187 protein-coding genes and 1 tRNA gene (1 of these 188 running past the window's edge) are annotated in these 225,208 nt (G+C 53.3%); 99 read left to right on the top strand and 89 right to left on the bottom strand.

The window, feature by feature from the left end; translation table 11 throughout:
• The 12 genes from F7231_RS23825 to F7231_RS23770 form a co-directional block, all read right to left on the bottom strand.
• Positions 1-2,769, bottom strand: a 2,769-nt coding sequence (locus F7231_RS23825) for an SdrD B-like domain-containing protein (RefSeq protein ID WP_208295671.1), incomplete at its 3' end; no start/stop codon positions are given.
• A gap of 890 nt (positions 2,770-3,659) precedes the next feature.
• Positions 3,660-6,914 (bottom strand): hypothetical protein, encoded by a 3,255-nt coding sequence (locus tag F7231_RS23820; protein ID WP_085412717.1) that lies wholly within the window; start codon positions 6,912-6,914, stop codon positions 3,660-3,662.
• A gap of 39 nt (positions 6,915-6,953) precedes the next feature.
• On the bottom strand, positions 6,954-8,021 hold the full coding sequence (locus F7231_RS23815; RefSeq protein ID WP_166693803.1) for an NAD(P)/FAD-dependent oxidoreductase: 1,068 nt from the start codon (positions 8,019-8,021) through the stop codon (positions 6,954-6,956).
• Complete coding sequence (cmk, locus tag F7231_RS23810; protein WP_085412715.1) at positions 8,018-8,734, bottom strand: (d)CMP kinase; 717 nt, start codon at positions 8,732-8,734, stop codon at positions 8,018-8,020. Before cmk ends, F7231_RS23815 begins: the two co-directional genes overlap by 4 nt.
• A gap of 45 nt (positions 8,735-8,779) precedes the next feature.
• On the bottom strand, positions 8,780-9,328 hold the full coding sequence (locus tag F7231_RS23805) for a GNAT family N-acetyltransferase (RefSeq protein WP_166693802.1): 549 nt from the start codon (positions 9,326-9,328) through the stop codon (positions 8,780-8,782).
• A gap of 184 nt (positions 9,329-9,512) precedes the next feature.
• On the bottom strand, positions 9,513-9,713 hold the full coding sequence (locus tag F7231_RS23800; protein ID WP_166693801.1) for a helix-turn-helix transcriptional regulator: 201 nt from the start codon (positions 9,711-9,713) through the stop codon (positions 9,513-9,515).
• Complete coding sequence (locus tag F7231_RS23795) at positions 9,710-10,171, bottom strand: hypothetical protein (protein ID WP_085412712.1); 462 nt, start codon at positions 10,169-10,171, stop codon at positions 9,710-9,712. The genes F7231_RS23800 and F7231_RS23795 overlap by 4 nt, the downstream gene beginning before the upstream one ends.
• Positions 10,172-10,291: 120 nt before the next feature.
• A complete protein-coding gene (locus F7231_RS23790) occupies positions 10,292-10,621 on the bottom strand; it encodes an L-rhamnose mutarotase (RefSeq protein ID WP_166693800.1) in 330 nt (109 codons plus the stop codon).
• Positions 10,622-10,683: 62 nt separating this feature from the next.
• Positions 10,684-11,970, bottom strand: coding sequence for an L-fucose:H+ symporter permease (gene fucP, locus F7231_RS23785; protein ID WP_085412710.1), 1,287 nt, complete (start codon positions 11,968-11,970; stop codon positions 10,684-10,686).
• A 112-nt stretch (positions 11,971-12,082) separates the two neighbouring features.
• On the bottom strand, positions 12,083-12,865 hold the full coding sequence (locus F7231_RS23780; RefSeq protein WP_166693799.1) for an L-fucose dehydrogenase: 783 nt from the start codon (positions 12,863-12,865) through the stop codon (positions 12,083-12,085).
• 64 nt (positions 12,866-12,929) lie between these two features.
• Positions 12,930-13,754, bottom strand: a complete 825-nt coding sequence (locus F7231_RS23775; RefSeq protein ID WP_166693798.1) for an amidohydrolase family protein — start codon at positions 13,752-13,754, stop codon at positions 12,930-12,932.
• Positions 13,755-13,848: 94 nt separating this feature from the next.
• Positions 13,849-14,703, bottom strand: coding sequence for a fumarylacetoacetate hydrolase family protein (locus F7231_RS23770; protein WP_166693797.1), 855 nt, complete (start codon positions 14,701-14,703; stop codon positions 13,849-13,851).
• Between the two features lie 114 nt (positions 14,704-14,817).
• Between F7231_RS23770 and F7231_RS23765 the strand changes: the two genes are divergently transcribed.
• Positions 14,818-15,501, top strand: a complete 684-nt coding sequence (locus tag F7231_RS23765; protein WP_229370292.1) for a hypothetical protein — start codon at positions 14,818-14,820, stop codon at positions 15,499-15,501.
• A 52-nt stretch (positions 15,502-15,553) separates the two neighbouring features.
• On the opposite strand, the gene F7231_RS23760 is transcribed toward F7231_RS23765, so the two are convergent.
• Positions 15,554-16,459: a hydrogen peroxide-inducible genes activator gene (locus F7231_RS23760; RefSeq protein ID WP_166693796.1), complete on the bottom strand. Its 906-nt coding sequence runs from the start codon at positions 16,457-16,459 to the stop codon at positions 15,554-15,556.
• A 113-nt stretch (positions 16,460-16,572) separates the two neighbouring features.
• On the opposite strand from F7231_RS23760, the gene F7231_RS23755 reads away from it, so the two are divergent.
• The 3 genes from F7231_RS23755 to hemH are packed head-to-tail and all read left to right on the top strand — an operon-like array spanning position 16,573 to position 19,454.
• Positions 16,573-17,337 (top strand): hypothetical protein, encoded by a 765-nt coding sequence (locus F7231_RS23755; RefSeq protein ID WP_166693795.1) that lies wholly within the window; start codon positions 16,573-16,575, stop codon positions 17,335-17,337.
• 14 nt (positions 17,338-17,351) lie between these two features.
• Positions 17,352-18,329 carry a hypothetical protein gene (locus F7231_RS23750; protein WP_166693794.1) on the top strand — a complete coding sequence of 326 codons (978 nt, stop codon included), beginning with the start codon at positions 17,352-17,354 and terminating at the stop codon, positions 18,327-18,329.
• A 48-nt stretch (positions 18,330-18,377) separates the two neighbouring features.
• A complete protein-coding gene (gene hemH, locus F7231_RS23745) occupies positions 18,378-19,454 on the top strand; it encodes a ferrochelatase (protein ID WP_085412703.1) in 1,077 nt (358 codons plus the stop codon).
• Positions 19,455-19,537: 83 nt separating this feature from the next.
• Here the strand turns inward: hemH and F7231_RS23740 are convergent, their stop codons facing one another.
• A complete protein-coding gene (locus F7231_RS23740; protein ID WP_085412702.1) occupies positions 19,538-19,936 on the bottom strand; it encodes a Dabb family protein in 399 nt (132 codons plus the stop codon).
• 198 nt (positions 19,937-20,134) lie between these two features.
• Here F7231_RS23740 and F7231_RS23735 point away from each other — a divergent pair, with 198 nt between their 5' ends.
• Entirely contained in the window at positions 20,135-21,094 is a 960-nt protein-coding gene (locus F7231_RS23735; protein ID WP_374757386.1) for a zinc dependent phospholipase C family protein, read from the top strand.
• A gap of 15 nt (positions 21,095-21,109) precedes the next feature.
• Here F7231_RS23735 and F7231_RS23730 read toward each other — a convergent pair whose 3' ends face one another.
• Entirely contained in the window at positions 21,110-21,982 is an 873-nt protein-coding gene (locus F7231_RS23730; RefSeq protein WP_166693792.1) for a sugar phosphate isomerase/epimerase family protein, read from the bottom strand.
• Between the two features lie 80 nt (positions 21,983-22,062).
• Here F7231_RS23730 and F7231_RS23725 point away from each other — a divergent pair, with 80 nt between their 5' ends.
• The 5 genes from F7231_RS23725 (at position 22,063) to F7231_RS23705 (ending at position 27,133) form a co-directional block, all read left to right on the top strand.
• On the top strand, positions 22,063-23,277 hold the full coding sequence (locus tag F7231_RS23725) for a class I SAM-dependent rRNA methyltransferase (protein WP_166693791.1): 1,215 nt from the start codon (positions 22,063-22,065) through the stop codon (positions 23,275-23,277).
• A gap of 174 nt (positions 23,278-23,451) precedes the next feature.
• Positions 23,452-24,543 carry an AI-2E family transporter gene (locus tag F7231_RS23720; protein ID WP_085412698.1) on the top strand — a complete coding sequence of 364 codons (1,092 nt, stop codon included), beginning with the start codon at positions 23,452-23,454 and terminating at the stop codon, positions 24,541-24,543.
• Between the two features lie 157 nt (positions 24,544-24,700).
• Complete coding sequence (locus F7231_RS23715) at positions 24,701-25,567, top strand: sterol desaturase family protein (protein ID WP_166693790.1); 867 nt, start codon at positions 24,701-24,703, stop codon at positions 25,565-25,567.
• 91 nt (positions 25,568-25,658) lie between these two features.
• Positions 25,659-26,753: a Gfo/Idh/MocA family protein gene (locus F7231_RS23710; protein WP_166693789.1), complete on the top strand. Its 1,095-nt coding sequence runs from the start codon at positions 25,659-25,661 to the stop codon at positions 26,751-26,753.
• 137 nt (positions 26,754-26,890) lie between these two features.
• Positions 26,891-27,133 carry a hypothetical protein gene (locus F7231_RS23705; RefSeq protein ID WP_085415127.1) on the top strand — a complete coding sequence of 81 codons (243 nt, stop codon included), beginning with the start codon at positions 26,891-26,893 and terminating at the stop codon, positions 27,131-27,133.
• A gap of 49 nt (positions 27,134-27,182) precedes the next feature.
• On the opposite strand, the gene F7231_RS23700 is transcribed toward F7231_RS23705, so the two are convergent.
• From F7231_RS23700 to recG, 6 genes are all read right to left on the bottom strand, one after another.
• Positions 27,183-27,752 carry a hypothetical protein gene (locus tag F7231_RS23700; protein WP_085412695.1) on the bottom strand — a complete coding sequence of 190 codons (570 nt, stop codon included), beginning with the start codon at positions 27,750-27,752 and terminating at the stop codon, positions 27,183-27,185.
• Positions 27,753-27,843: 91 nt separating this feature from the next.
• A complete protein-coding gene (gene gpmI / locus F7231_RS23695) occupies positions 27,844-29,430 on the bottom strand; it encodes a 2,3-bisphosphoglycerate-independent phosphoglycerate mutase (protein ID WP_085412694.1) in 1,587 nt (528 codons plus the stop codon).
• Between the two features lie 114 nt (positions 29,431-29,544).
• Positions 29,545-30,033, bottom strand: a complete 489-nt coding sequence (locus F7231_RS23690; protein ID WP_085412693.1) for a low molecular weight protein-tyrosine-phosphatase — start codon at positions 30,031-30,033, stop codon at positions 29,545-29,547.
• Between the two features lie 97 nt (positions 30,034-30,130).
• On the bottom strand, positions 30,131-30,439 hold the full coding sequence (locus tag F7231_RS23685) for a septum formation initiator (RefSeq protein WP_085412692.1): 309 nt from the start codon (positions 30,437-30,439) through the stop codon (positions 30,131-30,133).
• Positions 30,440-30,532: 93 nt separating this feature from the next.
• A complete protein-coding gene (gene eno, locus F7231_RS23680; RefSeq protein WP_085412691.1) occupies positions 30,533-31,810 on the bottom strand; it encodes a phosphopyruvate hydratase in 1,278 nt (425 codons plus the stop codon).
• 299 nt (positions 31,811-32,109) lie between these two features.
• Complete coding sequence (recG, locus tag F7231_RS23675) at positions 32,110-34,218, bottom strand: ATP-dependent DNA helicase RecG (RefSeq protein WP_166693788.1); 2,109 nt, start codon at positions 34,216-34,218, stop codon at positions 32,110-32,112.
• Between the two features lie 209 nt (positions 34,219-34,427).
• On the opposite strand from recG, the gene F7231_RS23670 reads away from it, so the two are divergent.
• The 4 genes from F7231_RS23670 (at position 34,428) to F7231_RS23655 (ending at position 39,195) form a co-directional block, all read left to right on the top strand.
• Complete coding sequence (locus tag F7231_RS23670; protein WP_166693787.1) at positions 34,428-35,330, top strand: DUF1338 domain-containing protein; 903 nt, start codon at positions 34,428-34,430, stop codon at positions 35,328-35,330.
• Between the two features lie 309 nt (positions 35,331-35,639).
• Positions 35,640-36,080, top strand: a complete 441-nt coding sequence (locus tag F7231_RS23665) for a c-type cytochrome (RefSeq protein WP_166693786.1) — start codon at positions 35,640-35,642, stop codon at positions 36,078-36,080.
• Positions 36,081-36,172: 92 nt separating this feature from the next.
• Entirely contained in the window at positions 36,173-37,003 is an 831-nt protein-coding gene (locus F7231_RS23660) for a sugar phosphate isomerase/epimerase family protein (RefSeq protein WP_166693785.1), read from the top strand.
• Positions 37,004-37,071: 68 nt separating this feature from the next.
• The gene (locus F7231_RS23655; RefSeq protein WP_166693784.1) at positions 37,072-39,195 is read left to right on the top strand and encodes a S46 family peptidase; all 2,124 of its coding nucleotides are present in this window, start codon (positions 37,072-37,074) and stop codon (positions 39,193-39,195) included.
• 98 nt (positions 39,196-39,293) lie between these two features.
• On the opposite strand, the gene F7231_RS23650 is transcribed toward F7231_RS23655, so the two are convergent.
• The 4 genes from F7231_RS23650 to F7231_RS23635 form a co-directional block, all read right to left on the bottom strand.
• A complete protein-coding gene (locus tag F7231_RS23650) occupies positions 39,294-40,988 on the bottom strand; it encodes a S41 family peptidase (RefSeq protein ID WP_085415126.1) in 1,695 nt (564 codons plus the stop codon).
• 111 nt (positions 40,989-41,099) lie between these two features.
• Entirely contained in the window at positions 41,100-43,067 is a 1,968-nt protein-coding gene (locus tag F7231_RS23645) for an acetoacetate--CoA ligase (protein WP_166693783.1), read from the bottom strand.
• 74 nt (positions 43,068-43,141) lie between these two features.
• Positions 43,142-43,744 carry a YcxB family protein gene (locus tag F7231_RS23640; protein ID WP_085412685.1) on the bottom strand — a complete coding sequence of 201 codons (603 nt, stop codon included), beginning with the start codon at positions 43,742-43,744 and terminating at the stop codon, positions 43,142-43,144.
• Between the two features lie 168 nt (positions 43,745-43,912).
• Entirely contained in the window at positions 43,913-44,335 is a 423-nt protein-coding gene (locus F7231_RS23635) for a DUF4783 domain-containing protein (RefSeq protein WP_085412684.1), read from the bottom strand.
• Between the two features lie 130 nt (positions 44,336-44,465).
• Here F7231_RS23635 and F7231_RS23630 point away from each other — a divergent pair, with 130 nt between their 5' ends.
• A complete protein-coding gene (locus F7231_RS23630) occupies positions 44,466-44,969 on the top strand; it encodes a phosphoribosyltransferase family protein (protein WP_085412683.1) in 504 nt (167 codons plus the stop codon).
• Between the two features lie 7 nt (positions 44,970-44,976).
• A complete protein-coding gene (locus F7231_RS23625; protein ID WP_166693782.1) occupies positions 44,977-45,936 on the top strand; it encodes an esterase-like activity of phytase family protein in 960 nt (319 codons plus the stop codon).
• 67 nt (positions 45,937-46,003) lie between these two features.
• Here the strand turns inward: F7231_RS23625 and F7231_RS23620 are convergent, their stop codons facing one another.
• Entirely contained in the window at positions 46,004-46,306 is a 303-nt protein-coding gene (locus tag F7231_RS23620; protein ID WP_085412681.1) for a DUF4286 family protein, read from the bottom strand.
• Between the two features lie 78 nt (positions 46,307-46,384).
• On the opposite strand from F7231_RS23620, the gene F7231_RS23615 reads away from it, so the two are divergent.
• A complete protein-coding gene (locus tag F7231_RS23615) occupies positions 46,385-46,819 on the top strand; it encodes a cytochrome B (protein WP_166693781.1) in 435 nt (144 codons plus the stop codon).
• A 187-nt stretch (positions 46,820-47,006) separates the two neighbouring features.
• On the top strand, positions 47,007-49,079 hold the full coding sequence (locus F7231_RS23610) for an IPT/TIG domain-containing protein (protein WP_166693780.1): 2,073 nt from the start codon (positions 47,007-47,009) through the stop codon (positions 49,077-49,079).
• A gap of 67 nt (positions 49,080-49,146) precedes the next feature.
• On the opposite strand, the gene F7231_RS23605 is transcribed toward F7231_RS23610, so the two are convergent.
• A complete protein-coding gene (locus F7231_RS23605) occupies positions 49,147-50,550 on the bottom strand; it encodes a vanadium-dependent haloperoxidase (RefSeq protein WP_166693779.1) in 1,404 nt (467 codons plus the stop codon).
• A gap of 207 nt (positions 50,551-50,757) precedes the next feature.
• On the opposite strand from F7231_RS23605, the gene F7231_RS23600 reads away from it, so the two are divergent.
• From F7231_RS23600 to F7231_RS23590, 3 genes are all read left to right on the top strand, one after another.
• Positions 50,758-51,717: an alpha/beta hydrolase gene (locus tag F7231_RS23600; RefSeq protein WP_166693778.1), complete on the top strand. Its 960-nt coding sequence runs from the start codon at positions 50,758-50,760 to the stop codon at positions 51,715-51,717.
• 125 nt (positions 51,718-51,842) lie between these two features.
• Entirely contained in the window at positions 51,843-52,610 is a 768-nt protein-coding gene (locus F7231_RS23595; RefSeq protein ID WP_085412676.1) for a type III pantothenate kinase, read from the top strand.
• Positions 52,611-52,965: 355 nt separating this feature from the next.
• Complete coding sequence (locus F7231_RS23590) at positions 52,966-53,616, top strand: hypothetical protein (RefSeq protein WP_085412675.1); 651 nt, start codon at positions 52,966-52,968, stop codon at positions 53,614-53,616.
• Between the two features lie 9 nt (positions 53,617-53,625).
• On the opposite strand, the gene F7231_RS23585 is transcribed toward F7231_RS23590, so the two are convergent.
• The 3 genes from F7231_RS23585 to mazG all read right to left on the bottom strand — a co-directional run bounded on the left by F7231_RS23585 (position 53,626) and on the right by mazG (position 55,738).
• A complete protein-coding gene (locus tag F7231_RS23585) occupies positions 53,626-53,829 on the bottom strand; it encodes a type II toxin-antitoxin system antitoxin (protein WP_085412674.1) in 204 nt (67 codons plus the stop codon).
• Positions 53,830-53,907: 78 nt separating this feature from the next.
• Entirely contained in the window at positions 53,908-54,768 is an 861-nt protein-coding gene (locus tag F7231_RS23580) for an SPFH domain-containing protein (RefSeq protein ID WP_085412673.1), read from the bottom strand.
• A gap of 145 nt (positions 54,769-54,913) precedes the next feature.
• Complete coding sequence (gene mazG / locus F7231_RS23575; protein ID WP_085412672.1) at positions 54,914-55,738, bottom strand: nucleoside triphosphate pyrophosphohydrolase; 825 nt, start codon at positions 55,736-55,738, stop codon at positions 54,914-54,916.
• A gap of 125 nt (positions 55,739-55,863) precedes the next feature.
• Between mazG and F7231_RS23570 the strand changes: the two genes are divergently transcribed.
• The 18 genes from F7231_RS23570 (at position 55,864) to F7231_RS23485 (ending at position 77,714) form a co-directional block, all read left to right on the top strand.
• Positions 55,864-57,105 (top strand): MFS transporter, encoded by a 1,242-nt coding sequence (locus tag F7231_RS23570; protein WP_166693777.1) that lies wholly within the window; start codon positions 55,864-55,866, stop codon positions 57,103-57,105.
• Between the two features lie 374 nt (positions 57,106-57,479).
• Positions 57,480-57,734: an ACT domain-containing protein gene (locus F7231_RS23565; RefSeq protein WP_166693776.1), complete on the top strand. Its 255-nt coding sequence runs from the start codon at positions 57,480-57,482 to the stop codon at positions 57,732-57,734.
• Between the two features lie 4 nt (positions 57,735-57,738).
• Positions 57,739-58,668: a DUF1684 domain-containing protein gene (locus F7231_RS23560; RefSeq protein ID WP_166693775.1), complete on the top strand. Its 930-nt coding sequence runs from the start codon at positions 57,739-57,741 to the stop codon at positions 58,666-58,668.
• A 49-nt stretch (positions 58,669-58,717) separates the two neighbouring features.
• Entirely contained in the window at positions 58,718-59,536 is an 819-nt protein-coding gene (locus F7231_RS23555; RefSeq protein WP_166693774.1) for a phytanoyl-CoA dioxygenase family protein, read from the top strand.
• A 211-nt stretch (positions 59,537-59,747) separates the two neighbouring features.
• Positions 59,748-62,765: a SusC/RagA family TonB-linked outer membrane protein gene (locus F7231_RS23550; protein WP_166693773.1), complete on the top strand. Its 3,018-nt coding sequence runs from the start codon at positions 59,748-59,750 to the stop codon at positions 62,763-62,765.
• Positions 62,766-62,894: 129 nt separating this feature from the next.
• Positions 62,895-64,247: a RagB/SusD family nutrient uptake outer membrane protein gene (locus F7231_RS23545; RefSeq protein ID WP_166693772.1), complete on the top strand. Its 1,353-nt coding sequence runs from the start codon at positions 62,895-62,897 to the stop codon at positions 64,245-64,247.
• A gap of 182 nt (positions 64,248-64,429) precedes the next feature.
• On the top strand, positions 64,430-65,311 hold the full coding sequence (locus F7231_RS23540; RefSeq protein ID WP_166693771.1) for a cyanophycinase: 882 nt from the start codon (positions 64,430-64,432) through the stop codon (positions 65,309-65,311).
• A gap of 13 nt (positions 65,312-65,324) precedes the next feature.
• On the top strand, positions 65,325-66,746 hold the full coding sequence (locus F7231_RS23535) for a DoxX family protein (RefSeq protein ID WP_229370288.1): 1,422 nt from the start codon (positions 65,325-65,327) through the stop codon (positions 66,744-66,746).
• A 94-nt stretch (positions 66,747-66,840) separates the two neighbouring features.
• The gene (locus tag F7231_RS23530) at positions 66,841-68,472 is read left to right on the top strand and encodes a hypothetical protein (protein WP_208295670.1); all 1,632 of its coding nucleotides are present in this window, start codon (positions 66,841-66,843) and stop codon (positions 68,470-68,472) included.
• The gene (locus tag F7231_RS23525; RefSeq protein WP_166693770.1) at positions 68,465-69,079 is read left to right on the top strand and encodes a c-type cytochrome; all 615 of its coding nucleotides are present in this window, start codon (positions 68,465-68,467) and stop codon (positions 69,077-69,079) included. Before F7231_RS23530 ends, F7231_RS23525 begins: the two co-directional genes overlap by 8 nt.
• A gap of 203 nt (positions 69,080-69,282) precedes the next feature.
• A complete protein-coding gene (soxC, locus tag F7231_RS23520; protein ID WP_166693769.1) occupies positions 69,283-70,497 on the top strand; it encodes a sulfite dehydrogenase in 1,215 nt (404 codons plus the stop codon).
• A gap of 2 nt (positions 70,498-70,499) precedes the next feature.
• The gene (locus F7231_RS23515; RefSeq protein ID WP_166693768.1) at positions 70,500-71,960 is read left to right on the top strand and encodes a phytoene desaturase family protein; all 1,461 of its coding nucleotides are present in this window, start codon (positions 70,500-70,502) and stop codon (positions 71,958-71,960) included.
• 80 nt (positions 71,961-72,040) lie between these two features.
• Positions 72,041-73,204, top strand: coding sequence for a methionine aminotransferase (locus F7231_RS23510; protein WP_166693767.1), 1,164 nt, complete (start codon positions 72,041-72,043; stop codon positions 73,202-73,204).
• 118 nt (positions 73,205-73,322) lie between these two features.
• On the top strand, positions 73,323-73,871 hold the full coding sequence (locus tag F7231_RS23505) for a carboxymuconolactone decarboxylase family protein (RefSeq protein ID WP_166693766.1): 549 nt from the start codon (positions 73,323-73,325) through the stop codon (positions 73,869-73,871).
• 28 nt (positions 73,872-73,899) lie between these two features.
• Positions 73,900-74,718, top strand: coding sequence for a mycofactocin-coupled SDR family oxidoreductase (locus F7231_RS23500; RefSeq protein WP_166693765.1), 819 nt, complete (start codon positions 73,900-73,902; stop codon positions 74,716-74,718).
• 21 nt (positions 74,719-74,739) lie between these two features.
• Positions 74,740-76,218, top strand: coding sequence for an amino acid permease (locus tag F7231_RS23495; RefSeq protein WP_166693764.1), 1,479 nt, complete (start codon positions 74,740-74,742; stop codon positions 76,216-76,218).
• A complete protein-coding gene (locus tag F7231_RS23490) occupies positions 76,184-77,047 on the top strand; it encodes a chromate resistance protein ChrB domain-containing protein (RefSeq protein ID WP_166693763.1) in 864 nt (287 codons plus the stop codon). The genes F7231_RS23495 and F7231_RS23490 overlap by 35 nt, the downstream gene beginning before the upstream one ends.
• Before the next feature lie 94 nt (positions 77,048-77,141).
• Positions 77,142-77,714, top strand: a complete 573-nt coding sequence (locus F7231_RS23485; RefSeq protein ID WP_166693762.1) for a hypothetical protein — start codon at positions 77,142-77,144, stop codon at positions 77,712-77,714.
• Between the two features lie 89 nt (positions 77,715-77,803).
• Here the strand turns inward: F7231_RS23485 and F7231_RS23480 are convergent, their stop codons facing one another.
• Entirely contained in the window at positions 77,804-79,339 is a 1,536-nt protein-coding gene (locus F7231_RS23480) for an RtcB family protein (RefSeq protein WP_166693761.1), read from the bottom strand.
• A 51-nt stretch (positions 79,340-79,390) separates the two neighbouring features.
• A complete protein-coding gene (locus F7231_RS23475) occupies positions 79,391-80,500 on the bottom strand; it encodes a slipin family protein (RefSeq protein WP_166693760.1) in 1,110 nt (369 codons plus the stop codon).
• Positions 80,501-81,122: 622 nt separating this feature from the next.
• Here F7231_RS23475 and F7231_RS23470 point away from each other — a divergent pair.
• From F7231_RS23470 to F7231_RS23455, 4 genes are all read left to right on the top strand, one after another.
• Positions 81,123-82,154, top strand: coding sequence for a helix-turn-helix transcriptional regulator (locus F7231_RS23470; RefSeq protein WP_166693759.1), 1,032 nt, complete (start codon positions 81,123-81,125; stop codon positions 82,152-82,154).
• A gap of 141 nt (positions 82,155-82,295) precedes the next feature.
• Positions 82,296-83,951, top strand: a complete 1,656-nt coding sequence (locus F7231_RS23465; protein ID WP_166693758.1) for a M28 family metallopeptidase — start codon at positions 82,296-82,298, stop codon at positions 83,949-83,951.
• Positions 83,948-85,231 carry an APC family permease gene (locus F7231_RS23460; RefSeq protein WP_166693757.1) on the top strand — a complete coding sequence of 428 codons (1,284 nt, stop codon included), beginning with the start codon at positions 83,948-83,950 and terminating at the stop codon, positions 85,229-85,231. The genes F7231_RS23465 and F7231_RS23460 overlap by 4 nt, the downstream gene beginning before the upstream one ends.
• Before the next feature lie 73 nt (positions 85,232-85,304).
• A complete protein-coding gene (locus F7231_RS23455; protein WP_166693756.1) occupies positions 85,305-86,450 on the top strand; it encodes an LLM class flavin-dependent oxidoreductase in 1,146 nt (381 codons plus the stop codon).
• 27 nt (positions 86,451-86,477) lie between these two features.
• On the opposite strand, the gene F7231_RS23450 is transcribed toward F7231_RS23455, so the two are convergent.
• Positions 86,478-89,360 (bottom strand): PAS domain-containing protein, encoded by a 2,883-nt coding sequence (locus tag F7231_RS23450; RefSeq protein WP_166693755.1) that lies wholly within the window; start codon positions 89,358-89,360, stop codon positions 86,478-86,480.
• Positions 89,361-89,776: 416 nt separating this feature from the next.
• Between F7231_RS23450 and F7231_RS23445 the strand changes: the two genes are divergently transcribed.
• The 3 genes from F7231_RS23445 to F7231_RS27495 all read left to right on the top strand — a co-directional run bounded on the left by F7231_RS23445 (position 89,777) and on the right by F7231_RS27495 (position 92,032).
• On the top strand, positions 89,777-90,115 hold the full coding sequence (locus F7231_RS23445) for a potassium transporter KefB (protein WP_166693754.1): 339 nt from the start codon (positions 89,777-89,779) through the stop codon (positions 90,113-90,115).
• Between the two features lie 52 nt (positions 90,116-90,167).
• Positions 90,168-91,415 carry a hypothetical protein gene (locus tag F7231_RS23440; RefSeq protein ID WP_166693753.1) on the top strand — a complete coding sequence of 416 codons (1,248 nt, stop codon included), beginning with the start codon at positions 90,168-90,170 and terminating at the stop codon, positions 91,413-91,415.
• Positions 91,416-91,570: 155 nt separating this feature from the next.
• Positions 91,571-92,032, top strand: a complete 462-nt coding sequence (locus F7231_RS27495; RefSeq protein ID WP_229370284.1) for a hypothetical protein — start codon at positions 91,571-91,573, stop codon at positions 92,030-92,032.
• A 933-nt stretch (positions 92,033-92,965) separates the two neighbouring features.
• Here the strand turns inward: F7231_RS27495 and F7231_RS23430 are convergent.
• Positions 92,966-93,042: transfer RNA gene (locus F7231_RS23430), tRNA-Asp, on the bottom strand.
• A 272-nt stretch (positions 93,043-93,314) separates the two neighbouring features.
• On the opposite strand from F7231_RS23430, the gene F7231_RS23425 reads away from it, so the two are divergent.
• The gene (locus F7231_RS23425; protein ID WP_085412645.1) at positions 93,315-93,851 is read left to right on the top strand and encodes a PAS domain-containing protein; all 537 of its coding nucleotides are present in this window, start codon (positions 93,315-93,317) and stop codon (positions 93,849-93,851) included.
• 71 nt (positions 93,852-93,922) lie between these two features.
• Here F7231_RS23425 and F7231_RS23420 read toward each other — a convergent pair whose 3' ends face one another.
• A complete protein-coding gene (locus tag F7231_RS23420; protein WP_166693752.1) occupies positions 93,923-94,090 on the bottom strand; it encodes a hypothetical protein in 168 nt (55 codons plus the stop codon).
• Positions 94,091-94,272: 182 nt separating this feature from the next.
• Here F7231_RS23420 and F7231_RS23415 point away from each other — a divergent pair, with 182 nt between their 5' ends.
• Complete coding sequence (locus F7231_RS23415; RefSeq protein ID WP_166693751.1) at positions 94,273-95,184, top strand: alpha/beta fold hydrolase; 912 nt, start codon at positions 94,273-94,275, stop codon at positions 95,182-95,184.
• Between the two features lie 29 nt (positions 95,185-95,213).
• On the opposite strand, the gene F7231_RS23410 is transcribed toward F7231_RS23415, so the two are convergent.
• The 4 genes from F7231_RS23410 to F7231_RS23395 form a co-directional block, all read right to left on the bottom strand.
• The gene (locus tag F7231_RS23410) at positions 95,214-95,612 is read right to left on the bottom strand and encodes a hypothetical protein (protein WP_166693750.1); all 399 of its coding nucleotides are present in this window, start codon (positions 95,610-95,612) and stop codon (positions 95,214-95,216) included.
• A gap of 82 nt (positions 95,613-95,694) precedes the next feature.
• On the bottom strand, positions 95,695-96,972 hold the full coding sequence (locus tag F7231_RS23405; protein WP_166693749.1) for an MFS transporter: 1,278 nt from the start codon (positions 96,970-96,972) through the stop codon (positions 95,695-95,697).
• Between the two features lie 84 nt (positions 96,973-97,056).
• Complete coding sequence (locus tag F7231_RS23400) at positions 97,057-98,325, bottom strand: MFS transporter (protein ID WP_085412640.1); 1,269 nt, start codon at positions 98,323-98,325, stop codon at positions 97,057-97,059.
• 45 nt (positions 98,326-98,370) lie between these two features.
• Entirely contained in the window at positions 98,371-99,318 is a 948-nt protein-coding gene (locus tag F7231_RS23395; protein WP_166693748.1) for a hypothetical protein, read from the bottom strand.
• An 87-nt stretch (positions 99,319-99,405) separates the two neighbouring features.
• Here F7231_RS23395 and F7231_RS23390 point away from each other — a divergent pair, with 87 nt between their 5' ends.
• From F7231_RS23390 to frr, 11 genes are all read left to right on the top strand, one after another.
• Complete coding sequence (locus F7231_RS23390) at positions 99,406-100,503, top strand: BamA/TamA family outer membrane protein (protein WP_166693747.1); 1,098 nt, start codon at positions 99,406-99,408, stop codon at positions 100,501-100,503.
• Between the two features lie 204 nt (positions 100,504-100,707).
• On the top strand, positions 100,708-101,301 hold the full coding sequence (locus F7231_RS23385) for a LemA family protein (protein ID WP_085412637.1): 594 nt from the start codon (positions 100,708-100,710) through the stop codon (positions 101,299-101,301).
• Between the two features lie 100 nt (positions 101,302-101,401).
• Complete coding sequence (locus F7231_RS23380; RefSeq protein WP_166693746.1) at positions 101,402-101,827, top strand: TPM domain-containing protein; 426 nt, start codon at positions 101,402-101,404, stop codon at positions 101,825-101,827.
• Between the two features lie 37 nt (positions 101,828-101,864).
• Positions 101,865-102,686 carry a TPM domain-containing protein gene (locus tag F7231_RS23375; protein WP_374757385.1) on the top strand — a complete coding sequence of 274 codons (822 nt, stop codon included), beginning with the start codon at positions 101,865-101,867 and terminating at the stop codon, positions 102,684-102,686.
• Positions 102,687-102,883: 197 nt separating this feature from the next.
• On the top strand, positions 102,884-103,876 hold the full coding sequence (gene dusB, locus F7231_RS23370) for a tRNA dihydrouridine synthase DusB (RefSeq protein ID WP_166693812.1): 993 nt from the start codon (positions 102,884-102,886) through the stop codon (positions 103,874-103,876).
• 185 nt (positions 103,877-104,061) lie between these two features.
• Positions 104,062-104,982: a DMT family transporter gene (locus F7231_RS23365; RefSeq protein WP_166693745.1), complete on the top strand. Its 921-nt coding sequence runs from the start codon at positions 104,062-104,064 to the stop codon at positions 104,980-104,982.
• 98 nt (positions 104,983-105,080) lie between these two features.
• Positions 105,081-105,830: a hypothetical protein gene (locus F7231_RS23360; RefSeq protein WP_166693744.1), complete on the top strand. Its 750-nt coding sequence runs from the start codon at positions 105,081-105,083 to the stop codon at positions 105,828-105,830.
• A 24-nt stretch (positions 105,831-105,854) separates the two neighbouring features.
• On the top strand, positions 105,855-106,208 hold the full coding sequence (locus F7231_RS23355; RefSeq protein ID WP_166693743.1) for a hypothetical protein: 354 nt from the start codon (positions 105,855-105,857) through the stop codon (positions 106,206-106,208).
• 107 nt (positions 106,209-106,315) lie between these two features.
• Positions 106,316-106,813, top strand: a complete 498-nt coding sequence (locus tag F7231_RS23350) for a biotin/lipoyl-containing protein (RefSeq protein WP_166693742.1) — start codon at positions 106,316-106,318, stop codon at positions 106,811-106,813.
• 91 nt (positions 106,814-106,904) lie between these two features.
• Positions 106,905-107,639 (top strand): UMP kinase, encoded by a 735-nt coding sequence (gene pyrH, locus F7231_RS23345; protein WP_085412631.1) that lies wholly within the window; start codon positions 106,905-106,907, stop codon positions 107,637-107,639.
• 105 nt (positions 107,640-107,744) lie between these two features.
• Positions 107,745-108,305, top strand: coding sequence for a ribosome recycling factor (gene frr / locus F7231_RS23340; protein ID WP_085412630.1), 561 nt, complete (start codon positions 107,745-107,747; stop codon positions 108,303-108,305).
• Positions 108,306-108,518: 213 nt separating this feature from the next.
• Here frr and F7231_RS23335 read toward each other — a convergent pair whose 3' ends face one another.
• Both F7231_RS23335 and F7231_RS23330 read right to left on the bottom strand, forming a co-directional pair.
• Positions 108,519-109,499 (bottom strand): UDP-glucuronic acid decarboxylase family protein, encoded by a 981-nt coding sequence (locus F7231_RS23335; protein WP_085412629.1) that lies wholly within the window; start codon positions 109,497-109,499, stop codon positions 108,519-108,521.
• A 45-nt stretch (positions 109,500-109,544) separates the two neighbouring features.
• The gene (locus F7231_RS23330) at positions 109,545-110,858 is read right to left on the bottom strand and encodes a UDP-glucose dehydrogenase family protein (RefSeq protein WP_085412628.1); all 1,314 of its coding nucleotides are present in this window, start codon (positions 110,856-110,858) and stop codon (positions 109,545-109,547) included.
• Between the two features lie 376 nt (positions 110,859-111,234).
• Between F7231_RS23330 and F7231_RS23325 the strand changes: the two genes are divergently transcribed.
• From F7231_RS23325 to F7231_RS23315, 3 genes are all read left to right on the top strand, one after another.
• Positions 111,235-112,386 (top strand): acyl-CoA dehydrogenase family protein, encoded by a 1,152-nt coding sequence (locus tag F7231_RS23325; RefSeq protein ID WP_166693741.1) that lies wholly within the window; start codon positions 111,235-111,237, stop codon positions 112,384-112,386.
• 128 nt (positions 112,387-112,514) lie between these two features.
• Complete coding sequence (locus F7231_RS23320) at positions 112,515-113,297, top strand: hypothetical protein (protein WP_166693740.1); 783 nt, start codon at positions 112,515-112,517, stop codon at positions 113,295-113,297.
• A gap of 68 nt (positions 113,298-113,365) precedes the next feature.
• Complete coding sequence (locus tag F7231_RS23315) at positions 113,366-114,343, top strand: hypothetical protein (protein ID WP_166693739.1); 978 nt, start codon at positions 113,366-113,368, stop codon at positions 114,341-114,343.
• A gap of 10 nt (positions 114,344-114,353) precedes the next feature.
• Here the strand turns inward: F7231_RS23315 and F7231_RS23310 are convergent, their stop codons facing one another.
• Positions 114,354-116,603, bottom strand: coding sequence for a TonB-dependent receptor (locus tag F7231_RS23310; RefSeq protein ID WP_166693738.1), 2,250 nt, complete (start codon positions 116,601-116,603; stop codon positions 114,354-114,356).
• Between the two features lie 199 nt (positions 116,604-116,802).
• Between F7231_RS23310 and F7231_RS23305 the strand changes: the two genes are divergently transcribed.
• A complete protein-coding gene (locus tag F7231_RS23305; protein ID WP_166693737.1) occupies positions 116,803-117,510 on the top strand; it encodes an outer membrane lipoprotein-sorting protein in 708 nt (235 codons plus the stop codon).
• A 128-nt stretch (positions 117,511-117,638) separates the two neighbouring features.
• Here the strand turns inward: F7231_RS23305 and F7231_RS23300 are convergent, their stop codons facing one another.
• The 5 genes from F7231_RS23300 to uppS all read right to left on the bottom strand — a co-directional run bounded on the left by F7231_RS23300 (position 117,639) and on the right by uppS (position 123,989).
• Positions 117,639-119,012: an NAD(P)/FAD-dependent oxidoreductase gene (locus F7231_RS23300; RefSeq protein WP_166693736.1), complete on the bottom strand. Its 1,374-nt coding sequence runs from the start codon at positions 119,010-119,012 to the stop codon at positions 117,639-117,641.
• A 165-nt stretch (positions 119,013-119,177) separates the two neighbouring features.
• Complete coding sequence (locus F7231_RS23295) at positions 119,178-119,828, bottom strand: OmpH/Skp family outer membrane protein (RefSeq protein WP_166693735.1); 651 nt, start codon at positions 119,826-119,828, stop codon at positions 119,178-119,180.
• A gap of 19 nt (positions 119,829-119,847) precedes the next feature.
• Positions 119,848-120,429, bottom strand: coding sequence for an OmpH/Skp family outer membrane protein (locus F7231_RS23290; RefSeq protein WP_085412620.1), 582 nt, complete (start codon positions 120,427-120,429; stop codon positions 119,848-119,850).
• Positions 120,430-120,567: 138 nt separating this feature from the next.
• Entirely contained in the window at positions 120,568-123,114 is a 2,547-nt protein-coding gene (gene bamA, locus F7231_RS23285; RefSeq protein ID WP_085415123.1) for an outer membrane protein assembly factor BamA, read from the bottom strand.
• A 137-nt stretch (positions 123,115-123,251) separates the two neighbouring features.
• A complete protein-coding gene (gene uppS / locus F7231_RS23280) occupies positions 123,252-123,989 on the bottom strand; it encodes an undecaprenyl pyrophosphate synthase (protein WP_085412619.1) in 738 nt (245 codons plus the stop codon).
• Between the two features lie 275 nt (positions 123,990-124,264).
• Here uppS and F7231_RS23275 point away from each other — a divergent pair, with 275 nt between their 5' ends.
• Together F7231_RS23275 and F7231_RS23270 are read left to right on the top strand one after the other, a co-directional pair.
• Positions 124,265-125,224 (top strand): fasciclin domain-containing protein, encoded by a 960-nt coding sequence (locus F7231_RS23275; RefSeq protein WP_166693734.1) that lies wholly within the window; start codon positions 124,265-124,267, stop codon positions 125,222-125,224.
• 113 nt (positions 125,225-125,337) lie between these two features.
• A complete protein-coding gene (locus tag F7231_RS23270) occupies positions 125,338-125,778 on the top strand; it encodes a DUF1569 domain-containing protein (RefSeq protein WP_166693733.1) in 441 nt (146 codons plus the stop codon).
• 10 nt (positions 125,779-125,788) lie between these two features.
• Here F7231_RS23270 and F7231_RS23265 read toward each other — a convergent pair whose 3' ends face one another.
• From F7231_RS23265 to F7231_RS23240, 6 genes are all read right to left on the bottom strand, one after another.
• On the bottom strand, positions 125,789-126,916 hold the full coding sequence (locus F7231_RS23265) for a Gfo/Idh/MocA family protein (RefSeq protein ID WP_166693732.1): 1,128 nt from the start codon (positions 126,914-126,916) through the stop codon (positions 125,789-125,791).
• Between the two features lie 147 nt (positions 126,917-127,063).
• A complete protein-coding gene (gene malQ / locus F7231_RS23260; protein WP_310589384.1) occupies positions 127,064-128,605 on the bottom strand; it encodes a 4-alpha-glucanotransferase in 1,542 nt (513 codons plus the stop codon).
• A 60-nt stretch (positions 128,606-128,665) separates the two neighbouring features.
• Entirely contained in the window at positions 128,666-128,989 is a 324-nt protein-coding gene (locus F7231_RS23255; protein WP_085412614.1) for a DUF3467 domain-containing protein, read from the bottom strand.
• Between the two features lie 277 nt (positions 128,990-129,266).
• Positions 129,267-130,868, bottom strand: coding sequence for an Rne/Rng family ribonuclease (locus F7231_RS23250; protein WP_085412613.1), 1,602 nt, complete (start codon positions 130,866-130,868; stop codon positions 129,267-129,269).
• A gap of 404 nt (positions 130,869-131,272) precedes the next feature.
• Positions 131,273-132,139, bottom strand: coding sequence for a tetratricopeptide repeat protein (locus F7231_RS23245; protein WP_085412612.1), 867 nt, complete (start codon positions 132,137-132,139; stop codon positions 131,273-131,275).
• An 80-nt stretch (positions 132,140-132,219) separates the two neighbouring features.
• Complete coding sequence (locus F7231_RS23240) at positions 132,220-132,522, bottom strand: HU family DNA-binding protein (protein WP_085412611.1); 303 nt, start codon at positions 132,520-132,522, stop codon at positions 132,220-132,222.
• A gap of 140 nt (positions 132,523-132,662) precedes the next feature.
• On the opposite strand from F7231_RS23240, the gene mutY reads away from it, so the two are divergent.
• From mutY to gldE, 3 genes are all read left to right on the top strand, one after another.
• Positions 132,663-133,778, top strand: coding sequence for an A/G-specific adenine glycosylase (mutY, locus tag F7231_RS23235; protein ID WP_229370280.1), 1,116 nt, complete (start codon positions 132,663-132,665; stop codon positions 133,776-133,778).
• 69 nt (positions 133,779-133,847) lie between these two features.
• On the top strand, positions 133,848-134,369 hold the full coding sequence (locus F7231_RS23230) for a single-stranded DNA-binding protein (protein ID WP_085412609.1): 522 nt from the start codon (positions 133,848-133,850) through the stop codon (positions 134,367-134,369).
• A 102-nt stretch (positions 134,370-134,471) separates the two neighbouring features.
• Positions 134,472-135,809, top strand: coding sequence for a gliding motility-associated protein GldE (gene gldE, locus F7231_RS23225; RefSeq protein WP_085412608.1), 1,338 nt, complete (start codon positions 134,472-134,474; stop codon positions 135,807-135,809).
• A 35-nt stretch (positions 135,810-135,844) separates the two neighbouring features.
• On the opposite strand, the gene F7231_RS23220 is transcribed toward gldE, so the two are convergent.
• A complete protein-coding gene (locus F7231_RS23220) occupies positions 135,845-137,146 on the bottom strand; it encodes a DUF2851 family protein (RefSeq protein ID WP_166693729.1) in 1,302 nt (433 codons plus the stop codon).
• A 173-nt stretch (positions 137,147-137,319) separates the two neighbouring features.
• Positions 137,320-139,164 carry a glycosyltransferase gene (locus tag F7231_RS23215; protein WP_208295669.1) on the bottom strand — a complete coding sequence of 615 codons (1,845 nt, stop codon included), beginning with the start codon at positions 139,162-139,164 and terminating at the stop codon, positions 137,320-137,322.
• A 151-nt stretch (positions 139,165-139,315) separates the two neighbouring features.
• Here F7231_RS23215 and purU point away from each other — a divergent pair, with 151 nt between their 5' ends.
• Entirely contained in the window at positions 139,316-140,146 is an 831-nt protein-coding gene (gene purU, locus F7231_RS23210; protein ID WP_166693728.1) for a formyltetrahydrofolate deformylase, read from the top strand.
• Positions 140,147-140,232: 86 nt separating this feature from the next.
• Positions 140,233-140,589 carry a YraN family protein gene (locus F7231_RS23205; RefSeq protein ID WP_166693727.1) on the top strand — a complete coding sequence of 119 codons (357 nt, stop codon included), beginning with the start codon at positions 140,233-140,235 and terminating at the stop codon, positions 140,587-140,589.
• Between the two features lie 123 nt (positions 140,590-140,712).
• Here the strand turns inward: F7231_RS23205 and rdgB are convergent, their stop codons facing one another.
• From rdgB to F7231_RS23185, 4 genes are all read right to left on the bottom strand, one after another.
• On the bottom strand, positions 140,713-141,300 hold the full coding sequence (rdgB, locus tag F7231_RS23200; protein WP_166693726.1) for an RdgB/HAM1 family non-canonical purine NTP pyrophosphatase: 588 nt from the start codon (positions 141,298-141,300) through the stop codon (positions 140,713-140,715).
• Positions 141,301-141,362: 62 nt separating this feature from the next.
• Positions 141,363-142,337, bottom strand: coding sequence for an FKBP-type peptidyl-prolyl cis-trans isomerase (locus F7231_RS23195; protein ID WP_166693725.1), 975 nt, complete (start codon positions 142,335-142,337; stop codon positions 141,363-141,365).
• 141 nt (positions 142,338-142,478) lie between these two features.
• A complete protein-coding gene (locus tag F7231_RS23190; protein WP_085412602.1) occupies positions 142,479-143,420 on the bottom strand; it encodes an FKBP-type peptidyl-prolyl cis-trans isomerase in 942 nt (313 codons plus the stop codon).
• A 48-nt stretch (positions 143,421-143,468) separates the two neighbouring features.
• Positions 143,469-144,482, bottom strand: coding sequence for a DHH family phosphoesterase (locus F7231_RS23185; RefSeq protein ID WP_085412601.1), 1,014 nt, complete (start codon positions 144,480-144,482; stop codon positions 143,469-143,471).
• 253 nt (positions 144,483-144,735) lie between these two features.
• On the opposite strand from F7231_RS23185, the gene F7231_RS23180 reads away from it, so the two are divergent.
• Complete coding sequence (locus F7231_RS23180; RefSeq protein ID WP_085412600.1) at positions 144,736-145,839, top strand: vWA domain-containing protein; 1,104 nt, start codon at positions 144,736-144,738, stop codon at positions 145,837-145,839.
• Positions 145,840-145,948: 109 nt separating this feature from the next.
• On the opposite strand, the gene F7231_RS23175 is transcribed toward F7231_RS23180, so the two are convergent.
• Both F7231_RS23175 and F7231_RS23170 read right to left on the bottom strand, forming a co-directional pair.
• Positions 145,949-146,437, bottom strand: a complete 489-nt coding sequence (locus F7231_RS23175) for a GNAT family N-acetyltransferase (protein WP_229370277.1) — start codon at positions 146,435-146,437, stop codon at positions 145,949-145,951.
• 34 nt (positions 146,438-146,471) lie between these two features.
• Entirely contained in the window at positions 146,472-147,515 is a 1,044-nt protein-coding gene (locus F7231_RS23170) for a quinone-dependent dihydroorotate dehydrogenase (RefSeq protein ID WP_166693811.1), read from the bottom strand.
• A gap of 110 nt (positions 147,516-147,625) precedes the next feature.
• Here F7231_RS23170 and gcvH point away from each other — a divergent pair, with 110 nt between their 5' ends.
• From gcvH to F7231_RS23135, 7 genes are all read left to right on the top strand, one after another.
• Positions 147,626-148,009: a glycine cleavage system protein GcvH gene (gcvH, locus tag F7231_RS23165; protein ID WP_085412598.1), complete on the top strand. Its 384-nt coding sequence runs from the start codon at positions 147,626-147,628 to the stop codon at positions 148,007-148,009.
• 155 nt (positions 148,010-148,164) lie between these two features.
• Entirely contained in the window at positions 148,165-149,472 is a 1,308-nt protein-coding gene (locus tag F7231_RS23160) for a dihydroorotase (RefSeq protein ID WP_166693723.1), read from the top strand.
• A 29-nt stretch (positions 149,473-149,501) separates the two neighbouring features.
• Positions 149,502-150,050, top strand: coding sequence for a DUF4199 domain-containing protein (locus F7231_RS23155; RefSeq protein ID WP_085412596.1), 549 nt, complete (start codon positions 149,502-149,504; stop codon positions 150,048-150,050).
• 13 nt (positions 150,051-150,063) lie between these two features.
• Positions 150,064-150,585 carry a DUF4199 domain-containing protein gene (locus F7231_RS23150; protein WP_085412595.1) on the top strand — a complete coding sequence of 174 codons (522 nt, stop codon included), beginning with the start codon at positions 150,064-150,066 and terminating at the stop codon, positions 150,583-150,585.
• 102 nt (positions 150,586-150,687) lie between these two features.
• Complete coding sequence (gene gldF, locus F7231_RS23145; RefSeq protein WP_166693722.1) at positions 150,688-151,410, top strand: gliding motility-associated ABC transporter permease subunit GldF; 723 nt, start codon at positions 150,688-150,690, stop codon at positions 151,408-151,410.
• A 20-nt stretch (positions 151,411-151,430) separates the two neighbouring features.
• Complete coding sequence (locus F7231_RS23140) at positions 151,431-151,799, top strand: VanZ family protein (RefSeq protein ID WP_166693721.1); 369 nt, start codon at positions 151,431-151,433, stop codon at positions 151,797-151,799.
• A 5-nt stretch (positions 151,800-151,804) separates the two neighbouring features.
• Positions 151,805-152,473, top strand: a complete 669-nt coding sequence (locus F7231_RS23135) for a hypothetical protein (protein WP_085412592.1) — start codon at positions 151,805-151,807, stop codon at positions 152,471-152,473.
• A gap of 117 nt (positions 152,474-152,590) precedes the next feature.
• Here the strand turns inward: F7231_RS23135 and F7231_RS23130 are convergent, their stop codons facing one another.
• Positions 152,591-153,946 carry a tetratricopeptide repeat protein gene (locus F7231_RS23130; protein ID WP_166693720.1) on the bottom strand — a complete coding sequence of 452 codons (1,356 nt, stop codon included), beginning with the start codon at positions 153,944-153,946 and terminating at the stop codon, positions 152,591-152,593.
• Positions 153,947-154,216: 270 nt separating this feature from the next.
• Between F7231_RS23130 and miaB the strand changes: the two genes are divergently transcribed.
• The 5 genes from miaB (at position 154,217) to secG (ending at position 159,057) form a co-directional block, all read left to right on the top strand.
• The gene (gene miaB, locus F7231_RS23125; protein WP_166693719.1) at positions 154,217-155,635 is read left to right on the top strand and encodes a tRNA (N6-isopentenyl adenosine(37)-C2)-methylthiotransferase MiaB; all 1,419 of its coding nucleotides are present in this window, start codon (positions 154,217-154,219) and stop codon (positions 155,633-155,635) included.
• 87 nt (positions 155,636-155,722) lie between these two features.
• Positions 155,723-157,117: a sigma-54 interaction domain-containing protein gene (locus F7231_RS23120; RefSeq protein ID WP_166693718.1), complete on the top strand. Its 1,395-nt coding sequence runs from the start codon at positions 155,723-155,725 to the stop codon at positions 157,115-157,117.
• On the top strand, positions 157,098-157,679 hold the full coding sequence (gene lptE / locus F7231_RS23115; protein ID WP_085412588.1) for an LPS assembly lipoprotein LptE: 582 nt from the start codon (positions 157,098-157,100) through the stop codon (positions 157,677-157,679). Before F7231_RS23120 ends, lptE begins: the two co-directional genes overlap by 20 nt.
• An 85-nt stretch (positions 157,680-157,764) precedes the next feature.
• Positions 157,765-158,625, top strand: a complete 861-nt coding sequence (locus F7231_RS23110) for a DUF8458 domain-containing protein (RefSeq protein ID WP_085412587.1) — start codon at positions 157,765-157,767, stop codon at positions 158,623-158,625.
• 42 nt (positions 158,626-158,667) lie between these two features.
• Complete coding sequence (gene secG / locus F7231_RS23105) at positions 158,668-159,057, top strand: preprotein translocase subunit SecG (RefSeq protein ID WP_166693717.1); 390 nt, start codon at positions 158,668-158,670, stop codon at positions 159,055-159,057.
• A 77-nt stretch (positions 159,058-159,134) separates the two neighbouring features.
• Here secG and F7231_RS23100 read toward each other — a convergent pair whose 3' ends face one another.
• The 9 genes from F7231_RS23100 to F7231_RS23060 form a co-directional block, all read right to left on the bottom strand.
• A complete protein-coding gene (locus tag F7231_RS23100; RefSeq protein WP_085412585.1) occupies positions 159,135-160,055 on the bottom strand; it encodes an AEC family transporter in 921 nt (306 codons plus the stop codon).
• A gap of 193 nt (positions 160,056-160,248) precedes the next feature.
• Positions 160,249-160,965, bottom strand: coding sequence for an ABC transporter ATP-binding protein (locus tag F7231_RS23095; protein ID WP_085412584.1), 717 nt, complete (start codon positions 160,963-160,965; stop codon positions 160,249-160,251).
• Positions 160,966-161,019: 54 nt separating this feature from the next.
• Positions 161,020-161,526, bottom strand: coding sequence for a hypothetical protein (locus F7231_RS23090; protein WP_085412583.1), 507 nt, complete (start codon positions 161,524-161,526; stop codon positions 161,020-161,022).
• A gap of 33 nt (positions 161,527-161,559) precedes the next feature.
• Positions 161,560-164,568, bottom strand: a complete 3,009-nt coding sequence (locus F7231_RS23085; protein WP_166693716.1) for a tetratricopeptide repeat protein — start codon at positions 164,566-164,568, stop codon at positions 161,560-161,562.
• Between the two features lie 81 nt (positions 164,569-164,649).
• Positions 164,650-166,923, bottom strand: a complete 2,274-nt coding sequence (locus F7231_RS23080) for a sensor histidine kinase (RefSeq protein WP_229370274.1) — start codon at positions 166,921-166,923, stop codon at positions 164,650-164,652.
• Between the two features lie 17 nt (positions 166,924-166,940).
• Positions 166,941-168,116: a serine hydrolase domain-containing protein gene (locus tag F7231_RS23075; RefSeq protein WP_085415120.1), complete on the bottom strand. Its 1,176-nt coding sequence runs from the start codon at positions 168,114-168,116 to the stop codon at positions 166,941-166,943.
• 162 nt (positions 168,117-168,278) lie between these two features.
• The gene (locus F7231_RS23070) at positions 168,279-168,872 is read right to left on the bottom strand and encodes a TetR/AcrR family transcriptional regulator (protein WP_085412580.1); all 594 of its coding nucleotides are present in this window, start codon (positions 168,870-168,872) and stop codon (positions 168,279-168,281) included.
• A 161-nt stretch (positions 168,873-169,033) separates the two neighbouring features.
• Positions 169,034-169,807, bottom strand: coding sequence for an SAM-dependent methyltransferase (locus tag F7231_RS23065; RefSeq protein WP_166693715.1), 774 nt, complete (start codon positions 169,805-169,807; stop codon positions 169,034-169,036).
• Positions 169,808-169,881: 74 nt separating this feature from the next.
• Positions 169,882-170,343, bottom strand: coding sequence for a redoxin domain-containing protein (locus F7231_RS23060; protein ID WP_166693714.1), 462 nt, complete (start codon positions 170,341-170,343; stop codon positions 169,882-169,884).
• Between the two features lie 222 nt (positions 170,344-170,565).
• Here F7231_RS23060 and F7231_RS23055 point away from each other — a divergent pair, with 222 nt between their 5' ends.
• On the top strand, positions 170,566-171,486 hold the full coding sequence (locus F7231_RS23055; RefSeq protein WP_085412578.1) for an ROK family protein: 921 nt from the start codon (positions 170,566-170,568) through the stop codon (positions 171,484-171,486).
• Positions 171,487-171,594: 108 nt separating this feature from the next.
• Positions 171,595-172,047 carry a DUF8479 domain-containing protein gene (locus F7231_RS23050; protein ID WP_166693713.1) on the top strand — a complete coding sequence of 151 codons (453 nt, stop codon included), beginning with the start codon at positions 171,595-171,597 and terminating at the stop codon, positions 172,045-172,047.
• Between the two features lie 31 nt (positions 172,048-172,078).
• Here F7231_RS23050 and F7231_RS23045 read toward each other — a convergent pair whose 3' ends face one another.
• From F7231_RS23045 to F7231_RS23035, 3 genes are all read right to left on the bottom strand, one after another.
• On the bottom strand, positions 172,079-172,261 hold the full coding sequence (locus F7231_RS23045) for a hypothetical protein (protein ID WP_157510607.1): 183 nt from the start codon (positions 172,259-172,261) through the stop codon (positions 172,079-172,081).
• 300 nt (positions 172,262-172,561) lie between these two features.
• Positions 172,562-175,630 (bottom strand): TonB-dependent receptor, encoded by a 3,069-nt coding sequence (locus tag F7231_RS23040; protein ID WP_166693712.1) that lies wholly within the window; start codon positions 175,628-175,630, stop codon positions 172,562-172,564.
• A 91-nt stretch (positions 175,631-175,721) separates the two neighbouring features.
• Complete coding sequence (locus tag F7231_RS23035) at positions 175,722-176,420, bottom strand: DUF2064 domain-containing protein (protein ID WP_166693711.1); 699 nt, start codon at positions 176,418-176,420, stop codon at positions 175,722-175,724.
• Positions 176,421-176,828: 408 nt separating this feature from the next.
• On the opposite strand from F7231_RS23035, the gene F7231_RS23030 reads away from it, so the two are divergent.
• Positions 176,829-179,885 (top strand): DEAD/DEAH box helicase, encoded by a 3,057-nt coding sequence (locus F7231_RS23030; protein ID WP_166693710.1) that lies wholly within the window; start codon positions 176,829-176,831, stop codon positions 179,883-179,885.
• 28 nt (positions 179,886-179,913) lie between these two features.
• On the opposite strand, the gene F7231_RS23025 is transcribed toward F7231_RS23030, so the two are convergent.
• On the bottom strand, positions 179,914-180,996 hold the full coding sequence (locus F7231_RS23025) for a chemotaxis protein CheB (protein ID WP_166693709.1): 1,083 nt from the start codon (positions 180,994-180,996) through the stop codon (positions 179,914-179,916).
• Positions 180,997-181,175: 179 nt separating this feature from the next.
• On the opposite strand from F7231_RS23025, the gene F7231_RS23020 reads away from it, so the two are divergent.
• Complete coding sequence (locus F7231_RS23020) at positions 181,176-185,804, top strand: CheR family methyltransferase (protein WP_166693708.1); 4,629 nt, start codon at positions 181,176-181,178, stop codon at positions 185,802-185,804.
• A gap of 146 nt (positions 185,805-185,950) precedes the next feature.
• Here F7231_RS23020 and F7231_RS23015 read toward each other — a convergent pair whose 3' ends face one another.
• Positions 185,951-186,661 (bottom strand): hypothetical protein, encoded by a 711-nt coding sequence (locus F7231_RS23015; protein ID WP_166693707.1) that lies wholly within the window; start codon positions 186,659-186,661, stop codon positions 185,951-185,953.
• A gap of 228 nt (positions 186,662-186,889) precedes the next feature.
• Positions 186,890-189,253: an efflux RND transporter permease subunit gene (locus tag F7231_RS23010; RefSeq protein ID WP_166693706.1), complete on the bottom strand. Its 2,364-nt coding sequence runs from the start codon at positions 189,251-189,253 to the stop codon at positions 186,890-186,892.
• A 152-nt stretch (positions 189,254-189,405) separates the two neighbouring features.
• Here F7231_RS23010 and F7231_RS23005 point away from each other — a divergent pair, with 152 nt between their 5' ends.
• Positions 189,406-189,843, top strand: a complete 438-nt coding sequence (locus F7231_RS23005; protein WP_085415118.1) for a Rieske 2Fe-2S domain-containing protein — start codon at positions 189,406-189,408, stop codon at positions 189,841-189,843.
• Positions 189,844-189,912: 69 nt separating this feature from the next.
• Here F7231_RS23005 and F7231_RS23000 read toward each other — a convergent pair whose 3' ends face one another.
• From F7231_RS23000 to F7231_RS22990, 3 genes are all read right to left on the bottom strand, one after another.
• Positions 189,913-190,911 (bottom strand): Hint domain-containing protein, encoded by a 999-nt coding sequence (locus tag F7231_RS23000; RefSeq protein ID WP_085412570.1) that lies wholly within the window; start codon positions 190,909-190,911, stop codon positions 189,913-189,915.
• A gap of 99 nt (positions 190,912-191,010) precedes the next feature.
• Entirely contained in the window at positions 191,011-192,582 is a 1,572-nt protein-coding gene (locus F7231_RS22995; protein WP_166693705.1) for a flavin monoamine oxidase family protein, read from the bottom strand.
• 94 nt (positions 192,583-192,676) lie between these two features.
• Positions 192,677-193,861: a pyridoxal phosphate-dependent aminotransferase gene (locus F7231_RS22990; RefSeq protein WP_166693704.1), complete on the bottom strand. Its 1,185-nt coding sequence runs from the start codon at positions 193,859-193,861 to the stop codon at positions 192,677-192,679.
• A 199-nt stretch (positions 193,862-194,060) separates the two neighbouring features.
• Here F7231_RS22990 and F7231_RS22985 point away from each other — a divergent pair, with 199 nt between their 5' ends.
• The 7 genes from F7231_RS22985 (at position 194,061) to F7231_RS22955 (ending at position 204,760) form a co-directional block, all read left to right on the top strand.
• Positions 194,061-195,179, top strand: coding sequence for an MBL fold metallo-hydrolase (locus tag F7231_RS22985; RefSeq protein ID WP_166693703.1), 1,119 nt, complete (start codon positions 194,061-194,063; stop codon positions 195,177-195,179).
• Between the two features lie 96 nt (positions 195,180-195,275).
• The gene (gene cysM, locus F7231_RS22980) at positions 195,276-196,166 is read left to right on the top strand and encodes a cysteine synthase CysM (RefSeq protein ID WP_085412566.1); all 891 of its coding nucleotides are present in this window, start codon (positions 195,276-195,278) and stop codon (positions 196,164-196,166) included.
• Between the two features lie 34 nt (positions 196,167-196,200).
• The gene (locus F7231_RS22975) at positions 196,201-197,175 is read left to right on the top strand and encodes a phosphatase domain-containing protein (protein WP_229370271.1); all 975 of its coding nucleotides are present in this window, start codon (positions 196,201-196,203) and stop codon (positions 197,173-197,175) included.
• Between the two features lie 115 nt (positions 197,176-197,290).
• On the top strand, positions 197,291-199,609 hold the full coding sequence (locus F7231_RS22970) for a PAS domain-containing sensor histidine kinase (RefSeq protein WP_166693702.1): 2,319 nt from the start codon (positions 197,291-197,293) through the stop codon (positions 199,607-199,609).
• A gap of 111 nt (positions 199,610-199,720) precedes the next feature.
• The gene (locus tag F7231_RS22965) at positions 199,721-201,487 is read left to right on the top strand and encodes an ABC transporter ATP-binding protein (protein WP_166693808.1); all 1,767 of its coding nucleotides are present in this window, start codon (positions 199,721-199,723) and stop codon (positions 201,485-201,487) included.
• An 89-nt stretch (positions 201,488-201,576) separates the two neighbouring features.
• Positions 201,577-202,677 carry an acyltransferase family protein gene (locus F7231_RS22960; RefSeq protein WP_166693701.1) on the top strand — a complete coding sequence of 367 codons (1,101 nt, stop codon included), beginning with the start codon at positions 201,577-201,579 and terminating at the stop codon, positions 202,675-202,677.
• A gap of 142 nt (positions 202,678-202,819) precedes the next feature.
• Complete coding sequence (locus F7231_RS22955; RefSeq protein WP_166693700.1) at positions 202,820-204,760, top strand: KUP/HAK/KT family potassium transporter; 1,941 nt, start codon at positions 202,820-202,822, stop codon at positions 204,758-204,760.
• 86 nt (positions 204,761-204,846) lie between these two features.
• On the opposite strand, the gene F7231_RS22950 is transcribed toward F7231_RS22955, so the two are convergent.
• The 8 genes from F7231_RS22950 to F7231_RS22915 form a co-directional block, all read right to left on the bottom strand.
• Positions 204,847-205,299 (bottom strand): hypothetical protein, encoded by a 453-nt coding sequence (locus F7231_RS22950; protein ID WP_166693699.1) that lies wholly within the window; start codon positions 205,297-205,299, stop codon positions 204,847-204,849.
• A gap of 82 nt (positions 205,300-205,381) precedes the next feature.
• Positions 205,382-205,945: a hypothetical protein gene (locus tag F7231_RS22945; protein WP_166693698.1), complete on the bottom strand. Its 564-nt coding sequence runs from the start codon at positions 205,943-205,945 to the stop codon at positions 205,382-205,384.
• A 139-nt stretch (positions 205,946-206,084) separates the two neighbouring features.
• On the bottom strand, positions 206,085-213,575 hold the full coding sequence (gene sov, locus F7231_RS22940; protein WP_166693697.1) for a T9SS outer membrane translocon Sov/SprA: 7,491 nt from the start codon (positions 213,573-213,575) through the stop codon (positions 206,085-206,087).
• A gap of 225 nt (positions 213,576-213,800) precedes the next feature.
• Positions 213,801-214,388, bottom strand: coding sequence for a Holliday junction branch migration protein RuvA (ruvA, locus tag F7231_RS22935; protein ID WP_085412557.1), 588 nt, complete (start codon positions 214,386-214,388; stop codon positions 213,801-213,803).
• A gap of 34 nt (positions 214,389-214,422) precedes the next feature.
• Complete coding sequence (locus F7231_RS22930) at positions 214,423-216,042, bottom strand: lytic transglycosylase domain-containing protein (RefSeq protein WP_229370266.1); 1,620 nt, start codon at positions 216,040-216,042, stop codon at positions 214,423-214,425.
• A gap of 116 nt (positions 216,043-216,158) precedes the next feature.
• On the bottom strand, positions 216,159-217,628 hold the full coding sequence (gene gatA, locus F7231_RS22925) for an Asp-tRNA(Asn)/Glu-tRNA(Gln) amidotransferase subunit GatA (protein ID WP_166693696.1): 1,470 nt from the start codon (positions 217,626-217,628) through the stop codon (positions 216,159-216,161).
• 87 nt (positions 217,629-217,715) lie between these two features.
• Positions 217,716-217,916, bottom strand: a complete 201-nt coding sequence (gene tatA / locus F7231_RS22920; RefSeq protein WP_085412555.1) for a twin-arginine translocase TatA/TatE family subunit — start codon at positions 217,914-217,916, stop codon at positions 217,716-217,718.
• Between the two features lie 99 nt (positions 217,917-218,015).
• Positions 218,016-218,459, bottom strand: a complete 444-nt coding sequence (locus tag F7231_RS22915; protein ID WP_198172076.1) for a YkvA family protein — start codon at positions 218,457-218,459, stop codon at positions 218,016-218,018.
• A 388-nt stretch (positions 218,460-218,847) separates the two neighbouring features.
• Here F7231_RS22915 and lepA point away from each other — a divergent pair, with 388 nt between their 5' ends.
• The 4 genes from lepA to F7231_RS22895 all read left to right on the top strand — a co-directional run bounded on the left by lepA (position 218,848) and on the right by F7231_RS22895 (position 224,055).
• A complete protein-coding gene (gene lepA, locus F7231_RS22910; RefSeq protein ID WP_085415114.1) occupies positions 218,848-220,635 on the top strand; it encodes a translation elongation factor 4 in 1,788 nt (595 codons plus the stop codon).
• Between the two features lie 128 nt (positions 220,636-220,763).
• Complete coding sequence (locus F7231_RS22905) at positions 220,764-221,771, top strand: glycosyltransferase family 2 protein (protein WP_085412554.1); 1,008 nt, start codon at positions 220,764-220,766, stop codon at positions 221,769-221,771.
• A 53-nt stretch (positions 221,772-221,824) separates the two neighbouring features.
• Positions 221,825-222,928, top strand: a complete 1,104-nt coding sequence (locus F7231_RS22900; protein WP_166693695.1) for a glycosyltransferase family 4 protein — start codon at positions 221,825-221,827, stop codon at positions 222,926-222,928.
• A 41-nt stretch (positions 222,929-222,969) separates the two neighbouring features.
• The gene (locus tag F7231_RS22895) at positions 222,970-224,055 is read left to right on the top strand and encodes a M20/M25/M40 family metallo-hydrolase (protein ID WP_166693694.1); all 1,086 of its coding nucleotides are present in this window, start codon (positions 222,970-222,972) and stop codon (positions 224,053-224,055) included.
• Positions 224,056-224,167: 112 nt separating this feature from the next.
• On the opposite strand, the gene F7231_RS22890 is transcribed toward F7231_RS22895, so the two are convergent.
• Positions 224,168-225,208, bottom strand: partial view of a hypothetical protein gene (locus F7231_RS22890; RefSeq protein WP_166693693.1) — the 3' portion only. Its footprint extends 654 nt past the window's final position; the window shows 1,041 of its 1,695 coding nt (coding positions 655-1,695); its start codon lies beyond the right edge, outside the window; it ends in the stop codon at positions 224,168-224,170.

The raw sequence follows: 225,208 nt of genomic DNA, 5'->3' as shown, positions 1-225,208 counted from the left end.
CGTTGGCCGGAAGAAGCCAGCGTCCAGGGTGGTGTTGCTCTCACCCGACGACAGGGTCACCGCCAGAGTCCGCCCTGTGATCGGATCCGCGTCAGAGTCCAGACTAGCGTCCGTTCCAGACAGAGGAGCCGTCGCTGACAGACCCGCCGGGGCCGTGAAGCCCACCGCGTAGCTGTTGCTCGAACCAGGGGTCAGCCCTGTGAACGAGTACAGACCGTTGACATCCGTGGTGGTCGTAGCGATAGCCGAACCGTTTTGGTAGAGGGTCACTACCACACCTGGGATGGCCGTGTCACCCGTATTCTGGATACCATCGCGGTTCGTGTCGTTAAACACGTAATCGCCGAGGGAGGCTGGCTTGAAGAAACCAGCGTCCACCGTGGGGTTGAACTCGTCAGCTGTCAGTGAGTACACACCCGTCAGACCCGTTAGCTTATCCGCGTCCGAATCCAGGGCATCATCGCTGCCCACATTTGCCAGTGTCGGCATGTACCCAGCCGGCTGCCCGAAGCCTACCACGTATGGTGTAGCAGGGGTCAGCCCTGTGAACGAGTACAGACCTGAGCTGTTGGTCGTGGTCGTCGCGATAGCCGAGCCGTTGGTGTAGAGGGTCACCACTACACCTGGGATGGCTACGTCACCCAGATCCTGAATGCCGTTGGCATTCTTATCCTCGAAGACATAGTCACCCAAGCCCGCCGTTGGCTGGAAGAAGCCAGCATCCAGGGTGGTGTTGCTCTCCCCGCTGCTCAAGGTCACCGCCAGAGTCAGGCCTGTGATCGGATCCGCGTCTGAGTCAAGGCTACCGTTCGTTCCAGATAGTGGTGCAGTTGCAGATAATCCTGCGGGAGCCGTGAAGCCCACGCTATACGAATTCGATGAACCCGGCGTCAAACCCGTGAATGAGTAGAGCCCCGATGCATCAGTCGTAGTCGTAGCGATAGCCGACCCGTTCTGGTAAAGGGTTACAACTACACCCGGTATAGCCAAGTCACCTACGTTCTGTATACCATCGCGATTCACGTCGTTAAACACGTAATCGCCGAGGGAGGCAGGCTTAAAGAAACCAGCGTCCACGGTAGGATTGAACTCGTTAGCTGTCAGCGAGTACACACCCGTCAGACCCGTTAGCTTGTCAGCATCTGAGTCCAGGGCATCATCGCCACCCACGTTCGCCAGCGTTGGCACGTACCCAGCCGGCTGACCGAAGCCCACCACATATGGCGTAGTCGGCGTCAGCCCTGTAAATGAGTATAGACCTGAGCTGTTGGTCGTAGTGGTAGCGACAGCTGAGCCATTGGTGTAGAGGGTCACCACTACACCTGGAATGGCCACGTCACCCAGATCCTGAATGCCGTTGGCATTCTTGTCTTCGAAGACATAGTCACCCAAGCCCGCGGTCGACTGGTAGAAACCAGCATCCACCGATGTGTTACTCTCGCCGCTACTCAGCGTTAGCCCCGCCGTCAGTCCCGTAATTGGGTCAGCGTCAGAGTCCAACCCATCGAAGCCTATGTTGGCCGAGGTCGACTCGAAGCCTGCTGGGGCAGAGAAGCCTACCGAGTAGGTATTCGATGTACCTGGCGTCAGCCCCGTAAACGAGTAGAGACCGGTCGCGTCGGTCGTGGTCGTGGCGATAGCCGACCCGTTCTGGTAGAGGGTCACCACTACATTTGGAATCGGCGTATCACCTGCGTCCTGGATCCCGTCGCGGTTAGCGTCGTTAAATACATAATCACCCAGTGAGGCAGGCTTGTAGAAACCAGCATCAAGGGTGGGGTTGAATTCGCCGGCTGCCAGTGTCACTGACAACGTATTACCAGTGAGCGGGGCGGCATCTGAATCTTTAGATGCGTCGGTTCCCGATAATGGTGTAGTTGCTATAAAACCAGCCGGCGTAGTGAAACCAACACTGTAGCTATTCGACGTACCTGGCGTTAGACCAGTAAATGAGTACGCACCCGCTACATCGGTAGTAGTAGTGGCGATGGCGGTACCATTGAGGAACAGCGTTACCGTTACACCAGGAATAGCGACGTCGCCCGCATCCTGAATACCGTTGCGATTTTTGTCTTCAAATACGAAGTCGCCCAGTGACGACGTCAATCCTGGGTTGACCAGAATATTACAGCAGTTGCTTACATCGCAACCGTTCAGTTTGCCGCTAAACGAAAAAATGCCGGGCGCCTTTATAAGGAGGTTCCCATCTGCATCAACGCTTGCCTCAGTAGTTGAGGCCGAAATCGGATTCCCGTTAACAAACCACGTAACGGCAGTAAAACCGGTTGGCTTGTCAACAATGTATTCGTCACCAGCATACCAAGTAAGCGGTACCGAAAAGCAGGCGTTGTCATAATCATCTTCGACCAGTGACCCATTGCCCGGAATCGAGTTGGTATCCGTTCCGTCCATGGACGCAATTTCGGCCGAGTTAAACGCCACACCCTCTCCATCAACCCGAACGCTGATCTGTAAGGTTACCGTTTGTCCGGGGTTTACTGAGCCCACTGTCCAGCTACCGGTGGAGCTGGCAGTAGAAAACGTAAACCCGCCAACCGAAGCGGTAGATGAGAGGTACGTAGATAAGCCCGGCGTCATTGACTCGCTCACCACTACACTGGTTGCCGTTGCCGACCCCATGTTGGTAACCGCGACCGTGTAGGTAACGACTTCGCCTAAAGCTGGCGCGGCATTACTGATCGTTTTCTCGAGTTTCAGATTGACCCCTGCTGTCTGCGCGTAAGCCCCTACAGCGAGACCCAGCAGCATACAGGTAGCTACCGTGACCCGCCCTAGTACCGACACCCTGCCAGAGACAGCAGGAGTAGTTCGCTTATGCAGAAAAGCGATCAAATACGCCCAAAAGGGGCTTATCCGACGCAAAAACTGGTTTTGTAAAATTAGATCATTCATTGCAAGCGGGAGAATAGGTATGCTGGATAGGTGGCCAAACTGTATCTGTCTGGATCGAAAGTCAGGTGGTTCTGTCCACCGAGGAGGCCTATCAGGCCGATTACCCGTTGCTGGATGAGCTGAAAGCCCGCCAGGTTGATGAGTTGCATTTAGCTGTCTGAACTGTAATGAAAAGCTCTTCGCAGAAAGCAGGCAGCTCAACTGGAGGATCAGTCGTTCAAAAAAGTGAAGCAATTGGCCTTTGAACGCCGATTGAATCCGTGTATTTCGAAGTGTATTCAGAGCTGAAGCGGCCTTGATAAGGACAGTATTCAGTGTAGACGTCACAATCATCTGCGATGGAATTAGAAGCGATTTTGGGGGTTCCAGCAGCCTATAAGTATACAGTCAATTCAGACCTGACGCCCGCGACTTTGACGCGAACACAGTGCTGAACAGAAAGTAGGCTATGGTACGCTCATAATTCATCTAAAACTATGCCAAAGCATATGCCACATCTGGCAAATACCCGTATACCGAACCTAAGAGCCAAGTGACTCTGGATTATGAGGGGGGAATCAACATTTGGCTAAGTGTATCTACTATTTACTTAAGTCCAAATGAGAGAAAGGGACTGACGGCACGGTTAGCTAAAACTATGCCAAAGAGGGGCTCACTTAGGCAATAGCACTCAGGCGCTACTACGCGACGACATAAAAAAAACCCTGCCTTGGCAGGGTTAAAAATTAACAGTAAGTGAATGAATTTTAGAAATCGTACCCTAACGTGACATACGCTATTGGCTTGTTCGTGAGCTTGTTTTCAATGCCCCAGGCGTAATCAAACTTTACGTAATAACCTAGCAGCATAGTCCGAGCACCAACACCATAGCCTATCAGGAATGGATTTTTAAAGTTGGTGAGCGTAACGCGGAATGGAGTTGGCGCACCGCCAAAGCGCTCTGTATTCAAACTGTTTTCCCGACTGAAAGGCCCACTCGTACCGTTCCAGGCAGTACCAACATCCGTGAAACCAACAAACTGCAGGTTACGCAGGAAGTTAGATGTGATGTTGCCCCGGTACAGATAGCGGATCAGTGGGAAGCGCAATTCAGCATTGAATAACAGGTGGCTGGTGCCTACCAATTTGCCCTGGCGGAAGCCCCGTAGCGGCGCAGCAAAGTCGAGGAAGAAAAGGTCACGAATGTTATTTCGTATTTCGTTGATCACCAGCGGGTTTGTGGCAGCGTTCTCTTTCTGGTTATTGATCCAGTTTTCCATCCCGCCCACAGCACTCTGCTTAGCCGCAGCACCGCCCGATTGCCCGTATGAGAGGCGAAGAGCCAGCACCAGATCGCGGTGAATATGCTGGTAGTGGCGCACATCAGCCGTCAGTCGGTTAAACGACTCACCAACGCCCCGCAGACCGGTATAATTCTCGTAACGCACTTTTAAACGAGTGCCCTCGATCATGTTCATCCCGTTTACTTTCGTGTTATCGAATACGACCTCGGCCCGGGCTCCAGCGTAATCCGACACAGCATCTGGCTGGCCCTGCCCCTGAAACGAGAGATCGATCTGGCGGGTCAATACGTAGAAAGGCGCTACTGAGAACCTGGTATTTACCGAAATTGGATAAGATGCTGTCAAAGCCACCTTATTGAACCGGAACCGCTGGCTGAACTCACCGGCATCTAAGAAGAGCGTTTGCCGGTCGACCCGCACACCGTAATCAACCCGATACTTCAGGTTTTGGTATTCAGCCCACATGTCGCTGTTCTTCAAGTTTGTTGTAATAAACAAACCCGCTTTCACAATGTGGTTTTCCAGTAAATCATTCAGGGCTATGTTTTGAACGTACCCAAAGCCCCGGATCGGGTCGATGCGCCAGGCTGAGCTTGCGTCGTTCATCACAAACAGCCCCCTGTATGGAAATGGCCCCCGCACGGTTACATTTTCACGACGACGATTGCGGAGCAAGGGCGTATTCAGACCCGGAATGGTCGCCTGTGCAGCCGTTGCCGCTGCCCGACGCTGCCGATACTCCGCCGCTTTCAACACATCGGGATCGAACTCATACTGGTCGGTGTCTACCTCGCCCGGAAGCAGTGCCATGCGGGGCGCAGGAGGTGCTACTGTTACTGAAGCAGGTGCAGACTTCGTGGTTGTGTCGCGCCCGGCCAAGGCACTATCAGTGGTTACGGTTGGCTTGGGTGCAGGTTTAGCGGCCGCTCTCAGTCCGATACTAACCGCCCGCTGGGTAATGGGCAATGGGGTTTCTGACTCCGGCAGTTTCGACCGGAATCCGATATATAACGTGCCATCCTGTATGCTGCTGTACGCAAACCCACCGTTCGCAGGCAGGTAATCGTATTGCATGATGCCGGTTGGTAGCGCCGTTACAGCCGTTTCGGTCTGCTCTTCAATCTGCCGCTTATACAGATTTCGAATGCCCGTTTGTTCACCGACATAGTAAAAAACATTATCGCTGGCGCTAACTGGCGCCAGGGCCCGGTACGTTGAATCAGTAAGGCGGCGAACAGAAGCGACCCGGGCGCTGCCCTCAATAGTGTAGATGCTGAACTGATCACGGACCGACTTGTACGACCCCTTGTCAACGTTCAGCGTGTCTTGTAATCGGTTCGAGGAAAACACAATCTGCCGCCCCGAGCGCCCAACAAACCGAGGTTGCAGGTCGTCATACAAATCATTGGTCAGTTGCTGGTAGTTGTTCCGGTTCAGGCTATAGAGGAACAGGTCGTTTTGTCCTTTCCGTACAGCACTAAGCACCAGACTCCCTCCATCGGCCGACGCATCCATGCTTGTCACCTGTGCCAGCCCGCTGATAGCCTGACGCAATACACGTTTAGGACGCTTTTCCAGATCACTGTATATATATAGGAACGGGCGCCCCTTTTCTTCAAGCAAAACAACGAGCCTGTTATCACGTTGCCAGGTCACCAACGGCATGTTGGGTTTGTACGCCAACCCGTCGAGCCGATACCCGCCCGACATCAGGCTATACTTCTTCCGGGTAGCCGTATTCACCACTTCTACATTGTACTTACCATCACGTACGGTAGTATAAGCAAGGAGTGCTTTATCGGGACTGAGCTTTAAGCTATTTAACTGAACGGGCGTTTTAGAACTTGACAGACTGATTCGAAAATCGTCGGTCTTGTTTTTAAACGCGCTTGCAAATGGGGCGGCCTGTCCCGCGTAGTAGTCGCGCCAATCGCGCAGGAATTTGTTATAGGAAATACCGAGCGTACTTTGAATGCTGTTCTGCTCGTTTCGGATAATCCTGGTCAGATTCAGGATATTGGAAATATTATCGCGCCCATATTTCTGCCCGATATAATTCCAAATCGACTGCCCTACCCGCTCAGCGTCAATACCACTCAGGGTAGACGGCTTACGGATAGGATCATTGATAGAGGCGTCGCGCATGTAATCGTCTAACTCGGGGCTCCATCCCTCGGCCACGTAGGCTGCCATGCCAGGCATGAACCAGTCGGGCAGGGTCAGTAGCAACGAACTTTGCAGGGCATCTTTCAGGCTACCGCCATAGAGCATGTCGTATACAAAGAGCATGGTTACGTTGCGCAGCAGTTCTTTACGGAAGCTGACCTGATCGCCGGAAAAAGCCAGTTCTACCCGCGACTTCGACAAGTCCAGCTCACGGCGGGTTAATTCACCGAGCGTAGTGACTCCAATATTGCTTTGGGCTAGTTCCTGCGGCGAGTTGTACAGGAAAATCTTGATTCGGTTGTAAGGCGTATAGCCCAACAACTCCGTAATGCGGTCGAAGTCTGATTCGGCGTATTGCGCGGCCAGATTAGCTAGTTGCTCCCCGTCTTCGTAGAAGTAGATCTCGAAGTTAGACGTGCGCACGGTTTTCCACTCGAAGGTCCGGTATTGAATCCGGTTCTTGCCAAACTGTTCGAGCGACGGGTAGTTCTGAGCCATAGCCGACGTACCCAGCCCTAGACACAGTAATGAAAGGATATACAACTGACGCATAAGCATCTTGAGTAGAGAACAAGTCAAACAAACTGCACTTTATAACGAATGAAAACGGCTAATATTCACGGCCGGATTGATTTCTTTACCCAACAGTAACTGATCGGCAAAATCATGGGCAAGATAGGGTGCCAGCGAGACGCCTTTCGTGCCCATACCACCAAATATACCGATAGCTGGGTACGTTTGATGCCATCCTACCAGCGGCCGACGATCCGTCACTGACGGTCGGATTCCTGCCTGCTGATCAATAACGGTAAAGGGGATCTTGAGTAACGCACGTGCCTTTGTTTCTAAGAACGACCGGCCCGCGTCGGTTGTTTTCCAGTCCAGTTCATGCCACGAATAGGTAGCACCAATCCGGATGCGCGTGGACGATAAGGGCATAACGAAAATACCTTGGTTGACAATGTTCGTGAGGGGGTAGTCGGCTACGCTGGCAGTCAGAATCTCGCCTTTTACCATGTTGTAGGGTAGCGCCCCAAACAGGCTATTTTCCTGACCGTGCGGCCCCTCGCAGAAGATTACATGGCGATATATATTGCCCAGGTACGTAACCGAGTCGGGCTGTATGGTCAGATCTTCGACACGGACGTGACCGGTACTAAAACATGCTTTATCAATATAGTAAGCACGAACAGCAGCTACGAAAGCGGGCAGATCTACCCAACCCGCCTGCGTTACCTGGATACCACCGAAGGGATTATTGATTACCGTCGAATAGGCCGACTCATCAACCTCTGACTTGAAATAAGGCAGCAACTCAGGGTCAGCGGCGATAGTTTGGTAAAGCCTCCGCTCCTTCTCGTCACGGTAGGGTCGGTACACATCAAGCGGCGTAAAAAAAGGCGTGTTGAGTTGCCGGGACAGGTCGCTATAAAACCGATGCAGGTACGGAAACAGCCGATCAGCTTCCCAGGTTTTCACCAGTTTGCGCCCCGTAAGCGGATTAACAATTCCTGCCGCCACCAGCGAGGCAGACGGCCGGTCAGGTGCCGAAACAACATGCACCGACAGTCCTCGTTGCTGTAAGGTCAGGGCCAGCACCGAACCGGCTACGCCCTGCCCAACAATCAGTACGTCAGCTCCTTTCCCAGCCAGGCTCATGGGTTGACCCGACCAAAATGGCCTTGCCTGTGCAGTTCAGCAATGCGACGATCAGCCAGTTCGATCACCCACTCAACCTGCTCGTCGATCATCATGAACGACGTATCCAGCAAAACCGCATCGGATGCTTGCGATAAAGGGCTTTCTGACCGTGTACTATCGATATGATCGCGTTTTTCGAGGTTGCGAACGATATCGTCGAGGTTGACCATTTCGCCTTTTTCAAGCAGCTCTACCTGCCTCCGTTTAGCGCGAATAAACGTGTCGGCGGTCATAAATACCTTCACCTCGGCATCCGGAAATACCTTTGTTCCAATGTCGCGGCCGTCCATAACCACACCACGTTTACGACCCATCCGCTGCTGCTGGGCTACCATAGCCCGCCGCACTTCCACGATGGTGCTCACCTCGCTCACCATATTGGAAATGTACATTTTCCTGATTTCTTCCTCCACGTTGAGGCCGTTCAGACACGTTTCGTTTCTACCCGTCTTTTCGTTGAAATTGAACGATACGTGCAGTTTTTCGAGCGCCTCGGCCACCTCCTTCGGATTGGTGTAGGTAACGCGGTTCTGGTGAAAGTACAAACTCACCGCCCGGTACATGGCCCCGGTGTCGATGTAGGCGTAACCCATTCGGGCGGCAACAGCTTTGGCCGTGGTGCTCTTCCCGCAGCTCGAATATCCGTCTACGGCAATGATGATTTTCGACATGCAAAAGGGGCTAATAATCCCGCAAAGAAACCACAAACGGGGCGTTTATGAAAGTTGGTTTTTGCGCGCTCGGTACTCTTCGCGCAACATCGCATAAATATGTTCGTCAAGGAAATTGTTATTTTTCACCGCCGCTTTCCGGTGAATTGCCTCATGCCGGAAGTGGGCACGCTCCAGCACCCGCATCGACCCTACGTTACCCTCTAACACGCAGGCGTAGATGCGATTAACCTGCGAGTTCTTGAAAATATAATCGACCAGAACGGGCATCACTTCCGAGATTATTCCTTTTCCCCAGTATGCTTCAGACAGCCAGTAGCCTATCTCCGCGTTGAAGCGGTAAATATCATCACGAACGGTAAAACCGATGTTACCAACGGCTTCACCATCTACCTCAATAGCCAGATTATTAGGCAATTGAGTGGCCCGGTTAGACCGTACCCAAGCCGATGCATCACGTATGCTGTAGGGATAGGGGAAAAAATCACGTACCCAGTTCCAAATGTTTCGGTTGCTGGCATGTCGCGACAAGGCTTCTTCATCACCCTCACGCCAGGGGCGAAGCAGGCAGGTGTTTAATTGAAAGTGCGTCAAGAGGCAGTGGATTTTTGCCTAAACTACAAGTTTATCAGGCGAAATAACAACGGTTAGGCTGCTTTGTTGGCATAACCTTATCGTAACATAAGCTAACTCCCGTAATTCAGCCGGGCATCTCTTCCTGCAATGAACAGCGCATAAGTCAGGGAATAGGATACAAATTTGGCCCGTAAGGGTATTGTCAATCAGTTTCGTCAAGGCTGAATAAGGCTTCGACTGGCCTAGCGAATACGGCGGCCAATTTAAGCGCCAGCACCGTTGAGGGAACGTACCTACCGGTTTCAATGGAATTGATCGTTTGCCGACTGACGCCGATACGCTCGGCCAAATCGCCCTGCGACAGATTGGCCTCGGCCCTGGCAACTTTCAGTTTATTCTTCATGCCGCCATCAGTTGGTTATTGCGATAAAGAAGCCACCTGAAGCGCAAAATGAATATCAGCAACGGCGTAAATAGATTGTATACCAACACTGAATAATAGCTAAATCCATAAATCAGCAACGTGGCACCAATCAGCAGAACATAGTTGACCAGCAAACTCCATTGAAGCGCCTTCAATCTTAATTGAGCAATCATCTCATCCTCAACCGACTCACGAGAGAAGGCAACAAGCCCCATGCCTCCAATTAAACCCACAATAAGGAGCGTGTCGGTCAGATTCAGATCGTTTGTGTGAAACTGTCTGTATCCGGCAGTCAGCGAATGCACAGGAACTGTAATTGTTAGCCAATCAACAGAGTACCCGTAGACATTAACAAGTAAGCTAAGCGCTAAAGCAGCAATAAAGATGAACCAGCCAATAAGCTGAAATCGATTAGGCAAAAGCAGGGACGAGTACATGCGTATGACAAGTTTAGTTGACAGCATAAGTATCAAACAAACTTTTCATATTGTCAAGTAAACTTTACAATTCATACTAAAGAAAGGCCTGATGCTTGGTTGAACATCAGGCCTTTTCGGTTAGGTCAGGCTGTAAATCTGGTCCATCAACACCCATTTTTCACCAGGCTTAGCACCAGGAACGGCTTGCTGGTAACCCCACATGAGTTGCTCCCAAACCTGCACGGCGGGGTTGGCAGCATCCATTTGAGCTTTACGGTCAAAGGAAAACGTGTCGTCGGTTTCCATGATCATAAATAATCGATTGCCAAACCGGTAAATGTTCATAGCCGTCACACCCGCCTCCCGGATACTAGCCTCAATCTCGGGCCGCGGGTTGGCGTGGTGGTGTTCATACTCGGCAATCAGGGCCGCGTCGTCTTTCAGGTCAAGCGCAAGTGCGTAGGTCATACCATAACGCGGACTTGAGTCCGCAGTTTATCTGTTAAATGCGGACTCAAGTCCGCGTGACATTACTCGTTCACAACGTGTCCTTTCCAGCCATACCAGGCAATAACGGTCAGGCAGAACATGGGTACAATGTAAGCGAGTTGAATATTAGTCTGGTCTGAGATCCAGCCCATCAGCAGCGGGCAGAACGCCCCACCGGCAATGGCCATCACCAACAGCGAGGAGCCAAGTTCGCGGTCTTCGTTTAACCGATTGATCGCCAGCGCAAAAATGGTTGGGAACATAATCGACAAAAAGAACGGAACAGCAAAAAGAGCCCATACAGCTACTTCTGAGTGCGACGACAGCGCCACACCAAGCAGGGCCATGCAGATAACGGCATAGATCGTCAGCAGGCGTTGCGGAGCAATATACCGCATCAGGAACGTACCTGTAAACCGGCCAATCAGGAAACCCAGCATGGCGAAACCAAGCAATTCAGCAGCCTCTTTCTCAGGAATATCACTGGTGTATTTGGCAAACCGGATAAAGAAGCTCGTAACGCAGACCTGTGTGCCCACGTAGAAAAACTCGGCACCAATACCGCCAACTAACTGCCGGTGTTTCAGCGCGGTACGCAACGTAGACACCCGCTCGCTTACGTGTGTGTGTACAGTAGGCAGTTTGATGAACACGAACAGCAGTAAGACAACCAGTACCAGACCGGCAATGATCAGGTACGGCATTTTTACCGAGTTGGCTTCAAATTGCAGGTACGCGTCCAGTTGCGCGGGGGTCATGGCCGTTAGTTCGCTCTGGGTATGCTCAATGCCACTTAGAATTAGCTTACCGCCAATCAACGGAGCCAGAAACGAACCCAGTCCGTTGAATGACTGGCTCAGGTTCAGTCGCGTGGTGGCCGATTCGGGTGGGCCTAGCAGCGTTACATAGGGGTTTGCGGCCGTTTCCAGAAACGCACAACCCGACGCAATGATGAACAACGCCCCCAGAAACAGGCTATACACCCGGGTGTTGGCGGCGGGCACAAACAGCAGCGCACCAAACGCATACAGCGCCAGCCCCACCAGGATACCCCGTTTGTAACCGTACTTTTTCATTACCAGCCCGGCCGGAATGGCCATGATGAAGTAGCCCAGGTACACCGCCGAGTCGATCAGGGCCGATTGAAGGTCCGATAGCTGGCAGGCTTTCTTCAGGTGCGGAATCAGAATTGGCTCCAGGTTGTGCACAAAGGCCCATAGAAAGAATAAGCTCGTCACCAGCGCAAAGGCCAGAGTGTACGACTGGGTTGGAGTACCTGCCGGCGTGCCGGTTGGCGTAGACGTTGGCGTAACAGGGATAGCAGCCATGTTTTAAGCGAAGGGTTTAGGAGAAAGGGAGGGGATACCGTTTGCTGTGGCGCTGCTACTAGAACAGGTTGAGTCAAAGCAGCGCCACGTCAAACAGCAAACGGTGAACCGGTTAAGAAATAGACCGGTCGAGGTGGGTATAGCCGCCGTCGACGTAGACTAACTGGCCAGTAGTATGACTCGATTGCGACGATAACAGAAATGCCACCGTGTTGGCCAGTTCTGCAGTAGTGGTCATGCGGTGCTCGAGCGGAATCTTACTGGTAATTTTTTGCAGTGTCGCTTCCGGATCGTGCAATGTTTTGATCCATTTCTCGTACAGGGGTGTCCACGATTCGGCCACAATAACGGCATTCACGCGGATACCGTAAGGCAGCAGTTCCACCGCCCATTCACGGGTGAGGGCATTTCGGCCACCATTAGACGCCGCATAGGCCGATGTCCCTCCCTGACCGGTGGTGGCTACCTTAGAGCCAATATTGACGATGCTCCCTTTCGACGCTTTCAGGGCGGGCAGAGCATGGTGAGCCATCAGGTAGTAGTGCACCAGATTTTTGTGCAACGACGACATAAAGCCCTCGTAACTGCCGTTTTCCAGACCTACGCCATCATTCTCGCCCGCGTTGTTTACCAGTCCGTCTATCCGACCAAACTGGTTCATCACCTCATCGACAGCCCGTTTGCAAGCCTCTGGATCGGTCAACTCAGCTACCACACTAACGGCTTTTCCGCCCGCTGCTTCAATGCTGGCAATGGTGTTGTCGTTGTTGCCGGCACTACGGCCTACAATAACCACGATGGCCCCTTCGGCGGCCAGTACCTTGCTGATGCCTTCACCAATGCCACGGGCGCCGCCCGTAACGATGATTACTTTATCATTTAAGTGTAAATCCATGATATATCGTTTTTCACATCAAGCCCACCCCAACTTGCAATAAAGGGGCGGGGTCGACGTAGCTTTATAATCCGTAAAACTTCACCGCATTACCGCCAAATACCTTCGCGCGAACGTCGTATCCCCAAGGTGCCAGGTAGTCTTCCACCACCGTTTTCACCTGGGTATAATCGGCGGCAACAAGGCAGACGGGCCAGTCGGAGCCGAACAATAACCGATCAGGGCCAAACTGTTCGAAAACCACATCCAGGTAAGGGAACAGATCGGCCTTTTTCCAGTTTTGCCAGTCGGCTTCAGTAACCACGCCTGACACCTTGCACGATACGTTTGGCTGTTTGGCAATCTCGGCCATAAAATTCGACCAGCGGCTTATCTCCTGCTGACGAATGACAGGCTTAGCCATATGATCGATCACAAACTTCACGTCGGGGACTGACCGTACCAGATGCAAGGCTGCTTTTAGCTGCGACGGATAGATTAGAATGTCGTATGTAAAACCAAAGGCAGCCAGTTGCTTAATGCCTTTGACAACCTCAGGACGCATCAGAAAATCGTCAGGTTCGGCCTGCGCTACATGCCGGAAACCCCGGATCTCTTCAAACTGCGAGTACGCTTCCAGGCGGTCGTACAGGTTAGCGGCCTGCAGATCGACCCAACCAACTACACCTTTCACAGTATCGTAGGCCTGCGCCATACCAACCAGAAACATCGTTTCTTCGTCGGTCTGCGAAGCCTGAACCGCCACGCAGCCATCAATACCATTGGCAGCCAGGACCGGCTCCAGATCAGCCGGCAAAAAATCACGCCGGATGGTCGACATATCGTCGGTGATCCAGCTATCACGGTCTGGATTATACAGCCAGAAATGCTGATGCGCGTCTATCGTCATAAGTCAGTGTGGTCAATACGCAAGTTCGAGTAGTGATAGCGGTGCTCAGGTACGTTGCTGGCAGCGCCTTCGCTACTTGATCATCGATGACTGGTCATTGATACGAAACGGCCAGTTGACGTTGTTCGCCCAACCCCTCGATACCGAGTTCAACCACGTCGCCGGGGCTGAGGTAACGGGGTGGTTTCAGGCCAAGCCCTACGCCAGACGGGGTGCCCGTCGAGATCACATCACCAGGGAGCAACGTCATGAACTGGCTGATGTAGCTAACCAGCGTGGGTACGTCGAAAATCATATCGTCGGTACTAGAGTCTTGCAGCTTTTCGCCGTTTACCGACAGCCATAAACCCAGAGCGTTAGGGTTAGGCACCTCTTCGCGGGTAACCAGGTAAGGCCCCAGCGGCGCAAACGTGTCGCATCCTTTGCCTTTGTCCCACTGCCCGCCTCGCTCCAGTTGGAAGGCACGTTCGCTGTAATCATTGATAACGGCATAGCCCGCTACATAATCCATAGCCTCGTCGAGTTCAACGTAGCTGGCCCGTTTACCAATTACCACGGCCAGTTCTACCTCCCAGTCGGTTTTCTCCGACCGTTTGGGGATCACCACGTTGTCGTTAGGACCACAGAGCGACGTTGTTGATTTAAAAAATAAAATAGGTTCTGCGGGCGGCGTGGCACCTGTTTCGGCAGCATGTTTGGCGTAATTGAGGCCCACACAGACGATCTTCGACGGCCGCTTGATACAGGGACCAAACCGGGTATCGGCCGGAACACGGGGGCATTGTGCGGCATGGGCGGTGAGCCAGTGCGCCAGCCGTTCGGGGCCTGCGGTAGCGAAAAATGTTTCGTCGTAGTCGCCACCGAAGTGTGTAACGTCGAGATGAGCGCCATCTGGCAGCAATACGCCGGGCTGCTCGTGGCCGTCAGGGCCGAAGCGGAATAGTTTCATGCAAAAAATCTTTGCGGTAAAAGTAGCCAACCAGTACGCACTACTCCTACCCTATTAGCTACTTTTCGCAGGCACCTACATACCAGCCGCCTAACTCGGCTCGTTGTTAGGGCAATGTCTTTTAATCCAGCTCCATCACGCATCGCTTCGGCTACCGGTTTGTTCACGGTTTGCCTCCTAATTGGGCTCTCGGCCTGTCAGCGCCCTGTTGCCCAGTTTCAGCGCAGCAATCGGGAGGTGTTTTACTCGCCGGTTCCAAAGGCGACCAATCCCGACCTGTCTGCCAACCCAGCTTTGGCCGGGCAGCCTACACCAGACCAGCCTGCCGACGAATTACCGGGGAGTCTGCCTGGCAACGTACCCAGCGAACCGGCTCCGGCACAGACGCCCGTCGCTTATGCACAGCTACCAGCGGAGCCGACGGGAAACACGGCTAATGGCCCTGTCCGCACCACCTATTCTACTGCCGAACGTATCGGGCAGCGTCAAAACAACGCCCGCCGGTTGCTTCAATCCGCGCATGAGACAGGAACTTCGATCCCAGCTAGCGAACACCAACCAGGACCGAAGCCCAAGAAGACATTACGGGAAATTTTGGGCTTGCCTCCCCGCAAAAAACTGAACTGGTGGCAGCGCATTTCATGGCAGCTGAAAGCTTCGATCATTGTCATTGCCGTAGCCCTGTTGTTTGCCGTGCTGAACATCACGATTCTGGCGATCGTGTTCGGGGTTGTTGGTGCACTCCTCCTCATCCGGGGTCTGAAGAAAAGTTTCAAAGTGAAGCGCCCCTGGTTTTAACCAATTACCTGTCAACTACTTAATTAGTAAACAGAAGCAGGCTCACCGTTGCTTATAGCGGCTTCACGCCCTCGGGTAAATTGGCCGTTATTTCGCGCCGAAGGGCGTTGATCAGACTGCGCTTCAGAAAGCTACGGTGCATGACCAGGCTCACTTCGCGCACGGGTGCCACGTCTTTGAATGGGCGGAGTCGCTTCTGGCGGGTAGCGTCGAAGTCGATGGTGGCCAGGTAAGGAAGCAACGTAAAGCCATCCTGCCGGTCAATGAGCTTCACCAGTGTCTCTAGCGACCCCGTTTCGTAGCGCAACCCAGCATTACCCTGATGCCGCCCACCGCATAAATTCACCACCTGATCGCGAAAACAATGGCCTTCCGACAATAGCCAGAGGCCCTCATTGGTCAGGTCGGCCGAGTTGATAGCGGTCTTTTTCAGCAACGCGTTACCCTCGGCGGCATACAGCATAAAAGGCTCGTTGAAGAGTGGAATATCGCTCATGCTGTTTTCGCGAAGCGGCGTTACCACAATGCCCACATCAAGCAGGCCATTGCGCAGCCGCTCAACGATCTGCTCGGTCAGTAGCTCTTGCAGTTGGATCGTCACGGCTGGGTAACGCGCCATGAACGCACCAATAAAGTAAGGCAACAGGTATGGAGCCAGCGTAGGAATGATACCGATGCGCAGTTCACCTCCAACCTCATCGCGTGATTCTTTAGCTAGTTCAGGAATCCGACGCGATGCCTGAAGCACCTCCCGGGCCTGTGCAACTATAATTTGTCCTGTTTCGGTCGGCACAACCGGATGCTTCGACCGATCGAAAAGCAGGACCCCCAACTCATCTTCCAGCTTCTGAATCTGCATGCTCAGCGTTGGCTGCGTCACGTGGCAATGCTCAGCAGCAGTGGCGAAGTGACGGTGCGTATCAATGGCAACAATATAATCGAGTTGAGTAAGGGTCATGGAGGAACAGAAGACCTTTATAGATGAATTCGATACAAAACTAAATTACATTGACTAAATAAATGAATTGAATCAACTTTCTTTGTCGTATCGTTCAAACCTAGTCACCATCAATGAACACGTATCGCCCTCTACTCCTGCTGCTTCTGTTGCTGAGTTCGCCCCTGCTGGCGCAGAAAAAAATGAATAATCCCGCCGCTACCGGCTTCGACATGGCAGGCTCTGATCCGCGTGCGGTGCAAATTGCGGACGAGGTAATGGCTGCTCAGGGAGGCCGCAAAGCCTGGGATAACACGCACCATATTGCCTGGACTTTTTTTGGCTCACGTCGCCTCCATTGGGACAAATGGACGGGTGATGTCCGGATTGACAACCTCAAGAATGACCAGACCGTATTGCTGAACATCAATACCGACAAAGGGCGCGTATTCCGGAACGGTAAGGAAGAAACAAATCCTGATTCGGTAGCCAAGTTTGTCAAATCGGCAAAGGGCGCCTGGATCAACGACTCCTACTGGCTGGTTATGCCCTACAAACTGAAAGACTCGGGCGTAACCCTGAAAGACCTGGGTACCGGAACTACCGAAGCTGGTCAGCCAGCCGATCTGCTGCAACTGACATTCAAAGGCGTAGGCAACACGCCCGACAACAAGTACCAGATCTGGGTTGACAAGACTACCCGGTTGGTATCACAGTGGGCTTACTATGCCAAATACACCGACGAAAAACCTGGTTTTATCCTGCCTTGGACCGACTATCAGACGCTGGGTAAAATTAAGCTATCGGGCAAACGTGGTCCCCGCGAATTGTCAGATATCAAGGTGTTCGACAACTTGTCGAATGCTGTTTACACGTCTTTCGACCGGCCTGCTCAGTAAGCATCGAGTCAGTTATGACTACTTTCCATGTCTGTTGGATGAGCCTGGTAGGTACGTTGCTGTACGCATCGCTCACCTACGGGCAAACCGGATCAACGCCGGCTGACACGGCTATCGTAGCCAGCCGGATCGATTCGGTCAGGTTCCGGAATCACCGATACAATGAATTCTTCCGGGGGAACCGCGATTTCTCATACATCGCCCCCGGCGGTGAGCTGGGGGCACCATCCAGGTACGTGATCAACGGTGAGTTGATTGCCAGCTACTTTTTGTTAGCGAGTGCCAAATCGCGCGTATCGGTGGCGGTCACCCAACGGTTCATGGCACGTACCCGCACCGACCGGTCGTCTCCCATCCGCACGCCAAGCTTTCGGTTAGGTACGCAGGTATTCTACCGGCTCAGTTCAGACGTGGCGCAGTACAAGTATGTTGAGGCACAGTTCTTCCACCATTCCAACGGACAGGACGGCGCTGTCTTTCGGCCCGATGGCACCTATAATACCGAAACGGGCGATTTTTCGACCAACTACATCCAAGCTACCTATAACTGGGGCACACACACCAGCAACCACCACGGTACGTACTATAACCTCGGTTATCGCTGGCATGCGCCGTTTTTCAATGGCTCGGATGGGCTAGCGGGCCATTACGGGTTTGGTCGCTTACTTAGTCAGGCAACGTACCGTGTAATGAGGCAATCCAGCACCAATGGCTCCCCCGCTACTGCAACAGAACGGTTACGGCTAACGCTACAGGCCTCTTACGCAGTGAATAAGCTGACTGACTGGCCATCTGGGGCCGTTCAACGCCGGTTAAATACCGAGCTGAGTATCTGGTATATTCCGCCGTTCAGTCGCGACACGGGCCTGTTTACTACCGTTGGCTACTACGGCGAAGACCCATATAACATCTACTTCAACGATCATTACGCATTTGTTCGGTTTGGCATTGCGGCAGGGTTCACCCGCTACACCAACGAGTACCGACAGTAACCTGCGTTCCACCGTAAACCGATTTCGGCCAAAAACCGTTACTCACTCATGGAAGCCACTGCTTTACAATCTCCCCATACCACAGCCACCGGAACGACGTCTAAGCCCGTCGGTAAGACCGGCGTTCTGCTGGTCAACCTGGGTACGCCCGACAGTCCCAGTGTACCCGACGTCAGGAAATACCTGCGCGAATTTTTGATGGACGGTCGTGTCATCGATTTTCCGTACATCGCCCGTTTCATACTCGTCAACGGCATTATTGCTCCCTTTCGGGCACCAAAATCGGCTAAGGTGTACCGCGAGCTCTGGAATGAAAATGGCTCGCCACTGAAGCATTTCGGGCACGTTGTAACCCGGATGGTACAGGAGCAATTAGGCGACGACTATGTGGTCAGACTGGCCATGCGGTATCAGAGTCCCAGTATCGACACGGGTCTGGCTGAGTTTCAGACATTGGGCCTCAACGATATTGTTGTTATTCCCTTTTTCCCGCAATATGCGTCGGCCTCAACGGGGTCGGTGTACGAGAAGGTGATGGATATTCTGAAAACGTGGCAGGTCATTCCGCAGGTCCGTTTTGTAAACCGCTTCCTCGAGCATCCCAAATTCATCGCGGGCTTTGTTGAGCGCGGCCGTAAGTACATGAATGAGCGGGAGTACGATCACTACCTGTTTAGCTACCACGGCCTGCCCGAGCGCCAGATTCGTAAAGGTGATGTGGCTAAGTCGGTCTGCAAATTCGGTGACTGCTGTGCCTCTTTACGCGCCGATAACCAGCATTGCTACCGCGCCCAGTGTTTCGAAACAACCCGCCGCCTTGTGAAAGAACTAGGCATTCCGGAAGGCAAATACACAACCAGCTTTCAATCGCGTCTGGGCAACGACCCCTGGATCAAGCCCTATACCGACGACGAGATCAAGCTCTTTGCCGGTAAAGGCATCAAGAGTGTGCTCGCCTTCTCGCCCGCCTTCGTCGCTGACTGCCTGGAAACAACCATCGAAGTAGGTGAGGAGTACAGAGAACTCTTCGAAGAGCATGGTGGCGAGCACTGGCAACTCGTTGAGAGCCTAAACGACAGCCCGCTCTGGATCGAAGCAGTCGTTGACATGGTGAAGACCTGTTAGGTTATCAGCTGAAATTGATTAAAAAAGTAAAGGGGGTTAACGTTTTCGCGTTAACCCCCTTTACTTTTTTAATCAATTTCAGACTAAGGCTGTATCTCAGCGTTCACAACCAACGTCTTATCCCAGCTGTCTTTATTTTCGTCGACAAATTTTTTGTAGGCTGGATTTTGCTCGAATGCTTTCATGTCTTCTTCGTTCTGAAATGTCAGATAATGCATGACATCATACTCAGAATCGGCTTTACCAACCAGAAATGTCTTTCCAGCGGTGTAACCAACGACCTGTGGAATATCGTGCCGAAGAGCAGCAAAATCGCGCATATGCTTGTCTACAGCTTTTGGATTTGCCTCATCTGTGAAAGAAAAGCAGAAAATCTGCTGTTTCTGGGCTTTGCGAGCGGGTGAGTACGCTCCGTAGATTAATAAACCGAGGATGCAAAAGAGGCCTACAATGAGGGCATATCCTTTAGATTCGCGTTGCATTGATTTGGAATTTATGTCGTTTAACCGAATTTTATTTGCTTTTTTGCGTGCATTTATTTGATTGATCTTACTATACCTTCAAATAGTACCACGACTTGACAAATGTACAAGAATAGAATTTGGTTGGGTATTTTTTTAGGAAAATATTCCATAATCGCTTTTGCGGTCCAGTTGCTCGTGTGGTCTAGCCTGCTTTTTATCACACGCGCTGAGTCGCTGGCTTCTCTGCCCCGCCCGGCCCCAACGGCCCCAAACTGGGGATTCTATGCGCACCAGCACATCAACCGAATGGCGGTTTTTACCCTGCCTCCCGAGATGATGCCGCTCTTTAAAAGTCGCATTCAGTTTTTGGCCGACAACGCCGTCAATCCCGACAAACGCCGGTACGCTGTTGTTGGTGAAGCACCCCGCCATTTCATCGATCTCGACATGTATGCCGATACCACCCGCGAAACGCTACCCCGTAGCTGGAGCGCAGCCGCCGAGCGGTATGGGGCCGACACACTGGCTATGCACGGTATCGTTCCCTGGCATATTCAACTGGCTAAATACCAGCTTACCGAGGCCTTTAAGGAACGGAACGTACCCAAGATCCTTCGTCTCTCAGCCGATATTGGCCACTACATCGCCGATGCCAACGTGCCCCTGCACACCACTCGTAATTACAATGGACAGCTAACGGGCCAGACAGGTATTCATGGTTTCTGGGAGTCGCGCCTTCCGGAGCTCTTCACAGGTAATTATGACGTTGTTGTGGGGGCCGCCGAGTACATTGAACGACCGCAGCAACGAGCCTGGCGAGCCGTTTTCGACGCCCATGCTGCGCTCGATTCAGTGCTGGCGATTGAACGGGAACTCACCGCCGAAGCAGGCGATAGCCGGAAATGGAATTTTGAAGACCGGAATGGGCAAACCGTAAAGGTCTATTCCGAAGTTTTTGCCCGGCAGTACCATGATCGTCTTCGCGGTCAGGTAGAGCGACAGATGCGCGCCTCGATCAAAATGGTGGGCGATTTCTGGTACACCTGTTGGGTCGACGCTGGTCAGCCCGATTTGAAGAAGCTGGCCCGTCAGTTTCCCGACGAGGGCGGTAAAGCAGAAACAGCCGCCGAGCAACAAAATTGGCTCAAGCGGCTGTTCAAAGTACGGGAAGAATGATCGGGATTGCCCGGTTTAGATCTTGAATTTTTTCATGTAATCGGCATCGGCCTTCAGGCTGACCATTGATGGGCCAGGGTATTCCTCCTGCTCGATCAGGAAGTATTTCATACCGCTTTTGCGAGCCTGTTTCAGAATGGCTTTGTAATTCACAACACCCTGACCCATGTCTTGCTGCACCACTTTACCGTTGGCTTCTTTCTTGTAATCTTTAATGTGGCACAGTTCATAGCGGTTGCCATACTGCTTCAGGTGATCAACGGCACTTTGGCCAGCGGCTTCGATCCAGCACATGTCCAGTTCAAACATTACGTTCAACGGATCGCAGTGGGTGAGCAGGTATTCCTGCGGTAGTTTACCGTCGAGCGGCCGGAACGAGTAATCGTGGTTGTGGTACCCGAATTTCAGGCCGCCATTGCGAATGGCTTCGCCAACCCGGTTGAAGCTATCGGCCACGCGTTTCCAGTCATCCCACGTTTTTTGAGGGCCAATGTACGGGCAAAGCATATAACTCAGGCCGGCACCATTGGCCATATCGATGTACTTCTGAAGTGTATCGGCGTTTTCCGAAGCCCCTTTAAAATCGAAGTGGGTACTAACCATCTTCACACCAAGGCCATTCAGGAATGATTTCATGGCGGCGGGTTCCATACCCCAAAGGAATCCCTTGTCGCCCTGATAACTTTCAAACTGCTTATAACCCATCTGGGCCAATTTCGTCATAACCCCTTTAGGGTCAGCCGGTAGCACATCACGAACACTGTATAGTTGAAGTCCGAAGGTTTTAATAGATCCCCCCAGTGCGTCGGTCAGGGTTGAGCCAAGAGCCAGTGTACCCGCAGACAGAAGACCTGCCTGCTTCAAAAAATCACGTCGATTGGTTTGCATTAGTTGATTGATTTGACATGTGAAAGTACCGAAATCAGTGAATTTATCATTGCCCGCAAGCACTTCACTACCTTTGCATCATGAATTACCCCAAGATTTTTCTGCAAAAAGGTCGCGACGAAGCCGTGCGACGGTTCCACCCCTGGGTCTTCTCAGGCGCTGTTGCCCGCCGCGAAGGCACTGCACCTGACAATAATATAGACGATGGCGACGTAGTTGAGGTCTTCGACAATAGAGCCACGTACCTGGGCACAGGCCATTTTCATGACGGGAGCATTCAGGTACGTCTTTTCTCATTCGCAGCCCATACAGCCGGTCAGCCCATTGTGCCGGATGTGGCATTCTGGGAGCAAAAACTCATTCATATTCGGGCAGTACGGGCCAGCGTGATTCCCGCCCAGACCAATTGCTACCGACTCATTCACGGCGAAGGAGACGGCTGCTCGGGCCTGATCATCGATATGTACAATGGTGTGGCGGTATTGCAGGCACACTCGATCGGCATGCACCGGCAGCGGCAGCCTATCGTTGAAGCCTTGCAACGCGTTTTCGGAACTGAGCTAGTAGCCGTGTACGACAAGAGCGCTGAAACCTTGCCCGAACAATATGCGGCCGGCGTACAAAACGGCTACCGCTACGGCCGGACCGAAACACCCCGCGCGGTACAGGAAAACGGTCATACTTTCCTCGTTGACTGGATTACAGGGCAGAAAACCGGTTTTTTCCTCGACCAGCGCGACAATCGGCAACTACTAGCTCGCTATTCAGCAGGTAAACGCGTGCTGAACGCGTTCTGCTATTCGGGTGGCTTCTCGGTATATGCTCTGTCGGCCGGCGCCTTACTGGTGCACTCAGTTGATGTATCGAAAAAAGCCATTGACCTGACTAACCAGAACGTGGCGGCCAATCCTGGGTTCGCCGGTGAGCACGAGGCTATCGCGGCTGATGTGATGGACTACCTGAAAGAGCCTAACACCCCTAATTACGATATTGTGGTGCTCGATCCGCCCGCCTACGCTAAGAGTTTATCGGCGCGGCACCGGGCTGTGCAGGGCTACAAGCGGCTGAACGTTGAGGGGTTGAAACGCGTAGCGCCCGGCGGTATACTGTTCACGTTCTCGTGCTCGCAAGTGGTTGACCGAGAGCTCTTTTACAACACTGTAGTAGCGGCCGCCATTGAAGCAGGCCGTCAGGTACGTGTGTTGCATCACCTCAGCCAACCCGCTGACCACCCGGTTAGTTTATTCCACCCTGAAGGTGGCTACCTGAAAGGATTAGTACTCTGGGTAGAATAAACAATTTGTCATACACAGGGTATAATGAATAGTTATCAAAGAATTGGTATCGAATGACCAATTAGTTATGGCTTCAATCAAACACGATTCCGTCAGGGAGTTGATAGCGAAGAGGAACCCGCAACTAACTGGTCATTTATACTCAATTTTTGCTAGCTGATAACTATTCATTCTATGTCATCGTCTTCTATTTACACCCCTAAGCAGCAGCGTATTCTGCTTATCGCCAGCTTGCTGATACTGGGCGGTTTTATCATCGCGGGTCTTCGTGGGTACGTATCAGCTTTCTTCGGCGCAGGAATTCTTTACGTTATTTTCCGGCCTCTTTTCTACAAGCTAGTCTACCGCAAAAAGTGGAACCGCACGCTTGTTACAACAGGTATCATCGTTTTCTCGCTCCTTGTTATTGTGCTGCCTTTTCTGGTGCTGAGTTTACTGCTTGTCGACCGGATTCAGTATTACTCACAGCACACCGATCAGATTCTGGGTCTGGTGAAGCAGGCCGAAAATCTGACAGGGTTTAAAATTACCAGTCAGGAAAACATTCAAAAGATACTTCAGCAGGGCGGAACGTTTGCTTCGCGGCAATTGCCATCACTGGCAGGCGGCGCACTTGACTTTCTGGTTATTATTGGCCTGATGTTCTTTACGCTCTTCTATATGTTTTCAGATGAAGAGTCATTCCTTGAAGGGTTGCGCAGGCACTTGCCTTTCAAGCGCGATACCCTGAAGGAACTCGGCGAGCAGCTTCGCAACAATGTAAACGCTAATGTATTAGGTCAGGGCATCGTTTCACTGGTACAGGGCATACTTACGGGGGTCACGCTGCTGATATTTGGCGTTCCCGATGCTGCGTTCTGGGGAACGGTTGCCTTCTTCCTGGCCTTTATTCCGGTGCTGGGTACGCCCCTTGTCTGGTTGCCAGCAGGTCTGATTCAACTCTCACAGGGTAATACTACCGAAGGAACCGGCATTTTGCTGGTAGGTGCCATCGTCATCACAAACATCGATAACCTGCTGCGCATTATGCTGGCCAAGCGCATGGGCGATGTGCATCCGCTGGTTACGCTGGCGGGCATTGTGATCGGTGTGCCTATTTTCGGCATTTTGGGTCTGGTGATCGGGCCAACCATCCTGTCTTTCTTCATCGTCCTGATGCAGGTATTCGCTAAAGAGAACCGAGAATCACGCGAAGAAGTAGCACAGGATGAAGCCAAAATAGCCGAACACGCTGAGGTAAAAGCACAGAAAGCGATACGGGAATAAAAAAGCTGGTTTGCTGTTTAAGGTTTACCGTTTGACGTTGCGCTGCCACTTCACCGACCGATGGTACAGCAGCACGACATCGAACGATAAACCTCAAACAGCAAACCAGCTTTTTTATTCGTATTTTGCGATTTAATCCGACAAAACCAAGAACAGCATGGAGCGTCTTGTTGATTATTTCGCGCATATACCGTCAGCTCACCGTAGCTTAATCTTGGTGGGCGGCATTGCCTTTTTCTGGTTGCTGGAAAGTATCGTCCCACTGGTTCAGTTCGAGTATCATAAGCCGCGCCATGCCGGCATTAACCTGTTCTTTACGTTTACGACCATCCTGGTTAATTTTTCATTGGCGTTCGTGCTGGTCAGAACCAGCGACTGGGCCGTTTCCAATCAGGTCGGGCTCTTACAATGGCTGGACCTACCCGTATGGGTGCAGGCTGTTGTAGGCTTATTTTTGCTTGATTTAATCGGTGCCTGGCTGGCCCACTGGACCGAACACCAGGTTAAATGGATGTGGCAATTTCATTCCGTTCACCACTCCGACCAGTATGTAGACACCACTACTGCCAACCGGCATCATCCCGGCGAGAGTGTCATCCGCTTTCTGTTTACCACATTGGCGGTCCTGGTTGTGGGTGCTCCCATGTGGCTGGTGTTTATGTATCAGGCGTTATCGGTGCTGCTTTCGCAATTTAACCACGCCAACATCGAATTACCCCGCTGGGCCGACCGGGCTCTTAACTGGCTGCTGGTAACACCCAACATGCACCATGTGCATCATCATTACGTACTCCCCTACTCGAATACCAACTACGGCAATATTTTCTCGATCTGGGACCGGCTGTTTCGTACCTATACTGTTAGGCAGGGCAAGGACCTCATTTACGGGCTGGATACGCATCCTCACCTGCACGAGCACAGCCATATAGGCGGCATTCTGAACGTACCCTTTCAGGCCTACCGGCCGCCAGTAGGTGAACGGAACGACAAGCTTACGACGACCGCAGAGCAAGTTAAGGCCTAAAAGCCGCAGGTTTTGTTGGGAGTAAGCGGGTTAGTAGCCGTACTTTAGGCATTGAACCGCATTGGTAGACTTTTATACCTCAAACTCACACATGACCTCTCGTCGTACCATTCTCCAGACCCTGTCGCTGGCCTCAGCCTCTACGCTGGTCTCGCCGCATACCTTGCTGGCGGCAACATCGCCTAAAAAAGACAAACTAGGTGTGGCACTCGTTGGGTTAGGCTATTACAGCACCGACCTGCTGGCTCCGGCGCTTCAACAAACTAAGAATTGCTATCTGGCAGGCATTGTTACGGGCACGCCCTCTAAAGCCGAGAAGTGGAAGAAGCAATACAACATTCCTGACAAGAACATCTATTCATACCAGACGTTCGACCAGATTGCCAACAATCCTGACATCGACGTTGTGTATGTGGTGCTGCCGCCGTCGATGCATGAAGAGTACGTGGTACGCGCCGCCAAGGCGGGTAAGCACGTGTGGGTTGAGAAACCGATGGCCGTTACGGAGAAGGAATGCCAGAATATGATCGACACCTGTCGGAAGAACAAGCGGGTGCTCACGGTGGGGTATCGCCTGCACCACGAGCCTAATACGCAGGCCTACATCAAATACCTGCGCGACGGTAACATTGGCAAGATCAACATGGTGAACTGCGCCGCTGGCTACTACGACGCTCGTACCGATCACTGGAAGCAGAAGAAAGAGATGGGTGGCGGCGTGATGTATGACATGGGCGTGTACGCCATTCAGGGTGCCCGACTGGCTACCGGTGAAGAACCCATTGCGCTGACGGCCCAGCAATACACGACGCGCCCTGACGTCTATAAAAATGGCCTCGACGAAACCAGCATGGCCCAGCTCGAATTCCCTAGCGGGGCACGGGCGGCAATACAGAGCAGCTACGGCATGAACATGAATTTTCTGCACGTAACGGGCCAGAAAGGCAAACTACGCATGGAGCCCTACTCCGACTACAACGGTGTTCGCGGCGACGGGACAGGCGGCTTTAAAACCGATGTGCCTTACAAAACGCCGGGCCAACAGACGATGCAGATGGATAATGATGCGAAAGCCATCATGCAGAACACCGCTGTGCTGGTGCCCGGCGAAGAGGGTCTGGCCGATATCCGGATTGTGGAGGCGATCTATAAATCAGCAAAAGCAGGAAAGCGGGTAACACTTTAAGAAAAAGTTTGTCGTTTGTGGTTTGATGTTTGCCCTTGCTAATCAATATGATACTGGCCAGGCAACGCATCATCGAACCACAAACGATAAACGACAAACTGAATTTCGCCTATCTTAGCCGGGAAATCGCTCTTCTTATGTCACCAGCCCATTTTACCAGCCTCGAAACCGACGATCAATTGAATGCCCTGTATTTTGAGGCGAGTATCCTGGCAAACCGATACGAAGACGATTTTATCTACCTTCTTTACAGTCTCGATTCGTTCTACGTCGAGGTACGGCACGACGCCTACACCAATAAAGTAAAGCAGATTTCAGCGTTCAAATCCACCGACAAGCTGGAGCCTTACCTGCCCTATCTGACCGAGGCGGCTTTATAAACTAGCTTCCAACCGGCCAGGAACGTACCTGCCCGCAAAGGCGATGAACTTAGTTCGGCAGCACCGTTCCTTCCACGTCGAAGGTATTCTTATCAGAAACAATCAGGTGCTGAAAACCCTGCATCCGGTAATGGGTTACTCCCCAGTTTGTGGCGGGGCGGGGACCACTCTCCAACACAATCTGCCGTTCCGAGGTATACAGTGAATTTTCTGTAGTCAGCACGGCCGCAATCTGACGCGGCTGTCGGGTTACTGAGTCGAGTTTAACTGTGAGTGACCGAACGGTCAGGTTTTTCTCGGTCGGCTTCAGCGTGTACTGGTACGTCAGCGAGTCGGGCCGGGCCACCGCGTAACTGCTGCGAAGAGCGGGCTTGTTGATGTCGGCCTGCATGAACAACTCCAGTTCGCGGCTCCAGTTGACCGTACGGGTAGTCTGCCGCTCAACCTTGTCTCCCATCTGCGTGCGCTTATCCACGCCCGGCTTCTGCTTCGACAGCGTTTCAATCTGACCTTTGACGTACCCGGCTACATCGAAATAAACGGGTTTTTCGGTACGTTGGGCGGTATCTGTAGAGCAGGCGGTTACTGACAGTACAGCCAGCAGGAAAACGTATTTCATAAACAAAAAACCGCCCGCAGCCGATTGGGCTACGGGCGCGTTAGTAGACTGTACTAGGTAAACAGCGGTCGGGTACGTTGCGTTCAGCGCCCTATACGGCCGGTTGAACCAACAGGTTTTCGCCAGTCATTTCGGCGGGCTTCTCAATACCCATCAACGCCAGAATTGTTGGCGCAATATCACCCAGCTTGCCGTTTTTAAGTGCAGGCTGGTAGTCATTGTCGATCAGAATGCACGGCACCAGACTCGTGGTGTGGGCCGTATTGGGTGTACCATCATCGTTGACCATGTAATCGGCGTTGCCGTGGTCGGCAATGATGATTGTAGTGTAGCCATGAGCCAGCCCAGTCGTGACTACATCGCGGGTGGTGGCATCAACGGTTTCGGCGGCTTTCACCACCGCTTCGAATACGCCTGTGTGGCCAACCATATCGGTATTAGCAAAGTTGAGACACACAAAGTCGACCTCTCCTTTTTCCAGCTCAGGAATAATAGCGTCGCGAATACCGTAGGCCGACATTTCGGGCTTCTGGTCATACGTTTTCACCGGAATCGTAATTGTCTCGCCCCGCTCATTAGTCACCGTCATCTCTTTTGGCGACGGCACCAGCAGGCGTGTTTCGCCAACAAACGGTTCCTCCCGGCCGCCCGAAAAGAAAAACGTAACGTGCGGGTATTTCTCGGTTTCGGCAATGCGAATCTGCTTTTTGTTGGCCGCAGACACAACTTCACCCAGCGTTTTGGACAGGTTATCTTTTTCGTAAATGACCTTCACGCCTTTGAAATCGCTGTCGTAGTTGGTCATCGTGATGTAATCAAGGTCGAGCTTGTACATCTGCTGCTCCGGGAAATCTTTCTGCGTCAACGCAATGGTGATTTCACGGCCCCGGTCGGTACGGAAGTTGAAACAGATCACCACGTCGCCATTTTCAATCTTGGCGACAGGGGTATGATCCGGTTTCTCCATCACAATTGGATTGATGAATTCGTCGGATACACCTGCCTCGTAAGAATTACGAATCACCTCGAATACGCCGTCGCCCTGGGCGCGGTCACCCACGGCATTAACCATGGCATCGTAGGCAACCTTCACTCGCTCCCAGCGGTTATCGCGGTCCATAGCGTAGAAACGGCCAATTACAGTAGCCAGTTTACCCGTAGTTTGGGCCATATGCGCTGATAGGTCGGTCAGGAAGCCCAGTCCGCTTTTCGGATCAGTGTCGCGGCCGTCAGTAAAAGCATGCACAAACACGTCAGTCAGGCCGTACTGCTGCGCAATGGTCAGCAACCCTTTTACGTGGCTGATATGGGCATGTACACCGCCGTCAGACACCAGGCCAATCAAGTGTACTTTTTTACCGTTTTCTCTGGCGTATATCAGTGATTCGGCCAGTACGGGCTCATTTTTTAACGTGTCGTGCTCAACAGCAATATTTACTTTCACCAGATCCTGGTACACGACCCGGCCAGCGCCTAGGTTCATATGTCCCACTTCTGAATTACCCATTTGGCCAACGGGTAGCCCAACAGGCAGGCCAGATGCTTCGAGGGTGCTGTGCGAATAGCGATTCCATGCGTCGGTAACAAATGGCGTTTTCGCCGCTGCCAGTGCCGACCGGTCGTTCTGGGTGGTAATTCCCCAGCCGTCCATAATTAAGAGAATGACTTTCTTATTCATAAGGAGAGAAATGGTGAAAAGGCGAACGAGAGGGAGAGCAAACGTTTTTAGACCGAACAGGATACAGGCATAAGCAACCTTCGCTCGCTATCTCTCTACTAATTCACCCATTGCTTATAGGTTATGCCGCTTCCGCAGGTACGTTAACAATTCCTCACAGCATCGATAAACGATCTGGTACACTTCTTCAAACACCTCCGGCCCTTCATAATACGGATCTGGCACGCTGGGCTGATCGCTAACGGCGGGGTCGAACTCACGGAGAAGGAAGACGGTATCGTCGTGCACCAGCCCAACCGATCGCTGGCTTAGCTTCATGACCCCTTCGAAGTTCATCTCGTCCATCGTGATGATGTACGTGAACCGCGCCAGGTCTTCGCCCGTCATTCGGCGGGCACGGTGGGTAAGCGTGAGATCGTGGGTGAGGGCATTTTGCCGGGTACGAAGGTCAGGCAGTTGCCCGATGTGGTACGATGACGTACCTGCCGAATCGCACTCAATTTTTCCGGAAAGGCCGGCCTGATCAACGAGCTGCCGAAAAACGCCTTCGGCAACCGGCGACCGGCAGATATTTCCAAGACAGACAAAGAGAAGGGAAATCATACACTAGGTTGATGCTCGTGGTTTGTCGTTTGAGGTTTCGCGGCTTTGGATCCCACACTGTGGTGCAGCAACGCAACGACAGACCACAACCATCAAACTACTTTTCAATCGGGTCACCGTTCTCGTCAACGAGTACATATACGTCTTCGTTGCGCTTTTTCATGAGGTACTTTTCGCGGGCGTATTTAATACGAAGTTGCTGGCTCCCCAGCACCTCCTTCCGTTCCGCCTTCACGGCTTCGATTCGCTCCTGAAAGTAGGCTTTTTCATCTTCGAGTTCCTGCGCCTTCCACCAGTTTCGCGCCTGCGAGCGGAGATCATTCGCGTCGAAAAATAGCATCCACAGCACAAAGCCTACCCCCGTCAGGATATAAAAACGATAACGGCTGTTGAAGAGGCGATTCATGATGAGGTGGTTTGTCGTTTATGGTTTGGCGTTGCGCTACCGATTAACAAACGGGTTAGTTAGCAGCGCAACATCAAACCATAAACGACAAACTTAAAACTTAAGTCCTGGGAAATAGGCCATCTCGCCTAATTCTTCCTCAATACGAAGCAGTTGGTTGTACTTCGCCATCCGGTCTGACCGTGAGGCTGAACCTGTTTTGATCTGGCCCGTATTCAAGGCTACCGCCAGGTCAGCGATCGTTGCATCTTCCGTTTCGCCCGACCGGTGCGACATGATGTTCTTGTAGCTATTCCGCTTGGCCAGGTTCACTGTATCGATGGTTTCGGTCAGCGAACCGATCTGGTTTACTTTTACCAGAATGGCGTTGGCAATACCCTTATCGATACCTTCCTGCAGGCGAGTTACGTTGGTTACGAACAGGTCGTCGCCCACGAGTTGTGTCTTTTTGCCAACCAGTTCGGTCTGAAGTTTCCAGCCATCCCAATCGTCTTCGGCCATACCGTCTTCGATCGACATGATGGGGTATTTCGACACCCAATCAGCCCAGTACTGCGCCATCTGTGGTGACGTCAGCCGGTCACCGGTCGACTTTTTGAAGTGGTATTCTTTCGTTTCGGCATTGTAGAACTCCGATGCAGCGGCGTCCATGGCAATCCAGACATCTTCGCCCGGCCGGTAACCCGCCTTCTCGATTGCCTCGATGACGATCTGAATAGCCTCTTCGTTTGACCCGATGTTTGGCGCAAAACCACCTTCGTCACCTACGTTGGTGCTCATGCCTTTGCCTTTCAACACTTTCTTCAGCGTGTGGAAAATTTCGGTACCCATGCGCAGCGCCTCGGCAAAGCTCGATGCATTGGCGGGCATAACCATGAACTCCTGGAAGTCAATTGAGTTATCGGCATGTGAACCACCGTTCAGGATGTTCATCATCGGAACGGGCAGGGTGTTGGCATTTACACCACCGATATAGCGATACAGGGGCATTCCGCAATCGATAGCGGCAGCTTTAGCAACGGCCATCGACACACCCAGAATGGCGTTGGCACCCAGGCGGCCTTTGTTCGGCGTACCATCCAGATCAAGCATGATCTTGTCGATCATACCCTGTTCGAATACCGAAATGCCCACCAGCTCAGGATAAATAAGCTCGTTTACGTTTGAAACGGCTTTCAGTACGCCTTTACCAACGTACACTTTATTATCGTCGTCGCGCAGTTCAACGGCTTCGTGCGTGCCTGTCGAAGCGCCTGATGGCACGGCTGCGCGGCCCAGGGCACCTGTTTCGGTACGTACGTCGACCTCAACGGTCGGGTTGCCACGCGAGTCGAGAATCTGGCGGGCATGGATGCTTTGAATGGTACTCATTGTGCTTTACGAACAAAAATTTGGATTAATCACCTAACAACAACTGAAAACAGGTTGATTAACCTGTTTCGCGCCACAAATAAACGGATTTTCGGGGAGTAGGCGGTGCGCTTATCGTAACCGATCGCTAGACCAGCCTACTGAATTGGTGCGTATGCACCCGTCGATCTGATTGTAAACGGCTTCAGTTCTGCTTATAGGTTCCTATTCGTACGTTGCCAGAACCGCCGCCTGACCACCAATTATCGCCCTACTTTCACGCGGCACGCGGAGTAGGCAGGGGCTAGCGACAGGCTTCATCAGCTAATCCGGCTCCAGTCAGACTGGGTACGTCCGATGGCGTCGATATGATTGCGGATAGCAGCGTGTTCGGGCAAGATCAGGTTGGGATCAGTCTCCAGAATGATCTGCGCCGATTCGCGGGCGGCGGTCAATACGGCCCCATCTTTGGCAAGGTCGGCGATGCGTAAATCCAGCAAGCCGCTTTGCTGCGTACCGGCCAGGTCACCGGGACCGCGTAGTTGCAGGTCGACGTCGGCAATCTCGAAGCCGTTGTTAGTCCGCACCATCGTTTCAAGGCGGACTTTGGTGTCGGCGCTGAGTTTATAGCCCGTCATCAGTACGCAGTACGATTGCTCGGCCCCACGACCAACCCGGCCACGCAATTGATGGAGCTGCGAGAGACCAAACCGTTCGGCACTTTCAATGACCATCACGCTGGCGTTGGGTACGTTCACCCCTACTTCGATAACCGTTGTGGCCACCAGAATCTGCACTTCGCCTTTCGCAAAACGGGTCATCTCGAAGTCCTTGCTGTAGGAATCCATTTTGCCATGCAGAATACCAACCTGGTATTTTGGCTGCGGAAATGCCCGCTGAATGCCTTCAAAACCATCCGTCAAATCCTTGTAATCCAGCGTTTCCGACTCTTCGATCAGTGGATACACGACATATACCTGCCGCCCCAGCTCGATTTGTTGCCGCATGAAGCCGAATACTTCGGCGCGGTGCTTGTCTGTTTTGTGCACTGTTTTAATCGGCTTCCGTCCGGCGGGCATTTCGTCGATGATCGAAATATCGAGGTTGCCGTAGAGCGTCATCGCCAGTGTGCGTGGGATGGGCGTGGCCGTCATGACCAGAATATGCGGCGGCACCACCGGGTTTTTCGCCCACATTTTGGCTCGTTGCGCTACCCCAAACCGGTGCTGCTCGTCGATGATACACAGGCCCAGGTTCCGGAACTGCACCACATCTTCGAGCAGGGCGTGGGTGCCAACCAGAATGTGCATCTGCCCGTTCAGCAACTCTTCGTGCAACACCCGCCGTCGTTTGGTGCGCGTGCTACCCGTCAGAATACCCAGGTTCAGGCCCATCGCGTCGGCAAAGGGTTTCAGGCCATTGTAGTGCTGGTCGGCCAGAATCTCGGTAGGAGCCATCAAACAGGCCTGCGCACCGTTGTCGATCGCCAGTAGCATCGTAATAAACGCCACGATGGTTTTGCCACTGCCCACGTCGCCCTGCAAGAGCCGGTTCATTTGCTTACCCGTCAGGCAGTCTTTATGAATCTCGCGCAATACCCGTTGCTGCGCTCCGGTGAGCGGAAAAGGCAGCAGCGTCTTGTAGAAATGCGAGAGCAGGCTGGTTTTCTGAAAGATTTGTCCGGGATGTTCTTCCTTCTGAATCAGCTTGTTGGAGATCAGCCGGAGCTGATTGTAGAATAGCTCCTCGAATTTCAGCCGCCGTTCGGCCTGCCGCAGCCAGGCGGGGCTTTGCGGCAAGTGGATGTTCCAGACGGCCTCCCGTTTACCTACCAGCCGAAACTTCTCGATCAGGCTGGTGGGTAGTGTTTCGTGAATATGCGGCCAGGCCAGTTCAAGCAGCCCACGCATGGCTTTGGCCATCACTTTGTTGTCGACAAACCGCTTGCGGAGCTTCTCCGTGAGGTTATAAACCGGCGAGAGCGTGGCTTCGGGTTCCACGTCGGGCCGGACTGCATCGAGTTCGGGGTGCACAATGCTGAACTTGCCCTGAAATTCCTGTGGCTTACCAAAAACGATGTATTCCCCGTCGCGGCGCAGTGTTTTTTCGAGCCACGAAATACCCTGAAACCAGACCAGATCCATGGTGCCGGTGCCATCTGTAAAATGACCGACGAGCCTTTTTTTAGGCCCCTCGCCTTCCGTATGCCAGTCGCGAAGCCGACCACGTACCTGCGCGGAGGGCATCGATTCCAGTAGTTCGCTGACGGTGTAGAAACGCGTACGGTCTTCGTACCGGAACGGGTAATACTGAATCAGATCGGCAGCCGTAAACAGATGCAGTTCTTTATTCAGCAACTCAGCCCGTTGCGGGCCAAGTCCTTTCAGGTATTCCAGGCGGGTGTCGAAGAAGGTGGTACGTTCGGTCATGCGGGCATTGGGCAACTAACTGTAAAAATAACAGTTTGCTAGTTGAAGTTCACCCTCTGACGTTAGTAGTTTGAATTTCCCCCCAACCCCTGAAGGGGCGGTCCCGCGTCCGGGCTAATGCGCTACTTTGCTACATTTGCAAAGCGTTAGCCCGGACGCGGGACCGCCCCTTCAGGGGGGTGGGTATACATCAACAGACCTACTTTGCTATGACTCCTCTCGACATTGTGCTCTCAGGGCTGATGCGCCGGTATACCGAGCGTGTACCCGACGTGAAGAATATTCTATATGCCCTTCAACAGCAGGGAGTAATCAACGCCCCGGAGGCAATCGAAAACGACCATATTGCCTTCCGGACTATGGGCGTGCCGAACCTGGGCCTGGCTTCATTTGAGAAGATATTCCTGCACTACGGGTACGAAAAAAAGGAGCCGTACAACTTCGCCGAAAAAAAGCTGAACGCCTACTGGTATGCCCCCCCGGCTGATCGAGCGGCCGATAATCTGCCCCGCATCTTTGCCAGTGAATTGCGCGTCGGTGACCTGTCAAAAGAAGCACAGCGAATCATTCATAAGTACACCGATACCGTTACCAGCGACCCCGTCGACGCGCTCGACCTGAACGATGGCGAAGCCGTGGATGCATTTCTGCACCAGCCCCTCTGGAAAATGCCCACCCTGGCCGACTACCAGACCCTACTGGCCGAAAGCGAATACGCCGCCTGGGTAATCTACAACCGCTACTACCTCAATCACTTCACCATCAGCGTTCACAACCTGCCCGACGGGTATAATACGATCGACGAATTTGTCTCGTTTCTGGAACAGCGCTGCTTCAAGCTGAACTCGTCGGGTGGCGTCATCAAGGTCAGCCCCGACGGTGGACTGCGGCAGGCATCGACGGTAGCGCAGATGGTCGACGCGAAGTTTGCGGGTGGGGATACCTTCCGGATTGCTGGCTCGTATGTAGAGTTTGCCGAGCGACGCGTGTTACCCGAATTTGCTCATTTACCCGCCGACCAGATTACCCGGCAGCACCGCCGCGACGGATTCGAAGCGGCCAATGCCGACAAGATTTTCGAAAGCACGTTTGTTGCCCAAACGGGACGCTGAGCTAAAACCCCTTATTTGTCTTTATCTTGTCAATGATTCATGGTGACGATCGACATCATACTATCCGAATTTAAATAGGCCATGACCAGGCTGTAGCCGATAACATAACGGGTAGCGCCTGTGGCGGTTAAACTGTCGAAAAAATAGGATGCTATCAGGCATCCCTCATTAGTTACTCCGCAATTTTCGACGCCGTAAACGCCTTATTGCGCCTTCACGACCAAGCAGACGCACAAAAAAGTACACAGTATATCTCAGCTTTCATTTTATATACTGAGGCCCATTTACACACATTATCACTTTCCACGAATGATCAGGTATAAAGTAACCAGTGCCATTTTGCTGTTTTTAGGCGTTTGCCAGTCACTCGCTGCGCAGCCGAAAAAACCAGCCGCAGGTACGTTGCCGAAAAGCCAGACGGTGGCGACTGCCACACAACCCGGCCTGGCGATTTATAAACAGTACTGCCTCACCTGCCACCAGATAGACGGTAGCGGAGTGCCGAATCTCAACCCACCCCTACGTGGCACCGATTGGGTAAACGGCGACAAAGCCAGACTGATTGGTGTGCTGCTGAAAGGGCTGAAAGACGCTGAAGTCGACGGGGAGCCTTACGATAATGTAATGCCAGCCCATGACTTTCTGACCGACCAGCAAATTGCCGATGTACTCACGTATGTCCGCAGCAATTTCGGGAACAAAGCAACGGCTATTTCGGCCCAGGAAGTAAAGGAGCAGCGAGGCAAATAAGTGCAGGACTATCGGTTAGAAGCTACCGTGTTTTGCGTTTGTAATGACGCAAAATTGGCTACTTTTAGCCGATTAATCCTGACCCTGACTCCATGAAACTCCTGCCTTTTCTTCTAGCAGGTCTGTTGACCACCAGCGCGTTGGCCCAGTCGGCCCCGGTTGGCCTTGAACTTTATAGTTTTCGTGAGCAGTTCAAGACCGACCTACCCGGCACGCTGGCAAAGGTGCAGCAGATGGGCTTTCGGGAAGTAGAGGTAGCTGGCACCTATGGCCTTTCACCCACGGCCTTCCGGCAGGAGCTCGACAAGCGCGGTATCAAAGCCATCAGTATGGGCGCGGAATTCGACGATCTGGAAATGAATGTACCTAAAGTCATTGCCGATGCCAAGGCGCTGGGCGTGAAATACGTAGTCTGTTTCTGGATTCCGCACACGGCCGATCTGTTCACCAGTATCGACGCTGACCGGGCCACCGACGTATTCAACACCGCTGGCCGATTGCTGGCTGATGCCAAACTCACGCTCTGCTACCATACCCACGGCTACGAGTTCCAAAAGATGCCCAACGGCACCACCTATTTCGATTACCTGGCGCAGAACCTGGACCCAAAATACGTCAACTTCGAGATGGACGTATTCTGGGTTAAATCGCCCGGTGCAGACCCGGTGAGACTCCTGCAGCAATACCCGAAACGATTCTTGCTGGCCCACTTGAAAGATCGTAAACCCGGCACACCCGATAGCTTGACCGGCCAGGCCGACGTAGAATCGAACGTTGTGCTGGGCGAAGGTGATATTGGCATCGCGGCCTTTATGCGGGCAGCGAAGAAAGCCGGTATTAGACACTTTTTCATCGAAGATGAATCGTCGCGATCAATGGAGCAAATGTCCAAAAGCCTGACCTTTCTGCGGGGCCTGAACTGACCAGACGTTGATCTTACTACCGATTTAACTCAACTAACAGCCGTATTTCAGCGGCTTTTTCTGTCTCTATGATTTCCTTTTCACCCCATCGACTACCCCTCGCAGGTACGTTATTCGTCGGTCTACTGTCTGCTTCCCTTAGCTGGGCCCAGGCACCATCGGCAACGCTTAACCCCGACACCGTTCAGGCTGGCCCGTTCGACATGGGCAAGATGTGGACGTTCGATACCCCACCGACCGACTATTTCAAGAAGACCTACGGCTTCACCCCCGACGCTAAGTGGTTTGAAGAAGTACGGCTGGCCTCGCTTCGGTTTGCCGATTATTGCTCAGCCTCATTTGTGTCGGCCAACGGGCTGGTAATGACCAACCACCACTGCGCCCGCGAGTCGGGAACAGGCGTAACCCGCCGGGGTGAAAACCTAAATGCATCGGGGTTCTTCGCCAAAACACCTGGCGAAGAACGCAAAGTAGACGGGCTATTTGTGGATCAGCTGGTGAAGATCGAAGACATCTCGAAACGCGTACAGGATGCCGTAACGGCTGCTGGCAGCGACGAACAGGCACAGGTACAGGCGCGCGAAAAAATCTTCTCCGACATCAAGGACGAGTACACCGCCAAAACCGGTTGGAAAGGACTCGAACTGCAAACGATTACTTTCTACGATGGCGGCCGGTATGCGCTCTACGGATTCAAGCGGTTCACCGATGTTCGGCTGGTGTTCATGCCCGAACTGAACCTGGGCTTTTTTGGCGGTGACCCCGACAACTTCACATACCCACGCTACGCGCTCGACTGTTCGTTTTTCCGCGTGTACGATAACGGCAAACCCCTGAAGACAACGCACTTTTTTAAGTTCAACCCAAACGGCATTCGGGAGGGCGAGCCCACTTTTGTGACGGGTAACCCCGGCAGTACCGAACGCCTGAAAACGGTAGCCGAGTTGGAATACGATCGCGACCTGCAATTTCCATATACGCTATCGTTGCTTCGCAGTCGCTCAAACGCCTTACAGGCTTATAATGCCACCGCCAAAAGCGACAGCGTCCTGAATGAGATCTTCAATCTGGAAAACAGCCACAAAGCCAGCAGTGGTCAGCTTACCGGACTTCGCGACCCCTACCTGCTGGCCCGCAAGGCCGCATTCGAGCGCACATTCAAAGCAGATGCGCAGAAGAAGGGCATCTCCCTCAAAACATGGGATGATATCGCAGCTAATGTAGCTGACCTCCGAAAAGCCTTTAACGATTACACGTACCTGTCCCCTAACCCGATTGCGCTGGGCGAAACCATGACATTTGCCATGACCCTCGGCTTTGTCAATGCGGCGGTGGCGGCCAATCCGGTCGTTTGGGAACAGGCAAAGGGAGTGCTGGATGAGCTACCAAAGCCCAAAAGCCGGGCACTGGAAGAGGCTTTTCTGGCCGCTCATTTCAGCGAGGCACAAGCCGCGCTGGGCAACGACGATCCGTATGTGAAGGCGGCCCTGACGGGCCCGAATGGTCAGGTACGTACCCCGCGCGAAGCCGCAGCAGCGTTACTGGCAGCGACCAAACTCACCGATCGGCGTTTTGTTTCGTTGCTCACGGATGGCGGTGCGGCGGCACTGAACAGCAGTACCGATCCACTGCTGGCATTGGGGCGGCTGGGAGGCAAGCGATTTCTGGCGGTAAATACCACCGTGCGCGACCTAACAGCTCGGCAGCAGGTACTTCGTAGTCAGCTGGGACGAGCGCTATACGATACCTACGGCACGGCCATTCCGCCCGACGCTACGTTTTCCTTACGTATTAATGATGGCGTAGTAAAAGGCTATCCGTATAATGGCACGATGGCACCGGTGGTCACCACGTTTGCCGGCCTGTATGATCGCAGCTATTCGTTTGGCAACAAAGCGCCGTGGAACCTTCCAGCGCGCTGGGCCAATCCACCCGCCGAACTGCTGAAACAGCCGATGTGCTTTATTTCGACAAACGACATCATCGGGGGAAACTCGGGGAGTCCGATGATCAACAAAAACCGGGAAGCGGTAGGGCTGGTTTTCGACGGCAATATGGAGAGTCTGCCCGGTTCGTTCATCTTCGTGCCCGATGCCAACCGAGCTGTCTCCGTGCATGCGGGAGGTATTCTGGCTGCCATGCGCTATATCTACAAAGCAGATCGCCTGGTGCAGGAGTTACTACAGAAATAAGGTTAACGTTTACGGTTTGCTGTTTGACGTTGCGCTGCTAACCCACCAGATGGCGAAGTAGCTATGCAACGTCAAACAGCAAACTGTAAATGTCAACCTTATTTTTTCCCTACTGCCTTAGGGCCAAACTCTAATTCTTGTGCCTTGCCAAAAAGTGTCAGCGCTTTCACGTAAGTGTTGTCGGCCGTGTTCATGACGCGGTAGAACTCATTATTCTGACCACCTTTATTGGCTTTCTGGTAAACGTAGCGGGCAATGAGCGCTTTGGTCTGGGTACGTATGTAGTCTTTCGAGCGGGCAAACTCAGCGGCGTTAAACTTCACACCTTCTGCTACCGCTGCTTTGTTCATCGCGCTCAGTTGCTCTTCAGTCAGGTTCACCGCTTTGTCAAATTCGGCAAATGGCATCTTCTCCAACCGGACCCGGTTATCGTTTGCATACGACAGCGCAAACTCACGAATGATATTTTTGGCGTACAACTGACCCAGATAGGCCGTTTGCCAGCTCGAATCGCGGGGCACGAAATAGTCGGGAGTAATGCCGCCACCACCGTATACAGTACGGCCTTTATCCGTCTTGAATACGCTCTTGGGGTCGTTCTTGATACTGTCGGCGATGTAGTATTCCCCCCGCTTCGACCGCAACTCGAGTTCTTTTTCGTAGTCGCCTTCCTGACCTGGTACGTAGGGTTTCTGAATGCTACGGCCCGTAGGCGTGTAGTAGCGCGAAATGGTCAGGCGCAGTTCAGAGCCGTCTGATAGCTGTACAGGCATTTGCACCAGTCCTTTCCCAAACGAGCGACGGCCCACAATGTAACCCCGGTCATGATCCTGCAGGGCACCAGCCAGAATTTCAGATGCCGACGCACTGCCTTCGTCGATGAGCACGATGAGCGCACCGTCTTCAAACTGACCGTTCATCTTGGCAAAATACTTACGGTCGTAGCGGTCATCTTTTCCATCGGTATACACCAGCAGCTTGTTACCGTCGATAAACTCATCGGCCATATTGGTGGCCCGGTCCAGATAGCCGCCGGGGTTGTTGCGCAGGTCGAGCACAAGTTGTTTCATACCCTGCTGCTTCAGGCCAGCCAATGCGGTTCTAAACTCTTCATAAGCCGAATCGGAGAAACGATTCACCTTCAGATAGCCCGTTTGGGCGTCTGTCATATAGGCGGCATCGACGGCGTAGGTAGGAATCCGGTCACGGGTGACGGTGACTACCCGTGGGCGTTGTCCTTTCGAGAGCACCGTTAATCGTACTTCGGTACCCCGCTTACCCCGCATGGCTTTATACACAGCACTGTTGTCTACACCTTTCGCCGTCAGCGGCGTCTCATCAACTTTTAGGATCTTGTCACCGCTACGAATACCGGCTGCTTCAGAAGGGCCACCGGCCAGGGGTGTAACCACATAAACGGTGTCGGCAAAAATATTGAACTCGACGCCAATGCCATCAAAACCACCCTCAAGTTGTGAGCGGGCCGCCACAGCGTCGGTCGGGTTCAGATAAGCTGTATGCGGGTCGAGTTTCTCCAGCATCTTGGTGATTGAGAAATCGACAAGGTCGTCGGTATTTACCGAATCGACGTAGTTGTTTTCAATCAGCTGAAGGATCTCTTTGTACTTGAGGTAGCCCCGGCCAACTGAGTTCAACCCCTTGGTTCCACCAAAAAAAGAGGCACCGATCAATACCCCCCCGGCAAGGGTGAGACCGAGCAGCATGGGCAACCGAACAATGGTCCGGTCATTAGAAATTCGTTCCGGCGATGGCGTAGAGTCGTTGGATGCCATTGGGGTGTTCATCAGGTTGTTGCGTATAGAAGCGTAACACTAAAAAGCTTCATTAATGTTTGCCAGATCAGGATAAACTGAGCGAAAGTTGATGGCAATTTTCACGCACCGTCAAATATGTTCAAAGGCTGCCAGCGAACCGGGGTTGCGCATGGTATCGGGACTGGCAACGCGATCGGCCTGCTGGCCCATGAGGATCTTTTTCACCGGCGTTTCCATCTTCTTCCCACTGATTGTGTACGGCACCTCGTCGACGGGGTGAATACTGTCGGGTACGTGCCGGGGACTGTACTGCGTACGCAACGTTTGCTTGATCCGTTTGGTCAGTTCGTCGGTCAGTGTATATCCCTGACGAAGCACCACAAACAGCGGCATGCGATACGTGCCATCGGGCAACTCGATACCGACAACCAGGCTATCGGCAATTTCGGGTAAACTCTCTACGGCTGAATAGATTTCAGCCGTACCAATGCGCACACCATCGCGGTTGAGCGTCGCGTCTGACCGGCCGTAAATCACAACGCTGCCCCGATCGGTGATCTTGATCCAATCGCCGTGCCGCCAGGTATCAGGGTCGTTTTCGAAATAGCTGCTCCGGTACCGCTCGTTATTCGGGTCGTTCCAGAAGTAGATGGGCATAGACGGCATCGGCTCCAGGATCATCATTTCGCCCAGTGCCTCGCGCACCGGTTCACCCTGCTCGTCATACGCTTCGACCTTGCAACCCAGCAACCGACATTGGATTTCGCCCGCCACCACCGGCGCCATCGGATTACCGCCCACAAAACCGCTGCACACGTCAGTGCCGCCGCTAAACGAGATCAGCCATACATCGGAGCGAACCGACTCGTACACCCAGCGAAAACCCTCGGGCGGCAGCGGCGAGCCCGTTGCGCCAATACTGCGTAGTGAGCGTAGCCCCATCGATGAACCAGGCGTCATACCTGCCCGCATGCAGGCCAGGAAGTAGGCTGCTCCACCACCGAAATGCGTGATCTGGGCCTGGTCGATGAGTTGCCAGAGGCGGTTCATATCGGGGTAAGCCGGCGACCCTTCGTACAACACCAGCGTGGCACCCACCAGCAACGAAGCCACCGAGAAATTCCACATCATCCAGCCCGTAGTTGAGTACCAGAAGTACCGCTCACCAGCGCGTACATCCTGGTGCAGAGCCAGCGTTTTCAGATGCTCGATCAGGCAACCGCCCACGCTGTGGGTAATGGCTTTGGGCTTCCCCGTTGTACCCGACGAAAAAAGCACCCACATAGGGTGGTCGAACGGAACAGGCTCAAAAGTAAGGTCAGTAAATGGCGTTTTAAGCACCTCATCCCATACCAGTACCCCATTGGGTACCTGCGCCGTTGGCGACAGAAAAGGCACCCATATTACCTGCTTAAGCGTAGGAAGCCCCAACCGCAACGTAGCCAGATCGGCGGATTTGTCTACCGCTTTTCCATTGTAGGTGTAGCCGTCGGCCATAATCAGCACTTTCGGTTCAATCTGACGGAAACGGTCCAGCACACTGGCGGTACCAAAATCAGGCGAGCAACTCGACCACACGGCACCGAGCGACTGCGTGGCCAGAAAGCCAATGACAGCCTCGGGTACGTTGGGTAGCAGCGCTACCACCCGATCGCCAACGCCGACGCCCTGCTGGCGCAAAAACTGCGCCAGTGCCCCAACCTGATGTGCCAGTTCGGACCAGGATAGGCTGCGTAGCCGATTTTTTTCTGAGGCAAACAATAGCGCCGGCGTCTGGCTGGTCGCATTCCGGAAAATATGTTCGGCGTAATTGACGGTGGCTCCGGTAAACCAGCGCGTGCCAATCATGCCATATCGTGGGCGATCGATCACCTGCTGGTAGGGCGTATGAAACTGCACCTCAAAATAACTGGCGATGGCCTCCCAGAAATCGTCGAGATTAACAACCGACCAGTTCCACAGATCGTCGTAGTTGCGCAGGTACAGGCCGTGTTTAACAAACAGGTAATCGATAAACTGTTTAAGCCTGGACTGTTGCTGAAATCGGGCACTTGGGGTCCAGATGGGCCCGGTGGGCGAGTCGAAAGGTTGGATCATGGCAAAAAAGAAACGGGCTTCAGCGCTCCTTGAAAGGTAACGCCGAAGCCCGTTCGGTTCGCGTACGGAAGCGATTATTTGACCTCCTTAGCTTCCTTTACTTCTTTGGTTTCGTCGGCAGCCAGCAGGCCTTTCCGACGGAGCAGCAAGTCCATGAACCGCTGATCGCTTTCGCTGGTAAAGATGGAGAAGGGCAGATATAAGAACTGCGCCCGACCCATCTGGCTGGCCAGGTACTTCATGAATGGGTTCATGGCGGGTGTGTTGGCGCCATCCAGCCCATTACCTAGCTGAAGTATGTAAGCGTTTTTATCTTTGACGGCGGCCTTGATCATATCCCATTTCAACATGCCGCCTTCCTTGGCGTTCAGCTTCATCATGATATGCCGGCTGTCGATCTCGTAGACGTACTTCTCGAACATTGGTTTGAACTGCTCCGACTGCGAAACGCCCGTGAACTGCACTGCCCAGAACAGTACATAAATGATTGTCAGCAAGATAACGACAACATAAATCCAGTAGTTGGGATAAACTCCCGTCAGGTTCAGGATGGCATTGATCAGAATCAGAGCCAGCGGTACGCCGCTCCACAGCCAATTGTCACGTACCCACTGCCGAATAGCTAAGTTGATGTACGTCTTTTGATCTAAAGCGTATTTTTTTGTTTTAATGGTCATTGTGAACTTCCATAAAGAAAGTACAAAGATAGGGGGAGGAAATCGGAAAAAGTGAGGAAGTTCTATGTCTGAAAGAACCGTTTTGAAGCTACTTACACCAGCCTGTTCTATCCGGTCAGCTAATAGGTCATTTTCTACCCCCTGGACAAATGACTTTCCAGGCTACTTTTATTCATTGACCTGAATAGAATGAATACGGTAATGACCGGGTGTAGCCTGTCGCATCAATACGCTTACATGAAATGCGCGGGAGCCTGACCAGTATGTGCCGGTAGCATACCGCAAATGTGCCGTACTACCCTGATCAGCGGTTTGAAATCGAACGGGCGGATACTTTTTAAAGAAAGAACGCATGATAACCTCGGCCTGATTAGCCCGAACAGAGGGGAAGTCTACTCCTACCGGGTCTATTCGCAACTCAAGATCTGTATCGAAAAAAGCAGCTAACTGATGCGCCTCACCCAATTTTATCGATACGCCAATGGCTTGCGTAGGGTCTGCTGTGTTGGTAAAACACGACAGTGTAGTCCAGAGAATTCCAATAAGCAAACCGATCGATTTTGCTTTTAAAAACATAAAAATTCGATTCATTTTAGTAACGTACTAGCCGGATGGGTATATACATATTGGCGAAAACTGTGCCAATTAGCCTGCACCAAACCATGATAAATTCCTCATTTTTGTACTCTTATTTTCGCCCGGTTTGGCCGGGTCTTTGCTAATGAATCCCACACAAATTCTTTCGGCCGATCAGATCCGCCAAAAAATCCGTCGCATCGCCAGCCAACTGTATGAAACCAACTTCGATGAGGCGGCCCTGGTATTGGCTGGCGTAGCCGGCGAAGGCTACGAACTGGCCCGACGACTCGCTGACGAACTCAAGCAGATTGCGCCTTTTACAGTTACGCTGGTTCAAATTGATCTCGACAAAGCGCAGAAAGCCCAGCCCGTTATTGCGTTACCCGGCGGCTCAGGTACGTATACCGACCGTGTAGTGGTGCTGATCGACGATGTGCTGTACTCAGGTCGAACGCTGGCTTTCAGCCTGCAGCCTTTTCTATCGGTACCCGTCCGTAAAATTCAGGTGGCAGTGCTCGTCAACCGCAATCACCCACGTTACCCGATTGCCGCTGATTTTATTGGCCTTGAGTTGGCAACTACGCTCAATGAACACGTAGAGGTGATTCTGAGCGACCCCGCTCGTGAAGGGGTATACCTCCAATAACCTGACAATGACATTCTTTTTTCGAACAGTCGGCGTTGTCGTCTGGCTGCTTTTACTAAGCTGGCAGTACAGCCAGGGTCAGGTATTTCGGCTCGATACAACGGTATATCTCCCTAAAGAGGCTGGTCTGCACACCATCTCTGGCATCGAGTTTGTCAAAACTGCCGGCGAGTGGCAACTGGTAGGCGACCGGGGCGATCAGTGGCACGTTTCTGATCTACGTCGCTACGAACAGGCGGTGCGTGGCCCCGAAACAGGCCTTCAGTTAGAGGCCCTGCGGTATGATGCCGCCAGCCACACCTATTTCGGCACAGTAGAAGGCAACAATACGGAAGGAAGCTACGCTTTTTTTTGCCGCGACTCGCTGCCCCGTGTTGGTCAACCGGCAAGGCTCACCGTGTTTGACCGACTTACACCGCTGCCTTTCGACAATAAAGGAATTGAAGGCCTGGCACTGGGCACCGACTCAACGGTTTGGCTGGCTCCTGAAGCGGGCTGGACTTCTGCCGACAGCGCCCAGGCAACCGTACAGTTCTACCGGTATACCTGGTCAGGTACGTCATTGGAGGCAAAGAAAGCCTTTGCCTACCCCCGCGACCGAATGCCCCAACTCCCCTCTTCCGAGCGGTTCGGCGGTATTTCGGAGTTACTCTGGGCGGGAAAAAACCGGTTGCTGGTTCTGGAACGGTTTTACGACAGCCGCCGCGACAGTTCATTCGCCAAACTCTACGAAGTAACGTTTGCCGAAGAAAATCCGGCACTGGTACCCGTGAAAACGCTGGTCTTCGACTTCAACACGATGCTCAACGGAAACCGGATCGATAACCTGGAAGGAATGGCCTGGATGCCACCCCGGGGCGGGCAGCGGAGTCTGGTTGTTATTTCTGACGATAACGGGGGCGTGTGCCCACGGGCCAATGGCAAAAAATGCCAGCAAACCCAACTCATTTACCTGAGCCGGGAGTAAACGCGGCTTCGGCCAGATGCACAGTGCGCCACTGGCAAAGCCACGTCTATTTTCGCTTTTTTGTTCGTTAGATTTCCTCCAGCAGGGTACGGAAAGAAACGTATTTATTGGCATACCTGTCGGCTACCTGTTGTTGCAGGGCGGGCTGGTACAGGCTTTGGTACGTAACGAAATCTTCCATGGTCTGAAACCAGTACTGAAACGTGTAGGTAGCGCCGCCGTTTTCTATCTCGGTCAGTAACTTCAGCGCATTGTTTTGCATGGTCAGGCCCGTAGCTACCACGGCAGGTACGTGTTCGTCTTTCATCCAGCGAAGCCACTCGCGCTCAATCTGCTGGTCGATGTTGTACGTAATGTTGTAAAGAATCATTGAATCTTGGGCAGTTGAGGCATGAATCAGCCGTTTGTCTGTTTCTTTGCACCAACATTAATTTGATAAACCTACACTATGTATACCGGATTAGTTCATGCCCACTCAGGGCTTCGCTGGGTCGCGCTACTCTTGTTAGTAGCCTCCGTTTTTGTGGCAATCAGCCGCTGGATGGGCAACAAATCGTTCACCGATGGAAATCGCAAATTATACCTGTTCACATTGATCTCGGTGCACATTCAGTTGGTACTTGGCCTGATTCTCTACTTTATTAGCCCAAAGGTTGATTTTGGCGGTATGAGCAATCGTGTTGTCCGGTTTTATACCGTAGAGCATATCAGCATAATGCTGGTAGCGATTATTGCGATCACCATTGGGTATTCACGCTCGAAGCGGGCTACCAATGATACCCAGAAGCACCGCCTGGTGGGTATTCTGTACGGTATTGGTCTGGCGCTTATTCTGGCGGGTATCCCCTGGGCCTTCCGCAATCTGGGCGCAACTAATTTCTAGCATTCTGTCGGTAGCTTTCGCCTCACCGGCAACATAAATGGCTCTACTACAGCGCAATAACCTGCTATAGTAGAGCCATTTATGTTGTCGATGAAGGGCGTGAATAAGGTATATTATTATCCACTATTCATTCAGATTTCCAGTGGCCAAGGTGCTAAATTTGTAGGTGCTATATACTAGGGCGTAGATGAGAGACAATGTACGAATAAGGGGCCTGTGGAAGTTTGTCATGGGTATATCGTTGGTAGTGATGGCCCTGGGGTGCAAAGTCGAACGATTTCCACCGGAACTATGGAGTGTTACACCCAACCGCTTCGCCATTGGCCGATCGGTTGAATTGAAAGGAGCCCAGTTTGGCGATCAGCCGATTGTTACATTCGGGCGGGCCGAAACAGCCGTTCAGGCGCTGGTCAGAACCAGTTCAGACGGTACGCTGCTGGTAGAAGTACCCCGCATTACTCCCGGCCCCACGCAGGTACAGGTAGCCAACAGCCAGGGCATGACCCCGCCCCTGAGCTTCACGGTGCTGCAACCTCAGCCAACCGTAAATACCATCCTGCCCACCAATTCGGCGCCGGGCACCACCATCCGCATCACCGGCGAAAACCTGGACCGACTGGAAAGCGTCCGGTTCGATACGACCCGGGCCGCTTCCTTTACGGTGGTTTCCCCCACCGACGTGCTGGTGGCTATCTCGCCCCAGCAGGCACGCGGGTTCGTAATGATGCGGATCATAACCGAAGGCGGGGCTGCCAACGCCGTACCGTTTCTGGTTGCCGGGACTCCCGAAATCACTGGGTTTACACCCAAACGTACCCGGGCTGGACAGGAGATTGTTGTGACAGGCCGCTACCTGACCGATGGTCTGTTGCGCATCAACCGCGCCACTCCCGACCCGGCCACCACCCGCATTACCGATACGGAGATACGGGCTATCATTCCGGCCGACGCTACGTCGGGTCGTATCAGCGTCACCGTTTTCGATCGGCTGACTGGCCTCAGCGCCGATAGCATCTACATAGCCAATGCACCGGCCATTACCACCAACCCTAATCCGGGCGAGGGTATTACCGGCGATAAGGTACTGTTGACGGGACTGAATTTCAGGGATGTCACCAGTGTTCTGTTTGGCAACACCGCCGCTCAATTCCGGATACTGAATGACAACCAGATCGAAGCGACCGTACCGGCCCGAAGCCAGTCGGGCAATACGATCGTCAGTGTAACCGGCCTGGGGGGTACTACAAGTGCTACGCAGCCATTTGTATATATTCTACCGCCAGCCAACCTGGTGTTTACGCCTTTGCGGCGAGGCATCAATAAACTGGTTTCGGTAACCGGCCAGAACCTGCTTCGCATTCAACAAATTACACTGAACGGGAAACCCCTCGCTATTCATACGCGTACTGAAGGCGTCGATTTTCAGTTTTTTGTGCCTGCCGATGCCACCACAGGCGTCATCACGGCCACTAACCGGGCAGGTACGGCTACCTCTGTTCGCTCATTGACCGTGGTGCAGGCCCCCGTAGTGACAGATTACCCGCGGCGCTGGCCCGCTGGAGGACGACTGATTATCAAGGGCAACTGGCTCCGCGACGCCGTAGTTCAGTTTGCGGGTGCGGCTAACCCCGCCTCCAACGACGGGCGGAATGAAGATACCGAGATCTGGGTACGTGTACCTGATGATACGCAGATTGGTCAGTTCACTTTGACCACCGATTCGCCTACGGCCTTTACCTCCGATCTGTTCACACCGATCCGTCCTGTATCGGGCGTTGTGTTTACCCCTACCAAGGGACGCGTCGGAGATGAACTCACCGTAACCGGCCAGTTTCTAGAAGATGTAACTGATGTGCGTTTTAGCGGTGGCGCGTCACTGGCGGCTTCGTTTCAGCGGCTGGGCAACGGGCAAATGAAAGTAATTGTGCCCGCCAACGCAGTCGATGGAACGCTGTGCTTCACCAACCCGGCCGGTTTTGCCTGTACCACCACCCTTTTCAATGTACAGCGGCTAGTGGCAGGGGTAGCCTTCATACCCAAAACCGCTAAAGTGGGCACTGATGTCACGTTTACCGGCCAGAACCTGGCCGACGTGGTGGAGGTTCGGTTCAGCGGCGGACTCTCCACCCCAGCCCGTTTCCGAATCGTGGGAACCACCCTTATTGCCACTATCCCTGCCGATGCAGTCAGCGGAACCATCTGCCTCACGACTGATTCAGGTACCGTCTGCACAGCTGAATCCTTCGTGATAACCAAGTAAACCAGTTTTATAAAAAAAGGCTCGCCATGTTTATGGCGAGCCTTTTTTTGGGTAGGTACGTGCCAGATTATTGAATGCGTTTCCAGCGAAGGGCATTTATATTCTGGCCAATCGACCGGCCTTCCCGCAAGCCTACTTCGTTATCTTGGCGGGTATGAATACCACCCAAAATCCGCGAGAACCCCGACTCTTCGGCGGCTTCCCAGAATGACCGGAATGTGCGGGCCTTGAAGTCTACATTACGCTTCGCGTCCCGAACCCGACCAACGTGCGAATCGTCTGTGAACGTGTACGACGAACCGTATAGATCGGTCAATACAATGGCGGCGGCTGCCGACTGGGTAGAGTGCCCCGAAGCAAAGCCCGGGAAAGGCGGCGCAGGCCAGAAAGGCACCCAATTGGGGTCGATGGCACGGCGTACAAACGTGTAGGGTCGCTCGTTGTTATAAACGTATTTGCACTTCCAGCAAGCTATGAACGCATCGGTGACGGCAATGCCCACGCGGGCAAAGGTTTCGGCCGCTTTGGCCAGATTAGCCTTGTCATTTTTCACTGCAATACGAGCCAGATTGTAGGAGTGACCGGGGGGCGTAAAGGTCTCACTTGGATCGTCGGCCCACCAGACGGCCACCTCTTTTTCGGCCTGAGATAAGCTGATATTCTTGGCGTATACCTCTAGGTACTGAGCGAAATATTGCGACGTTACCTGGGTAGATATAGGCAGTGGCACTGGCAATGGCTGGGCCGATGTACTGGCTAGCATGGTACGATTTTTGCCCCAATAGGGCTGCATGGGAATCACCCGGCCATTCTCAGTTGGGCGCCACGTGCCAGCCTCGGTCGTCGTCACAAAGTCAGCCGGGAAGTTTCGGTTATAGCCTTCATGCCCGCCATCCGTTTTCGACCACTCGAAGATCGCACTGGCAACGCTTTTTCCATAGGCGGCCGAACGCTCACTCACAGCAGCATCGGTACTTTTAAACTGATTGTACAGCACCATCTCCAGCGAATCGATCTTGTTTTTGTAAACGGCCGACGTGTTGGCGAACAACCCCCGGAGTATTTCGGCTTCGGCGGCGTTGGCACTCAGCGCCCAGTTATACGACACTCCGGCTTGAGTAGCGGGTAGTGGGTTCAGGCCCTGCAACTGGCCAGCCATCGACTGATTGCCAGGCATTCCGGCTACCAGTGATTCATACATGGCCAAACCCGCATAGCTAAACGTTCGCGAGGCAACGGGGGGCGTCTGACCGGGGCTATTCCGGATCAACCGCAGGTGCATATCGCTCCATTGAAGTGCCACCTCGTTACTATAGGTGTCGGCGGTGTTGGTTTGAGGAGCTACTGCCGACTGTTCATCCATGGGGCGGCAGGCTTGCAGCGAGACGACAGTCAGCAACGCCAAAAAACTGTGCCGAATCGGCGTTTTGTGGCGCGAGTAACCTATAGAAGGCAGTACAGATAGTGACATAAAGCGTTTGGCATAATGAGTAGTTTCTTAATCAAGAGGCAGTTACTTACCGATTTCGTTACAAAAACACTGCCAATCTGTGACGCTGCGCTTTTCATATGTTCAGTACCTTCATGTCGCCACTCTTTTATCTGAATGTTGCCGTCAATCCGTTAATTTTCGCCTCATTAACACAGCAAATAGCCCCACGTCTTCGATCACTCGTTTATGCACGTTCGTTCGCTTAGTATCGGTTTACTGATCCTGCTGTGCTTAGGCACTGCTGCTCAGGGCCAAAGCCGCCGCCGGTTGAACACTTCACAGCCGGTGCCCACTACCAATGCGCCGCTGCCAGTGATGATGGCCCCGCAGGCCCACTTGCTTGAAGGGCTCACCATGAATAGTTCGCTCCTGAATCGGGGCGTGCGGTATTCGATCTATCTCCCCCCCGATTATTACGTCTCGAACCGCCGCTACCCGGTGGTGTACCTGCTCCACGGCTACACCGACGATGAGACCGGATGGACGCAGTTTGGCGAGGCCGATCGGCTGATCGACGCGGGCATTAAGGCAGGTACGTTGCCACCTATGATTGTGGTGATGCCCGACGGCGGGGTAACGTGGTACATGAATGATTACCTGAACAAGACCCGCTACGAGGACATGTTTGTGACGGAACTCATTCCGCATATCGACTCGATGTACCGGACCCGCACCAAACGTGAGTTCCGGGGCATATCAGGCCTCTCGATGGGCGGTCATGGCTCGCTTCTGCTGTCCATGCACCACCCCGACCTGTTTGGCTCCTGCGCCGCCCTAAGCGCGGCCGTCTTCACCGACGAAACCCTGAAAACCATGCCCGACGAGCAGTACGATAAAACGTTTAGCTTCCTGTTCAGTGGTGCGGTAAAAGGCGAAGAACGGCTAACGGCCCACTATAAACGCAACAGCCCCCTCACGCTGGCGGCATCGGCTCCGGAAGGTGACCTGAAGAAAGTGCGTTGGTACCTGGATTGCGGTGATGATGATTTTCTATCGTCGGCCAACGCTCAACTGCACATTACGCTGACCAACCGCAAAGTCCAGCACGAGTACCGCGTTCGTAATGGCGCCCATACCTGGACCTACTGGCGAACCGGCCTGACAGACGCCCTTCAGTTCATCGGCACACAATTTCACCAACAATAGAGCTGGGTTTAGTTTTCGGTTTGGTGGTTATGGGTTGATGTAGCGCTGCTACGGCGCCATCTGGTCGGTTAGCAACGCCACGTCAAACTACAAACATCAAACCAACTCCGGCAAGCTACACATTCATGACCCTTACCCTCGATATTGGCAACTCCGATGTGGTGTTTGGCCTCTATAGCGATGATACCTGGCTCCACATCTGGCGGACCCCCAGTTCGCCCATGCAACCGGCAGCCTTTTATCAGCGTAAACTTCGGCTGTGGCTGCTGGAAGCCAACCTCACACTCAGTCAGATTACGCAGGCGACCATCAGCAGTGTGGTGCCAGCGCTGACAGCCAATGTTCGGGAGGCGGTAGGCGATCTGTTCGCTATTGAGCCCGTTGTTGTTAGTCCATCCGTTTACGATCAACTGCCAGTTACGGTATTGCGTCCTCAGGAAATTGGCACCGATCTGGTGGCCAATGCCGTAGCGGCGCATACCCGGTTTCAGGAGCCCTGCGTTATCGTTGATTTTGGTACGGCTCTCACCTTCACCACGGTGGGCGGCGATGGGCAAATTCTGGGTGTTGCCATTGCACCCGGCCTTAAAACGGCCATTCGGTCCTTGTTTGCCAATACAGCGCAGCTTCCCGAAGTACCAATTGAACTGCCGACGTCAGCACTGGGCCAGAATACGGTTCATGCCATTCAGGCGGGGGTGGTGATGGGCTATGAAGGCCTCGTCCGCAGCCTGATCGGCCGGATTCGGGCTGAGTTGGGCGGCACGTGCCTGGCTGTGGCAACGGGTGGCCTGTCAAAAGCGATTCCTTCCCTGCATGACGAGTTTGTGGATGTGGTTCCCTCGCTCACCCTCGACGGTATCCGCCTGATTGGTGAGTATGCCCGTCGCTGAAAAATTGCCTCTCTCAGGTACGTTAATGTGTAGACAAGCTTCCTCATCTGACTGTTGATCAGGCTGCTACACAATTAGCAGCTATAAACTGAGGAAACGGTTCACGCCCGTTTATCATTTAGACAGACAGCCATATGTAGCTCAAAACCGGGTAGATGACCAAATTTTATAGGCCACCTACCCGGTTTTCCGATCATATTATTGTTTATACATATAGAAACAACTTAGCGAATGACCGCGCAAACATGATCAGTTGGTAACTGGCATGATCTTCTAACAGATTTGGCTATACCCGCCCTACCGGTGTGCCTTTGGTAGCGACGGTGGGCTAATTCAAACGGGTTTATCCAACGCTATGAAAAAGTTGTTATTTGCCTTTCTGATCGTGGTGGCTGTCACCGCCGAATTACTGGCCGCCCAGCCAGTCTGGAACAACGGATACGTTATACTGGCCGACGGGCGTAAGCTGGAAGGTCAGGTCAATTACAACTGGAAAGCAGAGGTTGTGCAGGTCAAAATGCCTAACGGCCTTGTCAGAGCTTTCTCGGCTGGCCATGCCGCTACGTTTGTTTATTACGATACTACGCAGCAGCTTCTCCGTTTTTTCTCATCCGTTAATCTGCCCGACTCGCGCCAGGTGTTGAAGCCAATTTTTATGGAGGAAGTGACTACCGGTTCGCTTTCGGTGTATCGGCGGCTACGGCATACTCGTGAGTTTATAAAGTTGTTGCGCCCATCTATATACGGAGACGATACCGAACTGATTAAAGAAATTGACAATTTTACCTATCTGGTCATTAATACCGAAGGCGATGTAGTTGACCTGAATGCGTTTAACCAAACCCTGTGGCCAGCTATGATTGCTTACCAGAACGAGTTAAGCCAGTACATCAGAAGCCGCGAAATGGACGCCTCATCGACGTTATCGCGGCTCTTAATTATTAACCAGTACAACTACCTGCTTGCGCAAAAGACGCAGGCAGTGCAGACAGTATCCGGCGAGTAAAGCGAGCGGTTAGGCTGTGAGAGTTGAGTCGTCGGATGGCTCATCGGCGTTATCAGCCGTATTTCTTCGGGTACGTCGCCGTTTCTTCAGCGCCTCGTTGAGCAGGTACTCGATCTGCCCGTTCACGCTCCGAAACTCGTCTTGTGCCCACCGTTCCAGTTCAACCAACATCTCGGGGCTGAGCCGCAACAAAAATCCTTTTTTTTCCGACATAGGCTGGCTGAATGAGTGGCAGGTCTCCCTGCTGGTAGTCGGTGTAGACTGATTACCAGCGGGGAGACCTGCCCTATTTTAATAGATCGACCCGGCATTTACCACGGGGTTAACGCTTTTCTCGGCGCAGAGGACAACCAGCAAGTTACTCACCATGGCGGCTTTGCGCTCTTCGTCGAGATGCACTACGTCTTTCTCAGCTAATCGGGCAAGGGCCATTTCAACCATCCCAACGGCCCCTTCCACAATTTGCTTGCGGGCAGCAACGACTGCCGTTGCCTGTTGCCGCTGTAGCATAGCGCCAGCAATTTCGGGCGAATAGGCCAGGTGACTGATGCGCGCTTCGTGCACTTCCACACCCGCACGGGCCAGCCGTTCGTTCAGTTGCTCTTCCAAGTATTCGTTGATCTGACCCGTACTATCGCGCAGCGTGATCGATGACGTTTCGTCTTCCATATGGTCGTAGGCGTAGGAGCCGGCCAGACTCCGTACAGCGGCCTCGGCCTGGATCTGCACAAACTGCACGTAACTGTCGACATCGTACAGCGCCTTGGCCGTATCGACCACACGCCAGACCACCACGGCGGCAATTTCAATGGGGTTACCCATTTTATCGTTCACCTTCAGCGTCTGGCCGTTCAGGTTACGCGCGCGCAGGCTGATTCCCTCAGTCTTGTAGAGTGGGTTGATCCAGAGCAGGCCGGTTTTCTTCAACGTACCCACATAGTCGCCGAAGAACGTAGCGGCCACCCCCTGATTGGGATAAACAATGCACAGCCCCTTGAAAATAAACACCGCAGCCAGTAGCAACAGTACGGGCAGAACAAGGCCGCCGCCCTCATTCAGGTGCGTGATGAGGTAAACGCCCAGGGCAGCGCAGGCAAGGGCTACAACCAGAAATACATAGCCGGATATCGAGGTAATACTTTTCTCATTCATACGTTTGATATGCTATCGTTTTGATAGCACAATGATACTGGTACAAATAAAACAACCCGCTGATTTATAGACCAGCGGGTTGTTTTATTTGTAAGCGGTAAACGCCTGATAACGAACGGAACAGGCACGTGCTGGCGGGCGTTGGTTACAGTACCGTTTTTGCTTCATTCCAGTACACGTCCATTTCGGCCAGGGTCATTTCATGCAGTGCCTGGCCGTTGGCGCGGGCCCGCTCTTCGAGATACTGGAATCGATTAATGAACTTCTTGTTAGTCCGCTCCAGCGCCGTTTCCGGATTAATATCAATGAAGCGGGCGTAGTTGACGAGTGAGAACAACAGGTCGCCAAATTCACCTTCGGCGCGCTGAGCGTCGATTGGTTCGCCTTTGTCGGCGTTGAATTCGGCTTTGAACTCCTGCATCTCCTCTTCCACTTTCAGCCAAACCTGCTCTTTTTCGTCCCAATCGAAACCGGCACCGCGGGCTTTTTCCTGAATACGCATGGCCTTTACCAGGGCGGGCAATGACTGCGGCACGCCGCCCAACACCGATTTGTTGCCTTCTTTGAGCTTCAATTGCTCCCAGTTGGCTTTGACTTCCGCTTCGGTTTCGGCCACTACATCGCCGTAGATATGGGGGTGCCGGCTAACCAGTTTGTCGCAGATACCGTGCAGTACATCGGCTACATCAAAGCGGGTTGGCTCCTCGTCGGGCGCTTCCGAGCCAATCTTGCTGTAAAAGACCATATGGAGCATCAGGTCGCCAATTTCCTTTCTGATCTCGGCGCGGTCACCCTCCAGAATAGCGTCAGACAGTTCGTAGGTTTCTTCGATGGTGAGATGACGCAGGGTCTCCATCGTTTGTTTACGGTCCCAGGGACACTTTTCGCGCAAGTCGTCCATAATGGTCAGCAGGCGATCGAACGCCATCAGTTGCTGCTGGCGGCGGGGGGGCAGTTGGTCAAACGTCATGAAGTAAAGATACGGCGATTAACTTTTTGCAGTAGCGCGTAGTTGCTTTATTGGCTCATGGCAAGGAGCAACGGCTCGGCCCTGTATCCTGAGCCCCGTGCCTTTTGCTCCAAGCCCAACACCCCATGTCCCAACTCCAAAGCCCCCCGAACCGGCTTCCGCTAACTACGATCTTTTTCACCGTTTTTCTCGATGTAGTGGGTGTTGGTATTGCCACACCAACCATTACACCGCTGATGCTACGGGCCGATTCGGGGTTGCTCGCGGGTACGTATAGCATCGACGAGCGGACCATTATGCTGGGCTACCTGCTGGCTTCATTCTCTATCGCGGGTTTCTTCGGCGGCCCGTTGCTGGGTGCCCTGTCTGACCGGTATGGCCGGAAACCTATGTTGCTGTTTTCGCTGCTCCTGACACTATCTGGCTACCTCATTTTTGCCCTGGGCATTCAAACACGCAGCCTGCCGATGCTCTTTCTGAGCCGCATTGTATACGGTATCGGGGGCGGTAACATCGCCATTATTCAATCGGCCATTGCCGATGTGAGCGATACGGCTTCACGGACCAAAAACTTCGGACTAATCGGCGTTGCCTTCGGATTGGGTTTTATTGTTGGCCCAACGCTGGGTGGCGAACTGTCAAATCCCAAAACCGTATCGTGGTTCAACTTCAGCACCCCTTTCTACGCGGCGGCGCTGCTGGCTATTCTGAATATCGTGATGGTGCTGCTGGCCTTCCGTGAAACACTGGCAGCCCCCATCCGACGGCCTATTACACCGCTGACTGGTTTCCGTAACCTGGCCGAAGCATTCAGCACCCGCCGCATGCGCCTTCTGTTTGCCGGGGTGTTTTTCTACACGCTGGGCTTTAGCTTTTACACCCAGTTTTTTTCGGTGTACCTGCTCAAACGGTTCGATTTCGATCAGGTTCATATTGGCCGCTACTTCGGTTTCGTGGGGCTTTGTATCGTCATCATGCAGGGGTTGGTGGTGCGACGACTGTCGGTGCTATACACGCCGCAACAGATTCTGCGCGTTAGTGTGCTGGGACTGGCGCTGGCACTCTGGTGCTTTCTGCTGCCGCAGCAGTCGTGGCAGGTTTTTTTGATCGCCCCGCTGATGGCCTTTTTTCAGGGCCTCACTTCGCCCAATGCCACGTCGTTGGTGTCGGCCAGTGCTCAGGCTGGTGAGCAGGGAAAAATCATGGGTATCAACCAGTCGGTGCTATCGGCAGCATTTGCTACACCGCCCATCATTGCTGGTTATATCGAGACCATCAACCTGAGTTTACCACTGGTCATGGCGGGGTTGATGGCGCTACTCGGCTGGTTTTTCTTCATCCGGTTTATCCGTCAGGAAACAGTCTGAAGTCAAAAGCGGTAGGGTATCTTATAGATCCTCAGTTTCGCGTCGAAGGGATTACAGCAACGTACCTGATAAGACTGTGCAATTTGACTACTGCCCTGCCGGAGTACCTTACCTAACGTCCTCTATGTTGACAATGAATGACTTGTCTGGTTAGTCCATCGAATAAACCCTATTAGTCCCTAAACCCGATAGAGTATTTCATAAGTAACTGACAATCATTTTTTTATATTTTTCTTGCAGAAGTATTTTTTGCTTCTCAACTTTGCCAGCGAACCACAACGCACACGTCGTTCGGAACAGCTTACCCGGGTCAGTAGTTAACTGGCCTTTTCATTCAACAAATTACTCTATTAATTCTATAGACAATACATACTATGTTCCAATCGCTGACCACTCACCAATCGGTCTACCAGATTACAGGCTTCGACCGGCTCAATTTCGTAAGCGACATTGCCAATGCCATTCTGCAGGGTGAGCACTGTCGGATTATGGGTCTGTCCTTTGAAGCAAACGGGACGCTGGTAAACGGGCGGCTAACGCTGCAGGTAAGCGACGAACGGCATTTATCGCTCATCGACTTTCAATTACGGTCGGTTCGGGGATTGGTCAGCGTACAACAAACCAACTAATACAATGGACGAATTACAGCGTGAAGCAGGGCCAACAAACCCCTATGCCACCACCTTCTTCTGGATTTGGGGACTTGCTCTGGTAGGATTGGTCGGTTTCAGAACGGATACCCCCTCATACCGCGAGCAACTGGATAGCTGGCACCGGCAACGGATCGAGTCGTTGACAAGCGAAACGGGCTGGCTGAATCTGGCTGGCTTGTTCTGGTTGAAAGACGGCGACAACAAAGCAGGTACTGCTGCTGGCAATGACCTTACCCTACCGGCAGGCAAAGCGCCTACTCGGCTGGGTACGTTCCGGCTGGCAAACGGTGTAGTTCAGTTCGAGGCGGCTCCGGGCGCGGCGGTACAGGCCAACAACGAGCCGATAACCAGGCCGACCACCCTTTTTGCGCCCGAACTAACTAAGCCTGTCACACTGACCTCAGGATCATTGCGGGCGTTTGTCATCAAGCGTGGTAGCCGATATGCCCTGCGGTTACGCGACCTCCAGAGTCCATTGCCGACCGAATTTAAGGGCATAGACCGCTTCCCCGCCGACGAATCGTTTCGGGTTAAAGCCCAGTTCGAACTCTCCACCGAAGCACGGACCATCCCGATTCTGGACGTGACAGGCCAAACGGCCCAACAGCCCCTGGCTGGAACTTTGGTGTTCGACCTGGATGGAAAGACCCAGCGCCTCGACGCCATTAGCGAAGGCGACAAACTCTTTATTCTCTTCGGCGACGCCACGAACACCCACGACACCTATGGATCGGGCCGGTTTCTGTATGTCGATAAGCCGGGGGTAGACGGTCAAACCGTGATTGATTTCAACCGGAGCATCAATCCACCCTGTGCCTTTACACCATTTGCCACCTGCCCACTCCCACCAAAGCAAAATCGGCTGGCGGTGGCTGTAACGGCTGGTGAAAAACGCTACGGAACCCATTAAATCGACCAGTGCCAACAACTAGTGAACCAGTAAACAAAACACGTTCAGCATGCTTTTCACATCCAACAAAACCACCCTGGGGCTTTCGCAGATACTGACAGCCGATCAACTTGCCTTCTTCAACCAGAACGGCTTTATTCATATCAAACAGTTTGTCGACCGGCAAACAGTCAACCTCTTTTTGTCTGAAATTCAGTGGATTGAACAGCAATGGCTGGCAGAAAACAGAGAAAAAGTAAACGGTACGCCCATTAAATACGGCTACGACGAACAGGGCCAGCGGATTGTGCAACGGTTTGCATTTGCTTCGCAGTTTAGCCCGATTCTGGAAGCTTTCCTGAACGACGATCGGTTGCAGGGATTAACGCAGCTTCTGGCTCCGTATGAGGGTCGGATCAGTCCGCAGGAGAAAGACGGGCTGGTAGTGAATCACTACGTCAGAACACCGGAAAGCAACTTTTCGCGGATGGGCTGGCATACCGACAGCCCGCGCGACCTGTTTCTGGGGCAACGTATTCTGCCCATGCTGAACGTTGGTCTGCACCTCGACGACTGCCCCCAAAGCAATGGCGGCCTGCGGGTTCTACCCGGTACTCATCGGCAGCATGCACTGATGACCCTCTTCCGTAAAAAGCAGTTCATCGACCACCGCCCCGACCGCCGGGAAGTGGGTTTCGATATTGAAGCGGGTGACCTCACCATCCATAACGGCAACCTGTGGCACCGCGTAGAGCAGTCGCCAAACCTCGGGGCCTCAAGCCGTCGGCGGGTTATGTATATTCCGATCATTACGGGTAATAAAAAACCCAAAAATGCCAGCAGCAAAACGCCGTTCTACCACCGTTTCGCCAAGCGCATTCAGGATTGAATAGCCTTACACCCAACCCGGACGCGGGACAGCCAAGCAACTACTCAGAAACAACACCCTTTTTTCAACACACCACAGTACGCATACAGTGCTCAGCCTGACGGCAATTAGGTTGAGCACTAATAATGAAAAAGCCGAAACGGCGGCAACCGTTTCGGCTGGTACAAACAAGGTCCGGCAAGACCTCATTTTTCACGTAACCACTACAATAATGCGAATTTTTATTCGATTAGTAGCCATTTTTCTGCTACTCACCAGCGGATTGCTGCCCGGCAAGGCACAGGCGCAAACAGCTACAATTTCCGGAACGGTACGATCTAAGGCAGGCGAAGCCATCCCCGGCGCCAATATTGTTACCAAAGGGTCCAATCGGGGAACGAGCACCGATGGCAACGGCCGCTACTCGATCACGGCCGGTCCCGGACAAGTCCTGGTTGTGTCGGCTATCGGGTACACCAACACAGAAGCGACGGTAGGCAATGTGGGCAGCTCCACCCAGATTGACATTACGCTGGACGAGTCACCGGCTCAACTAACCGAACTGGTAGTGGTTGGCTATGGCACGCAGGATCGCAGAAAAGTGATCGGGGCCGTTTCGCAACTTAATGCCGACGAACTAAAAACGCGGCCCGTTGCCAGCTTCGAGCAGCAATTGCAGGGGCGCGTGGCGGGCGTTCAGGTATCGGCCAACACGGGCGTACCGGGCGACGGCCTCTACTTCCGTATTCGGGGCAACACCTCAATCAACGCCAGCAACGACCCACTCTATGTGGTCGATGGCGTGTTTATCAATAACAATAGCCTTCAGAAAATCACGACGCAGGGGCAGGCCAATAACCCACTGGCCGACATTAATCCCGCTGATATCGAATCGATTTCGATTCTGAAAGATGCCGAAGCCACGGCCATTTACGGCGCTCGTGCGGCCAACGGCGTAGTGGTGATCACGACCAAACGGGGTACGTATAATGCCAAAACGAAGGTAACGTTCAACACCTCGGCCGGGCAGGCGTGGGCACCCAAGCTTTGGGATCTGGTTACCGGCCCCGAACACGCCACGATCATTAACGAAGCCTGGGTGAACGACGGCAAACCATTGGCTACCCGCCCATTTCGCCCCGTTGCCGAGGGGGGACGCGGCTTACCCGAAGAGCAACAGACCTATGACCGGCTGAGCGACATTTTCCGGGCGGGTGCGTTGCAGAATTACGACCTGAGCGTATCGGGTGGTAATCAGCAGACGCGCTTTTACCTCGGCGGCGGCTACACCAGCCAGCAGGCCACGCTCCGCACCAACGACTTTGCGCGAGCCAGCTTCAAACTCAACCTCGACCATGAGCTGACCGATAAGATTCGGATTGGTACGAGCAACATCTTTTCGCAATCGAACCGGACGAACGCGCGGGTGGGAGACGGACCACAGGGTGGTATTTTGCAGGCGGCGCTACACACGCCTACGTACCTGCCCAAGTTCAACGCGGATGGTACGTACGCCAAATGGGCCGGTTTCGATAACCTCGACGTGCTGATTAATAATACCGATATGCAGTCGGTGAGTACACGGTACATCGGCAATATATATGGCGAGTGGGACGTACTGCCGGACCTGAAATTGCGCAGTAGCTGGAGTCTGGATTACAACCTCTACGATGAAAATGAGTACTGGAACACGCTCACCAACCGGGGCGCGGCCAGCAAGGGATTGGCTACCTCGAGCCTCAGCCAAAGCATGATCTGGATCAACGAGCAGACGCTGAACTACCGCAAGACATTCGGCGGTGAGCACTCGTTCGGGGTGCTGATCGGCAACACAATTCAGGGTAACACCACCAAACAAACCCTGGCTCAGGGCACCAACTTCCCCTCCGACGATTTCAAGCAGATTGCCTCGGCTTCGGTAACTACCTCCTCGTCGAACCGCAGCGTGAACCGGCTTACATCCTTCTTCGGGCGGGTCGACTACAGTTTTGCCCGTAAATACTTCGTTGAAGCCAGCCTGCGGGCCGATGCGTCGAGCCGGTTTGGGGCCAATCATCGTTGGGGCTATTTCCCATCGGCGGGCGTAGCGTGGCAGATCAAGCAGGAAAACTTCTTGCAGGACGTGCGGGCGATCAGCGACCTGAAACTGCGAGCAAGCATTGGCTGGACGGGCAACCAGAACGGCATCAACGACTTTGCGTCGCGCGGGTTGTGGGGCGGCGGCTACAACTACCAGGACAATCCAGGTACGTTCCCAACGCAACTGGCCAACCCCGATTTGAAGTGGGAAACCACCCGCCAGATCAACGCCGGGCTGAATATCGGCCTGTTCAATAACCGTGTGGCGCTGGAAGTGAACGCCTACGAAAAGTACACCTACGACCTGCTGATTCAGGTGCCCCTGGCGCAAAGCACGGGCTTTTCGAGCATCTTCCGCAACGACGGCGAGGTGAGCAACCGGGGCCTTGAGTTTGGCCTGAACACGGTCAACATCCAAAGCAAAGGCCTGACCTGGAGTACCAATTTCAACATTTCGACCAACAAGAACCGCATCGAAAAACTGTCGATCCCGGTCGATGCCAGCTACAACGTGGAGCGACTGGTGCAGGGCTATCCGTACCACGCGTTCTTCGTGTATAAGCAGTTGGGCGTAAACCCCGAAACGGGCGATGCCATCTACGACGATTACAACAAAGACGGTGTGATCACGGCGGCCGACCGGCAGTATGTCGGTACGGCACTACCCAATTTTGTCGGCGGTCTGAATAACACGGTGGCCTACAAGGGCTTTGATTTGTCGGTGCTGGTCAATTTCACATCGGGCAATCTGGTTAACAACAACAACCGCTTCTTCCACGAATCGGGCGGAACGCGGGATGACCGGCGGGCGATTAACAAGAACCAGTTGAACCGCTGGCAGAAAGCCGGCGACATCACCGACGTTCCCCGCATCACGACGCTGGGCAACAACTACAACCTGAACCCAAACAGCCGATTCATCGAAGATGGCTCATTCATCCGGCTTAGCAGCGTGGTACTGGGGTACACACTGCCCAGAGTATGGCTACGCAAAGTGGGTATCTCGTCGGCGCGGGTGTATTACAACGGCTCGAACCTATTCCTGATCAGCAAGTACCAGGGACCAGACCCGGAGGTAAACGTAACCGCCAACCAAAGCACGCAGGGCCAGGACCTGGGTACGCCCCCCATCCCAAGAACCGCCCAGTTTGGCCTTAATCTGACATTGTAAATCCCTCACCCCCGGCCCCTCTCCCCTACAGGAGAGGGGAGCAATGCTCCGCTAATTAGCTAAGCTACTGTAGAGCGACTCCCCTCTCCCAACGTGGGAGAGGGGCTGGGGGTGAGGGCAACCTCCACTATGAACAAGACAAAATTCTTCCTTCCACTGCTCTTCCTACTTGCAGGATGCAACAATTTCCTTGAGGTTCAGCCCGTATTGCAGGTTGACGAACAACGGGCAATTACGTCAGCGAATACGGCCGAGGTGGCCTTAAACGGGCTGTACAACCGCCTGGGCAATGATAATTATTATGGGTCGAACTTCCCGGCGCTATCGTACCTATCGGGAGGCGATATTCAATGGACGGGTTCACAGGGGGCGCCGCAGGAGATTACCGCCCGTAAGCTGACCGCCGATAATGGGTACGTGTCGCAGGCGTGGCAGGGCATTTACCAGACTATTCTGGCAGCGAATTACCTGCTCGAAACCGTTCCGACGCTGACTGACCCGCTGTTGACCGAGGCGCGCAAAGGACAGATTCAGGGCGAGGCGCTGGCCATTCGGGCGTTGGCTTATTTCGATCTGGCACGAGGCTGGGGTGGCGTGCAACTGGTGCTGAAACCAACCCGCTCTGCTACAGAAAACACAGGTATCACCCGCAGTAGTCTGGCCGATACTTACGCACAAGTACTGAAAGACCTGACAGCAGCCGAACCACTGCTGGCCGCAACGACCAACCGCAACCGCGTCACGCGCAAAACGGTCTGGGCGCTACGGGCGCGGTATCACCTCTACCGGCAGGAATGGGAGCAGGCCGACGCCTATGCGACGAGGCTAATCGACGATGCAACGAACTACAAACTGGTGAAACCCTACAACGCGTTCTTCGCCAATAATGCCGTGAACACCACGGAGTCAGTATTTGAGCTGGCTTATTCCAACTCGTTTAAAAATGGGCATTTCAACTGGTGGCTCCCACCAGCACTGAGCGGTCGACGGGAATGGGCACCCAATGCGCAGTTGGTGACACTGCTGAACAATCCGGCCATAGGTGGTAATCGGTCGGCAGTCATTGGCCAAACGGCGGCTCCAGGTAATCTCTGGTACGGTAGACTCTATTACCGCAACCCCACCGGCACCGACCCCGCTTACCTGATCCGGATTGCCGAAGTGTACCTGATTCGTGCCGAAGCCCGCGCTAAATTGGGTAAACCTGCCGATGCTCTAGTCGACATCAACGCCGTTCGCAGCCGCGCCGATCTGACCGCCCTAACCAGCACCACAACGCCTACCACCGACGCCATTCTACTGGCCATCGAGAACGAAAGACGCCTCGAATTCGCCTTCGAAGCCGACCGCTGGTTTGACCTCATCCGCACCGGCCGCGTGGCCACCGTCCTGGGTATCACCGACGCCAACAAATACGTGTTTCCCATCCCAACCAGTGAAATTCTAGCCGATAAAGCCCTGACTCAGAACAAGGGGTATTAACTTACTCAGGCCCTCACCCGCAGCGGCGGACCGTCCCAGCCCCTCTCCCACGTTGGGAGAGGGGAATAGCCCTACAGTAGCTTCGCTGATAGGCAGAGCATTTCCCCTCTCTCAACGTGGGAGAGGGGCTGGGACGGTCCGCCGCTGCGGGTGAGGGTAAACACATAAACCATACAACCATCATGAGAACTCGCTTCACGTATATCGTCCTCCTTGTTGCCCTCTTTGCCGGGCGACTTTCTGCCCAAACGGCAGGCCCAGAGAAAGGGGCTGTGGTGATCGTTGGGGGCGGCGCTATCTCGCCCGACATCTGGAATCGCTTCATCGAGCTGGCGGGCGGGAAGGCGAACGCCCGGATTATTGTGATCCCCACGGCGGGTGACGATTCGACGCTTACGGCTAGCGGGCAACGTACCCAGAAACGGCTTCAGGAACTGGGCGTCGCCAACGTGACCTTGCTTCACACCCGCGACCCAAAACAGGCTAATCAGGAATCGTTTGTAGCTCCCATTCGGCAGGCAACGGCCGTATGGTTTGAAGGTGGTCGGCACTGGAGGCTGGCCGATTCGTACCTGAACACGCTGGCGCACAACGAATTCAACGCGCTGCTTGGTCGGGGCGGTGTGATCGGCGGCACGTCGGCGGGAGCTACCATCATCGGCTCGTTTATGGTGCGAGGCGATACAAAAGGCAACAGCATCATGGTGGGCGACCATACCGAAGGACTGGCTTTCGTGAAAAACCTGACCGTCGATCAACACGTGCTGCGCCGGAACCGGCAGTTTGATCTGATCGACGTGATTAAGGCGCGACCCGAACTACTAGGCATTGGTATTGATGAGAGTACGGCGGTGGTAGTGCAGAAGAACGCGTTCGAGGTCATCGGCAATTCGCTCGTGGGCATCTACGACATTAACCAGATCAACAGCAACGCGAAGTACCCATCGGGTCAGAATAGCACGGGCGGGCCGTTTTACTTCCTGAGCAAAGGCCAGAAATTCGATCTGCAAACGCGAAAAGTAATCAACCAGACACCACCCCGGCCGAACGAACCGGCTAAGTAAAACTCAACACCCTATGAGTACCTCCTATCACGAGCCGCATCCCAGTTGGGAAGGCCGTTCAGCCACTGCTTTGCCCAATTCGGACTGGAAACCGGCCGAACAAGGGATTTTCCGCTTCGTTGCGCTGTATTTTCTGGTTCAGATCGTACCGTTGGCCCCGTCGTTCTGGCGCGATTTGCTCACAGCCAATTGGCAGTATGGCCTTTACCAACCCCTGTTCAAGCTGGCCAAGTATACGCCCAACTTCGTCGGCGACAGTGGTTCATTCCTAAACTGGATCATAGCGGCAGTGCTAGCCGGGCTGGGTACGTTCGGCTGGTCAATCTGGGAGAAGAACCGGCTGAAAGCAGGCAAACCGGCGCTTGATTACAACCAGTTGAACGCCTGGTTACGCATCCTGATCCGTTACCGGTTGGCGTCTGGGTTACTGGCATTCGGCCTCATTAAGCTGTTCCCGATTCAGGCACCCGAACCGTCGCTCAGCCACCTCAACACGCCCTACGGCGAGCTGACCGAATGGAAAATCTTTGCCCTGACTTTGGGTGTTGTCCCGTCGTATCAGGCATTTCTGGGCCTGGTCGAAACAATCGCTGGCCTGTTACTACTCACCCGCCGATCGGCCACCATCGGGGCGTTCATCACGGTCTTTTTTACGGGCAATGTGTTCATGTCGAACGTCGCGTATGGCGGGGGCGAATTCGTTTACAGCCTGTTCCTGATCAGCCTTGCCCTGTTTCTGCTGACCTACGACGGCCTCCGACTCTACAACTTGCTAGTGATGGGCAAACCAACCGCGCCCAACCGCTACCGTCTGACATTTGCCGAAGGCTGGCAACAATCGGCCCGGCTGGCGGGTAAGGCCGTAGCCGCGTTGTTGATTCTCTCCTACGGACTGTCTGCCTACGGGGCCTTGCGGCAAGGTGGACATCAATACCCAAGTGCCGCAAAAAAGGGCCCTTTGTCCGAAGCTGCCGGTTTATACACCGTCCGGGAGTTTCGCCTGAATGGGCAAACGCGCCCGCCCTCACCAGCCGATTCAATCCGCTGGCAAAACGTTGTGATCGAGAACTGGAACACGATCAGCATTCGTCGGCCAGCCCCGGCAGCACTGGTTACGCTAAACCAGGAAGATATAATCGGGCCAGATTCAGCGCGGACGTTCGAGTGGGCGGGGCAGATCGGGCGGCATTATTACCACTATGAGCTATTGGCCGGGGCATCAGCATCGTCCGCCCAGACGCTCCAGCTCCGCAACCCGCAGCGCTCCGACGATAGCTTCCAATTCCAGTACGAACGTCCCAACCCAGGTACGTTGGTACTGGCTGGCGTAAATGCCCACCGCGATTCTGTGTACGCCGTTCTGGAACGGGTAGATAAGAAATACCTGCTGGCCGAAGCCGCCAAAGCAGGCCGCAGAAAAGGATTGACCTTGTAATCGGCGTTCCATCCGGCTACCGTAAGGACGCAAAATCTTGCCGCACCGGCGGACCGGTCTCTACACACGCGTCAGCAATAACCCCATTTCCCTCATGATAAGCGCAGAAACACTAACTCAGTCGCAGGCCAATGCGCCAGCGGCAACCCCAAAAACAGCGCAAAGCCGTTGGTCCGAAACGGAGAAGATCACGTTTCGAATCGCGTTCGTTTTTTTCGTCGCCATGGCTTTGCCGAATAACGTCGGCTGGTACCGCGATTTCTTTGCTCTAGACTGGACGAACCTGCATTACCGCGACGTGTATGACATCGCCCGGTTCGGCTCCGGCCTGAGTTTGTTTGGCAACACCTTGTTTGGCAGTCCGTTACTGGGGTATGCGCCCTGGATCATTACACTGCTAGCTGCTATCGTCGGCGGGCTGCTCTGGACCGGCATTGTTAAAATTCGAAAGGCAGAGCCTGTCAATTACAACTTGCTGTATTACTGGCTTCGCGTGGTGGTGCGTTACCGGGCGGGTATTGGCATCATCGGATTCGGCTTCACGAAGCTCCTGCCGACGCAACTACCTTACCCATCGCTAGGCATCTTAAACACCAATTTCGGCGACCTTACGGCGCAAAAGCTCTACTGGCTATCGATCGGTATTGTGCCCTGGTACGAAGTGTTCACCGGCGTGGTCGAAGTGGCGGCGGGCGTGTTTCTTTTCTTCCGCAAAACCACCTTCCTGGGTGCGGCCCTGCTGTTCGGTGCCCTGGCCGACATTGTGTACGTCAACCTCGCCTACGATGGGGGCGTGCACGTGTACAGCTCCTACTTCGTGCTGCTGGCGGCCTTTTTGTTGTGGTATGATATTCCATTTGCCTGGAACCTGCTGGTGCGCGAACGGTTCACAGTGCCAGTTTACCACTACCCCACCTTCACAAACGCCTGGCAACGCTGGGTACGTTACAGCCTGAAAGCCGCTACGCTGTTCCTGTTCATTGGCGTGCTGTTTTACCTGCAAGTCGTCAATTTCATCTACGACCCCTATAAACAACCCGCCCAGCGCGGCATTCGCGAACTGCGCGGCAATTACGCCGTGACTGAGTTCAAGCTGAACGGTCAGCCCCTCCCCTACAACCCGACCGACTCGACACGCTGGCAGGAAGCGACTTTCGAGAACTGGAGCACCCTAACCTTCAAAGTAAACCGCCTCGCCAGACTCGACCTGAGCAACGGCGGTGGCGCCCCCATGCGCGACCTGAACCGGACGTTTGAAGTGACCGGCGTAGCGGGCGGTCAACGCGTGTTCTACTACGACGCTGACACCGTAAACCAGACGCTCTACTTACAAGATAAAGTACGCCTGAACGGCCCCCGCGAGGACGCGCCCGGAGCGGGCAACCCGGGCGAAAGCGGCACTCGTCGGCGGAAGGAGCAAACAAAAAATCCGAACGCGATCTCGGAGAAACAGTGGATTCCGGCGCAGGCGCGGGCCAACATCGGTGATGAGTTTACGAAGGTGCATCCGTTGGTGCAGACCACCCGGCGCAAGCGGGGCCTTGTCGAGGAAAGTAAGCCCGCCGAACGGAAACGAATGGTACTCCGCTACCAGACAACAGACGGTTCACGCGTAGTACTGACCGGCATCAACGAAAAGAAAGATTCGATCTATGTCGTTCTCGACCGCATTGTCCGATCCTACGCCCTGACGGAGAGCACCTTGAAAGCTGGCCGTTATGACTAAGCGGTGGCTCCTACTGCCCGTTTTATTACTTAGTTGGCCAAGCCGGCCGGCTGCACCAATCAGGTTTCGTTCGCACGAATTTGCAGTTGAAGCAACCAAAAGTCAGCCCGACACCCTGCCCACACCCTTCGGCCCAGGTACGTTCGGTCTCGGGAAAACAGCATCAGTCACGCAGATTGCCGCCCTAGACATCGACGTTCGACCCGATGGCACAGGTCTGCCAGCCGGGTCGGGAACGGTAGCGATCGGCGCGGTGATTTTCGCGGCGAAATGCGCGGCCTGTCACGGGGCTGGCGGTACGGGTGGCCCCAACGGTGCACTGGTGGTGACGCCATCAGTCGCAGGCAAACGCTCAGACAAAGTGATTGGCAATTACTGGCCCTACGCCACCACCGTTTTCGACTATGTGCGCCGGGCCATGCCGTTTAACCAACCCGGTTCGCTGACTAACGACGAAGTGTATGCACTCACCGCTTTTCTACTCCACACCAACAAACTCATCAACGAAAAAACCACCATGAATGCCAAAACCCTGCCCGCCGTCCGTATGCCCGCCCAACCCAACTTCGTCCCCGACGACCGAACCGGCGGGCCGACGATTCGGTGAAAGTGCTTTACACAAACGTAGTGCTTCGCGAATTAGATTGCTTTCGCCTGGCCCTTCGACAGGCTCAGGGTAACAATCTCACTCAAGGTTGTCATGAACATGCTTGGGTTTCCTGTCACCCTGAGCCTGTCGAAGGGATATGCGAAAGCAACACACTAAAAGCTAAATCCAACTACCCTCAACCACTTCATCAACAAACCCCTATGAAAAACGACCAAAAAATCTCGCGACGTAGCCTGCTGGGTGGTGCTATGGCGGTAGCGGTGGTACAGACTTCATTTGCCAGCGGAGTGCAAATCGGTGTTCCCGACGATCCGACGAAGCAGATGGGTGTTCCGCCGGGGAAAGTCGGCACGCGGTCGGCGTTTGAGAAGCTGGCGAAAGCTCCGTCCGATATTTCGTCGCGGTCACCGTTGCAGGATTTCAAGGGCATGATTACCCCGTCGGACCTGCATTTCGAACGGCACCACAACGGCGTTCCAACCATCGACCCGGTGACTTACTCGTTAACGATTCATGGCTTCGTGGACCGGCCAACGGTGTTTTCATTGGCAGATCTGAAACGGTTTCCGTCCGTCTCACGCATCGCGTTTCTGGAATGCTCGGGCAACTTCCGGACGGGGAAAGAAACCATGACGCCACAGGATATTTGCGGCCTGACGAGCCAAAGCGAATGGACCGGCGTTCGGCTGTCGACCTTGTTTCGGGAAGTAGGCGTTCGCGAAAAAGCCAGCTGGTTTCTGGCCGAAGGGGGCGATGCGGCCCTGATGACGCGGAGTATTCCCGTTCGCAAAGGCTGGGACGATGCCATTATCGCCTATGCCCAAAACGGCGAGGCCATCCGTCCGGAACAGGGCTATCCGGTCCGGCTGTTTCTGCCGGGTTGGGAGGGCAACACCAGCGTAAAATGGCTTCGTCGAATAGAGCTTGGCGACGCGCCCTGGCATACCCGCGAAGAAACATCGAAGTACACTGAAGCGATCAAAGACGGAAAGGTCCGGCAATTCAGTTTCGATATCGATGCCCGGAGCATCATCACCTTTCCAACGTACCCAGCCCAGATCGAGCGCGGCTGGATCGAGATTCGGGGGCTGGCCTGGAGCGGGCGCGGCAAGGTGCTCCGAGTCGAGGTCAGTACCGATGCGGGGAAGACGTGGCAGGTGGCCGACCTACAAGATCCGGTTCTTGATAAAGCGCACACTGTTTTTCGGCATCTTTGGCGATGGAATGGCAACGAAACCCTGATCATGAGCCGGGTGACCGACGAAACGGGCTATACCCAACCTACCTTTCGGCAACTTGTTGAGGCACGAGGACCCGATATGGGCGGTTACCACCTGAATCCGGTGACGGCCTGGCAAGTAAAACCCGACGGGCAGGTATTGAACCAACCCGAACAACTGAATGCGACTCGTTGACGATGCACACATCCGAAAAACAATATGACGCCGTAATTGTCGGCTCCGGCCCGAACGGACTGAGCGCGGCCATTGTACTGGCGCGGGCGGGTCTGTCGGTAGTAGTGCTCGAAGCACGCTCAATCATCGGGGGCGGCACCCGCTCGGCGGAACTGACCATGCCCGGATTTGTGCACGACATGGGATCGGCCATTCATCCGCTGGCGGCTGGTTCGCCCCTGTTTCGGAGTTTACCGTTAGCCGAGCACGGTCTGGAATGGATTTACCCGCCCGTTGCTGCCGCCCACCCCCTCGACGGTGGCAAGACCGCTCTGCTGATCGGTTCCGTAGCCGACACCGCTCGAACGCTGGGCGCCGATGAGGCAACGTACCTGAAGCTAATGGAGCCGATTGTCGAACACTGGTCTACGCTGGCTCCAGACTTGCTTGGGCCATTACGTTTTCCAAAGCACCCAATCGATCTGGCCCTGTTTGGGCTTGATGCCCTTCCGCCGGCAACGTACCTGGCCAGTCGATTTAAGACGACCGAAGCGCGGGCACTACTGGCGGGTATGGCGGCTCACGCCATTCAGCCCCTGACTAATCTAACAACCTCGGCTATTGCGCTGGTGCTGATGGCGGCCGGGCATCAACGCGGCTGGCCCATGCCCAAAGGCGGGTCGCAACAAATTGCCAATGCACTGGCCTCGTACCTGCGATCGATGGGGGGCGAAATCCAGACCGACCGAACGGTTCGTACACTGGCCGACATTCCCAAAACGCGCGTGGTCTTATTCGACCTGACACCCAAACAGATTCTCAGCATAGCTGGTGATCGCTTCTCGACGTTGTACCGGAAACAGTTGGAAAATTACCGTTACGGCCCCGGTATTTTCAAAGTCGATTGGGCGCTTGATGGGCCAATTCCGTTCACCAACGCCGATTGCCAGCGGGCCGGTACAATTCACCTCGGCGGTACACTCGAAGAAATCGTCACGGCCGAACAGCAGACCTATGATGGGAAACACCCTGATCGACCGTATGTATTGCTCGCCCAGCAAAGCCGGTTCGATCCTACCCGCGCCCCCGAGGGTAAACACACCGCCTGGGCCTATTGCCACGTACCCAACGGCTCGACCGTCGATATGACCACTCAAATTGAGGGGCAGTTGGAACGCTTCGCACCCGGTTTCCGCGACCTGATTCTGGCTAAACATACCATGAATACAGCGCAGGTCGAGGACTGGAACCCGAACTACGTGGGCGGCGACATTAACGGCGGCATCATCGATATTGGTCAGCTGTTCACCCGCCCAACCATCAGCCTGACGCCCTACCGGACCTCAGAAGCGGGTATGTTTATCTGCTCATCGGCCACACCGCCCGGCGGAGGGGTTCATGGCATGTGCGGCTACCACGCCGCCCGCGTAGTGCTACGCGATAGCTTCGGAAAGGCTATTCCAGTAACTTTGGCCACTACGTAATGCGGCTTTTATCGGAGACATACGGTGCCCATAAAGCCCAGACAGCACACGCTCAAAAAACGGATTGACATCCGTATACAATGCAACCGACCCAAACGCTTCCTTCCAAACTCCCCCACGTTGGCACTACCATATTCACGGTCATGTCGAAACTGGCGGCCGATGTTGGCGCGCTCAACCTGTCGCAGGGGTTCCCGAGTTTCCCCGCCGACCCGGCTCTGCTCGAACTGGTGACGAAGGCGTTACGGGCGAACCACAATCAGTATGCACCAATGGCGGGTGTACCGGTACTGCGCGATGCCATTGCGCAAAAAACCGCCGATGTGTACGGCATCAGCTACAGCCCGGATACGGAGATTACCGTTACCTCAGGCGCGACCGAAGCCCTGTATGCGGCCATTACCGCCGTGGTGCAATCGGGCGACGAGGTGATCGTGTTTGAACCCGCCTACGACAGCTACGTTCCGGCCATTGAACTGGCCGGGGGCATACCCGTTTACGTTACACTTACCCCGCCCGATTATGCCGTCGATTGGGTGCAGGTAGCCGACAAGATCACGGAACGTACCCGGCTACTACTGGTTAATACGCCACACAACCCCACCGGCCGTGTCTGGACAGGCGACGATCTGAACCAGTTGGCCGACCTGATTCGCGACCGCGACATCTTCGTGATTGCCGATGAAGTGTATGAGCATATCACCTTCGACAACCGGCCGCACCTATCGCTGATGCAGCATCCGGGGTTACAGGAGCGCACGTTTGTCGTTGGTTCCTTTGGGAAGACGTTCCATGTTACGGGCTGGAAAGTGGGCTACTGCCTTGCTCCTGCAGCCCTAACTACGGAGTTCCGCAAGGTTCATCAGTTTATGACCTTCAGCGTTTCGACGCCAATGCAATACGCCCTAGCCGAGTATCTGCAGCAGCCCGAGCGTTACCTGGAATTGCCCGCTTTCTACCAGCATAAACGCGACTTATTTCTGCAAGCCATTGCCAGTTCCCGGTTCAGGTACGTACCTACCGAAGGCACGTTCTTTCAAAACGTATCCTACGAAGCCATCACCGCCGAGCCTGATTACGACCTGGCGATTCGCCTGACGAAAGAAATCGGCGTTGCGTCCATCCCGGTGTCTGTCTTCTACAATCAGAAGAACGACTACAACATTCTCCGCTTCTGTTTTGCCAAAGACGACGACACACTGCTCCGCGCTGGTGAACGACTGGTAAAGTGGACGAATTTGTAGGTGGGTTTTGCTTCGCGAGTTAGGCTGTTCTCGCCTGGCCCTTCGGCAGGCTAAAGCAACCTAACCCGCGAAGCCACAAAATGCATGAAGCAGTAAGCCACTTCAAACCTTCACAATCATGACTCCCCGCATTCAGCCACTACCCGAATCGAATGCTTCCGATGAGTTAAAGGCGGCATGGGCGAAGCATATCGACGATTATCCCGGCTCAAGGATCACGAACATGAAAGCCACGCTGAGCCATTCGCCGCTGGCATTCGACGTGTATATGCAGTGGTATCCGCTCTATCAGGCCGTGATCGCAATTACTGGCGAACGATCGGCGTATCTGTTTGCGCACGCCATTTCAGAAGCGTCGAATTGTCCGCTTTGCACCACATTTTTTCGGAAGATCATCATTCAGAACGGCGAGCGGCCAGAAGACCTGCACCTGACCGACCACGAACAGCACCTACTGGACTTCGGCGCGGCCATTGCCCAAAATCAAGGTGAGGTTCCCGACGAGGTGTACGAACCTATCCGGCAACGGTTTTCTGATCGGGACGTTGTTACCCTCGTCGCCTTCGCCGGGCAGATGATCGCCACGAACCTGATCAACAACGTGCTCCACGTCACGATCGACGAATACCTCTACCCCTATTTACCATTAGCCCAATCGGACCACTAAACCGCCGGATAGCCGGACCGCCCCACTCATGCCTGATGTAGTTGAACAGCAAACCGCCAAGAAAGTTGCCTTCATCACTGGTGCCGCCCACGGACAGGGCCGAGCGGTGGCGCTGGCCTTAGCCAAAGAAGGTATCAATATTGTTGCCTTCGATGTAGCCAAAGACCTGACGTACCCAGCCTACACCTTCGGCTCGGCCGATGAGCTAATCCAGCTGCAACAGGATATTGAAGCCCTCGGCACAAGCTGCCTGTCCGTAACCGGCGATGTACGCAACGATGCCGACGTAACCAGGGCCGTAGAGCAAGCAATGAACGAGTTTGGGCGGATCGACATCCTCTTCAACAACGCGGGTATCTGCGCTTACGGCTTGGCTCATGAGCTAACCGAAGACGCCTGGGACGCTATGCTCGACATCAACCTCAAAGGCGCGTGGCTGGTTGCCCGGCGAGTCATTCCGGTGATGATTGAACAGCAATCGGGCATTATTCTCAACAATTCGAGCATTGCCGGTCTCCGGGGCATGAACCGACTGAGCCATTATGCGGCGTCGAAATGGGGACTTGTGGGGCTGACCAAATCGTGGGCTATCGAGCTGGCCCCCTACAACATACGGGTCAATTCCATTCACCCAACGGGCGTCAACACACCAATGAACGACGGGTTGGCTGCGCTCGAAGGCACCACCACGCAGGAGATCGCCGAACGGTCGGCAGGAAATTTATTGCCGGTTCCCTGGGTTGAACCTGAAGATGTATCGGCGATGGTGCTCTATCTGGTCTCAGACGGCGCTCGCTACATCACCGGTTCCCAATTCGTGCTCGACGCGGGTTTGCTAACTCGGTAACAGTTATTTCTCCACGTACCTATGCGTATTAAATCACTTGAACGACTGCGGCAGGAAGCGGCAGCCAGTGACTCGTCAACCCTTAAACGCTCGCTCGGCGCATTCAACCTGGTGGCTATCGGCATTGGCGTCATTATTGGCGCGGGCCTGTTTTCACTCACGGGCATTGCCGCCGCTAACCATGCCGGGCCAGCCGTAACCCTATCCTTTGTCGTGGCCGCCGTAGGCTGTGCGTTCAGCGCTTTATGCTACGCCGAATTTGCCGCGATGGTGCCTATTTCGGGAAGCGCCTATACCTACGCCTACGCCACGCTGGGTGAGCTGTTCGCCTGGATCATCGGTTGGGATCTGGTGCTGGAATATTCTGTCGGTGCAGCTACGGTGGCCATCAGCTGGTCGCAGTACCTCAACCGGTTTCTGAGTAACTACGGTCTGCATCTGCCCCCGCAACTGATGCTCTCGCCGTTCGAAACGGCTACCGGGGCCGATGGGTCTACCGTATCTGGTTTTATGAACGTACCTGCGGTGTTGATCGTGGTGCTCATTACCAGCATCATTATTCGCGGCACGTCGGGTTCAGCTATTTTCAACGCTATTGTAGTGACGCTGAAAGTGCTGGTCGTGCTCGTGTTCATTGCCCTTGGCTGGCAGTATATCGACCCGGCCAATTACCAACCCTACATTCCGGCCAATACAGGTACGTTCGGCGAATACGGTTGGAGTGGTGTATTGCGCGGCGCGGGTGTCGTGTTCTTCGTGTTTATCGGTTTCGACATTGTGGCCACCATGGCGCAGGAAGCCAAAAACCCACAGCGCGACATGCCCATCGGTATCATTGGCTCGCTGGTGGTCTGCACCATTCTGTTTGTGCTGTTTGGGTACGTCATGACTGGCATGGCCAACTACACCGAGTTTAAGAACAGCGCCGCGCCGGTCGCTATTGCCATCGAAAAAACGCCTTACCGCTGGCTGGGGCAACTCATCATCGGCGCTATCCTGATCGGCTACACGTCCGTCATTCTGGTCGATCTGCTGGGGCAGTCGCGGGTGTTTTTCTCGATGAGTCGCGACGGGCTGCTGCCGAAAGCATTCTCGGAGATCCATCCCCGTTTCCGTACGCCCTGGAAAGCCAACGTATTGTTGTGCGTGTTCATCGGCCTGTTTGCTGGTTTTGTGCCCATTCGAGTAGTGGGTGAAATGACGAGTATCGGTACGTTGCTGGCCTTCGTGATGGTCTGCATCGGTATCCTGATCCTGCGCAAAAAACAACCCGACGCCCCCCGCGCCTTCCGGACGCCCTGGGTGCCCGTGGTACCGATTCTGGGCATTCTGACCTGCCTATTGATGATGTTCTCGTTGCCGGGCGATACCTGGCTGCGGCTCGTGATCTGGCTGGCCATTGGCCTGGCGATCTACTTTGCGTATGGCAAACAACGCAGCAAACTGCACCTTTTGTCCGTAAACGATGATCTGGATCACCCGCGAACGACCGAAGATTGACCGCATCGCCTGCCCCTGGCTGATTCGGCGCTTTATTGACTCCGACGCCCAGATCGTGTTTGTACCCGCCGATGAGGTGCTGGCAAGAGCCAAAGCATTGGGCGCCATACCGTTCGACGTACCCGGCGTGGAGTTTTCGCATTACGGCACCAACTGTACGTTCGACTATTTTCTGAAGAAGTACGACCTCCGTGACCCAGCCCTGCACACCATAGCCCCTATCGTGCGCGGAGCCGACACCGATAATCATGCCCTGGCCGAACAGGCCGCCGGGTTGTGGGCTATATCGGCTGGCCTGGCCCACAACCTGCAGAACGACGAGGAATTACTGGCGCAGGGCATGCTCATTTACGACGCCCTCTACAGTTGGGCAACGCACCTGCAACACGAAAAGCACACACAGAACCCCGCCGAGAGTAGCCTGATTGAGGTAATGGCAACGTACCTGGCATCGCAGAAAAAGGCGAGAAAACGTACCCCTGCCTGGATCAGCGAACTCGAAGCGCTGATTCAGGATCATATCGACACGAACCTGAACATCAGCCTCAAGGGGATTTCGGAAGCGGTAAAGATGAACCCAACGTACCTGTCGCGGGAATTTGCCAGTTACTTCGATAACCTGACCTTCGGCGAGTATATCCGAAAACTGCGTATCGATAAAGCCATCCAACTCCTCGACGAGTCCGACCATTCACTGCTCGACATTGCCTACCTGACAGGCTTCTCCGATCAAAGTCATTTCACCCGCGTGTTCAAAAAAATCGTTGGCAAAAGCCCATTGGCCTACCGAAAAGAAGCACGAAAAAGTAAAGAATCGGCCAAAGGTTAAATCTGTTCTATGTGGCCAAAAAAGGGCGTTGTAGCCTTACAGTAGGGTTCGGCACAGGGAAGTCAAACCCACCCGATACCTGTAGGATACACGCATGCTTACATACTACTCAACTATCAATCAGCCGTCGTTTTCACGGATCGCTCGGCTAGTTACCATCAGCCTGTTTTTAACTCTTATCACGTGCAAAGCCCAGGCCCAGCAACCGCCACCCGCCCACGAGTATCCGCGCGTGGTTTTGTATCAGGGCATTCTTCACCCGATTGTCACGTTTAGTCAGGAGGCGCCGGTGGTCAATTTCAAAAGTTTTTACCAGGTTGGTTTCCCCGTTGGTGTCAACATCTGGAAGACTGCCAAAATCGGTTATTCGCTCGAAGTTGTACCGTTTATCCGATCCGAAGCGGGCATTAGCCGGGTGAACAACGTGTTATTTCACCCCGGTGTACTGGTGGGGCTAGGCAACGGCTTTACGCTGGCGAATCGGCTGGCTTTTGAAACGGCAGGACGTTACGGAGTCACGCCCGTGTTCAACAAAACCTTCCGCAGACCCGGCCCTACCAAACGTGGCCCGGTTAACTATTTTCTGGCCATACCACTACCCGTTCGATTTGGCAACGATCGACCTACAAGCGTAACGGTAGGCTTTCAATTCGGCGTTGCGTTTTAACGTGATTGGTTAGTAGGTATTGGGTATTGTTGCTGACGCCGGTGCACGATTACGTCAGCAACAATACCCAATACCTACTAACCAATCAACTAATCCTCTCGCCCTTCTTTCCGGTTGGCATCGGCCATCCGAACAATCTTGGGCGTGAATTTTGCCAGTACCGACACCAGATCGCGTTGGGCGTCGATCACGGTGTCAATGTCTTTGTAGACCATCGGCGCTTCGTCCAGATCACCGCCAACAAGCTGAATATCCGCTTCCACCAGCGCCTTGTTCCACTGCGACCGCGTGATGGTGTTGAACGCCTGGGTACGTGACATCAGTCGACCAGCCCCGTGCGAGGCCGAGTTGATCGAATCGGCACTGCCGCGTCCGCGCACCACATAGCCCGGCTGCGTCATCGAGCCGGGAATGATGCCCAACACGTCGGCTCCGGCGGGTGTAGCACCTTTGCGGTGAACGATCACCTCGCGTCCATCCGCCAGTTGTTCTTTCCACGCGAAATTGTGGTGATTCTCCACCATCACCAGCGGTTTCTCGCGCAGAGCTTTGGCCAGCTTCCGGTGAATTTCGTGGTGGTTTGCCGAGGCATACTCACCCGCCAGGTTCATCGCAATCCAGTATTCCTGCCCCTCCTGCGTGTTCAGGTCGAGCCAGGCCAAGTGAGCCGCTTCTTTGGGCAACTTCGTCTTCTGCATAGCCAGTTTCGAGTAGTAGTTGGCTACGTTTCCGCCAAAGCCCCGCGAGCCCGAATGCGACAACAAGGCCAGGTATTCGCCCGGCGGCAGGTTTAACCCCGTTTCCGTAGCCTCGTCGGCATACACCTCGACAAGGCCCCACTCCACAAAGTGATTACCCGTTCCAGAGCTGCCCAACTGCCGGTAAGCCTTGTCTTTCAGATCACGAATGACCTTGGTGGCTTGCCATTCGGGTAAATCCATCACACTCTCGTCGATCTTATCGCGGGTTTCGCCTCCGATGCCAAACTTGGTCTGTTCCACCAGCGACTTCTTCAGCAGATGCGGTTCCCGCTTCAGGAAATCAGCCCCCAAATCAAAGATCGACAGGCACATACGACAGGCAATGTCGACGCCCACGGCAAACGGAATCACTGTATTTGCCTCCGTTGCCAGCACGCCCCCGATGGGCAGACCATAGCCCTGATGCGCATCGGGCATGAGCGCACCGGCTACCGACACCGGCAGGCTGGCAGCGGTATGCATCTGCTTCAACGCTCCTTCTTCAATGAAATCGCGGCCAAATACGGCATAGGGCAGCGGCCCGTCGCGAAGCACAAACGTATTTTCAGCCTGCTTCTGATCGGTACCCAGCACGTAGGGAGCAGGCTCGGTGGGCAGGTACGTTGTCCCCATTTCACTCAGCGGAATAGCGATTCCCTGCTTGGTCAGTTCATAAACCGATTGCGCCAGGTTGGTAACTTTATTTTTCGAGAACGCGTATTTTTTCGGGGTCTGGAGCATCTGCGCCAGTAAGCCCATCACTTTCTCTCGGGGGTACTCAGCCCGCTGCGTCAGGCCATTGGCCACACGGAGAAAAGCAGGTTGTAACGCCTCGGGTATTGGCCCAAGTGTTAAGATATCATCAAGTGTTAAAGACGTTTCCATAGTAAGATTGTAGGTGTTGGGGCGGTCCCGCGTCCGGGTTGGGGGTGACTACTATTTCACAAACAGTTGTTTCAACTGCTCGGCTATCGAACCGCCGTTTGATACCGAAATCGAGCCGATTTTGTCCGCGATTTTCTCGACGTACTCCATCTCTTTCAACTTCCATAGCATCTCGTTGTCCTCCATCAGCTTGGCAGTATTCAGCAAGCTACGGGTCGACGCTGTTTCTTCGCGACGCATGATGCTGTTGGCCTGTGCTTTCTTTTCGGCCATCAGCACCTGGTTCATGATATCGCGCATATCGCCCGGCAAGATGATGTCGCGTATACCGCCGGTATGTAGTTCGACACCCAGATTGGCTGCTCTAGCGGCTGTTGCTTTTAGTACAAACGGAGCGAGTTCACCCTTTTTATCGAGGACCTCGTCGAGGGTCAGGCCACCGATGTACTCGCGCAATGCTAGTTGCACGGCAACATACAATTGCTTGTCGAACTCTTTGTTCTCGACCAACGCCTTGATCACCTCCTTCACCTGGTACTGGACGTAAAAACTCAACCGTAATGACGCTTTGTCTTTGGTCAGAATCTCCTGTCCCGACACCTCCATCTGCTGCTGCCGCGTGTCGACTTTCAGCACGTGGATAGGGGTCGTATTTTTCCACCAGCGGTACGTACCTGGCGACAGCACACGGTCGAAAGTCCAGTCGATAAACAGGACACCTTTTTCGTGGGCTTCGACGGTAAACGTGCGGATGTAGGCCGACAAGTGGTGCGCCATCGCATTGACGTCGATCGTGGCCGGAATCTCGAGCTGGCTCAGATCGGCTTTGGTGTACGTGTACTGCTTAGCGCCTTTCCAGTATGCCCAGCGTCCTGCTGGCAACACCCGCTGAAATAAGCCCGTCGATGAACCGATCCGTTCGTACTGAAGAGCTATTTCAGTATCGTTGACCTCAACCACATCGAGCGTAGCGGCAACCTCAGCGTGTTCCAGCAACAAGGCCAGATCGCAGGGGGGATTCTGTAGCTGCTCTCCCTGGTTGTAGACATAGACGGTCTCGTTGGACCATACCCAGTGGTTGCCCTCGGAAAGCATTTTTTTAAAGCCGCCATGTTTGAACACGAGCCCAATCTGATGGGCCAGGATGCGTACAGTTTTCATTGGTATTGGGGAATTAGGTAGATAATACTTGGGTGAATAAGTAATTAAAATCAGTCAGAAAGCGCCCCGTTTAGCCAGTGCGGAAGCCGGTTGGCGACTGCATTTGTCTGAGGCTATTGCAACCTGAGCGGGTAGAGAAACAGACCGTCATACGCAACTCAGTATGGCCAGCCTATTCATTTACCTAACTCTGTTTGCCGTCACCCTATACGCCCGACAGCCGCGTTACCGGCCTGCTGGCTCTCGCTAAACTGTGTTGGCCGAACAAGTTCAACCGCCACAGGGTCGCTTCTGACTAATTCATTTTCGAGAGACCATTTTTAGAAGTGGTCAACTTCCCAACCAACGGATCAACTTTTTGAGAGTTGATAGCAGGATTCGAACCTGCATGTTTAATGGAATCGCTTCATAACCAACAGCATATCGGGATCAGCCAGGGGCTGCGACACTACGGAGCTATGCAGAAACTCGCGTCTGGTTTGGTTAATTGCGCTTCCACTACGACAAAGGTTTGGGCCAACTGCGCAGTCTTTTTGCGCAGTTGAATTATTTTTAAGGAAATAGTATCCGGATTCAGACTATTTAAAGCCTACCACGCTATATCATTTTAGATTCGTGTATCATGCCTGCCAACCGGAATGCCCTTGTTCGCTACAAAACGCTCGACGCCTGCCTGCGCAACCGGCAACGTACCTGGACACTCGACGACCTTATGGAGCGGGTATCCGAAGCGCTCTACCAATATGAGGGCATTGATAAGGGCATCAGTCGCCGCACCGTGCAGGCGGATTTGCAGATGATGCGGAGCGACAAGCTTGGTTATTTTGCGCCGATCGTGGTGGTCGATAAAAAGTACTACACCTACGAAGACCCGAGCTACAGCATCACCAACATTCCACTATCGGACGGTGACCTGTCGCGGATGAATGAAGCTGTTGAGGTGCTCAAGCAATTCCGGGGCTTCTCGCACTTTACGGCGCTCAATGAGGTGGTGCAGAAGCTGGAAGACCATGTGTATTCGACCGCTCAAAAGTCGGCGCCGGTCATTGATTTTGAGAAGAATGACAACCTGAAAGGGCTTCATCTACTGGACGCTCTATATCAGGCAGTAGTTCAGAAACAGGCATTATCGCTTCAATACCAGTCGTTTTCGGCGCGGGCACCGCAAACATTTACGTTCCATGTCTGGTGGCTCAAAGAGTTTAAGAACCGCTGGTTTGCCGTGGGTCTACGCGATGGGAAAGGGATGATAACTAATCTGGCGCTGGATCGAATGCTGACCATCCGCACAAACCCTGACGTAGACTACGTACCGAATACGCACATCGACCCCAACCACTACTACCAACACGTGATCGGCGTGACGGTAAGCGAGACAATGCAACCGGTTCAGGTAAAACTGTTTGTTACCACCCGGCACGCCCCGTATGTCGAGACCAAGCCCCTGCACCACTCGCAGCAGGTTGTGGAACGCACCAAAACAGGTATTGTGGTGCAGCTGCTGGTGCAGCACAATTTCGAACTGGAAAAGGAAATTCTGGGCTTTGGCGACGGCATGCAGGTGCTCGAACCCGCCCGCCTGCGATACGCCATTCTGAGGCGTCTGCAAGCCAGCCTCAACGCCTACACGCCAAAAGAGCCGCCGATTTTATAATCTGGCCACATCAATTTAAGGGTGCAGGAGGCGCTATTCGGCATTTTGCTCCGAATGTGCCTTATCTTGGCAATAGATAAGCCGGACGATGTATTCCCGGCGCAACTCCTCACAACAAGCTTAGCAGTACGTTACGATATTATGACGAAGAAGCATATTTTCCTCTTCCTGTGCGCCGGCCTGATTCAGTCCGTATCCGCGCAGACCATCAGCATTCCTACCGACGCGCAACAGGCGGCCAAACGTGTTCGGCCCGAAGCCATCGAGGCGCACATGCGGTACCTCTCCGACGATAAACTACAGGGACGCAAACCGGGAACACCGGGTTTTGAACTGGCGGCGCAGTACGTGGAAAAGCAATTTACCGAGCTGGGCTTTAAGCCCGCCGGTCAGAAAGGCGGTTTTCGGCAGGCGGTGCCGTTGCGGAAAGCTCAGGTACGTGATGAAGGCAGCACCATGGCGCTGATTCAGGACGGGAGCACTCGGCAGCTTACCTACGGCAAAAACTTCTTTTTGAGCCCGAATTACAATGCGGCGATCAGCGAAGTATCGGCACCGGTCGTGTTTGTTGGGTTTGGCGTGTCGGCACCCGAACTGGGTTACGACGACTATGCAGGGGTTGATGTACGGGGTAAAATCGTGGCCTGCTTTAACGGCGCCCCCTCTACGTTTCCGTCGAACCAGCGGGCCTATTCCAACTCGGCCAAGCAGGAAGTGGCGGCCACTCGCGGAGCCATAGGCATCATTACATTCAGCCTGCCCACTGATGTGAGCGCCCGCATTGAATCGAACGCACCGCGCAACCGGCAAGCCACCTACCGCTGGACCGACGCCAACGGGCAGGCGCAACGTACCTACTCACAGCTGAAAGTGATTGCCTCGATGGGCGACGAAACAGCCCGCTCGCTGTTCGCCAAAGCCGACAAAACATTTGAAGAAGCCCGTCTGACCGCCAACAAGAACCAACCCCAGTCATTCCCCCTCAATATATCGGCGCAGGCACGTACCCAGACCGAGATCACCGACGGCCTTATTGGCGAAAACATCATTGGCCTGCTGCCCGGTACAGACCCCAAACTGAAAGACGAATACGTAGTCTACGTGTCGCACCTCGACCACCTGGGCATTACCCGTCCGGTCAAAGGTGACTCGATCAATAACGGGGCGCACGACAACGCATCGGGGGTATCGATCAACCTGGAAGCGGCCCGGCTCTTTTCGACGCTGCCAAAGAAACCCCGCCGGTCTATTCTGTTCGTGGCACTGACGGGCGAAGAAATGGGCCTGCTCGGCTCCGATTATTTCGCCAGCAACCCGACCGTTCCGAAAGACAAGATCGTGGCGAACCTCTGCCTCGACATGCCCTTCTTCTTCCACCCGCTGCTCGACATTGTGCCGTATGGTTCCGAGCATTCGAGCATGAAAGGTGCTGTAGAAGCGGCCGCCAAATTTGTGGGTGTACAAATTGCGCAGGACCCCATTCCCGAGCAGTCGGTATTTATGCGGTCTGATCACTTCAGCTTTGTCCGGCAGGGTATTCCGGCCATTTATGTTAAAAGTGGCAGCACCACCGGCGATGACCGCAATGGCACTAAGCTCAACCTCGACTGGCGGGCCACCATTTACCACACCCCGCAGGACGACATGAATCAGCCGTTCGACTGGACTGCAGCAGCCCGGCATGTGCAGCTTCAATTCCTGATCGGCTACCTCACGGCCCAGGCCAACGACCGCCCCGTCTGGAACGCCGGCGACTTTTTCGGCACCAAATTCGGCAGTAAGGCGTCAGTAAAGTGAGTCAGCTACCAACCGGCAATGGGCCATTAGTACGCGGCATTAATCGGTTCGATTTCATCGCGCTGATCATCAACATTACCATTGGCGCGGGGATTCTGGGTTTACCGGCCAAACTGTATACGCTGGTGGGTACCTGGAGTCTGCTCGCTTATGGCGTGAGTGCGGCCGTGGTAACGCTGATCATTCTCTGCTTTGCCGAAGTCAGCAGCCGGTTCAGCGGCACGGGTGGACCATACCTATATACCCGCGTCGCGTTCGGCCCGTTAGTTGGTTTCGAAGTGGGCTGGCTGTTCTGGCTATCGCGGGTAGCGGCGTTCGCCTCGATCTGTAATCTGTTTGTCAACTACGCCGCTGTTTTCCGGCCCCAACTGGCCGAAGGCTGGGAACGGGCTGGAGTCATAACTACGCTGGTCGTGGGGTTAGCCCTGCTTAATTACATTGGTGTACAACGCTCGGCGCGGATTAATACCGTATTCACCCTCAGCAAGTTGCTGGCAATTGGTACGTTCGCGGGTGTTGGCCTGTTCTTCGTCGACAAAGCCGCGTTTACGTTGCCAACATTCCCAGCCTACGCGCCCTTTTCACAGGCTGTTTTGCTGCTGATCTTCACCTTTTCAGGTTTTGATGTGGCAGCCATTCCATCGGGCGAAGTACAACAGCCACAACGAACAGTGCCACTATCGTTGCTGGTTGCCATTGGCACGGTGGCAATTCTGTTCCTGGCGGTGCAGGTCGTTTGTATCGGCACGCTGCCCGATCTGGCTCATTCGGAACGGCCGCTGGCCGATGCCGCCGGGCAATTCATCGGCGCGGGTGGGGCATTATTTATTACCGTTGTGGCCCTGATCACGGCGCTGGGCACGTTGCACGCCCTCATGCTGACAGGTCCACGGCTGCTCTTCGCCATGGCCGAACAGGAGCAACTGCCAACCTGGCTGGCCAGTACACATCCCCGTTTCCGAACGCCATACGCCGCTATCCTGATTACCGCCACGCTGCAACTGATTCTAGCGGTTACAGGTACGTTCCTGTACGCATTGACGCTCAGTACGCTGATCCGGTTAGCGTATTTCACCCTCACCTGTGCCGCGTTGCCCGTTTTGAGACAACGTACCCAAGTCCCCCCTGCCCAGTTCCGGGTAGTTGGTGGCTGGTTCGTAGCTATACTGGCGGTGTTGCTCTGCCTGTGGTTACTCAGCAACGGATCGGCCCGCGAAGCCCGCGACGTAGCCATTGCCGGGGCAGTCGGGTTATTAATTTACTGGCGCATGAAACAGTAATGTTCGGCTTCTACCCGGACGCGGAACCGCCCCAGCCCCCTAATCCCTAAATTACCCAATCAATACCACCACAATGCTTCATCAGCCCATTATACCAGTACCTGCCCGAACAACGGAGCGTGTCTGCGAGGTAGCCTGGTTCTCGGATCTCTGCGGCGAAGACACCGAATTCATTAGCGTGCGTGACCCGTCGCGCAGCACGTTCGAGCATTGTCGGGACATTGCGCTCACAGCCGAAAAGCTGGGTTTTAGCAACCTGCTGCTTCCTACTTCCTACATGGTTGGTCAGGAAGTCATTCCCTTTGCGGGCGGTGTAGCACCCGCCCTGCATCGCATCAACTTACTGACAGCTATCCGGTGCGGCGAAATGCATCCGCCAATGCTGGCCCGTACGCTGGCCTCGCTCGACCATATGGTACAGGGGCGGCTCACGATCAACATCATCAATTCGGATTTGCCCGGTTACCGTGAAGATGCCGACTTCCGGTACCAGCGTTGCGCCGAAACGATCCAGATCCTGAAGCAGGCCTGGATCCAGGACCGGATCGAACATGATGGACCTGTTTATGGCAAAATCAGTCTAGCTGCCGATGTCGTGAAACCGCTCCAGCAGAACGGCGGGCCACTACTCTACTTTGGTGGCACCTCCGACGGGGCCCGGGATGTATGTGCACAATACTGCGATGTGTTTCTGATGTGGCCCGAAACCGAGGAGCTGCTTTACGCCAACATGCAGGACGTATCGGAGCGGGCGGCGCGGTACGGACGCACGGTTGATTTTGGCTTACGCATTCATATGATCGTTCGCGAAACGGAAGAAGAAGCCCGCGACTGGTCACGACACATCATGTCGAAATTCGACCCGGTACGTGGGGCAGCGTTGAAAAATGCGTCGCAAAGTTCGTGGTCGCTGGGGGTACGTCGACAGAACGAACTTCGGGAAGCAGCCGATACCGAAGGGTTCGTAGAGCCGCTGTTGTGGACCGACATTGGCAAAGCCCGATCGGGCGCGGGTGGTGCATTGGTGGGTAGCGCCGAGCAGATCGTTGAGAAAATTAACCGGTACATGGACATGGGGATCCGGGCGTTCATTTTCTCAGGCTATCCGCTCATTGAAGAAGCCGGGCACTTCGCCCGACTGGTATTACCTCACCTGCCCAACGTCACGCTGTCGCGCCAGCAAGGTCGCACACCGGGTACGTTGAACCAAACACAGTAACCCAGTCAACGTTCATCTGAACAGCCGCTATACCGGCAGGTACACGCTGAAGGTTGCCCCCTGACCCGGCTGACTGGTTGCCTTTATGGCGCCGCCATGGCTGGTAACCACTCGCTCACTGATCGACAGACCAATACCAGTGCCACTGTATTCATGCCGTCGGTGTAACCGCTGAAAAGCCTCGAAGATGCGGCCGGTATACTGCGGGTCGAAGCCAATCCCATTGTCGGCCACCTCGATCAGGTGGTAAAGCGGCGTCTGATGAATAGGGACCACATCTTCGGGCAGGTCGGCATGCAGTATGTGTTGCGCCCGAACAGTAACAACAGGATGCGCACCAGGCTGGTGAAATTTCAGGGCGTTGCTGACGAGGTTCTGGAAAAGCTGACCAAGCTGAGAAGCATCGCCAATGATCGTTGGCAGCAGATCTACATGGATCTGTGCATTCTTCTCCTGAATCACCAATTCCAAATCGGTCAGCACCTGCCTAACCACCTGATCGAGCGAAACGGGTTCTCTTACTTCCGTGCGGGCCGTAATGTGTGAGTAGCTCAACAGGTCACGAATCAGACTCGACATCCGCTCGGCAGCCGCCTGCATTCGATCCAGGTAAATTTGCTCGTCGCCTAGCTTGGCAGCATGTTCGGTCTTTAGCAGATTGCCAAACTGTTGAATTTTGCGCAGGGGTTCCTGCAAATCATGGCTGGCCACGTAGGCAAACCGTTGCAGGTTATCATTCGACCGATTAAGGAGCGCAATGGTCGTTTGCAGGTCGTTGTTAATGGCGATATAGTCCTGGTTACTGCTGGCAATTTCTTCGTTTGTAGCAGTCAGTTCTTCGTTGGTAGCGGCCAGTTCCTCAATCGTCGACGCCAGCTGTTCGTTGGTGGCATCGAGCTCGTAGGTACGTCGACGGACCAGATCTTCCAAATGGGTTGCCAGATTCCGGTAGCGCGCTTCGCTTTCCTCAATTTTCTGGTGGGCCACAATCTGATCGGTTACGTCCACACTGATATCCAGTATGGCATACACCGCCCCCTGGGCATCGAGCAAAGGCGTAAACGACACGTTGAAGTAATACTGTCCCTCTACTCCATTCTTTACAATGGTTACTGGCGATCCAAAGCTCTGGTAAGGCTGCCCGGTGGTATATACGGTGTCTAACAGATATAGAAATGGCTGCCTTTCCAGTTCTGGCATAACGGCGGCCAGCGATTTACCTTCCACGTAGTTGCCTTTTCCGACGGTATCCAGAAACGCCTGGTTGGGCGAATCGATGATTAGATTACGGCCTACCAGCAAGGCAATGGCGATCAACGATGGAGCGCTCAAAATCACCGAGCGTAATTTCATTTCGCTTTCCTCCAACTTCTGGCGGGCCAGGGTTTGCTCGGTTACGTCTATGGCCATGGTCAAGACGGCATACACCTCTCCGTCACCGTTGCGTAGCGGTTTATGGGTGAGATCCAGGTAGTACGTACCTGACTGGCCGTTTTTGATCAGGTCCGCTTTTGCTCCCCGGGCCACGTACGTTTTACCCGTGCGCATCACCTCACGTAGTAACTCGGGAAACACCTGAATGGCCATCTCGGGCACGGCGTCGGTCAATGTCATGCCCTGTATCTGGTCTCCCTTCCCAAAAATTGCCAGCATCGATTCATTGATGACTTCCATGACCAGGTCTGTACCGACAAAGAGACAGGTAGCTACCGGCGCTTCTTCGATCAGTGAGCGAAAACGAGCTTCACTGTCGCGGAGACTCAGTTCAATCTGTTTGCTTTCAGTAATGTCGGTTGCCAGCACGATAATACCCTGCACAACGCCTTCCGGTGTTTTGTGTGGGGTATACACGATCCTCAGCCATTGCTTACTCCCCATTCGGGCAGGGGCTCTGACCTCAAAAGTTTCCAGCTCACCAGCATACGCCCTGGTAAGGTGAGGGAACAACGACTGATAGACTTCGTCACCAATAAATTCGCGGACGGTTTTGCCAATAGCGCCTGTCGAATCCACACCGAACCACTGCATGAATGTCTGGTTGTAGGACCGATAACGTTGCTCGCCGTCGAGGTAGAAAATCATGGCGGGGACTGTATTGCGCAATAATTCCATATGCGCCTCACTCATGGCTATTTTTTGGTGAGCCCGCACTTGCCTGGAGACATCGGTTGCTGATACCAGTACGCCCACTACGCGTCCATCCGGGTCACGCATGGGTGTATACGAAAAGTCGAAGTACTTTTCGTCAAGTCCGTGATCACCCGCCAGTTTAGCAGGCACGCCATAACCAAAGTAAGGTTCTCCGGTTGCATAGACCCGCTGCTGCAACTCCATGAAGCCCTGCCCTTTCAGTTCAGGAACGGCATCGGCTAATGGGCGGCCAAGTACCGACTTATCTTTTCCGATGATGGTCAGCATAACTTCATTGCAGACCTCAAACACCATATCTTCTCCTTTAAACAGAGCAATAGCCAATGGTGCCTGTTCAATCACTGTGTACAGTTGTTGCTCGCTGCTAATTCCCTGACTAGCAACGATGGCGTCTTGAGCAACCGCCTGAGCCACCCCGCCAAAGCGCATCAGTTTGCCAGCCGGGTCAAAATACGCCTGTCCCCAGAGATGGACTTTCCGTATCACCCCGGTATTAGTTGGCGCAATTCGGCAAATTTCATCAAATACACCAGTCGATGCCGGGTTGCTGGCCCACTGCACAGCTTTCTGAAACCGGTCGATATCATCGTGATGGATATACGGAGCAGCCGATTCGGACGATAGCTGACTATTGTCGGGCAGACCAGCCAGTGCCCGGCACTGGGCATCCCAAACGAGTTGGTTAGTAGTTGTATCGAACTCCCATACACCCAGTCCAGCCGCATGGAGGGCAAAATCTGTATCTAAACGGTCAATCATTTTGGCTGGGTTAATAGATGGCTCACCAGTGCCAATCATTGCATAAACTTCGTACAGTCGAGAGCAAGATACTTAGATTATGACAAGAGCACCTGAACCAAAACCCCCTCTACGGCCTAAATGACCGGTTTTTTGTTTAGAAACTTAGCATCTGGGAATGACGACAAAGCTGCTGGCCTACGTGGCATAGTTGCCAGAATAAGCTGATAAAGTATGACGTACCGAAAAAAAAAACGTAAAGTCTTGGAAATTAACTGCACAACGCACTTACTTTGCATTACAAAGTACTTTTACAAACTCAAATAATCGCTATCGCTATCACAGGCAGCGTTTCAGCCTGCTGACCATAAAGCGTACACACCTCCCGTTCACTTACTCCCTTTAGTCAATGCCAACCTATTTAAACCCCAACTTCCATGACAAAGCGCTCTGATTCTCTCACCCGGTCGATTGATCTCGCCTCAGCCGGTAAACGTATGCTCCTGGGCGCAGCCATCGCCTTAGTGCTCATCACTCTTTTTCTGCTTGGCGTTAAATCGCCTAAGCCAGAGTGGGGAGAATTCTGGATGGTCCGACCATTAATAATTGTTCCGTTGGCGGGCGCAGCAGGCGGCTTTTTCTATTATTTCGTACAACGACAGAACCTGCGGAGTACATCGCAACGGATAGTATTTACAGTATTAGGCTTGTTTGGGTACATCATCGCGCTCTGGATGGGCTTTGTTCTAGGTCTCGACGGCACCTTATGGGATTAAGTGCACTCAACATACCCCCACTTTTCACCAGACAAGTTTAGCCTACACACTCATGAAAGACGAAATACGTGCTCATTTAAATAACCCGGGACAACTCGAAAGAATGTACCGGCTCAACAAAGCCCCCTTTAAGCGAGAGTTTAGCCTACTTTATCCGGAACTTAAAGGCAATACAATCGCCGATTTCTGGAATGAACGTCTGACTTACGAGCGCGATGAGATTAGCTGGGGCTCTAAAAATGAACTAGGGTTTGTGATCATTGCGGCACTTTTCGCGGGTCTGGTAGCCAAATTGCCAGCCATAACTGGTATAAACGAAGAGTTTTTTTACTCACGAAATGTTGGCTTTATCGTCTTTCCAGCATTAGCCGCCTTTTTTGCCTGGAAAAATAAGTTGTCAACGGGGAAAATCGCTTTCATCAGTGGCGCGTTTTTGGCCGGTATTCTTTTTATAAATTTATTTCCGGACGTCAAGAAGAGCGACACCCTTATTTTATCGTGCATTCACCTGGTTTTATTTCTCTGGACAGCATTGGGATTTTCCTTTGTAGGTGGCGCAATGAACGATGTCGAAAAACGGCTGGGCTATCTGAAATACAACGGTGATCTGGTTGTTATGACGGGCCTTATCCTGATCGCTGGTGGTATTATGACTGGGGTAACGATTGGGCTTTTCTCGCTCATTGGCTTGAAGATCGAGAAATTTTATTTCGATTACGTTGTCTTATTTGGGTTACCCGCCGCTCCCATTATGGGTACGTACCTGACTCAGACGAATCCTCAGCTGGTGGGCAAAGTGTCGCCGGTAATTGCCAAATTGTTCAGCCCGTTGGTGCTGGTAATGCTGATTATCTACCTTGGGGCCATGGTCTATTCAGGCAAGAACCCGTATGATGACCGTGAATTTTTACTACTGTTCAATGCACTGCTAATTGGTGTTATGGCTATTATTTTCTTCTCTATTGCCGAAGCCAACAGAACAACAAAAAGCCGGGTCGAAATATGGATTCTCTTTCTATTATCGATTGTCACTATCCTCGTCAATGGCATTGCCCTATCGGCCATTATATTCCGAATCTCAGAGTGGGGATTTACCCCTAACCGGACGGCTATTTTGGGCGGGAATGTCTTAATTCTGATCAATTTGCTGCTGGTAACTGCGCAACTTTTCAAAGTTGTTGCAACAAAAGAAGAAAGTGTGTCTGGCATAGGTGAGGCCATTTCTCGTTACCTACCCGTCTATTGTTTTTGGACAATTATTGTAACATTTCTGTTTCCCTTAATTTTCGGTTTTAACTAACGTCTGTTCTTATATGGCTAGTAACGCTGCGTGAATACATGTGGCGTTGCCAACCATACGAGATCAGACATTACCGTTACGATCAAATTCCTCAATTCGTAGCCAGACAAACTTACCAATTAAGCCCACTCGCTGTCAAAAGTCTGTTAAAAAATATGGGTATTTCAGCTACACTCGACCGGGTACACAGTTCGGTAAAGCGCCAAAAGGGACTTCAGTATTTTGCAGTTTTCAACCGCATTGCACTTGCCTTTGGTTTTTTACCGTCGGGCTACGTTAAAGTTGCGGGAGAGCGATTTACCAGTCTGGCGACATGTCACCCGATGGGGCATTATTTACAGGCTTTTTACCAAACCGGTTTTTATTACACCGCAGTCGGTGTCTTTCAGATGACCGCAGCCTGCTTACTTCTCATTCCGCGCACAGCCACATTGGGGGCAGTCATTTACTTTCCCATTATTCTGAATATATGCCTTTTATCGCTGGCCGTGCGGTTTGAGGGATCCCTTATCACGTCGCCGCTGATGGTACTGGCTAATCTATACCTCCTTTGCTGGGACTATGACAAGCTAAAATTTATTCTTCCCTTCCAGCCGCAAAAGCTACCCGCGAACTGACTACTCAGTTTGACAAAACGGCTGATGGCAGTTGTCAATTTGGAAGCTGTATCGCCGTATCCAGGCATTCATATCCATACCCTACCCCCAATGAGAGCAGTGCCCCTTCTACTTATCTTATGCCTATCGTGTATGACCGGTTGCGAGATTTACCCGCGTAACAATTCACGAGATTGCCTGGCTCAGTGTGCCGACACCGACAAACCAAATGCATGTGCTACATTCTGCGCTTGTATTCACAACAATTGCCAGCCACTCGACAAGTGTCTTGAAGAGTACGATAAGGCGCCCACAGAAGTGCCTAACCTACACTAGATATGTTGTCACTAAACCACAAAAAAGCGAATAACGGTTATGAGCTGATAATAATCAGTCAATTGGCTGATTGACCTCATCATTTGCAAGGCTCCTTAGCTAGCATTTTTGATGAATGAATGACCATACCACCGTACAACCAGCAACGTCCGCAGCTTCTTACACAATCACGATGAGAGACCGGGCCTACTTAGTTTTCACTCTTATTCAATCAGGAGTCACCTTACCTTGCGCTATGCGCGGGATGGGCGTGACCCATGCACAGCTCCGCTTGTTCCTGCCCGATTGGAATAAGTTGTCGACGAAACCGATAACTATTGATTAAATACACCAACCGGATTCGTTTGGTAAGTGAACGAACCGACGGATATAATCTGTAAAGCGAGATTGATTCTCCCAAACCTACGCTCCGGCGTGCGGTCGTGAATGAGGCGTGGCAAGATAAGCTGAGTGCTTGATCGTGCACCCGACTACACCAAGCTAATTAGCGTGGTATGGTTATAGATGTTGAGCTGTTACCGAAGTTACTAGCTGATGTAGCAGACTACTATCGCTACTAAACAGGCAGCAAAAGCAAAGCCCCTTAACTCACTGAGAGCTAAGGGGCTTCTTAAAATCTGGCGGTCCGGACGGGACTCGAACCCGCGACCTCCGCCGTGACAGGGCGGCATTCTAACCAACTGAACTACCGAACCAGATTTACTTTTTTCGATGTTGACCGCGTTGCCGTTATCGTTTATCGTGGTGCAAAAGTATAGCGTCAGACTACTTGGCGCAAGCATCTGGGTGAAAAAAAATGACATTTTTTGAACAAAAAAGGCTTTCTAGCTGGCTAACAGGCACATACCTGTCAATATTTTTTTTATTCACTCCGTTGGCCGTGGGCTCAAATAATCGTAATTAATTAGGACTACTTCGGTCAGCCAGTTATATTTCAAATTGGTAATCACCTTCCTCTTTATCATTAATGGTATTTTCACAAGCATACACCGAAATGCTGCAGCAGGCCAGTCGCCGCTGTAACGCTGAAGGGAAACGGTCCTATCCGTCGTCCTGCATGGAGATTTACCTTCTACAACAAGCCCAACAAAAGGCAAAACGGAAAGAAGAAACCGTATTTGGTCAGCTTACCGATATTTTCGACTGGAAGCTGACGCGCAGGCAACGTAAGACTTACATAAAGGCCCTTAGTCTAGGATTCACCCTAGTGCTGACCGATCTGTCGAAAACCATCCTCTGGGCCAGCCACAGTTTTTTGAGTATGACCGGCTATACTACTGCTGAGGCTGTTGGCCAGACAGCCCGGTTTCTGCAAGGTGAACAAACCAGTGCTGTCGATATCAAACGGATTCGCGACAACCTCCGCCAGATGATGCCCGTAAAAGCCGATCTGGTGAATTACCGAAAGAGCGGTGAAGCTTACACGTGCCGGATCCAAATAGAACCCATGCACAACAGCCAGGGCGAATTGACCCATTTTCTGGCTATCGAGTCAGCGGTATAGCCAATCAGAATCAGTACCAACGGAAAAGGGTTGACTCTGTAACAGAGTCAACCCTTTTCCGTTGGTACTGATTAATTTTCGTCCGGCCCAGGTGCATTATCGGGGGTCATAAGTTCGGCGGCGCCAGCGGGTTTCTCCACATCGGGATTTTCATCAACCGCTAATGCAGACTCATCCGCATTAGCCAGTTTCGATAAATTCGGCAGACCAGGCTCTACATCGTTTGGGTTCGTCTCCATGCCAGTTCTTGTGTTTAGTTGACGAGTAAACCCATCAACCTCAATCAGGTTTGGCTGGTCCAGCCAGTGGCCCTCCTGCCAGGCCTCGCCGTAAGATGCCTGGCTAAACAAAGCAGGGGTTTATTTTGGTTAGTTTAGCAGAGCGGTGCCTCGCGTACTAGTCGATACCCGCTGCATACTTCATGAAACAAGTAGGATGTATTCTTGGCTGGAGCTTTGGCGGGCTGGTTTTGCTGGTCTTTGTAGCCCTTGCTGTGGCCTGGATCTTCGATTTCCGACAAACCGATGCTGAACTTCAGACCGAATTTGCCGCGCAGACAATTCGGCCAACCGTAAGGCGGTATCAGGTTGGCAACCGAACAATTCGCTACATGGAGACGCCCCCGCTGCCGGGCAAACCCACCATCATCTTTGTTCACGGTGCCCCCAGTTCACTCTCGTTTTTCAACGGATTCTTTAAAGACACAGCCCTACTGAAACGGGCGCAATTGGTTTCGGTTGACCGTCCCGGCTACGGCTATTCTGATTTTGGTAATGTAGAACCGTCTATTCTCCGACAGGCTACCCTGCTGCAACCGTTGATCAACCGCTATAGGAATTCGCAGGGGCTCATTGTTGTGGGGTCGTCTTACGGTGGGTCGGTCTCGGCCAGGCTGGCCATGAACAACCCCGGTGTGATCGATCAGGTTGTTTTTGTGTCATCGGCGTTGGGACCGGGCCTAGAACGTACCTACGGCATTAGCTACTGGGTAGACAAGGCTCCGCTGAGGGCATTGGTACCGCCCCTGCTCCGGCTGGCTAACGACGAAAAACTGGCGCACCGGCAGGCGCTGGAAGCCATTCTGCCCGACTGGTCGCGCATTACGGCGGGAATCACGATGCTCCACGGCCTGCGCGATGAACTGGTGTACCCCACCAATGTGGCTTTTGCTAAGAAACAGCTGCGCAATGCACAGTTCAAGCAGTTTCTGCTGGCCGAAAGCCGTCACGATATTGTTGATAACAAGCGCGAATACATCGCATCGATTCTGCTAAGCATTCTTCCTCCGCCCACTACAGCTATTAACCGACTTAGAACGCCCAGGATCAATTAGTGCGACTGCACCCGCCTATCTGACCCGCTTTAGCGCACCTTAACTTCCAGCAAATCTATTGTTTTCACCTCCTGCCGTGCTCCCCAACCACAGGTGAGCGTGGCGGTTTTCCCAGTTTCGCGGTACCGGATTGTCACCTCTTTACTGCCCATCCAGAGCGTGCCGGTTGGCTGTTTTGCCACTTCGGCCTTAATTACGTTGTCCATTAGCAAGCGCGTAGCTTCGGTAGGCAGCCGCATAAACGGACGGGAGTCTGAGGACGAGGTGGTATTATTGAGTACTATATGCGCCGCACAGCCGTCGACGGGCAATTGATCGCCAATGATAACCGCGTTTGTTTCCTGAACAGGGAATTCCGCCTGTACCGATGCCTGGTTCTGGCAAGTAGCTGAGACCGCCAGTAGCGCAACAATCAATAGCTTCTTCATTGTTTGACCAGTTTTGTTTCAGTATTAAAGACGCCCATTTGCGCAATTCGGTTGGAACGACGGCTCGAAAAACGGTCGGCGGCTAGCGTTCCACGTAATCGAGCTCCTTGGCGAAGGTCTCTTCCATGCGAGCCAGCGACCAGAAAGCCAGAGCAAACACCACAACGCCCAGCACCGCCGCTGAGACCAACGTACCTGTAATGGGCTTCAACGCCTGAAAGCCCAGCGTCATGGGGATGAGCATACCCCGCACAATACTCGGCACCGATGTAGTAGCGGTAGCCCGCAGGTTGGTGCCATACTGTTCGGCCACCATAGTCAGGTACATGGCGATATAACCTGTGCAGACACCCAGCAGCAAACAGATTGTGTAGAGGCTGTCAGCAGTTTTTACCCCGCCAAACAGGTAAACCGTGCAGAGTACGCAGCTGCTCATCAGCAGGTACGTTACCGCTTTGCGCCGCGACCGTAACCATTGGCTAAACGGCCCGGACAGCAGATCGCCAACGGCCAGCCCCACGTAGAGCAGCATGACGCAACGCCCCGGTTCCACCAGCGTAGTCAGGGCCATGGCTTCGCCAAACTCGTTGGCAAACGTGGCCAGAATACCCACGATAAACCAGGTAGGCAGGCCAACCGCCACGCAACGAAAAAATTTGATAGCCCGGTCGGGAGTGGTGAAAAAATAAAAAAAGTTACCCCGGCTTACGTCGCCCTGCGCCTGCTTCAGATTCGTAAACAGGCCCGATTCGAACATGCTCACCCGCAATAACAGCAACGCCAACCCTATACCACCGCCTACGAAAAAAGCCGTTTGCCAATCGAACAGGCTATTGGTTGCGTAGGCGACGCCCGCCCCGAGGTAGCCAATACCCGCCACAATAGACGAGCCGTAGCCCCGGATGGCGCGCGGCAAAATTTCGGAAACCAGCACCATGGCCACCCCTATTTCGCCCGACAGGCCAACGCCCGCTACAAAACGCATTAAGGCGTAATAAGTAGTGGGCTCCATGAACGTGATGTAGGGCACAAACCCACAGGCAATATTGGCCAGCGAATAGGTAATGATACTGCCAAACAGTACCGACATTCGCCCCTGCCGGTCGCCCAGTACACCCCACAGAATACCTCCTACCAGCAAACCCGCTTGCTGAAAGTAAAGAATGTGTGCCCCAATCCGGGAAACCTCCTCTTTACTCAGCCCCAATGACTGCAAACTAGGGACGCGCACAATGCTAAAAATGAGCATGTCGTACACATCCACAAAGAAGCCCAGCGCCGATACAATAACGGGCAACGACCAGAGGGGCGACAGAGAAGGCCGTGGGGATGGAATCTTAGGGCTAGAGGATGGGAGCATAAGGTGATGAAGCGGGAAGCAATGGACATAAAACCGGAGATAGGCACTTGCCCTTACGCCCCAGCCCGGCACGTTACGCTTGGTTTACTCTTCAATGAAATCCATATCCTTGCCGTGGGTCTCCGGAATAGTCAGAATGCTGTAGAAACCCAGCAGGAAAGCGAGCAGACCTACAATAGCTCCGGCGTAGATGACGCCGTGGAGCGGCTTGGCAAACTGATAGAGGGTTGTCATGGGGAAGGTTAGCCCGCGCACCATATTGGGAATCGTTGTTGCCGCCGTAGCCCGCAGGTTCGTCCCGAACTGCTCAGCACCAATGGTAACGAACATAGCCCAGTAACCAATACCAAAGCCCAGCGCCAGGCAGGTGATGTACAGGCCCGTTGCTGTAGTGAGGCCAACAAACAGGTATACCAGCGTAGATACCAGCGTGAACAACATCAGCAGGGTGACGGCCTTTTTGCGCGAGGCCAGCGCCTGACTGATGAACCCGCTGGCCAGGTCGCCGGTAGACAGGCCCACGTAACACCACATGATGGCTAAACCGGGCTTTATTTCTTCCGTAATGCCCAAGGCCGCGCCAAACTCATTGGAAAACGTAGCCAGCACACCAATAACAAACCAGGTCGGAATACCCAGACCGATGCATTTTAGGTACCGGCTGAACCGTTCGCGATTGGTGAAGAAGGCCAGGAAATTCCCTTTGCTCACCGCGTGATTGGCCGACACGTTTTGGAACATTCCTGACTCCACAACGCCAACCCGCAACAGCAATAGTCCGATACCCAGACCGCCACCGATGAAGTAAGCCAGCGGCCAGTCGAACAGCTTAACGGTGAAATAAGCGACTACCGCCCCGGAAAGGCCTATGCCAGCCACGAGCGACGTACCTATGGCCCGGAGGCGCGTGGGCAATACTTCGCTGACGAGGGTAATGCCAGCGCCCAGTTCACCCGCCAGACCCACACCGGCGACAAACCGCATGAGCGCATAATAACTGGTTGGCTCCATGAAGGTCACCTTCGGGATGAACCCACAGGCAATGTTGGCAATCGAATACGTAATGATGCTGCCAAACAACACCGATAGCCGACCACGTTTGTCGCCCAGTATACCCCATAGAATACCGCCCAGCAGCAACCCGATCATTTGCCAGTTGAAAATCCGCGTGCCTTCGGTAGAAATCTGCTCGGGTGTCAGGCCAAGCGCCTGTAGGCTGGGTACACGCACGATGCCAAATAACAGCAGATCGTAGATATCGACGAAGTAGCCCAACGCGGCCACAATAACGGGTAAGCTGAAAAGACCCACTTCTTTCGGGGTGGGGCCGGTATTGGGTACAGATGTTTGCATGGTTACGTAAATTAATGCGCATAGATACGCATTCAACGAAGAGAATTAATGCACAGGTAGTATATCGTCGGCTCCGGCGGCACCGGCAGGCGGCAAAATGGCTGGACCGCCATATTGTGGTTTAGGGGATTGGCGTACGACTGGCGGCAATGACTGCGCATTGACGAACGCAATGCGTAAAGACCAGACCGCTAGCGCTGTTCGGCTAAAGACAAGTGACTGCTGAAGCAAAAACAGCATACCAATCAGCCACCAGTTTCGGGCCTGAAAGCCTGATTCGAGCAACAGATAAACGCTGAGTAGCCCCGTTCCAATCAGAATCAGCACCAGATACCGGCCAAATGTAGCCACCCGATGCTGCCTGATAAACCGCCAGCTTTGCGTGAACGCCCGAAACGCCAGCGTTTCATCATGTTGGTACAAGAGTACGCTAGCGTACTGACTGGTGCACAGAATCCGAACCAGCATAAGCGCGAAAATCAGGCCCACCGCTAGGGCAATGGCAACGTACCCACGCTCGCTGAACGGATCGTCGAGCACTTCGCTCAGCATTAGGGTAAGCAGAATACCGGTTATTGTCAGCACGACCAGCCAGATACTGACAAACAGCATCGTTACGCCCAGCAAACGCAGATTTCGACTAAAATAGTAGGTTGCAGCCTGCCAGAACGTAACGGCGCGAAACCCATTGGAAAAGCTGTAGAGAATGCCCCCTTTGGCCCACACACTGACTAACACCGACAACAGGGCCGTCCAGCAGCCAACCCGAAGCAGCGGCCAGATGGCGGCCCCATGCTCGTGCATGAAATCAGAGAAAACGGTATAACTGAAATCTGGCAACAATTGCATCAGCGCCATCGAGGCGTCGGCTTCAGTAGTGACGGTGCTATAAAAAGCGAGCGCCGACGGCAGCGCAGCAAGTAGCGTGAGCAGAAAGAGCAACACCAGTAATGGCCACTGGCGCAGGGTGTTGGTAAAGGTTTGCAAAAGCATAGGAACAAGGCAGATAGCCACGCCTAAGATAGCCAACCGGCTGTAGGCCACCAAAACCTTATCTGTGCGTTCCGCGTATAGACTGGTATGCTTCATGCACTCCTGCTATCCATCTCCTTACTGACACTTCCCGACTCAACCGCTCCCAAACGGTTTAGCCTGCTTCCGTTACCCCTGTTGTACTATACCCCCGAAACACGGCTGGGCTACGGGGTAGCTGCCACGGCCACGTTCCGGTTCCGGGGCGATACCAGCCGCCAGGTACGTCCGTCGCAGGTAACTGCCGGGGCCGCCTATACGCAGAACAAGCAACTGCTGTTTTACCTGCCCTTCCAGATTTTCTATAAAAACAACTTGTACTTCGCCAATGGCGAGCTGGGCTACTACCGCTACAATTACTACTACTTTGGTCAGGGGCAGCGCGAGGTGCCAGCGGAACTGTATGGCGTCAATTTTCCCCGTGTCCGCGTCAACGTGTTTCGGCGCCTTACCAAGGCCGATCCCATCAAACCGGGGCGGGGACTGTATGCTGGGCTGCGGTATCAGTACGAACATTACGCGATCACAAGTACGGCCGCCGAGGGCGCGTTTGCAGCGGGCAGCGTTCCCGGTGGGCAGGGCAGTTTACTGTCGGGCGTGGGCACAGGTCTGTTTTACGACTCGCGAAATACCGTTTTTTACCCTAGCCGGGGTGTAGTGGCCGACATCAGTTTTCTGAGTCAGGGACGAGCGGTAGGCAGTCAGGTACGTTTCGACAGGTACGTTGCCGACGTAGCCAGCTATCACCCCCTGAGCAGCCGGGCTACACTGGCGCTCAATTACGTGCTAAGTGTAACCACTGGCGGCGATGCTCCCTTCAACGCCCTGTCGCTGATCGGCGGCACCAAACGCGGACGCGGTTTTTATGAAGGACGCTTCCGCGACGAGAACATGGCGCTGCTCCAGGCTGAACTTCGGCTGCGCGTATGGGGCAGGCTGGGCGCAGTGGCTTTCGGTTCGGTAGGTACGTTAGGCAACCGGACCGATTTCACGCGACTCAACGACCCGAAAACAGCCTATGGAGCTGGCCTCCGTTTCCGCGTCAATCGGGATCTTGTCAACCTACGGCTCGATTACGGGCGGGGTATTCCCTACGCCAGCCTCGGCTCAAGCGGCGTCTATCTAACCATCGGCGAAGCGTTTTGACGAAGCAAGCGTAGCGTGTCCGGGATCAGCTGTTGTGTCCATCTTACCGATCGACTTATGCCTCCTATTTCTCAACGCTTAATTCGTCCAGTCCTGTACTCCCCGGACCGGCCATTGATAATTGATAGGTGAAAATTGATAACTGTTCTTAGCTTTGAACCGTTTACTGAACCATAAGCCGATTCGGCCAAACCACGTAAAACCATGTCAAAAGGATTAATCATTATTGTTGTCGTTGCTGCCATCTTTGGTATGTACGGCTGTAGTTCATACAACGGCTTAGTTGATAAAGACACCAATGTCGACAAGTATTGGAGTCAGGTACAAACACAATACCAGCGCCGGGCCGATCTCATTCCGAACCTGGTACGGACCGTACAGGGTGTTGCCGAATTCGAGAAGAGTACCCTTCAAAGTGTTATCCAGGCGCGGGCCAATGCAACGGGTATCAACCTAAACGCAGACCAGCTGACGCCCGAGAATATTCAGAAATTCCAGGCGGCTCAGGATCAACTTAGCGGGTCACTATCAAGGCTGCTGGCTGTTGCCGAAAGCTATCCGCAACTGAAAGCAACCCAGAATTTCTCTGAACTACAGGCGCAGCTTGAAGGCACCGAAAACCGGATTGCCGTAGCGCGGAATGACTTCAATACGGCGGCAACTGACTACAATAAGTCAGTACGGTCGTTCCCGAACAATATTTTCGCGGGCATCTTCGGCTTCCCCCGCAAAGGGTTGTTTGAAGCCAGCGCGGCCGCTCAGAACGCCCCAACCGTTGATTTCGGTACGCAGAAATAACCATCGGTGACCAGTGATTGAGTAGCTGTAGGGTTGTCTGGGTACGTCTCCTGGCAACCCTAAAGCTACTCAATCACTGGTCGTTGACAATCAGTATACCATGACCCTTACACCCGACCAACAAGAGCAGATCATTGCCGCTATCCGGCAGGCCGAACGCGAAACGTCGGGCGAAATCCGGGTGCATATTGAAGCCAACTGCCCGGACAGCGACCCTGTACAACGGGCTGTTGCTGTGTTTAAGCACTTGGGTATGCACCAGACAAAGGAGCAAAACGGCGTTTTGTTCTACCTAGCCCACGAAGACCGGAAGTTCGCCGTCGTGGGCGACCAGGGCATCGACGCAAAAGTGCCCGCCGATTTTTGGCAAAGCACAAAAGACCTTATGCGCCAGCACTTCGCCGCTACCGATTACGCAACCGGCCTTAGCCAGGGCATCGAACGCGCAGGCCAGCATCTGAAAACGTTTTTCCCCCGCGCCAGCGACGACGTCAACGAGCTGCCCGACGATATTTCATTCGGTTGAGACACACCATTTTCTCTGCCTGACCCCACTGTACTCCGTGACTGTTCTACGCTCAATTTCCCGGTTCATTATCTCCAGGCTCGCTGGTAGCCTGTGGCTTCTTGGCCTGTTGGTGTCACTGACACTTCACGCCCAGACGGTACCCGACGATTCACTGCCCGCCCGACCTTCGCCACCGCGTCTGGTCAATGACCTGGTGGGTATGCTTTCACCGAGTGAAGTGCAACAGCTTGAACGGAAACTGGTTGCTTATAACGACTCCACCTCATCGCAACTGGCTATTGTGGTGGTGAAATCAACGGGAATTTACGAACCAGCCGACTATGCCTTTTCCATTGGCCGCAAGTGGGGTGTGGGGCAGAAAGGAAAGAATAACGGCGTTGTGTTGCTCTGGGCCACGGGTACCCGCAAGATTTACATCGCCACTGGCCGCGGCATGGAAGGCGTACTCCCCGACGCCATCGCCAAGCGGATCATCAGCCAGATTATTGCCCCTAATTTCAAGCAGCAACAGTACTACCAGGGCTTAGACGAGGCCGTTGATGAAATGTTCCGCCGCGCCACCGGCGAATACAAAGCCGACCCCGCAGCGACTGATGACTCTGGCGGGGGCGAACTATTCATCTGGATGCTCGTCATTATGGTCATCATCTTTTTTGTCATTCGCTCAAGAGGTGGCGGCGGAGGCCGGGGCACCCGTTACCGGGGTGGCGGCGGCATGTTCCTGCCCTACACGACCTTTTCAGGCTGGGGTAGCTCGTCGGGCAGCTTCGGCGGTGGCGGCGGCGGCGGAGGTGGTGGCTTCGGCGGTTTCGGCGGAGGTGACTTTGGCGGCGGCGGCGCAGGCGGCGACTATTAACTTGGTTTAACCAGTTTGTGGTTTGGTGTCTGCCGTTGCGACGCTAATCAATCACGGGGCTGGTCAGCAGCGCAACGGCAAACACCAAACCACAAACGTCAAACTGACCCAGCTCCTTCAACACCCAAAGGAACTGGGCCCGACAAACTATTCCACGTTGCCCAACGTTGCAAAAAACGTACAGCGTAAAACGGAATATGGTTAAGATTGGGTCAATTGAATTAGGTGAATTTCCACTGCTGCTGGCTCCCATGGAGGATGTTAGCGATCCGCCGTTTCGGGCCGTTTGTAAAGAAAACGGGGCCGATCTGATGTATACTGAATTCATCTCGTCGGAAGGGCTCATCCGCGATGCCGCCAAGAGCGTGCAGAAACTCGACATTTTCGAGTACGAGCGGCCCATCGGCATTCAGCTCTTTGGTTCTGACGTACAGACGATGGGCGAATGTGCCCGCATTGCTACCCGCGCCAATCCCGACCTGATCGATATCAACTACGGCTGCCCGGTGAAAAACGTGGCCTGCCGCGGTGCTGGTGCCGCGCTCTTGCAGGATATTCCCAAAATGGTGCTGATGACCAAAGCTGTTGTCGACGCTACTCATTTGCCTGTAACGGTAAAAACGCGCCTCGGTTGGGATGATAGCACCAAAAATATCATGGACGTAGCTGAACGCCTACAGGACATTGGCATTCAGGCCCTTACCGTTCACGGACGTACCCGCGTACAGATGTACAAAGGAGAAGCCGACTGGACATTGATTGGCCGGGTGAAAGAAAATCCCCGCATTAAGATTCCGATCTTTGGCAATGGCGATATCGACTCCCCGGAGAAAGCCCTCGAATACAAAAATCGCTACGGCGTTGATGGTGTCATGATTGGCCGCGCCAGCATTGGCTATCCCTGGATTTTCAACGAAATCAAGCATTTCGTAAAAACGGGTCAGCACCTCGCCCCGCCAACCCTGACCGACCGCATAACGGCCTGCCGCAAACACCTCGACTTCTCGATTCGCTGGAAAGGGGATCGTCTGGGCATTTTCGAGATGCGCCGCCACTACGCCAACTACTTCAAAGGCTTACGTGATTTCAAGCAGTTCCGTATGCGCTTTGTCGTGGCCGACAGTTATGATGAGCTTCTGACTATTTTGCACGAAGTGAGTGAACACTACGAGGGTGTCATGGCAGTATAGAACGCAGATTCAAAGGAGACAAACAGATTAACGCGGATTTTCGATTCTACCGGATTGACTCTGCCTTTACACATCCGCTTGAATTGGAAATTCGTGTAAATCCGTTCGCTCCCCATAACCTGCGTGCCTCTCATCATCCACGTCAGTCTATTAGTCCCTTAAAATCAGCGTACCTATCATCGCACATGACTGAAACCACTACGCCAGAACCTGTTCTCGTTGTTCAAAAGCGCCCGCTCCTAGCCTGGATACTACTGACATGCATGGCGTTGGTGTGGGGCAGTTCGTTCATCATGATGAAGAAAGCGCTGGGCGCTTTCACGGTGCAGCAGGTGGCGTCGGGCCGAATTTTCTTTGCGTTTCTGTTTTTCCTGCCCTTCATGCTGGTGCAGATCCGAAAGTCCGACGTGCAACAGACGCTGCGCCTTCGGTGGCCTGCGCTGCTGGCATCGGGGTCTCTGGGGTTTCTATTGCCGGCCTTCCTGTTTGCCGAAGCCGGCGCGCATTTGAGCAGTTCCCTGTCAGGCACGCTAAATTCACTGAGTCCGCTGTTTGTCCTCCTCACCGGCACGTTGCTCTTCCGGCAGCGCTTCCGGGCCAATCAGGTGTGGGGTATCATGCTGGGCTTCGTCGGCTCACTGATCCTGGTTTTTTTCAGCGCCACAGGTACGTTCACGGTCAACGGTTACGCCCTGCTGGTAGTGCTGGCCACGCTTATGTACGGCATCAATACCAACCTGATCGGTAAATACCTGAGTCACCTCCCGGCGCTGGTCGCTACGCCCTGGACATTCGCCTTTGTTGGCCCTATTGCCGGCATTTTTCTGTTCTCGACTGATTTTATCAGCCGGGCTGTTGCTGCCGATGCCCTTGTTCCGCTGGGGGCTGTGCTCTTTCTGGGCATACTGGCGTCAGGCATAACCTCAGTCCTGTTTATTCGGGTTGTGCAACTGGCGTCGGGCGTATTTGCCGCATCGGTCACGTACCTGATTCCGGTAGTGGCCGTGGTCTGGGGACTGTTCGATGGCGAAACGATCTACCCCCAGCAATACCTCGGCCTCACGATCAGCCTGTTGGGTATCTACCTGGTGAACCGGCAGAAATAACGCGCTGGCATTCTCTGAATCACTCAATTTCACACGCACTCAACTCATAATTGCGCTGTGATTAGTATACTTGACCTTTCTACTCAACTGGTCTGTATATGTTTCGCTTTTATGCTCCTGTACTGCTTCTTGTGTTCATCAGTAGCACTGTATGGTCTTGTAAGGAAAAGGTCATTGATACGCCTACGCCAGCACCAGACCCCGGCCTTACTTGGCAAATCAACGAGGGCTTTCTGTTCGACGAAAAAATTCAGTTGAACAGCTACGCTGATACGGCCATAATTATACTTTCGGGAAGCAATACAACGGCTATTGCCCCGGGTTCTCAGCGACCTAGAACCGATACTAATTTTGTTCATTACGGCGGTCAGGCTCAGCCAAGTGGGCGCACCGATTATCGTCCTTTACTGACCCCCTCATTCGTTGGGTTTGTGCTCAACGACTTTATCAACATTATTCCAACGGCTAGTCCGGTACAGAGCTATGTAAATGCCGTTGTCCGCTTTTCGGAACTTGATCCTGATTTTGCTTTTTTTGACTTACTACCCTCATGGATTGGCGAAAGCATTGTTGCCAACAACCAAAATCAACTCATTGTCCCCTACCGGCGATACGATAGGTCATACAGTACGCCGGTGATCGAAGGGGGACTCACCAACATCGCCCTTATTTCGCTGGATGTTCCAAGTCCGCCTTCGATCCAGATTAAGACGACCAAAACACAACTTCTTACTATCCAAGGCGGCAATTTTCTACAATCAATCAGCAGCATAGGCAGCTACTTCCTGGTATCGACCAGCAATGGTACATTTCAGATTGCATCAGACGGCATTTATCGAAAGACGTAACCCTACCCTTTCCTCAAATTCTTTGTGTTCAATGGAACGGTGTACGGCGTAACGACTGCTAACACTGGCACCTTGAAACTGGCCAAATCGACAGATCAGGGGGCAACGTGGTCGATTATTATCGATCAACTCCCCGATGCATATCGCACATTCACCTACAAAACAGTAGGCGACAAGCTGATCGCGGCCTACAACAGCCAGCTCTTCCAGCTGACCATTACACCCACAACCTTGTCGACTGTCGAATTAGACAACACTGGTTTGTATGGCAACAGGATCACTTCGGTCGCTCAGTTCCGCAACACGGTTTACGTTTCGACCCTATCAGGTGTATTTACGAAGCCTGTTCGTACCTTTCTGACAACGAAAAATAAATAGTTTCTGGTTTGTTGTTTGACGTTGCTTCGCTGAATCACGAATTAGTCGATTAGCAGCGCAACGTCAAACGACAAACAGCAAACCAGAAACAACCTAAACGCTTTCCCATGTACACCGCTTCAGTCAACAACGCCCCCCCTCTCAGCATCACCATTCAGCCTTCGGGCATTACCCTCAACGATGAGCCCTACACCTGGGACTTATCGGCATTGGGCGAGGGGATTTTCCATATTCTGAAAGATGACCGCTCTTTTTCGGTAGAAGTGCTTTCGATTGATGCATCCACCAAGTCCGTACAGTTGAAAATCAACGGACAGATTCACGACGTTCAGGTAAAAGATCGGTTTGACCTGCTGCTCGAAAAAATGGGCATGAGCAACGCAGCTGCCAGCAAAGTAAACAACATCAAAGCCCCGATGCCCGGCCTGATCGTCGGCATCAGCCTGGAAGTGGGCGCTACCGTTAGCAAAGGCGACACCGTTCTGATTCTGGAAGCCATGAAGATGGAGAACGTTATTAAAGCTCCCGGCGACGGTACCGTACGGTCAATCAACGTGCAGAAAGGTGACCGCGTCGAGAAAGGCCAGGTGCTGATCGAGTTCTAGGCTGGTACCAAAACGCTCCTTTCCTATTCACTGACTTTCGTTCCTTTAGCGGCTTTCCTTATCTTTGCCCCCGCAAAAAAGGCACCTCTGTATGGCTCAACAACCCAAGTACAAACGCATCCTGCTCAAACTGAGCGGTGAGGCACTCGCAGGCCCTGGCGGCTACAATATAGACCCTGCTATTCTGGAGCAGTACGCAAAAGAGATCAAGCAGGTCATCGAACTGGGCGTCGAGGTGGCGGTGGTGATTGGGGGTGGCAATATCTTCCGGGGTGTATCGGGCGAACGCTCAGGCATCGACCGTGTGCAAGGCGATTACATGGGCATGCTGGCCACGGTAATCAACGCAATGGCCCTGCAAAGCTCGTTTGAAAAGCAGGGCATGTTCACCCGCGTGATGTCGGCCATTAAGATGGAGCAGATCTGCGAACCCTACGCCCGGCGGCGCGCCGTACGGCATCTGGAAAAAGGCCGGATCGTTATTTTCGGTGCCGGAACAGGTAACCCCTACTTCACCACCGACAGCACAGCTGCGTTACGCGCTAACGAGATCGAAGCCGATGTGGTGCTGAAAGGCACGAAGGTCGACGGTGTGTACACGGCTGACCCAATGAAAGATAAAACGGCCACACGCTACACGCACATTACCTTTCAGGACGTTTACGAAAAGAAATTGAGCGTGATGGACTTAACCGCTTTTACGCTCTGTCAGGAGAATAATCTCCCCATTATTGTCTTCAACATGAACGAGACCGGCAGCTTGCTGCGGCTTGTACAGGGCGAAGACGTAGGTACGTTGATCACCGTAGATTTACCAACAAAATAAAGTTCGAGGTTTTTGGTTTGACGTTTATGGTTGCGCTGCTGCTGAGCCTATGGTGCCTTAGCAGCGCAGCCATAAACGTCAAACCAAAAACGTCAAACCCTTTTTATGGAAGAGATTGAATTATACCTCGACGACGCCAAAGAGACGATGGAGAAGGCGTTCAAACACCTATCAATCGAACTGACTAAGATTCGGGCCGGAAAGGCGTCGCCCGACATGCTGGGTGGTATTCAGATCGACTATTACGGGTCGAAATCACCCATTACAAACGTGGCTTCTGTCACCACGCCCGATGCCCGCACCATCGCCATCAAGCCGTTCGACCGGAAAATGATTGGCGAAATCGAGAAGGCCATTCGGAACAGCAACATCGGGCTTGCCCCCATGAATGATGGCGAACTCATCCGACTCAGTGTACCACCCCTCACCGAAGAGCGCCGCCGTGATCTGCTGAAACGGGTGAAACAAGAAATTGAAGTGGCTAAAGTGAACGTGCGGAACATCCGCAAAGACACCAACGATGCCATTCGGAAACTGACGAAAGAAGGCGTATCGGAAGATGCCGTGAAGGTAGGCGAAGAGCGTGTTCAGAAGCTGACCGACTCGTTTATCAGCCGGGTTGAAGAGACCTACTCAGCCAAAGAGCGCGATATCCTGACGGTATAAGATTATATCAACACAGAGAAACAGAAGTGGCCCTGAGAACACGGAGTCTTTCGTTAGAAAAACTCTATGTTCTCAGGGCCACTTCTGTTTCTCTGTGTTGATATAAAAAACAAAAAACCTGCAAGCGAGAGCAGGCAGGTTTTTTAAAGACAGCTAAATGGGCAAGCCCTGTGGACTTACCGAACGTAAAGATAATCGCCAGAGCGATACGCCTTACTTTTTCACAAAATCGCGGTGATTTGCCGCCGAGTAGAGTTCTTCTTTGGGCAGATTACGGAAATAGTCGTACGTGATTTTCAGCCCTTCCTCGCGGGACACCTTCGGCTCCCAGCCCAGCAATTCTTTCGCCTTCGTAATATCAGGCCGACGCTGTTTCGGATCATCTACCGGTAACGGCTTAAGAATCAGCTTCTGCGACGTACCTGTCAGCTTGATAATCTCTTCGCCGAACTCCTTGATCGTAATCTCGACCGGGTTACCGATATTGACCGGATAGGCGTAATCGCTCAGCAGCAGGCGGTAGATACCGTCGACCAGATCAGCTACGTAACAGAACGAGCGCGTCTGCGATCCATCACCAAACACGGTCAGGTCTTCACCGCGCAACGCCTGTCCAATGAAAGCGGGTAATACCCGACCGTCGTTGAGGCGCATCCGTGGACCATAGGTATTGAAAATGCGAACAATGCGTGTTTCCAGGCCATGGTAGGTATGGTACGCCATCGTCATTGCCTCCTGAAAACGCTTGGCTTCATCGTATACGCCACGCGGACCAACTGGGTTTACATTGCCCCAATACTCTTCGGGCTGTGGGTGAACGTTTGGGTCACCGTACACTTCCGAGGTAGACGCAATCAATACCCGCGCCTTTTTCACTCGCGCCAAACCGAGGCAGTTGTGAATACCCAATGAGCCCACTTTCAACGTCTGAATCGGAATCTTCAGGTAATCGATTGGGCTCGCTGGCGAGGCAAAATGCAGGATATAGTCCAGTTCACCAGGTACGTGGATAAACTTAGAAACGTCGTGGTGGTAAAACTCGAAGTTGGGCAGTTTGAACAGGTGCTCAATATTCCGCAGATCACCGGTTATCAGGTTATCCATGGCAATGACATGGTAGCCTTCATTGATGAACCGATCGCATAAGTGCGACCCAAGAAACCCAGCTCCGCCCGTTATTAATACTCTTTTCATGCTTTATCCTTTGTCTGATCCAGTTGAAGTCCAGGCCATCAACTGTTAATTACTTACTACTTCGCGGCCAATTGAATAATAGGTATAGCCCATCTCGCGCATCTGCTCGAGTTCATATACGTTACGGCCATCGAAAATCACTTTGTTTTTGAGCAGAAGATTCATCTTCTCAAACTCCGGCGTGCGGAACATGGGCCATTCTGTCATGATAACCAGTGCATCAGCATCATCGAGCGCGGCGTACGATGTGTGCGCAAACGTAATCTGGTTTCCCAAGATGTTGCGTACGTTTTCCATCGCCTCCGGGTCATAAGCGGTTATTTTTGCGCCCGCTTCCAGTAGCTCGCGGATATTGTCGAGGGCTGGTGCCTCCCGGATATCATCGGTATACGGTTTAAATGCAAGACCCCAAACGGCAATTGTCTTACCTTTCAGGTCGCCGCCAAAGTGGTTCATAATAAGCGGCAACAGGCGCTTTTTCTGGGCGTAGTTAACGTCCATTACTGATTGCAGCACCTTGAAGTCGTAATCGTAATCCTGAGCTGTTCTGGCAAGGGCCTGCACGTCTTTCGGGAAACAGCTGCCACCGTATCCGATACCGGCAAACAGGAAACGCTTGCCAATACGACTGTCTGTACCGATCCCTTTCCGAATATCATCGACGTTGGCACCAACTTTCTCGCACAGGTTGGCAATCTCGTTCATGAACGTGATTTTGGTGGCCAGGAAGGCATTGGCTGCATATTTAGTCATTTCAGCCGAACGCTCATCCATGAAAATTACAGGGTTGCCCTGGCGAACCAGCGGCGCATAAAGCCGGTTCATAACCGCTTTTGCTTTATCCGATTTTGTGCCAATAACCACCCGGTCAGGCTTCATAAAATCTTCAACGGCTACGCCTTCCCGCAGAAACTCTGGGTTTGATACCACATCGAATTCCACTTTTGCGCTTTTAGCAATGCCGGCATGCACTTTCTCGGCGGTACCAACGGGTACGGTGCTTTTGTCAACGATAACCGCGTACTGCTCCATAATAGGCCCCAAATCATTGGCGACACCTAGAATGTACTTCAGATCAGCCGAGCCGTCTTCACCAGGAGGGGTAGGCAATGCAAGGAAAATAACTTCCGCTCCTTTTATGCCTTCAGCCAGATTGGTTGTGAATTTCAGACGTCCTTCTTCCACGTTCCTGTGGAACAACACATCTAGCCCAGGCTCATATATTGGTATAATGCGGTTGTTCAATTTTTCAACCTTCCGCTCGTCAATGTCCACGCAGGTAACCTGATTGCCGGTCTCGGCGAAACATGTGCCGGTAACCAGTCCCACGTACCCAGTACCTACTACTGCTATTTTCATACAGATGATTTAAATTCTACACAGTTTTTTCTACACAACCTGACAAGCCTCCGTATTGTACTATTTTGACTTGTCTGTTGAGCCGCCACAAAAATAGACGATTTTCGGAATAGGACCAGTTTACAACGCAATACCCTGAGTAAGTGATTTTTTCGCAACATAAATCTAAAAGCAGATTATAGCTTGAATGAGGGATTAACCGTCTTTTCTATGGTAATTTTAAGGGATCAAACTACACTATTTTGACAATTTCCCATTATACAATTTAGCCCGTTTCTTATCAAATGGGCGACCTGAACATCCGCTTCCGAATCAGGTTATCAACTCGTATATTACCCTATACTTCATCAATTCAAACGTCCTAAGTCGAACCTGTATGATTACCGAAATAGTAGAAAACCAAGTTGATAATGTCCAACTCATCCGTGAGTCTGTCCGTGATTTTACGGCCCGGCACATCGCCCCCCATGTTCGGGAATGGGATGAGAGCCAGCACTTCCCCGCCGATGAACTGCGGCAAATGGGTTCGCTGGGCCTGTTGGGCATGTTGGTTCCCGAAACCTACGGCGGTGCTGGTTTAGGTTATCACGAATATGTGGCGGCCATCGTTGAATTGTCGAAAGTAGATGGTGCCGTTGGTTTGTCGATGGCAGCGCATAACTCACTTTGCACCAACCATATTCTTATGTTTGGTACGGAAGAGCAAAAACAGCGGTATCTCCCCAAATTGGCATCGGGTGAACACATTGGTGCCTGGGGCCTTACCGAGCCTAATACAGGATCAGACGCAGGTAATATGCGCACGCGGGCCGTTCGGCAGGAAAATGGCGATTGGTTGCTAAATGGTGCCAAGAACTTTATCACCCATGGCCGCTCGGGCAATGTGGCGGTCGTGATTGCCCGCACCGGCGAACCCAATACGCCGCGCAACGCAACAGCTTTCGTAGTAGAACGTGGCACACCGGGCTTCAGAGGCGGCAAGAAAGAAGACAAACTGGGCATGCGGGCGTCTGAAACCGCCGAAATGATTTTCGAAGACTGCCTGATTCCCGATAACCAGCGCCTTGGTGAAGTTGGTGAAGGGTTTGTGCAATCCCTGAAGATCCTGGATGGTGGTCGTATCTCGATCGCTGCGTTAAGCCTAGGCATTGCTATGGGTGCCTATGAAGCCGCCCTCGCCTATGCACAAGAGCGTCAGCAATTTGGACAATCAATTTTCAATTTTCAGGGTATCTCCTTTAAACTGGCCGATATGGCAACCGACATTGAGGCTGCCCGCCTGCTAATCGAGCACGCCTCGGAGTTAAAAAACCAGCATAAGCCAGTTACCAAACAATCGGCAATGGCCAAACTATTCGCTTCAGAAGTATCAGTACGGGTGGCCAACGAAGCGGTGCAGATTCTTGGCGGTTACGGCTATATCAAGGACTTTCCAGTTGAAAAATTTTACCGCGATGCCAAACTTTGTACCATTGGCGAAGGCACTAGCGAAATTCAAAAGGTGGTCATTGCCAGACACATTATGTAATGTAAACGGTAATAGCCAGACAGTAACCTGATTAAAAATGACCGGATGTGGTTATTATATTTTAACTATTGAATATAATTGCATTTATATATCATAAGTAAAATATAATCACTTCACCATATCCGGTCATGATTCGTCTCACATCCAGCCAGATGCAGCAGCTTTTTGCGCTGCATGAATACATCCGCGACCAGTTTACCAAGATGGACTGGATCAAGCTGGCATATATTACAGACAGCCTCGACCTGATCGAAGACCACCCCCGGCTGCTACGGAGCCTCGATTTTAATGATGACGACTATGAGGGTAACAGTTTGCAGGTTCTGGCCCGTATTGTAGGCAACGACTCAGCCTATCTGGCCGATATTGAGCAGTTCGTCAATGATAAAAAAGCGAACGGGAAAAAACCGCCAGCCAACACGGTCAGTGAGTTTGTGTCAACAACCCGCACTACCGTTCCCGAGCGTGTTATCCGATTTGCCCCCGATGTATTCCAAATTCCCGATAAGGCCGTTGACTCTAATGTCCTGTCAGTAATGATGCCATTTGAAGGGCGATTCAATGGAACGTACCTGGCCATTCGAAATGTGTGTGCCCGACTGGGCGTTGTGTGCCGGCGCGCCGACGATATTTGGGATAACAGCATTCTGATTCAGGACGTGTTCGACTTGATTTTTACCAGCAGAGCCGTTATTACTGACTTTACTGATCGTAACCCTAATGTGTTTTACGAAACTGGAGTAGCACACACCTTAGGTAAACTAGTGATACCTATTACCCAGTCGGTAGCCGATATTCCGTTTGATCTCCGCCACCACCGAGCTTTAACGTACCTCCCTAACCAGGAGGGGCTACTTAAACTGGAAACAGATTTGGAAAAGAAGTTAGGTCGTGTTTTTGGTGGGCGCTGACGGCCTAGTCGCCTGAATATGTTGCAATTTTGCCAGTGGGTCACGAAATCGACTTACCCACGTCTTATATGAGGTTTCTTTACCTTTTCCTGTTTATCGTTTATGTAAGCAGCACAAGCTGCCAGACAACCTCTCCTACTGACCAAGATGCACTAGCCAGACAGGGTCCTGATTCAGTACGCTGGGTGAAGTACTCCCTGGCCGATATAAAAACCGATACAACGCTGTTTTCCAAACCCGAGGAAGTCGGTGAATTAGCGGATAGGAGACTCTCAGAATCGTCTGGACTTGCGCAGAGCCAAACAAACCCAAACTATCTTTGGACCCATCAGGATTCGGGCAATTCGAATGAGCTTCAGTTGCTCGACAAGCAGGGCCATGTGGTTGGCCGATATACACTGGCAGGTATCACAAACCGTGACTGGGAAGACATCGCCGTAGGTCCTGGACCGTTACCTGGCCGCAGCTACGTATACGTTGCTGAAATTGGTGACAATCGCCTGAAGCATGCCACCAAAACAATCTATCGTTTTTTAGAGCCAGCTATAATAAGCAGTAAGTTTCCTATTACTGAAACAGTCACGGCTATCGATGTCATTGACCTGCAACTACCTGACGGCCCCAGAAACGCCGAGGCCATTTTGCTCGATCCACTTACACTGGACCTTTACATCGTATCGAAAGAGCAGTTTGCGGAACTCTATAAAGCCAGTTACCCACAGTCGCTGACGAGTACTACGCCACTGCAGCGTGTGTTGATTACACCCTTCAGGAGTATCACAGCAGCATCCGTTTCACCCGACGGAACCGAGATGTTGATCCGCTCTTACAAGCAGCTGTTTTATTTCAGCCGACAGGTCGGCGAATCAATTGAAGCTGCAATGAGAAAACCGCCACGACTCATTTCACTCGCTCAGGAGCCGCAGGGTGAAGCTATAGGCTGGGCATCGGCTGGACAGGGCAAAAAACCCTACGGCTACTTCACGGTCAGTGAACGTACCTTGTTTTTTATCGCCGAACCCATGTTCGTATGTTACAGACGGTAAACCTACCTGCTCAGTGATCTAGTTTATACCGTAACGCCAGGTTAACGATACGCCCCTCCTGCGGCGCCCAGAGCGGCGCGGTGCTGGGGTTGGTTCGCGATCCTGTCACGACATCACTATACTGAATCTGTTGCACATTGAACAGATTCTCGGCGTTCAGCACTAAGCTGACCAAGCCGAACTTTCGTTCGATAGATGCCGCCCAAAACCAGTAGTCAGGTACTAACTTATTATCGTACAGGTACTGGTTGCCCACCCAACTCGATTCAATACCCCAACGCCACTTGTCAGGAACACTATAAGCCAGCGTCAGTGAAAACTTGTCACGGGGGCTATAAGGCAGGAAGGTGTTCGCTCCAACCGGCGTTACGTCAGTCCCCTGCCGAACAACGGCACCCCGCTGAATAGCCGTATGGTTATAGCCCAGGTAAAATTCAAGTTCATTGTACTCCATCCGCAGGTATGTATCCGTACCGATGCTTCGAATATCATAAGCCGCGTTCTGGAGTATGGTTTGCTGATTAGCCGACGTTGAGCCAGCCGCCGTAACGGCAACTACAGGATTACTGATGGTTGTGTAATAAAAAGCCTGATCGAGTTGAATAGTTAGTTGCTCACCAATAGTGCCCTGATAGGCAATGTCCATATTGACGCCCAACGATCGCTCAGGGCGTGTGCTGGTGCTAATGGGCAATAAATACCGGTAATTAAGGCTGGTACGGGCATCGGCTCCCGTCAGGTTCGAGAACGTATTGGGTGTTTTGTAACCGGTGCCAACGCTCGTCCGCACACTCCAGTGGTTAGTTGGTTTGATCAGCATGGATAAGCGCGGCAGAAAGAACGTTCCAAACACGTTGTGCCGGTCGAGCCGCAGGCCGCCTTGAAAGGTTACTATGCCAACCTGATAGTCGTCCTGCACGAACGCACCTAGCGTTTGGTAGGTGTAATCGACAATACGGGTGCTATCGCCTGTTGCTTTACGGAACTGTTCGGTAGTCAGGTTGACACCACCTACCAGCGCATGGGACCCCAGTTGCAGGTAATCGACTCCTTCGAAATACCCCGATACCTGCTTTCCGGCAAATCGGTAGCCATTGTCTGTTTGTGTACGGTCAAAGTAACTGACGGTTCCGCGTGCGGTCAACGTGTTTGCGCGCCCAAGCGATTGATTCAGAGTGGCATCTATTGTATGGCGTTGCGAGGTGTTGTCGACCAAGTAAGTGCGGGACGCACTATGCCCGTAAATAGCTTCTACGTCGCCTCCGGTCCGTTTTTCGTCAACCAGTGTATAGCCTACATTGAATTGGGTACGTTCGGTGGGCGTCAGAAAAAAGCGCGGGTGTACGGTAACCTGTTTGATCAGCGGCGCATCGGCATATCCATCACCGTTTACATCTACGGCCGCCTGATTGGTATAACCGCCAAAGAAGGTCATACCCAGTTTCGTCGACCACTGTTCAGCGTAGTAAGCGTTCAGATTGGTTTCCTTTAGCGTCGAGCGGTTCAGGATGGCGGTTAGCTCCCGTTCGTTTTTCGGGCGGCGAGACACCAGGTTAATTAACCCGCCAATAGCTCCACCTCCGTACAAGGTGGAGGCTGAGCCTTTTACAATCTCCACCTGTTTGAGGTCGAGCGGTGGAATTTGTAGGACGCCCAGGTTGCCCGAAAATCCTTCAAAAAGTGGTAGCCCATCCCGCAAAATCTGGGTGTACTTGGGATCGAGCCCCTGCATTCTGATCCCCTGATTACCGGTCGTTAGCGAGGTACGCTGAATATGAATAATCGATATATCACCTAAAATACCGCTCACATTACCCGGCATAATGGCGGCCTCCTCGTTCATATCTTCCTCGCCAAGCACCTCCACTTTGATAGGCAGATCGTCAATACGCCTGTTCGTTCGGGTCGCCGTTACGACCACTTCATCAAGTTTCGCCTCATCGGCTGTCATCAGCATGGACAGTACGGCATTGTTATCGGCTAGTGGCAAAGTCAGCACATACTGTTTATCCGTGTAGCCAACCAGGCTAATCAGTAACGTGGTGCTACCTGGTTTAAGATTCGTGAGCCGAACCAGTCCATTTGCATCGGCCAGTACACCTACGGGCCGCCTGACTCTAACACGAACAGTAGCGCCCGCCAGCGGCTGGTGAGTCAGGCTATCTTCAACCCGAAGCTGTACAGATTGAGCGGTGGCTAAAAGGGTGGTAGACAGGGATACGACCAGACTAACCAAAAAGAAGGAAACGGACGACGGCATACGAAACGATTTGCCGTAAAGGTATCTGGCAAACCTAAACCCTTTCCGACTGGCAAGGCCGATACAGCTTACACATCCCTATTTTTAATTGTATCATAATACGCTTGGTCTGCCTAGATAACTGAATTCCAATAAAACCAAGTAAATCTATAAACTAAGTAATCTGTAATTTTACAGAACGTACAATCAATTCAAATTCATGAAGAAGAACCTGCTGATTCTAACCTCGGCCTTGCTGCTATCGGTTGCTTCCCACGCCCAAACGCTCGACGAGGTGGTAAGCAAACACATAACGGCCATTGGTGGCCGCGCTAACCTAAATGCATTTAAGTCGGCTAAGTATACGCAGTCAACTATTGCACCGGGCCAGACAATTGACGCCACAGCGACAGTTATTTTCGATAAAGCGGTGCGCATCGATATGAGCATGGGCGGCACCGACATCGTTGTGGCTACTAAAGGCGACGCTGGCTGGGCTAAACAGGGCAACGCGCAGGCGAAGGACGTACCTGCCGACCAACTTAAAGCCATTACCGAAAGCGTGACATTACCCGGCCTGGAACTGGCCAACGCATCGATGAAAGGCCAGAAGATCGACTTTAAAGGCAAGGAAACTATCGATGGTAAAGCGTATTATGCCTTAACTATTCCGATACAGGGTGGCATATCCACGTTCTACCTTGATCCGGCAACGTACCTGGTAGCCCTACGCAAAGGGTCAGTTCAGGCAATGGGCCAAACCCTCGATACCAAGCTTGAGTACGACGAGTATAAAAAAGCCGGGTCTATTACGCTGCCCTACAGGGTGAAAACGGAAGCAATGGGTCAGTCGGCAACCGTGCGGCTGACTGCTTTCGAAGCTAACCCTGCTATCGACGAAGCGATCTTTACGAAACCGAAACAATAACGCTGCATAGAACAAACGTCAGGCGCGCCATTAAGTAATTTAGCTCGTAAGCCAAATCACTTAACGACGCGCCTGACGTTTAATTCATGAGTCACGTAGGCACCCGCTGCTAAACGAGGCAAGGCTTACTAGCTGGCCGCCGTTGTGCGGTCGGTTACCAGTTGGCCGTCATTGCGCATGGCATAGTCTTGGCCGATCTTATCGTCTTTCCGAACAAAGGGGCGGATGATCAGGCGCGTACCGCGGTCGTAGGTAAAGAGACGGTACATCCAGTTGCTCAGCACTACGAGTTTACTACGGAAGCCAACCAGATACCAGATATGCACAAAGAGCCACGCCATCCAGGCAATGAATCCACTTAGGTGCAGGCTTTTCGACAAATCGGCTACAGCCCTATTCCGGCCAATAATTGCCAGCGACCCTTTATCGAAATAATCAAACGGACGAATCTCACCGTTGCGGAGCATCAGCGTTAGGTTCATAGCCAGATGCTCACCCTGCTGAATAGCGGGTTGCGCTACACCGGGATGCCCGTTTGGCCATTTCTCCGACTTCATGTTGGCAATATCACCGATGGCATAGATGCCTTCTACCCCTTTCACCCGGCTATATTCATCAACCAGGTAACGGCCCCGCTCTACCGAATCGGCAGGCATCCCGTCAATTGTCGCACCCGCAACACCAGCGGCCCAGATAAGCGTCTGGGTGGGAATCTGCTCGCCTGATTTAAATGTCACCACGTTGCCATCGTAACTATCAACGAGCGTCTTGGTCTTCGTTACCACACCAAGTTCATCCAGATAGCCTTGCGTCTTGGCTGCTGATTCCGGCGACATTGGCGGCAATACCCGATCTACACCTTCTACCAGGTAAATGTTCATTTTGCTAAAGTCCAGACCTGGATAGTCGTTGGGTAATACGTGCTTACGCATTTCTGCCAGCGATCCTGCCAGTTCAACCCCTGTTGGCCCGCCACCAACGATCACAAAATTCAGCAGGCTCTGCCGGGTTTCGGGGTCTTTGATGATGCTTGCCTGCTCAAACGATTGTAGCAATTGACTACGCAAATTCAAGGCATCAGGGATAGTTTTAAGCGGAAACGAATTATTCTTGATCTGGTCGTTGCCAAAGTAATTGGATTTCGACCCAGACGCAATGACCAAGTGGTCGTACTGTATATCACCGATCAGTGTAGAAACGGTTTTTGTAGCCGGGTTGACGCCTGTTACACGTACAAGCCGGAAATGGAAATCGTCGTATTTCTCATCGAACAGTTTTCGCAACGGTTCGGCAATGGCGTCGGGCTCTAAACCGGCCGTAGCAACCTGATAGAGTAAAGGCCAAAAACCATGGTAGTTCTGTTTGTCAAACATCACAATCTGGAACCCCTTGTTCTTCAGTCCTTTCACTAAATTAATCCCACCAAATCCGCCACCAATCACCACTACACGCGGCTTATTGGTATCCGGAATGTTCAGCGACAGTTTATCAAAGTTTACCATCGTATCTGTTATTGACGTACCTACTCTCTTATCTACTGTTTAAAACGGGTTTTGTTCATAACAGGCATCGCCAATTACCCGGTAATGGCGTCAAACTCTGGCCAATAAAAAACGCCCGGCTTTGAAGACCGGGCGTTTGCCATAACGTACCTGAGTACGAACGGGTTATTTCTTAGGCGCGGCGGCTGGCGTAGTTGCAGGTGCACCGGCAGGCTTAGGCGTAACGCCCATCTTCTTCAGTACCATGTCTGAGATGTTGCCATCTTCAGGAGCGTACAGCAGAATCACGGCAGTACCGGCACCCGCGTCGAGGTTGAACACATGCGAATACGCGTTCTCCTTGGCTACAGCGTCGATATTCTTCTGAATCTTCTGCAACACAGGGCTAACCAACTGCTGGTATTTCTGCTGGAGGGTTGTTTCGGCATTACGCTGAAACTCCTGGAAGCGCGTTTGCAGACCCTGCAATTCTTTCTCGCGGTCAGCGCGAATGACTTCCGACATCTGAGCACTGCCTTTTTCATAGGCCGCTAGTTTGTCCTGAAATTCTTTCGACATCCGCTGCTGCTCGTTTTCGAGCTGCGTCCGCTGAATAGTCAGTTGGTTTTGAATATCCTTTGCTTCTGGCACCTGGCCCAGCAGGTAGTCCATACTTGTATAGCCAATTTTAATCGGTGTAGCTGCCGTTGCCCGGGGCGCTGCTGCCGAAGTGGTAGCAGGCGTAGTAACCGGCGTCGACGCCTGGGCTTGCGCCCGTGCGCTTAGACCCCCCATCAACAGGGCTGCGCTAAGCGCCATGACCAGATTCTTTTTCATTCGACTGTTTATTGAATTGTTATTTAGGTTTTGCACTGGTTGCTGGTTGAGCGATAGAGGTTTGTTTAGCCTTCTGGCTATCGGGATCAAGCCCTAATTCCTCCATCACATAATCGGTGTAGTCATGTTTGGGGTCGGTATACAACATCAACATGCCTTCACTCGCTTTGTCAAAAATAAAATTGAGCTTCCGTTGCGACGCCACTTTTTCCAGCGCGCGGTTCAGTAACTCCATCGGTCCTTTCATGAGTTCCTTCTTTTTTTGGAAAAGCAGGCCCTCATAACCAAACACTTTATTGTTGTACTCTCTGGCTTCGCGCTCTTTGTCGCCAATCACCCGTTGCCGTTCTCGCTTCATATCATCGGTCAGCAAAATCTCTTCAGCCTGATATGCACGTTGCATCTTCTCGATTTCAGCCTGCTTGTCAAGTATGTCCTTCGACCATCGGTCAGCAAACTGATCTATTCCTTCCTGCGCCTTCTTATACTCGGGCAACTTGCTGAATATGAATTCCGTATCAATGTACCCGAACTTCTGCGCCCAACCCGGTATACCTGCGCCCAGAAGAAACAAAGTTACTAAGATCAAACCCCTTTTCATACTGCTCTTCGGTGGTTGCCTGATGGTTAGATGTATTTACGAAGAGAACGTTTAATTCAAAAATCAATTATCAATCAACAATTATCAGTTTAGTCCCTAACTCTCGTTTATACCTGATGATTGACAATTCATCATGCCTTAACGCAGTTGCTGACCAATTGTGAAGTGGAACTGACCCGTCCCGGCTTTCTGAAGACCAGGAATTTCATCGAAGCCCCAGCCATAATCGATACCGATCAAGCCAAAGGCAGGCATGAAGATACGCGCACCCGCACCCGCCGAGCGACGCAGATCAAATGGGTTGTACTGCTTGTAGCTGGCCCAGTTGTTACCCGCTTCTACGAAACCGAGTACGAAGATGGTTGCCGACGGGTTCAGCGATACAGGATAACGCATCTCTGCCACGTATTTACTGTAAACAACCCCACCCTGACTCGACGTTGTTCCGTCAGCGGCCCGGTTGTTATCAAGCGTGATCACCCGGCGATCAGGATAACCACGTAGGCCAATGATGTCTTGCGCCAGGGCAAACTGACCCTGACCAGCCAGACCCGAACCACCCAGTACAAAGCGCTCGAAGGGGCCAATTGGGGTGCGGGCGTTGTAGCTGCCCAGGAAGCCCATGTGTGCCCGGGCGTTCAACACGAACTTACCCACCGCCGTCTGGAACCAGCTGGCGTCGAACATCCATTTGTGGTATTCAACCCATTTGTACGGGTTTGCCTGATCGATCTGGTAGTCTTTCGAGCGGAGGACCGAGTAGGGTGGCGTGAATGAACCGCTCAACGTGAACGACGATCCCAAACGGGGAAACTGCGGGTTATCGATGCTATTACGCGACAGGGTGGTGTTGAACGTGAAGTTGTTCGATACCCCGTTGTTATAACCGTTACCAAAAATGGCGATATTGTTCAGGTCGTACTGCTGATACGAGATTGAGTTACTCAGCGAGAAGTAATCATCGGGCACTTTCAACTGACGGCCGAGACCTAACGTAATACCGGTGTTGGTGTACGCACCAATTGGTTGCGCACTACCACCCGCCGACGAGTAGAAGTCTAGGCCAAACTGACGATACACGGTATGGCTCAAGCTAACCGACAAGGCGTTTGGCTTGCGACCACCCAGCCAAGGCTCTGTAAACGTGGCCGAATAGGTCTGGTACTGACGACCGTTGGCTTGAAAACGAAGCGATAACCGCTGCCCATCACCAGCCGGCAGTGGCCGCCAGGCGCTCAGGTTTGTGATGTTACGGGCCGAGAAGTTGTTGAACGTAAGACCCAACGTACCTACAAAGCCGATGAAGCCACCCCAGCCACCCGACAGTTCGATCTGGTCGTTTGGTTTCTCTTCTACGTTATACTCAATATCAACCGTACCATCGGGCTGCGGAATCGGGTTGATACCGATCTTCTCTGGGTCGAAATAACCAAGCGTCGACAGTTCGCGCTGGGTACGTACAATGGCTGTTTTTGAGAACTTCTGCCCAGGCAACGTACGAATCTGCCGCATCACTACGTGATCAGATGTTTTCGTGTTACCGTTCAAGATGATCCGGTTGATGGTAGCTTGCTTACCTTCGAAAATCCGGATGTCGAGGTCGATGCTGTCACCTACAACCGCCCGTTCCACTGGCTCAGCGCGGTAGTATAGGTAACCATCATCCATATAAACTGAACTAAGATCCTGGCCGGGATTACCCACCATTTTCTTCTCCAGCTCTTCCGGGTTGTATACATCACCTTTCCGGATCCCCAGCACTTCACGCAGTTGGTCACTGGTATGCAGGTAGTTACCTTCAAAGTTTACGTTCCGGTAATAATACTTTTTCCCTTCTGCCAGAGTTAGCTTTAACCCTACCGTGGCACCGCCACTGTTGATGACACTGTCATTTTCAATCACAGCGTCGCGGTAACCCAGCTTGTTGTAATACTCAACGAGCTTACCTTGATCTTCCTCGAATTTTTTCGGAATGAACTTCGATGGGGAGAACACCCGCCCGAAGCGCATTTGCTTGGTGCCTTTCATTTTGCTCCGCAACGCACTTTCCGACACTTCTTCACGACCAGCGAACTCGATGTTGTCGATCTTCACCTTTTCGCCCTTAGTAATCTGAACCCGCATAGTAGCGTTGTTCCGCGTGCTGTCGGGAATGGTCGTTACTTTTACTTTAGCGTTCAGATACCCTTTCTCAATGTAGTACTTCCGTACCGCCAGTTGGGCATTTTTGATATCAGTGTTGGTAATGATCTTCCCTCGCGTCAACTTCACCTTTTCTTTCAGCGATTCTGACTCACCTTTCCGAACACCTGTGTAGGTGATTTGAAATAAACGAGGACGTTCGTTTACTTTAAACTGCAACCAGATGCTCGAGCCTTCGACTTTGGTAGCAACCATTACCACATCGAACAGCAAACCGGAGTCCATCAATTTGCGGATGGCACTTCCCTGGGCTTCGCCTGGTAGCCGAATCTTGTCCCCTTTCTTCAGGCCTGTCAGCGATAACAGTGAATTAGGATCCAGAAAGCGGGTTCCTGCCAGTGTCAAGCCACCGATAGTGTATTCTTTAGGATTGGCGTAATCAACAAGTGCATTGGTAGCGGGGGCGGGCTCAGCAGCCTTCGGTGCTCCGTATCCAACACGTACCTGCGCCCAGACCCCGGTATTGGCCGTCAGGACTGTCATGAACAGGCTGGCAAAAAGAAATTGTTTCACAAAAATTGCGTTTGATGGTTGTCGTTTTCCGTCTGTCGCGATAGCACTCAACAGTCTGCCTTTAGAGCAGCACACCATTGAACGTGAACGACAAACGTCAAACTCATTTACTTCACCACTTGCTCACTGGTTTTCCCAAAGCGGCGTTCGCGTTTCTGGTACGTGAGGATGGCCTCCCAGAGGTGCGGTTTGCGGAAATCGGGCCAGAGAACATCGGGCATATAGAATTCAGAATAAGCCAGCTGCCACAGCATGAAGTTGCTAATCCGCATTTCACCGCTGGTGCGGATCATTAGTTCCGGATCAGGAACTCCCCCCGTATTCAGATAGCTGCTGAATAGACCCTCATCGATATCGCTTGGTTGGAATTTGCCTTTCTGAATATCAGCCGTTAACTGCCGAACTGCTTCCAGAATTTCCCAACGCCCACTGTAGCTTAGAGCCAAAATGAGCGTAAGGCCGGTATTCCCTTCCGTAGCCCGCATGGCTTCCTGCAATTCGCGCTGACAATCAGTGGGTAAACTTTCGGTGTGGCCAATCGTCGACAGGCGCACATTATTGTTCATAAGGGTTTTTATCTCCCCACGAATTGTATGCACGAGCAGCGTCATCAACGCGTCCACTTCAAATTTAGGCCGGTTCCAGTTCTCGGTCGAAAAGGCATAGAGGGTCAGGTATTTAACACCTAACTCAGCACATCCTTCGGTCACTTCCCGAACAGCTTTAATTGCGCTCCGATGCCCGAATACCCGGGCGGCTCCTTGCTGCTTAGCCCATCGTCCGTTCCCGTCCATGATAACGGCGATGTGCTGCGGGAGATTGCCAGGATCAATATGGTCTTTCATTCAACCAATTGGTTTTTAACAACTTTTAAAGGTTAGCCGGGTTATAGAGTCCCCCGATTTACCGGACTGCGAAGGTACGCAACCTACGACCCGTTTCAAAATCCACTTGGTAGCCATAAAGACCGATCAAAAGCCCGTTTAAGCCTATCTTTGCGCCTCTCGCTAAGAATGCATACCTGTTAGGCCGCCTGGATCGTTAACAGGCAGGCGGAGGATGACATGAGTACGCTCAACTACCTGTTGCTGGGCGCTTTTCTTTTTCTGCTTATACTGTAATGATACGTTTCGCACTTCCCTTTCTTGTTCTGATTGCACTGGCTATTGGCTGCAAAAAGACAGACGACCCTGTTGATGCACAGCCGAAAACGGTTAGTGATCTGCTCACCGAAACCGCCTCTTTTTCACTATTGAAGGCAGCTGTTCAGCAAGCCGGCTTGAACGATGCGCTCAAGGCCACCAACCTCACCGTTTTTGCTCCAACCGACGACGCTTTTAAGGCTAAAGGATTTACCACGCCGGAATCATTCAGAAATATATCGGGCGATGCCCTGCGAAACATTTTGCAGTATCACCTCATTACCGGTGTAGTCACTACCAAAACACCGGAAGTAGCATCGGCCAGCAATCTGGCTGTTGAAGCGTCCAACACATCAACGCTGTTTCTGACGAATGGGGCAGCTGGCCTTTTCGTCAACGGTAACAAAGTGACTAAGTCAGATCAGGTAGCAGCTAATGGAATCGTACATACCATCGGTACTCTTTTGTCTCCACCGGCTGGCGATGCATTAACGGCACTGAAGTTTCGTGCTGATGTAGGCTTGCTGGCAGTTGCAATCACACGTGCTGCCATTGCCCGCCCCGAGCTACTGGCTATTTTGAACGGCACAACAACTAACGCGGCGCTGAAACAGATTACGCTCTTTGCGCCAAACGACGCCGCCTTTGCTGCCGCTGGCTATCGCAGCGTCGCCGATATTAACAACGCAGCTCCAGCTACGCTGGCCAATCTGATCAGTTATCACGCCGTTAGTGGCCTCCGGTTCTCGAACCAGCTACAGGCGGGTCAGTTGACGTCGCTTAGCACAGCCAGTAATAACCGGCTAACCATTGCCCTGCCAACAGCAGGGCCAACTGTGAAAGGAAATCTTAACGCCACAGCGGCCACCATTAAGGAAGCCGATGTGGTTAGTAAGAATGCTATCATTCATATCATCGATCAGGTCTTACAGCCTTAGGGGGTTCAACACGTACATCTGCAACATACTAAGGGGCTTGCCTATTGACCTGATTGTCAATTAGCAAGCCCCTTAGTATGTTGCAGATAAATTTACGTTAAGCAGCCCAAACTATGACATCGCTTTCTACCATACAGGGGCGTATCGATGCACTCACCCCTACCAGCCAACGGCAATGGGGCAGCATGAGCATAGGTCAAATGCTAACCCACTGTACAGATCAGATACAGATTATTCTAGGCGAAAAGCCGGCACGCCCCTTTGGCAATCGTATCACCCGGGGGCTTGCCAAATGGGTGGCGCTGAACGTACCGATGCGCCTGCCAAGAAATATGAAAACCGTACCAGAGCTTGATCCTAATGGTGGGTTGATGACTCAACCTGGTGAGTTTAGCGACGATCACGACATTTTGTTAGCTGCGCTTACCCGGTTACACAACTTACCTGAAGGCCAAGCCGTAACTCATCCTGTTTTTGGTAAGATGAGCAAAGCGCAGGCCATCTACCTTACACACCTGCACCTGGATCATCACTTGCGGCAGTTCGGCGTCTGACCGTCGGGTATTACCCTTTGAGGTTGATCTTCCGGCCCGTTTCGGCTGCACGGTAGATTGCCTGTAACAGCGTTACGTCACGCAGTCCTTCTTCGCCGGTAACATGGTCGGGAAGCTTTTTACCGTCCAGCAAATCTTTACAGACACCATCCATGTGAGCAGCCTGGTGGTTTACAACCGGCATCTCGATGGGGCCTTTGCTGGTCCGGCCTTTCAGCGGACCATAGCCAAACGCAGGGGATAACTCGAACCACCCGTCCTGACACGATGCGTATAGTCGCTCTACACCGGCCGTGTAGCTGGTAGTTGAATTTGATACAGCCCCGCTCGGAAACTGGAATTGCCAGAATAGCGTCTCCTCCACATCTTTAAATTTCTTTGGATCGGTTTTCGGCGAAAACTGGGCCGTCACCGAAGTAGGTTCCTCACCGGTAACGTACCTGGCTCCCTGAATAGCGTAGATACCAACGTCCATGAGTGCCCCCCCACCGGCTAGTTCCTTCTTTAGGCGCCATTGTGTGGGGTCGCCAATCTTGAAGGCATCACTGGCCTCAACGAACCGAACGGGCCCGAATACCTTTTGCTGCCCCAGCCGCATCACTTCTTTGGTAAATGGTTCGTAATGCAGACGGTAGCCAATGGCCAGTTGTCGGTCAGCTTTCCTACACGCATCAATCATAGCCTGACAATCACTAGGGGTGATAGCCATCGGCTTCTCACAAATTACATGCTTGCCTGCCTGTGCCGCCCGAACCACAAACTCACGGTGCATCGAGTTCGGTAACACCACATACACTACGTCAATGTCTTTGTTATCGATGATCCGGTCAAAGTTTTTGTAGTCGTACACGTTGGCTTTCGGGATGTCGTATTTCTTCATCCACTCCTCGGCCTTGGCCGGTGTACCCGTTACGATACCCGCCAGCCGGCAGTTGGTCGTTTGTTGCAACGCGGGAGCCAACAGATTTTTACTATAGTAGCCCAGTCCAACAAGAGCAATGCCCAGCTTCCGGCCTGGCTGCCCCTGATTTGATTGGATGGGTTTACCAAATGCATCAGTTAAGGTAGGTATAGCCAGAGCCGATGCTCCTGCATTCATGAGAAAGCGACGACGTGATTGACTGGTCGAATTTGACATACGGGTTGATACGAGAAGGTATAGGATGCAAAAAGCCCTTCGAACGAATGCTTTACCCGTTTGAAGGACTTTTTGTACTCCCGGCCGTCAGACAATAGGTACGTTACCTACACGCTGTTCGCCAATCCCTTACTGACAATATCTGTTTCAGATACGGCCGGTCATTTTAGTCAGGGCCAAAAGCGTTTCACCCGCCTCGTCGGTTAGCTGACCTGGCTTTAACCGCCACTGCCAGCTGGACCCACCTGCGCCAGGCGTATTCATCCGGTGTTCCTCGTTCAGTTGTAGCACGTCCTGAACAGGTAAAATAGCTAGTCGAGCTACCGATTGCATGGCCATCCGGGTCACGACTGTCACCACATTCTCTTCCGTAACTGTCACGCCCACATACTCGCTTACACGCTTTTTCAGGTCCTCGTCACCCTGCCGGTACCAGCCGAGTGAGGTGTTGTTATCATGTGTACCCGTATACACCACGTTGTTTAGTGTGTGGTTATGCGGTATGTGGGATGAGGTCGGTAAATCATCGCCAAAGCCAAACTGAATTACGCGCATTCCTGGAATGGCATAGTGCCGTAGAAATGGCTGAATTTCAGCCGAACGAGCGCCCAAGTCCTCAGCAATCAAAGGGAGTTGCACAAACTGGCGGTACATGTTGTGAATAAACTCCTCGGTTGGTGCTTTCACCCATTCTCCTACCTTCGCTGTGGGTTCAGTAGACGGAATTTCCCAGTACATGTCGAAGCCCAGAAAATGGTCGAGACGCGTCAGGCTGTATAACGACATTTGGTGACGCATCCGCCGAATCCACCAAGCAAATCCAGTACGTTCATGCTCAGGCCAGTCGTAAATCGGGTTACCCCATCGCTGTCCATCGGCCGAGAAATAGTCTGGGGGTGAGCCGGCAACGTACCTGGGCATGCCACTTTCATCAAGTTTAAACAGCTCTTTATTAGCCCACACATCAGCGCTATTTTGCTGAACATAAATCGGGATATCACCGATCAGGTGCACCTTCCGGGTGTAACAATACGTAATCAGATCATTCCATTGTTGATAAAACAGGTATTGTTGCACCTTTACCACCAGAATGTCGTGGGCTAGCCGCTCAGATTGCCGGGCCAGTTCGTCGGCATCACGACGGACAAGCGCATCTGGCCAGTTGGTCCAGGTCGGAATGTTGAGATCTTGCTGCAACGCTACAAATAGCGCATAGTCTTCGAGCCATTCAGCTTGGCGGTAGCAAAAGGTATCGAACCCAAGCCCTTCTACGGTAAGTCCTTTCTCAATGAATGTCTCCGCGGCTTTACGCAGCAACGGCTGCTTTTTCGCCCACGCCGTAGCCATCGATGGCTCGGCAGATTGCCACTCGGTCGCCAGCAGCGCTACATCAGCAGCTGGTAAAAGACCCTGTTCCACCAGCCGGTCGAAGCTGATCATGACTGTGTTGCCAGCAAACGCCGATGGGCTGCTGTAAGGCGAGAAACCCGCGCCGGGATCGAGTGGAGTAAGCGGCAGAATTTGCCAGTATGTCTGACCGGTACGAACCAGAAAATCAGCGAACTGATACGCGGCTGGCCCCAGGTCACCTACGCCGTGCGCCGAAGGCAGCGACGTAATATGGAGCAGCAAGCCGCTCGAACGAAGTTGCAACATAAAAAAACGTTGAGTTAAGAAACGCTGACCTATCGGGCATAAGCCACACGGCCAACAGTTGTTAACTCAACGTCACTATTACGGTAATGTTTTTTAGGCTTCGCCCACGGGGCCACCAAAACCACCGGTTGGAAACCGGAATGTATCGTCGGGCTGGTTTATAGAGCCGAAATTCTCTTCGTATTTGCGAATGTTCTCTTTCAGTGCCTGCAAAAGCCGCTTAGCATGCTCCGGCGTCAGAATAATGCGCGATTTTACTTTGGCTTTGGGAACGCCGGGCATTAGTCGAATGAAGTCAACGATGAACTCACTGTTTGAATGAGCGATCATTGCCAGATTAGCATAAATACCTTCGGCAATTTCTTCGCTCAGTTCGACGTCAATAGAGCCGTCGTTGTTAAAATTTTGCTGTTCCATACATCAAAAATAGCCTATAAGAATCGACAAAAAAATAACCCTGATACCAAGGTATCAGGGTTTCCTTTACAAGTGGGGAAAGTTGAAGCTATTTACAAACGCACGCGAACGTGCGTCATGTAAGTCAAGCTAGACAAGCCGTTCTCACGAACTTGTTTACAAAAGTAAAGAATTGTTAAGAAATCGCCAAGCTCGTCTATCCAGCCATCTGCTAAAAAGCCCATCGTCCGAAATTGACACTTCGAACGATGGGCTTTTTTATACCGAAATACAGGTGTTATACCTCAACTGGCATGGCAGTTACGGCCGATGATGGCAGCGTTGCCGATGTCAGTTCAATCTCGTCACCGTGCTTGTTGAGAAACCGAAACTCGGTGATTCCCAATGAACTATCTTTTACCAAGTTCACCCAGGTCTTGTACTTGAAGAACCACTGACGCTGCTTTGAAATAAGTCCTTTTGTGAAGTAAGCATGCAGGAACGGGTGCAACACGATCTGAATACCACGCTCGTTCTGTTTGGTCAGAATATATTCCAGATTGCCTTCAATGACGTCTGTAATCAATACGCTGGCCTGAATGCTTCCCGTTCCGTTACAGGTGGGGCATACTTCACGCGTCACGATATTCATTTCCGGACGTACCCGCTGCCGGGTAATCTGCATCAGACCAAATTTGGTGAGGGGCAGAATGGTATACTTCGAGCGTTCGGTTTTCATTTCCTCCCGCATGATGTCGAAGATCAGCTTCTTGTTGTCGGCCTTCTTCATATCAATGAAGTCGATGACAATAATGCCACCCATATCGCGCAGGCGAAGCTGCCGGGCAATTTCGCGGGCTGCCTCTCGGTTTACGCTGATGGCCGTAGCCTCCTGATCTTCTTCGGAATTTGATTTGTTACCGCTGTTTACGTCAATGACGTGCAGCGCCTCCGTATGCTCGATGATCAGGTAACCACCACCGGGTAAACTTACCGAGCGGCCAAAGAGGGATTTAATCTGTTTTTCAAGCCCAAGGGCTTCGAACATTTTCGTTTTGCCGCTGTGCAGTTTCACGATCTTCTCCTTCTCGGGGGCAATCGTGTGAATAAAACGGCGAATTTCTTCGTAGCTCTCCGGCGTATCCACCGTAATGCTATCAAACGATTCGTTGAGCATATCGCGCAGAATCGACGAAGCCCGATTCATCTCGCTCAGCACCCGATCGCGGGGTTTGGCATCACGCAGGGTCTGCATGGCCCGATCCCATTTATCGATCGAATCCTGTAAATCGCGGTCGAGTTCTTCGACCTCTTTTCCCTGTGCTACTGTCCTGACAATAACCCCGAAATTCTGAGGTTTAATGGACGACATCAGGCGAATAAGGCGGTTTCGTTCGCCACGATCCGTAATTTTCTTTGACAGATTAACCCCGTTTGAGAAGGGTACGAGCACCAGATAACGGCCCGCAATAGAAATATCGCACGATAGGCGCGGCCCTTTGGTTGAGATGGGTTCTTTCACCACCTGCACCAGGATAGACTGCCCTTTAGTCAGTACCTTATCAATTTTACCGATCTTATCGATATCCGGTTCCAGTTCGAAACTTGATAAACGACCTGTACTGACACGCTTGGCAATTACGTCTTTAGTTAACTTGTTTAGGGAGTTGATATGTTGACCGAGGTCCTGATAATGCAGGAATCCGTCTTTCTCGTGCCCCACGTCGACAAATGCCGCGTTGAGACCCGATGACAACTTCTTAACAGTACCTAAATAGAGATCGCCAACCGTAAAGCTACTTTCCGACTCATCGAGGTGGTACTCTAACAGGCGTTTATCCTGCAACAGAGCAATCCGATCCCCTTTTTGAGTGGAGCTAATTACAATTTCGTTGCTCACAAGCTGATGGCACGGTTAGAATGGCATATATAAAACAAAGAAGCCACGCACGCAAAAACGGCGGGGCTTCTTCTTAATAAGTTCACAGTTTGACGTTCGTAGGCTGACGTTGCTTCGCTACTGAAGTATGTCGCTCTTTAGCGAAGCAACGTCACCTACAAACATCAAACCTCAAACTATTTTTTCTTGTGCCGATTCTTTCTGAGCCGTTTTTTCCGCTTGTGGGTGGCAATCTTGTGCCGCTTCCGTTTTTTACCGCAAGGCATAATGGTAAGGTTTTTTTGATGTGTTACACTAACTGACGACCTGCCACCCGGCAGACCCTATTTTCTCAATGATCGATAAACAATGATCAGTTGTCGGATTGCTCTAACGTAAACTGATCACTGTTCACGGACGACTGTTCATTGAACTCTCTCTTCCAACTCTTTGATCGCCGCCAGAATCTGCGGGTCTTTTTCGTTGGCTTTCACCTCGGCCAATACTTTCTTAGCCTCCGCTTTCTGGTTACTCTCTACCAGGCTTACCGCCAGGTAAAACTGCGCCTTTCGGTTAGCAGGATCATTCACTAAAATCTGCCGGAAACGCTCGGTAGCTTTGCTGTATTGCCCCGACCGCATCGACAACATACCCAGGTTGAACAACGCCAGTTCGTTAGTAGGGTCCTGTTGCAGCACCTCGCGCAACAGCATGATGCCACTCATTGGCGTCTGGGTATTTACATACGTCATGGCCATGTTTGCTTTGGCTTCCAGCAGGTTTGGGTTTTTGGCCAGGGCTTTCTGGTAGTAAGCCCGGGTTTGTTCGCCCAAATAGGCAGCTTTCTGCTCAGCAATGGCAAATCCATATGCTTCAAAATACTGATTACCAGCCCGCAGGTTCGCCTGCTCAGATGGGTCGATCTTGGCGATCTCACCAGCGTAGAAAGCGGCACTGTCAAATCGGCTTGCCGAACGGTAGAAAGTAATCAACTGTTCGGCTACAGCCTTACGGTCAGCTGGTTTCGAGGCAGCGTATCGCTTCTGTAACCCCTCTGCCTGTTTCTGCTGATCGGGCGTAAGTGGTTCGTTATGCTGTACGTCTTCCTGCGCTTTCTCGCCCGTATTGGCTACTACATTCAGGGAGTCGGCTACTGGTGTATCGGAAGCCCGGCCACCAGGTGCATTGCCCAACTGCTTCGCCGCATTTTGAACCACCACCCTGGGCAGACTGTATAGGCCTGCACTCAGTACGACGGTTGATGCTATTACAAGTACGGTTGATGCTTTCATTGCCCAAAGGCGGGTCAAACCATGTTTAGAAACAGCCCTGCGGTTGGCCGATTGGCAAAACGCAGGGCTGAATCGGTTGCCTACTCAGCCGATACTTTGGCTTTGTCGCTTGTTTTCACTTGCTCTACGAAGATTTTAGCCGGCTTAAAGCTTGGGATAAAATGTTCGTCAATTACCATGGCCGTATTCTTCGAAATGTTACGGGCCACTTTCTTTGCACGCTTCTTATTGATGAAGCTACCAAACCCGCGAACGTAAATATTCTCACCTTCGGCCAGCGAATTCTTGATCACCGAGAAGAATGTCTCCAGGGTATGCGTTACATCTGCTTTTTCGATCCCGGTTTTATCGGAAATCTCAGCGATTACGTCTGCTTTCGTCACGACTTTACTAAACTTTAGCGATTACTTGTATGTTGATTTTCTGGCACTGAAAAAAGGAGTACAAAGGTAAGGCTTTTCGCTTGATAATGAAACCCCTCGCTTCTTTATTCCCTTTCAACGGTGAAATCGTATCCTTTATTTTGAACTGGCAATCAGACTACAACGCAACAACCGGTGACCCAGAGGTGACCGGTTTCGCCCCTACGCTCGAAGCCTGGTACGTCCAGCATCATCGCGATTTACCCTGGCGCAAAACCACCGATCCCTACCGAATCTGGCTCTCCGAAGTCATTCTCCAGCAGACCCGCGTGGCCCAGGGCCTCCCCTATTACCTGCGCTTCACCGAGACGTACCCAACCCTGACCGACCTGGCCCGTGCCGACGAGCGTGAACTGCTCCGGCTCTGGCAGGGGCTTGGCTACTATTCACGCGCCCGCAACCTTCATCAAACCGCCAAATTCATCGTTAGCGAGCTGGATGGGCACTTTCCAGCCACCTACCACAACCTGCTTGCCCTCAAAGGCATCGGTGCCTACACGGCGGCGGCAGTAGCTTCATTTGCCTTTGGCGAGCGGGTTCCGGTGGTCGATGGCAATGTGTACCGGGTGCTGGCCCGTGTGTTTGGCATTGAAGACGATATTACCACAACGCAAGCCAAAAAGACGTTTGCCGCCCTGGCAGTTCGCCTTATGGCCCATGCTGTGGATCCAGCTACCTATAATCAGTCGATTATGGAGTTTGGCGCCATACAATGCACCCCGGTAGCACCCAATTGCCTGTTCTGCCCGCTCCAGCAACAGTGCCGGGCGTACCTTACCGGCAGGCAGCAACTGTTGCCCGTGAAAAAGAAGAAAGCGCCTGTACGGGACCGTTACCTGACTTATTTCGTGTTCAGAAAGGGCAGCGGCGACCAACTAAAACTGGCACTTCGTGAGCGAACGGGCCGCGATGTATGGCAGAATCTGTACGAATTTTATGGCACTGAAACCGACGAACCCACCCCTGACTGGCGCTCGGTAGACGTACCTGACGAGGTGAACGAATTGACGCGGGAGGGCGTTTTGGTTGGCCCGGCTATTGCAGAGCAACAGCTGTTGTCGCACCAGCGGATCAAGGCTGTTTTCTTTGAAATCAGCCTGCCGGCTACCAGCATTACGATGCTTCCGGAGGGATTGAATTGGTATTCTATGGAGCAGGTAAGGCAGTTGCCAAAGCCTGTCCTTATTGCTTCGTACGTGGAAAAACAGTTTGGATAAGTCTGTAGTTTTCAGTATCTTTAATACCTATAACCCCCGTTTAAAAACAGTTTTAACGCATAGTATATCATGGCAAGTTTGAACAAAGTCATTCTGATTGGCAACGTCGGTAACGACCCCGAAGTGAAGTATTTCGATGGCGGCAGTGTGGTAGCCCGCGTAAGTCTGGCGACCAATGAGACGTATACCAACCGGAACAACGAACGCGTTGAACAAACCGAGTGGTTTCGGGTCGAGTTCTGGAATGAGCAAGCCAAAACCATTGAGAAATACCTAAAAAAAGGCAACCAGTTGTATGTAGAGGGCCGTCTGCGTACCGAGACTTATACAGATAAGGAAGGTAAAGAACGGTTCTCGCTGGGTGTTCGTGCCCAGACGTTCCAGTTCATCGGGGGTAACCGCCCTGAAGATGGTGGTCAGTTCGAAGCTACCGCCCCACGGCAGCAGCAGGCAGCCCCTGCGGCTCCCCGTCCGCAAGCTCAGGCTCAGCCTGCTCCGCAAGCAGCACCGGCCCGGCAGGCAGCCCCCAAGGCAGCTCCGGCCCCGGCAGCATTTGATTCGAATGGCGGTGACGATGATTTGCCATTTTAAACGTAGTTTAGAGTTTGTTGTTTGACATTGCGCTGCAACACCGCATCTGAGTTAGTCAGCAGCGCGCCGTCAAACAACAAACCCGAAACAGATTACTCTTCTATGGATCCAGGCGACCCGTCTTCCACACAGGTGCTTTCGGTTGGCAACGACTGGAGCACCTATCTTAGTTTTTACGGCCCATACATTGCCGTAGTGTTGCTCTTGCTGTTACTGGCCGCGCTGGCCTCCGCAGCAGAAGCCGCCTTTTTCACGCTCACGCCACAGGACAGAGCCAATTGCCGCGACAGTGATTCGCCCACCTATCAGCGAATAGCGGTTATTCTGGAGCGTCCCCGACGCCTGCTGGCCTCGCTGGTTGTCCTGAACAACCTACTCAACATCGCCATTGTCTTGATCGTCACCTACGTGACCTGGGTAGTTACCGGCGTCTCGCACGGATCAGGTTGGTTATTAGCCGCTATTACCCTGGCGACTACGTTGGTTATCGTAGTTTTCGGTGAAATGGTACCTAAAATCTACGCTGCTCAGTATGCCCTCGCAGTCGCCAATCGGACACTTTGGGTGGCACGTTCGGCCATGCTCGTTTTTGCGCCCATATCCAGCCTGCTGGTTTCAATGAGCAATCAGGTTGACAAGCGGATTCATCGGCGGGGCTACAAACTCTCGGCCGAGGAGTTGAGCGAAGCGGTGGAACTCACGGGTACGTCTTCAAGCGAAGAAGAGAAAGAGTTGCTAAAGGGCATTGTTAATTTCAGCAACCTCACAGCTCGTCAGGTGATGCGCGCCCGGATGGATATCACCGCCTTTGCCAACGATTTAGCCTTCCCCGAGTTACTCGAACAACTCAATGATGCGGGCTATTCGCGGGTGCCGATCTACAACGAAACCATTGATCAGATCGAGGGCATTTTGTACCTGAAAGATCTGCTCCCCCATCTCGCCAATGATGATTCTTTTGCTTGGAAGTCGCTGCTGCGTCCCGTTTTCTTTATTCCGGAGACCAAGAAGGTAGATGATCTGCTCCAGGATTTTCAGCGGAAACGCGTGCACATGGCCATTGTCGTCGATGAGTACGGCGGTACCCGCGGACTGGTAACGCTGGAAGATATTATCGAGGAAATATTTGGCGATATCAACGACGAGTTCGACGAAGAAACGCCTACCGGGTATCACCGCGTCGATGAGCAAACTGTCATATTTGAAGGCCGTACTTCGCTTACCGATGTATGCCGCGTACTCGATGTAGACCCCACCGCCTTTGACGAGGTTCGGGGTGATAGCGAATCGCTGGGTGGCCTGCTGCTCGAACTATTCAGTCGACTGCCCAAAACCGGCGATGAAACGACCTTCGACGATTTTCATTTCCACGTCCTCGCCGCCGACGATAAGCGCATCAGCGAAGTCCGCGTTACGCAGCAGGACTTAACGGAGAAGTAATCGATTAGCAGCTAGTTTCAATGGTTTGTGATCAGTCATCGCACCAGCGCGATGCCGATCTGGCAACTCAGGCAGCGCTTGGGTGTACAGAATTCGTTGTACAATTCGATAGCCGCCTGCGAGTCGAAAGCGTTGCGTACGTTCAGTCCAATTACATCCCAGAGACGGGTGATCCGATTATCCTCCGCCGGTAACTGCTCCAGAAGCGATACGGCCCGGTCGAGCAAATCAGGTACGTCCTTGTGCCTAGCGTAGGCAGCCACAAGTGGAGCGGCCGTGTTGACCAGCAATCCTTCGGCTGCAGCACCGCCTAATGACGACGACACTTTGTTAGCCGCGTTTCCAAACCGGTAATGTGTTTGCCAATAGTCAGATGGCACAACTTGCAGAGCTTTCAGCAATGTTGGGGCGTCGGTGTTATCAATGAGTACAGAAAACAGGCTGCCGTGCTCCAGAACCAGCCGGGCCAACTGGGCCAGCCGCATGGTAGGAAACCCAGCCGGGCGAAGCTTTCCCCATTTCCAGATATGAGTGGGGAGTTGCTTGTCCGTCAGGCCGTATTTGGTCGCCAGAAACTGATATTCCCGGCGCAACATACTCACATACTCATCGTCCTTGTCGGCTGGTTCAGGCAGTAGTCCCGCCGTGCCAAACAGCAGCGCTTCAAGCTGCATCAAGCTGTTTCTATGTTTATGCAACATGCGAACCGGCAATGCACGGGCCAACTGCTCCATCGGCTCGGCGTTCACCTTCGACCCCAGGTACGTAGCTAGCAGGCGGTAAGCGGTTTCTTCCCAGTCGTTTCCACTAGTCTCATAAACAGCCTGCACCAGGTCGGCTTTGCGTTCGAGTCGTTGCATCAGGGCGGTGTCGAGCATGGCGGTCTGGCGCAATGGCTTCACCATTCTGAACTGACCAGCACAGGGAATAGCATCTGCGCCCTGGGTTAAGTCCTGATATTTTGTGAGCAACGTACCCGGCGTGAGTGGTGCCAGTTCAAGCGTGGGCAGGTGGGTGCCATCAGGCCGAGGCACGGGGAGGTCATGTTGCCAGACAATGTGAAGAATGACATTGTCGTAGGCCCGATCATTCTGATGACGATGCACCAGCCAGTCCGACGTTTTCACATGCGCTTCTACCGTACCTACCCAGTCTACGCCCGCAATACGCAGCCGGGCATTCAGAAAATCGGGGCCGGCATTATGATTTCTAAAACCGGGATGCAGTACCTCAACCAATTCGCCATCCGTAGTGGTCAGCGTTCCGGCAGCGATGTACTGAAACTGCCAGACAAAATACAAGAACTCCTCCTGAACGACAGGGGTAACAAATAACATACCTCAACGCAGTTTACTGGTCGTGAATAGATTCCAGAAAAAACGTTGAGATCGCTAATACGCCGGGAACCGACTTTGGCCCCCTCCCGAATTAGTGAGCCGTTTCAACACAAGACACTACGCCACGTCATGTAATTCCCTCTCCTTCGCAAGGAGAGGGATAGAAAGTACAGTTACGCTGGCTTCCAACGCTTCAGCGACAGGTCATGGGCGGTGTCGTAGTATGACCGGAGGTTTGTCCAGTCGAATACGTCGGAAATGCTCTCGACCCGGTTCCGCTGCTGTATCCGGTCGCGCATGCTCATGCGCACGAATCGGAACAGAATGTCAGCCAGTTGATCGGCGGCTTCGTTGAAATTCTGGGTACGTCGATTCACTACGTAAATTCCCCGGTTTTCGTAATCGCGCATGATCTGCATGATAAAATCGCCGAAACCAGATTGATCACTTGTCACCGTTGGAATACCCCGCACTACGCATTCCAGCGGCGTGTAGCCCCAGGGTTCGTAATAGCTCGGGAACACGCCCAGGTGGCAACCCCGTACAAACTGGCTGTAATCGAGGCCAAAGAGCGGATTTGTCGACGCGATAAAATCGGGATGATACACGATTTTTACCCGGTCATACTCGTTGTTCACCAGGTTCGACTGCCGAATGAACCGCGTCATGTCGTCTTCCTGCAACAGATCGTGCGTGACAAAGCGGGGCAGTTGTTTCGTCTTCCAGCTTTGAATGGTTCGCCGCAACCGCAACCGCCAGTATTCATCGACAAACGTGTTCAGGTCGGGCAGGTTATTACTTTTTCCCGAGGCCGAAGCCAGAAAAAGGCGCTCACCAACCTGCTTCTCGATCGCTTCGCTCGTTTCGCGAATTTCGTCGAGCAGGGCGCGTGTATGTAGCACCTCCGGGTTGATCGACCGGTAGGGCTGCTTGGTCACCATAAACATCACCACGGTGGTGTCCATGTTGGCTTCGCGCATCCGCCAGTTCAGGCGGGCGAGGGCTTCCAGCGTCAGGTCATACCCTTTGTTTGTAAACTCAAACCGGCCTGATGTAAAGAAATACAGCGTCTTGTCGAGGTCAAACGAGTAATTCTGGAAGAAGTGGCCCATCACAAACTCGTGAATGCGCTCTTTGAACTTCACGTGCAGATTTTGAAACTCATGGGCCGCGGCAAAACGGGTTACGTTTAGACCATTAGGCAACACCAGATCGGGATTACGGCCCAGAAACACCTCGCATTCGCGGGCCGTCACATCACTGACGGTAGTAAACACGTGGCTTTGCAGTGCCGCCAGTCGTTCAATGGTAGCCTGAGCCTCAATGCCGTAATGGCGGGCTTCTTTCTGCCAGTTAAACGTATTCAGGCGTGCATAAAAACCGGTTTCATTCTGCGCCAGATACCGCCCCAGCATAGTAGCGTGGGTAGTGAAGGTTGTAGCAACCCGCACATTTTCGCGGCGCAGATCGGGCAGCCCCGAAGCGGCCATCCATTCATGAAAATGAGCGGCCAGGTCAATTCGGCGGGCGTGGTCATCGGCCAGTAGCTTGATGAACACACGGACCATTTCGCCGAAGGCCAGGGTCTGATCTACCAGTTCTTCAACGCCTAGCGTGGGTAATTGGTAACGCTCCCAGAGGCCTCCTTTTAGTCCATCGAGCTTGTCCATCAAGCTCTGAAAATTGAACAGCACTACGCGGGGGCGGCCGGTTACCAGCCAGTAGCCATATTCAACGTCATAACCCATCTGACGCATTTTTCGAACCGTTTGCCCAATTTCGGTTTCGTCGGGTTCAGTAATGGGTTCGTATTCAGAAGCGGCTTTCTGAGCGAAATAAGGCCCAAGCAAGACGTAATTATCGTCCCACTTTTCAACCATTGCGGGGACTTTCGACCGGATGACGGTGTAGATACCGCCGACCTGATTACAGACCTCCCAGGCGATTTCAAGCAACAGCTTGCGTTTTGTCGTTGAGCCTAATCGTTCCACGGCGGGTAAGGATTGTGGTTTTGTCATTAAATTAAAAACACCGCTAAGTAAGCAGTTTACGGGTACGAAAATATTACTGTCGGTAAGTTTTACTCTAAACTGCCTAACTTACCACCGCCGACTTCCCGGTTATTTATCTGCCAATGTATCATTTTAGGCCATTTAGGCCGACCAGAGGATGACTAAACATATTTTATTAATGGACGGGCCTGATGGGCCAGGTCTTATCTACCATGTCACCAGTGTATTGTTTCGGCATGGGCTCAATATTATTCGGAATGATGAATACGTGAGTCCCGATGGCCGCTTTTTTATGCGTACCGAATTTGAAGGAACACCTGACGGTCAGATCATTCTGGACGAATTGCGTAGTGTATTACCGACCGACGTGACACTACGGCTTAACCCGAAGGCAAAGAAGAGCATCGTGGTGTTTGTCACGAAAGAGCATCACTGCCTCGGCGAACTCCTGATTCGGTACGGGTTCGATGAGCTCGACGCTGATATTCTGGCCGTGGTGAGCAATTACACCACGCTGCAGCCGCTCGTCAGCAAATTTGGGATTCCATTTCATTATATCACCCACGAGAATAAAACGCGCGAAGAGCATGAGGAAGCGGTGCTGCGTACGCTAGCTATCTACCAACCCGACTACCTGGTACTGGCCAAATACATGCGCGTGCTGACCCCCGGTTTTGTGAGCCACTACAACAACCGGATCGTGAATATTCACCATTCGTTTCTACCCGCCTTTGTGGGAGCCAGCCCCTACCGGCAGGCCTACGAGCGCGGCGTGAAAATTATTGGTGCCACGGCTCACTTTGTCAACAACGACCTTGATGAAGGGCCGATCATTGCGCAGAACACGCAGGAAGTAGATCACCGCCACACAGCCGCCGATATGAGCACAATGGGCCGTGACGTGGAGAAGATTGTGCTGTCTCAAGCCCTGAAACTCGTCTTCAACGACCGGGTCTTCATTCACCAGAATCGGACGATTATACTTTGACTAGTTTGTCGTTTGACGTTGCGCTGCAAATCAACCTCTTCGGTGATTCGCAGCGCAACGTCAAACGACAAACATGAAACACAAAAATGGCGCAGCACAACGACATGGGCAAACAGGGAGAAGCAGCCGCCATGAAGTACTTGCAGGAAAACGGCTACCGGATTTTGGAAACGAATTATCGCCACCAGCATGCCGAAATTGACCTGGTTGTGCAGAAAAATAAGATGCTTGTGTTCGTCGAGGTTAAAACCAGAACGAACCTCAGCTTTGGTGAGCCGGAAACGTTTGTCACCTTCACAAAAGCCAATCTGGTCATGCGCGCCGCCGACCAGTACATTTACGCCCGCGATTGGCACCACGATATCCGATTCGACGTGGTGGCCGTGAGTATTACCCCCAAAGGCGACGTGAAAATCAAGCATATCGAAGACGCGTTTTGCTAACTTAAAGGCGGTTGAACACAGAGCGGTCCGTCGTCAGGGCGCAGTGTATAGAGAGCTTGCCAATTGATTCTCTATGTATGCTGCGCCCTGACGACGGACCGCTCTGTATTCAGTCTCTTTTGGTTAACTTCTCAAAAACGCGACCAGCCCTTTCAGCGCTCTAGCGCGGTGGCTTATTTTGTTTTTCTCCGACAGCGGCAGTTCACCGAATGTCTGCGTATAGCCGTCGGGCAAAAACAGCGGGTCGTAGCCAAAACCACCTTCGCCGCGTGGGGCCGTTAGAATGGTGCCCGTTACGATGCCTTCGAACTGATGTTCGACTATATCGCCGCTTTCGGTGCGGTATACGAGTGTAAACACCGAGCGAAACTGGGCCCGGCGGTTGGTCTGTCCGTCCAGGTTTTTGAGTAGTAGCGCCTTGTTGCGTTCGTTGTCGCGGGGCTCGCCGGCATAATAAGCAGAGTCGACGCCGGGTTCACCATTGAGGGCCTCTACCTCCAAACCGGTATCGTCGGCAAAGCAGGCCACGTTGAAATGGTCGAACACGTACCTGGCTTTCTGGTGCGAGTTGCCGGGAATAGTGCCGGTGGTTTCGGGCAGTTCATCCGTACAACCAATTTCCTGTAAGGTGCGTAGCGGAAAAGCATCTCCCAAAGCGGCCGCAACCTCTTCTAATTTATGGGCATTATTAGTGGCAAAGCAGAGTTCCATAGCGATAAAAAAAGCCGTTGGGTACCTACCCAACGGCTTCACAAAAATAGAGTCTGACCGGCTTATTTCACCCGCAGCACATTCATTTCGAAGAGGAGCGGCGCATAGGGAGGTATAGTAGCCCGCGCACCCGCCTGACCTGCTGGCCCATAGGCTTGAGCTGACGGGATAAACAACAGGAACTTCTCACCCCGGCGCACTTTCTGGAGTGATAGCGTCCAGCCTGCGATGACAGAGGACTGGCCAACAGTAACGTCGTAAGCTGTAGTGGCGCTGGTTGGATCCGTTGCAATTGCCGAGGCTGTAGGTACGTTCGTATCGAAAACGGTTCCGTTCAACAGCTTACCCGTGTACTGAATAGACGCCGTTTCTCCTACTTTAATTAAGGCAGAGTCAGGCCGGGCTAGTGTTTTGGCAATCCAGATGCCGCCATCCAGGGTATCGGTAACCGTAATTTTATTGGCTGCAATGTACTCGTCGATCTGCTCCCGCTCTGTCCGGATCGATACCACCCGAATGTCGTACCGAATGGGCGAGTACTGCGGCAAGAGCAACGTACCCTGCCGGCCAGCATCCAGCGACGATGGTACCAGCATGGTGAGCTTTTCGCCTTCACGTGCTACCGTCAGGGCTAGAAAAATACCGTTGGTGATGGTATTGTACAGGTACGAGCCATAGGCAAGCGCGCCGGTCCGGGTAGGGTTTGTGCCAAAGGTGTACGTAGCTGGGTGGATCCCATCGGTACTATCGAGAACGGTACCGTCTAATCGGCGCGAGGTAACAAAGAACCGAATCTCATCGCCTACTTCTGCCGATTGGCTGGTTGGGGCCGACACTGTTTTTACATAGTACGTACCTGTGTTACCCAGCTGGGTGGCCTGAAGGTTATTGGCAGTAATATATTGCTGAATCTCCGCCGCGTTTTCACGCTGCTTACGGTCTGAAAGAGCTTCGCCTGTTTGCTCACACGCTACCAGCCAAAGTCCGGAAAGCAGCGCTGTTGCCAGCAGAAAATATCGTTGAAATACGCTACGCATAGTACGTTACCCGTCGGTTGTAATTCTGTAAAATAACCAGAAGCTAATAAGACCCCAAAAATGGCTGAAGCGTTTGAATAGCCTCTCAGTATAACGGCGGCGGGTGGCAAAATCTGCCACCCGCCTACCCGTTAATTTTTCTTAACGACCACCCGCCTGAGGCTGGCCCTGTGGCTGACCTGGCATCTGCGGCATTTGCTGTGGCTGCCCTTTCGTTACGTCAACCAGTTCAATATCAAAAATAAGGGGTGAGTTCGCCGGAATCGTTGGCGGTGCCCCCTGTAGACCGTAGGCCATCCCCGATGGGATGAACAGGGTGCCTTTTGTGCCTTTGGCAAACTGCATGATGCCTTCTTCCCAACCCGGAATGATCATACCGACGCCAACCTGGAACTGAACCGGCTTGCCACCGTTCTGCTGGTTTGTCAGCGAGCTATCGAACACTTTACCGTTCATCAGTTTACCGGTATACTGCACCTGTACGTTGTCGCCTTTGTTTGGCTTGGCACCAGTGCCAGCTTGGTTGATCACGTAATAAACACCGTTGGCGGTTTTCTGTGCTTTACCAGCCAGGCCGTTCTTGGCCAGGTAATCGGTCAGGATTTTATCATCGATCGATTTCTGCTTGTCACGGCTTTCGGTTTGTGCTTTCTGGAACTCCTGCTCGTTCTGTACGTTCAGCAGTTTCACGTTGAACACGATATCTGAACCCTTCGTGATGCCCGGAGGAAACGGCTGACCAGCCCGCGTGAACAGCGAATCGGCTTTCACGTAGAATGTAGCACTGTCACCTTTACCCAGCATAGCTAGACCTTCTTCAAAGGAACCTTTAAATGGTGGAACCTGCAGCATCAGTTGCAGCGGCGTACCTTCTTTGTGCGTATCCCGAATAACCGAGTCTTTCGCATTTTTCAGGGCCAGGTGGAGCGTCAGGATATCGCCAACTTTTGATTTGCGGGCTCCTTCTACCTGATCGTGCATTTGGTATTTCAGACCAGTCTCGGTAGTCTGCACACGGTCTTTGCCGCAAGCCATCATCACGGCTGCCAGCAAGGTTGCTTTGGTAAGCGTCTTAATTTGCATGGTTACACTATATTCAGTTGAATGAGTTGATTGAGCCATCGAAGCGCGTTAGACAGCCATTAGTTTTTCTTGGTAATCGGGTAAAATAGCCAGTAGCTTTTGCTCTGTTTCGGCCAGCGACAACTTCATACGCCCACCAGCAGCATTCTTATGTCCGCCGCCGTTGAAATGCGTACTCACCAGATCGCGCACTGAAAAGTTGCCCACCGACCGGAATGACAGCCGAATTTCGTCGACTCTGTCAATAAGAATAGCCGCCGCCGTTACTCCCTCCACCGAGAGTGCGTAGTTGACCAATCCTTCGGTGTCGCCCGTTTTCGAGCGATACCTCCGCAGTTCGTCGGCCGTCAGCGTAATGTAAGCGAAGTTGTAGTCGGGCAGTACCCGTAATTTTTCGTTCAGCACGTACCCAAGCAGCCGAAGCTTATCGATCGATACCCCGTCAAAAATACGGCGGTGAATGCTGCTTACGTCGATACCCCGTGCCAGCAATTGCGCCGCAATCTCGTGTACTTCAGAAGTGGTACTTGGGTGGCGGAACGAACCGGTATCGGTCATCAGCCCAGCGTACAGGCAGGCGGCTACATCGGCATTGATGAGCTCACCCTCACCCAGTTGATCGATCAGTTTAAAGATGAGCTGAGTCGTCGAAGCGGCCTTGGGGTCCCAGTAAGCCAAAGTGGCAAATGATTCCGGTTCCAGATGATGGTCGATCATCACCTTGGTAGCCGTAGCCGTGCGCACCATCGGGCCGAGGTCTTTAATGCGATCAAGGCCCGAAAAGTCGAGGCAAAAAATAGTGTCGGCATCAGCCATCAGCCCTTCAACGAGCGTCCGGTTTTTGCCGTCGTAGGCAATTACCGAATCGTTGCCGGGCATCCAGGTCAGGTTGTGCGGATAATCGGTCGGTGTCACTACCGTCACCGCGTGGCCTTTCTGCCTTAAATAGCCAGCCAGCCCCAGCGACGATCCCATAGCATCGGCATCCGGGTTTTGGTGGGTGGTAATCAGAATACGATGGGGGTGCCGTAGCAAATCGCCAATGGCCTCAATATCATGCATATTGTCTAACGGAGCAAAGCGCCGTTAACTGGAAAAACAGAGCTACCCCCTGTTCACGGATCGAAAAACGAATGGCGAAATTACGAATAATTTGCCAAATAGGGCGCAGGCGAACAAATTCAGACGGGGGGGCGTTTTCGAGTTACTGTTTGATGTTTGTCGTTTGTGGTTTGGCGTTGCGTTGCAAAGGCACGTAGCTCAGCTAAAGCAGCGCAACGTTAAATGGCAAACGATAAACATCAAACGCTACTTCATGAAAGGCTTTAATTTCTCTGAATTTGTGCCACCTGAGCAGAATGGGGGTAGCAAATTCGATCAATTGCTCAATATCTTTCAGCAATTACTGCTCATCACGTCGGGTGATGTTGAGCAGGCAATGGCCTGGATGAACCAGCTCGATCGGCAATACAACCTCACCGACGACAAGTACGGCATGGGTAATTTCTTCGACGAATTGAAGGAGAAAGGGTACCTAACCGAAGAAAATCAGGAAGGAAAAATTTCGATCACGCCCAAAACCGAGCAGACAATCCGCCGGTCGGCCCTCGACGAGATTTTTGGTAAACTGAAACGGTCGAAGTCGGGCGGCAATCACAAAACGCCTTTCACCGGCTCGGGCGACGAACTCAGTAGCGACCTGCGTACCTACCAGTTTGGCGACACGCTGGAGCAGATCTCGATGACCGAATCGATCAAGAACGCGCAGATAAACAGCGGCGTGGAGGAGTTCACGTTGATGGAGCGCGATCTGGAAGTCACCGAGAAAGAACAGAAAACGCAGACCAGCACGGTCCTGATGATCGACATCAGCCACTCGATGATTCTGTATGGCGAAGACCGAATCACCCCCGCCAAGAAAGTAGCCCTGGCGCTGGTGGAGTTGATCAAGCAGAAGTACCCGAAAGACACGCTCGATATTGTGGTATTCGGTAATGACGCCTGGCAAATTCAGGCCAAAGACCTGCCGTACCTGGAAGTGGGTCCTTACCACACCAACACCGTGGCCGGACTGGAACTGGCAATGGATCTGCTTCGCCGCCGAAAAAATAAGAACAAGCAGATTTTCATGATCACCGATGGCAAACCAACCTGTTTGAAGGAAGGTATCCGGTACTATAAGAATTCGTTTGGCCTCGACCGAAAAGTGGTCAGCAAGACCCTGACGCTCGCTGCTCAATGCCGCCGCCTCGACATTCCGGTAACGACATTCATGATTGCCACGGATACGTACCTGAAGCAATTCGTGCAGGAGTTCACCAAAGTGAACAACGGACGTGCCTATTACAGCGGTCTGCAGGGTCTCGGCAACATGATGTTCGAAGACTTCCAGCGGAATCGCCGGAAGAATATTAAGTAGACTACCAGTTAGAACATAGGTGTCAAGAAAATAAGACAGGCGCTGCTCACCAACCAGACGGTAAATGAGCAGCGCCTGTCTTATTTTCTTGACACCTACGTTTAAAGTCTTAACTCAACCACTGGTACATCACGTAGGTATCGACCAAACCGAGCGTTTGATGCTGATACGCCTTCGGCACGGTGCCAATAATGGTAAAACCCAGACGCTCCCACAATTTTACGGCAACTATATTGGTCGACACTACAGCGTTAAACTGCATGGCATAGAAGCCAAGTCGACGAGCTTCTTCCAGCGAAAAGCGACACATTTCCTGCGCAATGCCACTTCCCCGATAATCAGGGTGCACCATATAGCCGGCGTTCGCCACGTGGGCACCAAGTCCCGGCTGATTAGCAACCAGATAGAACGTACCCACAAGCTGGCCCTCTAGTTCGGCCACGTATGTGAACTTACCCGGCATAAACCATATCGCCAGCATTTCCTCCCGTGTAGCGTTAGGCGCATACATATACGTATTCCCCGACCGAATGACCGGTTCGAGTATAGACCAGATCGCGTCATGATCGGTAATGGCAGCGAGGCGAATGGTGGGCATGTGAGCCGCAGCGACAGAACGTATCGACATTACGCTACTTCACCAGCCCCTTACAGATCTTGCTGGCCAAGGCGGGGCCTTCATAAATAAAGCCCGTGTAGACCTGAACAAGGCTGGCCCCGGCATCAAGTTTTTCCTGCGCGTCGGCGGCGGTTTGTATCCCCCCTACCCCAATAATCGGAAACGACCCGTTCGACTTGGTGTGCAGGTACCGGATCACTTCCGTAGAACGTACCCGCACCGGCCGGCCACTCACCCCCCCGGCACCCATGGCTGTCACGGTGGCTTCCGGCGTGGCCAATCCCTCGCGGCTAATGGTTGTGTTGGTGGCGATCACCCCCGCAATACCCGTCTCCTGCACAATCTCGATGATATCGTCAAGCTGACTATCGGTAAGGTCCGGGGCGATTTTCAGCAGAATAGGCTTTGGCTTATTTTTCAGCATATTCTCGCCCTGCAACCGACCCAGGATGGCCGTCAGCGGGCCTTTTTCCTGCAAATCGCGTAGCCCGGGCGTGTTGGGCGACGATACATTGACCACGAAATAATCGACGTCGTTGAACAGATCGCGGAAACACAGCAGGTAATCGTCGATGGCTGACTCGTTGGCCGTGATTTTATTTTTGCCAATGTTGCCGCCAATCAGAATACGCGACGTACCTGCGTTGTCCCGGTAATGACCGAGACGGCCCGCCGCTGGTCCGGATCCTTTGTTGTTGAAGCCCATCCGATTGATCAGCCCCCCGTCGGCTTTGAGCCTGAACAGGCGGGGTTTATCGTTACCGGGCTGCGGGCGGGGCGTCACCGTACCAATTTCGATGAAGCCAAACCCAAGGCTGCTGAGTTCGGCAATCCACTCGCCATTCTTATCGAAACCCGCCGCCAGCCCAACCGGGTTAGGGAAGTGCAGCCCGAAAACAGTACGCTCAAGGCTGGGGTGTTTATAGGTGTATAGCCAGCGAAGCAACCCGGGTACTCCCGGAATTCGATGGGCGAACTGCAACACCGACATGGCAAAATAGTGAACAGATTCGGCGTTGAACCGGAACAGAACAGGCAGCAGAATACGGGTATACATGGCCACAAAGGTACGCGATTCAGGGTTGTGCGTCACAGTTTGGTTGCCACAGTCGATTTGCAATTGCGGGCCGGTGTGCCGTATTTTGCGCATCTTAAATACAGACACTAATGACGTTCCCCGACGAACTCCAGTACACCCCTGACCACGAGTGGATTCGCATCGAAGCCGATGGTACGGCTGTTGTAGGTATCACCGATTTTGCCCAGCACGAACTCGGCGACATCGTATACGTGGATATCAACACGCTGGGCCAAACCCTGGCTAAAGGCGAAATATTTGGATCGGTAGAAGCCGTTAAAACAGTATCGGACCTGTTTCTTCCCATTGCCGGCGAAATACTGGAGATGAACGACGAGGCTGAAAAGAGCCCCGAGCTTGTCAACACCGACCCTTATGGACGGGGTTGGATCGTTCGTGTGAAACTCACCGAAGGCACCGAGGCCGATGATCTGCTATCGGCTACTGCCTACCGGGAATTGATTGGACAATAAATAACCAGTTTGTGGTTTATGGTTTGAGGTTTGTCGTTGCGCTGCCAGTTAACGATTGGTTGGGTGAGCAGCGCAACGACAAACCTCAAACCATAAACTACAAACCCCTTTAAGGCTCCAGCAAACAGTTCGTTTTTGGAGCCTTTTTTATGCCTATGCATCTCCTGATCCGTTCGGCCCGCGTGGTCGATACAACATCTGCCAAGCATGATCAGGTTGTTGATCTGCTGATCGAAAACGGACTCATTCGCGAGATGGGTACCGATCTGACGGTCCCTGATGGCGCTCAGATCATCGACGTACCTAATCTGCACGTGTCAGCGGGATGGGTCGATGGGCGGGCCGCGGCGAATGATCCCGGTCATGAGCATCGCGAAACGCTGACCGACCTGGCCAGCGCCGCCGCCGCCGGCGGATTCACCGATGTGGCCCTGCTACCAAACACAAGCCCCGTCATCGACGCTAAAGACACGCTTGGGTACGTTCGCCGGATGGCCGAAGGGCAGCCCGCCCGCCTTCATCCGATGGCGGCGATCACCAAGGGAGCTAAAGGCGTTGACTTTACCGACATGATCGACCTGCATCGGGCAGGTGCAGTGGCCTTTACAGATGGCGATCATCCGCTGCAAAACCCGGATTTGCTGCTTAAAACGTTGCAATATCTCCGGCCCATGAACGGGTTGCTGGTAAACCGGGCCGAAGAGGAATTGATCACTCAGTTTGGGCAAATGCACGAAGGCGTTCAGAGCACCTTGCTCGGCCTGAAGGGACTTCCCGCTATGGCCGAGGTCATGATGATCGAGCGCGATCTGCGGCTGCTGGCCTACGTACTGGAAGGCCAATCGACCGCAGATGCGGCCAGTACGGCGCCTGTATTACATTTCGCCTGTCTGTCGTCGGCCGAATCGGTTGATCTGGTTCGACAAGCTAAAGCACGGGGACTACCCGTAAGCTGCGATGTAGCCGCCCATCAGCTGGTCTTTACGGATGCCGACCTGGCGGGCTTCGACACGTACCTGAAAGTAAATCCGCCGTTCCGATCGCAAGCCGATGTAGATGCGCTCTGGACCGGGCTGGCCGACGGCACTATCGACATGCTCGTATCAGACCACCACCCGCACGATGAGGAAAGCAAAAACCTGGAGTTCGATGTGGCCGAATTCGGCATCAGCAGCATTGAAACCGTGTTTTCGGCTGTTCTGACCAGCAACAACGATCGGTTACCACTAACTACGCTGATTGATCGCCTCACCTTCGGCCCTCGCCGGGTTTTACGGCTGCCGCCCGTATCGGTTGCCGAAGGAAACCCCGCCATCCTCACCCTCTTCGATACAACCGCCAACTGGCCAGTTGAGCGATTGGTTACGCCCGCTAAAAATTCGCCTTTTCTAGGAAAGACACTGACCGGAAAAGTGCTGGGCACTGTTCTGTTAATGGGAGCGACACTCCGATTACCTTCGTAAAAAAAACGGAGTAACACGTTCGTTAACACATGACTTACTTTAACCACCCTCTCTTAAAAATCCCCCTGCTGTTTGGGCTCGCCGCCGGACTGGCGGTCTTTCTCTTTTTCCTGGGCATGCACGCGCTGGGTATCTCGGCGCTGTACGTCAACGAGAAATATCCGTTCGACTTCGGTATTCACTTAATCCTGATGATCGCGGCCGTTTGGTACTACCGCCGGAAGGTAGGCAAGGGGCTGCTACATATGTGGGAAGGGCTTACTATCTGCTACATCGTTAACACGGTGGCAGCGCTCCTGGCGGGCTGGCTCATTTATGGATTCGTTACGCTCATTGATCCCACCGAGTTTACCCGTTACCTTGGCGATCTGCAACGGTTTCAGCTTAGCGACAAAGCCAATTACGTGAAAACATTTGGCGAGGAAGCATTCAAGGCGCAACTGGCCCAAACGGCCAAAACAACCCCCGACGTGCTGCCCTTAAGCATGCTGGGTAAGAAAACGCTGCTGGGCATCATCCCTATCCTAATTATCTCCCTGCTGTTCCGCAAGCAGGACTACAGTGTCATGAACCCTTAATTGACTCTACACCATGCATGAAAAACCATCTACTGCCAGACTTGCGCTGAAGTGGGGCTTGATCACCGGCGTTGCCCTTATCATTTATTCGACGCTGTTGTTCACCCTTGGCCAGACAGCCAACAGCGGCCTCACCATGCTCATTTACCTGATTATGGCCGGTGGGCTGTTCATGGGTATCCGCGAATACCGCATTCTGAACGGCGGCTACCTATCAATCGGTGAAGGTATGGGGACAGGTACGTTGCAGTCCGCAGTTTCAGGAATCATCTCGGCGACCTATAGCCTCCTGTATACCACATTCATCGACCCCAGCGTTACTGAACAGATACAGAATCAGATGCGCGCCCAGATGGAAGATCAGGGCAAACTGACCGATGAGCAGATTGACCAGGCGATGGAAGTAATGCAGAAATTTCAATCACCCGGGCTACAGTTTATGGCGGGTGTGCTGGGGGCAATCTTTATCGGGGCCATCCTGTCGCTGCTAATTTCGGCCATTATGCGCCGTAAAAACAACAATCCGTTTGGCTAGACTAGCCCGGCCAATTTGGTATCCCGATCAGTTCACTAGTGCACAGCCGCGGCAGACCGCCACACATTCGTCTATCGTCATTCGTACCTCGTAACTCTCACCGTGCTGGCTATTTTTCGCAAAGAACTCAATCAGTTTTTCTCGTCGCCCATCGCCTATATTATCATGGGTGTGTTTCTGGCCGTAATCGGACTCCTGTTGTGGGTCTTCCCGGCCACTAACCTGCTCGATTATGGCTATGCCGATATGGGACAGTTTTTCTCGCTGACTCCCTATGTGTTGCTGTTTCTGGCCCCGGCCATTACCATGCGCGCCATTGCCGACGAATTTCGCGCCGGCACGCTGGAATGGCTGCTAACCAAGCCAGTAAGCCGGTGGGGCGTAGTACTCGGTAAGTTCAGCGCCTGCTGGTTGCTGGTAACACTCACCTTATTGCCCACCCTGATCTATTACATCAGCCTGTATAAGCTTGGCAATCCGCCGGGCAACATCGACTCGGCCATGGTAGCGGGTTCGTATGTTGGGTTGCTATTACTAGCGGGGGTATTTGTGGCGGTTGGGCTGTGGGCCTCATCGCTCAACGACAATCAGGTAGTGGCGTTTGTAGTAGGTACGCTTGCCTGCCTGCTGCTCTACGCAGGCCTAAGCACCCTAAGCGGCCTGCTAGGTACGTCCGACGCTGCCTACTGGCTCGATTACCTCAGCCTCGACCAGCAGTACAGCGATCTGGGACGCGGCCTGCTCGATTCGCGCAATGTAATCTACCTGCTCAGCCTGACTACCCTCTTTTTGTACCTGACCACGCTGCGTTTAGCCCGACGATAGCCCGCTCAGACAGCGCTCGTATGATCCGTTACTTATTTAATCCCCTCCTGCTTCGACTGGCTGCTATTGGCTGGAGCATCACCATTAGTATCGGCTGTTTCTGGCCCAGCAGCCAGCTGCCCGACCTGAGTCACAACCGTGATAAATACCTTCATGCCGTCATCTTTCTCCTATTCACCTTACTGTGGCGACTGGCGGGCTGGTCGGCAGGACGAACGCTACTGGTGGGACTGGCCTACGCAGGAGCCATTGAATTAATTCAGGCACTGATCCCGGCCATTCACCGGTCGGGCGACTGGCTCGACTTTTGGGTCGATGGGCTGGGCGTGCTTATCGGTCTGTTACTATCGAACCCCCTGCTTCGACTAGCCAGACTACAGGAATCATAAACTACATGGAAACAACAACGTACCTGCAAATCGATCCGGGTGATCTGGATGATGTGCTGACGAAAATAGAGCAGTCGTACTCGATCACCTTTGGCACTAATGACCTTCGGCAGGTTGAAACGTTTGGCCAGCTTTGCGAGGCCATCACCGAGAAAATTCAACTGGCCGAAGTAGGTGATTGCACATCGCAGCAGGCATTCTACAAGCTTCGGCAACACATGGTCGACGCGCTTCATCTAGATCGGCAGACCATCCGCCCCACGACCGAACTGGCAGTTCTGTTTCCGAAAAAAACACGAAGAGCCAATATACGAAAGTTGGAGAAAGCCCTTGGTTTCAATATCAATGTGTTATCTGCCAGTCTCTATATCGTTGTTCCAGCACTCATACTGCTGGTAATTTCAGGCCTCACGCTCATTGGCAGTGTCCTGTACGGATCAGTTGGGCTGACCATTGCACTAACCACCCTGATTGTTACTCAGAAACTAGGTAATCAGTTTACCCAGCAAACCGTTGGCGAACTGGCCGAGAAGCTGGCCCGCGAGCAGTATACAAAAATTAGGCGTGATTCATGCACCGTTAATAAACGGGAGGTCACCGATCAGATCAAGCAGGTTTTTTGCACTGATCTGGGCATTTCACCCAACCAGCTCCACCCCGACTCACTGTTTTAGTCAGGCCTTTCCTGGAAAGTGAATCAGCCAACCTGCCGAAAAACAACGTACCCACTATGCAGAACGCCCTTCCTCAACTAATCGAGGAAGGGCGTTCTGTTATGCGACAGAGCTAACTTACTGACGGGCAACCTTATTGCACCGTTCGGTAATCAGCTTGTAAGATTGTGTATATCCGAGTTCGCCGGAACGGCTCAGGTCAGCACAGCCAGCTACTTCATCACCCCCATCGTAGCGGATAATACCGCGCAGGTAGTAGGCTTCGGCATGCCGGGGATTTAGTTTAACCGTGCTGTTGCAATCGATAATGGCGCCCTTCTGATCGCCCAGCGAGGAACGAATGATGCCGCGGATGAAGTACGTTTCTGAGTTGATTGGGTTCAGTTCAACAGCCCGGTTCAGATCGAGCAAGGCAGTTTTACCTTCACCAGTCGAGTTTTTCAGGATACCCCGAACCATGTAGGCATCGGCACGATCGTCGCTCAACTCGGCTACTTTGTACCGCTCCTGCACCACTGTTGCCAGCAGTGGCAGCAGATTCTGGGTGATAAATTCGCTGTAATACGTTTTGGTTTGCAAACTGCGATTATCCATCTCGATAGCCTTATCCAGGTCGTTCAACGCCAGTTTGGTATTGCTCGACCGACTCCGGCAAAAACCCCGGCTGAAAAATGCCCGGTAATGGTTGGGGTTCAGTTCGAGCGTTTTGTTGTAGTCGGCGATGGCGTTGTCGTATTCGCCTAACCGGGTTTTCACAAGGCCGCGCTTATAAAACAGGTCGGCATCTTTGGGGCTTAGTTCAATCGCCCTTGAGAAATCGGCCAGCGACCCTTTGTAATCTTCCAGTTTGAAACGGGCATAGCCCCGCCCCGCCAGTGTGTTAACTTTGTTAGGGGCTTTTTCGAGGGCAAGCCCCAGATCGGCAAGGGCTCCCTTATAGTCGGTCAGGCTGTTTTTGCAGTTCCCCCGTGCCGTCAGAATATTCGCGTCGTTTGGCGACAATTGGGCGGCTTTGTTGAAATCAGTTAGCGCGCTGGCCAGGTAGTTCATCTGGGTGCGGCAGAGACCCCGATTATAGTAGAGGTACGCATCGTTGGGGCTCAACTCGACCGACCGGTTAAAATCCTGCATGGCTCCGCGGTAATCTTCCAGCTTCGACCGGCTGATGCCCCGATACAGGTAAGCGTTGGCGTCCTGAGGGTTGAACTCGATTGCCAGATCCAGGTCTGAAATTGCACCCTGTATATCATTCAAGCTACTCTTGGCCAATGCCCGGTTGTAATAACTGGGGGCATTTTCCGGATTCATGATAATGGCCGTCGTAAACGCCTGCAACGCACCGGTAAAATCCTTGGCGTTACTTTTCTGAATGCCCTCATTGAAGAAGTCGACGGCGGTTTGTTGCCCAACGGCAACTGATATCAGCAACGCGTTTAGCGCTACTGAGCAGCATAGCAAATAGATTTTTTTCATTGAAGCTGTGGGTAAATGCCTAACAAAATTGTTAGGACTCCAAATCTATGTGCCCGGTAAGTTGCTTGCAAGTTTACAGTATTAAAAAAGTGTACATAAATCTTCTTTTCGTATATAACTACTATACCTATAGAATTCATTATTTGCATTTTTTTAACGCGATCCACCACTGACCAACCTGACAATCTGTCAGCCAAGTCGGCGTAATCTTTGTACCTTTGTCCTACTGATCAAGACCAACCAGGGCTTACCCTGTCTGTATACTATACCATGGAACGCATTGCTGAATTAACGATCCTGTCGACTGAAGATAAAGAAGCGGTTGACCTGCCCCGCACCTCAGTTGATGAACTCGTAGACGGAAAAAAGCGGCTGTATATCGAGAGCTATGGCTGCCAGATGAATTTCTCTGATTCCGAGATTGTGGCCGCCGTGATGCGGAATGCGGGATTTGCTACCACTTCCTCGGCCGAAGACGCCGATCTTATCTTCCTGAATACCTGCGCCATCCGCGACAACGCCGAACAGAAGGTCAGGCACCGGTTGAAGCAACTCAACACTTATAAAAAGAAGAAGCCAGAGTTGCTCGTCGGTATGCTGGGCTGCATGGCCGAGCGGCTGAAAACCAATCTGTTGGAGGAAGAGCAAATTGTTGACATTGTGGCGGGCCCCGATGCCTATCGCGATATTCCGAAACTGGTTGAAGAAGCCGAAAGCGGGCAGAAAGCCGTCAACGTATTCCTCTCGCGCGAAGAGACCTACGCCGACATTGCGCCCATCCGGCTAAACTCAAACGGCATCACTGCCCTCATCTCCATCATGCGGGGGTGCGACAATATGTGCAGCTTTTGCGTAGTGCCGTTCACCCGTGGTCGCGAACGCAGCCGCGATGCCGACAGCATTGTTCGGGAAGCCAAACAGCTTTTTGCCGACGGGTACAAAGAAGTGACGCTGCTTGGCCAGAACGTGGATTCGTATAAGTGGCGATCTGCCAATGCGGAAAGTGTCACCTTCGCCGAATTGCTGGCCCGCGTTGCCAGTATTCATCCCGATCTTCGGGTACGTTTCTCTACCTCGCATCCGAAAGACATTACCGACGATGTGCTGCACACCATTGCCCGTTTCGACAACATCTGCAAGTACGTTCACCTGCCGGCCCAGAGCGGTAACAGCCGAATTCTGGAGCTGATGAACCGAACATATGACCGGGAATGGTACATGCAAAAGATTGCTCGTATCCGGGCTATTCTGGGTGAGGACTGCGGCATCTCGCACGATATGATCTCGGGCTTTTGCTCAGAAACCGAAGCAGAACATCAGGACACGCTCTCGCTGATGGAATACGCCCGCTACGACTATGGGTACATGTTTGCCTATTCGGAGCGGCCGGGTACACTGGCGGCCAAAAAATACAAGGACGACGTACCTGAGGACGTGAAGAAACGCCGCCTCAACGAGATCATTGCTCTACAGCAGCGCCTGTCGCTGGAACGGAATCAGCGGCATATCGGTCAGATACACCGTGTATTGGCCGAAGGCCCCTCGAAACGGTCAGATGCAGATTTGTCGGGCCGGAACGACCAGAACAAAGTGGTTGTGTTTCCGAAGGGTACGTACCAGCAAGGTGATTATGTGAACGTGCTGATCACCGAATGTTCCTCAGCCACGCTGATTGGAACGGTGGTATAGCTTTATAGTCCGTTGTTTTCCCTGGGCTGCTGCATCGTAGGCAGCGTAACGGAACAGAGAGGCAGCGGGCTGAAAAACTTCTTTTTAATGAATCTACAGGAAATTCAGGCTGCTAAAAACCGGTTCGGCATCATTGGCAACGCGGCCGCGCTGAACTACGCCATCAGCGTGGCAACGCAGGTAGCCGCCACCGACCTGACGGTGCTTATAACGGGCGAAAGCGGGAGTGGAAAAGAGTCTTTTTCAAAGATCATCCACAGCCTCAGCGCCCGGAAACACGGCCAGTTTATTGCCATCAACTGCGGCGCTATTCCCGAAGGCACCATCGACTCAGAGCTGTTTGGCCACGAAAAAGGCTCATTCACGGGGGCTGTAGATCAGCGGAAAGGGTATTTTGAAACCACTAATGGTGGTACCATCTTCCTGGATGAAATTGGGGAGATGCCTCTCGGTACCCAGGCCCGGTTGCTGCGTGTACTGGAAAACGGCGAATTTATCCGGGTTGGCTCCTCAAAGGTGCAGAAGACCGACGTACGGGTCGTGGCCGCCACTAACGTAAATCTGCTGGCAGCCGTTGAGAAGGGCCGCTTCCGCGAAGACCTGTACTACCGCCTTAACACCGTTCCGATTTTTGTGCCGCCCCTGCGCGAACGGGGTACCGACATCGACCTGCTTTTCCGCAAGTTCACCACCGACTTTGCCGAGCGCTACCGGATTAAACCCATCCAACTGACCGACGACGCCAAACGGTTGTTGCTTAATTACCCATTTCCGGGCAACATCCGGCAGTTGAAGAATTTTGCCGAACAGATTTCCATCCTCGAATCGGAGCAGAATAAACCCATCGACGCCGAGGTGCTGGGCAAGTACCTGCCCCGTCCCAAACTACCGGGTACGTCGACAATGGCCCTGACCGCGTCAGGGAACGGCCCCGCCGATTCGTTCTCGGAGCGCGAACTGCTCTATAAAGTACTGTTCGACATGCGCCGCGATATGAACGATTTGAAGAAACTCGTCCGTGACGTGTTGAGCAATGAAGCCTACGGGCCGCAGGTGCTCAACAACCACCGCGACCTGTTTGAGTCTGTAGGCGGCGAAGGCACCAGCGATTATGCCGATGCGGTATCGCGCGAGCCCAACTACGCCCGGCTCCTCCCCGATGGCAGCACACCACGCCCGGTTACAACCCCGGTTTACGACCCCAGCCCTGTGCGACGCAACGACGGCGGTAACGATTACAGTCATCCACCCGTGCAGGTCTACGACGACACCGATGGCGATATAAACGAAGCTACGGTTGAGGATGTCAGCCACGAAACGGAGGAAGACGATTCACTGTCGTTGGAAAAGAAAGAAAAAGAGATGATTGTGAAGGCCCTTCGCCGCAACAACAACAAGCGCAAATACGCCGCTCAGGCACTCGGCATCTCAGAACGCACGTTATACCGAAAAATCAAGCAGTATGAGATTGACGAAGAATAATCAGGTAACAAGGCCCAATGATCAGTCATCAATTCCGGCTGGCCGGTTGCCCGCTGCTGCCCGGCTGGTAACTGGACTGATCCTGGTTGTTTGTTCATTACTTTTTGAAAGCTGCGGCGTGTATTCCTTCTCCGGAACGACACTTTCGCCGGACATCAAGACTGTTACGATCAATAATTTCACCCTGCAAACGGCGGGTGGGCCAGCAAACCTGCCATTGACACTGACCGAGCGGTTGAAGGAATACTACCAGCGCTACACCAACCTGAAGGTGATTCCCACGGGAGGCGATATGGCGCTGGAAGGTACAGTGACAGGCTATGATCTGATTGCAGTTGCTCCGACCGCCAATGACCAGGCTGGTCTCAACCGGCTTCAGATCACCATCCAGGTACGTTTCACCAACACCAAAGACGACACTAAGAGCTTCGATCAGTCGTTTTCGTTTTACAAGGATTTTCCGCAGAACCAGACCCTGAGCCAGAATGAAGGGCAGCTTGTGCCGGCCATCCTCGATCAACTCGTACTCGATGTATTCAACAAAACAGCTGCCGATTGGTAACCGGCTGTAAGGAAGCGGTTAGTGGCTGTGAAAACTGACCAGTTCTTTGTAGATTCGCCAATCCCTCTGACACCAAGCCTCGTTCATGCCGCCAATTGATAAAGAAACGTTTTCGTATTGGGTAACCCATCCCAATGACCTGACCGCCGCTGATTTTCAGCAGTTGCAGGATAGCCTGGCGGAGTACCCTTATTGCCAGGCCCTGTATACCCTGACGGCCAAGGCAGCGTCTATGCACCAGAAGGGAAACACCGTTCCGTTTGTGCGGCAGGCTGCTGCCCATGCGCTGAGCCGCAACGCCCTGCGCAAGCTGATCGATAATGAATTCCAGTGGTCAGACAACCTGTTGCTGAAACTGAATGAGCTGGCTTCGAGGCAGGTGCCCATTCCGGATGACTATCAGCACGAAAGCTATGCACTTTACCGCAACAAGCCGGGCGTAGCAGGCAGCATGCCCATGTCGCTGCTGTCTATTCCAAAGCTGGCTTTCACTAATCCCGATTCATTTGCCCTGGCCGATTCAACGCCCCCCGTTGACGATCCTACGCTGGCCGAAGAAGCCATTCACGCGGAGCTTGCCCTTGAAGAGCAGGTAAACGCCGAAGAATCAGTAACGGCCGATCGGCAACGCCTGATGGACGAAGAGCGGAAGCGGCAGCTGGAGATTATTGAAAATTTTATCCGCAACGAGCCACGCATTGCCCCCGTTCGCGGTCGGCTGGGCGAACCCGCAGAACAGGAAGATTTGGCCCTCCGTAGCCAGCCTGCGCCGATAACCGGCGGGTTAGTAACCGAAAGTTTTGCCAAGATTTTATGCAAACAGGGTAAGTACAGCAAAGCAATAGAGATTTACGAGAAGCTGGCCTTGAAAAACCCGGATAAATCTGCGTACTTTGCGGCCAAAATCAGTGAAATAAAAGAGGCACAACCCATTGCCGATAGCTGAGAAAGACATTACCACTGTATAGTAAACGTATTCACCAAGTTCATGGTAACCACAATTATTGTTCTCATTTGTATCCTGACCGTTCTGTTGATTCTGGTCGTTTTGATTCAGAATTCAAAAGGCGGCGGCCTATCGGGTGAACTCGGTGGCCTCGGCTCTAACCAGTTGATGGGCGTTAAAAAAACCACCGACGTTGTTGAGCAAATCACCTGGGGCCTCGGCATCGGTGTAATGGTACTGGTTCTGTCAACCTACGCACTCGTTGACAAAACAGGTGCTGGTTTGATCAACAGTGCCAACGTTGAGCGTGCAGCCACTCGCGCCCTGCCAGGTTCAGCTACTGCGCCGGCCCAGAACCGCCCTGCCCCTGCTCAGGCGCCAGCACCTGGTGCGGCTGCCCCCGGCAATTCAGCGTCGGCCCTGCGCCCCTAGCCTACCGAATTTACTTTCCATGACGAACCCCGCCGGACACATCTGGCGGGGTTTGTTGTTTTGAGACCGCTCTCTGCTCAAGCAAGCCCCAGCCAGTAAACCAGTAGCCAGAGAAGGCCGAAGCTGATTACCAGCGACAGATTCACCAACGTACCTGCCACCCGCGAATCGAAATTGAACTCATCGGAGAATGGCAATACCGTCATTCCGATCGGCAGCAGAATACAGACTGTCAGCGTAGTACGGAGTAGCGTAGGGGCAGGCAACACCGCGTATAGCAACGCGATGGCCACCAGGCCACCCGCGTACCGTAGCGCCAGTAACCTCAGGATGGCCGCTTGTTGCGTTTTTTCTAACCGGAAACTGAGATAGATACCTAACAGGAGCAACACCAGCGATTTGTTTGCTTTCGCCAGCGTATCGAGCATGTCGAACAGCACCGGCGGCAGGTCAAGCGAGAGCAAGTTAAGCGTCAGGCCCACCAGCATACCAAGCATAGGCGGCAAACGCAGCACCCGCCTGATCGTGGCCAGCACGGGTGGACGCTGCGATCCCCCCGAGGCGAAATAGTACCCCACGGGATAAACGATACCAAAAATTACCAGCGTATTGCCGATGTCGTACAGAACCGCATACACCAGCGCATCGCGGCCCCAAATACCCTCGACAATTGGAAAGCCAAAGAGGCCGATGTTAAAGGCACCGATTCCCATGGTCAGCACACCGCGCAGCCGAACAGGCCGGTTCGCAAATACAAACCAGGCCAGTAATAGCAACATACTGCCCAATGCAATACTGACGAACGGAATGGCAGCCAGACTGGAGGTGAGGGGTACGTGCAGCGTCGACACCACCATCAGCGCTGGAAACGTGGTGTGCATCAATATCCGCGACAGCACTTTACCATCCTGCTCACTGACGACGCCCCACTGCTTGAGGGAAAAGCCCAAGCCAACAATGCATAACGTAACTAAAAAAACAAGATTAGCCTGATCCATGCGGGTGTTTAGTGGTGAGTACTGTATTGCTGGCGCGTACTGTCCTGCTTTCGCCAGGCCTTTCGGCTAGGCGTCCCGAAAGTAGAACAATCGAGTCGAACAGACAGATAAGTAGCCCAAAAACGCAGACATCCCGCCTGACGCGTCAGGCGGGATGTTGTATGCACTCGTGTATATCGTATCTGGAACGTACCTAGACCTGCATGAACGCTTTGGCCTTGCGGATATTCTGGTTTGCCCGGTCAGTTTCAATCAACCCATCGCGCAGGCGGATAATGCGGTGGGCATACTCGGCAATGTCCTCTTCGTGCGTGACCATGATCACGGTATTACCCTTACTGTGAATCTGGTCGAACAGGTCCATGATCTCGTACGACGTCTTGGAATCGAGGTTACCCGTTGGTTCATCAGCCAGCAGAATACTGGGGTCGTTCACCAGGGCACGTGCTACGGCTACCCGCTGCCGTTGTCCACCCGACAGTTCGTTGGGACGGTGCCCGGCGCGGTTTTCAAGGCCCACGTTCTTTAGGGCAAGCATCGCCTTTTCGGTGCGGTCAGCTTTGTTGAAACCAGCGTAAATCAGTGGCAAGGCTACGTTCTCAAGCGATGTTTGGCGGGGCAACAGGTTGAACGTCTGGAACACGAAACCAATCTCTTTATTACGTACCTCGGCCAGCGCATTTTCGGTCATGTTACTTACATCCTGATTATTCAGAATGTAACGCCCCGACGTTGGCGAATCCAAACAGCCTACAATATTCATGAGCGTTGATTTGCCAGACCCGGATGGACCCATGAAGGCAACATACTCTCCTTTCTGCACTGCAATGGTGATCGATTTTAAGGCGTCGATCACCTCACTGCCCATGATGTATCGCTTGGCTACTTCGCTGGTTTCAATAATATTCATGGTACCGTCTAATTGTCTGGAGTGGTATGTAGTTCCGAAGTATGGTGCTGCGATCTACGCCGCTGCAGCAGCGGCCCGCCGCCGGCGCTGAAAGTAGTTGCGGATAAATAAGCCCGCCAGCACAACAATATCAGCTTCCGGTGAAGGCAGGTCAACGCGGATATCGCCGTGATCGGCCAGGAATTTTCGGGTGAGGGTATAACTAACAACTTCCTGATCATCCGCATCCGTGGCACCTTCCCGAATCATTTCCCACTCACGCATCAGCACGTTGTGGCGCTTCCAGGTATAGACCGTTCCATTTTCGAGAGTCAGTTCAGCGCGTTTACCGAAGTGGAACGTAAGCGTACCAATAATGCGGTCACCCGCCTTCAGATCGTGCACATTGACTGAGTGAATCAGGAAGCCACGCACGTCGAAGCGAAGCTGTACGTCGTGAAGCGATGCGTCAACGTCGCGCTCGAAAACAGCCCGATGAAGTCGGCCCACCTCTGCCCCGTTCTCCATAAGATGAACTTCGCGACTGAAAGCTTCTTTAATCCAGTTTAGTTTGGTGGACATATGCGGTGATTTAGGAACTCAGGCTAAATTACGTCACTGCGCAAATGCATTTCTGGCGTTTTCGATAGCCGATACTTTTTGCTGATAGGCTACGTCAAACGCCTGATAGTCGGCGGGTGAATCGGCAACCTGCAACATCACCATGCCTTCTTCAGCGTAATCGAATAAACTTTGGTCGAGGCATAGTAACACATAACTCTTCAGCAGAGCGGGGTTTGTTTCGTTGAAGGGTAATGCACGACGGACTGCTTCGTAAGCCGGTTTCACCAACTTTTGCGAGCGCATAAACTGGGCCGCTTCAGCCACCAGCTGCCCCTGTGCCGGGGCCAGTTGAATGGCCTGCTCATAGGCCTTTCGGGCATCGGTGGGTCGTTTCGCGGCGGCAAAGGCACTGCCAAGCAGTCCGGCGACCATGGCCCGGTGCGCTGGAACAAAAAAGGCTTTCGCCAGCGAATCCGTAGCGGCAGCTTTCTTCCGGAACGACGCGATCTTCACCGCCGACAGATTTTCTGTTGACCGGGCAAAGGGTGTCAATTCGGCTGGTTTGCCCAATTGGCTCAGAATCATCTGGGCGTAAAAGTACTGGCGAGTTGCCAGGTAATCGTCGATCAGGCTAGCACCGGAAACAGTTTTTAAGCTGGCATCACCAATCGTTTCCCAGGTACGTCCCCGGTTAGCATCGTCGATACGGTACGTAACGTAAAACGACTTTTCCAGATCGGTTACGGGTTCCTTTTCAGCGTACAAAACCTGCTGAATGCCCCGTAGCGAACTATCTTGCCGAACTGCCATGCCCCACAATGGATGAGCCGTAGCCTGGTCGCCAGCTTTGGTCAACGCCACAGCCCGGTAAAAGGCTGACAGCGTATCGGTATTCGGCGCCAGTGTTTCGGCGGCCAGTTTATACAATCCCTGTTCGGTCTGCAACAAGCCAAGCGTTGTGCGGTAAACCGACGCGCGCTTTGGGTCGTTGATCGCCAACTGATTCAGCAGGTCGAACGCTTCGGGGTGTTGATTGGCCCGGTAACGGCCCACGGCTACCGCCAGCAACAGGTCATCCACCAACTCCTGATTGGCCGGATTGAGCGCCGCCTGCTGAAGTCGGTTCAGTAGCGTGCTATCGGGATTGGACGCCACAAAAGCGTAGTTGTACAACGAGGCGAACTGGCCGGCATCGAGCGCAGGATCGGGCGCGGCAGAAGCCAGCCAGCCGGGTGCATCGGGTGCTGTTGTATCACGCGGCGACAGGAGTCGCAAGGCCAGTTTGTTAGCCGCAAACGCCGGATCATCGCGCGTTTCCACCTGATCGATCAGAGCCGAGTCGGCTGCTACTACCTCCGGGTTTCGGGCATACAAGCCAAGCAGATTCGCCAACGGAACCTCATCCCGGCGGGTGTGGGCCACAGCCGACTGCGAATAATAATAAGCTGAATCGGCAATAGCCGTTTTGCCGTACAGATAGCCCAGGTTCGTTCGTAATTCGCCGCTATTGGGGAAGGTCTGGATACCCCGTTGCAACGTCTTGATCGATTCGAAAAACAGGTTCGTTTGCCGGTAGGTATCGCTCAGTCCCACAAACGCCTGGGGAGAGGGCTGTTTCAGGAGGGCTTTCGAGAAAAACAGTGCGGCGGTCGTCTGGTCGTTGCGGCCAAGCGCGATAGATGCCAGCGCATAATTGGCTTTGTGCTGCTGAAACTCTTCGGCTACCGATTCCTGATAATATGTCTGTGCCAGTTCGGTCTGGTTTTCGGCCAGGTAGGCGTCGCCCAACGCCGATAGCGTAGCGGCGTAGCCCTGCCGCACGGTGAAGTAGTTGCCGCCTCCTACCATTCCGACTACAGCTACCAGACCAGCCAGCCTGAACAGGGGCAGATCGGCAACACGGGCCTTATATACAACCCGATGAACAGGTAATTGCTGCTGATAGATGGGCCAGAAGTTCAGCACCGTGTAGAGCACAAAGGCCAGCCCCATTCCGAAGTGGGTATATACGATTGCATCTTCAAATACTTCGATCAGCGGGTCGTTGGCAGTGGCAAAAGCATAGGCCATGGTCAGCGTTGCCAGCGCGGCCACACCCAGGTACAGCCCTGCACCCGCCTCGCGAAACGAGAGCAACTCGCGCTGATCGACCAACCGGCGAAATCCCCAGATGCCCAGTACTATGGATACGCCAACGATCAGAAACGGACTGATGGTGAGCACCTCCCAATCGATCACCTTTGTATTCTGCAACCAGATCAGCAGCAGATTAAATAGATACAACAAGCTGATAAACAAAAAATTAAAGATACCGAGTGGCCTCCCCTGACTGGTACCCCGATTTTCGCGTCGGACACTGGTAAGCCAGACCATCCCCGCAATAATTTCGAAGCCGATAAATGCAATGAAGGCAACACTCAGCAAGACCAGGCCCGGCAAGGCATAGCTCAGCAACACCAGCGCCGGGTTGGCTACCGACGTACCCAGCGAAACAGCCACGGCTACAGCGACCATCACCCCCAGAAACGAGAGCAACCGGGTAGTGAAGCCCACATCGGTACGGAAGGCATTGAAGTAGAAGCTGAGCCCCCCGAACAGGCCGGTCAGCACCAGGAACAACCACTTACCCGAACCACCCGGCAACCCCAGCGTTTCGAACCGGCAGACAGCCAGCAAGAGAATAAACGCTCCCATCGCCAGGCGGTAGCGCAGCGTAGGCAGCCTACAGCTACCCGCCAGGGCGAACGCCAGCGCCACACACAGCCCCGCCACGGTAAGCGTAGCCACAAGCGGATACACCCGCATGGGCGAAGCGATAAACTGACCGGCCACCGTCTGTACCTGCCCTTGTATTGGGTACGTGAGCAGCCCATCAGTGAACTGATACAGGGTAGCAGGCAGGCCAACGAGCTCATTGAGGACGTCCCACTGCACCACGTTTTCGAGTCCGCGATACCCGGCCAGCCCCAACCAGCCAAGTGTTATAGTTACCAGAATAAGTCCGATCACGTACACGACACGCTCAGACTTTGTCCAGATTTTCCAGAATTGTAACGACATAATATACTAACGAAAAACGACCAGTGTGGCCGTATACAGCGCATAGCGTAGTATTGGCCAGCCAAGCCGCAAAATTGGCTCCTAGCAAGGCAACTCTACTATAAACTCGGTGAATTCACCCGATTCAGACACAAAATGCAGGTGGCCGCCATGCCCTTTGGTGATGATGTCATAACTCAGACTAAGGCCCAATCCGGTGCCTTTACCAGTGGGTTTAGTGGTGAAGAACGGCTGAAAAACCTTGCCACGTACCTCATCGGGAATGCCCATGCCGTTGTCGCGAATCCGAATCTGTACCTTATTCCCTACTCGTTCCGTCGTTACGGTTACCGTTGGCTGATACGTACCTAGCTCAGAAACGGCACATTGGGTACGCTCCTGAACGGCATGGAACGCGTTGATAAAGAGGTTCATCAATACCCGGCCCATGTCCTGCGGAATGACAGCGACTGCGGGCAGGTTAAGCGCAAAATGTGTAACAAGACTCACCTCAAACGTTTTCTCCTTGGCCCGGATACCATGATAAGCCAGCCGCATGTACTCATCGGTCAGGGTGTTCAGATCGGTAGATTCACGCTGGCCGGTACTGGCGCGGCTATGTTGCAGCATGCCCCGTACAATACTGGCTGCCCGCTGGCCGTGATGGCTGATTTTAGTGATATTCTGCTTAATGTCGTTGAGAATTTCTTTTTCCAGCTCAGCATCGCGCTCGCCAAGGGGGCGCTCATGTTCCTCGTCCAGTTCGGCAAGCAGCTCAACTGATACGTCGGAAAAGTTATTGACGAAGTTGAGCGGATTCTGAATTTCGTGGGCTACACCGGCCGTCAGTTCACCCAGGCTAGCCAGTTTTTCGCGCTGAATGAGCTGGTCCTGGGTAGTCCGCAGTTCCGTTAATGACTGATCGAGCGCGGTGGTTCGTTCGCTGACAAGTTGTTCGAGGGTTTCGTTCTGCCGGCCGAGTATCTGCTGCTTTTCCTGTTCCTGCGCCACCGTCTGTGCCGATAGGTGCTCTACTTCCTGTAGCTTGTGCTCCAACGACCGAAACGTGCGGGTGTATTCCTGCACCAACGATAACGACAGTCCCACAGGGATACTGAACAGGGAGACAAAAAATAGCAGAAATATGGGCGCTAACACCAGATCAAAGGTGATACCCAACGAGTCTATCTGGCTGGCAATGGCCCCGACTATAGCAACACCCAATACCCCAAGTATGCAAAAAATGGCCAGCTTCAGCGATTTCCAGGGTAGCCGCGCATCGGCTTCTTTACGTTTGCGGCCAATCCAGCTCAGCCGTACGTAATCGATAAACACCAGAATAAACGGAATGCCGTCTGTGTATTCGGGCACCGGCCCAATTATGGCCCGATATACCAGATCAAGCGTTAGCAACCCAACAAGGCTATAGAAAAACCAACCTGCCCGCTTGTTCAGGTATTGGTACACCCCCCACAGAAACAGGGCATTAGATACCCGGAAGGAAATTTTGCCCGTTAACTCCACCAGAGAGTCAAGTGTCAGGTTGGGTGTAATATCACTGAGATAATCACACAGAAAAGAAACCGCAAATGCCAGCATCGCCCAAAACAGGGTACGATTGATACGTTGCGTGCGGTTGGCGCGGAAAAACAGAAAATGAAGCAGGCTCAACGTTCCGAAAATGCCTACGCTCAGAAAATCGACCGATGTTCCAAATTCCTCCGACAGCAGATGATCAGTAGCGACTTCATCGGTTCGCATGATCGAGAACTTGATGGCCGGTTCGCCTAATTCGGCAAAGAAGACCGGGTCTTTCCGGAAGGCATACCGCACAGCCAGCATGTGCAGATTCGTATCTGCGATTGGCAGTGGTATAAATTTCAGTATCCGCTGCGATCCCCCGGAATCAATGCGCGAAGGGATGAGTCGGGTTAATAAACGACCATCAAGGTATATATCTGAACGGCCAAACTGACTAACAACCAGGGCAAGCGATTCGTACTTTATTGGCTTGTTGGATTTCACCAGAAGCCTGAACCAGCCCTTTTCGCGTTCCCAAAGTGCTTTATTACGCCGTATTGCATCACCCGGCAACCCAGCGGCTGTCCAGTGACGATCCATGTAAGCGGGGCTAGCCCACTGAGCGCTGTCGCCCGCCTTGAATCGCCAGTTAGACTTATTCAGATTGACATCCCCCCGCAGCTGAAATGGCTTTCGTCCGTATAATGAGTCACTAGTCTGACGGTTCATCAACGCTACGCTATCGACCTTTGAAGGCACCTTGACCGTCTGTCCGTAAACGAGATCGACTACCAGCAGGAAACAAATAAGTAAACTAGCCCTTACCATACCGACAAGATACAATGCGAAACTCATCGCCAGCTTACCCTGTTTTATTTACCGTTTTCAACGGCAGCCAGCACACGTTTGATCAGTTCATTAGGGCTGCCGTTATGCCAGCGCCACACAATGACCATGTCGTGTTCAGGGTCGATCCAGACAGTATTTGAGCCCGCACCCAAGGCCGCAAAACTCGTCGACGGTGCATCCGGCCAGGGTTTCTTTCCCGATGCAGCATTACCCGTATTCAACCACCACAGGTAGCCGTAATCAGGACCAACCGCGTTGCCGGTAGTAGCCTGCTTTACCCAGTCGGCCGACACGATCTGCCGGTCTTGCCAGCGCCCATTCTGTTCAATCAGGTAGCCGAACCGGGCCAGATCGCGGGCGCTGATTCGCAGGCCACCACCCCACCGGGTTCCTCCGCTTACCGATGGCATCTGCTTTCCATCGACCTCGGCAACGGCCGTTGGGTACGGTATATATTGCCACGTACCTGAGGCACCAATCGGGTTCATGATCTCATCGCGCACAACCTCAGGGAGCGGCTTTTTCCACAGCCTGAGCAGGGACAACGCCATGCGATTAATCCTCACGTCATTGTATTCGTAGAACGTACCTGGCTGTTGCAGCGTACGCGGTTTACGCTCACCCCGCCCGAAGGCTTCCTTACCCACAAAATCGCTGTTTTTACCCCACAGTTCGCCCTGCCACTCGCTGGTTTGCCGCAGGTGCTGTTCCCAGGTTATGGCCCGGTTCTGCTCCGAATCATAGCCGCCGTCGCGGATCAGCTTCGCCACGGGCTGGTTGATATCCGGAATCAGGCCCCGCTCGTGAGAAATCCCAACCAATGTCGACAGTACACTTTTGGCAACGCTGTAGGTTGGGTCAACGGCGCGGGTATCGCCCCACTCGGCCACGATGTAGCCATGCCGCAGAATGAGGCCGTTAGTGGCGGCTCGGCTTGTTGGCATGGGCCCCAACAGCTTACCAAAGATCTCTTCCTGCGTCGAAAAGTCGGGCTTCATCTGAGTTGTCTCCTGGGTTTTGGCAAAGGCCACGGCCGAGTCGAGCAGAGCGGGATTCATGCCTGCCTTTTCCGGGGTCATGCGCGCCCAACTGTCGCCTTTGGGTGGAAAATAAGGCGTCGGCGACGTACCTGGACGGTGGCAGGCAACCGCCAGCGACAGCAGCAGAAAACTGATCAGTAAACGAAATGTATAATGCATTGACGTCATGTATTACTTTTTGTTACAAGCCCTCAGTTGCTAGTTTCCGGCAAACTAATGCTATCAAGAAGAAGCCGCACGCAGCGGAGGCTGGTGCGGCTTCAGTATAAATGAACAAACGGCCAATCGGAACGACAGCCATCGACTGCTTACAACGGTTTACTAGCGAAGGTTTCGAACAAAGCGCCGCATGGTTTCGCGGTAGATCTGTTCGGTAGCCTCCAGCGACTGTTGGTGACGAAGCAACGCTCCGAGCATAATGATGCCATGCGAGGTAGCCCACCACTCGAAATAAAGCCGGCGAATGGCATCGGTCGACTTCGGAATGAAGCTAAATATGATGCGGCACACAATCTCGTTTACAGCCTTAATCTCGTCCGATTCGGCGAGTGGGGCGGTGCAGTTGGCACCTTCCAGGTTATACATCACCTGGTAGAGTTCAACTTGCTGAGTGGCAAACTTCCATTGCACCAACGATATTTCATACAACAGCTTCTCCGGGTCCCGGTATAGTTTCACCAACCGTTCGTACTCAGTACGAAGGTGACGAAACCCCTCGTTACGAATTTCGTCGAGTAGCCGGTCTTTGCTGTCGAAGTAGTCGTATACAACGGGGGCACTGTAGTCTATGGCGTCAGCAATTTTGCGAATCGAGACAGCCTGCCAGCCTTCACGACGGGCAATATCTTTGGCGGTGTGGAGAATACCCGCCCGCGTCTGTTCGCGGGTGCGCTGTTTGCGCTCGACTACTTCCATAATAGGTCAGATTTGTTAACGGTGTTAATCTGGCTGAAAGTTAGCCGTTTATCTGGATTTTTCCAGTTGATAAAAATTATTTATCAACTTTTTGTCATCAGTCTACAATAAACAAGCGTGTCATTTCAGCCGCTTTTTCGCGCAGTATAATTTTCCAGCGTTCAAATAGCGCTTTTCACGGCCAGCAACCAGACGCCTTCGTCACCCACCTGATAGGCATCGCCCTCGACCGTTCCGTAGCAGGCCACCGGCTCAAGGCCGGCCTGGCTGAACAATCCGGCTAGGTCCGCTACCGTGTACACGTAGTATTGGGCTGTTCGGTCAACTACCTCCACGCCCGTTTCGCTTCGTTTGTAATACGTCAGGTGTTGCTCCACACAAGCCGTGAGTGGATCATACTGATTGTCGACCAGCACCTGTATGTCGTCGCCAACGGGTAACCAGGCACGCTCCTGAAAATCGGGCAGGAAACTTTCAGCCACCATACCCGACTGCGCCAGAAAACGGCCGCCCGGCTCCAGCAAATCGGCAATCCGCTGCAGGAAGGTCAGCATCTCGGCGCGGGGGAAAAAGCATAGGCTGTTCCCCAGACAGTAGGCTGCCTGAAACGACGCTGCCTCGCCCAGCGTAGCCGGGTCGACGGTCATGAAGTCGCCTGCCACGACGGTCAGGGCCAGCTTCTTGCGACCCACGGCAGCTTTCAGCTCGGCAATTGATTCATCCGAAATATCGACGCCAACAACCTGCGCGCCCATCTTCGCCAGCGGTAACGCATGCCGACCATAGCCGCAGAACACGTCGAGCACGCGGTCGTCAGGTCCGAATTCGAGTGATTCGACAATCCGTTCGAGTTCGAGCTGCGTCTGCTCATCAGTCTGCGCAGCTTTCCACGCTTCCTGCGGCAAGCCGGTAAAAAAATCAGAATACCAGGACATAAGCGAGCGAGCATAACTAGACAAACGGGGGATTGGCAGCGTCACCATCAGTCACCCGTTCGCCTGGTTATGCCTTAATTTAAAACGGCTTTAACAGCATTAAAATCAGGTACGTTGCCGGCGTTTTCAAGCACCTCAGCGTATTTGATCTGGCCAGCTTCGTCGATCACGAACGCAGCACGCTTGCTAACACCCTTCATGTTCATCACGAAGTTTTCGTATAGGGCACCGTAAGCCTCCGACACGTCTTTGTTAAAATCAGACAGCAACGGGAACGGCAGATTCTGTTCTTCCTTGAACTTCGCCAGGGTAAACGGCGAGTCGACCGAAACGGCCAGAATCTCAGCGTTCAGATTAGTATAGGTGTGCAGGTTGTCGCGCATCTCGCATAATTCGGCGGTACATACGCTGGTGAATGCCATTGGAAAAAATAGCAGCACAACGTTTTTGCCAGCGTAATCGCTGAGTGAAACGGGTTTATTCTCCGATGAAAAAAGCGTGAAAGTGGGGGCAGTCTGCCCGGTTGCTAAGGCCATGTTGACGAATTGGGTGATACGTGTTAGTCTGAAAGCGCAAAGGTAGTTGCAAACAAGGCAACTGCCCGACCCCGTAACCCGGACTTTAATCCGTTTTTTGCCAGACCAGAACAGCCTAAAGCCCGGGTTATGGGATCAGGCGCAAAGGTGTTTGTCGGACTTGTGTATGTTTGCAACCTCATTCCCGAACAGTCTGAAGCTGATTCAGTAGAATTAATCGTTATGCAAACACATTGGGGCATTGACCTTGGCGGTACCAAAATTGAAGGCGTAATCCTCTCGTCGCCCTCACCAGACGCGGTTGTCATTCGCAAACGGATAGACACCGAGGCACATCTGGGCTACGAGCACATTGTCAGTCGCATTAAACTGCTGGTCGACCAGCTAAAGGCGGAAACAGGCTACGTACCTGACCACATCGGCTTTGCCACGCCCGGCACCCTCGACCCGGCAACGCAGACAATGAAGAACTGCAATACCACCTGCCTGAACGGAAAGCCACTCAAACAGGCACTAACCGATCAACTAGGCGTTCGGGTATCGCTGGCCAATGACGCCAACTGCTTTGCCCTGGCCGAGGCTACGCTGGGTGCTGTACCGGGTGTAGTGTCTAATTTTCAAATGATGTTTGGCGTCATTATGGGCACTGGCGTTGGCGGCGGTGTAGTCGTGCGCGGGCTCGATGGTCGGCCGTTCGTCATCAACGGGCTGCACGGCATTGGGGGTGAGTGGGGCCACAACATTCTGGAAGAGAACGGCCATGCCTGCTACTGCGGCAAAAGCGGCTGCAATGAGCAGGTGCTGGCCGGCCCCGCACTGCAACGGTTTTATCTGGAGCAATGCGGTGAAAAACGTACCATGAAAGAGATCGTTGAGCGGCACCGCGCGGGCATCGACCCGGCAGCTTCAGCCACGATGGAGCGCATGCTGGAATACTATGGCCGATCGATCTCCACGCTTATCAACGTGCTCGACCCCGACGTGATCGTTCTCGGCGGCGGTGTAGGCAACATCGACGAGCTGTATACGGAAGGCTACGAACGCATCAAAAAATACATCTTCAACAACGGAGTCGTTAAAACGCCTATCCTCCGCCCTAAGCTCGGCGACAGCGCAGGCGTCTTCGGCGCGGCTATGCTGTAGTGCTGGTTTGCCGTTTGTTGTTTGGGGTTGCTCCGCTAAACCACGAAATGGTCGATCAGCAGCGCAACCACAAACAGCAAACGGCAAACCCAAAACTCCCCTATTCCCATGAAGCCTCTATTAACCTTACTACTCACGACCTTGCTCGCTTGTTCGGGCGAAAAAAAGGCGGAGCAAGCGGCCGGCACCGAGCAATCGGTGACCTACGATCAGGTGGCGGCAGAGTCAGCGGCGGTGATGAACCAGCTGCATACTGCCGCGCGCGAAATCAACAGCGCGTGCCCCGTTCAGATCGATGCCGCCACCCGACTCGATAGCGCACAGGTGCTATCAGAAACGGCCCTGCAATTCAACTACACCCTGACCTCGTCGAGCCGCGATGAGATCGACATGAGGCAACTGGAAGCCAACACCAAACCCGGCCTAATCGAATCGGTGAAGACCAATAGCGCTATGACTGATCTGCGCGATCACAGCATCACGATGGTCTATAATTATCGCGATAAAAACGGCGAGTTTCTGCTGAAGATACCTGTTACACCCGCCGACTACGCCAACTAACTGCGCCTTACGGAGTAGGCTGTATCTGGCGCTACCAACGCCGTTTCTTGGCCTGCCCCGGGGGCAAACCACCATATCGGCCGTTCTTGTACCATCCTTTGTGTTTTCCGTTGTCGTGCGGGCGGTTAGGTCGGTCATACACCAACACTGGCCTTGGCGCACAGGCCGCCAGCAACATCGACAACAGGAGCGCATAGATAAGCGGGCGTTTCATACGTTGATTCGTTTATACCTATCCTAACGTACCCAGCAGCCATCTCCGTATCTATTCCCCAGCCGCACGTCTGGAGGGAATACACTCAGCCGGACTTGTCACCAACTAAAAACCCCCTCCGAATATCAGAGAGGGTTTCTTTACCAAGAGTGACATTTTATGAAGCAACCGGCTTGTGACCAATTGGCATCAGATGAATAAGCAAAGGTGAGATTGGGTAATCGGTCTCATCATTCGTTTCTACAGGTTTGTGATTGTCAGGCAGGAGAGCAGCATTTGCCTGTCTGCTCCCCTGCATTACTAGAACAGATACCGGGCACCAAACTGAAACTGGCGGGGCGTACCAGCATTGCGCTGCACGATACCGCTACCCGCCGGACCCACCTGAATCTGGTTACTCTGCGTTGCATTATTTGAATACCCGCTGAGGTTGTTTGTATTCAATACGTTGAAAATATCGGCCCGGATTTCAACGCGCTGACCCGTGCTCATCTTCAACGGCAGCGTATACTGCGCGCTTACGTCGATCACTTTCGACCAGGGTAATCGGTCTGAATTGCGGCTCTCGCCCGGCTGGCGGTCTGAGTTACCCACATACGCATCACCAAAGGCACCGCCGTCACCGTTCAAATCGTTGGTTGTCAGCGCCTGGCCATTACTGCCCAAAATCGGCCGGTTTTGCGCGTCAACGATCACGTACCTGGCGGCATTTGGAATCCGGTTGATTGGCTGGCCGCTCTGAATCAGGGCCGCCGCCGTCAGAGTTAGCTGCTGACCAACGTAGTAATTAAAAATTCCGTTGATAATGTGCGTCCGGTCGTTGATGCTCGGTGCCCATTCGGCGTCGAAATTATTGGCGTCCATTGCCCGGAAGTTCACATCTTCGGTGTTGTTGTACAGCCGCGACAGTGTGTAGATCAGCCGGTAGGCGTAGGGTGCACTCCCCCGGTTTTTCTGCACGTTCAGGCTCAGGGCTGTATAGCGCGAGCGGCCGGCCGTTTCGGTCATTACCACACTTTGGGCGGCTCCGGCCAACACCTGACCGTTCAGCAAACCTGCGCCATTTACAATTGGTAATGGGCGCGACGCATTAGCAACGTCCGACGAACGGGCGGTACCGTTGCGGGCGCTTATGCCGTAATCATACGGGGCAGGGGCGTTCAGGTTGCGCGTCCGGAAGAGGTTGTACGATTCGTTGTAAACGGCGTCGGCGTAAATCAGCACGTCGTCGTTGACCTGATACTGGTAGCCCAGCGTGCTCTGAATGGTATACGGATTCTGGTAGCCGTTGGGGTTCAGAATGCGCCGCTCACCGCTGAACAGGTTGCGCTGCCCGGCAAACGACGAGGCAGGTGGCCCCTGCAAATACCGGATCGGTACGCCAGCGTTGTTGCTGCCGCCCACGCTCAGATTACCATCAAACGTAACGCGGTTCAGGTCGGTGTTAGCCGGCAGAATACCCCGATCGATAAAGTACTGAAGTTCGCGTTTGAAGTCTGTGCTTGTGTTGTTCTGCTGCAGCGCATCGCTGTAGATGGTGTACAGAATCTTGTCGTAGAACACACCCACGCCACCCCGTACAGTCGACCGGGAACTGACCTTATAGTTGGCGCTAAACCGGGGCGCTATGTTGTTGGCATCACCAGTTGCGGCACCACCCTTGCTCAAGTTGTCGTAGTCATAACGTAGCCCGAGCGTCAGGTTCAGGCTTGGGCTGGCGGCCCACTGATCTTCAACGTACCCGGTTACAATGTTCTGCGTGGTACCAAACGAGGCAGGGCGCAGTTCAACCGAATAACCCAGCACCTGAGCATCGGCCGGAATATCGCTCACATTCAGGTTGCTCCCTAAGCGGCGTTCCTGAATAGCCGCCAACTGGCTGGCCGTCAGCCGTACGGTGTAGCTGCCATTAGGGTTGCCGCCGCCAAATAACTGATGCCGCGCCGAAATCAGCTCAGCTCCCGCCCGGATGGTATGATTGCCCCGGTAAAACGACACTTTCTGCTGAAACTGCATCGTATTCTCATGCGAATCGAAGAGGTAACCGGGGTGACCCAGGTACGCAATACCAACACCCGTGGGGTCTTGTACCGTTACGTCTGGGCTGTTGGGGTTAACCGGCCGGGCGTAGTTCCAGCGGAAGCTGCTGTACTGCAGATTTGTTTCCGACGAAAAACGGGCGGTCGAGTAGGTGTTGCGCGACGCAATCAGCACCGAGTTACGGTCCTGCGCGTTAGCCGCTGAGGGGAAGGCAATGCCGCCCGTCAGCCCACCCGCCTGCCGACCAATTGCCACCTGACCGACGTTCACCCGAAGTGACGACTTGAACCGGTCGCTCCAGAACTGATCCAACTTACCCGATATATACGTGAACCGGTTGGTACCCCGGATGGTCTCGTTTACACCTAGTTGCGGCGTCGTCAATAAGTTATCTTTAATGTCGGTTGTATGCTCTACGTTCAGGTAATAAAACGTCTTGTTCTTCACCAGGGCACCGCCAATGCCGAAGCCCGCCTGGTACCGCTGAAAGCCATCTTTCACCTGGTTACCCGACAAATCGCGGAGGGGGTAACTCGTCTGCGCATCAACCACCGAGCCGGGGCGGGTCAGGAAGAATACTTCGCCCGTTGTGTTGTTGCTGCCCGATTTGCTGGTGATGTTGATCACGCCGTTGCCCGTGTTACCAAACTCGACTGAGTAGTTGTTGGTCAGCACCGATACGTTGCGGGTGAACCCGATCGGGATGGCGAATTTCTGCCCACCCAGGAACCGCTCATTGTTGTCCATCCCGTCTATAAGGTAGTTGTTGAACAGGCCGTTGGCACCGTTGATGCTCACGTTGGGCGCTTCCGGGTAAAAGCCCGTTGCCTGGCTTACGTTGGGCAGCCGGTACAGCACCCGCGTAATATCGCGTCCTTCAACGGGCAGTTCTTCCACCTGTTTGATCGTCAACTGCGACGCCACTTCGGCGTTGACAGTGTTGATCTGCGTGGTGCTTCGGCCACGTACCTGCACCTCGTTCAGATTTACTTCGCGTTTTGAAGGCAATTGCAGTGATACGCTCTGCCGGGCGTTGGCTCGTAGCACAATGTTGTCGGCGGTGCTTTCCAGGTACGTGGCATCGGCGTTGGTAAATACCCGATAAACGCCATTCAGCGACACCGATCCAAACGTAACCTGCCCGTTGCTGTTCGTGATAGCCTGCCGACTAACACCGATCGATGGGTTTTCAAGGTAAACGGTGATACCGGAAATAGCCCGTTGCCGTGTCAGTTCGCGGACCGATACATCGATGTCGGTAACCTGCGCCAGGGCAGCAAGCGTGGAAATCCCCCAAAGGAGAAAAGTAAGTAGCGTATTTTTTTTCATAGATAATGTAACCCCATTGACCATGAGGCAAACGGACAAGTCCATGATCGACATGATCACAGATGAACTAGGGTGAAAAAATGAAGGAAGCTTACCGCAACGGTGGAGCCCGTAAACCAGCAAGGGCCAGAGAACGCAATAAGATGGAAATTGGGCGGGCAGCAAACGGACCCACCGTTACCGGGCGCAACGCCTCGGCCAGTTGGCGCAGCCAGGTACGTGCCCCAACTGCTTCGCTTAACCGAACATCCGGACGGGTGTTCCAGTCGGATCGGCAAGGCGACAGTAGCACTGGTTGCTGACCGTGCTGGTGCAGAAACTGAAAAAGCGAGGCCGACAGCTCTGTTGTTTGCCAGGGCAGATTGGTCAACGCCTGTGCGTTCGTCAGCAGCGCCTGGTTCAGGCCCGTCAGGTACACACCGCCGCGTGCATCGGCCCCAACGGGAATGGCTCCTGCCTGAAGGGCGCGGGCCGCTTCGGTCAGGTCAGACGGACGCAGGGCTGGGCAGTCGTTGCCAATACAGATCACCGACGAATAGCCCAGTTCAAGCACGGCCTGAACCGCCTGCCGGAGTTGAGTTCCGAACGTACCGGCGTGGTTGATGGGCAATTCATGCGACACGACTGCTGGTAGGCCCGCCGCTCGAATTTTGGCCAGCGTCAATTGTTCGAGCGAATGCCATACCCGCTCACTGCGAGCCACAGAACCAGCCAGCGGCTTGCGCCGGGCCTCCTGTGTCGCTGAGAGCGAGAAGAGCAAAACCGCAACGGAACTGGCAGACGTGGACATAAAACAGGAACAGATATACTAAGAAACTACTATAGGCCAGTAGTGTTGCATTTACTCACTTTTTAGGCATGATAAACCGGGCGCTTATGACACCTACGGCAAAAAATACCCGCTGGATTTTAACCCCCTTAGCCTCCAATTCAGTCTATCTCTCCGACCGGGGAATAGGTAACGTATAGGGTTAACAGTTTCTTGATTTGGCACTTTGCATTGCCGTCGTATATTTGAAACCGCTACCTCAATAAGTTTGCGTTACCCAGTTTTATTTTAGTTATTATACGACAAATAGTGCGCTCACTGTAAGTCGACTGGCGCGCTCTTTATCTGTTAGTTAGCCTATCAGCAGTATCATCCATACTCATTGAAAGAGATGGGCGAATCTCCTGCATAGTCACCCCTCCTCGTCACATGAAAGTTTCCCCGTCAGAGCCTTTTCAAGTTGTTTATTCTTTACTCGAACACGAATACCTGGGTTACCTGATCGAGGCATTTGTGGTTCGGCTAAATGCAAAAGGTGAACTGACGCTCCAGACCCAGAGCCTGTCACCGCAAAACGTCCGCGAATTTTCGGCTGGCCTCGACGAGCGCGATTTCGAACTGGTGCGGCTGACCGATTACATCTGCCAGGATACACTACTGCGGCGATTCAATACCAAGAAATGGTCGGTCGTCGATTTTTTTCTGCGTGTATATGACCCGCAAAAAGGCGACAAGGTGATGCAGGAGGCCATTGCCGATTATGTGCAGCGCACTAAAGCGCAGATTCTACCACTGCTGGCTGGCAAACCGATCTTCCTGATGACTCACGACGGCGATCCGGTGGGCGATCCGGTTACGTTCATGCCTGAACCGGCACGGGTTTATTTTCATTTTGTGCGCAACGAAGAGGCTACGCATTACTTCCCCATTATCCGCTACCCGCTTGCCGAACGCGATCCGCAACCGGGTTCACCTACAACCGAGCGCGTTGAATTCCAGCACCGGAATGCCATGCTCCTGTGCGACGACCCGGCCTGGCTGCTGGTGAAGAACAAGCTCTACCACTTCGCCAAACTCTCGAAAAACGAACTGTCAGCAGGTATCGATGTCGACGGCAAAAAGCTGCGCCCCTTTTTGAACAAGCAGCATATCGTGGTGCCGAAAAGCATGGAGGCGCAGTATTACGAACGCTTCATTGTGCCCCTGATTGCGCAGTACGACGTCTTCGCCAAAGGGTTCGAGATCCGATCTACCTCGCTCGAACCCATACCGGTGCTTACCCTCTCCGAGCAGGTGAGCAGTCAGCAGCGTGTAGCGGCGTCGCCCGCGCTTTTTGGCGACACGCTGGTGGCCGAAGACGATGAGTCGGCCAGTAACGAGGTGGTGCTCGATCTGTCATTTCAGTACGGTGACTTCACCTTTCGATTCAACAGCTTCGCCAACTCATCGAACGTAAGCCTCGAAAAAGTGGGCGACGACTATGTATTCCATAAAATACGGCGGGAGCTAAAGACAGAACGGAATCGGTTTACCCAGCTCCGGGAACAGGGCCTCGACCTGCGCAACGGGCGGCTGGAACTCCCCAAGGCGCAGGCATTTACCTGGCTGGCTGAACACCGCGCAGCGCTAGACGAAGCCGGTTTCCAGGTACGTCAGAATGCCAGCGACACCCGGCGCTATTTCCTGGGTTATTCGAGTCTGGATATTTCGATTCGTGAAACACGCGACTGGTTCGATATTTACGCCAAAGTTCGTTTTGGCGAGTTTGAAATCCCCTTTATCCGGTTGCGGTCGCTGATTCTGGCCCGCAAACGGGAGTTTGCCCTGCCCAACGGTGAAATTGCGGTTATCCCGGAGGCGTGGTTCACCAAGTATGCCGAACTGGTGGGCTTTATGGAGCATCCGCCTGTCGACGGGCCGGGCAGCGACGAGCAGGACCAGTTAGGCGACCGGCTGGTCTTACAGAAACACCATCTGGCGCTGGTGCAGGAATTGGATAATGAGTCACTGGCCGAAACGGTCATCAGCCGGCGGCTCGAAGGCCTGCGCGAATTTGAGCGGATCGACGAGGTGCCCATGCCCGCTGGGTTTGTGGGTACGTTGCGACCCTATCAGAAAGCCGGTTACGACTGGATGAACTTCCTGCGCCAGTATCACTTTGGTGGTTGCCTGGCCGACGATATGGGTCTGGGCAAAACCGTAATGACCCTGGCGCTACTGCAGGGGCGTAAAGAAACGAACCTGGATACCCGCGGCCCTTCCCTGCTGGTAATGCCCACGTCGCTGATCTACAACTGGGAACTGGAGGCCCGTCGCTTTACGCCTGATCTTAGGGTGCTCGTCTACACAGGTACGTATCGCGATAAAAACACGGCGCTCTTTAACGAGTATGATTTGATTCTGACCTCATACGGCATTGTCAGGATAGACATTGATCTGTTGAAAGACTACCGGTTCGACTACGTGATTATGGACGAGTCGCAGGCGATCAAGAACCCAAACTCGCACATTACGCGGGCAGTGATGCAACTCAACTCGGCCCACCGGCTTATTTTGACGGGTACGCCGCTCGAGAACAGCACGATGGACCTTTGGACGCAGATGACGTTTATCAACCCTGGTTTGTTGGGGAGCCAATCGTTTTTCAAAAACACGTATCAGTTACCCATCGAAAAACGCGGCGACGATCAGAAGCTGCAAAAGCTTTACAGCCTGATTAAGCCGTTTATGCTGCGGCGCAACAAAAAGCAGGTAGCCACTGATTTACCCTCGAAGGTGGAAACGGTCCTGTACTGTGACATGACGCCCGAGCAATCGACGACCTACGAAGAAGCTAAGTCGTATTACCGCAACCTGATTCTCGATCATATCGAGAAAGATGGACTGGCCAAATCGCAGATGGTGGTATTGCAGGGCCTAACCAAGCTGCGGCAGATCGCGAATCATCCCCGCCTGGTCGATGCTACCTACGAAGGCGATTCGGGAAAGCTCGACGACGTGCGGATGCGGCTGGAGATTGCCATCAACGAAGGGCACAAAATATTGGTCTTCAGCCAGTTCATTAAGCACCTGGCCGTTATCAGGCAGTACCTCAACGAGAAGAACATCACCTATGCGTACCTGGATGGCGCCAGCACCGACCGCCAGGAGCAGGTAGCCCGTTTCCAGACCGACGATACGGTACAACTCTTTCTAATCTCCCTAAAGGCCGGGGGGCTGGGGCATAACCTGACCGCCGCCGATTACGTGTTCCTGCTCGATCCCTGGTGGAACCCTGCCATTGAAGCTCAGGCCATTGACCGGGCTCACCGTATCGGGCAGCAGAAGCCGGTATTCACCTACAAGTTCATTACTAAGAACAGCGTCGAAGAAAAAATTCTGGCGCTGCAACGCAGTAAGCTACGCCTCGCCAGCGAGCTCGTCACCACGGAAGACAGCTTCATGAAATCGCTGACTAAAGAAGACGTACTGGTGTTGCTGGATTAAGTTGATTTTTGGCGTAACGCCAAACTGACTAAATCGACTCGTTAGGTTGATTCCCATCCACGGCTAGTTGATCATTGGCAAAAATAAGCTCACGAATACGGTGCGCCCGGTCGAGTGCTTCTGCCGACTGCGCCCGGAATTTTTCGGCAGCTTCAGCTTGCCCGGCTTCGGCCAGCCGGTCGGCCGCCTGATTGAGCAACAGGATACTTTCTTCCAATCCCCGTACCGATTGCCACATTGTATCTTCAATGGCTTTGGTAACGTCGGCTAGTAGCGTGCTGGCCGTGTACGAGTGCCCCGTATGGCACCGATACCGGATAAGGTGGCCTTCCTGAAAACTAACCAGGGCGCCATTGCATTCCGGGCAGGTAAGGGGCGTTAATGCCCCCATCGATAGAATACCCCGATCGAAAGGGCTCACCTGCGCAGCCACATCGACCTCTGTTTTTATACGATTTAGTTCATCATCCACGAGCAGACGATCGGCTAAGTTTTCATTCGGTTCGGGTCCGTCAGCGATAGGCTCACTTGTTAACTGAATGAGCAGTTGAGGAATCTCAGCTAAAGGAACAACATAATTTACATCCACATACTCCAGCACACTCTCAGGCATACTGGAATACATGGCATCATCTGGCTGTTGCACAATACTTACCCCGCCAAGCCGGTTAACTGTCCACATGCCCGACGTACCATCATTGAGCAAACCCGTTAACACCACGCCAATCACCCGCGAGCCGAAGCTGTAGGCGGCCGAGCGAAAGAGCGCATCAATCGATGGGCGGAACCGATTTTCTTTAGGCCCTTTCCGGACCAGAATATAACCAGCCTGCTGTTGACTGGCTTCTTCTTTTTCAATGAGCAGGTGATGGTCAGGTGGGGCAATGTAAATCCGACCGGGCAGTATGGGGTCACCATCGTGCGGGTGTACCGCTTCGAGCGGCCCACATCGGCTTAGAATGGCAGGCAACATACTGGTCGTATAGGCAGCCAAGTGCTGAACAACGAAAATTGAACCCGAAAAATCAGCCGGCAAGTGGCCAACCAATTCCTGCAACGCACTCACTCCGCCAGCCGAAGAGCCAATGACCACAATATCTCGTTTCGACATGCAATTAGTTAATCTTATCTTTTCCAATTGTCTAATTAAACGCCAAACTACTCTGCCCAATAAGTAGACAATGAGACAACGGTTTTTTGCTACGATATACTTCTAATTCAACAGATATTTATCTGTTGAATTAATAAATTTATAGAACCGTAAACATATACATCGATCAGTTCCGCAGCATGCCACTAAACGACCAGTCAGATAGAGCAGTAACAACAACTACTCAAATTCCAATTGTGGCTATTGGCGGTTCAACGGGCGGGCAGGAAGCGGTAGTAGATTTACTCACTACCCTGCCCGGCACAACCGGTTTTGCCTTCGTCTACGTTCAACACCTAAACCCCAGTCACGATAGTTACTTAGCCAGCATATTAAGTCACGCAACGGCTATGCCCGTCATTGAGGCAGCCAATAACATGCCTGTTCAGCCGAATCACGTTTATGTGATGCCCCCTAACCGGGAGTTGGAAATTCAGGACGGTATATTGATTCTGGCCCCGCGCCTTCGTACGATTCATATGCCCATCGACCGGTTTTTCATTTCGCTGGCCGGCCGGCAGAAAGTAGGCTCCGTGGCCATTCTGCTCTCGGGCATGGCCACCGATGGCACGCTTGGCCTGAAAGCGGTGAAGGTAGCCGGGGGGATTACCATGGCGCAGGACATTACCGCCCAGTTCCAGACCATGCCCAAAGCCGCCGTTGCCGAAGGGGTGGTCGATCTGATCCTGTCGCCGAAGGCAATGGCCAATGAACTGGTCCGCCTCAGTCAGCGCGCCGATGATTTGCGCCAGACAACCGAAGACGACGAGCCCGACGAGGAACCGGAAGAAAGCGCTGATGAGGACTTACCCTTCAGCAACACCGAAAGCGATGAGGATATTCGCCCCATTATTCAGTTGATTCACCGGGCTATAGGCGTCGACTTCAGCCACTACAAAGTGACAACAATTCGGCGGCGCATTATCCGTCGGATGTTGCTCTATAAACTCGACAACTTAACGGATTACACCCAGTACCTGCGCGAGCACCCGGCCGAAGCACGGGTGCTTTACAACGACCTGCTTATCAACGTAACGACGTTTTTTCGGGATCAGGAGGCAATGGCCTACATGGGTAAGGTGTTGTTGCCCCAGCTCATCAAAACCATGTCGCCACGCGAACCACTGCGTATATGGGTTCCCGCCTGCTCAACGGGCCAGGAAGCGTATTCGCTGGCCATGTTGCTGCTGGAAACCCTGGGCGAAGGGACGGCCAGCCCGCCCATTCACATTTTCGCCACCGATCTCAGTGAGCCCGCCATTACGAAGGCCAGGCAGGGTGTCTACACAAAAAGTGAGGTAATAGACATATCCCCCAAGCGGCTACAGCGGTTCTTTACTAAAATAGATGATCAATATCGCATTCATAAAACCATCCGCGATTTGTGCGTGTTTGCACCGCACAACCTCTTCAAAGATCCGCCTTTTTCCCGGCTTGATCTGATCAGCTGCCGCAATCTGCTGATTTACCTGAACAGTCATTTACAACGAAGAGCATTTTCTACGTTTCACTACGCACTGAAGCCTAACGGTTATTTGCTCTTGGGCAAATCTGAGACGGTGAGCGCCTCCGCTTCGTTGTTTACGGCGGTTGAAAAAAACTTTCGTGTGTATACCCGCCGGAATGACGGGAACAGTGTTCCACCCGGCCAGATCTCAATAGATCGTAATGGTAATCGCACGAGCCCGAACCGGTCAACAACGGAACGGATCGATATTATGGATAAGAAAGGGTATTCGCCTAAAAATGCAGGTAACGACCTCAACAAAGTAGTAGACGGGCTACTACTCAGCCAATACGTACCTGCTTCCGTAGTGGTCGATCAGGAGTTGGAAATCCTTCAATTCAGAGGGTCAACAGGTCTGTTTTTAGAGCCGGCCCCAGGCAAGGCCAGCCTGAATTTACTAAAAATGGCCCGGCCCCCCCTTGCGTTTGAGTTGCGTAACGCCGTACACAAAGCGCACAAGTCTGGCATGCCGGTTCGTAAAACAGGGCTTACCCTCACGGTAAACGGGCATGTACACCAAGTATCGATCGAAGCCGTTCCGCTCACATCCGAAGGTGAAACACGCCTGTTTCTGGTCCTCTTCACGGAAGAAACGATCGTAGTGGCGCCCGAAAGCGGTTCAGAGGGTATTCGCAGTGCCCGCATTCGGCAACTGGAAGATGAGTTGACCATCCTGCGCGAAGACATGCACTCGATCATTGAGGAGAAAGAAGCCTCGAACGAAGAATTGCAGTCAGCCAACGAAGAAATCGTCAGCAGCAACGAAGAGTTGCAGAGCATCAACGAAGAACTGGAGACCAGCAAGGAAGAAATTGAGTCGACCAACGAAGAACTGCTGACGATCAACCAGGAATTACAACTCCGGAATGATCAGCTCACCGAAGCGTATGGCTATGCCGAGGCAATTTTCGATACAATCAGCGAAGCCACACTCGTACTCGACAAAGACCTGAGCGTCAAATCGGCTAACCAGGCTTTCTATTCCATTTTTAAGGTCAGTCAGGAAGAAACGGAAGGCAAACTTTTGTACGAACTCGGCAACCGGCAGTGGGACATCCCCCAACTACGGCAACTGCTCAGCAGCGTGATCACCCAGAGCGCTAATATTCAATCGTATGAAGTCACTCACACGTTTCCTGGCATTGGCGAAAAGGTGATGCGCCTCAACGCACGAAAGGTGGTGCAACACCAACGGCAGGAGGCCGTCCTGCTGGCCATTGAGGACATCAGCGACCACCGGCGGGCACAGCGTCTGCTGGAAGAACGGCAAGCCTGGTTCCGCGACCTGATGGACAACGCACCCACCCTGGTCTGGGTGGCATCGGCCGAGGCAACCTTTATCTTCGTTAACCGGGCGTGGCTGGAATTTACCGGCTCCTCAACTGATGAGGTTATCGGGCAGTCAATGGCGCTCAATGTTCATCCCGACGACCACGACACGTACCTGGCAGTCTACGCCACGAACTTCCTGCGGCGCCAACCGTTCAGTACTGAGTTCAGGCTTCAACGGCAGGACGGCGAGTACCGATGGATGCTTACGAACGCCCGCCCCCAATACGGTCCCGACGGCCTCTTTGTGGGGTACATTGGTACCAGTCAGGAAGTGCACCTGCAGAAGACGCTGAACCAGGAGCTCGACATGCGAGTGCAGCAACGTACCCGCATGTGGGCCGATGCCAACGCCCGACTGGAACAGGCCAACCGCGATCTGCAGCAAAACGCAGACCGACTGCAAAGTGTGATCAACGGCATACCGGCCAGTATTACCATGCTGGATGTCATTCGTGATGAGAATGGCCAGCCAATCGATTTTGTCACCTCGGCGTTCAATGAATCGGCTCTGGCCATGACCGGCCAGGCAGAGCAGGACATTCAATGGCGCACGGTACTGGAGAGCTACCCGGAACTACGCAGCAACGGCCTGTTTGACCAATACGTACAGGTGCTGAACACCGGCGAGCCTGTGTATGAGGAACGTGAACTAAGCCAGCCTACGCCGGGCTGTTATGCGTATTTCATTACCCGGCAGATCGACGCCAACGGCCTTGTCGTAACCATCCTGAACATTACAGACCGTAAAGAAGCCGAGGCCCAGGTACGCGCAAATGCCGACAGTTTGCAGGCTGTCCTCGACAGCTCACCCGCCTCAATCGGGTTATTGAAGGCGCATCGGAATGAGCAGGACGAAGTGGTCGATTTTACCCTGCTGGCCTGCAATCAAAAGTTTGAGCAATTAACCGGTAAGGCATCGGCTGAGTTACTGGGGACGTCGATCAACAACGTGGCCACTGTCTTTTGGGGTAGCAACACCTTCAACAATTTCCTGCATGTGCTTACATCGGGCGAAACCATGTACGAAGAGCGCTACGACAACACGGGGGGGACCGACCGTTGGCTGGCCCTGTCGCTGAGCAAGCACGACGACGGCGTAGCCGTTACCGGCCTGGACATTACAAGCCTGAAACAGGCCGAACAACAGCGGGTAGCCAGCCTAAAAGAGTTGGAGCGGTCGGAGGAACTGGTGCAAACGCTCGATAGCATGCGTGAGCACATTCGCCAGCGAGGCGAGTTTTTACGGGCCACCTCCCATGACCTGCGGGGCAGTTTCGGCGTTATTGCCGGGGCGGCCTCCTTACTCGATAAGACAGATACGGCAGAAGAGCGGGCCGAAATGCTATCGATGCTGCAGCGGAATCTGCGGCGGGTCACTCAAATGCTGACGCAGTTACTCGATTATTCGCGCCTGGAAGCTGGACAGGAACAGTTTCAGGATGGCCAGTTCGATGCGGCCGTTGCCCTGCGGGAATTCATTGGTGGCTTACAACCAATGGCCCTTGAGCAACAGCTTTATCTTCAGGGCATTGGACCGGACACACTCATGGTAGAGGGCGACGCTGTGAAATTTAGCCGTATCGCCCAGAACCTGATCCTGAACGCCTTAAAATATACCAAGTCGGGTGGCGTACAAGTAAGCTGGACCCCGGACGAAGCAACCAATACCTGGACCTTTGTCGTCAGCGACACGGGGCCCGGTCTACCTGCTGCGCTGGTCACCATGCTCAATGACCCATTCAACACCGAAACCGAACAGTCGCTGGCAGCTAACGATCTTCAGTTATCAGAATCGACAGCGACCGGCGAAGGCATTGGTCTGTTCATTGTAAAACGGCTCTGCAACTTGCTGGGCAGCAGAGTTCACGTAACGTCTGAACCAGGTAAAGGCACGCTGATCCAGATCAACTTACCGCTGGCCTATTCGTAAGAAACCAGTTGGGTGTACCACAGACTTCAGCCCATATTGGGCAGGATCAAAAATGGAGTTACACTGACCAGTATATTGTAAACTAAAGGAGACCAGTTTGAACTGGTCTCCTCTGCGTATGTTCAATTGAGCGTCGGCCAAACTAATCAATACGTTTCATACGTAAACTCCTCTATATTACCGTCTTTGTAAACAATCTTAGTAACCAGGTTATCACTATTGTAGGTTAATTGAGCATCAGTTGTTCGGTTGTTCTGATTAAACACCTTAACCGATGAGCCACTAAACGGCTCACTAATCTTGTACGGTCTGTTCAGATAATCAGCAGGCGCACCCAAATAGAAGTCTGGTGTCAGACTGAGGTATTCATTAAAGCCAAATAAACCTCTGTATGGATTAGGGGTTGTATCGTAGGTGTACGAAGTGCCATTTATAGATGTTGCGTTCCCTCCGGCAAACGTATACGATTCGGTTCTAGTACCGGTACTTACTTCGTTACCATTAGTCCCTGTATAGCTGGTTGCTATGCGTGAAGAAGGGACTGTATTAGTACCATCATACACAAAGTCATAAGAAATCCTGTTGCCGCCATCGGTTGCCTGTAAATTCATTACTAGTCGAACCAGCCGATTTTGTGAGTCGTAATAATATCTTAGGCCGGAAAAGATAAGCCTGCTTATCCGTGATGTCACATAACTAATTCGACCGGATGCATAGTTGACCATAGGCTGATAAGCCGGATTTGTCTCCTTATCAATAGTAAATCCACTCAGTTGATTCTCATTATTGTAAGAAAGTGTAAACTGAGCATCGCCAAAAGGCTTGATCTGAGCATCCGAGTAGGAGATCGTTTTCACACGAATACGGGGTGCTGTTCCTTCGCGATGATCCGAGCAAGTCAGTGCTGTACAAAGCGTTGTTAGTAGAAGTAACCAGCTAGCTAGAGAAAAGTGTTTTATAATTTAAATGATTGATTGAATCATTTAAATGTATTCATTTTATAAAGATCATTCTCTTATGTAACTCCTAATTGATTAAGTGGACTCCTTTTGCTTTTAATAAACAGCGATAAACCACAAATACACTTACGCCGTTACTTTCTTCCGGCGGCGTTCATACACCGTCATCAGGAAAGCGGGCAGCAAAATCAGGTTCGAGGTCATACCCATCAGCAGGGTTATCGACACCAGAATACCCAGCGACACGGTACCCTGAAAGGTGGACGCCGTGAAAATGGCGAAGCCAGCAAACAGGATAAAGGCCGTATAAACCATACTGACGCCCGTTTGCCGAATGGTGCGCGACACAGCCTCGGCCACCCCGGCCCCATGCCGAAGCTCGTCGCGGTACTTGGTCACAAAGTAAATAGTCCCGTCAGACGACAGGCCGAAGGCGATGCTGAAGATCAGGATAGTGGATGGTTTCAGGTTTATACCGAAGTACCCCATGAGCCCGGCCGTGACCAGAAGTGGCACCACACTCGGCAGAATAGCGATCAGGCTGAGCCGTACATCGCGAAGCAGGATAATCAGGATAATCGACACCAGAAAAATGGCCAGCAGGGTACTCTCCGCCAGGTTCCGGAGCAGGTATTCATTACCCCGCGTAAACACTACGCTGTTGCCCGTGAGCTTCACCACGTACCTGTCGGCGGCGGGCACAAACTGACCCGTTTCGCGGTCGTAGTTGAAAAGCGAATCGGCGCGCGGTTGCAGCATATCGATCAGTTCGCGCAGGCGGGCGGTGCCTACGTCGGCTACCTGGAAACTGACCCGCGTAAACTGCCGCGTAGAATCGACATAGGCGGCCAGGCTCACCGACCCTTTGCGCGATGTGCCGTTGCCCATCTGCCCCGTATACTTTTGCAGCTTGGCCATCTCCAGCGCAGGTGGCAAAATGTAGTAGCGCGGTTCGCCCCCCCGATAGGCCTGATAGAAAAACTTCACCGCTTCGACCACCGACAGCGGCCGGGCAAATTCGGGATGCTGCGCAAATTCACGCTGTAGCAGTCTGATCTTGGTGAGCGTTTGCGGAGTCAGTACACGCCCCGGCCGACCGGCATCGATGCTGACCTCGAACGGCAGCACGCCATGATAGGCTTTCTCGAAGTACTTCAGGTCGGTATAGATCGGGTCGTTTTTGGGCAGGTCATCGACAACGTACCCAACGGCTTTGATCAGGCTCATGCCAAGCAGGCCCAGCACGGCAAACGCGCCAACAAACACATAAATGGCCGAGCGCCGGGTGTGCACCAGCTGGTCGACCCAGGTCAGAAACCGGGTCAGCACAGGGCTGTCGAGGTGACCGCGCTGCTTCTCCGACGGCACGGGCATGTAACTGAACACGATTGGGATCAGAATCAGCGACGTGGCATAGGTACTCATGATGCCCAGTGCAGCCACCAGGCCAAACTCGAGCAGAAGCGGGCTATTGGTGAAGTAAAAAACGAAGAAGCCGATCGACGTAGTGACGTTGGCAAAGAAGGTAGTCTCCCCTACTTTGGCGGTCGCAACGGCCAGCGCTTCCTGCTTCGACCGGCCGGGTTTGTTTAGCTCGTCGTGATACCGGTTGAGCAGAAAAATAGCGTTGGGAACACCAATCACGATGATCAGCGGCGGGATCAGCCCCGACAAAATGGTAATGGTATAGCCAAAGAGCACAATGTACCCCACCGCCCAAACCACGCCTACGGTAACCACGGCCATGGCAATACCCACCACCGACAACGACCGGAAAAAGAACAGCAGAATGAGGGCCGTTACCACAAACGCCAGCCCGATAAACAGCAGCATTTCGTTGCTTACCTTGGCCGTAAACTCGGTCCGGATAAAGGGCAGCCCCGACATGTGCACCACCGTATTGTGCCGCTCGCCAAAGGCCTCGGCCAGCCGCTCGATCTGCCGCACAGTAGCAATGCGCCCTCGGGTATTCAGCTTTTTCTGGTCGAAGGAAACGGCCATCAGGTGCGCCCGCCCCGACGAGTCGGTTACTAACCCCTGGTAAAATGGCAGGCGGCCAATGGTGGCGTTGAGGCTATCGGCCTGTGACTGGCTTACCACCGGTTTATCGATCAGCGGCCGAAACTGAAACTTGTCGGTGCTGTCATTGAGGGTAATCGTATACAAACCTGCGTTAGACACCACATCGCGGATACCGTCGATCTGTTTGATCTGTTTGTTGAGCGCCTGCCAATCCTGAAAATACTTCAACTGGTACATCGAATCGGTTTCCACACCGATCACCATCACGTTGCCGTCTTCGCCAAAACGGGCCTTGAAGCCTTCGTAAGTTGCATAATCGGGGTCGGTAGTGGGCAGAATTTTGGCAAACTCGTAGGAGAGTTTTACGCGGGAAGCCTGATAGCCCATAAAAACCGTTGCCAGCAGAATAAACGTGAGCAAAAGCCGGCGGTTGGCGAGAATGAAAAGAGCAATGCGAGTCCAGATCATGGAAAAGAGAGGAGCAAAAGAAGGCGCAAGTTAGCCAAAACTAGTGGCGCTCGGCTGAAATCGGGCGAGTTCGATGGGCGGTTAGTGCAACGGCTTAGGCTCAACTACCGTACTTAGTGGTAAACACATAGCCTGTGAATGGCCAGTTCACCATGACCAAAACCGATCTGATTAATCGTAATGCGTTTCTGAAACAGTTGGGGTTTAGCAGTGCCGCTATCCTGGCTACTGCTTGTCTTGGTTCGTGCTCGGCAGCGGATACCACCGTTGCTCCGCTGGCCAGCGATATTGTGCTCGACTTAACCGCGACCAGTAATGCTGCCCTGGCCAACAACGGTGGGTACGTAGTGCTGAGCAGCCAGAACGTAGTAGTTGCCCGCACTAACACGGGTGCTTATGCGGCAGTTACGCTCATTTGCAGCCACGAAGGTCAACGCAAAATCACGTACCGGACCTCCGAGTTTTACTGCACAGAACACGGGGCCCGCTACGACAACAATGGGGTTGGGCTGAACAGCGAAGGCAGCAAGGGGCTAAAAACATACGCCACCTCGCTCAGCGGCACCACGCTGACCATCAAAGCCAGTTGAAAAACAAAATGCGTACTCTTCGGTCATCCGGCGAAGAGTACGCATCTGTAGCGGCAGTGATACCGCCGTTTATTTGTCCAGCACTACGGTACCCGCCACTACGTAACTGCCTTTTTCGGTACTTAGGCTGTACACTGTAGCGGCGCGGCCGGTGCTGCCCGTCCGAACAACGCGGGCCGGGTACGTCACGCCGTTCTCGCAGCGGTACACCAACTCACCTACGGCCACGTCGCCGAGGGCTTTGCGGCCCGTAGCCGTTAGCACCGGGTGGTTAGCGGTGGCTTCGAGCAGTTGCGCGGGGGCGGGCATCAGCGCCGCACTCGCAGTCAGCTCGTTGGTGGGTACCGTCCAGATCCCAACCAGCGTAACCTCACTTCCCATTGGATGGGCGTTCAGGGCTGTAACGCGGTTGCTGACAACCGATTGCGTGGTTGCTTCGTAGCTCATCACCACGTCGCCCGCCCGCACGTCGGCAATGGCTTTCGACGACCCATCGGCCAGGGTCACCAGCGACTGCGGGCCAAAGCAGAAGTTATATTCTTCTTTCTTTTTCTCACCATTCTCGTCGGCTTTGCCGGTGCTGCCACCCATGATGTTGGCCATTTCTCGGCTTAATACAAAGGTCAGGGCGGGCATCAGACCTGGCTCTTTTTCGCCGATGTACTTCATATCGTCCAGGTACGCGTCCCAGGCTTTGCGGTCACCAGCGGCACCGGGTACCACAAAAGGTTTCAGCGCTCCGGTTTTCGCGTTCTGGTAAATTGCCAGCAGGCCAAGGTCTTTGGTGTCGGCCGCCGAGTACACTTTGTAGAGGTAGATTTTCCGGGTAATGCCATCGCTGTAGTTGAACACGTAGGCAGGTCGGTCTTCGTAGCGCTCCAGAATAAAACCGCCGGATTTCACGTACGTATCCTTCTCCAGATTATTGATTTTCAACGCCTTCAGGGCGGTAGCCTGCTCAACGGTCAACGCGCCCGGCGTAGCGGTCTGCGCCATCACGCGCTGCGCAAAAAGGCTGGTCACTAAGGCCGCGGCCAGGAAGAACAAATAAGGAAGTGTACGTTTCATAAGTATTGATTTTTCAGGTTGATTCGTTCTGTTCGCTGTTTACCGTTGACTGGTGCGTTGTCACTCAGCAGCAGTGTACCAGTGAACGGTAAATAGGTATTACAATTTCCCCACCCGGTCATGGATGGCGCCCACGGCACGGCGGGCTGAGGTCAGGGCACCGGCCATCCAGGCAGTCAGGTACGTGGTGTGTTCACCGGCGTAGTAGATTGGTCCGTCAGGTTCAAGCAGGGCGGCGTATTGCTTGCGGCGAATGGAATCATCATACACGGCCCAGCCCCCGCCTGAATATGGAATCCGGTGCCAGGCCAGCGAAAAGGCGTTTTCAAATTCGGCATCATACTGCGGATGAATTTTACGGCCCTGTTCCAGCGCTATTTTCTGGCGATCGGCCACCGACAGTGCCCCCACAGCCTCGGCCCGGCTGTAGAAATTGTAATAGCCAATCAGTACGCCTTTGGGTTTCTGGAACCCAAATGACGGGTACCAGATCTGGTTAATATCCTGGTTGGTCCGCGAAATGCCGCCGTAAATACCGTCTTCCTCTTCCCAGAACCGCCGTTTGAATTGCAGCCCGATCTTACCGGTCTTGATGTACGGCACAAAATCGGCCGCCCGCTGAACAGCACCGGATATGTCTGCATTCAGGTTTTTCAGGACTGGCAGCGGCAGCGTACACACACAGAATTCCGCCTGTAGTTCAGTTGGCTTACCTTCTTTCTGGTACACCACCCGTACGCCGTTCTCCGTTTTGCGCAGCTCGGTCACCGGCGCGTTGAACTGAATTTTACCCGACAGCCGTTTCTCAAAGGCTTTTGGAATCGCGTCCATTCCGCCAACGGGCTGTAGCAGGGTCGTTTGCTGCTCATAGATGTAGTCGCCTACGTTATGAAAGACCGGCTGCATAAAACCCGACCGCAGGATATCGGTAAGGCCATACGGGTCATTGATAACCCCCATCGACGTACCTGCGCCGGGCTCGGTTTTGTAGCCCCGCCGGTTGGTGCCTTTGTACAGATGAGCCGTGTTCAGATCACCTTCGTTTTTCAAAAACTCAACCAGCTTCTCGACGTCTTCTTTGGTCAGCTGCTGATCCAGCGCCCCCTGATCGAGCGACTTGGCAAGGAGTTCGGCCGTGTAGCCGCGCATGTCGTTGTGGTACTCCTTGATCCGGATGCGGCGATTGGCAAACGTACCTGTTCCTCCTTCATTGTACAGGTAGGCCGCCTCGTTATTCCCATTAAAAATCTCCAGCGGTACGCCCAGTTCCCGGCAATACTGCAACGTAAGCTGGTGATGGTGCGGAATTCGGGCGGCACCGCCGTTGAAGTAGTAGCCCTCATCGAAGCGGCAGGTTTGGGGGGTACCGTCCACTTCTGTTTCCGACGTACCGCTCCGCACGGTCCATACCCGCCCACCCGAGCGGCTCCGGGCTTCCAGCACCGTGCAGTCGTAGCCAAGTTTACCCAGTTCCCAGGCGGTGGCCATTCCAGCCAGACCCGCCCCCAGAATCACCACTTTGCGTCCGGCTGGCCGGCCCGTTTTCGGATCAGTCACCGAACCGTTGGCGGGTAAATTAAATGCTTCCGCCGGTGCAGGAGCCAGCAATCCCCAGGCCAGCAGCGAAGCATAACTGGCCGATGTTGAATTTATAAAGTCACGTCGGGTCATATTGACGAGGAATGGTAAAAAAGGAAGAAAAGAAAGAAGGGCTGCCGGTTAATCTGCCTAACACGGTCGACTATCAGCGAAACTCCTTTCTCCCTTAGCCCACAACTTTCTTGAATGCATCGACAAAGGTTTCCATCTCGGCCTGGGTACCGATGCTCACCCGGCAATAGGGCTGCTTGTCGATCTCGCGGGTTTGAATACCAACACCATGCCCGTACATCTGCCCTTCAAATGCTTTGGTTTTCATCTTGATAGGAAACAGAATAAAGTTGGCCGCCGACGGAATCGGCTCGTAGCCCAGCCCCTTCAGCGCTTTCATCGTATAGTCCCGGGCTTTGGCATTTTCAGTGCGGCAGTAAGTTTGCCAGGCCTGATCCTGGTAGCTGGCAATACCGGCCATCAGTGTAGTGATGCTCACCGCGAATTCGCCATTGGTAAACGGCTTGATCTGTTGCAGCGTTTTGGGTTGCGCCATAACGTACCCAAGCCGCAGCCCCGCGAAACCGTGAATTTTAGAGAATGTCCGCGCCAGAATAACGTCGAGGCCTTCGGTGATAAGTTTACCCAGCATAGGCCGCTCGGCTGGTTCAAGGAAATCGATGTAGGCTTCATCGATAAAGACAGGTACGGTGGGCGCCACATCGCGGCAGAACTGCGTGAGCTCGGCGGCGGGGACAAGGGTACCGGTCGGGTTATTCGGGTTCACGATGTACACCATCGACAGGCCCGGGGTACTGAGGGCTTTGGCTTTCAGGGCGGCCAGGTCGTAGCCCAGACCAGCCGTGGCAGGAACGGTCAGCACCTGCCCTTTCATACCCGTAGCACGTTCCAGCAGATCATCGTACGTTGGGCGGCAGGTGAGTATGGGTCCTTTCTGGGAGTAGTAGGCCGCACCCGCCATCAGCACATCCGACGAACCGGGCGTAATCAGGATATTCTTCGCCGCCACACCTTCTTCCTTGCCAATCAATGTCTTCAGTTGGGCAAACTCCATCCAGGCGTAGCGATTGCCTAAAACGCTGGCTTTATTCAGCGCTTCTTTGGCGCTGGCTGCAATGCCATACGGATTTTCATTGGCAAAAAGCCGCGCTTTCAGGGCGGGTATCGTATCGGGCGGCAGGTTGTTTAACTGCGCGAATTCCTGAAACAGGCGTTGCTCGGCGGCCACAGAGTCAGGAATAAAAGCTGCTTTTGCTTCCTGCCACCGGCTCAGGCCAAGCCCGGCAGAGAGCAAGCCAGCCAAACGAAGCCAGTTACGACGGTTGATGATGTGCGACATATTTTGTAAAAGTTAATTATTCCAATAGATTATTTTGACAATCGACGATAACAATAATCCAAACAGCACAAAAACAAATCTACACAAAAATTTAAGGAGTAGAAAGGAAGAAGTGGTAAGCGGCGGGCCGGCGTAGGACTGTACCGGGGTCAGCTACACCTGCTACTTAAATCAGCTAATCACCCCTACCTTCGCGGCCATGAAACGCCTGAAAAAAATGCTGATCTACGTCGTTCTTTTCCTTATTCTGGTGGCCGTCGGGGCCTTCATGTTCATACAAACAGCTCCCTTCGGGGCCAACGCCGCTGGGGAACGGCTGGCCCGCATCCGGCAATCGAAAAATTACCGTGACGGCTCGTTTCAAAACGTCGACCCTACCGACGTGATGCGCCGCGACGCCTCCTATACCACCTTATTGCTGGACAATTTCCGGAAGCCTGCCGATGTGGAGCCAACCGCCGAGCTGCCGTCTGTGCAGACCAACCTCAGTACGTTACCCAACACAGGTACGTCGCTGGTCTGGTTCGGGCATTCATCGTACCTCATCAAGTCAGAAGGCATCACGTTGCTCATCGACCCAGTGTTGAGTGGCTATGCGTCGCCGGTTTCTTTTTTTGGTAAGGCATTTCCGGGCAGTAATGTGTACACCGCTGCCATGATGCCGAAGATCGATGTGCTGGTGCTGACCCACGACCATTATGACCACCTCGACTACCAGACACTGGTGGCCCTGCGCGACCGGGTTACGCGGGTGGTGGCACCGCTGGGCGTCGGGGCGCACCTCGAACGCTGGGGCTACGACCCGACCCGCATTACCGAGCTCGACTGGACGGAGGACGTAACCATCAGCGAGGGGTTTTCGCTCACGGCCGTACCCGCCCGCCACTTTTCGGGGCGTGGTCTCCAGCGTGGTGGCTCACTCTGGAGCGCCTACGTGCTGGACATCAATACGGAGCGCATCTTTCTGGGGGGTGATTCAGGCTATGGTCCACACTTCAAAGCCATCGGTCAGCAATACGGCCCCTTCGATATCGCCATGCTCGAATGCGGGCAATATGGCCGCGACTGGCCCAGTATCCACATGTTTCCGAATGAGGTGGCCCAGGCGGCCCGTGACCTGCACACGAAAGTATTGCTGCCCGTACACTGGGCCAAATTCGCGCTGGCGTTCCACCCCTGGCGCGAGCCAATTCGTCAGCTAACCAAGGCTGTTACCCCTGCCGACTCATTTGCCCTGACCACGCCCCGCATCGGCGAACCGGTGATGCTGAAGCAGCCATTGCCCAACAGCCGCTGGTGGGAGGGAATTATCGATTAACCATTATCAGTTATCTATGCACAGTTGGCAACGGCTCCGCAGCGGAACGTACCTGAGCAACGTCGGCAACTGCTTATAGATAACTACTAATTGATCATGGCGACTCTTCTTGAACTGGTTGGCAACACGCCGCTTGTTGAACTCAACCGACTGAATACCAGCAAAAAAGCTAAATTATACGGTAAACTCGAAGGCAACAACCCTGGCGGCAGCGTGAAAGATCGTGCTGCCTACAGCATGATCCGGGGCTTTATTGACCGGGGCGACTGGCAACCCGGCATGAAGCTGATCGAGGCTACCAGCGGAAATACGGGCATTGCGCTCGCCATGATTGCCCGGCTCTTCGACATTGAGATTGAACTCGCCTTGCCCGCCAACTCCACCAAAGAACGGGTGCAGACGATGGAAGCCTTTGGGGCCAAAGTTACCCTGACCGAAACCATCGAGGCCGGGCGCGACTACGTAGAAGCAAAGGCGGCTACCGGCGAATTTTTGCTGGTGAACCAGTTTGCCAACCCCGACAATTACCTGGCCCACTACCGCACTACCGGCCCCGAAATCTGGCGCGATACCGCCGGTACTATCACCCATTTTGTAGCGTCGATGGGTACCACCGGTACCATCATGGGTACGTCGCGTTTTCTTAAAGAGCAAAACGAGGCCGTGCAGATCATTGGCTGTCAGCCCACCGACGGCTCGTCGATTCCCGGTATCCGGAAATGGCCGACGGAGTATCTGCCTAAGATTTTTGATCCAAAGCGCGTTGACCGGACGATGGAAGTGTCGCAGGAACAGGCCACGCAGATGACCCGCGAACTGGCCCGGGTTGAAGGCGTTTTTGCCGGTATGAGCAGCGGCGGCGGGGTACATGCGGCCCTCCGCCTAATTGACGAACTGGAAGCTGCCGGCCAGGCCGACGGGGCCGTGATCGTGTGCATCATCTGCGACCGGGGCGATCGGTATCTCTCATCCGGCCTGTTCGAATAGCCTAATGGTGCGCGCATTCGGCGAATTTGAACCGATGCGCGTACTACAAAATCCGCACGGTCCGCCGTTGCGGTACCATACCATGCAACACGTACTTATCCTGATCGGGATTAGCGGCAGCGGTAAGTCGACGTTTGCCCGGCAATTTGTGCAGGACAACCCAACGTACCTGCGCCTGAACCGCGATGATCTGCGGCGAACCCTGATTTCGGTGCCCTTAAAGGAGTACTGGACGTGGGATGACGCCGCCAAAAGCCGGATCGAAGAAATTGTAACGGCCCAACTCGATGCGGCCGTGCGGGCGGCGATCCAGGGCGGCTGGAACTGCGTAATCGACAATACCCACCTGCGTCTCCGGTCGATCAACGAGATGCTGGCCCTGATCGAAAGCCAGGCTACCCGTCAGCGCCCTATTGAAGTGACGTTTCGGCTGATCGACGTGCCGCCCGACACGGCCATTGAGCGGGATCAGCTTCGGCCCGATGGCGTGGGAGCGATGGCTATCCGGGTTCAATACAACCGCCTCAGTAAGCTTAAACGGCAATTCAACGTTTGGCATACACGGCATTTCCCGGGTACCTCACTAATGCGCTGCATTTTAGTTGATATCGACGGTACAGTAGCCAAGATCCATAACCGGTCACCGTTCGACTGGGCCAACGTGGATCGCGACCTGCCGAACGTACCTGTGTTGAACGTAGTACGGGCCATGCGGGCGGCAGGTTACGCTGTCATCTTTATGTCGGGTCGCGACACGGCAGCCCGCGTGTCGACCATTGCCTGGCTACAGCGCCATCTGGGCTGGATTGAGCACACTGACTATAACCTATTTATGCGCGCCAGTAACGACAACCGAAAGGATGCTGTGGTCAAGCGCGAGTTGTATGATACGCACATCCGCGATCAGTACACCGTAGAGTTGGTGCTCGACGACCGCGATCAGGTAGTTTCAATATGGCGACGCGACCTCGGCCTTACTTGCTTACAGGTTGACTACGGGAATTTTTGATTCGTATATATACGTACCTGTCAGCCCGGTATCGCCTGAGCTGTTTTAAATGATTGAGGGTAAATCTGTATATTTACGGTTGCTCAACGCTTTAGCGGTACGCTTTACCAACATTATGAATCCATTGGCCCCGTTGCCATCGGACCTACCTACCGGGTCTATTTCTTCATCGCAAGCGCTTGTACAAAGTGCGCTGGATGCATCATTGAACGGCATGGTGGCTTACGAAGCCGTTCGGGAGAGCGATACTGACGCCATAACCGACCTGCGACTGGTGTTGATTAATCGGGTAGCCGCCGCCGACGCTCAGCTCACGGTGAGCGCAATGGTAGGCAAGAACCTGAAAAAAGATTTACCCAGTCTGGCTGCTTCGCCACTTTATAACCGGGTAGTTCAAGTACTCACCACCGGGTTGCCCGAGCGCTTTACCTTCGTTTTAAAGACGCCTCTTTTTGAAGAAGGGCGGCACTTCGACACGCAGATAAATCGGATCGCTGACCTGGCGGTGGTTTCGTATAACGACATAACAGCGCGGTTCCAGGCAGAACAAACGAGTCAGCAACGAACAGATAGCCTTCATTTTGTTACCGATAACTCACTAACGGCCATTGCCTTGTACTCCATCGTGCGTGATCCGGACTCCAATGCCGCCGTCGATTTGCGGTACGAGCTCATCAACCGCATGGCCGAACGGATGGTGGGGCGCACGGCCGATCAGCTCGTTGGTAAAACGATTCGCGAGGCATTCCCCGGTATCGAACACACACCGATCTGGTTGGCGTATATGCGACTGGCAGAAACGGGTGAGGTGTTGCGGTTCCACAATCATTACACGCAACACAACTTCGACCTTTGGTATGAAGTACAGGGCGTGCGTGAGAACGACCAGATTGTGCTGTCGTTTCTGGACATTACTGAGCTAAAGCAGGCCCAGGAACGAATAGAGCGGCAGAATCACGAGTTCAGGCAGGTGCTTGACAATGCCCTCACCGCGATTTCGCACTTCACCTGCGTTCGGGAGGAAAAACCCGATGGCCGCCCCGGCAAAATCATCGACTTCGTGTATCAATCGTTCAACCACGCAGCCGAACAGTTTACCGGTAAGCGGGCGCAGGACGTAATTGGTAACCGGCTGTTGACCGTCTTTCCCGAACACCGGACCAATGGCTTCTTCAACCGCTGGGTGAACCTCGTAGAAACGCAGGGGTCGGCCCGTTTCCAGCACAAGCGTAGCAATGCCAATGTGTGGTTTGATCTGCAGGCGGTGGCGCAGGAAGATGGGTTCATCCTGTCGTACATCGACATCACGGCCATTAAACAGGCCGAACTGGAACAGCAGCGACAAACCGAGTTAACCAGCAGCCTACTGGCTGCCGCGCCGGTCATGTTTACCCACTTTGCGCAGGTGTGTGACGAACAGGGGCAGCTCATCGACTTCGAGGTCCTGCAGGCCAATCAGACAGCCGCCGACTCGTTGAATTACCCCCTAAGCGAGCTGATCGGCAAACGGTTGACCAGTATCACGCCGACAATTAAGAACGGGCCAATTTTTGCCGAATACGCCAAGGTCGTTGCTACCGGCGTGCCCACACAGTTTGAGCGGCAGCATGGTGATAAGTGGTTTCACATATCGGTAGTAAAGCTGGGGGACGGTTTCATCACGTGTTCGGTCGATGTCACCGAAAGCAGGCTATACCGCCAGCAACTCGAAGCCTTGAATCAGGAACTGACCCGATCCAACGACAGCCTGCAACAGTTCGCTTATGTAGCTAGTCACGACTTACAGGAGCCCCTGCGCAAAATTCAGGCATTCGGCGACTTACTGGATGAGCATTATGGACCTCAGTTAGGCGAGTTTGGGCATGATGCCATTTCCCGCATGCAGTCGGCCGCCACTCGTATGTCGATGTTGATTACCGATTTACTGACCTACTCGCGCATCAGCACCAACCGGCAGCCTTTCCAGCCTGTTGACCTTGACGAACTGCTTACCAACGTGCTGAGCGATCTGGAAGTACGTATCGGCGAAACCAACGCCACTATCAAACGTACCCAGCTACCTACAGTTGCCGGTGACCCGACCCAGCTACGCCAGCTATTTCAAAATCTGATCAGCAACTCTCTGAAGTTTCAACCCACCTCAAACGACGGCGTGCAGCATCACCCCCATGTTGATGTGGACTGCCACCAGCAACTCATCAACGGTCGAATGTGGTACGACATTTCTATCCGTGACAACGGCATCGGTTTTGAAGAAAAGTACGTCGACCGCATTTTTCAGGTGTTTCAACGCCTGCATAATAAGCAGTCGTATGCCGGTACGGGGGTCGGTCTGGCCATTTGCAAGCGCGTAATCGACAGTCATGGAGGTACCTTGACGGCCAAAAGTGAACCGGGTAAAGGGGCTACGTTTCAGATTCACTTGCCGGGCTAGCGGGGTACGTCAGCCAACACTTACCTAATTGCCGGAGTTACTCAGACAGACCGTGCTGATTTTCCTGTTGGGTAACAGCACTTTCAGGTCTTGTCAACTCACCTCCTGCCTGTGCCCATTCTCTGGAAATACCTGTACCCCTACCGCTGGCTTGCCGCGCTGGCACTTTTACTGGCAGGTGTAGCCCAGATTCTTGCCTTGGTAGACCCGATCATCTTCGGAAAACTCATTGACGAGTACGCGACCAATCCCGGCCAGAAAACTGAATCAGACAAAGTGCGGGGTGCGCTCTGGCTGCTGGCCCTGGCGATGGGCGTGGCGGTGCTATCGAACATCACGAAAGCGTTTCAGGAGTACTTCACCCGAATGGTGGTGCAGAAATTTGGCATCGACATTTTCAACGATGGGCTGAAGCAAACGCTGCGGCTCTCCTATCAGGAATTTGGCGATCAGAGCAGTGGCGCCACATTGTCGATTCTCCAAAAAGTGCGTACCGATACCGAACGGTTCGTCAATTCGTTTGTCAATGTGCTGTTTTCGTCGGTCGTGGGCATGGGTTTCCTCATCTGGTACGCCGTTACGAAACACTGGGCGCTGGTGCCGGTTTTTCTGATCGGCGTGCTGCTGCTGGGCGGACTAACGGGCTTGCTGAGTAAGCAAATCAAGACGACACAACGGTCGATCAACCGCGAAACGGCATTACTGGCCGGGGTAATCACGGAGTCGCTGCGGAATGTAGAGCTCATCAAAAGTCTGGGATTGACCTTCTCCGAAATTCGTCGGCTCCGGGTGCAGACAGGCAAGATTTTTGAACTTGAAATGGCCAAGGTCAAGCGGGTACGTTTACTGTCGTTCTGGCAAAGTACAACGCTTAATATCCTGAAACAGTCAGTGCTGTTTACACTACTCTGGCTCATTTTCCGGAATGTCCTAAGCACGGGCGAACTGATCTCGATGCAGTTTATTTCTGTGGCCATCTTCAATCCTCTTCAGGAACTGGGCAACATTATTCTGGCCTACCGCGAGGCCGAAGCAGGACTGAACAGCTTTGCCAAGCTCATGGACAAATCCATCGAGCGCAACCCGGAATCGCCCGTCGAGGTTGGCCCGATTGAAAAGCTACGTTTTCAGGAGGTGGTCTTCCGGCACAAAGGTGCGGGACAGAACGCCATCGACGGGGTATCCTTCGAGGCATCGCTGGGTGATACAATCGCCTTCGTTGGCCCATCGGGATCGGGCAAATCAACGATGGTGAAACTACTGGTGGGCTTATACCGGCCTGTTGGCGGCGAAATCTACTACAACGACATCTCCACGCAGGATCTGCGCTTCAACCCCATGAGGCGGCAGATCGGCTTTGTGACGCAGGATACCCACCTTTTTGCCGGCACCATCCGCGAGAATCTCTTATTTGTGAAACCCGACGCAACGGAGGCCGAACTGTATGACGCCCTGCATAAAGCGGCCTGCGATACGTTGATAGCCCGGTCGGAAAAAGGCATCGATACGCCGATTGGAGAGGGGGGCATAAAAATGTCGGGCGGCGAGAAACAGCGTGTGTCGATTGCCCGTGCCCTGGTGCGCCGTCCGCGCCTGCTCATCTTCGACGAAGCGACCTCAGCCCTTGATTCGCTGACCGAAGAAGAAATTACGGACACCGTCCGGAGCGTATCGGCCCTCAACGAGCAGATCACGATTCTGATCGCCCACCGCCTGTCGACGATCCTGCACGCCAATACCATTTTCGTACTTGAAAAAGGCAAGATCGTTGAAACAGGCAGCCACGCCGAATTAGTCGCGCAGAAGGGGCTTTACTATGCCATGTGGCGGCAGCAGATCGGTGAACGCCGAGCAACCGACGTAACGCCTGTCGGTTGACACTGCGTCCGGGAAACCTGTACTTTTACGCCTCTACGTCTGTGCCGCTCCGCCAGTCAAATGGACCTCTGCGTCTAGCCACCTATTGAATGGAAGCATTACCCACGCAACCACCTGCCAATCGTTATAGTGAACTTGACCTGCTTCGCTTTCTGGCGGCATTCTCAGTATTGCTGTTTCATTTCACCTTTCGCGGCTACGCGGCCGACCACTTCAGCCCGGTCCGGTATGCAGGGCTGGAGTCTGTTACGAAATATGGGTATTTAGGCGTCGAATTATTTTTCATCATCAGTGGGTACGTGGTGTTGCTTTCCGCTTATTCAAAAACGGCGCGCGACTTTGTGCTGTCACGGATTGTCCGGCTTTATCCGGCGTTTTGGGTTGCCTGCACCGCTACGTTCCTTGTCGTCTATTTCTTCGGTCCGGCAAAAAACAGCATAGGCTGGTCAGTGTACCTGGACGTCAGTCCCCGTCAGTATGTGGTGAACATGACCATGTTTCATGAATTCCTGCATGTCCAATCCATCGACGGGATTTACTGGACGTTGACCTACGAGCTACGGTTTTACCTGATCATTTTTCTGGTGCTGCTGTTCGGTTTACAGCGCCACCTCCCCCTGCTGCTGGTGGGATGGGTAGCTTACGCCGCCCTTTCGCTCGTTTACAAGCTCCCCCTCAGCAGCTACCTGATGCCTGATTACGGTCCTCTGTTCATAAGCGGCATGTGCTTTCTATTACTTCAGAAGCAGCTCGCCAACCGGTGGTTGCTGTATGGGTTGCTACTTGTCTGCTGGGGATTAACCCTGCAGACGGAGTTCAGCAATGCGCAACACCACCATAGTACGTATTACCAGACAGCCTTTTCATTATCCGTTATTGGCAGCGTAGTTAGCCTGTTTTATGGCTTGTTCTGGCTGATCAGTACCCGCCGGGTTGCCCTCCGGCAACGGCCATGGTTGTATTGGGCGGGGGCTTTAACGTACCCACTTTATCTGGTTCACCATAACATTGGCTATATCCTCTTCCAACGGATCAACAACGCGCTGCCCCCCTACCTGCTACTCGCGCTGATAACGCTGTTTATGGTCGGACTAGCCTACGGGCTACATGTACTCATAGAGAAACCGGGTAGTGCGCTATTAAACGCCCAGCTAGCCCGATTCGGGCGCCGCACGAGGGCGGTGGTGTAAGGGGCGGCAACATGGTTTTAACTGACTTATAATTAATACTGACTTTAAATTAAGCCTCGACTCGTGGCTATGAAGCCCAGCCAGCCTTACCTTTGTGTTTCACTAAGCCCCTATGGTTGTTAATCAGGTTAGGGGCTTTTGTATGGAACATAAGAAACAGTTAGATACCGTTACAGCGGCGGGCCTCTTGGTAGCCCTGGGTATAATTTACGGTGATATTGGCACCTCACCGCTCTACACCTTACGCGCCATCATCGGCGACAGCGTAGTTAACGCCGAAGTTATCCGGGGAGCACTCTCCTGCGTTTTCTGGACATTGACTCTCCAAACATCGGTCAAATATGTGATCCTGATTCTGCGGGCCGACAACCGGGGCGAGGGCGGCATTTTTGCTCTCTACGCCCTTATTCGACGGCATGGTCCCTGGCTGGCTATTCCGGCCATTCTGGGTGGAAGCGCCCTCCTGGCGGATGGCATCATTACGCCCCCTATATCCGTATCATCGGCTATTGAAGGGCTGCAGCTCCTGTACCCCGATATCCCGACGGTACCGATCGTAATCGGCATCTTGACGCTCCTGTTTCTGGTGCAGGGGTTTGGTACCAGTGCCGTTGGTACCGCCTTCGGCCCCATCATGCTCGTCTGGTTCACGATGCTGGCCGTACTGGGCCTTGGCCAACTGGTACATGCCCCCGGCATTCTATCAGCGCTTAACCCCTATTATGCCTACTGGCTGCTCTATCAGTATCCGGGCGGCTTCTGGTTGCTGGGCTCCGTGTTTCTGTGTACAACGGGTGCCGAGGCCCTATACTCCGATATGGGTCACTGCGGCCGGGGCAACATTCGGGTAAGCTGGGTGTTTGTGAAAATCTGTCTGCTGATCAACTACTTCGGTCAGGGTGCCTGGCTATTAAGTATTGAAGGACAGACGCTGAACAAACGCATTCCCTTTTATGAGTTGATGCCCGACTGGTTTGTCACGATCGGTGTGGGCATTGCTACCGCCGCCACCGTTATTGCCAGTCAGGCGCTGATTACAGGCTCATTCACCCTGATCAGCGAAGCTATTCGGCTTAACTTCTGGCCCCGGGTTCGGCTGCGTTACCCCACGGCCCACAAAGGGCAACTCTACGTACCCAGCATTAATCTGCTCTTGTGGGGTGGCTGCGTGGGTGTCGTGCTCTACTTCCGGGAGTCGGCCAATATGGAAGCGGCCTATGGCTTGGCCATCACGCTCACCATGCTGATGACGACGCTGCTGATGACCTACTACCTCTACGTAAAACGATATGCGGCCTGGGGCGTTGTGCTGTTTCTGACCGTTTATCTGGCTATTGAGGGCGCCTTTCTGGTGGCTAACCTAGTTAAGTTCCCACACGGTGGCTGGGTATCGGTACTTATTGCCCTGGCCTTAGCCAGCGTCATGTATGTCTGGTTACGGGCCTTCAAGATCAAACTCCGCCTCACCGAATACGTGCGCATCGATCATTACCTAGAGTCGATCAAGGAGTTGAGCCGTGATATCTCGATGCCTAAATACGCCACGCACCTGGTGTTTATGAGCAATGCCGCGCGGCAGTCAGAGATTGAGTCGAAGATTATCTATTCCATCTTTCAGAAACGGCCGAAACGCGCCGATATCTACTGGTTTGTGCATATTGAGGTGACCGACGACCCGTACACGATGGAGTATAAAGTGAATACCATTGCTACCGACGATTGCTACAAAGTGACGTTTCGGCTCGGCTTCCGCGTGGGGCAGCGGGTGAACCTCTTCTTCCGGAAAGTGATCGAAGACATGGTTCGCAACAAAGAGGTGGACATCACCAGTCGCTACGAGTCGTTGAACCGGCAGAATGTTATTGGCGACTTCCGCTTTGTGGTGCTGGAAAAATTCCTCTCCTTCGAGAACAAACTTCCCTTTGGCGAGCGGCTAACGATGAACACCTATTTCTTCATCAAACGCTTCACAACACCCGAAGACCGGTGGTTTGGTCTGGACAGCAGCTCGGTGAAGGTCGAAAAAGTACCGCTGGTACTACGCCCCATCGAGAACATCAACCTGAAACGGATTCCATCCTGAAACTGGTTGTCGGGCCGAATCCCCAAGAGTTGGCCCGATAACCAGTTTCAGCCGGGTAGCTGCTAAAGATTATCGGTCAATCCTGATTACTGGCTCACGGCGCTGAAAAAGTAGACGCTCCGGTGTAGCGAATCGATCAGCGCGTAGGCCGACTCCGACTTGGTTTCCTTCATCAGCTTATAGCGCCCCGGCACCGTGCCGAACTGAATGTCGGAGTTCTGGCAACAGCCCTCCTGCTTCATCACCGCCAGCAAATTGGGCTGCCCCGCGCCCCGGTTCGACACGTACCCGGCAGCTTCGGCCTGCCTGAGCAACGCCCGCACCTGCTGATGGCTCACCGACAGTTCGCCACACGTGACTCCCCCACCAATCGGCACCGACCGATCATTTCGGAAGCTGACCACCACCGCATCGGCGGGGATAGCGAGGCCCGTCAATTGCTCAGCGATAGCCAGCGGCGACGAAGACCGTAGCCACACCCACCGACCCGCCAGGAAGAGCCCGGCCAACACAAACAAGAGCAGTATACCTCTTTTCATGGCAGCAAGGTAATTGATTTACAGGATAGCAAATCGCTCACCATGTAGCTCAGTTGGGACATGCCTGGACATTGATGTTCATTTATGAAATACTCATTCGGTCTTCTCTTACAAATTGCCAGCGACCATTTACCCATCGAATTTGCACGAGCAATTCTACATAACCAGTGCCTGTTTGTTGGATGATGTACATGCCCCGACGGTTTTTTGCATCAACAATGACCTGCGACACCTGTAGATAACCCACATCCTTAACGGAATCCATTCTCCTGCTAAGCAGCTGATCAACAACATCATACTGAAGCCGTTTTGAGATATCACCACTTGTTCCTGCTGGCAATAGTTCTCGGGCAGCCAGCGTTCTTAGGTACATCAAAAGTGGGTATGACAACGAATCTGTAATTCGTCTTGCAAAATCGTGGCTAGAAAACCAGTCAATCTCACCCGGTATTGTTAATGACACAATAAAAACCCTGTAAGGTTTACTATCGGTTTCCCTCTCAAAAACCCGTGGCCAACAGCTAGGGACACAACTATCAGCCAAGACCGGAGCCGTTTGCTTTATGACCGTAAAGCTGCTGTCGACAGATAGAATCTGTACGCGCTGCTCTTCACCCTTATCACAAGAAAGCAGGGCGAAAAACATAAAAATGCCTGATATATACCGAATCATCCGTATTGCTTTGGCTGGCGAAAGGCACCTTATTCGAACGACGAGTCCTCTTTTATTTAGTAGTTACGCCATATCTTGGAGATATAGCGTAACTACTAACTAAAACGCCCCCTTACTCCGCCAGATTGAAACGTACCTGCACACCGCCCGAGGTGGTGGCCCGGATGAAGCTGTTGCTCACCAACGGGTCATTAAACGTGCGGTCGAAGTAGAAATTCACGTTCAGGCGGCGGTTCACCACATAACTGAGCTGGGGACGTACCTGGAAATTGACGTTACCCGCCGTAATGATCTGCTCAGCTTCGAGTTTGCGCTGAATGGTGCGGGTGTCGCGCAGGGTCAGGGCGCAGTTGAAGGTCAGGTCGTTTTTCAGGCGCTTAATGGCCCCATTCACACGGAAGGGTAACCGCACGTTTTGCTTGGTGAAGCCCAGCGAAGCCGTTACGTCTTTGGTGTTCACCTCCGCTACCTGTGCGTTGGTCAGGTTCAGGGCCGCATCGCGCGAGCGGTTGTATTCCAGCGAGCCGCTCAACCGGTTTTTCGTCTGAAACCGAATCCCGATGAATGGGCCAAAGCGCTCGCTCATGCTCATAGTGCTCATCACGAAAATCGGGATAAACTGACCGTTTTCGTTTAGCTGCCGGGCAATGTTGTAATCGTTTACCGCCAGGTTCACGAACTGCGCCTCGTAGCTCAACGACGAAACGAAGTTACCGACGCTATAGGTCGAGGTGTAGCGATGCACGAGGTTAAACGACGTAAACACCTTGCTAAAGGGCTTCACTTTGTTCAGACCGCTGTAGTTCAGATCCCAGTTCGGGAACGGCAGGTTGTAAAACGGCGAGTACTTCACCGACCACGGATTCGAGCCGCTGTAAGCCGCGAAGAATGCCGGAATCAGCACGTCCTGCGAGTTCTTGTTGTAGCCGTTCGGGTTATCGCGGGCAACGGGGTTATCGGCGTTCAGGCGTTGTTGCAGGATATCACGATAGGCCTCGAACTTGTCGAAAATCGGCGATGTGTTATCCACCCGCAGGCGCTCGAACGTGGTGCCGAATGAGAAGTACGACATGCTGTAGCTGCCATTCCGGATGGGTGCCTGACTGCTAAAACCCGCCCCCGAAATAGCCGGCCGGTAAAACTCCTGGTAGTTGTCTGACCGGTTGTAGTTGGCCGTTACGTTGATCCGGAAATCGCGGAAAGGCTCAAGCGTAGTGCTGGCCAGGAAGCGCTTGGTAACTGCCTGCGTAAAGGGCGCGTTCTGCACTGTACTCGGCGACAGCCAGCCCGCCCGCGCAGCTCGTCGGGCAATGTCGCCATTCTGATCGCCCAGCACAAACGGTAGCCCCGGCGCGCCAAAATTGTCAAGCCCGAACAGGCCGGGCGTTGGCAGGAAGCCCGGCAAAATGGTATTTTCCTGTACGTTATACGACACGTTGATGCCGCGCACGGTCATTAACGCCCGCACAAAGCTCTTCAGCAGTTGATTGCCGCCGGGGTTGATCTCCTGGATACTACCGGGGTTCCGGGCAAAATTCAGGCGGGGCGGCGAAGGCGTGTTGGCCCAGCGGAGCGTGCGAATCTTGTTGTAGAGCAGCACCAGATCGACCCGGCCCACAATGCCCACCTCGCGGTTGTTGCGGATCGTGTTACCGAACGGCACAAACAGCGAATCTTTGATCCCGAACGAGTTGGCCGTGAACTGATAGCCAATGTTGTAGGTCAGGTCGCCCTGCACCCAGTTCACGATCGGAAACTTGTCGAACGGAATCCGGTAGGTCGTTTTGATCTCCTGCTGGTAGTTCTTCATCCGCCCCAGATTCTGCAGGCTGCGCCAGATCGAATCGCGTTGGTACGGCGTGTTGATCTCGCCATACGGTTCATCGATAATGGCGTTGGCGGCAGCCCGGTATGACACAACCAGGTTCTTGGTCAGGTTCCAGGTGAGGTCGTAATAGCGGTTGAAGAAAAAGTATTTCTCGAACTGCGGCGAAATACCGTTGGTGCTCAGGTCGGCGTTGCGGAGCTGCGTTTTGATGTAGCTGCGGTCAATGTCGGCGCGGATCGACACGATCGTTGGCAGCAGTGTCAGGTTAAAATCTTTCAGCCAGTACAGGTATTTGCGTTCCAGACCAGGTACGTTCCGGAACGGCTCGAACGGCTTGGGCTGGCTGGTGAAATTATACGTGATGCCCCCCCGGTACTGCTCCTGAATATACTCACCCGTCAGGATGTTGGAGCGTCGGATGTCGTTGAAGGCGTAGTTGAATCCGAAGTTTTCAATATCCCAGAAATGCGCTTTCCCGTTCGGATCGACCCGAATTTTGCGCACGTTCGAGAAGTTGATACCCCGGCGCGTGGTCATGTCCTGCACCAGCCGCCGGTACTCCGACGGGCTGATCGGGTTTCCTTCGGGCAGACTGGCAATCGACTTTTCCAACGGCATATCGGGATCAAGCGGGTCGAATTGCGGCGTGGCCAAACGGGAGTCGTAGTTGGCGTAGAACGGAATTTTCAAACCCCACTTCTCCGGCAAAAACTTGTCAAGCGAAAGCGCGGCAGTCAGGCCAAACTCCGTCGCTTCTTCGCGGGTACGTTCCGTTGGCTTGGTCTGTACACCCCCAAAACCAAAGCTTGAATATCGTCCCGATGCCGTAATGGTAGCCAGATCGGCCAGGCGCAGATTCAACGCTCCGATAGCCGCCCGACCCGATTGCTGGTTGATACCCGTAGCCCGCAGTTCATCCACCCAAATGGTAAAGGTCTTCGACTGCTCATCGGACGATTTGGGGTTACGTACCCCGATCATGATGCTCTGCACCGAACTCAGATCAGGGTTACCCACAATGGTCAGGTTATACCGCTGATTGGCTGAGGGCTGCGTGAATGGCAGGCCCGTTCGGCGAGACAGTTGCTTGTTTCGTGCCGCTTTCAGGTCAGTCAGTTCACTAAACGCCAGATCAAGTTCATTCTGCGACGGCCAGATCTCGTCGACGGTGACCGGGCCGCGGCGCGTTGATTTCAAGCCCGGAATTTCAATTTCGTAGTAGTTCTCGGTGTAGTCAGTACCGATCCGCAGAAACGCGCCTACCTGTCCATCTTCATCCTGCGGGTTGTGCATGTGAATGAACATGTTCAGCCGGTCGCGGTTCACGAAGTCGAAATTCGTATTGCGAAACGCCCCGCGCGAATCACCATCGCGCAGGTTAGTCACGCTCAGCGCCATCGACTGCTCATTGAGCTGTACGTTGTTGTTCGGTTGCGTATAGTCGACATCACGGATGAAGCCGGGCGGTACGTCGTACACATACTTTTCGGCCGACACCTGGTTGTTTTCTTCCACGTTTACCGCCGACACCTTAAACTGAGCATCATAAGGCTCAGGTACGTCCTGCAATCCGCGCTGCGTGAGGTCACCAGCGTAGCGACGATACTGGTTGGCTTCCATCTGCAACTGGGCAAAGCGAAGCACCACCGGCTGCGCAAAATCGGTCAGGTACATCCGGAAGAACCGGATCGACTTGAAGCCGTTGATGTTACCGACCTTGTTCGTAAAATTCCGCACCGGAATTCGGAACAGGTACCAATCGACGCCCTCGGCGTTTACTTTATCAATGATGTAGCCATTGCCGACTGCCAGCCGGCCGGGCCGCAGATCGATGCTGTAGTCGTAGTAGGCTTCCTGCTCGTTGATGGTATTGTCCGAATTCAAATCCTCAATATCGGGCAAAATCGACGAGGCAGGCGAGGTGAAGTTGTTCAGGTCGTTGGCCGTTTCGGGCGAGTTGCCTTCCATGCCCATAAACGATTTGTACCGCGCCACCACGTACCTGGCCGAGTCGGCCTGGGCCCCCAGGTAATACCGGAAATCGTCATTCGAGGGGTCGCTCTCGATTTGCCGCAGGGCCTCCTGATTAGTCACCCGCGCCCGCACGGCATCCAGATACGGCTTGAACTTGGCTTGCTCTTCGTTGTTGTTCAGGCCATCGAGACCGATATCCTGCTTTTGCCGGGCCCCTTCCTGATTGGTAAAGGCATTGGTCACAAACTGCTGCGTAGGTGCTTTCCCCCAAGGGGTGTCGGCCAGCCGCCCACCTAGCCGCGAGTTGGTGGTATCGATGGGAATACCATTCTCGAAGTTGAACCGGCCGTCTTTGATCACATCCTCCGACACGTCGCCGAGGTTGAAGTGCAGAATGCCGCCCGTCGAGTTCGGGAAGTTCTGTGAGTTATCGGGATTGCCGCGCACCTTCCCATTTTCGCCCTGCACAAAGGGGTCCATCATCCAGAAAACGATGTTCTCGATGTTGGCGTTGTCGAAATCGTTGTCTGACGAGACGGCCCGCGTTACAGCCCCAAAATTCTGGCGGGGATTAGGCAGTGTTCCGTCATTGTTCAGGTTCGGGTTGTAGTTGTAAATCCCCCGTTCGCTGGGGAAATAAGCAACATCGAGGATATTCTCCGGCTGCTGAATCTGTCGGGGTGACCGGCCGGGAAACAGCACGTTGGGCAGAAAGTACCGCTCATATACATTCGACAGGTCGTTCTGGGTGAGGTTACTACCCACGCCACCCGTTGCGTCGGGCAGGTACAGAGTCTGGTCTACACTATATACCGATGTGCGGGCGCGGCGGTATCCATACTCCAGCACATTGCCTGCGCTGCCCTGCGGAAACTCCTGCGGGGTAGAGCCTATGCGCCAGCGTGTGGGTTGCCGGGTCAGATCGAAAATGGTGCGGGTGGCCTCGAAGTCGTCGATGAAGGCATTGTTGTTGGCGCGAGGCGATACACCCGGAATAAACTCGGCGACTTCGCCGGTAAATTGCACCGCCGACAGTTCCTTGGTTTGAATGAATGGCAGGCGGTCGAGGAAGCGGGTGAGCCCCGGCGAATCTTTGCGCAGGTTTATATCGAAGCCGAGCATGGTGTTGTTCACCGGCTCATTGCCAATAGCTACCCGCGTCAGGAAGCCCGACGGCGTTTCGCGCATGTTCATGGCCGTCATTCCGACGTTGATCTCGGGCGTCAGTCGGTAATCGAGTCGGGCACCCACCAGCGTGCGAATCTGATTCTGGAACAAGTCAGGCGTTTCGAAGCTGATGCGAATTTCGCGACCCGAATTCGAGATACTCTCGTTCAGGATCCGTACCCGCTGCCCTTCTACCACGTAATCCTGCCCCGCCACCAGCGGCACACCACCCGCCGATACCTGTACTGACTGTTCCTTTACGCCATAGGGCAAATCGATGCCCTGCCCCTGTCCCGATTGAAAACTACCGCGAATAAAGAACTTGTTTTTAACGGCAATTTGCTGCGCATCGGCCAGCGTAGTGCGGTACAGTTCTTCAAAGACGTATTTCGACTCGAAGATGGGGTCTTGCAGTTTATTCCGCAGGAATGGCCCAAACGGCTCCAGCACCGGGAAAATGATTTTTCCGTTCCGGCTGTCGACGGTGATGCCTTCGATATAGTCAAAGTTACCATCGGGCTGCGGGTCTAGCTGCGCGTTCAGCTTATCGACTTCGAAGACCTGCACCAGCGGAATGTTGGCTAGTTTACTATCCTGTAAATTAGGATTATCAATACCCGATACGTCGTCTTTATACACGATCCGCATCTGGAAACCCTGCCGTGACAGTGCCGTTGTATTCAGCGAATACACGTTCTTCATCATCAGATTCCACATCGGATTCTGTAAGTTATTGCGAATCGTGGTCGATTTCAACAACTTCAGGTACAGCACCTTATCCTCCCCCTGACTTTGGTAGTCTTCGGTAAGTTCACCCACCTGATACCGTCGACCCTGATAGGTATATTCATAAGAAACGGCCAGTACTTCGTCATTCCGAAGCGGTGTAATCAGCGAGATATAGCCAAGCTGCGGTTCAAATCGGTACTCGCGGTCGGTGAGGCGTTTGGCCCCCCGCAGCATATCGTAGTCGGTGCCGCGCTGCAGGCCAAAGGTACCTGTGAGCACATCGGGCGTCTGGTCGGCATTCCGCAGCGGGGCCGATGCTTTCAGCCGGGCAAAGAGCGTGTTGGCCGCGTTGTCGGCGGGCGAGCCGGGCGCAACGGCCGTCTGTATATTTGGGTTACCCCGGTTAAACGGCGCAGGCTCGGCCAGGTCTGAGAAGCCCACCACGTTCCGAAGTTGGTCGGTGGTGTTGGTGCGGTTGGTGACGTACACTTCCAGACGCGTCACCGTTACCCCCGACGTAATGTTGGGCAGGCTCTTGAGTGACCGCTCATAGTTGCTCCGAAAAAATTGCGACAGAAAGAAGTGGCGGTTCTCGTCGTACTGGTCAGCGCGAATCTCGAAGGGCCGGTTGAGCGTACCACCCCGCAGCACAATCTCCTGTTTTTTCGACCGCTGCTGCGACAGGACCGTCGTGGCGTTCAGCTTACCAAACCGCGTTTGCAGTTTCAGACCAAACAGGTTTTGCACCCCCGGAATCAGTTGGCTGTTCAGGTTCCAGGTCAGGTTACCCACCTCGACATTTTGCAGAATACTCTCGTTCTGCGGCGTGAAAGGCAATTGCGGGTTACTCAGCCGGCTACCAAAGGCAGGTAGGTTCGGCAGGCCCGGCACCTGCGGCAAGTTGGGTAGGCCATTGGCACCCAGGCCCGGGATAAGGCCTTGTGGCCGGTAGTTTACTTTCAGCGCGTTCTCGAAATTAAAGCTGGCTTTAGTATCGAAGTTGGCCAACACGCCCAGCCGTTCTCCGATCTGACCGTTGAAGTTGATGCTGATCTGCTCGTTGAAAATCAGGTTACCCTGTCGCCGCAGCCGAACCGGAACGGCGGGGTTATCGATGAACTGATGCAGATAACCCAGATCGAGCGTGACGAAGCCGTTGGGTTTAAAATCGATGTTGTTGCCTCCAAAAATTCGGTCAAAAACGGGCGGCACTTCCAGTTTGGGAATCAAACCACGCCCGCTAACGGCACTTTGCCCATCGCGGCGGGCCGAGTTTTCGCGAAACAGACGGTCTTCGATCCGCTCATTCTGCAAGCGGTTGTACTCCGAATAAGGCACATTTTCGCCGGGCCGGTAGATCAATCCGTTGCTGCGAGGGGCGCCAGTCTGACTGACAGGGCCCGCCACCGCCGGTGCCGACGTACCCAGCGTGCTGGCTCCCGGCGCAGTAATTACGCTCGGGTTTACCACCGACGGAGTCGCCACACCTGGCCGGGGCGTGATGCGTTCGGTGACCGTTACTGTACGGTCTGGCAACATCCTGAAATCGGTGTTCAGCGACCTGGGGTCACGGAGTAAATACGGTGAGCGGGGGTTCCGGTCCGAGAAGCGGGTAGCGTAGCGGTCTGTCCACCGTACTGAGGGGCGGCGCGACGCGTTTTTCACGGCCCGCAAACTGTCCAAACGTTCCTGAGCAATGGCTTTGATCGAGTCGGCCGTTGCTTTGGCTGCTTCAGCCGCCGCCTTTATTTGTTCGGGTGTACGTTGCGTTGCTGGCGTTGTCCGTCCACGACGGGCTGGTGTTTGAGCACGAACGCCCGTTGCACACACCAGTACAAGGGTAACTGTGAGCAACAGGTACGTACCCCTCTGGCCCGTAAGAATAGACCGTATACTATGCAGCATTGAGCAGATAAAAGAGGTTCGATTGGCGTATCACTTCACCATATACTGGTGTAAGATCAAAAAAATAAACAACCCGACAATTCAGGACGTTAACACAACGGCTAAAACCGGGCCAATCGTATTACGTACGGACAAATATCAGCTATCCATAAGCAGCATACCCCCACTACGATCCGAAGAAGGGGTATGAACGGCTTATCAACAACGGCTACTTATTCATCGGTATTACCGGAGGGCCCTGCGAATAATATCCTCTACAGACAAGCTGCTGTCTGTATTCAGGATATCGTCGACGCTTTTTTCGGCCGAAGGGCGCGGGAAACCAAGGGCCACCAGGGCAGCTAACGCCTCTTCGCGAACGGGATTCCCCGCCTGCTGACGGTACGTGGGCGTATCGGGAAGGAGCCCCGATTTTTTCATCTTGTCTTTCAATTCCAGAATGATACGCTGCGCCGTTTTGGCGCCAATGCCTTTGATGGCCTGCACCGCCCGCACATTTTCGCTCATAATGGCCAGTCGCAAATCCTGCGGGGATAAGGACGAGAGCATACCCAGCGCCGTATTTGGTCCAACACCCGACACCGCAATCAACTCGCGGAAAAGGGATTTCTCGTCGGCTGAAGCAAAGCCAAACAGTGTCTGGTTGTCTTCCCGGAAGTGGTGGTGTATGAATAACTTCACCGGCGCCCCGCCACCCGGCAGCGTCGAATAGGTTTGCAGGGATATAAATACTTCGTACCCGAGTCCCTGTATGTCGATAATCGCATACGAGGCTTCTTTGTACGCTAAGGTGCCATCTAAGTAGGCGATCATAAGTCAGTCTAAAAAAGTGCTAAGTCTATTGGCTTTACCCTACCACTAGCTTCTGTCCGGGATGGACGCTGTTGCCTTTGATACGGTTCATTTTTTTCAGCTTGTCGATCGAGATGCCACCGTACCGCTGAGCGATGTTCCAAAGTGTATCACCGGGCTGCACCCGATGGTACTTCGCTTTTACCCGCTCACGCGAGGCATGCACCTCCGCTTTTTTCGCGCTTTTCCGGTCCGATGCTTCCGTTCCCTGCTGGGCCATCCGCTCCGAGTGCGTCTCGCCTGACTCGCGCAGGATGGTCAGTTTCTGCCCCTGCTTCAAGGTTGACGATCGCATTTTGTTCCACTGCTTTACGTCGTAGGTCTCTACGTTATATTTCTCGGCAATGCCCGACAGTGTTTCGCCCCGCCGAACGGTATGCGTCAGTTTACGGGGTTTACGCATCACTACAGCCTCCAGATCATCCGCTTCGGGCCGGTCGTTTTCGGTGACGATGGCAGCTGGTACGGGTACGTTGTCGGCAATACGGCTGGCGACATGCCAATCGGTATAATCGGGGGCCGAGTCGCGCAGGCTGGGTACGTTCTCATTATGCGCCAGCAGCACGTTCTCCATCATAATCGGCATTTTTGAGGCCGAATCCATGATAATTTTACGGTACGTCTGCACGTAGCTATGTCGCTCGCTCGGAATACGGAGCATGTGGTTACGTGTATATTCCGGCAGTTGATCAGCGGTGATCGACGGATTCAGCTTCTGCAGATCGGTGAAGGAAACACCGCTCAGGCTCGCGAACGTTTTCAGGTTCAGGTACGAGTTGATCTGAATCGTATCGAAAGCGATCGGGTAATCGGGACGCTCGGCCACGATACCGTGGTCATTGCCGTAGTTCATCATGTAGGTCATGGCAATGAACTGCGGCACATACGAGCGTGTCTCTTTCGGCAACCCGTCGTAACATGTCCAGAAGGTGGTTCCCCCCGTGCGCCGCATGGCCCGCCGCACTGCGCCGGGGCCACAGTTATACGCTGCCAAGGCTAATTCCCAATCGCCAAAGGTGCGGTGCAAATCTTTCAGATACCGGCAGGCGGCTTCCGTAGCTTTGTTGGGGTCCATCCGATCATCGACATAATCATCGATGTTCAGATTGAAATCTTTTCCGGTGTAGGGCATAAACTGCCAGAGGCCCCCTGCCCCTACCCGCGACATAGCCCGTGGGTTTAGCGCCGACTCCACAATGGAGAGGTACTTCAGCTCATCGGGCATGTTGTGCTTGGCCAGCATCTTTTCGTACAGCGGAAAATAGAACGGCATGCGCTCCATAACTGTCCGTGTGTAGCTGGGCTTGCGGTAGGCAAAGTAGTCGATGAAGTTATGAACGACCTTGTTGTACGGCAGCGGAATCTGGCGTTGCAGCCGGGGCAGTCGCTCGCGCAGGACGGCTTCGGGCACACTCGGCAGATTCAGGACTGTCTCGACAAGCAGGGACGTATCAACAACCATCGTGTCGGCTACGGCCAGATTCATTGTCTGGTTAGCTGCCGCGGGGTACGTTACCGTTGGCGTGGGCTTCGCTACCTGAGCCTGAACAGACGATAGCGAAAAAACCAGAATCAGGCTTGTTCCACCGGCAATCAGAAGGTTAACTAGTCTCATAGCATGTTCGTTACGTTTTGGGGTGGTTTAATGTTTGTCGTTTGGGGTCGAGGTTGCGTTGCTAAATCACGAACTGGTTGGCAAGCAGGGCCACGACAAACATCAAACCAAAATCATCAAACCAATTTTAAATAAGCTTCTGCCATCGTTACCAACGCCTGCTCCTGAAAAGGAGGCGCCATAAGCTGTAATCCGATTGGCAGCGCGGGGCCGTTCCCGTTAGGATCAACTCCGTTTGGAATCGAGATGGCGGGGTAACCCGTTACATTAGCCTGAACGGTAAAAATGTCGGCCAAGTACATCTCCAGCGGATCTGTTTCGGTCTTTCCGTCGCTTTTTTCCCCTAAGATAAAGGCCGGAGTCGGTGTTGTTGGCATCATCAGGAAATCGTACTGGGCAAAAACCCGCTCGGTTTCGTCGCGTACCAACCTGCGTACCTGCTGTGCTTTGGTGTAATAAGCGTCATAGTAGCTGGCGCTCAAGGCGAACGTACCCAGCAAAATACGCTTGCGCACTTCGGGCCCAAAGCCTTCTGTCCGGCTTTTCTTGTACATCGAAATCAGGTCGGTGACACCCTCGGTAGCCCGGTGTCCATACCGCACCCCGTCGAACCGCGACAGGTTAGATGATGCCTCGGCGGTAGTCAGGACATAATAAGTAGGTAGCAGGTATTTGAGCAGCGACAACGAGACAGGCTCTACCACGTGGCCTGCCGCCCGTAGCCGGTCAATGGCCCGCTGGGTCGCCTCGCGAATGGCCGGCGCAACGCCTTCGCTCTCTACCCCGTCGACCAGATACGCAATGCGGGCGGGCGTTGCCGGATCACGTTCATAGGGTGAAGCATAAGGAGCAACGGGCTGCGACGATACCGTGCTATCAAATGCATCGGGACCAGCCATCACCTCCAGCAGCAGCGCCGCATCGGTTGGGGTATTAGCAATGGGGCCAATGCAATCGAACGAGGATGCATAGGCCACCAGACCCCAGCGACTCACCCGGCCATAGGTTGGCTTGAGGCCCACCACGCCGCAAAACGCGGCGGGTTGCCGAACCGAACCGCCCGTATCGGAGCCAATACTGGCGAGGCATAAACCCGCCTGCACCGCCACGGCCGACCCGCCACTACTGCCACCCGGCACCCGCTCTGGGTCGGCGGCGTTACGCACCGGGCCAAACGCTGAATTTTCGTTTGACGAACCCATTGCAAATTCATCACAATTCTGTCGACCGATGATAATCGCATCTTCGGCGAGTAAACGGTCAACAGCCGTTGCCGTAAACTGCGCTTCGAATCCGTCGAGAATGCGGCTGCCTGCGTGCAGACCATGCCCGGTGTAGCTTAGCACATCTTTGATACCGATTACCATCCCGTGCAGCCGACCTACCGATGCCGCTGGATCAGCCCGGCGGGCATCCAGTTCATCGGCGCGCTGGCGGGCTTCTTCGGGATAGACTTCAGTAAATGCGTTGAGATGCTGATTGGCGTCAATACGGGTTAGGTATTGCTCGATCAGTTGGCGACAGGTAACGGCACCACTGGCAAGATCGGACTGTACGGAGGCAAACGAACGGTAGGGATGAATCATAGTCGGCACAGGGGGCACTAAACAAAAAAACAGACAACCCAACGCCTTGCGGGCATCGGGTTGTCTGTGTATACAGAGGGAAATCCCTTATTTAATGTCTTTCAGACCATCTTCGATGTTCTCACGAACATCTTTGGTGGCGTCTTTGAACTCACGGATACCTTTACCAAGGCCACGGGCCAGCTCAGGCAGTTTTTTGGCGCCAAAGAATAGGAGCAGGGCTAAGAAAATGAGCAGCATCTCCTGACCGCCCAGACCCATAATCGCAAAAATGGATGCTGTAATCATAATATGTCGTGTTTAGAACGTATGCAAAAGTAACGAAAGCCTCGTCAAGAAGCCATTAAATTAAAGCTAAAAAAGACACTGACCGGGTGGGTTATACCCTTACTTCAGGTCAATAACTTTGCCGGTAGTCCGCTCCCGCTGCCGCTCCCACTCCTTGAAATTCTCCAGATCGGTGTTCAGCGAATTAAAGACCCATACCATCAGCGCAATATCATCGGCGAAACCTAATACGGGCAACACGTCAGGAATAAAATCAATTGGCGATACAAAGTAGATCAGCGCAGCCAGCGTTGAAATCAGCGTTTTGGTAGGCACCTGACGGTACTCACCCGCCACATAGGCTTTCACCAGGCGGCTCAATAGACCGATTTTCTCGCGAAAACCAAGTCCTTCTTCTCCTTTCACTGACTCACTTTTGCCCAGTGCCTCTTTGATCAGCGTTAACATGCTCAGGCCATTACGGGCATATCTGCCTGCGCGAGCCGTTGACCGACGAAAGAAAATAGACGAAAGAATCTGGGCAATCAAACTACGCTTTGCCATCGACAACTAGTTGGTTTTGGTTAGTGCGTCTGCGATACCTACGCAGATCATGGGTATAACAGATTTATTCTAAAAAAAGTCTATTTCGTTCCAGCCAGCGGTACAGCCGGTTCAGGTACGTTCCCGGCGGTCGTTCGCCTCCATGTGTTGCATTTAGAGCTGCCACCACCCAACAGGAGCCATCCGGTTCAGTTCTGAATCCCTCATGGCCCACATCCGTGTTTGTGTCTCCTGAACATACGCTTCACCGCTTTTCAGAGCCAATGGCAAATCAACTTAACTCTCCCGGCAAAGTCGCGCTTACCTGTTGACAGGCAACAACCTGCTACCAGAGTTTTTTACGTACTTTTGTGGTTTAATCGAAAGACACAACCCCCGTTTTTTCAACGTGAAACATATTCGCAATTTCTGCATTATCGCCCACATCGACCACGGCAAAAGTACCCTCGCCGACCGCCTGCTGGAGTTTACCAAGACTGTCGGTGCCCGAGATATGCAGGCACAATTGCTCGACAACATGGACCTGGAACGGGAACGTGGCATCACCATCAAGAGCCACGCCATCCAGATGGACTATTACCATAATGGCGAGTTATACACCCTGAACCTGATTGATACCCCCGGCCACGTTGACTTCAGCTACGAAGTATCCCGGTCTATTGCCGCCTGTGAAGGCGCGCTGCTACTGGTCGATGCCTCGCAGGGAACTGAAGCCCAGACGATCTCGAACCTGTACCTGGCCCTGAACAACGACCTGGTCATTATTCCGGTGCTCAACAAGATCGACCTGCCCGGGGCGCGTCCTGAAGAGATTAAAGATGAAATGGTGGACCTGCTCGCCTGTGAGCGCGACGACATCATCCCGGCTTCCGGCAAAGAAGGCATTGGTGTTCCCGAAATTTTGGCCGCCATCGTTGAGCGGATTCCGCCCCCGAAAGGCAATCCCGACGCCCCCCTGCAAGCCCTGATCTTCGACTCGCACTTCAACTCCTACCGGGGTATCGAAGTAATTTTCCGGGTAAAAGACGGCCGTATCCGTAAAGGGCAGAAAGTGAAGTTCATGAACACCGGCAAAGAATACTTTGCTGATGAGATTGGCACGCTCCGCCTCACGCAGGAGCCCAAAGATGCCATTGAGTGCGGCGATGTAGGGTACCTGATTTCGGGTATCAAAGTAGCTAAGGAAGTAAAGGTAGGTGATACCATCACCAGCTTCGACGAACCAGCGGAAGTAGCCATCCAGGGTTTCTCGGAGGTAAAACCAATGGTATTTGCGGGTATTTACCCCGTTGAAACCAGTGAGTTTGAAGACCTGCGTGAGGCCATGGAGAAGCTCCAGCTCAACGACGCCGCGCTGGTGTGGGAACCCGAAACATCGGCGGCCCTGGGCTTTGGTTTCCGCTGCGGCTTCCTGGGTATGCTGCACATGGAGATCGTGCAGGAACGCCTCGAGCGCGAGTTCGACATGACCGTGATCACCACGGTACCATCGGTGCGGTTTGAGGTGATGAACACCAAGGAAGAGATGTTCCAGGTGTCGGCACCGGCCGAAATGCCCGAGCCCAACCAGATCAAATACATCGAAGAACCTTTCATCAAGGCGCAGATCATTACCAAAGCTGAGTACGTTGGTGGTATCATGAGCCTGTGTATGGACAAGCGGAGTATTCTGAAAAACCAGGTATACCTCACCGCCGACCGGGTGGAGCTTCAGTTCGAGATGCCTTTGGCCGAGGTTGTGTTCGACTTCTTCGATAAGCTCAAGACTATTTCGCGTGGCTACGCTTCCCTCGACTATGAATTCATGGACAACCGGGAGTCTGACATGGTGAAGCTCGACGTAATGCTCAACGGCGATAAAGTCGATGCGTTGTCGGCCATTGTGCACCGGTCGAAATCATACGAGTGGGGCCGGAAGCTGTGCGAAAAACTGCGCGAGCTGATTCCCCGTCAGCAGTTCGAAATTGCCATTCAGGCGGCAATCGGGCAGAAAATTATTGCTCGCGAAACACTGAGCGCCCTGCGTAAAGACGTATTGGCCAAGTGTTACGGTGGTGATATCTCCCGGAAACGCAAACTGCTCGACAAGCAGAAGAAGGGTAAGAAACGGATGCGCCAGGTGGGTAACGTCGAAATCCCTCAGGAAGCCTTCATGGCGGTTCTCAAGATCAACTAAGCCATCCATCAGCGTACCAACGAAGCCCCGTTCACACCAGTTGAGCGGGGCTTCGTTGCTAGTAAGCTACTACCCGGCTTGACGCTTCCGGCAGATGACGTTACTTTTGCCCTCTCCATTTGCGACCAATGCCCGAACTCACGCCTGATCTGTCTATCCTGATTGTCAATTACAAAACCCCTCAGTTGATTGTCGATTGCCTGCACTCTGTGTTCCACCACACAACAGGTATCACCTTCGAGGTTGTAATTGTCGACAACCAATCGGGCGACGACAGTGAAGCGCGGGTACGTTCCGCCTTTCCAGTGGACACGCATCCTCAGGTACGTTGGTTCGATATGGGCTACAACGCCGGATTTGGCCGAGCCAACAACTACGCCATGAGACAGGCGTGGGGCCGAAATTACCTGCTGCTCAACTCCGACACACTCCTGCGCGACAACCTCATTGGGCGCTGCTCCCGTCTGCTCGACGAGCAACCCGATGTGGCGGCGGTTGGAGCCATGCAGATCAACCGGGAGGGGCAGGTGCATACGCAGATGTACACCCGATTCGGCGAAATCCGGCGGCCGTTTTACATCCTGCCCACGCACCCGACGGTCCAAAACTGGCTATACCGTCAACTTCCCGATACCGTTTACGCCGACCCGAATCAGGTAGACTGGATCATTGGGGCGTTTCTGATGACCCGTCGCTCGACCGTCGACAAGGCGGGCATGCTCGACGAGAATTTCTTTATGTACGGCGAAGATGTAGAATGGAGCTGGCGGCTTGGACAACAGGGTCGTATGCTGGTCTTGCGCGATGGTTTTTTCGTGCACCTCGAATACGGCAGCGACCCCACCTACCAGGCCCGTGAGGTAACGTACATCAACCGTTTCAAAACCCAGATGCAGGTATCTAACCTGCTCTGGATTCGTAAGCAATATGGTGTTGGGGCCTATCTGCTGCTCATGCTGCACTACTGGACCCTGGTACCCATCATTTATATATGGAAACTAAGTGTGAATTTGCGGCAGGGTAAACCGCTGCTGAGCGAATTGGATAATCAACGGGCATTTGCCCAACAAGTCGGTATCTTTAGCCGTTTCTTTTGGAAGACCCTCTTCAACCAAACTCATTTCTTTAAAGTCTAACGCACCGGATAGCTCCCTACCCGCGTGCGTCCGCCAACTGCCTGCCCGATTCAATGAAACTACTGTTTATTACACCGGTGGCTAACCGTTCAGGGTCTGTCACGACGCTGCTCAACTACATGCATTATGCACCGAAGAGCGATAGTCGCCGGTACGCCATGTTTAGCCGCCGGGCAGGTCAGCTCGATCTGGCGGAGTTCAACTGTCCACTCTATTTCAGTCCGCAGTCAGACCGGTTTAGCTACCGGCTTTACGAAACGGCCGTTCACAAACTAATGGGGAGTATCCCCCATTTAAAGTCGCTCGAAGACGCCCACAAAGCAGAAAAGGCAGATCTGTGGTATATCAATACCATTGCCATGCCCGAATATGCGCAACTGGCGATCAGGCTGGGGCAACCGTATGTACTGCACGTACATGAGCTGGTGCAGGAATACGACGAACGTGGCTACGACGAGTTCAAGCAGATGCTCGATAACGCCAAACTGCTCTTTACCGCCTCGCAAACGGTGGTCGACAACCTCGAAAACATGGGCTACAAAAACGTAGTACTCATGCACGGGCTGATCAACGTAGAGCAGATCAAACCCACCCGCGACCGCGCCGAGGTACGTAAGGAATTAGGATTCCGCGACGATGAGTTTGTCTGGTTGATGTCGGGGGCCTGGTCGAACCGGAAGGGATTCGATATGATTCCGGATATTCTGCGCGAACTGCCCGCCGGCACGCCTTTTATCTGGATGGGACCCGCCCGCAAAACCGGCATGACCTATTATGTGGAGCAATACATCAAGACCTACAACCTGAATGTCCGGTTCCTGACCGAGCAATCGACGCAGTATTTCAGCTATTTCAACGCCTGCGATGGCTTCTGCCTGACCTCGCGTGAAGACTCATACCCCATCGTGATGCGCGAAGCATCGGTGTTGGGAAAGCCTATCGTTGGCTTTAATTCGGGGGGTATCAAGGAGTTTGTGAAACCCGGTATGGGCGAGATGGTCGAAGGCTTTTACCCAAAAGCCCTGGCCGAAGCCATGCTGCGCGTGCAGACCGGCCAAACCATGATCGACAAGAACAAACTGCAAACAGCCATTACTACCCAAACCCAGCAGGCCGAAGCCAAACGCTGGATTGAAACCCTGGAAAGCATACTTTAATATAGTTTGAGGTTTGATGTTACCCCCCAACCCCCACTCCTATGACTGAAAACAGCAAAACGTTTCTTTACACGTACCTGAACAATGCCTCGCCAACGGGCTTTGAATCATCGGGGCAGCAACTCTGGCTCGACTACCTGAAGCCGTATATCGACGAATACATTGTTGATACCTATGGCACGGCCGTTGGCGTCATTCACGGTGCCGACGATTCACCGAACAAAGACTACAAAGTGGTGATTGAAGCCCACTCCGACGAGATTTCGTGGTTTGTGAACTTCATCTCCGACGATGGCTATCTGTATGTGCGCCGCAATGGCGGGTCCGATGCCGTTATTGCCCCCTCTATGCGGGTTAATCTGCACACCAAACAGGGCGTTGTGCAGGGCGTATTCGGTTGGCCCGCCATTCACGTGCGCGACCTGGCGAAAGACACTGCTCCCAAGGTAACCGACCTGTTTATCGACGTGGGCGCGCACACCAAAGATGAAGTCCTGGAGATGGGCATTCACGTTGGCACGGTCTGCACCTTCGTAGATGGTCTAACGGAGATGAACGGCCGGTATTTCGTGGGTCGGGCGCTCGACAACCGCATGGGTGGCTTCATGATTGCCGAAGTAGCCCGTCAGTTAAAAGAAAACGGGATTCGCCTGCCCTATACGCTCTACATCGTGAATGCGGTGCAGGAAGAAATTGGTCTGCGGGGCGCTGAGATGATTGCCCGCCGCCTGAAACCAGATCTGGCTATTTGCACCGACGTGACGCACGATACGCAGTCGCCGAAGTACGATAAAAAAGAGCAGGGTGACCTAAAATGCGGCAGTGGCCCGGTGTTGTGCTATGGCCCCGCCGTACAGAACAACCTGCTCGATTTCATGATCGACGTGGCCAATAGCCAGGAGATTGCGTTCCAGCGTCAGGCCGTTAGCCGGTCGACAGGCACCGATACCGATGCCTTTGCCTATGCCGCCGAAGGCGTTGCCTCTGCCCTGATTTCGCTACCGCTGAAATACATGCACACCACGGTTGAAACGGTGCATCAGGAAGACGTGCAGTCTGTGATCCGCCTCATGTATGAGGTACTACTCAAGCTGAAAGGTGACGAAGACTTCAGGTATATAAAATAGGTTTGAGGTTTGTCGTTTGATCGGTCCGCCGGTGCGGGTGCGCTGCTACAGCTCAGGTACGTTCAATAGCAGCGCAACCGCACCGGCGGACCGACCAAACGACAAACTCCCTTCACCCCAGCTTCGGTTCGATCCAGAGCGCACTTAGGAGCAGGCCGATAACGAGCAGCCATCCCCAGTCAGGGATGGCTTTTTCGATGGTACGCGCCGCTGTCGAGTCCGTCTGACCGGGTGCAGCACCGTAGCGGCGATGGACTCGTACCCAACTGGCTACCTGCTCGCGCTGGGCCACGGCACCCACGCCATGGTTGCTAAGGCTATCGGCAGTCCCCTCAGGTACGTTGCCGTAGGCATATAGGGAGAGCGTGTCCTGCACCGGCAACCAACCCGCCCTGGCGAACCGGCCGGTAGCCTCATACGAGCGGGCATTTATCGGCGCAGGCTGCAGCTGCAACGTATCGGCACCAACCTTCAACCGCGTAGGTACAATGCTGGCATTATTGACCGCAATATGGGCAGGGCGGTGTACCAGTACAGGTGCGTCGACCTGCACGTTGTTTTTCCCGGCAGGACGAAGTGGCGCTAGCATTGATAGCCAGAGCCGGGTATACCCGGTCGTATCACCGCTCAGCCGCAGCGGAAAAGTTTCGGCCAACAGACTGATTGCTACACGTCCACCAACTGGCTGTACGGCCACTGGGAAACCAGCCACCAGAGACGTCCCCATGGCAGGTTGAAACCGGAACGGTAGGGCAGTCAGGTCGGGGCTGATGCGGATAGTGTCTTTGCCGGGAATCCGACGGACCTGCAAACTGGTGCGCAACGCCCGGTTAATGCCAGGTACGTCTACATCGGGCCGGGTCAGGTTTAGGATCAGAACGCTTTTCCCGGCTGCCAACGACTTACTGACCAGCGGATTTGTAACGTTGGCCGGGTCGGTAACAACCAGGTCAGGCAACGTACCGGCTGTTGCTTTGTTAATGGTTAGTTCACTGCCAATGCCCTTTGATAGCCGGTTGGTTAACTCAACGGCGTTTCCCTGCTGACCCAGCCAGTCGGCCAGGGCGCGGGTTTCAAAATCGGGCGCGTCGAGCACAAAACGGACGCGTAGCTTTTCGGCGGGGCGGGCCACAAAGCGAACCGTATCAAGCAC

The sequence above is a fragment of the Fibrivirga algicola genome, assembly GCF_011742925.1.
Taxonomy (GTDB): Bacteria; Bacteroidota; Bacteroidia; order Cytophagales; family Spirosomataceae; genus Fibrella; species Fibrella algicola.
This window is presented reverse-complemented; position numbering and strand designations above follow the sequence as displayed.

Excerpts from the sequence above, each read along its gene's own strand:
- F7231_RS23670 (WP_166693787.1), top strand. The coding sequence starts at position 34,428 with ATGACTCCTCTCGACATTGTGCTCTCAGGGCTGATGCGCCGGTATACC.
- F7231_RS23720 (WP_085412698.1), top strand. The coding sequence starts at position 23,452 with ATGTCATCGTCTTCTATTTACACCCCTAAGCAGCAGCGTATTCTGCTT.
- F7231_RS23580 (WP_085412673.1), bottom strand. The coding sequence starts at position 54,768 with ATGAATGAGAAAAGTATTACCTCGATATCCGGCTATGTATTTCTGGTT.
- F7231_RS23465 (WP_166693758.1), top strand. The coding sequence starts at position 82,296 with ATGACGAAGAAGCATATTTTCCTCTTCCTGTGCGCCGGCCTGATTCAG.
- F7231_RS23605 (WP_166693779.1), bottom strand. The coding sequence starts at position 50,550 with ATGTCACTATCTGTACTGCCTTCTATAGGTTACTCGCGCCACAAAACG.
- mazG (WP_085412672.1), bottom strand. The coding sequence starts at position 55,738 with ATGACGTTTGACCAACTGCCCCCCCGCCGCCAGCAGCAACTGATGGCG.
- F7231_RS23205 (WP_166693727.1), top strand. The coding sequence starts at position 140,233 with ATGGCGCAGCACAACGACATGGGCAAACAGGGAGAAGCAGCCGCCATG.
- F7231_RS23800 (WP_166693801.1), bottom strand. The coding sequence starts at position 9,713 with ATGAAGAATAAACTGAAAGTTGCCAGGGCCGAGGCCAATCTGTCGCAG.
- F7231_RS23030 (WP_166693710.1), top strand. The coding sequence starts at position 176,829 with ATGAAAGTTTCCCCGTCAGAGCCTTTTCAAGTTGTTTATTCTTTACTC.
- F7231_RS23300 (WP_166693736.1), bottom strand. The coding sequence starts at position 119,012 with ATGGTAAACTTTGATAAACTGTCGCTGAACATTCCGGATACCAATAAG.
- F7231_RS23585 (WP_085412674.1), bottom strand. The coding sequence starts at position 53,829 with ATGTCGGAAAAAAAAGGATTTTTGTTGCGGCTCAGCCCCGAGATGTTG.
- F7231_RS23385 (WP_085412637.1), top strand. The coding sequence starts at position 100,708 with ATGTCAAAAGGATTAATCATTATTGTTGTCGTTGCTGCCATCTTTGGT.
- F7231_RS23155 (WP_085412596.1), top strand. The coding sequence starts at position 149,502 with ATGACTTACTTTAACCACCCTCTCTTAAAAATCCCCCTGCTGTTTGGG.
- F7231_RS22915 (WP_198172076.1), bottom strand. The coding sequence starts at position 218,459 with ATGGCAAAGCGTAGTTTGATTGCCCAGATTCTTTCGTCTATTTTCTTT.
- F7231_RS23095 (WP_085412584.1), bottom strand. The coding sequence starts at position 160,965 with ATGAATATTATTGAAACCAGCGAAGTAGCCAAGCGATACATCATGGGC.
- F7231_RS27495 (WP_229370284.1), top strand. The coding sequence starts at position 91,571 with ATGGGTATTTCAGCTACACTCGACCGGGTACACAGTTCGGTAAAGCGC.
- F7231_RS23245 (WP_085412612.1), bottom strand. The coding sequence starts at position 132,139 with ATGAAAGCATCAACCGTACTTGTAATAGCATCAACCGTCGTACTGAGT.
- F7231_RS23600 (WP_166693778.1), top strand. The coding sequence starts at position 50,758 with ATGCACGTTCGTTCGCTTAGTATCGGTTTACTGATCCTGCTGTGCTTA.
- F7231_RS23425 (WP_085412645.1), top strand. The coding sequence starts at position 93,315 with ATGGTATTTTCACAAGCATACACCGAAATGCTGCAGCAGGCCAGTCGC.
- F7231_RS23650 (WP_085415126.1), bottom strand. The coding sequence starts at position 40,988 with ATGGCATCCAACGACTCTACGCCATCGCCGGAACGAATTTCTAATGAC.
- F7231_RS23185 (WP_085412601.1), bottom strand. The coding sequence starts at position 144,482 with ATGCATGATATTGAGGCCATTGGCGATTTGCTACGGCACCCCCATCGT.
- recG (WP_166693788.1), bottom strand. The coding sequence starts at position 34,218 with ATGACCGAACGTACCACCTTCTTCGACACCCGCCTGGAATACCTGAAA.
- F7231_RS23755 (WP_166693795.1), top strand. The coding sequence starts at position 16,573 with ATGAACACGTATCGCCCTCTACTCCTGCTGCTTCTGTTGCTGAGTTCG.
- F7231_RS22990 (WP_166693704.1), bottom strand. The coding sequence starts at position 193,861 with ATGTCGCACATCATCAACCGTCGTAACTGGCTTCGTTTGGCTGGCTTG.
- F7231_RS23160 (WP_166693723.1), top strand. The coding sequence starts at position 148,165 with ATGCATCTCCTGATCCGTTCGGCCCGCGTGGTCGATACAACATCTGCC.
- F7231_RS22905 (WP_085412554.1), top strand. The coding sequence starts at position 220,764 with ATGCCCGAACTCACGCCTGATCTGTCTATCCTGATTGTCAATTACAAA.
- F7231_RS23750 (WP_166693794.1), top strand. The coding sequence starts at position 17,352 with ATGACTACTTTCCATGTCTGTTGGATGAGCCTGGTAGGTACGTTGCTG.
- F7231_RS23170 (WP_166693811.1), bottom strand. The coding sequence starts at position 147,515 with ATGTATACCCGTATTCTGCTGCCTGTTCTGTTCCGGTTCAACGCCGAA.
- F7231_RS22995 (WP_166693705.1), bottom strand. The coding sequence starts at position 192,582 with ATGACCCGACGTGACTTTATAAATTCAACATCGGCCAGTTATGCTTCG.
- F7231_RS23620 (WP_085412681.1), bottom strand. The coding sequence starts at position 46,306 with ATGATTCTTTACAACATTACGTACAACATCGACCAGCAGATTGAGCGC.
- F7231_RS23610 (WP_166693780.1), top strand. The coding sequence starts at position 47,007 with ATGAGAGACAATGTACGAATAAGGGGCCTGTGGAAGTTTGTCATGGGT.
- F7231_RS23320 (WP_166693740.1), top strand. The coding sequence starts at position 112,515 with ATGATTCGTCTCACATCCAGCCAGATGCAGCAGCTTTTTGCGCTGCAT.
- F7231_RS23615 (WP_166693781.1), top strand. The coding sequence starts at position 46,385 with ATGTATACCGGATTAGTTCATGCCCACTCAGGGCTTCGCTGGGTCGCG.
- secG (WP_166693717.1), top strand. The coding sequence starts at position 158,668 with ATGGTAACCACAATTATTGTTCTCATTTGTATCCTGACCGTTCTGTTG.
- miaB (WP_166693719.1), top strand. The coding sequence starts at position 154,217 with ATGGAACGCATTGCTGAATTAACGATCCTGTCGACTGAAGATAAAGAA.
- F7231_RS23445 (WP_166693754.1), top strand. The coding sequence starts at position 89,777 with ATGACAAAGCGCTCTGATTCTCTCACCCGGTCGATTGATCTCGCCTCA.
- F7231_RS22950 (WP_166693699.1), bottom strand. The coding sequence starts at position 205,299 with ATGAAAAGAGGTATACTGCTCTTGTTTGTGTTGGCCGGGCTCTTCCTG.
- F7231_RS23770 (WP_166693797.1), bottom strand. The coding sequence starts at position 14,703 with ATGAAACTATTCCGCTTCGGCCCTGACGGCCACGAGCAGCCCGGCGTA.
- F7231_RS23400 (WP_085412640.1), bottom strand. The coding sequence starts at position 98,325 with ATGCAAACATCTGTACCCAATACCGGCCCCACCCCGAAAGAAGTGGGT.
- bamA (WP_085415123.1), bottom strand. The coding sequence starts at position 123,114 with ATGACAGTCCTGACGGCCAATACCGGGGTCTGGGCGCAGGTACGTGTT.
- F7231_RS23075 (WP_085415120.1), bottom strand. The coding sequence starts at position 168,116 with ATGCATTATACATTTCGTTTACTGATCAGTTTTCTGCTGCTGTCGCTG.
- F7231_RS23540 (WP_166693771.1), top strand. The coding sequence starts at position 64,430 with ATGAGAACTCGCTTCACGTATATCGTCCTCCTTGTTGCCCTCTTTGCC.
- F7231_RS23045 (WP_157510607.1), bottom strand. The coding sequence starts at position 172,261 with ATGAAACGCCCGCTTATCTATGCGCTCCTGTTGTCGATGTTGCTGGCG.
- F7231_RS23495 (WP_166693764.1), top strand. The coding sequence starts at position 74,740 with ATGCGTATTAAATCACTTGAACGACTGCGGCAGGAAGCGGCAGCCAGT.
- F7231_RS23310 (WP_166693738.1), bottom strand. The coding sequence starts at position 116,603 with ATGCCGTCGTCCGTTTCCTTCTTTTTGGTTAGTCTGGTCGTATCCCTG.
- F7231_RS23485 (WP_166693762.1), top strand. The coding sequence starts at position 77,142 with ATGCTTACATACTACTCAACTATCAATCAGCCGTCGTTTTCACGGATC.
- F7231_RS23180 (WP_085412600.1), top strand. The coding sequence starts at position 144,736 with ATGAAAGGCTTTAATTTCTCTGAATTTGTGCCACCTGAGCAGAATGGG.
- F7231_RS23405 (WP_166693749.1), bottom strand. The coding sequence starts at position 96,972 with ATGCTCCCATCCTCTAGCCCTAAGATTCCATCCCCACGGCCTTCTCTG.
- F7231_RS23480 (WP_166693761.1), bottom strand. The coding sequence starts at position 79,339 with ATGGAAACGTCTTTAACACTTGATGATATCTTAACACTTGGGCCAATA.
- F7231_RS23295 (WP_166693735.1), bottom strand. The coding sequence starts at position 119,828 with ATGAAAAAGAATCTGGTCATGGCGCTTAGCGCAGCCCTGTTGATGGGG.
- F7231_RS22895 (WP_166693694.1), top strand. The coding sequence starts at position 222,970 with ATGACTGAAAACAGCAAAACGTTTCTTTACACGTACCTGAACAATGCC.
- gpmI (WP_085412694.1), bottom strand. The coding sequence starts at position 29,430 with ATGAATAAGAAAGTCATTCTCTTAATTATGGACGGCTGGGGAATTACC.
- F7231_RS23820 (WP_085412717.1), bottom strand. The coding sequence starts at position 6,914 with ATGCGTCAGTTGTATATCCTTTCATTACTGTGTCTAGGGCTGGGTACG.
- F7231_RS23135 (WP_085412592.1), top strand. The coding sequence starts at position 151,805 with ATGGAAACAACAACGTACCTGCAAATCGATCCGGGTGATCTGGATGAT.
- F7231_RS23550 (WP_166693773.1), top strand. The coding sequence starts at position 59,748 with ATGCGAATTTTTATTCGATTAGTAGCCATTTTTCTGCTACTCACCAGC.
- F7231_RS23570 (WP_166693777.1), top strand. The coding sequence starts at position 55,864 with ATGTCCCAACTCCAAAGCCCCCCGAACCGGCTTCCGCTAACTACGATC.
- F7231_RS23070 (WP_085412580.1), bottom strand. The coding sequence starts at position 168,872 with ATGGAAGTAGTCGAGCGCAAACAGCGCACCCGCGAACAGACGCGGGCG.
- F7231_RS23000 (WP_085412570.1), bottom strand. The coding sequence starts at position 190,911 with ATGAAACGTACACTTCCTTATTTGTTCTTCCTGGCCGCGGCCTTAGTG.
- F7231_RS23175 (WP_229370277.1), bottom strand. The coding sequence starts at position 146,437 with ATGCCCACCATTCGCCTCGCTGCCATTACCGATCATGACGCGATCTGG.
- F7231_RS23420 (WP_166693752.1), bottom strand. The coding sequence starts at position 94,090 with ATGGAGACGAACCCAAACGATGTAGAGCCTGGTCTGCCGAATTTATCG.
- F7231_RS23110 (WP_085412587.1), top strand. The coding sequence starts at position 157,765 with ATGCCGCCAATTGATAAAGAAACGTTTTCGTATTGGGTAACCCATCCC.
- lptE (WP_085412588.1), top strand. The coding sequence starts at position 157,098 with ATGAGATTGACGAAGAATAATCAGGTAACAAGGCCCAATGATCAGTCA.
- F7231_RS23685 (WP_085412692.1), bottom strand. The coding sequence starts at position 30,439 with ATGAATCGCCTCTTCAACAGCCGTTATCGTTTTTATATCCTGACGGGG.
- F7231_RS23635 (WP_085412684.1), bottom strand. The coding sequence starts at position 44,335 with ATGAATCGAATTTTTATGTTTTTAAAAGCAAAATCGATCGGTTTGCTT.
- F7231_RS22970 (WP_166693702.1), top strand. The coding sequence starts at position 197,291 with ATGAATCCATTGGCCCCGTTGCCATCGGACCTACCTACCGGGTCTATT.
- F7231_RS23220 (WP_166693729.1), bottom strand. The coding sequence starts at position 137,146 with ATGTTATTTGTTACCCCTGTCGTTCAGGAGGAGTTCTTGTATTTTGTC.
- eno (WP_085412691.1), bottom strand. The coding sequence starts at position 31,810 with ATGAGTACCATTCAAAGCATCCATGCCCGCCAGATTCTCGACTCGCGT.
- purU (WP_166693728.1), top strand. The coding sequence starts at position 139,316 with ATGACTAAACATATTTTATTAATGGACGGGCCTGATGGGCCAGGTCTT.
- F7231_RS23025 (WP_166693709.1), bottom strand. The coding sequence starts at position 180,996 with ATGTCGAAACGAGATATTGTGGTCATTGGCTCTTCGGCTGGCGGAGTG.
- F7231_RS23630 (WP_085412683.1), top strand. The coding sequence starts at position 44,466 with ATGAATCCCACACAAATTCTTTCGGCCGATCAGATCCGCCAAAAAATC.
- F7231_RS23255 (WP_085412614.1), bottom strand. The coding sequence starts at position 128,989 with ATGGAACAGCAAAATTTTAACAACGACGGCTCTATTGACGTCGAACTG.
- F7231_RS23625 (WP_166693782.1), top strand. The coding sequence starts at position 44,977 with ATGACATTCTTTTTTCGAACAGTCGGCGTTGTCGTCTGGCTGCTTTTA.
- F7231_RS23270 (WP_166693733.1), top strand. The coding sequence starts at position 125,338 with ATGACATCGCTTTCTACCATACAGGGGCGTATCGATGCACTCACCCCT.
- F7231_RS23455 (WP_166693756.1), top strand. The coding sequence starts at position 85,305 with ATGCTTCATCAGCCCATTATACCAGTACCTGCCCGAACAACGGAGCGT.
- dusB (WP_166693812.1), top strand. The coding sequence starts at position 102,884 with ATGGTTAAGATTGGGTCAATTGAATTAGGTGAATTTCCACTGCTGCTG.
- F7231_RS23335 (WP_085412629.1), bottom strand. The coding sequence starts at position 109,499 with ATGAAAAGAGTATTAATAACGGGCGGAGCTGGGTTTCTTGGGTCGCAC.
- ruvA (WP_085412557.1), bottom strand. The coding sequence starts at position 214,388 with ATGATCGCCTACTTAGATGGCACCTTAGCGTACAAAGAAGCCTCGTAT.
- F7231_RS22985 (WP_166693703.1), top strand. The coding sequence starts at position 194,061 with ATGAAACGCCTGAAAAAAATGCTGATCTACGTCGTTCTTTTCCTTATT.
- F7231_RS23100 (WP_085412585.1), bottom strand. The coding sequence starts at position 160,055 with ATGGATCAGGCTAATCTTGTTTTTTTAGTTACGTTATGCATTGTTGGC.
- F7231_RS23090 (WP_085412583.1), bottom strand. The coding sequence starts at position 161,526 with ATGTCCACCAAACTAAACTGGATTAAAGAAGCTTTCAGTCGCGAAGTT.
- F7231_RS23150 (WP_085412595.1), top strand. The coding sequence starts at position 150,064 with ATGCATGAAAAACCATCTACTGCCAGACTTGCGCTGAAGTGGGGCTTG.
- F7231_RS23700 (WP_085412695.1), bottom strand. The coding sequence starts at position 27,752 with ATGAAATACGTTTTCCTGCTGGCTGTACTGTCAGTAACCGCCTGCTCT.
- F7231_RS23290 (WP_085412620.1), bottom strand. The coding sequence starts at position 120,429 with ATGAAAAGGGGTTTGATCTTAGTAACTTTGTTTCTTCTGGGCGCAGGT.
- F7231_RS23140 (WP_166693721.1), top strand. The coding sequence starts at position 151,431 with ATGATCCGTTACTTATTTAATCCCCTCCTGCTTCGACTGGCTGCTATT.
- F7231_RS23590 (WP_085412675.1), top strand. The coding sequence starts at position 52,966 with ATGAAAAAGTTGTTATTTGCCTTTCTGATCGTGGTGGCTGTCACCGCC.
- F7231_RS23275 (WP_166693734.1), top strand. The coding sequence starts at position 124,265 with ATGATACGTTTCGCACTTCCCTTTCTTGTTCTGATTGCACTGGCTATT.
- F7231_RS23040 (WP_166693712.1), bottom strand. The coding sequence starts at position 175,630 with ATGAAAAAAAATACGCTACTTACTTTTCTCCTTTGGGGGATTTCCACG.
- F7231_RS23690 (WP_085412693.1), bottom strand. The coding sequence starts at position 30,033 with ATGATTTCCCTTCTCTTTGTCTGTCTTGGAAATATCTGCCGGTCGCCG.
- F7231_RS23450 (WP_166693755.1), bottom strand. The coding sequence starts at position 89,360 with ATGATTGACCGTTTAGATACAGATTTTGCCCTCCATGCGGCTGGACTG.
- F7231_RS23565 (WP_166693776.1), top strand. The coding sequence starts at position 57,480 with ATGTTCCAATCGCTGACCACTCACCAATCGGTCTACCAGATTACAGGC.
- F7231_RS23500 (WP_166693765.1), top strand. The coding sequence starts at position 73,900 with ATGCCTGATGTAGTTGAACAGCAAACCGCCAAGAAAGTTGCCTTCATC.
- F7231_RS23010 (WP_166693706.1), bottom strand. The coding sequence starts at position 189,253 with ATGATCTGGACTCGCATTGCTCTTTTCATTCTCGCCAACCGCCGGCTT.
- pyrH (WP_085412631.1), top strand. The coding sequence starts at position 106,905 with ATGGCTCAACAACCCAAGTACAAACGCATCCTGCTCAAACTGAGCGGT.
- F7231_RS23665 (WP_166693786.1), top strand. The coding sequence starts at position 35,640 with ATGATCAGGTATAAAGTAACCAGTGCCATTTTGCTGTTTTTAGGCGTT.
- F7231_RS23715 (WP_166693790.1), top strand. The coding sequence starts at position 24,701 with ATGGAGCGTCTTGTTGATTATTTCGCGCATATACCGTCAGCTCACCGT.
- F7231_RS23390 (WP_166693747.1), top strand. The coding sequence starts at position 99,406 with ATGCTTCATGCACTCCTGCTATCCATCTCCTTACTGACACTTCCCGAC.
- F7231_RS23380 (WP_166693746.1), top strand. The coding sequence starts at position 101,402 with ATGACCCTTACACCCGACCAACAAGAGCAGATCATTGCCGCTATCCGG.
- F7231_RS23315 (WP_166693739.1), top strand. The coding sequence starts at position 113,366 with ATGAGGTTTCTTTACCTTTTCCTGTTTATCGTTTATGTAAGCAGCACA.
- F7231_RS23730 (WP_166693792.1), bottom strand. The coding sequence starts at position 21,982 with ATGCAAACCAATCGACGTGATTTTTTGAAGCAGGCAGGTCTTCTGTCT.
- F7231_RS23020 (WP_166693708.1), top strand. The coding sequence starts at position 181,176 with ATGCCACTAAACGACCAGTCAGATAGAGCAGTAACAACAACTACTCAA.
- F7231_RS23725 (WP_166693791.1), top strand. The coding sequence starts at position 22,063 with ATGAATTACCCCAAGATTTTTCTGCAAAAAGGTCGCGACGAAGCCGTG.
- sov (WP_166693697.1), bottom strand. The coding sequence starts at position 213,575 with ATGCTGCATAGTATACGGTCTATTCTTACGGGCCAGAGGGGTACGTAC.
- F7231_RS22955 (WP_166693700.1), top strand. The coding sequence starts at position 202,820 with ATGGAACATAAGAAACAGTTAGATACCGTTACAGCGGCGGGCCTCTTG.
- F7231_RS23760 (WP_166693796.1), bottom strand. The coding sequence starts at position 16,459 with ATGACCCTTACTCAACTCGATTATATTGTTGCCATTGATACGCACCGT.
- F7231_RS23775 (WP_166693798.1), bottom strand. The coding sequence starts at position 13,754 with ATGACGATAGACGCGCATCAGCATTTCTGGCTGTATAATCCAGACCGT.
- cmk (WP_085412715.1), bottom strand. The coding sequence starts at position 8,734 with ATGTCGAAAATCATCATTGCCGTAGACGGATATTCGAGCTGCGGGAAG.
- F7231_RS23765 (WP_229370292.1), top strand. The coding sequence starts at position 14,818 with ATGTCTTTTAATCCAGCTCCATCACGCATCGCTTCGGCTACCGGTTTG.
- hemH (WP_085412703.1), top strand. The coding sequence starts at position 18,378 with ATGGAAGCCACTGCTTTACAATCTCCCCATACCACAGCCACCGGAACG.
- gldE (WP_085412608.1), top strand. The coding sequence starts at position 134,472 with ATGGATCCAGGCGACCCGTCTTCCACACAGGTGCTTTCGGTTGGCAAC.
- F7231_RS22900 (WP_166693695.1), top strand. The coding sequence starts at position 221,825 with ATGAAACTACTGTTTATTACACCGGTGGCTAACCGTTCAGGGTCTGTC.
- F7231_RS23065 (WP_166693715.1), bottom strand. The coding sequence starts at position 169,807 with ATGTCCTGGTATTCTGATTTTTTTACCGGCTTGCCGCAGGAAGCGTGG.
- F7231_RS23655 (WP_166693784.1), top strand. The coding sequence starts at position 37,072 with ATGATTTCCTTTTCACCCCATCGACTACCCCTCGCAGGTACGTTATTC.
- F7231_RS23365 (WP_166693745.1), top strand. The coding sequence starts at position 104,062 with ATGACTGAAACCACTACGCCAGAACCTGTTCTCGTTGTTCAAAAGCGC.
- tatA (WP_085412555.1), bottom strand. The coding sequence starts at position 217,916 with ATGATTACAGCATCCATTTTTGCGATTATGGGTCTGGGCGGTCAGGAG.
- cysM (WP_085412566.1), top strand. The coding sequence starts at position 195,276 with ATGGCGACTCTTCTTGAACTGGTTGGCAACACGCCGCTTGTTGAACTC.
- fucP (WP_085412710.1), bottom strand. The coding sequence starts at position 11,970 with ATGGCTGCTATCCCTGTTACGCCAACGTCTACGCCAACCGGCACGCCG.
- F7231_RS22945 (WP_166693698.1), bottom strand. The coding sequence starts at position 205,945 with ATGTTTTTCGCCCTGCTTTCTTGTGATAAGGGTGAAGAGCAGCGCGTA.
- F7231_RS23195 (WP_166693725.1), bottom strand. The coding sequence starts at position 142,337 with ATGCGTAGCGTATTTCAACGATATTTTCTGCTGGCAACAGCGCTGCTT.
- F7231_RS23305 (WP_166693737.1), top strand. The coding sequence starts at position 116,803 with ATGAAGAAGAACCTGCTGATTCTAACCTCGGCCTTGCTGCTATCGGTT.
- F7231_RS23510 (WP_166693767.1), top strand. The coding sequence starts at position 72,041 with ATGCAACCGACCCAAACGCTTCCTTCCAAACTCCCCCACGTTGGCACT.
- F7231_RS23535 (WP_229370288.1), top strand. The coding sequence starts at position 65,325 with ATGAGTACCTCCTATCACGAGCCGCATCCCAGTTGGGAAGGCCGTTCA.
- F7231_RS23780 (WP_166693799.1), bottom strand. The coding sequence starts at position 12,865 with ATGGATTTACACTTAAATGATAAAGTAATCATCGTTACGGGCGGCGCC.
- F7231_RS23640 (WP_085412685.1), bottom strand. The coding sequence starts at position 43,744 with ATGACCATTAAAACAAAAAAATACGCTTTAGATCAAAAGACGTACATC.
- F7231_RS23560 (WP_166693775.1), top strand. The coding sequence starts at position 57,739 with ATGGACGAATTACAGCGTGAAGCAGGGCCAACAAACCCCTATGCCACC.
- F7231_RS23470 (WP_166693759.1), top strand. The coding sequence starts at position 81,123 with ATGCCTGCCAACCGGAATGCCCTTGTTCGCTACAAAACGCTCGACGCC.
- F7231_RS23005 (WP_085415118.1), top strand. The coding sequence starts at position 189,406 with ATGACCAAAACCGATCTGATTAATCGTAATGCGTTTCTGAAACAGTTG.
- F7231_RS22975 (WP_229370271.1), top strand. The coding sequence starts at position 196,201 with ATGCGCGTACTACAAAATCCGCACGGTCCGCCGTTGCGGTACCATACC.
- gcvH (WP_085412598.1), top strand. The coding sequence starts at position 147,626 with ATGACGTTCCCCGACGAACTCCAGTACACCCCTGACCACGAGTGGATT.
- F7231_RS23080 (WP_229370274.1), bottom strand. The coding sequence starts at position 166,923 with ATGAGTTTCGCATTGTATCTTGTCGGTATGGTAAGGGCTAGTTTACTT.
- F7231_RS23130 (WP_166693720.1), bottom strand. The coding sequence starts at position 153,946 with ATGAAAAAAATCTATTTGCTATGCTGCTCAGTAGCGCTAAACGCGTTG.
- F7231_RS23545 (WP_166693772.1), top strand. The coding sequence starts at position 62,895 with ATGAACAAGACAAAATTCTTCCTTCCACTGCTCTTCCTACTTGCAGGA.
- F7231_RS23230 (WP_085412609.1), top strand. The coding sequence starts at position 133,848 with ATGGCAAGTTTGAACAAAGTCATTCTGATTGGCAACGTCGGTAACGAC.
- F7231_RS23035 (WP_166693711.1), bottom strand. The coding sequence starts at position 176,420 with ATGTCCACGTCTGCCAGTTCCGTTGCGGTTTTGCTCTTCTCGCTCTCA.
- F7231_RS23060 (WP_166693714.1), bottom strand. The coding sequence starts at position 170,343 with ATGGCCTTAGCAACCGGGCAGACTGCCCCCACTTTCACGCTTTTTTCA.
- F7231_RS23440 (WP_166693753.1), top strand. The coding sequence starts at position 90,168 with ATGAAAGACGAAATACGTGCTCATTTAAATAACCCGGGACAACTCGAA.
- gatA (WP_166693696.1), bottom strand. The coding sequence starts at position 217,628 with ATGATTCATCCCTACCGTTCGTTTGCCTCCGTACAGTCCGATCTTGCC.
- F7231_RS23360 (WP_166693744.1), top strand. The coding sequence starts at position 105,081 with ATGTTTCGCTTTTATGCTCCTGTACTGCTTCTTGTGTTCATCAGTAGC.
- F7231_RS23530 (WP_208295670.1), top strand. The coding sequence starts at position 66,841 with ATGATAAGCGCAGAAACACTAACTCAGTCGCAGGCCAATGCGCCAGCG.
- F7231_RS23515 (WP_166693768.1), top strand. The coding sequence starts at position 70,500 with ATGCACACATCCGAAAAACAATATGACGCCGTAATTGTCGGCTCCGGC.
- F7231_RS23120 (WP_166693718.1), top strand. The coding sequence starts at position 155,723 with ATGAATCTACAGGAAATTCAGGCTGCTAAAAACCGGTTCGGCATCATT.
- F7231_RS23645 (WP_166693783.1), bottom strand. The coding sequence starts at position 43,067 with ATGATCCAACCTTTCGACTCGCCCACCGGGCCCATCTGGACCCCAAGT.
- soxC (WP_166693769.1), top strand. The coding sequence starts at position 69,283 with ATGAAAAACGACCAAAAAATCTCGCGACGTAGCCTGCTGGGTGGTGCT.
- F7231_RS23410 (WP_166693750.1), bottom strand. The coding sequence starts at position 95,612 with ATGAAGAAGCTATTGATTGTTGCGCTACTGGCGGTCTCAGCTACTTGC.
- F7231_RS23085 (WP_166693716.1), bottom strand. The coding sequence starts at position 164,568 with ATGTCGTTACAATTCTGGAAAATCTGGACAAAGTCTGAGCGTGTCGTG.
- F7231_RS23815 (WP_166693803.1), bottom strand. The coding sequence starts at position 8,021 with ATGAGCCTGGCTGGGAAAGGAGCTGACGTACTGATTGTTGGGCAGGGC.
- rdgB (WP_166693726.1), bottom strand. The coding sequence starts at position 141,300 with ATGGAACTCTGCTTTGCCACTAATAATGCCCATAAATTAGAAGAGGTT.
- F7231_RS22960 (WP_166693701.1), top strand. The coding sequence starts at position 201,577 with ATGGAAGCATTACCCACGCAACCACCTGCCAATCGTTATAGTGAACTT.
- F7231_RS23050 (WP_166693713.1), top strand. The coding sequence starts at position 171,595 with ATGAAGCCTCTATTAACCTTACTACTCACGACCTTGCTCGCTTGTTCG.
- F7231_RS23555 (WP_166693774.1), top strand. The coding sequence starts at position 58,718 with ATGCTTTTCACATCCAACAAAACCACCCTGGGGCTTTCGCAGATACTG.
- F7231_RS23740 (WP_085412702.1), bottom strand. The coding sequence starts at position 19,936 with ATGCAACGCGAATCTAAAGGATATGCCCTCATTGTAGGCCTCTTTTGC.
- F7231_RS23490 (WP_166693763.1), top strand. The coding sequence starts at position 76,184 with ATGATCTGGATCACCCGCGAACGACCGAAGATTGACCGCATCGCCTGC.
- F7231_RS23190 (WP_085412602.1), bottom strand. The coding sequence starts at position 143,420 with ATGCAAATTAAGACGCTTACCAAAGCAACCTTGCTGGCAGCCGTGATG.
- F7231_RS23595 (WP_085412676.1), top strand. The coding sequence starts at position 51,843 with ATGACCCTTACCCTCGATATTGGCAACTCCGATGTGGTGTTTGGCCTC.
- F7231_RS23265 (WP_166693732.1), bottom strand. The coding sequence starts at position 126,916 with ATGTCAAATTCGACCAGTCAATCACGTCGTCGCTTTCTCATGAATGCA.
- F7231_RS23215 (WP_208295669.1), bottom strand. The coding sequence starts at position 139,164 with ATGACAAAACCACAATCCTTACCCGCCGTGGAACGATTAGGCTCAACG.
- F7231_RS23705 (WP_085415127.1), top strand. The coding sequence starts at position 26,891 with ATGTCACCAGCCCATTTTACCAGCCTCGAAACCGACGATCAATTGAAT.
- frr (WP_085412630.1), top strand. The coding sequence starts at position 107,745 with ATGGAAGAGATTGAATTATACCTCGACGACGCCAAAGAGACGATGGAG.
- F7231_RS23350 (WP_166693742.1), top strand. The coding sequence starts at position 106,316 with ATGTACACCGCTTCAGTCAACAACGCCCCCCCTCTCAGCATCACCATT.
- F7231_RS23790 (WP_166693800.1), bottom strand. The coding sequence starts at position 10,621 with ATGACCTACGCACTTGCGCTTGACCTGAAAGACGACGCGGCCCTGATT.
- F7231_RS23415 (WP_166693751.1), top strand. The coding sequence starts at position 94,273 with ATGAAACAAGTAGGATGTATTCTTGGCTGGAGCTTTGGCGGGCTGGTT.
- F7231_RS23475 (WP_166693760.1), bottom strand. The coding sequence starts at position 80,500 with ATGAAAACTGTACGCATCCTGGCCCATCAGATTGGGCTCGTGTTCAAA.
- F7231_RS23525 (WP_166693770.1), top strand. The coding sequence starts at position 68,465 with ATGACTAAGCGGTGGCTCCTACTGCCCGTTTTATTACTTAGTTGGCCA.
- F7231_RS23795 (WP_085412712.1), bottom strand. The coding sequence starts at position 10,171 with ATGTACTCGTCCCTGCTTTTGCCTAATCGATTTCAGCTTATTGGCTGG.
- F7231_RS23055 (WP_085412578.1), top strand. The coding sequence starts at position 170,566 with ATGCAAACACATTGGGGCATTGACCTTGGCGGTACCAAAATTGAAGGC.
- F7231_RS22930 (WP_229370266.1), bottom strand. The coding sequence starts at position 216,042 with ATGAGACTAGTTAACCTTCTGATTGCCGGTGGAACAAGCCTGATTCTG.
- F7231_RS23505 (WP_166693766.1), top strand. The coding sequence starts at position 73,323 with ATGACTCCCCGCATTCAGCCACTACCCGAATCGAATGCTTCCGATGAG.
- F7231_RS23325 (WP_166693741.1), top strand. The coding sequence starts at position 111,235 with ATGATTACCGAAATAGTAGAAAACCAAGTTGATAATGTCCAACTCATC.
- F7231_RS23395 (WP_166693748.1), bottom strand. The coding sequence starts at position 99,318 with ATGCTTTTGCAAACCTTTACCAACACCCTGCGCCAGTGGCCATTACTG.
- F7231_RS23330 (WP_085412628.1), bottom strand. The coding sequence starts at position 110,858 with ATGAAAATAGCAGTAGTAGGTACTGGGTACGTGGGACTGGTTACCGGC.
- uppS (WP_085412619.1), bottom strand. The coding sequence starts at position 123,989 with ATGAAAGACCATATTGATCCTGGCAATCTCCCGCAGCACATCGCCGTT.
- F7231_RS23660 (WP_166693785.1), top strand. The coding sequence starts at position 36,173 with ATGAAACTCCTGCCTTTTCTTCTAGCAGGTCTGTTGACCACCAGCGCG.
- F7231_RS23710 (WP_166693789.1), top strand. The coding sequence starts at position 25,659 with ATGACCTCTCGTCGTACCATTCTCCAGACCCTGTCGCTGGCCTCAGCC.